The organism is Paenibacillus sp. NPDC101420 (genome assembly GCF_050277435.1).
Classification (GTDB): Bacteria; Bacillota; Bacilli; order Paenibacillales; family Paenibacillaceae; genus Paenibacillus_AQ.
Genome location: NZ_JBNNSE010000001.1, coordinates 1,236,957 through 1,467,642 on the forward strand (window position 1 = coordinate 1,236,957; position 230,686 = coordinate 1,467,642).

Genomic DNA, 230,686 nt, shown 5'->3' on the forward strand with positions numbered 1-230,686 from the left:
CGCTTCTCACGGGAATTTAGGGGATTTATACCCCTCTTTCAGCTAATTCGGCGCTTTTCACGGCAATCTAGGGGATTTATACCCTTCTTTTCGCCAATTCGGCGCTTTTCACGGCAATCTAGGGGATTTATACCCTTCTTTTTGCTAATTCTGCGCTTCTCACGGGAATTTAGGGGATTTATACCCCTCTTTCAGCTAATTCGGCGCTTTTCACGGCAATCTAGGGGATTTATACCCTTCTTTTCGCCATTTCAGCGTTTTTCACGGGAATATTTAAATCTAGTTACTTAAGAACGCAGCCCCAATTCTATGATCTTTGTGTAACTCTAGTTTCTTCTTTCCATTTGGACTGCCATTGCTCCAATTTTGCTTTTCGCACAGCTTCCAAACGCTTGGTCTTCTCCTCATCAACACCGATAATAAAATGGAGATGTGCCGCAATGACCATAAAGGCAAAAAGTGACCAGACCACCCCAAAACCAAACACCCAGCTAGGCCCATTCGCAAGCGATAACTTCGGCAGAGCATACAAAAGCATGGCCAACGCCAGCAACAGATAGACACCATGTTTAAACTTGTTTCTTTTTCTCATAACCAACAGCTCCTCGTAGACAAGATATTCGATTAAATCTATATCTCTACTCTATGAACATGAAGCCCGTAATATGAGACAAGTCCATAAAAATATACTTCTATTCAAAAAATTATATAAAATAATACGCATTTATGTAGCTAGCAAAGCTTATATATGAGATGATTATTTCATTTAGGGGGCGATTTAGAATTGAATGCAACTTATACTCATACCGAATACATAATTCGAAAAAAGGTATTTTCGATCATGGGTGCGAAACTTCATATTTATGATAACGCCGAGCAGCTTGTACTCTATTCACAAATGAAAGCATTCAAGTTGAAAGAGGATATTGCACTGTACACGGATGAGTCTATGCAAAAGGAGCTTCTGCGTATAAAAGCCCGCAATGCCATCGACTTTAGCGCTGTTTATGATGTGCATGATTCGGAGACTGGCGAACACGTTGGTGCTCTTCGGCGTAAGGGACTCAAATCGATTTTGAAAGATGAATGGACAATTCTCGATCATCATGATCAGGAAATCGGAAAAATCAAGGAAGATAGCACCGCGATGGCTATACTCCGCCGCTTCATCTCTATTATTCCTCAAAAATATAATATCGAGATGAATGATACAACGATCCCGACTTTCAAACAAAATTTTAATCCATTCGTTACAAAAATCATCGCTGACTTCTCTGAGGACCCCAAGGGAATGCTTGATCGTCGTCTAGGTTTGGCTGCTGGTATTCTTCTCTGCGCAATCGAAGGAAAACAAGATTAGCGAGTTTACTCATGTGCTAGTCACAAAAATAAATAGGGTGTTCCCAATGCCAAACGGCTTCGGGAACACCCTATTTAGATTACACTGATCAAACTTTTCAGGTGAATACCCGCTTACTAAAAGCGTTTATTCGCCATACAATTGCGACAAGCTCTCGGTAATGATCTTGTTTACATCCTCGATTACAACACTCAAACGGCGTTCTGCATCGAACAGACGGCGAATCCCAAGATTCATGTTAAGCACCTCGAATAATTTCTCCATTTTCTCCATTTCTTCCTGTGGAGGCATATCTCCGCTCATCATCCGTTGTTGAAGCTCCAATTGACCATTGCGGAAGTTGTCGAGCATCGCCTTGGCTTCAGGATCTGTTTCTACCAGTTTCATCGCGTTGGTGATATCCGCTACCTCAGTGCTTTCTTTAATGGCTTTCGCCAGTTCATGTGCTTTGTCGTGAATACTCATTATGATTCCTCCTAAAAGTTTTGTAAGTCACTACTTCTCGATTCGTCTTCGTACAAAACTCACTTCGAAAGCGTTGCTTAAGTTTTGTTTGCGTTCGCTTCCTAGAGTTACTTCGTACAAAACTCACTTCGAAAGCGTTGCTTAAGTTTCCAAATATTAATTCATCCCATGCTTGTTTCGCTTCTTGGGTCAGACTTATGAAATGATGCGGCAAGGTTTTTAAAGAGTAGGTCAATCACCAAGGGTCATATGTCTCCATATGATGAATGATATGTAACCCTTAGCTACCAAATTGCCGGCATCATGCTGCCTACCGGAAGGAGATCCACGATGTCCCAATTCAAGATCCCGGTCCATACGGTCCACACGGGCATCCTGCAGGAAAACGCTATAATGCTTGGCGAACGATCCATGAAAAGACTCAAAATCCCGGCTCACGGAACGCTCCAGCTGGCTTTCGGCTCTTTCCGGCAGGAGGTTACCATTATCCCGGCTCCCAAATCCGAAAGCCTGCGTGTAAGCGAAGGACTGGCGCGGCGCACCGGATGGAAACATCGGCAAACCCTCAACGCCTCTTACAGCTCCGTAAGTCGTACCTTGCGACTTGGACCGTTGATCGGTGTACTCGTCAGCCGTGACCATCCAGATAATCTCGACAGGCTGTTTGGACCCATTACCATGTTCTGTCGAGAATTAACAAATGCCTGCCACTCACAAGGCGCCTATGTATATTTCTTTACCCCGGAAGCGCTGGAAACAAGCAGCTCTTCCATCCAGGGCTGGGTATACAACGAGGGTTGGAGGAAAATGAGTCTGCCCATCGCCGATGTAATCAACAATCGGCTAACGACGCGAAAGGTGGAGAATAAACCTAGCGTACAGCATTTTTTGGCGGATGTAAAATCACGGTATGGAACGCATTTCTTCAACGAAAAATTTCTTGACAAGACAGAAGTATTTGAAGCTTTAACGCAAGACCCTTCATTGAAGCGGTATTTACCGGAATCGCATGTTTTAAACGGTTTTGCCGTTGTAAAGAAGATGTGCAGCCAATATCCAAGCGTGTTTCTAAAGCCTGTACGAGGCAGTCTCGGCAAAGGAATTCTCCGAATCTCCAAAGATGAAGGCGGAGGATACCGTTTGTTATCTACTACCTCTATAGGTACACGCAAGCAAAGCTACCCAACATTAGCTAAACTGTATCAATCCATTGCTCCCAAGATGAAGACAACGCGCTACCAGATTCAACAAGGATTGCCCTTGATGGAGCTCGGTAAGCGTCCTGTAGATTTTCGAGCACTTGTACAGAAGAATGGTACCGGGAAATGGGGCGTTACCTCCATTGTCGCTCGCACCGCTGGAAGCAATCATTTCGTCTCCAATCTAGCAAGAGGTGGCAGTCTCAGTACTGTCCGTGAAGCCGTTAGCAAGAGCAGCCTTCCTCCAGGTACCAAGGATAGCGTACAGCTTCAGCTTCCAAGAGCAGCACTTGCCATTGCAAGAGGAGTAGAAACCTTTATCCCTGCTCATTTTGGAGAGCTCGGAATCGATCTGGCACTGGATCAATCCGGACGAATATGGCTCTTGGAGGTTAATTCCAAACCTTCCAAAAACGATAATACACCGCTAAACGATCAAAAAATCAGACCGTCCGTCAAGCAAATGATTCTGTATTGCCGCTATTTGGCCGGTTTATAAGGAGGACACAATGACTGAAACAGCTATGGGGTTCCTCGGCATTATGACGGGCCGTCGCCACGGGAATCCTCCGATTGCCGAGCCAGAATTTTGCAGTCATTTATGCCGTGCAGCTCCGCGATACAACCTTAAAGTCCTCGTGTTTCATCCGGACGGAGTAGCGGCAGACGGGTCATCTATAACCGGTTATACATGGAAAGACGGAAGCTGGCACAATACGACCTCTACACCACCAGATATCATTTATAATCGTTGTTTTTACAATAGTCCGAAAGAAAGAAAAGAAGCCTCTTCTGCACTCTCTTTCCTTCACCGCTCACTACCTTGGTCAAGAGGTTTACCTGATAAATGGGGCGTATACGAGATATTGAAGCGCAACCGAAGAGCCGCTATTTTACTGCCGGAAACTGTTCTTTATACCGGTACACGCAAGTTAAGCAATATGCTCGCTGAAAGAGAATACGGGGTCTTCCTAAAACCCAAAGCAGGCTCTCATGGCAAACGTACATTGCATGCCATACTGCAGAACAGACGCTCTGGAGGAGGCATAAGAGTACGAGGGCGTGATGGGACAAATACACCCTTTCAATATGTATTCAGCTCGCAGGATGAAGGACTGAACTGGATTCATGAATTTATCGGCACACGCCGCTATATTATACAGCCTTATCTGCACCTAACTAATCGTAAGGGGCAACCGTTCGATGTGCGTGTATTGATGCAAAAGAATGGCCTCGGTCGCTGGGATCTTACTGGCATGGCCGTTCGGCTGGGTAATCATGGTTCACTGACTTCGAACCTGCATGGCGGTGGAACTGCGGTTCCTCCTTTGCCCTTTTTACTTGCAGAATATGGTCAGGACGGAAAAGACATCATGCAGGAGCTTGCTGCAGAAGCTGCATACTTGCCTCCTCTTCTGGAGGCCGCATGCGGTAGGCTTGGAGAACTCGGCCTAGATTTCGGTATTGATTCGAGCGGTCGGATTCATTTACTTGAAGCAAATTCCAAGCCAGGGCGCACGGTATTCCGGCTGACGGGCGACCGCCGGGCTGCTAAGCTCGCCGCCGAGAATCCACTGTCTTATGCGCGCCATCTGCTACTCACACAGCGACGGATACCATCCCTATCTACGGACAGCTCCGTTATAAACGGGAGAATGATAACAATGGTTCCTAAGGAGGATTCATAAATGAGTCTCACTTTTTGCAATGTGCATTTTACTAAGCAGCCCCAAAGAGTTGTATATGTATCAGGTGCACTGATGAAAAGCTTGAAATTAACCGGGAAGAAGAACATTCGCCTTAGACTCGGTAAAGATGCCATCCCGACCATGATCAAGCCCATCAAGCGCGCCGGAAATCATCTATTCCTCGCCACTGGTGTAAAGAGTGCTATCAAGGTTCCGAAATCTGGTGGTATCTATTTACGCAATCTGCAAAACGACGAGGTACAGCTGGGACCTTTAGTCGGTGTATTGACGGATGGGCCAGCATCTTCAAATCAACCCTTCGGTTCTCGCACTGGCTTTATAAAGCAATTACTGCGGGAAGGCAGTAACAAATGTTATATATTTGCCTTTATGCCGCGTGATATCAACTGGCAACAGGAGCAGGTCTATGGTTATTTCTTAACCGCAGGCGGCAAATTCGAACGTAAAATGGTTCCTCTGCCTGATGTCGTCTACAATCGGCTACCCAGTCGGAGAGCGGAGACTTCACCTTATATCAACCAGCTTCGCGAACGCTTTATGCGCAAGAAAATCCCTTACTTCAACTGGAGCTTTTTCAATAAGTCCGATATTTATCGGTTGTTAGAGAATGACGGAGCAGCAAACCGTTACGTACCTGAGACACACAGCAATCCCTCCTCCGAAAAAATGAGAGAAATGCTGGATCACCACCATTTTGTATATTACAAACCTTCCGCAGGCAGCCTGGGTCACGGGATTTACCGACTTACCTATCTGCCGAAAAAAGGATATTTTGCCCGCTACCGCAAAGGTGGAAAAAACGTACTTCTGCGCTTCACTACCTTTGAAAGCCTCATGCGTATGCTTCGGTCACGACACGGTCAAGGCCTGCAAAATTATATCGTCCAACAAGGAATACGTTTGATTGAAATTGATGGCTGCCCCATTGATTTCCGATTCCATATGCATAAAAACGGCAGTAATCAATGGATTGTAGTTGGTATTGGTGCGAAGAAAGCCGGCCGAGGCAGTGTCACCACTCACCTCAAAAATGGGGGGGCATTGCTTACACCTGGGCAGGCGCTCGGGCGTGTATTCGGCAGCCGAGCAGATGAAGTATTACAGCGTGCGAAGAGTACAGCCATTAAGCTGGCAGAATCCTTAGAAATCCAGCATCGTCATTTGCTCGGTGAAATTGGCTTTGATCTCGGCATTGATCAGGATGAAGACATCTGGATGTTCGAGGCCAACGCCAAACCAGGACGTTCCATCTTCCGTCATCCTTCCCTGCGCGCTGAGGGCAAAGCTTCCATCGAGCACATTCTGGAGCATTGTCTATACCTCAGCAAATTCCGCAGGAGGGATGAGATGTGAACACCCATATTCCGGATGAAACAAAACCCGTTATTGCCATACTGACAACCAGCGATAAAGTAAGGCATTTTAATGGCAACCGTAATAATTTCCGGGACATCATTCGCACAGGCAAGGAACTGGGATTTCTTGTCTACGTCGTCACTGTCCGTGACTTGAAGCTCGAGGAACGGATGGTGAACGGTTATGTCCCATCATCCAGCGGAAGAATATGGTACAGCATTCCTGTACCTCTTCCACAAATCATCTATAATCGAATTCCTACCCGTGAGGATGAGGAAAAACCTGCTGTCGTACGCAAAATAGCTCAATGCCTGGAACATCCAGGCATTAAGCTATATAATCCATATTTTTTCAATAAATGGAGTCTATTTGAATGGTTGAAAGGCTCGTATGCCACCTCAAAGCATGTTCCAAAAACCAGACGTTTACGCAGTGCAAATACGCTTATCGCCATGCTAAATAATCATACCAGCCTCTATCTTAAACCTGAGAATGGCAAAGCAGGTAAAGGAATTATGCGTTTAAAATACCGTGCAGATACCACCTTACCCTATCGGCTGCAAATTCAAAGCGGCAAAAAAAATGTGACCTACAAAGCTGCCTCAGTAGAACGCCTCTGGGCACGGATAGGCAAAGAAAAGGGAAACTCGCGATACATCGTACAGCAAGCTATTGAACTAGCGACTCACCGAGGACGACCATTTGATCTACGTGTACTTCTGCAGAAAAACGGCAGAGGCGGCTGGGCAATGACCGGCATAGGTGCGCGTCTAGCTGGTGCCCGCAGCATCACTACGCATGTACCTCGTGGCGGAAGTATCGAGGAGCCCTCCACCATGCTAGAAAGCACATTTGGAACCGAAAGAGCAGCCTCTATCTTAAAAAGTGTACCTACAACTGCTCTGTTAATTGCCAGACAAATTGAAAGAGCCTCTGATTCTATGCTTGGGGAGATGTCGATGGATCTCGGTGTCGATGAGAACGGTGGACTCTGGTTCTTTGAGGCAAACTCCCGTCCGATGAAATTTGATGAGCCTGCGATTCGCAAGCTTTCTTTGGAGCGAATCTTTCAATATGGCCAGCACTTAGCTCGCCATATCAAGTAGAATTCATTAAAGGATGTGACACAGCATGCAGATATCCTCTATCTACGACACTGATGCTAAAAAGTGGAAATCGCGGCTAACCGGACTGCTTGAGTTTATAAGAGAGCATGGGGAGCGTCGGATTACAAACCAGGCTTGCAAGGTAATGGCCCGATTAACTCCAGAACAGTTGTCAGAGCCGGGTGTCTCGCTGCTTGTCGCCACCGTACGCGGTCAGAATGGGCGCCAGCTAGCAGGAGTAAGCTTCGTATCCGGTTTCGGTGAAGAGGCCTGTCTCGTTGCCGTGCATCCCTTATACCGAAATAGGCATACCGGCACCGCCCTTATGGCCGCCCAGTTAAAGCGTTTAGGCCGTCTGGAATGCAGTGTTGCCAGCGATAATACAGCCAGTCTGAAAATGTGTTTCAATGTTGGTCTTGCCGCAGTGGCGCTTTCTAGTGGCCCTACTGGCAAGCCAACTTTATTGATCCGGTCACCACAGAATACCGTCAGTACTACAAACTCTCCACAAGAAGGTGAACTCCTGTGCCAGAGCCCGTCTTAGGCATTCTTACTTTGTATATAAATGAAGCCAAGCAGCTTGAAGAAAAGGCCGTGTACCGGAGAATGATCATTGAGGGCAATCGAATGGGCTTGGATGTTTTTGTGTTTACCCCCATGGATGTCCATCCCAGCAAAGAGCAGATCCATGCCCTTGTCTTTGATCCAAAGAGCGGGAAATGGTCACGCAAATGGCGTTCCTTCCCGAACATGATTTATGACCGTTGCCGTATCCAGCGCAGCACGCGCTTTCAACAGTTGCTTCGTTTCCGTGAACGCTATAAACATCTGCTGTTTCTGAATCGTCCACTGCGCAACAAATGGACCATTCACCAAACGTTCTCACAAAAGAGTCGCTTCCGGCAGCATATGCCAGAAACATTACTATATAACTCCTCTGCGGATCTGCACCGAATGTTAAAGCAGAGCCCGGTCCTCTATATCAAGCCTGCAAACGGCACAGGTGGACGCGGTATCCTTAGAATTGAGCGGGTAAAGAACAGTAAAGGGGTATTTGATATTCAGGGCCGCCGCCAAGATCGCCGGATTATTCCACCCCGAAAGGTCTCTGCCTCCCGATTGGATTCCATCGTTCGACAATGGTGTATTGGTGGACGTTTCCTCGTCCAACAGGGGATTCCACTACGTCTGCCTGGCGGACGTTTCCATGATTACCGCATGCTCGTTCAAAAGAATGGGCAAGGCGTCTGGGAACTGACAGGTATGGCAGCAAGGGTCGGTGCGGCGCGAAGCGTAACCTCCAATCTTCATGGCGGTGGGCACGCCGTTCGAGCTGAAACGCTCCTGAAGGAATGGCTGGGTAGTCAAGATAAAACCGATAAGGTTATGAAATCTGCCGAAAGGTTAGGTCTTGATGCCGCTGCCTTCTTGGAAGAAAGTTTCGGAGCCTTATGTGAACTTGCACTGGATCTTGCCATTGATCGAGAAGGAAAAATCTATGTGCTGGAGGTTAATCCAAAGCCTGCACGTGAAGTGTTTGCCCGATCAGGGGACGGCAACACCTATCGCAAAGCACTAGTGCGACCTTTAGAATATGCGTTATGGCTATATAATAACAAAGGTGCCCCAACCACAGCTAAGACTACTGAGGAATAAATTGATACTCAACAACAAAAGCAGCGGCTTCCCAACTTGGGCAACCGCTGCTTTTGTTAAAAATAGGAATTAATAAATTCACTGCTACAATTAAGGATTTATGATTCCCGACTGAATCAGAAGTCTTCTTACTGCAGCGGCTGCCTCGGCACGAGTAATATTCTCGTTAGGCGCCAGCCGCTCATTTCTACCTACAATGATGCCGGCAGAAAGATTCATTTTCACGTCTTTTTCTGCCCATTTGGCAATCGATTTCGAATCCGTAAAAGACTGAAGCAGCTCTAAATACTGCTCTTCACTGCGGGTAGATACTAGCTTGGTAATTTTCATCGCTCTGCTGACGATGGTCATCGCTTCTTGTCGGGTAATGCTGTTATTCGGTCTGAATGTATCGTCAGGATAACCGGCAATTAGACCATTCTCTATCGCAACTTCCATTTCCCGTTCATACCAGACATGTGCCAGGACATCACTGAAGGATACAGACCGCTCATCATAATTGACAATTCCCAAAGCTCTGACCATCATAGCCGTGAATTCCGCTCTGGTGATTGCGCGCTGCGGCTCATAGACCGTATCGCTCATGCCATTCGCAACGAGCCTGGAGCCCATAACATTAACATCCTGTTTGCTCCAATGCCGCTCAACATCCTGGAACTCTTCCGGATTCCAGATTAATCCGAAGACTCCGGTCTCGAGGCTGTTAATGCGCGCATAGTAACGTCCATTCTCTATATTCACATAAGTTGGCTGATGATAAATCTCACCATCCTTGTAGAGAACACCTGTTGTAATCTTCATTCCTTCCGGTACCGGCAACGTATATTCTCCCCAACCTTGACTTGAAACGGATCGGGTCTGATTTTTATACGATGCTTCGATATAGAACTTGACAGGTTGACCTACAGGCTGTACCTGCTCCCTCTTGGCTGCCAGTTTGAATCCTTCAATGTAACTCTGATCGGCTGTGGTTAATCCTACACGAATCACAATGTCTTTTGGATTGATATGTTCTTGTCCAAATAGCTTCTGGATTTTATCCAGACTTACATTACCAGAATTCAGCTTGATAGTACCTAAGTCGGTTTCAACCTTAATCACTCCATCCTGATCCTGCAGCTCCTTCAACTTCTCGCCAGTCAGTTCAGTACTTCTGGTGTCTGCTGGTACCGGCACAGGAGCAGTGCTGACAACAATCGGGTTGCCGGAGTGCTGAGAGTCGTCCGATTTCTTATCTGCGATTTGAATCATTTGGAAAATACTGAATTTATCAATCTGGAACTCTGCAAATTCCGGTTCACCTTTAGCGGTGTATCCAATCCGGAGAGGAGAATACACTACAATGTCTCCGTCACTATGCTCAACATAGATTCTCAGACTATCCAGGAAGGCATCTCTGGCAACGGAGCTCTGAACAGGAATCTTGTCAGTCAGCTCAGACAGCGGAATCCGGATATACGTATTGATCCCACTGTAGTTAGTCTCAATCCCCCGCGGTATTCCCTGAACTTTAACGGTCTGGTTATTGGCTAGTAAAAGCTTCGTAGTACCAATATTAACGGCGTTCGTCTGGAAGGTCTGCTGTTCCTTTAAATTCCGTACCGGTACAATTCTGAAATACAAGTCTGTACCGGCAGCTTCAAGCTGCTTGATACTTGCTTCATCCAAATGAATGGATGCCAGACTGGTGACGATATCCAATGCAATGTTGCGCCCTGCAAGGGTCAATATGGCCGATGCCGGAATTTCTATGGCAATCTCATCCGCATGTTCAGAAGGATCGTCCACGTGACTTATGGTCAGGCTTCGATTCACCAGATCTGGATCATTTGGATTCACAGCTTCCACCAGATTAAACATTTGATTGTCGTCCACAATGATTGTATCGATCTTAGTCCCATCCGACATATTGGTTCTTAGAATGTTGATACCTTGCTGCAACGGCTTGCCATCGTTATTAATAGACAACTCTGCCTGTCTGGAGGTCACTTGACGGATAGCTCCGTCCTTCGCCACTCCCAGCGCCTTGACAATCAGCAGATATTTTTTGGTCGCAGTTTTGCCTTTTCGGCTAAAGGTTGCAGTCAGGATGACGTTGGTCTCTTCATTTTTCCGGTTAACCTTGCCTATAACTTGATCAGCGTTCTGATCAATTCCGATAACTGACGGTTGATTAGAGGCCCATGTAATATCAGTGCTGTACTTTCCAGTCTGCAGCAGCAGGAAGCCTTCAGTTACACTTTCCCAAATGTCACCTTCTGCAAAGACTGCGGCATCGTCTATCTTCAAACTTCTAGCTGCCTCGTCCACTGCTTCTTGATCACTCAGCTTTTTGACGATGACCGTAAACGTCTTGACTCTAAATTCGCCCGGCTTGTCCGGATCGGCAAGCCGCACGGTAAGCACTATCTTTACATCCTCTTCTTCCGGACCTGGTCTGCTGACCCGGCCAGTGTTCGAGATGATGTCAGGATTACTAGATGTCCAAGTCAGTAAGGAACCCGTATCTCCTTTAGTCGTCAAAAATATATTTTTCTTTACAGAAGTCTCGGAATCTCCTGGTGCGTATACAATATTCGCATTAAGTTCATCCTTGGGAAGATCAACCAGACTTGTTCCCTTAACCGTGATGTAGAAGTCCTTTTCATGAAAGAAGCCATCCTTCGTTACCCGGGCGGTCAATCTGACAATCGTATCTTTCAATGGTCGCTGGATTTCTCCTGTGTTACTGACAATATCGCTTCTATGGCTGGTCCATACTACTTTGGAATCATAGAAGCCATTCGAGATCAGCTGGATATTTTGCGTTACGCTGTTTACCGAATCCGGATTGGTATAGCCAATTCTCAACATACCGATTTCTTCGGCCAATTGTTCATTAATATCTGCAATCTTTGCCTTAACAATAAGGATGAACTCTTTCTTAAAGGTGACTTCACCCTTGCTTATCACTGCGGTCAGGGTTACTGTCTGGTCCCCTTCCAGATAACCAGGACGCGTTACCTTGCCGTCTGTATCAATCACTTTCTTATCCGACGTACTCCAGGTAATGCCGCTACCGTTGCTGCCTTTTGTCAGCAGTTTCAGCAGCGTCTTCACATCCTCCTGGCGCTCATTTTCGGCCCGGATCATCTTCCAGGTCAACCCTGCCAGGTCTTCGCTTACGGCTTCCGCGTCATTCATCGGCTGCTTGATGACTGTCACAACGAATTCCTTGGTCTGAACAGCTTTACCCTTGCTTACTGTCGCAGTCAAGGTTACCGTCTGGTCCCCTTCCAGATAACCAGGACGCGTTACCTTGCCATCTGTGCCGATGACTTCATTATTCGAAGTACTCCAGGTAATGCTGCTGCCGTTGCTGCCTTTTGTCAGCAGTTTCAGCAGCGTCTTCACGTCTTTCTGGCTTTCATTATCGGCCCGAATCATTTCCCAGGTTAACCGATCTAAATCTTCAGCAACCGACTGTTCATCGGTTCCCGCTTCTTTTTTGACAATAAGAATAAAGGTCTTTGTCTGGACAGAAGAACCGTTCTTGAATTCCGCTGTTAATGTAACCTCTTGATCCCCTTTCTCGAATGAGGGTCTAGTAACAGTACCGTCAGGCGAGATGACTGCTTCATTCGTAGATTTCCAGATGATCTTACTTCCGTAAGTCCCCTTCTCAGTAAGATATACATCCGAGGTGACAGACTCTTGCTGGATATTCTCTTCCCGGATCGTGTCCCAGGTAAGATCAGTCATATCCCTAACAATTAGAGAAGTTGCATCCGGCACCTGCAAATCGAAATTATTTGAGGTGAGTGATGCTGCAGCGTCAATGACAATTGCAGGATCAACTGTGACCGAAGCAAATGCGGAAGCATCGGATTTCTTCGTTGCCTGCCCCGTAAAGTGGACTTCGAGTATAGTGTCACTGATGCGCACCACAGTGAAGTCCAGTCCCTCCGGTAGGTTATTGATCGTTACACCAGTGTTAACCTCTTCGGTAAATCTGCCGTTCTTCAGGGTTACCCTCAAGGTCTCCTCGACCGAACCGTCGCCCGCATCATGGAGAACATCTGGAGAAGCCGAAATGGATGGCGGCGGAGAACGGAATAGGACCGAGAAGGTAGTTGACGGGATTCCCGCGACCGTCACCTCCGCATTATTTATACTATCCGTGATTTCGTGGCTGTTTGCATGTCCGGCAATAGATAAGGTTATTTGGGTAGGATTGTCAATCGTAATATCGCCTATATCCAACCCATCCGGCCAATTCACCGCGTATACTGAATCTGTAACGGATGCATCAAAGATTCCGTTCTTGAGCTCCAGAACCAGTGCATCGGCAATGCTGCCTTCATTAAGATCGGATTCATAAACAGGTGAGTGAACGACCAGAAAAGGCTCCTTGTCCTTAAAATCAATCTTAAACGTATTAGTGCTTAGAGATGTCGGACTTCCGATAAGCTTATCAGCCGCTACCGTTACGTAGGCATTGTATACGTCCTCCGTCTCCATTGCGATGCCATCAAAGCCGATTTGAAGCTCCTTATCAGAGATTCTCTTCAATGTCGCGCTTAGCCCATCAGGAAGATTTCGAATCTGAATATCCGTTGAACCAATATCCGAAGCAAATTTGCCGCCCGTAACGGACAACAGCAATGTCTCCGAAATCTGTCCGCTGCCGTATACGGCTTCCGAGACAAGGCCTTTATCCAAGCTCAACATAGCTGGATCAATAAAGGTAAGACCGAAGGTCTTGGTTGTTAAATCAGCGGATGTCCCTATCAGATTCTCTTTGCCGACTGTCACAGACAAGTTATCTACACTAAATTCCTTACTGTGGTTTACCGCTGCACCGGTCAGCTTGAAGTTGAGCTCGGTCTCACTCAGCCGGGTCACCTCAAAGCCCAGTCCGGCGGGCAGGTTGTTGATCCGAATATGGTTCACGTCAATCGGATCGGTAAGGGTAGCTCCAAGGATGTTGACCTTCTGGTTACCCTTCACCGTACCATCATTGGCCTCCGTCTCAGTCAGAGGGCCGCTGCCCTCATCCAGCTCGATTTCCGCGAGAACCTCTTTGAAGTCCCGCTCGTCTAGACTGGTGTAGTAGGTGAAGCTCTTGCTCTCACTTGGAGCCAGAGCGCCCGAATCCCAGGTCATCGTGATACCCGTATCAGCCACCACTTCCTGATTTTTAGGCTTCGGACTGTCATACGCCTCAAAGGCATAAGGATCTACATTGGTAAATCCGAATACGGATGCCTTGGCCTGCGGATTGCTTGAATAAAAGAAGATAGGTGCTCTCGAACTAAATGCTTTAAAGAGCGGGTCTGCGTCCGAATTGGTCTTCGCTTCAACGACAGCAACGCCATCCTCCTCTACGGTATGAGTTACCCTATTAGCCGTTGCATATGATCCGCCCTGGTCTACCGTATTATCCGGATCCATTGAACGCATATACCGAGCTCCATCCCAGGTCTGGTCGGAGAGATTCTTAATGGTAACGTCATTACGGTAGAACTTGTAATCTTCTTTAAAGCTTATAACCTGCTTAATTTCCATTGTTCCGTCCCATGTAGAGACGATAGTCGCACTCAGGAGCCCTTTATCCTCCTGCGAGGTATTCAATACCGTAGTCGGCATTTGCTTGGTGTTCATCACAGCTGAATTGGATTTCGCATATGTATTTCCACCCACCTTATAGCCTACCGCGAACCGTTCCTCGGGAGTCCCAGGCAAATAATAATCCACGGGCAGATCCAAGCCAGTGCCATACCCGTCATGATCCGCACTCATGCCAAGATTATTTCTACTGCTTGTTCCGCGGAAGTTCGCGGGTTTATTGCCCTCAGTGCCGAAATCGCCCCAGTTGCTGATTCCAAGCTCTATATATTTCCCTCCCAGGAATAGCTCAGACCCGCCTAATCCGCCATATTCGGCCCTTGCCCCCGCTGAACCTGCAGCCGCGTTTACTGTTGCAGGTGCAACAGGAAGCATGGACAATACCAAAGACAACACCAACATTATCGAAAACAGCTTATACCTCTTCATTGTTCACTCTCCATTCCTCATAGTCGTTTTACTGCCTTCACTTTTCCGGTTGATGAAAAATGATGGCAGGAGGCAGCGAATGTTTACAGCCTGCCGACCCCAATGGGGGAACTTGCTAACAGGCAGGATGTCCAATTCGCGCCAATCTTTCAGTTTGAGCACCTGCACTCCTCCTTTTAGAGAATGATGTAGTTTCATAAAACCAAATCAATCTCACAAAAAACTCACAAAAACTCGATTGGTGTCGAGATATTTTCCAGCAGCACAAAAAAAAGCAGAGCGAACGATGACTCGTTGGCGCTCTGCCTGCATAGGTTATGAAAATTGCCGAAAGGTTAGGTCTGGATACCGCTGCTTTCCTGGAAGATTCTGATGTTCTGAGGAACTTATATTAGAAAAACTCGTTGTATTGAAGATTTTGATTAGCTCAGCCAAGGCGTTAGAAAAAAGAAGAGCATAGTGGTACCCACACAAATATGGAGCAAGAGCTGTAAGTTCTTTTCTAATAGATGTTTTATAAACAAAAGATAGCTCACGATACACAATAAAAAAACAGCAATATAAAAAAATAAGGAATCATAATGAGTAACTATAAATAAGTCTCCGCCACCAATAGAAAAGACTATACCTATTACTAAAAACCACATGCCCACTCCAAGTGCAGCGCTTAAAGCAATAAAAAGGAAGCTCATTATCATTTTTTATACTCCTTTAACATGCTTCTCGATTCCTTATCATCACATAGGAATAACCCCTTTCCATGATCTATCGGATCATCCCCTTTGTTTATGTATATCTTTTTAGCTTTGAGCTATTCCTGCATCTGCATTTAGAACCTTAACATTAAAAAGGCAACCCTCTGCCTAGATGAGGTTTGCCTTTTATTCGTTTACCAAATATAAATCGCGATATTCCTATTCGCTAACCGATGCGTTGTCGTACAAGTCTATCAACTCATCAAAGGAAGTGATAATTACATCGGAGCCCTTCAGCTCATCCTGACGGCCAAAACCTGCATACGCACAGCCGATGACGGTTTGAGCATTTCCCTTACCTGCCTCCACATCGGACGAGCGATCGCCTACCATCCAGGCACTCTTGATTCCATGATTGTCCAGCAAAATGCGTAGCAATTCTGTCTTCGTCGCAGTGCCTTGACCACCGGCACTATACAATCCTTCAAATAACTCTTTAAGCTCATGCACCACAACTATACTGTGAATGTATTCCTCCAGCCCATTACTAGCCACAAACAACCGTACTCCACGCTCTTTTAGGGCAGTCAGTGTTTCGACCACCTGAGGATACAGTAACGTCCCACCTGCTTCAAGTCCTTCGACCTCAAGCTGCAATAGCAGCTCATCTGCACGGCGGTGCACCGCCTCATCGGCATCAGGCATAACCTTCTTCCAAATATCTGCCAGCAGCATCCCTAAGCCGCTTAGAATAAGCTCTTCCGGCGGTGTTGGTCCTGAGTATAATCCCTCTTCCCGCAAAATATCGAACATTTTATGATATGCAGGTAATAAAAGACTTTCAGTCTGGAACAATGTTCCATCCATATCAAAAACAATCGCTTCCGGCTTGTTCAACTCCGAGTGAACCGCGTTCAGTTCTGTTCCTTGTACCTCTTTACTCATCTGTTGTTCCTCCCCATTCTCTTTTGCTTCAGGTAAGCACATTCATCTGCACGAAATTTCCAGTACAAGCCCTATGATATATGATATCACTTCGGAATGTCCATGCTCTCCACTTTTCTTGTTGCAGTTTATATTTCAACATGTTATATTACAACCTGTAATATAACATGTTGAAATATAAAGGAGAGATAACCATGTCACGTCCATTAATCATGCGCTTCCTCAAGCAGCCTGCTACCATCGTCGGGATTATAACTGCACTGTTGTTCCAAGTCTTTTTCAGCTTAATCTGGATTACAGGGTATGACCATGTAACTGATCGGGTAGATCGGTTGCCGATTGCTATTGTGAATGAGGATGGTGCGAATGCTCAGCCTGTAGTCGATGGCATTACCCAGTCCCTTCAGTTCGTAACCAGACAGGACCTTCCACTACAAGCTGCCAAGGAAGCCCTTGAGCATAGAGAAATCCGCATGATTATCAATATTCCACAAGGGTTCACCGGAGCGATTAGTATTCCATCCGGAAAGACTGAACTCCGTTACCTCATAAATGAATCTAATCCGCAAATGGTTAGCAATGTTATGCAGACTGTAGCCCTTAAAGTCACGGCTGCCATGAACACTCAAAGCAGTAATACAGCACTAAACCAAACCCTCGAAGCTATGAAGCTGCCGCAAGCACAAGCAGAGATCATCAAAAGTGCGGCAAGCAGCCGAATCTCCGCAAACGTAGAAGTCATCCATCCCACAACTAATTTTGCACAAACTATGGTTCCGTTAATGATTGTTACTGCCTCCTTTACCGGAGCTATGCTACTCGCCATGAATCTGCAAAAAGCTTCTTCCAACTTATCGGGTCAATTTGGTAAATGGGATCGCTTTGGAGCCCGGTTTGCCATTATGGGTGCAACGGCTGTACTAACCTCTCTAGTGGGGACTATCATGGTTAACTCACTCGGGATCCACTCCAGCCATGGCTTTCTGCTCATGTGGCTGTTCGAATTCATTGTGATTCTCTCCTGCATGATTCTTGCACAGTTCAGTCTGCTGCTACTCGGCGACGCTGGTGCCTGGCTAAATATCGCACTTCTTTCCATACAAATGTTGGCTTCCGGAGCAACAATTCCTCGTGATGTGCTTTCTCCTTTTTATAGCTGGATCGGTCCCTTCTCACCTGCTTACTACGCGGTAAATGGCATGCTCGACCTAGTTATCGGAGGCAATGGTGTATGGAAAGATATGTTCTATCTACTCTGCATTGGTGCAGCAATAGCTGGATTAAGCATTATCCTAACCTTCATTCGCAAGGAAACTCAGTTATCACAAGAACAAGAGCCCGTACCAGCAAATGCGTAATTATTTAGTTTGCCTCCTTGGTTATGCCTTTTCAAATTGAGAGCGAAATGCAGTTGTGATATGGTAGGAGGTGAAAGAGAGGAGCGACAATGATTCATGAATATACAAGATGTCATTCTAGGGATATTAAGTGAAAAACCTCATTCGGGTTATGAGATAAAACGGCATTTCGAGGAATACTTTTCTTTTTTCTTTGATGCCAGCTACGGCACCATCTACCCAACCCTGAGCAAGATGGAGAAGCTGGACCTAATCACCAAAGAATCCATACGGCAGGAAGGCAAACCTGACAAAAATGTATTTACCATTACCCGTGCTGGCTTGGATCAGTTCCATGCTTACTTGCAAACACCGGCTGAAAAGGAAGTTCTGCGATCAGACTTTTTTATGCATCTTTATTTCGGAGATAAGACCGATAAAGAGAACATAGATAATCTACTTCGGCAAGCATTGATAGAAAAGCAGGCAATGTACGAAGATCTTGATCAGAAATTAAAGCAACTAGATTGCAAACTGTCCCCTTTCCAAAAGCTGTGTATGGAATTGGGCCTTGTGCAATATGAAGCCTTTATCAAAAAGATTCAAAGTGTGCTGGAGTCTGAATAAGGATCGTGTGGGCAGTAGATTTCCTATTTTTCTAGGGGATTTGCTGCTTTTTTTGTTGTGCTATCATAAAAAAGAACCGGCAGCATGCACAAATTGTGCTTGCTGTACCGGTTCTTTTTTAGCAAAAATGTGTAATCTATCGACTACACTCTGTCAAAGCTAGAAATCAGCTCATCGAGAACATCTTTGCTTACCATTTTACCTTTGAAATTGATGAGGTTCTCTGCGCTTCCGGAGAAGATACAAGTTGGCTCGTATTTTCTAAGAATAATTTTCTCTCCATCTACAAAAATCTCGAGCGGGTCTTTTATGTCAATTCCCATCGTTCTACGTAGTTCAATAGGAATTACGATACGTCCCAATTCATCTACTTTTCTTACTATGCCTGTCGCTTTCATCATCGTACATCCTCCCTTAAATTCACATTAATAATCATTTTTGCTAAAAGCTATGTAGGCTTCTAAGTGATAGTAATGATTACGCTATACTCTAATATTAAAGTGCTATTCATTCCCTGTCAATTTTATTTCTACAAAATATGATATTTATCGACAATTATTCGACAAAAATATGTACACTTTCGACAAAATGCTGTAAAGCGATCCAAATTATTTGTCTTGAAATTAATAAATATCCAACATTGCGATTACAAATCAGCTTGAAGAGTATCCCAATTGATACCCTCATTTACCCAATACATCAAGTCTGGAAACACTCCGACGTATATCAGAGCAAAAAAACGTTTAGTAGAGTTAATACAGACTATTTATGCTTTATGCATCTACTTTTTTCGACAATCAAGCTTTCTACTATGTACTGATTTAATATAAGTATTACATATTATTAATAGAAAGATCAAATATTGGATAAATTTAGTATAATTAATTGAATTTAATTACAAAAAAAACCGACCAGTGATCTCTGGTCGATCTATTCTATCGTTATAATGGTTTCTCCGTAACCCTGCCATTCGCATCAATAATTGCATTATAAGATAGGCTATTCATTAGCTTGATCGTCTTCTTATTATAAGAATCGTCCATGAAGTTCGGCTGTCCACCAATAATTTTGACTGGCGTAATCTTACTAGTCACCTTAGCCTCATTAATCTCAAAATTCACCAGCATCGAGTGAAGCGTCTTTTCTCCACCACGTGTTGAACGATTAAACACAAAGTTTCCAAGTGAATAATAGATCGGTTTATTTTTGTAGTATTCGATGCCCATCAGGCAATGGCTGTGTGCGCCGAGTATGATATCTGCACCACTATCAATCATCTGTTTGGCTAGCGTGCGGGCGTATTGTTCAGGATAATCCTTAAACTCTTCATTCCAGTGAATGTACACAATCGTGTAATCATTCTCCTTTGACATCTTCTGAATAGCCGTAAGCATAGGCTGCGAGGTGTACGCTGAGGCAGCTCCCGGTTTATTGTTGCCGGCATACCAAGAAGGGCCTGAAAGCACTCGACTTACACCTAAGATAGCGATCTTCTTCCCCTTTACCGTCCTTGTATACGGTTTGAACGCTTCCTCTACATTTTTACCAGCTCCTGTATGGCCAATCTTGTTTCGATCCAGATGCACCAATGTATCGAGCATAGCGTCTGTTCCGAAATCTAAAATGTGATTATTAGCCAAAGAAACGCCGTCAATCCCAGCATAGGTTAAGCCACTAAGCACTGCTGGTTTAGACCTAAAGGCAAAGGTTTTCTCTGCTGCCTTCCCTCGAATAGACACTGGCGTTTCCAGATTCGCGAAGGCGATATCTGCCTTTTGCAAGGTAGGTGCGACTTTCACAAACGGAAAGTTCACTCCGTATTTCGCGATCTGATCACCCACAAAACCGTCCAAGAGAATATCACCAGCAAAAGCAAGTCTGATAGGTTCTGAAGATGGCGAAGCTGCACTAGATGCAATCGTCGAAGGGAGAATCAGTGATAATAGAAGTGTAGTAAGTAGCATGCTGCGAAGTACATTCGACCCTAATCTCAAAAAATACAGCCTCCTATCCTCATTATGGAATCTATAATAGCTATTATTCTAGCTTACTGGAAATAGATTACTAATTTAAGGGTAAGAAGACCTGTTATGCCTTTGATTTTTTCAAAACAGCCCGGAAGCATTGTAACCCACCCCACAAATCTGTGGACACAGCATCTGCAGGCAACTCAAAATCCGTCTCCCCCCAATATTGAAATCCAGCTTGCAGCAGCAAATCATTCATGAGATTTAAGTTTACCGTTGGGTAATCAAACGTTAGCACGAGCAGCCCTTCTTCGTTCAACGTTCGGTGAAATTCCCGTAAAGTGCCGACCGTATCCTCTAAGGTCAAATGCTCCAGCACTGATATGCAAAAAATAGTGTCAAAGCTCTCATCCTCATATGGAAGAGCCGCAAGATTGGCCTGAGCAAGATGCAAGTTGTTCGTTCTTCTAGCTATAACCTGCTTTGCCGCTTTTTCCCCGATCTCATCTGTAATCGCATCTAGGATGTCCTCCCGGTAAATAACCCTGCTGTCCATATCGCAAGCATAAACCTCTGCACATACCCCAGCTAAATAAAATTTCAAGGGATGAGGAATTCCACAAGCAGCATCCAGCACCACACCATGTGGAGAAATAAAGTTAATACACCACTCATATTCAAAGGGACGGCTCCACCAGGATTCTGGCAAATCATAAATTAACTTCTCACGGCTTGCATCTGAGTTTACAAAAAAACGCGAGACAAAGGGATGTGTTGGCATGGCCAGGACTCCTTTTTAACGGAATTTAAGGTAGTGAGAGTATATTCATGATTTGCTGATTCATTCCATAACCTTACATTGAGCTAGACAAACCCAAAAAAAACGGCTGCTCCCTTAGGAACAGACCGTCTTTAAATATTAACCGTACAAATCTTATGAGTAAAAGGATAGAGGCTTGGCCTCAACTCCATGTTTCTCGATCAAATGATCTAGTAAAGCAGACCATTCCGCATCAACCGTGCATTGATCTGGATGAGCCTCGAACCAAGCAATTGACTGCTTTATCCCTTCAGAGAAAGGAACGGCAGCCTGGAAGTCAGGCACGAGACGTTTGATTTTACGATTGTCAAAAACACTGCTGACCGCTTGATCGCCGATCAAGCCATCAGCCGTCCCTGGAGGGGAGAAGGCTGTGATAAAGTCTGTAGAGATATGAACCACTTTCGGCTCCACACCTGCCGCTTGCCCAATGGCCGCATAGATCTGATTCCAGTTCAACACCTCATCAGAAGTAATATGAATGGCCTCCCCAATCGCTTCCGGATGCCCAAGCAATCCGACGAATCCTTTGGCAAAATCTGAGTTATGCGTCAGTGTCCACAAAGATGTTCCATCTCCATGGATGACTAAAGGCAAGCCACGACGGATACGATCAATCAAGGACCAAGGATGCTGTCCGCTCGTGAGTGCCGCAGGGATGGCTGTGTTTCCGTAAGTATGGGAAGGACGAACAATCGTAACCGGGAATCCGCTGCTCTTGTGTGCTTCCATCAATAGCTGCTCACAAGCAATTTTATTTCTCGAGTATTCCCAATAAGGATTCTCCAGGGGTGTCTCTTCTGTGATTATATAATTACGCTGTGGCTTCTGATAAGCCGAGGCCGAGCTGATAAAAATGTACTGCTTCGTTTTACCTGTAAACAGATCAATATCTGTCTGCACATGTTCCGGTGTAAAAGCAATCCAGTCTACCACTACGTCAAATTCATAATCTCGCAATACTTCGGCAGCCTCCGCCGGATTACGAATGTCACCTTGAATCACCTTCGCCCCATCCGGAACGAATTCGCCTCTTTGTCCTCTGTTGAACAAATACAGCTCTATTCCTTGTTCTACCGCGTGCGGGGATACAGCCTGGCTAATCAGTCCCGTACCTCCGATAAATAATACCTTCATTTCACACGCTCCTTATAGAGGATGTTCAAAAACCGTACTTTTTGAACTCTCATTTATAGTAAAAGTAAACCTGGCTCGTCATTTATTCATTAACGTAATCTCGCCATAAGTGCTTGGGCTGCCAATTCAGCAGCTTCTTCGCCTTCGCATTGCTGAGTAACGACTCATGGCCTTCCAGCGGCTGGCGGAAATCCGTCACCTCTGGATAACGTGCGGCCATTAACTCTCTGCTAGGAACAGCCATACTGGTCTCATCTGCGCATATATTAAGAGCAACTGCGCCCAATCCGTCCGTTTCAATCGCCAATTGGCAAGCTGTCGCTACATCCCGTGTATCAATATAACTCCACAGAATCCGATCACGCTGCGCGGGATCATGAATGAAGGAAGGGAAACGTTCATACGTCGATGGGTCAATGACATTTCCGATTCTTAGGGAAACGACTTGTATACCCGTTCTGCGCTGGAACATCTCTGCTGTCTTTTCATTCACAACTTTAGATAGACCGTAACTGTCCTCAGGTAATTGTGGATGCTCCTCATCCATAGGCACGTACTGCGGACCCAATGGGTTAACCGCAAAACAGATGCCATAAGAGGATTCACTGGAAGCAATAACTGCTTTGCGAATGCCTAGTCCAGCAGCAGCCTCCAGAATGTTATAGGTGGATACTACATTATTTTGAAAGGTGACTTCACTCGTCTTTATATTTGCGGCCGGGATCGCAGCCAGATGCACAACTGCATCAGCGCCTGCAAGTACGCCGTACACTTCACCTAAATTATTCAAATCAGCAATGATCGTTTGGCACAAGGAATCTGGAGATTTTTGCGTATCCACATTCACAACCTCATACCCTTGCTCAACAAAATGCCGGACCACCCATCTGCCGAGCATCCCGCTTCCGCCAGTAACAACTACTTTCGCCATGATCATATCTCCTTTTTTATGAATCTATCTCTAGTTAAGAATCTCTTCAATTTTCTTCAAAATATCCTCGGAAAGTTCTATTCCCGAAGCCTTAACATTCTCTTCGACCTGCTGCGGACGACTGGCACCCACTAGCGCACTTGCTACATTAGGCTGACGCAGAATCCAAGCCAAAGCCAGATTTCCCACAGAAATATTCAGCTCCGCAGCTACCCCGCTCAGTTGGCGAACCTTTTCAATCTTCTCTTCTGTAATCGCCTTTTTCAACCGATCCAGCTTAGCCGCACGGCTATCTTCAGGGATGTCCGCGTTATACTTTCCTGTTAACAGCCCTTGAGCCAGTGGAGAGAAAACAACCTGTCCAATGCCACGTCGCTCGCCGAGCGGAATAATTTCTTTCTCAATATAACGTTCGAACATATTATAAATCGGTTGGTTAACCACGATATGATCCAGTAAATAGCGGTCTGCTACAGCTAGCGCATCTGTCATTTGCGCCGCAGTCCACTCACTTACACCGACATAATATACCTTGCCTTGACGAATCAGATCATCCAGCGCACGTAAGGTCTCCTCAATTGGAGTTTCCGTATCGAAACGATGGCAATACATAATATCCACGTATTCTACGCCGAGACGCTGCAAGCTTGCGTGACATTGTTCCGTAATATGCTTGCGGGATAGACCACGATCGTTAGGTCCCGTCCCCATTTCGCCAAATACTTTAGTGGCCAGCACATAGGATTCTCTCGGATAGTTCCGCAAGGTCTCGCCTAGCACTTTCTCAGCAGCACCCTTTTCGTAAACATTTGCCGTATCAAAAAAATTTACGCCTAGTTCGTAAGCGGTTTCAATGGCTTTAACAGCATTATCTCTTTCTACATAGCCTCCGTATGTCAGCCAGCTTCCCAGACTAATCTCGCTAACTTTTAGGCCTGTTCCACCTAATCTACGATATTTCATAATAACTGCTCCTTTCCATAGTTCCGTGTTATGATTTCGGCAGGTTGCCTAACGCACATATTCATTCTAGAATAGTTTGTATATAATAGGAAGAAGTGAAATTTAGTTTACTATATGATCTCTAGAGTAGTTACTATACAAGAGTATAGTGGCACCAAAACAGGAGGAGATTCCTTGACAACAGCTAAATCTAGCAATAATTATATCCCTAAAACCCCACTTACTATTGAATGTAATGTAGAAAAAACACTTGAGGTATTGGGCGGAAAATGGGCTTTTCTCGTACTAAGGGAGTTATTCGACGGTACCCAACGCTTTGGAGCGCTTCAGCGAAAAATCACTAATGTCAGCCCTCGTGCTTTGACTAGTACTCTACGCCATTTAGAGGAACACGGTGTACTAGAACGCCATGTGTTTCCTACCGTCCCGGTAACAGTGGAATATTCTTTAACTCCAAAAGGTGAGGATTTGCATCAAATTTTGAAGGAAATGAAGCTGTGGTCCGCCAAATGGACGTAGCATAAATAATTGGTTGAAAAATGATCAAAATAGACCCGGGATCATCGTTCCCGGGTCTTCTTTGTTTTACTATAAGCTTAATATTTATCCACAACCGCGCCGAGTACTGCCGTATTTACATACGGTTTTCCTCTAAGGCTTTGCAGCTCCTTAGCAGTTCCTGTAACAACAACTCCCAATAGCTGTACGTCACTGGCATCCGGTGCCGCTTTATCCTTTTTCAAATAGTTCGAGATTCGCTCAAATTCTCCGTAATACTTGCCCTCTTTCTGAAGCCCATATGCTAGTGATTGTAAAAAATCCTCTGGTTTCGGTTTAAATAAGCCTTCCCAATTGACACCGTAACCGTATACTTGTCTCGCTGATTCCGGTAATGCATATTTATTCGGGCTGCTATCATTCGTAATAAACTCAAGCTTCTTTTTATTGTCATACGTATCTACCCAATACCACTTCTGTGTCAGCTCTGTTGGCAGCATCTTCTCTACTTCTGCTTGTGTATAGCTTTTATCAAACGAAACTGCCATTTCTACCAGCTTACCAGGTTCCATTTGTTCAAGTGCAGGTAGGTCATTCAACACCTTACCGTTATAATTCACCCCAGGTACATAGAACATCATTTCCCGCTGTCCATTTTGACTGTTATATCCTCGGTAATATTCATAATTTTGGCTTGTCATTATTGGATCAGGAACATTAATACTAGAGTATCCCCTGTAAAGTAGAGAAAAACGGCTGCTCATACTGAATTCCAGCTTTTTAGTATCCCACACGACAGGTACACCCTCAACAACCTTGTACGTACTCAGTTCAACTTTGCCCGATAAAAATCCTAAATCCAGCTCAGTTCTCAGCTCATGAAGATTAGGACTGCTAATTTCCATCATAATCCTCTCCTCATCCAGCCCACGCATCGCTAACCAGCTGGTCAGTTGAGAGATACCCAGCATGCCACCGAACAATACTATAATGGTCACGATCAGAGAAATGACCGTATTACGGATCATTGTTTTTCGTTTTGCTTTCTTAATTATTTTCGAAAGGTTTGGATCATCCTTTTGTTCCCATGGAGCCGTCATTCCGCTTCACCTCTGTATTTTTTTTGAAATTGCTTGCGGGCACGAAACAATGCCGATTTGACCGTATCCGTTGTAATCCCAAGGAGCTCAGCTATCTCCTGATAGGACAGCTCCAGCTCGTACTTCATAATAATGAGCTGTTTGTGGAGAGGAAGAAGCTCATCTAGTACACGTTCGATGTCCTCTCGTTTCTCTTTTAACAGCACATGATCCTCTGGCAGTTCCATGTCTGGAACATCCACATAATCAATAGGAATGACTATCCGTTTGCTGCGGCGGCACAGATCATAATAACGATTAATCGCTACTTTATATAGCCATGCACTGAATTTGTTCTCATCAATAGAATCGATATACAAAAGTGCCTTATATACCGTATCTTGTACGATATCCTCCGCGTCGGCTGCAGGTGCCCCGAGACGAATCAAGTATTTTTGGATTTCTTGCATTTTCGGTTGAAGTATCTGATGTAGCTGCCCGGGCTTCATCCTGCACCTCCCTTCGTATGTATAACGGTTAAGTTCTCGAAATGTTAGCTGAAAGTAGAAAAAACTTATAAAAGAAAAGTTTCGCAAAAAAATCCCCTTACCGCTAACAGTATATAGATACCGTATAGCGTAAAGGGGTGCTTTTTAAAAAATATTATTTATTCACTTATAGAAGATTCATTGATACTAGTAACATACGCCTTTTGAAATACCAAGTCCGTATCAAAATTTAGGCCAGATATGCAACTACACGCTCTTTAAACTCTGAAGAAGGAACCATGCCCAGCTCCGAACGATAAGCAATCTCGAATTTCTCATAGAGCCGTGCGATCTTATCCTTATTTCCGAGCCTAGCATATATATCAATCATTTGCTGGTTCATCTCTTCATGAAGAGGATATAAACCCAAGAACTTTTCTAATCGTTGCTCCGCTTTATGCCAATCCTGAGTAGCACAATCTCTGTCCACTAGCAATCGAGTCCAGGTTGTAAAATACTTGCAATAAGCTTCCTCCAGCGAAATCTTCCATAGATAAGGCTTTCCATCCAACAGGGGCCCCTGATATAAGAAACAAAGCCGCTCCATTTGAGTAGTGTTTTGTTTCCCTTCAGCCATTTCTAAATGAAACCTTTGATAATCAAGAGCATCATAACTTTCATTTCCGGTCTCCAGCATATAACCATCATTCATTTTACGGATTTCCATGCCGAAGCCCTTTTCTTTTAGCATTTTTTTCAAGAGGTAAATCGTATTATACAGGTTGGATGCCCCTCTCTCATCCTGCATATCTGGCCATAACAAATCAATTATTCTCCATTTACTGATATAACGACCTGCATTGCATAGAAAATATGCGAATAATTCCTCTGCTCTGCGCGTTCGAAAATGAATGGGCTTGCCTTCTGAATCACAAACTTCAAATCCGCCAAAACAGCGGATCATAGGCCCCGTTTTCTTTGGCTCTAGGATCACCGCAGGTCTCATTCGTTTAATAAGTCGTTCAGTGACCCTGTGGATCGCTTCGGGAGTTATTGGCTTAAGTATATAATCTAGTGCACTAACCTCGAACGCTTCCAGTGCATAATTCTTGTAGGCCGTTGTAAATACAATCTCCGGTTGATGCATTAGCTTCTGAATTCTGCTTGCCAGCTCAATACCATTCATCTTAGGCATTTCAACATCTATAAACACGACATCCGGTTGTAAATCAGGTATGCACTCCAGTGCCTCTAATGGATTTGAGAAGGCCCCGCTAATGGTATAATCTGGATTACGACCGATCAGTACCTTCATCAAATTCAAAATTGGCTTCTCATCTTCAACAATCACTACACGAATCATCGTGTTTCTCCCTCCATGCCCCCAAGGCTTGCTGGTAAATACATTGTTACTTTGGTCCCAAACCCAAGGTCGGAATGAATGGTTAGGGTAGCTCCGGGTATAGCGCCTAGACGCTTTCGAATGTTATGGATTCCAATACTGCCATCCGGCTGCTCGTCTCCGGTTAATTGATATAGCAAGTCATCTGGCATACCCACACCATCATCTTCGATGATAACTTTCATATAGTTACTACCTGCTTGAACCGTGAGCGAAACTCTGCCCTGACCCTCTTTTTCAAACAATCCATGTCTGATCGCATTTTCAACAAATGGCTGAATACATAAGGAAGGGATTTCAACAGAACGCAGACCCTCATCCATAAAAAAAATAAAATCAAACCGTTCTCCAAAACGCGCTTTTTCGATCTCCACGTAGGCTTGAATCAGCTCTAACTCCCGGTGCAAAGGAACAACTAAAGTGGAACGGTCCATATCGAGAATATAACGGATGTATTGACTTAACATGGATAACAAATAGGCGGCTTTCTCTCCATCTGTATAACAGAAAGAGATCACACTGCTCAGTGCATTATACAGAAAATGCGGTTTGATTTGCGCTTGATGAAAAGCATACTCATTTCGTATCGCTTCTTGTATCGATGTCTTCATTGCAATCAGCGTTTGAATTCTCGCAATCAGCGTTTCTCCATCAAATGGTTTAGTTATATAATCATTCGCCCCAGCCCTGAAGCCAAGCGCAATATCTGTTGGCGCGTCTTTTACTGTAGCAAACAAAATAGGTAAATCCAGAATGGAGTAACGCACCCGCAACGTTCGGCACAACTCAATTCCTGAAATCCCCGGCATCATGACATCTAATATAACTAGGTCCATATTAGGGTACTGCTCCATTTTGTCCATTGCTTCATTCGCTGAAAACGCCGTGATTACATTGTAATGATGCCGTCTTAAAATATTCAGCAGAATATGAATGTTAGAGGCCTCATCATCCACAATTAAGATCGTATATCCACTCTGATCCACTATATCAAGCGAGGTCTGCTCAAAATGCGCGTGCTGCCCCACCCCTGTAGCTGCTACTTCGCGGTAGCCTGGGATCCGCTCGATTTTGGGCAAGGTGAAGATCATTCGAGTGCCTTGACCAACCTCAGACCAATCCACCCGAATCTCACCGCCCATCCGCTCAATTAGCTTTCTGCTAATATACAGACCCACACCCATTCCTGTGTAACCATCTTGCGGAAGTGGTTTATCGACTTGTTCAAAATATTCAAATATGGCGGTATGCATATCAGGGGATATCCCAGTTCCTGAATCTTCCACCGTAACAGATACTGTACTTCCCTCTACATAAGCTTTTATGGTAATAAATCCTTTATCCGTATGCTTGATCGCATTGTGAACTAAATTGTACATGACTTGTCTTAATCGACTATCATCCGCAAGCACCCAAACATCGGGTTCCACCTGATTATCTAATCGCACAGATTTCCCTGCGAGCTCAAACTGCAACACATCAAATACAATTTGTGAAGCCACCCTTAGATCAACCACTGTCTGCTGTAGTCGTAATTCTCCATGCTTCAAAAGACTAACATCAATCAAATCCTGAATGAGCATAGACAGTTTTGTAGAAGTGTCCTTAATTAACCAAAGATTCTGTTTCTGTAATGGATACAGATTATCTTCGCCATCTTCTAATAAAAAGGATGTCATATTCATAATGCCATGCAGCGGAGTTTTGATCTCATGAGAAGTGTTCATCAGAAATTCATCTTTAAGCTGGTTCGAGATTAGCAACTGACGGGACAGCATTTCCGTCTTATCATAAGTGTTTGAGAATCGTACAGCTAACATAATATTGAAGAAAACAATAAAACCAATGACTCCGCATTTACCCACCAAATCGGTCTGCAGAACATTTTCAGAGTAAAGACTTACATCAAAGAAAAATATCAGGAGCGAAATCGCACCGCCAATGAACAAAAATAGTTCTTTTCGATCCGTCGTCTGGCTCTGGCTGCGAACATATAAATAGATCATTCTGACTATGATTACCACCATAACGATTCCAAGATAGGTTACAAATAGATACTTCATACGAATGTGTACACCATACGGGAGCACCAAAACCGATACAAGATATAGGACAAATGGAGACAACACAATCTTCATCCTCTTACTTGACATCAACCGGGACTCGACCGAGCAGTAAAACATAATAATGATAATCGAACCGACAAACTGGCTTATTTCCAATAGCTTGTAAGTTGATTCAAAAGGGAAATGGGGTAGTAACTGTTGAAATATCTTCTCTCCATATAGAGAATTGTTCAAAGAAAGAATAAGCAAATATAAACCGCTGAGCAAATAGGCCTTTTCTCTACGCCCAACGAAATAGAAGCTGAGATGATATGCTCCAAACATCCCCAGGATCAATATAATTCCAATGTCAGTACCCGTCTGAATACTGTTCAGTTTTGTAATATCCGTGTGCACGCCCAGTGGGATTGAATTCACGATCCCCCCAGTAATAAAGTTGAAGTTAGACACTTGAATTACAATTTCTATCTCTTGGGTATTAGATTGAAAAAATACCGTATACGGAGTATTCCCTGGTCTAAATGACTCACTTTCCGTCGAAGGAACCCCGTCCTCTCCTTCTTGCTTCCCATTGATAAACAACTTTTGAGACATACGGATACTTCTTATTTTCAAACCAAGAATCTCATCCGAATCTTTCACCAACACTTTAAGTCGATAGGTGCCAGCCCCTTTACGGTCCATTCCATCTTCTATGATCTTGCCTTTCCATGTGCCTGGGACAGATAGATATGTAGTATTCTTATCTATACTTTGCTGAATCTCAGATGGACTCAGTAATTTATTTTCATAAAACTCCCATTCTCCGTCTAGATCAACTAATCCCTGTTTCTCAAAGTCCCATCTCGACAAATCCAGTACGCCCTGCTTGGCCACCGGGGTATCTTGGTCCTGAATCGTTGGGGAAATAATACTTACTAATAGGGAAAAGGCAAGGATAAAAAACAACCCCATCCCAACTATTCCACGATATTTCATCGTCCTCAACCTTCAGGCTCCTCTCACCAGCGAGTAATTCTACCATTCTACTCCACTGCTCTCACAAAAATCTCTCAAAGTCCCGCCTGTAAGTCACTTCCAGACACTGTTTACCTATCCACCCCAAGCATCTCCAGCCCAAGCCGTACCCGAATGTCTTCGGCATTCTCTGTTAAATATAAGGCGTAAGCCTTTATAATCGGCGTGTCTAACTCACATTGAAGTTGAAATAGCTTCTGTTGATCGAGATAAGGTTGTGCTATAGATCGTGGTAGAAATCCAAAGCCTGCTCCTAGTAGCAGCATGTCCAGCATAATCATCGAGTGATCGGTCTGAAGTATAGGCACATAGCCGGCTCCAACGATACTAGTAAACCATTCCGGAAACAGACCTCCCCACTCTAAATGACAATACTCCCGCTGAAAAAAATCCTCCCTGCTTACAGGTGTTTCTCTTAATTGTGTGGAGACCAGAATAATCTCATCTTCAAACAGGAGATGTCTGGTCACCTTAGGATGTTCCGGCGGGTCATATTTAATCGCAACCTGGACTATTCCATCCAGCAAAAGATCACGTATCATATAGCTAGAATCAATATAACTTAGGAATTTGATAGCTACCTTGGGATGATCACGTCTAAATGAAAGAATATGCTGCAGGTAATAATAATGCCATACGGACCCTGGTCCACTCAAAATGATATAGTTCTCCAGTTCTTCGGATAGAGTCACCTTACTCTCTTCAAACAAACGAAGCATCCGCTCAGCATATGGAACAAAAGATATCCCTGCCTGCGTTAAACTAACATTCCGGTTATCACGTGTAAGGAGCACCTTGCCCACGGAGTTTTCTAAAGCTTTTATTCTTGCGGTAACGGCGGACTGGGAGATATGTAGATGTTCCGAGGCTTTGGTGAAATTTCGAATTCTGCATACCGCCAAAAAAGCTTCTAATTGAGATAAGTCCATGGATAACATCCTCTATCATTCAAAATATTAATGATTACGATCTATAAAATTCGTTATACAAATTATATGTATTCAGTTATGATTTCGCTATATTTTTAAACTTATAAGTGCTGGAGGAATTTATATGGTTAGCAATGTCAGAATCGAACAATTACTAACGATTGAAGAATCTATAGATGAGCTTTCAAAGCTTCTGATACAGGTTGTGGAGGATGGAGCCTCCATTGGTTTTTTACCACCCTTAGATCCGTCAGACTCTACATCATATTGGCACAATGTTTTGGCGCCCGATGTGATCCTTTTTGTCGCAACAATGAATGATATTATCGTGGGAAGTGTACAACTACATTTATGTACAAAAGCAAACGGAACGCATCGAGCCGAAATCGCAAAGCTAATGACACACCCTAATTATCGTCGTAATGGTATTGCTCGTTCTCTTATGGAAAAGGCTGAAGAAAGAGCTAAGCAGGAAGACCGGTCTTTAATAGTGCTTGATACAAGAGAAGGTGACCCTTCCAACCTCCTCTATACTTCAATGGGCTACATACAAGCTGGACGTATTCCGAGCTATGCGATATCAGCAAATGGTGAATTACATGCGACGATTTTTTATTATAAGGTTATTGGCTAGACATTTTGAACTTAAAAACATTCTAAAAGGAAGAGTGGCGAAGGGGAATCTTGAAACTGTAGGAGCGATAGCGCCCGCCTTTGCCTCCGGATTTCAACCGTGAAACACGGTATATAATCAAGAAATCTGGGGACAACAGCGGCCGGAAGTCCAAGCATTCACCGCAGTCACACAATTACCTTAATAGAAAAATCTTAAGTTCAACTAATATAGACATTTATAAAACACCAAGTTATAGTATTAACAGCACTTTTAATAACCATTTTCAAAAGTCTAGAGGTGATTAAAATAAACCAAATCGCAAACAATTCTATTCGTGTTAAAAAGATAAATCAGGAGCTTATCAAGCAAGCCTTGAAATCGATGAAAGAAGGAACCAAATCAACGATTGCAACCGCCACCGGGTTAAGTATTGCCACTTGCGGAAATATTCTGAATGAGCTTATGGAGACAGGTGAAGTCATTGAGACGGAGCTGGAGGCTTCGAATGGAGGCCGGCCGGCCCGAAGATTCATCTATAATGTCGATTTCTCCTACATCGCATGCATCTATGCCAAAATTGAAGATGGCCAACAATCCTTAACCTATGCATTAACAAATTCCGTTGGCGAACGTCTAGATGATGGATATATCAAGACTGAGAGTATTGACGCTACAACCATTGATCATTTAGTAGGCACACTAATTCAAGCCTATAACAACATCAAAGCCGTTGGTATTGGAATACCGGGACTGGTTCACCGAGGCGTCATCAATATTTGTGATATCAACACTTTAATTCACGCTCCCTTAGAGTCACTCCTCAGAGAGAAATACGAGGTTGAAGTCACAGTTGAAAATGACATGAATCTAACCGTTTACGGATTCTATAAACAGCAGGATTACGAAGAGGATAAGACCATCGTCGTGTTGACCTTTATCAAAGGTGCCTTTCCAGGTGCAGGGATGATGATCGACGGGCATATCCACAAAGGCAATACTAGATTCGCGGGCGAAGTCTCATTTTTACCGTTTGGAATCTCTCGTGACGAGCAATTCATTCGTTTGGGGCAGACAGAAACGTTTATCCCATTGGCAGCTCACACCATCGCTTCATTGACGGCAGTTATTAACCCCGAGACGATTGCGCTCACAGGTGAACAAGTTAGACAAGAGGATGTGCCACATATCTATCAAAGTTGTCTGGCATTCATTCCAGAAGAGCATATGCCTCATCTAATTGTGCTGGATCACCCTGATGATTATTACATGAACGGATTAATTGCGATCACGCTGGAAAGCTTGACCTATTCGTTGCAGCTGGTTGAGAAGCGGCGGTAAAACAACAAGGACTTCAGGAGGAATTACGAATGGCTACAAACAAAGAGAATATGATTGCAGGAAAGCTTTACATGGCTGGTGGAGAAGAATTAGCTAGGGATAGCAAAAGATCGAGAATGCTCACTCGTTTATTTAACAATACGACGGAAGAACAAGGCGAATATAGAGTAGAATTACTTAAGCAATTATTCGAGTCTACGGGTGAATCGTTGCATATTGAGCCACCTTTCCGCTGCGATTATGGCAGCAATATTACTGTCGGAAATAACTTTTACGCCAATTTCGACTGCATTATCCTGGACGTAGCAAAAGTAACGATAGGTGAGAATGTCCTCTTTGGACCTAGAGTAAGCGTATATACCGCTGGCCACCCTATAGATGCGGACGTTCGTATTAGTCTGCTCGAATTCGGTACACCGATTACCATTGGAAACAATGTCTGGGTTGGCGGAAATGCCGTTATCAATCCCGGGGTAAATATCGGCAACAATGTAATCATCGGCGCAGGCTCTGTCGTGACTAAAGATATACCTGACAATGTAATCGCAGTGGGGAATCCTTGCAGAGTGCTAAGAGAAATTACAGAGGACGATAAACAACACTGGGAGAAGCTTAAAGAAGAGTACTACAGAGACATCGAGCAATAAAGATACCCGATTCTGGAGGTTCTCACGTTGAAAAAGCGTTTTGGCGGATTTAATAAGGTTTATGCCATGCAATTGGCTACGATCTTTTTGGGGTTTATTGTGTTTGGGATATCGGAAAATATTAAAGGGCCAGCCATTCCAAGAATTCAGTTTGACTTCAGTCTGGACGAAAAGCAGCTGGGTACCCTTCTATCCCTAAACGCACTAGGTTATTTGATCGCCTGTTCCTTCACAGCTGTATTGGTTCGTAAGTGGGGGATCAAGGCTGTCAGTATTATCGCTTTCGCATCCATGATATTCTCTGGCGTTCTAATTTACATCTCCCATAGCTATCCCCTCTTCTCGGCTTCATACTTCCTGATGTATATCGGAAACGGAATGCTTGAGATTGGACTTGCCATTCTGGGAGCACGTATCTTCGTTAAAAATACCGGGACGATGATGAACTTATCCCATTTCTTTTACGGGTTTAGTTCCACGTTAGCTCCACTAATGGCAACAGGGCTGATGACAGTAAGTATATTCGGTCATACTCTGGATTGGCGCGGAATGTATCTAATAATGCTTAGCTTATCTTTACTGCCTATACTATTTGCCTTACGGAGTACTTTTCCAGGTGACGATCTTCCACATGAGGACCGTATTCCCTTAAAAACGCTTGTCCGTGACCCTGCTTTATGGCTAATGGTTCTTATCCTTTCCTTCGGAGTAGTGTCGGAGCTTGCTGTAGGCGGATGGCTCGTAAATTTCCTTGAAAAAGCATACCTGTGGGATACGGTTACTGCATCTGGGATGCTGTCTACCTTCTTTCTCTGCTTCTCGTTAGCAAGACTCCTGCTCGGACCCGTTACTGATAAGATTGGATTTAACCTATCGCTTATCATCTTTTCAGCCTTCTCTGCCCTGTGTACGTTTGCCGCAATTTTGGGTGGAGAAAAGCTCGCATTTCTATTTGCCGCTGCAGGAATCGGGATTGCGATGATTTATCCTACGGTTATGGCTTTTATCGCCAAAAGATATCCACATGGTAGCGACACCGCCATCACATTTACAGTCACGTTAATGGGAGTAGGTAGCGTAATTGGCAACTATGCTATAGGTGCTGTGATCGAAGGCGTGAAGCGGCTTTACGGTGCAGAGACGCAAATAGGTTTATTACGCGGACTTCAAGCCGGTTATGGTTTTATCGGATTATGTGCAGCGATATGCGCGATATCCGGTTGTATTCTATATCGTTATTTACATCGCCGCCAAGAACTTATCTAACCTCATCTATAATACTTAAAAAAACCTGTCGTTTTAATCGGCAGGTTTTTTGGATTTCAATTATAGCTTCCCTGTATGTGCTGCACCGAACGGCGAGCTAAGATCATCAGTTGATGGACTAAGCGATCCGCAGCCCACTCATCAGCTCCAGTATTTTTCTAACAATTTGCTCCTCTTCGTTGCACACCTTTTCCGTTGCCAATTCACCAAGCTCTGTGTGTTCTCCAACACATACCGAATGAGCGGAATGTCTAAACATTTCTATGTCGTTAGCATCGTTACCAAAAGCAATAAATTGCTGCATTTCTACGCCTAATTGTTGTAATCCTGTCCATTTATTTATACCTTTAGGGCTAATATCAATAATGTCCTCTTGACCATGTCTATAAATCACAACAGGTAGTCTATGTAATTGATCTAATAACTGTTCCCCGTTTAGGCTTCTCAAAATAACTACTTTCACAAGCTCATCCAGCTCAGATGGACTTACATTTTTGGCGCGTTGTTCTGGATCTACATTTCTTCGAATGGGATGATCATCAGAACCCGAGTATGCATAATCCCAGTGACTGTCAATCAAATAAGTGGCTTCAAATTCTTGAATCAAATTCAGTATGTTCTCCGCAGTCTGCGCGTCAAAATGTATGGTCGAAATCACCTCTCCACCCTTTGCAATAAACGCGCCATTCCCACCTACCATCGGATAATGGTGCATATGTGCAGGCAACACAGGCAATAAATCACGAATAGGCCGGGCTGACGCAAAAATAACCTCATGACCTTTTTCAATTAGAGTATCCAAGGCTTGTACGATTCGTATACTCAAAGGTTTGCCGCTAAAACATATGGTTCCATCTAAATCAAAAATAAATTTCATCGTCTATATCCTCCCCTTTTTCTCTATAATAACGAGTTCGTATATAATAGAAAGGACCGATGTCCAAAAAGGAGTACGCAATGAAAACTATTCAGGATCCAAATCTTATAGCACATTACATTACCCAATTTAATCTAAATCAAGTATTCACGACATCAAAACATGCTTTAATTCAGTTACGTGTCTATGAGCAGAATGAAATCATTTTGCATGAGGGCGATGAGCTGGACGGAATTTATTTTCAAGTGGAGGGGCGTACTAAGGTCTCTTCTAGTGTGGGAACGGGAAAATCCTTGGTATTACGGTTCTGCTCACCCTTGTCATTATTCGGGGACATTGAATACGTGCAGGAGGTTGTGGTCCAATCACAAGTGGAAGCCGTACTGCAAACCAACCTCTTATTTATCCCGAAACAAAAGGTTGAGTCTGACCTAATGGATAACCATAGCTTTAAAGACTTATTACTGAAACATCTCTCCTACAAGCTTCTAACCTGCACATCGGCATCCCGAACGAACTTGCTGGGCTCTGTAGAGGAACGGTTTGCAAGTTATTTATTAACCATTCAACTCCAACGTGAGTTTGGAAAAGAAATTCAGACGCCATATATCCCAGATATAGCCTCTTTGATCGGGACTACCCCCCGCCATTTAAACCGTGTCATTCAGCGGCTCACCGACATGGAGATCTTATATAAAGTTAAGCAAGAAATTGTAGTACTCGACTGGGATCGTTTGGATGAAATGTCTAACGGAATAAGATTTGAATAACCTAAAAGCCCATCATTTAATTCGGATAAAATGATCGATGTCATCATAACGGATATCGATCTTTTCTCCGTTTCTTTTGACAAGATTTATATACAGAGGAGCTGTATCAACACTTCCGCCACCAACTAATACATGGTAGTCATCATTGATTTCATATTTGCGGATGTACAAACCTGAACCGACGTCTTCAAAGGGATAACCTTCAAAATCCCTCCACGACAACGCCTCGCCTTGCTGAGCTAGATCCCGTACTTCATCCATGGACAATATCGCAGCTTTTTTATCATTACAGGCTGAAAGTATAATCGTCAAAGCAAACAATAACAGCATTATCAAGTTAGGCTTACTTCTCATTCATAAACCTCCCAACTCATATTTTGTTATTTATAGGAAAATATAAGGTAATAATATCATAGCTTAGACTAGATGTTAAAAAGGAGTAAAGCCCTTTGGGGGGTGCTTTACTCCTTTTGAAATCTTTAATTGGGAGGGATATTGAAAGCAGGATCGGCCCTATCACTTCCTATTATTAATGTGTAACCAATGCAAACTTTTCTTTTATCTTCACAGAAGTACCCGCCTGATTTATGACTTCTGTTGTTTCAGTTGTATTCGTAATGATGATCGGTGTAATAATGCTGAAGCCTTCACGGTGGATGCTTTCCAGATCAACTTCCATCAAGATGTCGCCTGCCTTCACCGTGTCACCCGGCTGAACCAAAGTATTGAAGTATTTACCTTTCAGCTTAACGGTATCTATACCCACATGGATTAGTACTTCTGTACCATCATGGCCAACAATGGCGATAGCATGCTTCGATTTAGCCAGGGTAGCAACTGTACCGCCAATAGGCGAAGCTACCTGCCCTAAAGAAGGCTCAAGCGCCAGTCCTTTGCCCATCGCCCCAATCGCAAACGCCTCATCCGGTACGGCTGAGAGCGGCAATACGCTACCTGTCATTGGACTGGACAACAATGTAGCATTAACCTTTTCTGTTTCGTCAGCACTGAGGGTTGCTTCATTGTTTACCCAATCCTGCACGGGCTTGTCACCGGACTCCGAAGCTGAAGCTGATACCAGCTTATCGTCCTCAACATCTTTGAAACCGAGTATGAGGCACAATAGAAATGCGGCGGCAAAGGAAATAACCATCATAATCACACCGTATATAATGTTTGAAGTTCCCCTCTCACCGGAAAAAGCAAGCAGAGCCATAAGGTTGTTCTGAGGTACATACAAGGTAACATGTACAATCCCAGCGAAGCAGCCCGCGATACCCGCTGAGATGGCGGCGGCAATCATCGGTTTCTTCAACTTCAAGGTTACACCATACAAGGCTGGTTCTGTGATGCCCATCATGGAAGAAATCCATGATGCCGAGGCCAGCTGCTTCATTGATTTGCTCTTAGAGCGAATGGCAACCGCCAGTGTAGCTCCACCCTGAGCAAGGTTCGCGCAGACCTGAGCCACCAGAATTAGGGCTTCCTGCCCCGTGGCTGCGAAGGCAGAGATAAAAATCGGTGTGAGCGCATGGTGCATCCCGGTCATAACAATGAACGGGAATGCTGCGGCGAGAAGAGCCACCATGACAAAACCGAGCGTACCTTGCATCAATTCAATCACATAAGCCAGTCCTTGACCGGCATAATTCCCCAGCGGTCCGACAACAATTAGGGCCAAAGGTGCGCTGATCAGCAGCAGCAGCGTTGGATTCAACAGAATTTTCAGCATATTAGGAACGATTCGGTCTATATATTTCTCAATATAGGACATCATCCATACTGTCAGCAGGACAGGAATGACTGAGGCTGCATAAATGACAGATGGAACCGTCATTCCTAGGAAGGATATCGGATCCTTGGAAGCCACCCAGGAAGAGAAGTTAGGATGGAGTAGAACACCAGCGACGATAACTGCAACTGAAGTATTCACTCTGAATTTCCGGGAAGCACTAACCGCTAATAGAATTGGCATGAAATAGAACGCAGCATCCCCGATAATATCCAAGATTCGATAGGTGTCTGCTTCTGGAGACATCAGATCGAAGGTGGTCAACAGTGACAGAATGACCTTGATCATCCCTGCAGCCGTTAAAGCCGGAATCATTGGTGTCATACAACCGGTAATCGTATCAATGATCCGGCCAAAGACTCCCTTGGTCTTGCCGTCCCCCGAAGGCTTGCCGGAACCGCTGTCATCAGCACTCTGCACATTAAGATCAATAATTTCTTTATAAACAGCATTTACTTCATTACCGATAATAACCTGATATTGGTCGGACGTTACGTTCACTCCCGCTACCGCTTCCATCCGGTTCAACTGTTCCTTGTCGGCTTTATCATTGTCTTTTAAACGGAACCGCAAGCGAGTCATGCAATGTTCCAGATCAATAATATTTCCCTTCCCACCGACCAGATGTATGATTTGTTCAGCAATTTGTTTGTAGTCTTTTTTCATATGCTCTTCCCCTTTAACCGTTTCCATTCGAACGTTTTGAAAATAACGGAGCCGCAAGTCCTCTTCCAGAGGACCGCCGCTTCCGTATACAGACACCTCTTTAGAGGCACTCGCCGCCTGATTCAATCACCTTTTTATACCAGTGGTAACTGGCTTTTTTATACCGTTTAAAAGTACCTTTGCCGTAGTCATCAGCGTCCACATAAATATATCCGTAACGTTTGGACATTTTGCCCTCACTTACACTGACCAAGTCGATGCAACCCCATGACATATAGCCAATTAGCTCTACTCCGTCCTGTTCCACGGCATCCTTCATGTTGCGTAAATGATCGGACAGGTATTCAATCCGGTAATCATCTTGAATATGAAAATCCTCATCCGGTTCATCAGCGATTCCAAGTCCATTCTCGACGATAAATAAAGGAATTCGGTAACGATCATACAATTGATTCATTGTTATACGAAGTCCAATCGGATCTATTTGCCAGACACTTCCACTAGGTGGTAGATATGGATTTTTTACCGTCTCAAAACCATTCGTACGACGAGTCTCCAGTCCTTCCGTGGATGCTGCCGTACAAGCGCTTGAGTAATAGCTGAAAGAGACAAAGTCTACGGTATTGTTCTTCAGGATTTCAAAATCCTCTGGTTCCGTGTGAATGTTGATCTTGTGCTTAGCAAAATACGGTGCGATATAATTTGGATATTTGCCGTATACCTGCACATCGGAGAAGAATAGTGTATGTTTGTCACTTTCCAGAGAAGCGAATACATCCTCCGGCTTGCATGTATAAGGATACGTTTTGCCAGCCGCTAACATACAACCGAACTGGATGCCCGGAACCATTTGCTTGCCTGCTTCCACTGTCAGAGCGTTAGCCAGAAGCTGATGATGCGCAGCCTGATATTTTTTCTCCAGCTTGTTATCAGCCGCTGTAAAGGTTAAGCCCCCTCCTATAAAAGGGATATGAAGGACCATATTCATCTCATTAAATGGAATCCAATATTTCACTCTGTGTCCAAATCGGCTGAGCAGTGTCTTGGCATAATTAACGTAAAAACCAACCACTAGGCGGTTTGCCCAGCCCCCATAATGCTCAACTAAATGCATCGGCAAGTCAAAGTGACTGATGGTAATCACTGGCTCAATGTTGTGTTTCTCTAGCTCGTCCAATATGCTCTCATAAAATGCGAGGCCTGACTCCAGCGCAATAGCTTCATCCCCATTCGGGAATAGTCGCGGCCAAGAGATGGAGAATCGGAATGCATTGATGCCCATTTCCGCCAGCATTGCGATATCCTCTTTGTAATGTTCTCGGAAATGAATCCCCGTATGGCTCGGATAATGTTGGCCCTCTTCTGTAAAAATATTATCTTCGTCCATCATTACGTCTTTCAAACGACGGTCATTCATGGGCAGAACATCGAAATTGGATAGACCTTTGCCATCCTCCAAATGCGCACCCTCGGTCTGGATAGCCGAAATAGCGCCACCCCACAGGAAATCTCGGGATAATTTCATAATAAACCTCCAAGTTGCTAACAGTTTGTAAATGCTCTCATTTATAAGCACCAACCTGTTTTCTTTTGTTGCATATGCCTATAATAAGGCTTGCTAGAAGAGAATGAATCCCTTGATTTCATCAAATTGTTCTCATATTTGGTCCTGTCCAAAGGCAACTTTGATGGTTGAGCTTTTATATTGCAGAGGAGCGATACCAATACTTTCCTTGAACAAACGATAGAAAGTCTTCGTGCTTCCGAAGCCTACCTTACCGGCAATCTCCGTCACAGGATCATCTTCATTGAGGAGAATCCACTTCGCCTTATCAATTCGGTATTCATTCAAAAAGGTAACAAAGGTTTTGCCGGTATGCTTCTTAAAGAATTTTGTGAAATACGATGGGGTGAAGCCTAGAATCTTGGCAGCATCCGCAAGTTTTATAGGATGGGTATAGTTTTTCTCCACATACTGAAAGACCATGGACAACTGCTCGAGAATTTCACGGGAATAAGGCTTATTACTGACCATACGCGGTTTAAAATGATCCAGTTCGCGATACATTACAGTGATCAGCTCACACAAAAGGCTTTTGATAGCATATGCGTAACCGATCTGTTGTTCCTTGCCTTCCTGGTATAGCTTAATTAATAACTGAACAATTTTCTTCTGAATATCCGGTCTCCAGAACGTGGAATACGGTTCAATTGAGGCAAACAGCTCCTCTAGTGTAAAAGGTGTGTTTTTCAGAACCATCACGTCCTGAAAAAAACTAAGGTCAAATTGGAAGACCAGCCGCTCACTTTTAGGTGAAGCCATCACATAATGAATATCTCCACCTTTGATGAAGACGAACTCATTTTCTTTTAGCTGCATCGGCTGGTCATTTACTCCAAGGTTCACTTTCCCTTTAACAATCCAGATAATTTCCATTTCCTTATGCCAATGTGGTGTAGTTAATATACTGCCATCGTTCTCAATACAGCGGTACGGAAAGGCTTTATCCAGTCGTGGGAATTCCAAATAAATGGCCATCTGATCATCTCTCTTACTTATTTAGTAGATTTATAATCTCATTTATATCGGACAAAGGCGAGTTTGGCTATTGAAGCTGTAACGTAAAAAGAGCTATCCAGTACCCAACCAGGGAAGCATGGACAGCAAATTTTAGGGATCGGTAATGATTCAATTTCTCTCATTTCGTAATTGCTCCACCGTCCCGACGAAACTGCTTGGGGGTCAAGCCAGTGTATTTTTTAAATAACTGTGTATAGTAACTTTGGCTGCAAAATTTAAACATCAAAGCGATTTCGGAAATAGACTGATTTGTGTGAATAAGGATCGACTGCGATTCCTCAATTCTACGCCGGTTGATAAATTCTGTGAGCGGCATACCCGTTTCACGCTTGAAGCGGTCGGACAAATAACTGGGATGCACACCAACATGCCGGGAGATCAGGCTAAGGTTCAAATCTTGAAACAAATGCTCGCGTATAAAATATACGGATAGATTGACAATATGTGAATAATGAAGGTTCTCCTTCTGCTGGCGCATCACTGTAATGAATTGCAGGACCATTTCATATTCGTATCGATGAAGTGCCTCAAGCTCTGTCGTAGCTTCAACCGAACGGATGAACGTATCACTCAGCTGAAAAGCTGTCTCAGGGTCAACACCACCCCGGATAATCGCACGTGTAAACAAGGTGCAGGATGCAATCATAGCGTTTTTCTTGGAGCGCAGCGGATATCGGGCTAGCGTAGCAGCTTCCATTGCGTTAATTCTATGCAGTGCTTCCAGTGCCCGGTTCTCGTCACCAAGTCGGATAGCTTCCAAAAGCTCTTGTTCATAATCCAGCGGAGGATGAACAAATCCCTCTGACAGATCCACAGAACGTGTGGACCAATATTCCGGTAGTTTATGTTGTCCTTTAAGTTGATCCATACTTGTTACCTCACCTAAAAATTTTGATAATATCCTAAATAATTTAGTATAATTCTAGCCCTTTCGGACTTAAAATTCAATTCATAACCATCAAGGGAGGAAACATAAGCATGAGCTGGAGCATTGCCAATCAGGGATTGTCGGCAGATACCCTACTGAATTTGGAAAGTATTTTTGCGCTGGGGAATGGATATTTGGGCGTGCGTGGCAATTTTGAAGAAGGGTATTCCGATAAAGAAATCCGCAGTATCCGCGGAACGTATTTAAACGCCTTTCACGATGTAATTGACATTCCCTATGGGGAGAAGCTATTCGCCTTCCCTGGTACACAGCAAAAATTGGTTAATATTATAGATTCCCAAGGGATAAATATTTATGTAGGCGAAGATATGGAGCCATTTGCACTTACAGCAGAGAATGTCCTCGCCTATGAGCGTAACCTCCATCTGGACAAGGGGTACTCGGAGCGTGAAATCCACTGGAAATCCCCCTCCGGTAAAGAACTCAAGCTGCATTTCCGTAGACTCGTTTCTTTCACTACCCGTGAACTTTTTGCCATTCATCTGACTGTTGAGCCTATCAATTTCACCGGTCCAATCCGGGTTGTCTCTCGTGTAAATGGCGATGTTAGTAACTATACTAACCCGAATGACCCGCGTGTAGCTGCAGGACATTCCAAACGCCTGAGCGTAGTAGCGTGCGAAGCTCGGGGTGAATATGTATGCCTGGAGAACGTGACGATGGCTTCGGCCCTGCGGACCTCCTGTGTTACCCGGCATGAATGGGAAGGTGACTGGCAGGTTGAAACTCAGGCTGGAGAAACCGATGCTACAGTGACGGCAACCGCCTCCTTGTCTGGGCCACTATCACTGACCAAATGGAATGTCTATACCGATACACTACGACATGAACAAATGCTTGTAGATACCGGTATTCAGGTACAGGAATCATTGAAGCACCTCTCCTTTGAAGACATGCTGGAACAGCAGGAGCATTATTTGGCTGACTTCTGGAAGCGTTCCGATGTAGTCATCGAGAACGACTTGTCGCTTCAGGAAGGTATACGTTTCAACCTTTATCAGCTGCTGCAATCAGCCGGACGAGACGCGCATAGCAACATCTCCGCTAAAGGCTTATCCGGTGAAGGGTACGAAGGCCATTATTTCTGGGACACGGAGATTTATATGTTCCCTGTGTTCCTAATGACTTCGCCTGATTTGGCCCGGCAGCTCCTATTGTACCGGTATTCCAAGCTGGAGGAGGCAAGGGAACGTGCTAAAGAAATGGGCCACGCCCAAGGTGCATTGTTCCCATGGCGGACGATTTCAGGTACGGAATGTTCCTCCTTCTTCCCCTCCGGCACAGCTCAATATCATATCAGCGCCGATGTAGCCTACAGCTATATCCAATACCATCTAGCGGAAGAAGATGACGACTTCTTGCTCCAATACGGCGCCGAGGTGCTATTTGAGACAGCACGGCTTTGGATGGAGATCGGTCATTACTACGAAGGTAAGTTTCACATCGATGAAGTGACTGGACCGGACGAATACACATGTCTTGTGAACAACAACTATTACACCAATGTAATGGCCAAACATAATTTAAAATGGGCCGCACGCAGTTTTGCGAGGCTTCAAGAATATGACGAGGCTGCATTCCAAGCTTTGTGTGTGCGCCTGCATGTAACTGGACCAGAAGCAGATAGCTGGCTGAAGGCGGCGAATGCCATGCTGCTTCCTTATGACGAGAAGCTAGGCATTAACCCGCAGGATGATACTTTTTTACGCAAAGCAGTCTGGGATTTCGAGAATACACCACCGGAGAAACATCCGCTGCTGCTGCATTACCACCCGCTTACCCTGTACCGTTATCAAGTCTGCAAGCAAGCGGATACCGTACTGGCTCATTACTTGCTGGAAGACGAGCAGTCGCAAGAAACGATTCGCAAGTCGTATGATTATTATGAGCAAATCACTACCCATGACTCTTCTCTGTCCTCTTGCATATTTAGCATCATGGCCTCGAAAATCGGATACAAGGACAAGGCGTATAACTACTTTATCGAGACTGCACGACTGGATCTCGATAATACACACGGCAACACCAAAGACGGATTACATCTCGCTAATATGGGTGGAACGTGGATGGCCATTGTGTACGGTTTTGCCGGAACTCGTCTTAAGGAAAACGGCCTATCGCTCGCTCCGTCCCTACCTGCGGACTGGCAGAAATATAACTTCCGCCTCACCTTCCGCGGACGTCTCATTGCTGTAACCATTCGCGAGGAAGGCGTGGAGCTTGAATTGCTAGAGGGTGAAGCCCTTGAACTTACGCTCTACGGCCAATCGGTAACTCTGGGCAACGAGAAGCCGGTAACTCAGGCGCTGCAAGCCTAATTCATAAGGAGCGAAACACAATGAATGGAACATCTCAAATTCAAGCCGTAATCTTTGATCTAGACGGCGTTATTACCGATACTGCAGAATATCATTATCAGGCTTGGGGCATGATTGCGAAAGAGCTGAGCCTCCCGTTCACCCGAGAGTTCAATGAGAACCTCAAAGGTGTATCGCGAATAGCCTCACTTGAGTTGCTACTTGGACAAGCGGCAACTCCGCACACCTACTCTCCCGAAGAGATGGAGGAGATGGCGAACCGCAAAAATGAGTTTTATCAGCAGCTCATTCAGCAGGTAACCCCGGCCGATGTGCTGCCTGGCATTTCTGAATTGCTCACCGAGCTGAAGGACCACGGAGTGAAGACTGGCATTGCCTCCGCTAGTAAAAATGCCTTTACAGTTATCCGCCTTCTAGGTATGGAGAAAGAATTCGGAGTTATTGTAGATGCAGCCAAGCTTGCCCGCAACAAACCAGACCCGGAAGTGTTCCTGACCGCCGCCGATGCGCTTGGTGTAGATCCGCAATTTTGCGTCGGGGTCGAAGACGCAGTCGCCGGGGTAGAAGCGATCAAAGCGGCCGGTATGTTCGCTGTATATATCTCCTTACAGGAGAGCTTGTCCATCGCTGATATGAACTTGAACAACACTGCTGAACTTAGCTACTCCGAGCTAAACCAGCAATTCGCTAATAAGAACAGAGTAACTAAATAATTGGGTATTCCAGTCTCAATATATGTAAGTCACGAACTAAGCCGGCAAGCTCCTAAGGGGAGCTTGGCGGCTTTTGTTTGAAATATACTTTTCAGAACAGCCGCTTCTGATTTCGATCATCAATAACCTATTGATAATATTGTGCTTGCGCTTTCCACATCGAACTATACTCTTGTTGGTCTTTCAACAATTGATCATGTGGACCGTATTCGCGCAATTCACCATTGTTAAAAAGTGCGATTTTATCGCAGAATTTACAAGCAGATAAACGATGTGAGATATAAATAACAGTATGATTTGCTGCCAAAAGATTAAAGTTGTTGTACATCTCAAACTCCGCATAAGGGTCCAACGCCGCTGTAGGCTCGTCCAAAATAAGAATAGGTGGCTTTTTGAGTAAAGCCCTAGCAATTGCAATCTTCTGACTTTCACCACCCGAAAAGTCTATGCCTTTTTCATCAAAGATTCTAAATACCTGTGTATCTAGTCCTTTGTCCAAACCTTTCATTTTTGCTTCCAATCCTACTTGATTAAGCATTTCTTCCATTTCTTTTTCTGATGTTTCGCTATCCATCGAGCATAAGTTGTCTTTGATAGAAAATGAAAATAACTTATAATCTTGAAATACTACGCCTAAGATTTTCATATATTCATCGTATCGATAATCTTGAACAGATCTTCCATTCAGAAGAATCTCTCCTTGATCAGGTTCATACAATCGGCAAAGCAGTTTAATAAAAGTCGTTTTACCTGCGCCATTTTGACCTACTATGGCTAATTTCTCTCCATTTTTTATGGTCATTGACACATTTTTCAATGAATAGGTCTCACTTCCCGCATATTTAAAAGACACATTACAAAATTCAATCTCAACATTCATAAGTTTCTCAAGACGCTCTTCTCCGCTTTTCATTGTTGGACTTAGACTTTCAAATTCACTAAACACCTCAATGTACTTACACATTTGGCGAAAATCAACATAAGCATTCATTCCCAGAGACACTTGCGTAGAAAAGCTATTGGCTGCGGAGATATACATAACAAAACCACCAATTTGAATTTTCCCCGTAACTACTTTCACAACCATGTAGGCGTAGATAATGACCATTTGCAATTGAAGATTAACACTGGTCAGGCCCTTATATCTCCCCACTTTTTCGTAAAGCCCTCCAAAACCACAAACGCTTTCATTATGATATACATCCACTTTATTCAGCAAATAAGGAGCCATCCCAAACAAACGGACATCTTTAGCCATGGAAAAATCAACGGCCAGTTTGGAATAATAGCCAAATTTCCGATTTAGAGGAGCTAATAATTTATGAAAATTGAATTGAGCTTGTTGCGACTTTTTAAAGATAAAGGTATTAAGTACAATCATCCCAATAATCAGCACGATGATTCCAATGTTTAACGTAGAGATTAAGGCCGTTAGTCCCAATAGGGAGAGCATTGTTTGCAGCAAAATCTTCATACTATCTAGCATTTTACGTATAACATCCTGCTGCCTAATGGGAGTAAGCGCCTGTTCTTTAAGATCTAGCACTTTGGAATTCTCTAAATTCTCATAATCCAGGTTCATAATATGATTTCCAATATGTAGCTCTAAACTATCCATGACCAATAAATTGGACAGTTCAATTTGTTTAGTAAGATAACTCTGAAGTAACCCCAAGACAGCATTACCTGCCACCAAAATTCCTATCCAAAGGATAATATTCATTTCGCGGCCAGCTCCCATCAATTCATCAATCAAATATTTGGGAAGGATAATGTTTATAAACGGAAAGATTGCGCTACATAGTGAAGAAACTACCATTAACGGAACATAAGATTTTGACATGGAATGTACCAGCTTCAAAAAGTAAAGGGTCACATGCCAATCCTTTTTCAGAGCGGGGAATGGATTCATAAGCTAGGTATCACTCCCCTTATAATATTGTGCTTGAATCTGATACATTTGATTGTATTTTCCTCTGCGTTCCATCAATTCGCTGTGAGAACCGGCTTCGGAAATCTCTCCTTGCTCCATATACAATATCTGGTCACAGAACCGTGTGCTGGACAACCGATGGGAAATATATAATGCTGTTCTCTCTCCGATCATTTCATTAAATCTTGTATACAAGTTGAATTCGGCAATTGCATCAACTGCTGCAGTCGGCTCATCCAAAATAATCAATTCTCCATTCTTATATAGCGCCCTTGCCAACATCATTCTTTGGTTTTCCCCTCCAGAAAACTCAACGCCTTGATCATCCAAAAACTTTTGCATTGGGGTGAGAATACCTGATTTCAATGAGGCGACTTTTTCGCTTAGTCCCGCTTTTTCAAGACTGTCATGAATTCTTAAAGCATCAGACTCTCTATGTTCTTTTAGAGAAATATTCTCTGCTAATGAGAAAGCGAGTACGCGAATTTCTTGAAATACCGTAGAAAATAATCTCCAGTAATCCGTTTTAGCAAAATGTTTGATATTGATTCCATTCAGCGTAATCTCTCCACTATCGGGTTCATACAACCTGCATAACAATTTGATAAGCGTTGTCTTGCCAGCACCATTATGACCCACAATAGCAAGTCGTTGATGCGGAGGGATGATGAAGGATATTTTATTAAACACAGGCTGGCTAGTACCAGGATATGTAAAGGAAACTTCTTTAAATTCTATCGAATACGGGCCTGTTGGGAGTGCATGCATAGCTCCTTCCCCCTGCTTATCTTGCGGTATCTCTAAAAAGTTACGGAGTTCCTCTATGTATAAATTCTGTGTGCGCAGATGGGCTAAATCTTTCATGAATCCCTGAAGAACGCCAGAGAATCCAGCGACAGCAGTCGTGTACATCACAAAATCACCTATAGTTATCCTCTGATGAAGGTAAAGATACGCCAAATAACCATATACAATCCCCTCACGGAACAACCGGATCAAAATATCTAATGTTTCACTCTGAAAATAAAAATTGCTGATAGCAGACTGAATTTTCTGTCTATTTTGAACAGTTGAATGGTATAGGGACACCAATGTATTGTTAAAGGAATTAATCCGAATTTCCTTACCAAAAGTAAAATCTTGCATAATATCCGAATAATACTTTCTCTTCCTCTCCAATTCCGAAAGCTGTTGTTCATGTTCATACTCATAACGTTTAGCACGAAGGGAAAACACATAAGAACACCCAATACTTACAATTAAAAAAATAATAACAGCAAAATTTAATCCTCCAATTACAGTGATATAACCCGCAAAAGCAAGAAATCCAGCCAGACATGCAAAAAATGTATGAAAAAGTCCCTGAAACCCATTCTGCACACTTTGTAGAGAACGCTTGGCCTGCTCCATCTGATTAAGATAACCGGGATCTTCTGTATTTTTGAAATCAACATTCATATTTTGCGCAGTGTGGGCGTGGATCTGTTTAAATACAACTTTCAGTAATTGAGTTAAACCCAAATTTTGTAGATATCCTGTAAAATAGCTAGTGATAGTCAGTATTAAAAACATCAGTGAAATTAGAAAGATAAACTGTTGAGGTCTTTGCTGTCCCGTCAGTTCATCTATAATAAATTTTGGGAATAGGATTAAAAGGAAGGGCTGCATAGCTAAAAGAAGCGTTACAGTAGAGTAATAAATAATGGAACGTCTACTGTTAATCCAGGATGTGGAGAGGACATAGCGGATGCTGGTCCAAGTGGAGGTTAAGGATTTTGTTCTCATTACATAAAGTTCCCCTTAGTATTTAAAATGTTTCTTGATTACATTTTATCAATACTATTATTTGGAAACAGTATGAATAAATTAGTATAAACAGTATTATTTTAGGTGGATTAACGGGTGAATTCATGCATCACAAATAAAAAGGTTCTTGCTAGCCGAAGCTAGCAAGAACCTTAATCTTTAGTTTCATCCTCAGAACACCGACTTCTATTCGCCATTGCGGGCATCCTCACAGCATTCCAGCTTTATCAGACCTATCTTTAAAAAGCTTCTTTATAGTGAGTCCAAATAAAACACAGCAAGTCAGTGCCGCACAAAAATCAGCAATAGGCTCAGCAATAATCACTGCATCTGTTTTCGGGCTAATAAATGTCGGGAGCAAAAGTACTAATGGAATAAGCAAGATAATCTTACGCAAGATCGCGATAAAAATAGAAACTCGTGCTTGTCCCAAAGCAATAAATACTTGTTGAAACGCTAATTGAATACCAAAAATACAAGTGCCAAGGAAAAATATCTTCATTAATCTAGCGGTCAGAGCCACCAGCTCAGGATTATTGGTAAAAATGATAATGGGCAGCTTCGGAACAAAAATGGCCACGCCCCACATCGACAATCCGAAAGCTGCGCAAAAAACACTGCAATATAAAATGGTGGATTTTACACGTGCGAAATCGCGAGCTCCATAATTATAGCTAATAATAGGCTGTGCCCCTTGTGCAAAACCAGATAACAACGTCCCAAAGATTTGCATCAGCGTGCCCATAATCCCCATGGCAGCAACGTACATATCGCCTCCAAATTTAGCTAAGGACGTGTTAAATACAATTTGAATTAAACTTTCGGTCGACATCATAATAAACGGAGAAAGCCCCAATGCAAGTACACTTCCAGCTTCCTTTGGTTTAATACGCATATTGGATAGACGCAAGCGCAGATGAGCTCGTTTAGAGATTAAGAACCCTAATACCCAAATAGCCGAAATAAATTGGGCAATTACAGTTGCCAACGCTGCACCCTTAATGCCCATATTCATCTCAAAAATAAAAATGGCGTCAAGGACGATATTCACAACCGCTCCAATACATACCGTGAGCATGGCTGTTTTGGCGTATCCTTGTGCTGCAATGAACGGATTTAATCCTAAAGAAATGAGCACCGCCACAGTTCCTAGAAGGTAAATGCTTAAAAAATCGTTGGCTAGCGGCAATGTATCGTGGCTCGCCCCGAATAACGTTAAGAATGGCGACTTAAAGATAAGAAACAAAGCGGTTAGGATTATGGATGCCATCAGCAGCATAGTAAAACAACTTCCCAGTAATTCTTCTGCTTTTTTATGTTCTCCTTCGCCCATCTTTATGGAAGCTAGGGGTGCCCCACCAGCTCCGATTAGAGCTGCAAATGCTGAAATCAACATAATGATTGGAAAAGATATCCCTATAGCGGATAAGGCTAGCGTTCCCCCCTCCTCCATTCTTCCGAGGAACATCCGGTCAACTACACTGTACATGGCATTGATTAGCTGAGCTATAACGGCAGGAATAGCCAATAAGAAAATAAGCTTGGGTATACTTTGGTTGGCAAAACGATCCTTCATTTGATTATTCATTTATTCATTTCCAATATAGCTTCCCGGAGGCTTTTAGGAAGCTTTTCGACAACCATATCGTAGGAATGGTCTATCATGTCAAAGACATCCGACGCTGACAAGGAACCATCGATCATGATTGAATTCCAGTGTTTTTTATTCATATGAAAGCCTGGTCGAACGCAATCATGTTGCTCTCTTAAGTTCTCCGCAATGATCGGGTCACATTTTAGATTTAAGCGAACAACCTTCCCTGTTTCCTCAAAAATAAGTGCGAACATTTTATCAGCCACTTTGATGACCAATGGAGTAGGCCCAAACGGATGCTCCTGAGTCGCCCCTTTCTTTTTCAAACAATATTCGATGATGTTATTCTTCAACTCTCTCTCTCCTTTGCTGATCAACAATCTGATCATTTCTGCCATTAACCATGTTTCTTAATTATATCATTTTGTTCTGCTGAGCAGTTTCTGCATAATTTCACCATACCTTTGGGAGAGCTCTTATTTTTTGAAGCAGACAAAAACTGCAACATTTGAACCTTTATGGGCATAATACATACGTTTAAATTTAAATATAAAGGAGCTTTCTTATGACAGGAATTTTAGGTGGCAACCCCAAGGATGAACCGATGCATTATGGAGAGATCTTTAGTGTATGGCAAGCTTCGATGGTAGCAAAGGGGGCCCTTTCGTGTTACCGAGCTTACTTGTATCATGCCGGTGATAATGATCTCAAAAAAGTATTAGGCGCATTAATTGATCAAGCCGAGCTTGAGGTTAGTGAGTGTGATACGCTGCTGGCAGATAACGGGATTGCTTCAGTACCAGCGATGCCGAATAGACCCGAAGCCAAGCTTGAAGATATTCCTGTAGGTGCACGATTCACGGATCCCGAGATTGCTGCTAAAATTGCTGCTGACACTGCTACAGGATTGGTAGCTTGTAGTCAGGTTATGGGTCTTTCTATCAGAGAAGATATCGGTGCATTATTTGCAAAATATCACCTAACTAAAGCAGCGATAGGCGTTAAAATCCTCAATTTGAGCAAGAAAAAAGGTTGGTTAATTCCTCCCCCACTTCAGGTAAAAAGACCAGAGTCTGAATAAGATTGTACCCTGAAAAGGCCTTCGATAAATCGGAGGCCTTTTTGGGTTGTCCTACAAAATGTTTCTTTTGAATAGGCTAGTACTACACACAAACATTAGAGAGGAGGGAATGCTATCAATACTTTCATAGGATATATTTTTCTTGGTCTTTCGCTATCCGCACCTATTGGTCCTATTAATGCCGCTCAACTGGACAATGGAATTCGTAAGGGCTTCTGGCATGCTTGGGTAGTGGGGCTGGGAGCCATAAGTGCTGATATCATATTCATGTTACTAGTTTACTTTGGGGTGATCCATCTGCTCGAATCCCCTTTTATTAAAGCATTCTTGTGGTTATTTGGTTTCTTTGTACTGGTGTATACGGGCATAGAGAGCATTAAAAATGCTGGTGTGATTTCTGAACCCGGTATGAGAAGCAGTGATTCATCTTTAACTAAGTCTTATTGGTCCGGTTTACTGATGTCTTTATTCAATCCGCTTTCCATATTATTTTGGCTAGGGATATACGGGTCCATTTTGGCCAAAGCGGCCATGGAGTATCCGATGCAACAGCTGTTGATTTATAGCGGAGCTATTGTACTCGGAATTTTGATCTGGGATGTATCTATGGCGGTCGCCACAAGCATGTTTCGTAAAGTCCTGACAACCCGTGTTTTAAAATCCATCTCCGTGCTGTCAGGTCTTTCGCTTGTTGGTTTTGGGCTTTATTTTGGTATACAAGCTGCTCAGCTATTGTTTTTTCATTAAGTTTTGTTTTTTTGGGGGTCTAATGATTTTTGTCGGACCCTTTGAGTAATCTATTATTCCCTAAATTTCTAACAATAAATTTCCTTTACTCGCTTCCTTATCCATATCAACGGTATATTTCTTACGAACACGTGTCACGATCCAATCACACACGGCGATCAGTGTGACAAGCAACAGACTAAAATATAACCCTGGGCGGCTGAGTGAATGAAAAAGAGTACCTGTGACCGCGAGACCAATGAGCAGCAATCCTAGCCAACGTTTAATCGTGCTAAACCAACTTCCTTTTAACAGTTTTCCAGAAGACAGCAGGATAAACGACCAATTGTACCTGCAACGCCTAATAAGTTTAACTGCCACCACTTCAATTTCTTTTCATTTTTTGAATTACGAGAAGCTTGGTTCAAAGAATTCAGTCCTTTTGTAAAGAAGATATAAGCTCACCTTCTGGATTTTACTCTCACTCCAATAAGCTGTCCTTATACTCTTAACTACATGCAGACGTATAAATTTAAAAAGAGTAAAGTGACCTATTGGTCGCTTTACTCTTTTTTAGTATCCCTCAGAATACCCGCTTCTGATTCCGGTCATCAATAATAATCTGCACAGCTTCTTTAAACCGAATCGCATGAATAATTTCCCGCTCCCTCAGGAACTTAAGGCTATCCTGCAGATCCACATCATCCGTCATATCAATCAGCCACTGGTATGTAGCCCGAGCCTTTTCTTCAGCCGCAATGTCCTCATAAAGATCAGCCAGTGGGTCACCCTTAGCTTGAATATAAGCCGTTGTAAAAGGTACGCCTGAGGCATTATTGTAGAACAAGGCATGATCATGTGCTGCAAAATGCGGTCCTAATCCAGCTTCCTCTAATTCGCAAACCGACGCATCCTTTGTCAGCTTGTAGATCATCGTGGCAATCATTTCGAGGTGGGCGAATTCTTCTGTAGAAATATCGTTCAAAACGCCAATAACTTTATCCGGAATCGTGTATCTTTGATTCATATAGCGCAGGGCTGCGGCGAGCTCACCGTCGGCTCCTCCGTATTGCTCACTTAAATAACGCGCCATCCGGATATCACATTTACCGACCCGTACCGGATATTGCAGCTTCTTCTCATATATCCACATTCGGGAACTTCCCCTCCTCTAGAAACTTAGTTCCTTACAGTACACACTTCTTACACCTGCCAAGGCCAAGGAGCCTGATTCCATTCCCACGGACATTTCGAATAAGCGCGACCAAAATTCTGCAGCGGACCATATAATTCCTGAAATTGATTCGCTAGCTTAGTACGTTCCTGAGTCAGCTGATTAAATTGTTCAATACTTCTTAAATCATCTGGATGAGTGTTCAGATATAAGTTTAACTCCACCAAGGCAAAATCAAGAGTCTGCAGCTGTTCAAGCATTTCATAATATCGTTGATCGCAAGGGTTTGCCTCCATAGTCTACTTTCCTCCTCCTTTGCACTTAGATTCATACGGGCTGAACAGTGCTGGCCAGAGCGTGCCATACTTCAAAGCTTCCTGTAAACTAAACTGCGGAAGATCGGGTGGCTGAAAGTTAATGAACTGATTCGGTGGAACTACATATGTCTTGAATGGTACCGGTGGGCAAGGATCAAACGGGCCCCTAAACGGGGTATACCTCCGTAGCTGTGATTCCATTTTTCTTACCTCCTTTGTTCCTGTTCCTTGTTTATTACTCCCTTAGCTAACTTATGACAGCAGGACACATTATAAAACGTTATTTATAAAAAAAGCACTGGAGCAAGATTTGTCATGCAATTGCACAACAAATAAGCTGCCTTCGGAAAAGTACCGAAAACAGCTTATTATTTGGATCTTATTGAATATTAAGATCTAGACTTCACTTTTTTGACGAATCTTCGTGGGTAATCTCAAGGATATCCAACATAAAAACAAAGATGGGAATGCCAAGAAGAAGTCCCCAGACACCTATATAATGCTCAGAAAACAACAACACGATAAAGGTGTAGAACATCGGCAAATTCATTTTTGTGGACATCAACTTTGGGTTCAAGAAATACCCTTCGATAAAATGTAATATCGCAATAATCGCCAGCACATAAGTGACTGTTGTCAGACCGCCGATGTTGTAGCCGATGATTAAGAGCGGAATGAGCGAAATCAAAAAACCAACCACCGGAATGAGACTGAGCAGAAAAATCAAGATCGATAAGGCAAATAAATATGGGAAGTTAAGCAGCCACAAGCCAATAATAGTAAGACAGGTGTTGAATAAGGCAATGAGAATTTGCGCTTCAATTACTTTCCCAAAGGAAACGATGAATTTTCGGCTGAAAAACTCCAGATCTATATAAAACCAGGCAATTCGGCTCTCTCTCATTCTAGAAGTGAAACTGACGACCCGGTTCTTCTCCAGAATAAACACAAAACTTAGAATGGTCGATATAACGAAAGTCGCACCCCAGTTGCTAACCTTCAGCACATAATCGATACCTCTTTTTATATAGGACTGATAGTTAAGGTCCCTGAGCATATCATACAAATACAATGTAATCTTGTTCTGCGGGAGATCTTCTGGTTTGAGATTGGTAAGGAAGATGGTTAATTGCTTAATCTGTTCCAATACTTTAGGGAGATATTTAGCAAGGGCCAGTACAATCACTGCGATTAAAGCGAGGTATAAAATGACAATAATCACCTTACTGTTAACCTTCATAAATTTACCAATTCGTTTACTAAGCAATGTCTGAAAGCTGTTCATGACAAAAGCAATCAAAAACGTCAGTAACACCAGATTAAGCATCCCTCGAATACTGAACAACAGCAACCCGATAAGTGCGAGAATAAAAAAACGCCTGGTGGTTATATTCGCGTAGAATCGCTTCAATACATTCATAGATCTTGCTCCATTCGATTGCGATTAATATTGCTGATCATCCATTGGCTATAAAAAGGAAAACTTAGCCCCCACAAAAAAGCCGATGGAAACAAAAAGGAGTGACCAGGTTAGCGCTCCTGCAGTCGTTATGAGTATATATTTTTTGAAAGACATAGCACTGATTCCAGAGATATAGCTTGATACATGCCTCAGACCGGGAATGAAATAGGCAATGAAAATCGCCCAGTTGCCGAACCGCAAAAACCATCTTTTCATACTGGAAAAACGCTTGGGTGTAAGGCCAACCCACTTGCCGAATTTTTCAACCACAGGTTGCCCTAGTCTTAAACCAATAGTATAGCTGATAAGCATTCCGGTGATAGATCCCATGAAACAAACCAATACCGAAAGTGAAAAGTCCAAAACCATAACGGAGGATAAATAGCCTACAAACAGCATTAACACCTCATCCGGTACAGGAAGTCCGATAATCCCAAGTGCCATAAGGGCAAATATGGCTAAATATCCGTACTGCGAAATGATCTCAATAATCCAAGGCATGGGTGTATCACTTCCTGTTGAAGGATTTTTTAAGTGACGGAAATGGAATACGACTGACCATCATTACGGACAGTATTGCCATTAATACGATGACTAGTCCTGGTTTCATGCGTTCATCTAGTAAAGAAATCATCGACAGAATGACTCCAGCAGCAGTAATGGGCATCCCCACGAACCCTTTGGAAGGTACCGATAGATTAAATCTGGCCAAACGAAGTGCACCACAGATCAAAAAGAATACTGAAGCTGCAGGTCCAATCCAGTGCGCATCTTCTAACCTATACAATAAGATAAGGAAGGTTGGCGCTAAACCAAATGATATAATATCCGCCAATGAGTCTAATTGTTTACCGAATTCACTGGTACATTGCAGTATTCTTGCCAGTAATCCATCGAGTACATCGCATATTGCCGCAAGCAATATCATAAATAAAGCCAGGCTGTATCGTTCTTGAATCGTGAAATACAAAGATAGTGATCCGAGTCCCAAGTTTGCAAGTGTGCACATTGAAGGCAACCAATTCAATTTCATACGATTTCACCCCTTTCATTGTAGTATTTTTGTTGATCCGTTTAACCTTCAAAGGTCACAGTAAAGCTGACGCCGTTCTCCGTATTTTTCACAGTATAAAGACAAGCGTGCATATCTAATATTCGCTTCGCAATGGAAAGCCCCAGACCTGTACCGCCCGTCATTCGACTGCGAGATGGCTCAGACCGATAGAACCGTTCCCAGATTTGCTCTAGCTGATCTTCGGGGATGGATTCTCCTATATTTTGAACAGTGAATACAATAGTCTGGGCATGACTCTCAATATTGACGGTGATAGAACTTCTTTCTTCCGCATGTCTGATAGCATTGGTCATAAAATTCAGCAGAACTTGTTCGATCCAGTTCACATCAGCATATATCGGTAATTCGTTTGCAGGAATAATGATGACCTCCAAATGTTTTTCACTCAGCAAGTGAACCAGCTTGTCCGTCACCTTTTCCGTCAGTTCACTTAACATAAAGGAAGTTTTCCGAAGTTTAATCGTGCCCGACTCCAACCGCGCTAGATCTAGCATATTTTTAACAAGAAACTCCATTTTATCTGCTTCCTCAATAATCACCTTAATGTAGTGATCCTGCTTGCCGGCGCTAACGCCGTCTTCTAATCCCTCGGCAAAACCTTTGATAATACTGAGCGGTGTCTTCAATTCATGGGAGGCATTGGCAAAAAAGTCCTGCTGCATGATCTCCATTCTTTGTTTCTGCTCCATATCCTCAACTAGCTGCTGATTGGCCTCTCTTAACTCTCGTAAAGCAGAATCCAGACTTAGTGATAAGGTGAACATGCTATTAGAAAGACTGCCTAGCTCATCCTTCTGCCGAATCGATGTGTCCCCTGTAAAGTCCAGAGAAACCATCCGTTTGGCTATGTTGTTTAACTTAATTAGCGGACGTGTTACCATTTTCGAAAAAAAGAGAGAAAGAACCAAAATCAGAACAATGCCGCCTATTCCCAGATATAAAAAGAACCAACGCAACGCCTCGTTCGAATCCTTGACTTCCTGTAATGAGGTGACTGTGAATAGTAGTTCAATTTCTCCGGTACTTTGTTTAAGGGGTAAAATAATCACCGAATTGCGACTCCCACTCCAGGGAGCAATCCAGTCTTGCTTCTGCAATTTCAAATTTTTGAAATCATCTATCTGCGCCGGTGTCAAAGGAAACCATTCCTCTAGAGCTTCAAACAGTATTCCTTGGCGTGGATTCCATATTTTCAAATCAGGCAATACAATTTCTGTAACAGTACCTGAAGCGTGAATCATCCCAGTCTCTTCCGTATCCCCTATTGTTCCGGTCTCTTTTTTTGTAATACTTATAGGGTAGATTATAGCGGGTGAAGAACTGTCTTCATCCAGTAGTTCGCCTTCGATGCTGAGCTGATCGTCTACTTTAATGTTCGCTGCTCTAAGCGCATCTCCGTACTGATTCATGAATAGGGATAAAGAGACAACCATACTCTTTCCGTCATCATCGATTAACTTTATGTGAAATGGATCTTCCGAATTCATTTTTCCATCCAGCTTCAAAATAACCATTTGTGTTTTATTACGCAGCATAAACCGAACGAGCTCCTGGGAGGTTCGAGTGCTTCCCCACGGCTCGCTTATATATCTTGCAGCAAAGCTCTTAAGATGTTTCTCCACGCGGTTCTCTTTTTGCTTCTGATAGAAATTGTCAAACAACAGCAATTGGCTTATAATGACCATGCCATAAAAGCAGAGGAAAAAGATAACGGTCATCACAAACAGTTTAAAAGTAATTCCGCGTCTTCTCATGCCTCTTCCTCGAACATGTACCCTGTACCAATCACCGTACGAATAAACCGAGATTCATAACCCAATTTACTTCGCAGCTTTTTAATATGACTGTCCACAACTCTAGAATCTCCTTCAAATTCAATTCCCCAGATCCGACTAAGGATCGTATCCCTTGAAATGACAATCCCTTTGTTTCGTATTAAAAGCCATAAAAGATCATATTCCTTAGGGGTAAGCTCCACTTCCGCATCTTCTACCTCTAAGCGATGAGCTAAGGTGTTAAACATCGCGGAACCAAATTTTATTATGCTGGATTCAGGCTGATGAGAGCCTTCAACACGCTTCATAAGTGCATTTGCCCGGGCTACCAGCACCTTTGGACTAAATGGCTTTGTAACATAATCATCGGCTCCTAATTCAAAGCCGTAGATTTTGTCGTCATCCGTAGACTTGGCGGTTAACAAAATGATAGGTACCGCTGATTTTTCACGAACTTCACGGCATACTTCAAAGCCATTCATAGCAGGCATCATGATATCCAAAATCAGCAGATCCGGCAGCAGTGAGTCAAACCAAACCAATGCATCTATTCCATTATCGGCTTCGAGTACTTCCCAATCATTCTGTATGAAATAATCAGACACCAGTTCACGAATACGAATTTCATCCTCAACGAGAAGAAGCTTCTTTTTCAATCTAGACCCCGCTTTCAAACCATTTATAAATATTAGCATAGTCGAACGCTATGTCCTTTATGTGTCCACAAAAAACTCCTCCTGTCATGAGCCATGCAGCTCTAGCAGGAGGAGTTCATTTTATCCCTGAACATCCGGAACAATACTTTACTATTTTCAATAGGTTATTCTTTATTTCCGTCCGGCTCTGATGGATTTTCTTCGTTCTCAACAGGGGGTTCCCGATGGATATTAATTCGAGTAATCCGCAATCTTGTCGATTCCTCGACTTCAAATATCACATCTTCTACTTTAACCCGTTTTCCTTTGGTTGGATTCCCCTCCAGCTCCTTAAACAACCAGCCACCAATGGAATCCACTTCATCATCCTCGATCACTACACCCGTAAGATCATTGACATCTTCAATCAACATCCGGCCTTCAACGGAAATATAATCTCCATTGCGTTCCACACTCGGACGCTCATCTTCGAATTCGTCATGCAGATCGCCTACGATTTCTTCCAGAATTTCTTCTGCTGTCAGTAGCCCGGCTGTACCGCCGTATTCATCGACAACTAGCGTAAGCTGAGCTTTATTCTTCTGCATAAAACGAAGCGTATGGCTAATCTCCATCGATTCCGGCACGTTAAGGATTGGTCGAACCAACGTCGTAAGATCATTCTGCTGTTCAGGTGGAGCAAACAGCAGGTCGGTAATATGAATAAAACCAATAATACGGTCCTTATCTTCAAAAGCAACCGGATAACGTGAATGTCTTGTTTCGGTAATAATCTTCATATTTTCTTCGAGCGAAAGATTGCTGTACAGCACATCCATATCCGTACGAGGCAACATGACTTCACGAGCGAGAAGATCAGAGAATTCAAAGATGTTATCCATCAGCTTCATCTCATCTTTATCAATGACACCACTCTTAGCACTCTGATTCATAAGAATACGAATTTCCTCTTCCGAGTGGGCTGCCTCACTCTCATTCGCGGGCTCAACACCCACTAAACGAAGCAATGCGTTCGCCGATGCATTCAGTATCCAGATAAAAGGCATAAAGAGATTATAGAAGAACATCAGCGGTGCCGAGAGTAGTAGCGCAGATCCTTCTGTTCTTTGAATCGCAAGCGATTTCGGTGCAAGCTCACCAAGTACAATATGTAAAAATGTAATAATCGAAAATCCGATAACAACAGAAACAGTAGAAATCAGAGTACCGTCGGTAATCCCCATTTTATACATTAACGGTTCAACGAGCAGCTCTGAAATGGCCGGCTCACCGACCCAGCCTAATCCCAGTGACGCGAGTGTAATCCCAAACTGGGTGGCAGATAAGTAAGAATCCAGTCTCTTATTTACCTTGAGTGCATATCCAGCCATTTTATTACCTTCACTGACAAGTTGGGTCAGACGAGACTGCCTGACCTTAACTAATGAGAACTCCGCTGCTACAAAAATACCGTTCAATAATACGAGCACCAGAACAAGCAAAAGATTAAGCATTAATCTCCCTACTTCAAATTCCGTATGCGCCACTTTAACAACGCCTCATTTCTACAGATTGATCGCTTTTCTAGTTTTGAAATCAACTTCCGGATAATACATATCCGCTACTAACAGGTTAGGTCCGCAACAACCTGCTGCATCGCAGTAACAATTCACCTTCTGGTTCAGCGGATGCTTCGTCTGCCAATCGATAAATATATCATCCAGTTTTTGGTTGTCTATGTTCCCAAAGGCTGCGATATCAGCGAAATCTGTAACGAAAACATCTCCAGTAAACATATTTACGTTCACACGATTCCGACCATCCGGATCGTTACGAAGCGTAACATTCTTCTCTGCACGCATTCTACTTAGCAATTTCTGATCTTCTTCAAGGAAGCTGCAAGCAAAAAACGGAAGCGTGCCGAACAACATCCATACCTCTGGATCACGCTGGTCCAGTAACGAATGGATCGCTGTCCGCATTTCATTTAAAGATAACACTGGCAAAGCGGAAGCAAAGCTCGAATTGTACATCGGATGAACTTCATGGCGTTTTGCTCCCATGTCAAGAATCAGCTTATGAATTTCGGGCAGCTTAGTGTGGGTACGGTAATTAATCATAGTTTCCGCAGAAATTAACATACCATCCTCACTTAGTTGGCGAGAGTTCTCAATCATTGTATTATATAGCCGGTAAGCGGCTTCCTTGGCAACCGCATGACCACTGTTCGCAAAACCGACTTCATGAAAATCGTCACCGTTCACATAATTAAATGAAATATGCATAACGTCCAGATATGGAAGCAGCTTCTCATATCGGGAATACGGCATCGTCAGATTAGAATTAATTTGTGATCTGATTCCCCGCTCTTTGGCATATTTCAACAATGGCACAATGATATTATCCACCGTTCCGGCGCGGAACATGGGCTCTCCACCCGTAATACTAATAGTTTCTAGATGCTCAACTTCCTCTAAACGGTCTAGCATATTCTTAAGCGGTAGCATATCTCCTTCTTTGGAGGTTAGACTATCACCAACAGCACAGTGCTCACACCGCATATTGCATAAATTGGTTACAGTGAATTCCACACTCGTTAGCACATGGCGGCCATGCTTACGTAGAGAAGTGATTGGATCCCATGGATCGTAACTTGGCGACAGCTCCCTCGGTGAAGATGTTAATGGTCTTAAAACATTCATTTGCACTAGCTCCTTTAAATCTTATTCCTATTATTAACCCAAAATCATGAAGAAAGAACGATGACTTACCCTATATCATACCACGTTAGGCAAAAAAACTGCACTTATGATGTCTTTCTGGCCTTCTATACTTGCGCTACATTTCAAAAAAAATAAAAGCAGCGAGACGAAAAATAGGCTTCCGACATATCTTCGGACAAGCCTAATCTTCTCTCCACGCTGCTATAAATAATCAATTTGGCGTTTCCAGAGAACCGCCTTGTTCTGCGACGTCAATAATAACAACGGAGAGGGCTTTACTAAGATCTCGTTCAAACGGTACGACTTTCTCTCCTTCAGGACCCGTAAGCACACGTACGGCGGGTCTGTGAGGCGTACTTGGATCTATTTTGACCACAACCCCGCTCTCCCCCGTACTGAGCTTCACCGTAAGCCCCAGCGGATAGATAGCTACGCGATCTCTAAACAACTCTAAATGCTTCTGCTCATATAAAGTACCGGAACCAACATAGAGGGCCTCAACGGCTTGATGTGGCAGCATAGCCTTTTTATAGACTCTATTGGAGGTCATGGCATCATAGGAGTCCGCTACACCCAGCCACTTGGCATATTCATGGATTTGGGGTCCTGTTAATCCGCGAGGATATCCGGAACCGTCAATGCGTTCATGATGCTGCAAGGCACAATGTGCTGCGAGCAGCGGGATATTCGGCTCCTCCTTTAGAATCTGAAACCCAATCTCGGTATGAGCCTGCATGTGGCGGAATTCTTCATCACTGAGCCTGCCGGGTTTCTGTACGATTTTTATCGGGATTTGTGTTTTCCCAATATCATGCAGCAGCGCGCCTAGCCCAATCACTCGAAGTTCCTCTTTACTATACCCGTGAGCAATACCAAGCACTAAAGTGTACAAGCAGACATTCAGGGAATGGACATATAAATAGTTATCAGCAGTGTGCATATCCATCAGCATGATCATCGGATCTTCTTGTAAAGACATATCGTCTAAAATGTTATCCATGATCTTAGAAAATTTTTTGTCCAGATGATACAGACCCTTGGTAATTCCTGAAGCCCCAGACATTTGCTGAAATTGATTACGAATCACCTTTAGGGCCTGATTGCGCGTCTCATCCTGTAGAATACCAGTAATCACAATATCGTCCGTGACAGAATCCTCTATGTAGATATAGCCGATATCAATTCTTGCAAGACGCTTGATCAATGCATCCGTAAGCTCCACCCCGTCTGCGAGTAGAGTTAGACCTTCATCATTATATATTTTTTTACCTAATTTCATGCCTGCTTGAAGCTGATTCACGGATACTAAACGCACTAAACTCACTCCTGCCTTTAACGGTAAAATACTATTCTGTATTGAAATCCTTGGGTCACACGCTTTGTCTATACCGTTTCTATGGAAATTCAGACAGGTGTACCTTAAAGAAAATCAGATGTGTCTAGGTCTATGCCAACGGGCATTAACGCATAATAAACAACCAGAATACAGCAGCAAGAATAAATCGATAGATCGCGAAATGCGTTAATCGAATCTTTTGAATCCATTTCATAAACAAAATGACCACTAAATATGCCACTACAAAAGAAATCAGAAAACCAATTACAAAATAACCAATCGTCTCACTTGTGAAGTTTTTATACGAATCCAGCAGTTCATATCCGGAAGCCGCACACATAATAGGAATGGCTATGAGGAAGGAAAAATCCGCAGAAGCCTTGTAGCTGACCCCGCTTAACATCCCCCCGGAAATAGTAGACCCGGAACGGGAGAAGCCCGGCCAAAGTACCGAAATAATCTGATACAATCCAATCGCGAGCGCCTGTCCGTAAGACAAATCATCCAATTCGTGAGCAGTAATTCGTATTTTGCGTCTGTTCACCCATTCTGCAACAATCATTAGAATCCCTCCGGCCACAAGTGCCCAGAGTACAGTCGAAGCTCCAAAAAGACTTTTGATAAAATCGCGGGCAAAAAATGCCACAGCAAGTGCTGGGGCAATCCCGAGAATCACATGAATTAAGTTCAGACGGGATGCCGGCATAACGCCTCCTCTACCTGAACTACTACGTCCAATCCCTAGCAAATTGAGTACTCGCTTGCGGTAAACAAGTGCAATCGCCAAAATCGCCCCTAGTTGAATTACAATTTCATAAGTCTTCATAATCGAATCTTGCTCAGCGAAGCCTAATAGCTTCGTGGTCAAGATCATGTGTCCGGTCGAAGATACAGGAATAAATTCAGTGATCCCTTCGACAATTGCTAAAATAATAGCTGTAATCGTGTCCATAATGTCCTCCTATTTTTGGGAATCTAGCACTGTTAAATGGAGTCTATAAGTGTAGATTATGAGCTGTCGGCCTTATTCAGACTTAGCCTCCCAGCGAGTGAGCATGCATTCATCGAGGCTGTTTGGACGCTGTAACTCCATCCGCAAGAGATCACGCAAAAAATGAGGTAATAGAAACAAAGCATCCTTCCCATTCGCGATCGTCTCATAGCCGGCCCTGAAAGTAAACATGTCCAGCGTACCAACATTATACTCTCTTTCATCCTCCAGTGGGTTTCCTTCGACAAAAACTGCAACACTCTTATCATACGGTATCATTAGTGGGTCGTACAAGATTTTTAATCCATCTACTGCCAAGCTGCCCAGATGATTCCCGCGGAAACCGTACCCGTAAATGACCTTACTATAAAACTCCTCTGTAAGGCTCTGTTCCAAAGCTGTGCGAATATCTATACCCTTCAGCTTAATGATGCAAGTATTGATGGGAGAAGGACAAAGTGCGTGCAGCATCCCTGTCGTAACCTCGCCTTCCGGCAATGGTCCTAGCAGCTGACCCGTATTAACTAATGACATACTAGTTCCTGTAAATCTACGTACTGCTTGTGCCAAAAGATTGCCAAAGGGGGACTCTCCCCGCAAGTTCAAAGGAAGCTCACGGTCAGTAATCGCAGCGATCGTCTGAAGAGATTCTTGGCCATGCTTCAAATGAATAGCGACTGCAGGACCTATAACCTCCTCCTTTAGAAGGGGGTCAATAGGAATACATTCACCCGTCACTAAGCTGAAATCAGACTGAGGATATAGTCGCTCAAATTGTAGGCGCCCGAGATACCGACCGAATTTCCCAGCACCGCATACGGCAGTACCATTAATCATAATAGGCTCTTCTAACAGATGATGCGTATGTCCACCAAGAATGGCATGTACGCCCTCTAACCGTTCTGCCAGAATTTTATCCGTAGGAAGTCCGAGATGAGATAGAACGATTAAAATATCCACCTGTGGCGCTAAAAGTAGGCATTGTTCCCGGAGCGCAGTCTCAGGATCTAAAGCATCCCAGCCCAAAAGGGAATAGAACGAAGTAAATGCCGCTGTTGCTCCGGTCACTCCAATTCTAATTCCATCCTTCTCCAAGACCGCATGACGCTTCATCCAGCTTGGCGGCTCTCCTGTCGAAGACTCTACAAAATTACAGCATACTACCGGGCACTGTAACCCGGAAAAAATAGATGACAACATCTCCTGAGAGAACGTGAGCCCCTCATTATTGCCAATGGTTACAGCATCATATCCTGTTAAATTTAATACATCGATGTTAGCCTGACCCATAGTGCCTTCTGTCTCAACAGCTGCACGATCCATATGATCACCAATATCCAGCAGCAGTACAGGCTCTTCTCCCGCTGCAGTCCTTTGTGCGGCGATTTCCGCTGCCACCGGACTTACCATTTCAAAATGGCTATGTATATCGTTGGTATGAAGTATGGTCAGTCTTTGTGGCACATGCCCCATAAGCAACATTCCTCCTACCCTTGAGCTGCTCTTTAATGAAGCAGTCGGTGCGTGATCTTATAGAGCCTAGCATAACATTTTCAGACACATTATGGTATATTGAAGACATCAGATCATACATCAGAGGAGAATAAAAATGCATATTACTATCCGACTATTCGCGGGTCTGGCTGAGACAATCGGCTCTTCTTCTCTGTCCTTCCAAGCGACTGAGATTCCCTTAACAGCTGGCAAGCTGAAGGAGCTTCTATCTGCCTCTTATCCGAATGCAGCATCCCAAATTGGGGCTTCTTTAATTGCCATTGACCGGGAATATGCTCCTGATGATTCTATCATCACAGCGTCTTCCGAAGTCGCACTTATTCCTCCAGTTTCCGGGGGAGAGAATGGCACTATATATGAAACTACTACTGATGGTCTCTATAGCATAACGGACCAGCCTTTAAATGCAGAGAAGCTTCTAGATGCCGTTCTTGACGTCAATCACGGAGCATCCTTATTATTTATCGGCACTACACGTGAAATGACCGGAGAACAACGTACAACCGCACTTCATTATGATGCCTATATTCCTATGGCCTTAAGTAAACTAGAGGAGATTGGTAAAGAAGTGAAGAACCGCTGGAACGCAAACTGCGCCATATCTCACCGCATTGGGCTTGTAGGTTTAAAGGAAGCAAGTGTTATCATTGCCGTCTCCACACCCCATCGCGTTACCTGCTACGAAGCCAGTCGCTTTGCCATTGAACGATTGAAACAGACGGTTCCCGTTTGGAAAAAGGACATTAATGAATCGGGCCAACATTGGGTGAACTCTGATCTAAAAGCTAGCGATACAATCCACAAATAATCTTTTCTCCTTTTTGATTGAAAAATCTGAACTTTGTTGATATTCTGGATAAAATCGGATAAAAGGTGGCATAGGCATTGAGAGTACACGTCTCGGATCTAAAACCTGGTAATCACCTTAACGCGGACGCGTATAGTTCTAGGGGTTTACATGTATTACCAAAAGGATCACTGCTCCAAATAAATGATATCGCCAAGCTGATGCAGCTTGGAGTTGATTATGTTGATATCGAGACGTTAGAGGAAGAGGTATCCCCCCTCAGCAGACCTTCAATTATTCAGACGGTGACCACTAGTTTTGATACCATGATTGACGGCTTCGAGTCTCTTTATATGGAAGCGTTATTAAAAGGAAGCTTCAACCAATCCGTGGTAAACGACATTCTTCAGCCTTCGCTTCAAACTTTGGACAAGCATAAAGATGTAGTGTCCCTCCTGCTTTTGCTAGATCGGGAAGATAACTATACCTACAATCACTCCCTTCAGGTAGGCATGCTCTCTTATTATATTGCGATATGGCTTGGTTATTCCAAACAAGAATGCTATGAAATTGGTCGTGCAGGCTATTTGATTGATATTGGAAAATGCCGAATTTCACCCTCCCTCTTGAATAAACCAGGGAAGCTAACGCCAGATGAGTTCGAGGAAATCAAACTACATACTAAGTACGGCTACGAAATTATACGTAATTCCATGGACGATTCTTACACAGCTTTGGCTGCTCTCCAACATCATGAGCGTGAGGACGGCTCCGGCTATCCGAGCGGTCTAACCAAAACCGATATTCATCCTTATGCACAAATTGCAGCTGTAGCTGACATTTATAGTGCGATGACTTCTAAACGAGTCTATCAGTCGAAGCAAGAGCTTATTTCCGTCCTGCGTGAAATAAACAATCTAAGTTTCGGTAAACTGAACGCTAAAACCGTTCAAGCCTTTATCCAGCATTTAATGCCCAACTTCATCGGCAAGCGTGTGTTGCTGAACACAGGTGATATTGGCGTAATTATTATGAACAATCTGGTCGATATTTTCCGACCACTGGTAAAGGTGGACGGAATGTTCGTGGATCTTTCCCGCGAACGTAACGTTGCCATTGTAGAAATTTACATGGACTAAGGCATTTCGATCCCTCCCAAACCCTCCCTTCCAAGGGAGGGCCCCAAGGGCTCCGCCCTCTGGACATCCGGAAGTTTGATGTAAACTTGTGGCGGTGGTGGATAGAAGGAACGCCTTGTGTAACCTCGCTTTGAGGCTCCTGCATTGCTGGCGCAAAGATCGGGGCGTCAAAGCTATCTTTCGAAATCCATGATCCCCCGTTTTCTTTCGGGGGATTTTTTCTGTTGTATTATGTACAACAGAATTCTTGTACGTAGAGCTGGATTGTAATTCTGTTGTATTTTGTGCAATCAAAAATAAAGAAACCTTCTTTTATAAGCACATTTTCCTAATACTGTTGCACAAAGTGCAATAGATGTTATTTTATGAGTGGATAAGGTGCTTTCTATTGTAAATACTGCAATAGAAAGCTCCGAATCCAGGTTCCTAATTCCTTACCTTCTTTAATCTGTACCTACCTAAATTCTTCCTTCCTACAAATCCCCAACAGATCCTCCCATTGCCCATAACCCTTAGTCAGTTGTACCCCTCCTATCATTAATTTCTTGATGATTGAATTACAATTTTCTTGGCGAGACTAATATGTGCCTTAAATATTTCCAGGAGGTAAAAAGTATGCTTCCAGTCCATGAACGTCTTGCCGAGCTGTTCACTCTAAGTCGTCTACGCCAGCTTACAGCCTCCGAAGAAACGGAACAACAGCAATGCCTACAGGTGAATGCCACTTACTGTTGGGAAATGGCACGACTACAAAATGAAATACTGTTAGCGGAACAAACAACGGATACACAGTGGCATCAGGATATTTGTGCCCAAATGTTTGAGCTACGTATAACGGGTAGATTGCCTAAACGTCCGAAATAATTGGACGTACGATATAAAACAGCCCACTCCTCATTTGCTTTCGCAAGGGGAATGGGCTGTTGTTCTTTGCTATAGAAAGCGGAACTGCGCTTCTATTAATCCGTTATACACACCATCACGTGATGTCAGTTCTCGGTGGGTTCCTTCTTCTTTAATCTCACCATGGTCCAGAACAACTATTTTATCCGCATGGCGGATGGTAGATAGTCTATGAGCGACGATAAAGGAGGTCCGGCCCTGAAGTAAGATTTTGAGTGCCTCTTGAATCTTCAGCTCCGTCTCTGTATCAATACTTGCCGTAGCTTCATCAAGGATCAGAATCCGTGGATTCGCCAATAGTGCACGGGCAAAGGAGAGCAGCTGACGCTGTCCCATGGACAAGGCACTACCACGCTCTTCTACCTCTGTCTCATACCCTCCAGGAAGCTTCATAATAAAGTCATGGGCATCTACTGCTTTCGCGGCATTTTCCACTTCTTCATCGGTAGCATCCAGTCGACCAAACCGGATATTATCGCGAATCGTTCCTGAGAAAATGAAGGTGTCCTGCAGCACGATTCCGATCTGCCTTCTCAGACTATCTAGAGTAACTTCACGGATATCTTCACCGTCAATCGTAATTCTTCCGCTCTTAATATCATAGAACCGGCCAATCAGGTTAATAATCGTGCTTTTCCCCGAGCCAGTATGACCCACCAGCGCGATCGATTGCCCAGCTTTTACATCCAGATCGATGCCTTTTAAAGCCGCCCGACCTTTTTCATATTCAAAAACGACCTTATTGAAGTTAATATCTCCACGAATCGTTCCTAGTGGTTTAGCCCCTGGATTATCTTGAACCGAAGGCTGCTCATCCAAATATTCAAAGATCCGTTCTGAGGAGGCCATCGCTACCAGCAGCTGGTTATACATCTGCCCCAGACGGTTGATCGGGTCCCAGAAGTTGCTGACATAAGAACTGAACGCTACCAGTAAACCGACAGTAAGCTCGCCAGATTGGATGAGATACGCTCCTAGCCAAAAGAGGATCATCGTTCCAAAACCACCAGTGATCTCGATCATCGGCCCGAAAGCTTGGTTCATCGCAGATGCTTTATTCCAGGACTTTTTACTATCTGTATTCATAAAATCGAAATAATTCATGTTTTCACGTTCTTGTGTATATGCTTGTGTGACTCTGATCCCCTGAATCGATTCATTCAAGTGAGAATTAATTCTAGAGTTCTTCATCCGCACATCCTGCCAAGCGATCCGAATCTTCTGACGCAGCTTAGTAGAAATAAAGAACATGATCGGAACCGTAACCATTACTGCAAGACCAAGTTTCCAGTTGATCAATAACAGAATAATGGTAATCCCTAAAAGCTGTACACAGTCAATCATCAGATTGACTACCCCGTTCGTGAACAAATCCTGCAGTGAGTTGATATCATTCGTCACACGTACTAATACCGAACCTGCTGGGCGTTTATCGAAGAAGTTAAAAGAGAGCTTCTGAATATGCTTGAACAAGTCAGAACGCAAGTCATAAATGACTCTTTGTCCAATGATGTTCGTGTACTTAATCCGGTACACACCTGCAATCCACTGAATGAGATATAAGACAATGACACCTGCCGTAAGCGAATAAAGAAGTGTTAAGCTTGGATTCCCAACCTTAGGCGCTATAGCACGGTCGATAGCTAAACTTGTCAAGAAAGGAACGGTCAGCTTCGTAATGGTTCCCAGAATCATCATGATAGAAACCAGTGGAAGCATCTGTTTGGCGTAAGGCTTCATATAGCTGAATAATCTGGTGAACTGCTTCCAGTCAAACGCTTTGTCGATCACATCATCATCTTTGTACACGAAACGTTCATCAAGTGTCTTCTGCTCGGCTGCTTTACGCTTTGCTCCCGAAGCGGTGTTCTGTTTGGCTTCAAGTTTCATATGCCTCACTCCTCCCCTCTTCCGGTAGCTCTGGCCAGATAGTCAGCATATTGTATCCGGTATACATCCTGGTATGGACCCGGAACTTCAATTAGCTCCTGATGAGTACCACGCTGCTGAACATGACCTTCGTTCATAACAATGATCTGATCCGCATGTCGCAAGGAGGATATCCGATGGGCAATTATAAGTGTTGTACGCCCATTCATGACCTCCTGGAATCCCGCTTGAATCTCATGTTCCGTTTCCATATCGACCGCACTGGTCGCATCGTCGAGGATGAGGATACGCGGATTCTTAAGCAGGGCTCTTGCGATCGCAATCCGCTGCTTTTGTCCGCCAGAGAGACCCATCCCGCGTTCACCCACTACAGTGTCATAGCCGTCTGCCATCTCCATAATGAAATCATGCGCCTTTGCCAGCTGTGCAGCACGGATAATCTCCTCCATGCTTACATTTTTTAAGCCATATGAAATATTGTTGCGGATGGATGAGGAGAACAGGAATGTTTCCTGGAATACGGTGGCAATCTGTGACCGCAGGCTGCGCACACTGTATTCTCTAATATCAATGCCATCCAGCGTAATACTCCCTTCATTGACATCATAAGCACGCATCATCAGTTGAGTAATAGTGGATTTACCTGAACCTGTGCCTCCAAGAAATCCGATAATTTCACCTGATTTAGCTTCAAAATGGATGTCAGTAACAGCAGGCATTTTGTTCCCGTACGCAAAGGTGACATGATTAAAGGCAACGTCCCCCTTAACCTCGGAAGGCACCAGTTCACGGGCATCCTCTTTATCCTTAACATCAATTTTTTGATTAAGTACTTCAAGTACACGTTCTCCCGAAGCTTTGGACTGTGTATAGTTATTAATATGAAAGCCTAGACCCCATACCGGTCCAATGATGTACCAAATCAAACTGAAGAAGGCAACCAATTCACCTAGTGACATTTTCCCGTTAATGACGAGTGTACCACCTACGCCTAACAGGATAGCTATACTGACCGATGCTAAAAGCTCCATGACCGGAAAAAACTTACTCCAGAGCTCAGCGGCAAAAATCTGATTATTCTTATAACGTTCATTACGGTGTGAGAATTTTTCAACTTCGTGAGCCTCTCTAGCAAACGATTTGACAGTTCGCACACCCGTGATATTCTCCTGTACAGCCGTTGTCAGAGAACTCAGCGCAAGGCGCATCTCTTGGAAGGCCGGATGAATCTTGGACTCAAATCTTAAAGCTACTGCTGCCAGAAATGGCATAGTAATCAAAGTAACCAATGTTAGCTGCCAATTAATGGTGAACATCATGATAGAACCAAAGAGCACCATAAAAAACACATTTAGCAACTGAGCAAAACCAAAACCGATAAAGTTCCGAATCGCTTCCAAATCCCCGGTCAGCCGGGACATCAGATCTCCTGTTTTCGCGGTATCATAATAACGGAAAGATAGAAATTGTAATTTCTCATAACAAGCGTTACGTAGCCGATATGCTAGAAAATTACCTAACCGCCCTCCAAAAAAACCATGTGCAAATTGCAGGCATGCTTTTACGATAACTACAGCTAACACACTGAGAGCCAACACGGGCACCTCTTTAAACTTGAGTGGAACAATTACTTCATCGATCAGCTTCCTTAACAAATTGGGGGTAATTAGCCCCACTGCAGTTGCGGCGGCCAAGCATACAATCGAAAGAATCAAATAATGTAGCTTCTCTCGGTAATAGCCTCGCAGTTGCCTGAGAACATCCATATCTCTCCTCCTTAAAGCTTTACGAAGTAAAGCAGCTTCGTAAGCATAGACTTAGCTTTACAATATAAAGCTATTTTTAGCGCTTTCAATTTTAGTGACTTTAAGCAGTGTATCATCCCTAATTTAAAGCGGCAAAGGGTAGAATTGAGCGTTTATCCTGTTATTTCGGAAAAAAGACCCATATATAGGTGATAAACGACCATCATTGTCTTAAAATACTCGAGTTTCCTCCTTAATGCTGTTGAATTAAGAAACATCATGATCCTTGATGTGATCGCCCCCTCCAAAATAAACTTTTATCAAGCTTTTTTGCATAAAATTTGGATTTAACCCTCTAGAATGAAAACCCCATCTCAATTTCCAATAAAAAATACGTATTCGAGTGACTTGAGCATAAAAGCATCAAGATCACTGCGAATACGTATTTTGTATTACTTATTAGAATGAAGCCGGAACCTTGAAGATCAAGGTTAACCGATACTTCCTTCCATTTCGAATTTTATCAAACGGTTCATTTCGACCGCATATTCCATCGGCAGTTCTTTGGTGAACGGTTCGATGAAGCCCATAACGATCATTTGAGTTGCCTCAGCTTCTGTTAGACCGCGGCTCATTAGATAGAACAGCTGCTCCTCAGAAACTTTGGATACCGTTGCTTCGTGCTCAAGCACGATGTTATCGTTCATGATTTCATTGTAAGGAATCGTATCCGAAGTGGATTCGTTATCCAAAATGAGTGTATCACATTTGATGTTCGATTTCGCACCTTCTGCCTGACGGCCAAAGGAAGCAAGACCACGATAAGTTACTTTACCGCCGTGCTTACTGATCGATTTCGATACAATAGTGGATGTTGTGTCTGGAGCCAAATGGATCATCTTGGCACCAGCATCCTGATGCTGGCCTTTACCCGCTACCGCGATGGACAGTACTGAACCTTTAGCTCCACGGCCTTTAAGAACAACCGCAGGGTATTTCATAGTCAGCTTGGAACCGATGTTGCCATCGACCCATTCCATCGTAGCATTCTCTTCTGCAACCGCACGTTTAGTAACGAGGTTGTAGATGTTTGGAGCCCAGTTCTGAATCGTAGTATAACGAACGCGTGAGTTCTTCATACACAAGATTTCAACAACCGCACTGTGCAGAGAATTCGTGCTGTAGATTGGCGCTGTACAGCCTTCTACATAATGCACGAAGCTATCTTCGTCAGCGAGGATCAAGGTACGCTCAAATTGTCCCATGTTCTCGGAGTTAATACGGAAGTAAGCCTGCAAAGGAACTTCACATTTCACACCTTTAGGAACGTAGATGAAGCTTCCGCCTGACCAAACTGCACTGTTAAGTGCTGCAAATTTATTATCGGTTGGAGGGATGATCGTCCCGAAGAACTTCTTAAGAAGTTCTGGATGTTCACGCAGTGCAGTATCGGTATCTGTAAAAATAACCCCTTGATCTTCAAGGCTCTTCTGCATGCTGTGGTATACAACCTCAGATTCATATTGTGCCGATACGCCGGCGAGGAACTTCTGTTCCGCTTCAGGAATACCCAGCTTATCAAAGGTTTCCTTGATTTCGGAAGGAACTTCTTCCCAAGTCTTCCCTTGTTTTTCGGAAGGTCTTACATAATATTGAATATCCTCAAAATCTAAATCATCCATATTGCCGCCCCATGTAGGCATCGGCATTTTACGGAACTGTTCAAGGGATTTTAAGCGGAAATCAAGCATCCACTGTGGTTCATTTTTGATTGCTGAAATTTCTTTAACAATTTCGGCCGTCAAACCTTTACCAGACTGGAATATCGACTTATGCTCATCACGGAACCCGTATTGGTACTCTTCCATATCAGGCGCTTTCTTAGCCATGGTGTCAGCCTCCTTGTTCTACTGTTATTTATGTTGCTCTTCTTCGTCAATTCCTTTACGAAGCGCGTTCCAAGCCAGTGTTGCACATTTGATCCGCGCAGGGAATTTATTCACACCCGATAGGGCTTCAATGTCTTCATAATCTCCAAAATCCACATCTTCACCCTTCATCAGTAAGGAGAAGTTATCGGCTAGTTCGAGTGCTCGTTCAACCGTTTGTCCTTTGATCGCCTCAGTCATCATCGAAGCCGATGACATACTGATCGAGCAACCTTCACCGTTATAACGGGCATCCTTGACGATTCCATCCTCTACCTTAAGCTGAAGTGTAATACGGTCACCACAAGTTGGGTTATTCAGTTCAATTTTCAGAGCATCATCTTCAAATGAACCACGATTCCTAGGACTTTTATAATGATCCATAATAACGCGTCTGTACAAGTCATCCAAGTTCATAGCCGAAGTACTCCTTTGTCTTGATTAAAGCGTCCACCAGTCGATCTACATCCTGCTCGGTGTTATACAGGTAAAAGCTCGCACGTGCTGTTGAGCTGGCTTCCAGCCAGCGCATCAGCGGCTGACAGCAGTGATGACCAGCACGGATAGCAATTCCCTCCGCATCTAGTACTGTAGCGACATCATGCGGGTGAACGTCACCCAGATTAAAAGTCACAACGCCAACTTCACGATTGCGCGGACCATAAATGGTCAAGCCATCAATTTCAGATAAACGCTGTTCTGCGTATGCGGCAAGCTGCTTCTCATGGCTGTGAATCTCATCCATGCCGATTTCTTGTAAGAAATCTACGGCTGCACCTAATCCAACAGCTCCTGCAATGATCGGTGTACCGCCCTCAAACTTCCAAGGAAGTTCTTTCCATGTCGATTCATAGAGACCCACATCATCAATCATTTCGCCACCGAACTCAATAGGTTCCATGGCTTCAAGGAGTGCTCTTTTGCCGTACAAAGCCCCAATTCCAGTAGGTGCTAGCATTTTATGTCCGGAAAGTGCATAGAAATCACAATCCAGATCCTGCATATCGACCTTCATATGAGGTGTGCTCTGTGCGCCGTCTACGACAATTACCGCACCGTTTCGATGAGCAATCGCCGCAAGCTCTTTAATCGGATGAGTTACTCCCATAACATTAGACACATAAGCGATAGCAACGATCTTGGTTTTATCCGTAATCGTCTTCTCAGCATCTTCAAGCGTAATCGTTCCGTCAGGTTGCAACGGTATATATTTTAAAGTAGCACCTGTCTTCTTAGCTAGCTGCTGCCAGGGGATCAAATTACTATGATGCTCCATCAGGGTGATAACAATTTCATCGCCTTCACCCACTGCAGATGGCCCGTAAGAAGAGGCAACAAGATTTAGGGCAGTGGTTGTGCCGCGCGTAAAGATGATTTCTTTAGTGCTGCGGGCGTTAATAAACTTAGCTAGCTTCTCCCGGGCTCCCTCGTAGGCATCTGTTGCACGGCTGCCTAGAGTATGGACGCCACGGTGTACGTTGGCGTTATCCCACTCATAATACGACTTGACCGCCTCAATCACTTGACGAGGCTTCTGTGAAGTAGCAGCACTGTCAAGATAGACCAGTGGATGGCCGTTCACATTCTGGTTCAGTATGGGAAATTGCTCCCGGATGGCGTTGCTAATCATTGACCTAACTTCCTTTCCACAAGAGATTGGAGCTGATTGCGCAGTCCCTCTAGTGGAATTTGCGACACAACAGGAGCCAAGAAGCCATAGATGATCAGAGTTTCTGCATCATGCCGTGTAATTCCGCGGGACATCAGGTAAAAGACTTGCTCGTGATTGACCTGTCCTACGGAAGCGGCATGGCCTGCTGTAACATCATCTTCATCAATCAGCAGGATCGGATTGGCGTCACCACGGGCTTTTGGACTCAGCATCAATACTTTCTCCGTTTGCTGACCGTCGGCTCTTGTAGCACCTTTCTCGATCTTAGTAATTCCGTTGATGATAGAAGTAGCATTATCACGCATAACCGCACGAGTGATCATGTCACTTGGGGTATTTTTGCCGAAATGCTGAGCTTGAGTAGTGTAATTCAGTTTCTGTGATCCCGTACCTACAGCAATTACTTTAGCATCCGAGCTAGAGCCATTACCTTTGAGCACAGACTTGGTATCACTTGCTGTATCACCATAGTTCATCTCTCCAACAATCCATTCGATCGTTCCGTCATTCTCAACAACAGCGCGGCGGTAAGTCACATCTGTTGTATCCACGCCCAGCTGATGCACTGTAGCATAACGGACTTTAGCACCTGCACCCACGAATACTTCTACAGCACCATTGTGCAAGCCAGCTTCCTCTTTATCCGACACGTAGTTGTCTACGTATGTCAGGGAGCTGTTAGTATCCGCTACAATCAGAATGTGAGGAACAAATGAAGCTTCCGCATCATCTGTTAACAGCACCGCCTGAAGTGGAGTTTCAACCACTACATTCTTAGGAACATAGAGGAATACTCCCCCGTTCCATAGTGCTGCATGAAGTGCAGCGATAGAATGCTCGTCAGGCTGAATCGCCTTATGAAGGTAACGTTGTACCAAATCTCCGTGCTCTTTAACAGCCGTTTGCAGATCGGTAAAAATAACACCTTGTGCTGCAAGTTCAGGAGCTAGTCGTGTATATACTGCACCAGAGTTACGTTGAATAATCAGACTGCCTTCTTCCTGATCCTTGATCAAGGAGGAAATGGAAGCAGGTGCATCCTTCAGTGAAGCAATGGTTTCGCTTGCTTTGTAGCTACCATAATTATTCACATTCCAACGATCAATCCGTGTCTTCTCTAATTTAGGCAGTGTCAGAGTAGCTGCCAGTTCAAGTGCTTTCAAGCGGCTTTCTTTCAGCCAACCCGGTTCGCCGCTACTATGCGATAATTCGCTCAAGCGCTCGGCATCCACCGGAAGAATGGTCTGTGTCGTCATAAGTGTTCTCCTCCTTCCTGGCGTTTCTTACGCGTCTTGCCCTACTGTTTCGTCTTCAATTCCAAGTTCTTCTTTAATCCATTCGTAGCCTTCTGCTTCCAGACGTTGTGCAAGCTCAGGACCACCGGATTTTACAATTCTGCCTTGCATCATAACATGTACAAAATCAGGCTTGATGTAGTTCAAGAGACGTTGATAGTGGGTAATAACCAGGAAACCGCGATCTTCACTCCGCATGGAGTTTACGCCTTCGGCAACAATTTTCAAAGCATCAATATCAAGACCAGAGTCAATTTCGTCAAGAATCACGATTTTTGGATCTAGCATCATCATTTGTAGAATTTCGTTACGTTTCTTCTCACCACCGGAGAAGCCTTCGTTCAGGTAACGGTGTAGGAACTCAGGATTCATGTCCAGTTCTTTCATCTTCGCTTCCATAAGACGGATAAAACGAATCAAAGAAATTTCGCTTCCCTCTTCACGACGGGCATTAATGGCTGAGCGCAAGAAATCGGAGTTTGTTACTCCGGAAATTTCACTTGGGTACTGCATAGCAAGGAAAAGACCTGCACGTGCGCGTTCATCAACCGCCATCTCCAGAAGATCTTCACCTTCAAGTGTTGCTGTTCCTTCAGTTACTTCATATTTAGGGTGACCCATAAGAGCTGACGCCAAGGTACTTTTACCTGTACCGTTTGGTCCCATGATGGCGTGAATTTCGCCACCTTTCATTTGAAGGTTAATCCCCTTCAAAATCTCTTTTCCCTCAATCGTCGCTTTAAGTCCCTCAATGACAAAATCTGCTGCCATAATATTATTCCCTCCATTGATCGATTTGCGAAATCAAAAGTTGTATTGAAACAGGATGATCCTGATTCCCAGCACAATTAGATTCTATATCACATTATAATTATTATAAATTGAATCACAATGATTATCAATGATTCTCAACAATTTTATAACAAACCCTGTCTTTTTACAAATATCTCTTTTTATTTATCCTTTAATGCACCGCATGTTTCGCTATTTTCCGTAACCACCTAACGCAAAAAATAAGACCTCCCGCAGGAAGCCTTATTTCATATACTTTATCGTTTAGCTAAGGTAGGAACGCAGCATCCATTGATGTTTCTCAAGATCACCACGAATTTTAATAAACATGTCAGAGGTAGGCTGGTCCTTAATTTCCTCAGCAAGCTCAATGCCTTCTGTCAACTCTTCAGAAATAGTAGCAAAGTCTTCAATCAGAGACTGGACCATACCACGAGTATCCTCTTTACCAGTAGCTTCTTGAATCGTTGCCAATTCCAGATATTCTTTCATCGTTGCAGCGGGACTTCCTTTGATGCTTAGCAGACGCTCTGCAACTTCATCCATTTGCAGCGTCACTTCATTATATAGATCCTCAAATTTCACGTGAAGAGAGAAGAATTGTTCTCCTTTTACGTACCAATGAAAATTATGGATTTTAACGTACAATACATTCAAGTTAGCAACCTGACGATTCAAAATTTGTTCCAGTGAAGTTGTATTTACTTTATTAGATGCTTTAGCCATGAGATGATCCCATCCTTATCCTTTATATTTACCGGGCTACTTAATCCTTCATCCGGCAGCAACTTGTCTATTCTTAATTTACCCCTTAGCATGTAAGACGAAACAAGGAGAACCCTTCCATAAAATCTCTGTTTAAATTATTTACACTAAAGACGATCTCTATAATGTTCAAATTCTGATTCTTGCAAAAAAACACAAGAGGCCAATGGCCTCTTGTGTTTTGGATTTTGTAAGATTGTTCAGTCAGACCATGAGAAGTAATGCATCCGCACCCGTCATGCCGGGTACGATACCTAGACGCTCCGCTTCTATGGTTACAGACTCCAATGGGGCAGCTAACAGCTGTGACAGCGTACGTACACCAACCGCCCGGGCTGCGATAATATGCCGATCACTGAGCTTCTCATTGAGCAAACCAACATCCAGCGCACCACACATAATATACCCTCGGCTTGTGCTGATTGAGAGCAGCGTTGTTTTCGGAAGCTTAACTTCTACCCCGATCAGCGTATGTTCACCTACGGTAATGGGCTCCATAGTAACCAATAGCAGCACCTCCTTTATTCACCAACCACGATGTATATGTATGCTTCACCCCCTGCTGATGTGCAGTTGGTAGTCCTAGGCTTTTCGTAAAAAACACAGTACCTTGGTCCCATTTTCTCTAGTGTCAGGTATATGATTATTACTTGTTTAATGTTATAGTTTATTTACATTCTTATAATTGTAAAGAAATGTTCAAACGAAAAGCTGGGGGATCTATGGACGAGAAACTACAACACACAGACGGCAACTATTTATTTAATGTCGACATCCTGATTAATGCCCGTACCAACCCGCTTGCATTGCAATATCTGCTTGAAATGTTGAACAATAATGACAAAATCACAGATTTCAACATTAACTCCGGTCTTGAATTGGGGAGAACCATTGACAGCTTGCTTCGTTCTGCCAAACTAGCCTTGAATCAAAGTTCTGCTCCTCCAACTTCATTTAAGCTGCCACCAAAGACCACTAAAAAGCAGCTCGATAAACCGATTGATAAACAGGCAATATTGCCTGCACAACAGTCAGCTATTGAGACGCCAGCTGATGCATACGGGAAAATTCGACAGTATATTCAGAACAACCAATTAGTACGTTTACGAGCGAATCGGTACGGAAAACAAGTGTCCATGCCCTGTCGTATTTTAAATTTTGATGAAGCAGCCAACTCTATTAGTGTCTATCACGTGGATGAGAAACAGGTATACAGCTTTAATTTAAATGAGATCGACGAATTTCTGTAAACGTATACGTTACAGATAAATAAGCATCCGCCCCTTTATGGAACGGATGCTTATTTATCAACTTCTGTAACTTGATTGCTTAGGATGTCACTTTGCTGCGTGAGAATGCTTCCACAGCCAGACATAACCAGCCTGCTATGAAGCATACACCACCAATAGGTGTTATCGCTCCAAGTACCTTAATCCCGGAAATGCTCAGTACATATAAGCTACCAGAGAACAAAATCGTCCCTGCTATTAATAGCCTTCCTGCCCAGCGTAACCGGGTACTTTCTCCCCATTGACCTACAGCCAGTGCTATCAGAATTACACCCAGCGCATGTACCAAATGATACTGTACACCCGTCTCATATACCTTCATATATTCTTCGCTAATAACAGGTTTTAATAAATGAGCGCCAAAAGCGCCTACTCCTACTGCCAGCATTGCTAGCACAGCCCCCCAGGCCATAAGTTTCCGTTGCATTCGATTACAACTCCTTAATATTAGACTTCTTCTATCATAAACGATTACCGATTGCTTTTTCCAGCAGCCATTTACGAATTAGCCACAATCAGGGGTTGCTTTTTTAGCATCAATATGAAAAAGTGGATATTAACAACATTTCATTCTTATCTCTCAAGGAGTGCAACCTATGGACCTTAATTCTCTCTCAAAATCTGACGCGCCTACAGCAGAGGTAGGAAATACCCAACCTGATCTGAGTCAGCCAAGTGCTGGTTCGTCGTATTCGTACCAGAAAGTAGATCATGACCTGCAACACTCTGGACCTGGTATTGCTTCTTTCATCATCAGCCTCGTGACCATAATGGGTTATGCAGCTCTCTTCGTCTTCATTATTATGAAGGCTTCTTCCATGGTTAACGAGAACTCGAATCTATTAGCCGAATCATCGCAGTCCATCATGCTTCTTGGAATGACTGTTATTATTCTTTCAGCTCTTAATGTAATTGGTGTTGTTATCGGCATTATTGGGCTTTCCATCCGGAAGAGACGTAAGGTTTTCGGCGTTATAGGCACTATCATCAACGGTGTGATTATCCTACTCTTTATGCTGCTTATTACTATTTTCTTAGTCAATGCCGGGACGCTATAACGTTCATTTCTAATTCCAAGACAAAAGGGCTGTTCCTGAAATCAATCAGGAGCAGCCCTTTTGTTATTCATAAATGATAGCGTTTCTTTATTTTGCAAGTGACAGCTTCGAAAGTACACGCTGTTTAACTGTAGCATCGCCTTCCACTGCTTTTTCAACATATTCAAAAGCTACAGGATCATCCGTATTTAACTTCTCAATAACGCTCTCCATACCAGCTGTGATCTCAAAAGCCGTAGGACCTTCTTTGGTCTCAATCTCAACAGAATGACTATCTATTTGGCCGACGTAAACGCCTGTTCCTTTAAGAATTTTAGCTTCTGGATTTGCAGTAGGTTTGGGTGCGGGAGTACTTGGATTCTCTGTTGGTGCAGTGGTACTTGTACCTTCTGTAGGTACGGGTGTGCTTGTGGTCTCCTCTGTTGGCACTGGAGAAGCTGTTGCACTTGGTTCTGCAGATGGCTGTGCTGAATTATTAGTAGCACCGCAAGCGGTTAGGGCTAGCGTTAATGCTGCGATTGCAGCTATAGCGGGTAAGGAACGTTGTTTTTTCATGTTGACTGCCTCCTCTATGTTTAGCGGTTGTTTGCAAAGTCATTTTCTATAAGCCTACTCCTATAAACGTATCAACTCTGCTAAGGTTTCATAATACGTTATTTTTAGTAACTTCCAATCTTTAATAGGCATCCGCCGGATGCAGGCTTAAGCGAGATTAATACAATAGTGTTGAGCCTGATTTATCCCTAAGGAGTGGTCCCCTTGAGAATCGATATCGGCTGCGGATCCAGTAAAGAAGCAGGTTATCTCGGGATCGATCGTATCGCGGGTCCCAACGTAGATATTGTCTGTGACATTAGCCAAGGCATCCCTTTGCCGGATAATACCGCCGAGTTTGTAATGGCTAGTCGTGTATTACCTTATATCGACGATTTATCCGCGGTTATGTCGGAAATTCACAGAATTAGCACCCACAAAGCCATTGTTTGTATACTGGCCCCGTATGCCCACAGTTTTGTTCATATGTCCAATCCTTCCTTTAAGCAGAAGTTTGATGAATATACTCCGAGGTATTTCACAGGATCCTTTTTCCAGCCCCCGTCCGGTCCAGTATGCCCATCGATTCCTGACTATCCCATCCCGGTGCCGCCGTTCGATTATCGATTGCTGCGGATGGAGCTTTTCTATCAATACCCTTATGAAGATCCTCTTTATGAAACAGAAGAATTAGAAATACTAAAGACGCTTCAAGCCAATGTTGTGCATGAAATCATGTACCACTTCACCGTAATCAAAGAAGATATTTCTATTCATGAGCTGGAATTGATGAGTAGAGGGCATTACGCTGAACCGCGTGTTCTTATGAAACGCAGGCTAAAATCACACGATAGACAAAATTTTCTATAATTTATTGATGGGACATACAATTATACCCGAATTACATCATAGGCTAACATACAGGTATTAACTGTGCCGTCCTGATTATGGGACGGTTCACTTTTTTAAAAGCAAATTGACCTCGAAGGAGGTGAGAATCATTCCACTAGTCGTACGGGCAACGATCAATGCGACCGGTGCTATCACATTTACAGGCAACACACTTGGACTTAGTCGCTCCGATACGGTCGGAGTGCCAGGGACACTAGACAGCATCGGCGGTTTCACCACTGTTAACACTACATCTATTTTTGGCACCTATCCTAATGGAACAACAAGTCTTTATACGAGCAACAGTTCATCCGCTATACTGGTCTTGCCATCAGGCAGCACTGTGCTATATGCAGAGCTGATATGGGGCGGTACTTATATTAACGGAACTGTGAATCTCAGTGCGGCCATAAACAACCCAGTCTCTTTAATTACGCCTACCGGAAGTACGTTCAGCATAACTCCCGATGCAGCTACTAGTAATACTGTTGATTTGGGAGGTGGTGCTTCCGCATATGTCCGTTCTGCCAATGTCACCAGCATTATTTCACAAGGCGGCGCTGGGACCTACACCACTGGCGGTGTAGTTGGTACGATCGTTATTCCTAGTGATTCCACAGCTAATCATGCGGGCTGGACACTTGGTGTAATCTATCAAAATACATCCTTGCCCTTCCGTAATATGTCCTTACGGGCAGGTGCAATACTTGTACAGGCAACTTCTGCACCAGTCTCTACTACAATAACAGGCTTTGCAACTCCAATTACAGGTGCACTTGGAGGCAGGGCACTATTTAGCGCACAGGAGGGTGATGCGAATCGTTCGGGAGACCAGGCATTGTTCGGGCCTACATCAGCTACGCTTGTAGCTTTATCAGGACCCAATAACTTTGCCAACAACTTCTTCGCTTCACAGATTAACAACGATCTAGGTGTACTGGATACCACTGGAACATTCGGAAATCGCAATCAAACAAACGGAAATCCAGGCACCAACATTATCGGTGGCCGACAAGGCTGGGACATTACTAATGTTGACGTGTCAGCCAGACTTGTAAATAATCAGTCTTCAGCGATTTTACAATTAACTACCTCTGGTGACGCTTATGTGCTTAATGGAAATGCCATACAAGTAGATATAAATGCACCCAAAATAAACCTTACTAAAAGTGCCAATGTGTCCGGGCCAATAGTCGGGGATACGGTAACTTACACTGTAATTATCAATAATACTGGTACAGCGAGTGCAGCTAGCGTCGTTTTATCAGATGCGCTGCCAGCAGGATCAACCTTTGTTACCGGAAGCGTTGTAGTGGCCGGCGTCGCAAGACCAACCTTTGATATTACAGCAGGAATCTCTCTAGGTTCATTAGCTTTGGGTACTTCAATAACGGTTACATATCAAGCCAAAGTTACTTCATTACCACCAAGTCCGCAAAATATCGCGAATACCGCAAATGCTGCCTTTACGTTTCAAAGTGTAGCAGGAGGCCCTATCATGACCGGGGTCATTCCATCCAATACTGTAACTTTACCCGTATACTCACCCGTTCTTAACATTGTAAAATCAGCCAACACTGCAAATGCGACCGTCGGAAATCAAATCACATATACGCTTCAAATCACCAACACCGGAAACATCGGTGCGCTAACGACACTTACGGATAACATTCCTACAGGAAGCTCTTATGTTGCAGGAAGTTTCACCGTCAATGGAACACCAGTCGCTGGAAATCCTGCTACAGGTATTGCTATTGGAACGATAGCTGCTGGAGGTAGTTCTACCGTTCAATTCCGTGTATTAGTGAACAGTCTTCCGTCCCCTCCACAACTGGTCGATCAAGCAAGCGCCGCTTATACCTTTCAGGTTCCAGATGGACGAATTATTGCTGGATCAGCCTCGTCCAATACATTGTCTATTCCCGTTAGACTCCCAAATGTTGCCGTGGTTAAAAGTGCAGGTTTTGCCGATGTCGCCGTCGGCGATACACTCCTATATACTTCTGTAATCACCAACAACGGAATCGAAGCAGTTACTAACGTCACCCTTACAGACACCATTCCCGCAGGGACTTCGCTGGTTACGGGAAGTGTTACCGTTGCGGGGACGTCACAACCCTCTGCAAATCCAGGAACAGGGATTACTGTGGGTTCAATCGCTGCGGGAAGTTCAGTTGCCGTCACCTTTCAAGTCAGTGTTACCTCTTTACCTAGTCCAGCACAGCTATTAAACAAGTCTACGGCATCCTACAGTTCAGGGGTCTTTACTGGCATTTCGCTTTCCAACACGACTACGACCCCGGTATACCAACCCATCATTCAAATTGTCAAAAGCTCTAACACCGCTAGTGCAACCGTAGGCGGTAATATTCTTTATACATTAAATGTTCAGAACTCTGGAAACATTGGGGCAACCGTAACCTTAACCGACAATATTCCCTCAGGCGCAGCCTTTGTATCGGGTAGCGTAACCGTCAATGGAGTCACACGACCCACAGACTCTCCACTTACGGGTATTAATCTAGGTACAGTAGCCATAGGAACGGTTGTGCCCGTAACATTTCTTGTCTCTGTGCAATCTTTGCCTTCACCACCTGTTCTGAACAATCAAGGCAGCAGCAGCTACACCTACCAACTACCAAGCGGTAGATCCTTATCCGGAACTAGCCAATCAAACACCGTTAGCATCCCAGTCTCCGCTCCAAATATTACGCTAACCAAATCCGCAAGCCTTGCTGATGTCACAGTCGGCGAGAATCTGACTTACACAGTCCAAGTGTCCAACACAAGCAGCGTAGCTGTGAATAACGTTGTCGTCTCTGACCCCATTCCTACGGGAGGCACTTTTGTAGCAGGCAGCGTTATTGTTGGCGGTTCATCGGTACCAGCCGCAAATCCAGGTACAGGAATATCTATCGGTAGTATTGCGGCTGGCAGCTCTATTACAGTCTCTTTTAGAGTGAATGTTTCTTCTTTACCAAATCCATCACAATTTACAAACAGAGCTAGTGCGTCTTTCTCATCCGGTGCCTTCACTGGTTCTTCACTTTCGAACACGGTAGTAACCCCTGTGTATCAACCTATTATTAGTATGGTCAAAAGCGCGAATACCGCTCAGGCATCCGTAGGAGGATCTTTGTCTTTCTCGATTCTCATCAGCAATACCGGGAATATTGCAACCACTCTACTATTAACTGATAATCTTCCACCCCAAGCTTTATTTAACGCGAACAGCGTAATTATCGGGGGAACACCTTTACCCGGATATAATCCAGTAACCGGAATCCCTGTAGGCCCATTGGCACCAGGTGACAGCGTATCTGTGAGCTTTCTGGTCACGATAACAGCGTTACCTCCTTCACAGATGTTACTGAACTCCGCTTCGGCAACATATAGCTTCACCCTCCCGGACGGGCGTCAACTCGGAGGAAATGTAGTATCAAATACGCTCTCTGTCCCTGTATCCGCACCTAATGTCAGTGTCGTAAAAAGTGTGAATGCAGCTACTGCCGTTACGGGCGATATCCTTACATTCACCTCAGTATTGACGAACAACAGCATAGCTACTGTAAGCAACATCATTCTCAGCGATCCTCTGCCTGAGAATGTAGCTTTTATTCCCGGAACCGTAATTGTAGGCGGCATTACTCAGCCGCTAGCAGTTCCGTCCGCCGGCATTCCAATCGGTAGTCTGGGTCCAGGCGCCACAGCTACCGTAACATTCGAGGTGAGGATAACGATGCCGATACCATCACAAATTAATAATCAGTCATCCGTCAGTTTTACATCCGGTGTATTCTCCGGTTCTTCTTCATCCAACATTACTAGCACACCAGTCATTCAGCCACAGATCTCCTTATTAAAAAGTGCCGTCGATGGAGATGGTGATGCCGATGCTCTTGTTGTAGGTGATACCGTCATCTACACAGTGGTTGTAAGTAATGCAGGTAATCTTGCTGCAAATGTAACCTTAACCGACAACATTCCTACTGGAACTGTATTCAATCCTAACAGTGTTATTGTAGGAGGCATGCCGCAACCAGGTGCAGCACCCAATACCGGCATAGCTGTAGGAAATGTCGCGCCGGGTACCAGTGTCCCTGTTAGCTTCTCTGTTAATATCGTTTCCTTGCCATCACCACAACAAATCAGCAATCAGGCTTCTGCAAGCTTCACCTTTACTCCTCCTGACGGTAGACCCTTAAGCGGAACTGCTGTATCTAATACCGTCACACTACAGGTCTCAGCTCCTAATATCGTGGTAGCCAAAAGCTCCACCTCAACTTCCGTAGCGATCGGAGATACGGTCACTTATAACGTAAATATTTCAAATAACGGTATAGAAGCTGTCAATAGCATAATCCTTAATGATCCAACACCAGCAGGTGCTGCTTTTGTAACGGGTAGCGTATCCGTGAACGGAGTACCTTTCCCAAACCTAAATCCTTCTTCGGGGATATCAATCGGTACCTTAGCGCCTGGAGCTTCAGCTCTGGTTGCTTACAGTGTTACCGTGACCTCTGTTCCTCCTACTGCTACACTTATCAATAAGGCATCCGTAACCTTTACATCAGGTGTTTTTTCCGGTTCGACTTTCTCCAATACCGTTACCATCCCTGTGTACCAGCCGAACATCTCGGTCGTCAAAACAGCAAGTACGAATAACGCTACAACAGGTGACGCTGTCAGCTATACCCTGACCGTGAGTAACACAGGAAACTATCCGGCAAACTTAATCATTACGGACAATATTCCTGCGGGTACCACCTTCGTTCCGAATAGTGTGCTCATTAATGGACTGCCCTTAGCGCAAGCAGATCCATCTACGGGGATTCCAGCTGGAGTTATTGCACCCGGTGCTACTACTGCAGTAATATTCACTGTTGATATCACCTCACTGCCCAATCCTCAGCAGTTGGTCAATCAGGGTACCGTAGCGTATAGCTTCACTTTGCCTGACGGCCGCACACTTGGCGGTTCCGTCCTATCCAATACAATTACTATCCCTGTCTCTTCACCAAATCTGGCTGTAGTAAAATCTACGCCTACCACATCAACTACAGTTGGAGACACGATCACCTATTCAGTTACAATTACCAATAACGGAATCGAAACGGTAAATAACGCAGTCTTCACAGACGCACTTCCTGCGGGTACCACATTTGTATCTGGCAGTGTATTAGTAGATGGTGTGCCTCGTCCAGGGGGTAGCCCTTCCACCGGGGTAACCTTGGGCAGTATTGCACCAGGTGTAACTGTAACTGTGGCATTCACAGTGAATACAGTCTCATTGCCACCTTCAGGCCTCCTAAATAACCAGTCAACGGTGAGCTTCACCTCTGGAGTTCTCTCGAATGTTGCCTTCTCTAATATTGTATCAACGCCTATTTACTTACCGATTCTAGCCGCAGCAAAAAGCTCGAATTCAATTCAAGCGACCGTCGGAGATACGATTACCTACACGATTAATGTAACCAATTCAGGGAATTACGGGGCTTTGGCTACTCTGAGTGATACTATCCCATCTGGAACAACATTTGTGCCAAACAGTGTGCTCATTCAAGGTGCCCCAGCTCCGGGAGCAGATCCAGCGGCTGGCATTCCACTCGGTGTTATATCCGCAGGTGCAACACTATCTGTTATGTTCTCAGTACTCATTTCAACACTGCCAGCAAGCCAGCAACTAATTAACCAAGCATCGGTAGCATTTGCTTACACCTTGCCTGATGGGCGGACGTTTAACAGTTCGATCAATTCCAATTCGACAACGATTTCGGTATCCTCACCGAATGTGATCGTAACTAAGTCATCACCAGCAACAGATGCCGTTGTTGGCGATACAATTACCTACAACCTTACAGTTACCAATAGCGGAATCGCCAATATCAGCAACGTAAACATCAGTGATCCAATACCAGCAGGTTCTTCGTTTGTTGCTGGCAGTGTGATCGTTGATGGCACTCCACGTCCTAATGCCAATCCAGCGAATGGCATCTCGCTCGGCACAATTGCACCGGGCGTTTCGGTCAATATTTCGTTCAACACTATCGTCAATGTACTGCCTAATCCTGCCACGCTCACCGATCAAGCTTCCGTCAGCTTCACATCTGGAGCATTCTCGGGATCCTCATTCTCTAATACACTTGTTATTCCGGTGTATCAGCCTATCATCGTTGTAGTCAAAAGCGCAGACAGAACCGCCGCAACTGTCGGAGATACGATTACTTACTTCCTGAATGTTACGAATACCGGTAATCTCATAGCAAATGTAGTCGTAACCGACACAATTCCTAGCGGAGCCATCTTTGTTCCAAATAGCGTGCTCGTAAATGGAGTGCCACAACCGGGCTCTGATCCGTCCGCTGGATTAAATATTGGAGCAGTTGCTCCGGGAAGCACGATAACAGTGACCATAACCCTGCAAGTTACTGTAGCCTCCCTCCCGTCACCGCAGCAGTTAGTCAATCAGGCTTCAGCAACTTTCTCATTCACACCACCAGATGGTCGTCTGCTCACCGGAACTTCACTTTCAAACGTCCTAATCATCCCTGTCTCTTCTCCGGATGTGAGTGTCGTTAAGAGCACTACCTCTATAGATGCAGTTGTCGGCGATATCATCACCTATACGATTGTTGTTACCAACTTAGGGATTTCAGCAGTCAATAACGTTATCATGGTTGACCCTATCCCAGCAGGCAGTCAGTTTGTAACAGGCAGCATCACTGTAGACGGAACCCCACGACCTAATGGCAGCCCGGCTTCCGGCATTGCCATCGGAACGATTGCTGCTGGCGCTTCCTCAACCATCACCTTCCAGGTTCAGGTAGTAGCGTTATGATTCCCGGCTCACGTACCCAACCTGTCGTAACCAATCAATCTATGGTACTCTTCAACTCGGCAGCGGGTGTTGACGGCATTGTCTATTCCAATACCGTTAACACCCCGGTCGTGGGCCCCGTGCTTTCATTGCTGAAGAGTACAGACAAACTCCATGCCTCTTTAGGTGACACTCTGGTGTATACCATTAAAGCTTCTAATAATGGAAACACAGATGCTTTGCTAACGGTGTATGACATTCTTCCAGAGGGTGTATCCTTTATTTCCAACAGCGTGCTTAGAGACGGTGTGCCTCTCCCAGGGGCTACACCGTCTTCGGGCATACCGCTAGGTTCTATTGCTCCGCAGAGTCAAGTAACCATCGCCTTTCAAGTGGTTATCATTTCACTTCCCTCTTCACTAGTGCTGCAAAATAAAGCACTGGGCCGTTTTTCTTTTGCCACACCCGAGGGAAGAATCGTTAACGGAGATTTATATTCTAATTCCGTACTAGTTTCTTTACGCTCCTACCAGCTCTCTACCTTGTTGTCTGCAAGCACTCCGACCTCTTTTATAGGTGATGTAATTACCTATACATTACGGCTTACGAACGAAGGTAACAGCCTATTAAACCAAATCATCGCAACGATTTCTATTCCTAACGGATCTGTGTTCATTCCAGGGAGTGTCATTGCAGGTGGCGTCTATTATCCAGAATCAGAGCCTACGCAAGGAATATTAATTGGTCAACTTGATAAAGACCTAAGCATTGATATTACCTTTCGCGTTCGAGTTACAGAGATCCCTTCATCCTTGGACCTGACTAACCGTGCAGCTGTCACTTATACCGTCGACGACGATCCCAATACAACCGAGAGTAACACCGTCGTTATCTCACTTGTTTTGGCAGGCGTCACCATCAGCAAGAGAGTAGATCATGTTACAGCAGCTCCGGGTGACAACCTAAGATATGAACTAACGGTAACCAACAGCGGGAACTTGGCCGTAAATGCGGTTCTGACCGATGCTATCCCTTCGGGCACTCTTTTCGTATGGGATAGTGTTCTCTTAAACGGAGTGATGCAAAAAGGTGCCCGTCCTGCTGATGGCATTCAGCTAGGCACATTAAGAGGCGGAACTTCAGCGGTCGTGGTCTTTCAAGTGAGCATTCCTGCAGCCATAAACATTCATGCCCACGCAGCTGTCCAAAATCATGGCAGTGTTCAGTATACTTTTGTGCTCCCGGACGGACGGACAGTAAGACAAACCTCTCGTTCCAATATCGTTACTACCTTAATAGTCCTGCCTATCATTTCTCTCGAAACTCATGCAAAGCCTACCCTTGTAGAAGAAGGAGAACATGTCCAATGCTGGATCTCCCTAACGAATAGTGGGAATTGGCCAGCAGAAGTATCCCTTGATCGGCTCACACCGGAGGAATGTCTTATTGATCCTAGCAGCATTGTGATTGATGGGATTCCAAATCCACAATCTTCATTTAACGGTATCTTGTCGCTAGGGACAGTCAAAGCTGCTGCCACTGTAAACATCCATTATTTTGTCAGGGTTAGTGAACATGTACTGGGTCGTTTTCTTAAAGGCTTAGTAACCGCTCCATACTTCTTCAATCTGGATGGACGTGAATACACTGGCGAGAGCCAGTCGAACAGTTATATATTGACCGTGGAAGAGATCAGTGAATAAGAAATCACATATCCCCCATCCCCATGAATATACTTTAGTTACAACCCCAAAACATAAATATTTATATTCCATGGGAGGTGGTCATCCTGTCGCAATCATCTGGTCCCTTTTCCTTTGTAGTCTCAAAAGAAGACTGGTCCCTTCATCGCAAAGGCCATCAGGATCAGGAACGTCATCAGCAAAAGGTCAGAGAAGCTATCAAGGATAATTTGCCGGATCTCGTGACCGAAGAAAATATTATTTTGTCAGGCGGTAAGCAGATTGTAAAGGTTCCGATTCGCAGTCTGGATGAATATCGAATTATCTATAACTTTCGTAAGCAAAAGCATGTAGGACAGGGCGACGGGGAAAGTCAGGTCGGTGATGTACTTGGGCGGGATTCACAGTCGGCACAGCCCGGCAAAGGGGAAAAAGCAGGCGATCAACCCGGTCAGGACACCGTGGAAGCAGAGGTCAATCTGGAGGATCTGGAGGACATCTTGTTTCAGGATATGGAGTTGCCACATCTGAAGCCCAAGAATAAGGAAGAGATCGAGGTTAAATCCATCATCTTCAACGATATTCGTAAAAAAGGCATGATGTCCAACATCGATAAGAAACGTACCCTGCTGGAGAACCTTCGGCGTAATGCAAGCAGAGGTAATCCCGGCATTCACAGTATAAGTCCTGATGATCTGCGCTACAAAACATGGGATGACATTCGAACGCCTCACTCCAATGCGGTCATTATTGCGATGATGGATACGTCAGGTTCGATGGGATCTTTTGAAAAATACTGCGCCCGCAGCTTCTTCTTCTGGATGACCCGCTTTCTACGCCGCCAGTATGAGAAGGTGGAGATTGTCTTTCTCGCCCACCATACGGAGGCTAAAGAGGTCAGCGAGCATGATTTCTTCACTCGCGGAGAGAGTGGAGGAACCATCTGTTCCTCAGCCTATCAAAAAGCGATTGAGATTATCGACAGCCGATACCCGCCAGCGCAGTACAACATTTATCCGTTTCACTTCTCTGATGGCGATAACCTCACCTCCGACAACGAACGCTGTGTAAAGCTAATTGGAGAACTGTTAAAACGAAGCAATATGTTTGGTTACGGGGAAGTGAATCAGTACAACCGCAGCAGCACACTAATGTCCGCTTATCGTCATCTGAAGCACGAGCAATTCATGCATTATGTGATTAAAGACAAAAAAGAAGTGTACCAGGCGCTAAAGACCTTCTTCAGTCAAAAGGGCACTGTTAATTCATAATTCCTACGTTTGATTATAGCCCACAGCTAGACTACCTGTTCTATTGTCCTACCCATATAAAAAAACCTCCATGCCAGAGCTTGGTAGGGGAGGTTTTTTTATTGAAATCTATTCAACTGTCCTAAACCGTTCCACAATACTTTAATTACCTCTTAGAAAATAGATGGCAAGAGTCATATTCCAAGTGAGCTTTAAACTCTACTGCCTATTGTACCTTCTCTCTATCCTTGCCTTTATCAGATTCACCCGCATTTCTATTCGCTGCTTCCCGGTCCTCCATCATCTCGTCCACAGTCTTTACCTTCAGGCGGGCTGCGCCTTCATTGTTGGCATTCGTTGGAATAAGATCTCCTGAAGCTAAGCGTTCCTTCGCTTTTGCAATGGCCTCGCTATATTGTGGCAGCCACTGCGCCCCAGCTACGAGCATCTCATCGACCATCTGCCAGATTTCTTTCGGGTTACATACGGCGCCTACCAACGGATCCATCATAAATGCTTGACGTAGCAGCTTGTCATCGCCGTGCACAGCAGCTTCGACGGCTAAACGTTGCACCGAGATACTAACGTTGCACACTGCGGCTGCTCCTAAAGGCAATTCACCCACAAGCGGCATCGATATACCGTTCCGATCCACATACCCTGGTGCTTCGATGATCGCATCATCTGGCAAATTAGAGATCACGCCATTGTTCACAGTGTTAAAGTGACCTCTATACACTCTGCCCGTTTCCAAGCCTTCAATAATAAACGAACCATGTTCTTCTCCGCGATTCTCCACTGTATACTCCAATGCCGAGTCCTTCATCCAATTTGGAAAATCCGTTTCGAACCAATTCCGCCCTTCGGTGCAGACACGTAGATATCCACCAGTCTCACCGTTAATCCAGCTTCCCAGGTCGATCCAATCCATAATTTCATCGCTGCGTTTACGATACCATGGCACATATTCACTTAGGTGACCATTGGATTCTGTACTGTAATATCCAAAGCGTCGCAGCATGTCGATCCGAACTTTTTCTGTGCGGCTGAATTCTGGATGACTCTCAAAAGCTTCTAAAAGACCTTCGGTCAAATCTTTGCCCTTATGACTCGCCGAAATATACCAAGTCTGGTGATTGATACCCGCACAAATAATATCGACTTCCGACTTCTTCAGCCCATACACATCTGCAATTTGTCCATGCCCATGCTGCACCCCATGACACAGACCAATCGTCCGTACACCACCGTATTTGTTGCATGCCCAAGTCAGCATAGCCATAGGGTTCGAATAGTTAAGTAGGAGTACATCCGGCGCAGCCATTTCCCTAATATCACGGCAAATATTCAGCATTTCCGCAATCCCGCGCTGACCATACATGATGCCTCCTGCACAAAGGGTATCCCCTACGCACTGATCGACTCCGTATTTCAATGGAATATCCACATCTGTAGCAAATGCTTCCAGTCCACCCATACGAATAGTACAAAATACGTACTTCGCATCCTTCAAGGCTTCTCTTCGATCCGTCGTTGCCTGGATTTGAATATTTAATCCATTCTCTTTAATATCACGTTGGCACAGCTCGGTAACCATCTCCAAGTTGTGGCTATTAATATCCATAAATGAGACTTCAATATTATTAAATTCCGGCACGGTTAGTAAGTCCCGCAACAATCCACGGGTAAATCCAATGCTGCCTGCCCCTATAAAAGACACTTTAAATGACATCCTTATCATCCTCCGGTAATGAATTGATTGTTCCTGTCCATTGTAGCAAGGGCGCTAGGGAAAGCGTAACCAATATCATGACCTCTTTTGAAGGAAGGTGTCAAAAATCCTAACTTATCTATTGAACATCCATCTCTTCATAACTCCAAGAATGACGCTCAATGGAATTACGATATTCTACGGGCGTGTTGTCAGTATATTTTTTGAAGAGGAGATGAAAATATTGTCTGCTACTAATCCCAACATAATCGGCAATTTCAGCAATCGGAATATCACTCTGCCCCAGCAGCATTTTCGCTTTCTCCATTCGCAGCATATTCAAATAATCACTGAGTGTCCTACCTGTATGTGACTTAAAGATACGATGCAGATATCCGGGATGCAGATTGACCGTGGCAGCGATATCCTTAACCTGAATATTCTGGTCGTAATTCTGATGCAGGAATTCGATACTGCGCCGCACATAGAGCTGTGACGGCTGTTGACTGGCATGAAGCTGATCCTGTCGCAAGCTAGATAATCGAAGCAGCAGCTCGCAGAACAATAAGTCGACCATACTTCCGCCTTTCCCGCCACTTTGATCAAGCTCTAGTACAAGTCCTTTTAGAACATGATAAATTTCCTCCGGATCAGGCATGACTAGACTGGAAAAGGGAAGCTGTAACCATTCAGCAAGCGCCGTTTCTTTCTGAGCGAGCTTGCCGATAGATGGAGCAACCCCTGTATAGTCCATAAATCCAAACTCCACATTCAGCATTCGGCAGGGCGTCCCATCCTCGACAATCAGTCTGTGCGGTACATTTGCATCGAGGATGATCAGTTCTCCCCGCTTTAACCTAAATCTCTCTTCTTCACCTGTTTTTGAACGGACATCCACAACACAGCTTCCTGAGATCAAATACATGATTTCGGTTGAATTATGCTGATGGTAAGACATACTGTAGTTGTTCCACTGTTTATAATAGTAAGCAAAAAAATGAGGACTATAATCTCTTTCAATTAATGCCTGCTGAAAAAGACTCCCACTAAGATTTAGAGGAAAATTCGTCAATCGATCACTCCTTTCTTCTATTAAAATGTTAACTCAAGTGTATCTCTCAAACTACTTCTAAGACAAGAAGAGCTACTTGAAGTCATTAAATTAGAAAAAAACGAGCAAAACTCCAATACACAGGAGAGTTGCTCGTTTTATTGTTTTTACTAATAAGATTTAATTCTCATACTTGAAAAGAAACCATAGATTGCTTAAGATCTGCTGCTAAGCTCTCCAGCTTTTGAGATAAGGAAACTAGCTCCTCACTTACAGTAAATTGCTGTGAAGACATAGAAGCTACCTCCTGCGTCGAAGCCGTCGTCTGCTGCACAATGGAACTGACACTCGCCATGGATTCACCTAATTGACGCTGAAACTCTATCAGTTCATGAATAGAAGCAGAGGATTCACTAAGATGCCCCATGAAGTGTTCCATTTCCTCTTTAACACTCGCAAAAATCGTTGACGACTCACGCACGGAAGAAATCTGCTCACGGAACTTTGGAGCGGTCTCATTGATATCTTTAACCGTGTTCTCAATGTGTAGACCAATCTCTTCCGTAATCTTGGAGACCGATTGGATCGACTCATTCGATTGGTTAGCGAGCTGTCTGATTTCATCAGCAATCACTATAAAGCCTCTGCCTGCTGCACCGGCTCTTACCGCCTCTATAGTGGCATTTAGTGCCAAAATATTGGTCTGCTTATTTACGGCAATCATAGGACTAAGAATACTACGAATTAAATGAGTACTCTCTCTTAGCTTATTGGAGTTCTCTTGTATTCGATTGAACATCTCCACCGTAGATTCACTCTGCTCTACTAGCAGCTTCATCAGCTCTGTCCCCTGATCACTAACCTCGATAACTCGTTCCGCCGAAGCGTCCATTACTGTATTTAGTTCAGTTACTTCACTCATCTTACTGCCAATGATTTCGACATTAGCATGGCTTTTTTCTGCTTCGACAGCAAGGCTTGCTGCTCCAAGTGCAATCTCACCCGTAGCAGATGCAACCTCTCTGGCATGAAGTGATGTTGTACCTGACGCTTTGACTAATTGTTCTGAAGTACCAAGCACTTCGTCCGCTGACATTTCACTCTGGCTTGCAAGCAGAGAAATTTGCTCCATCATTTTGTTAAAGCTATGCCCGAGCCGACCAATCTCATCCTTACCCTTAAAATTCGTGCGTACACGAAGGTTTCCTCGCTCACCTTCTTCCATTAAGGTTGCCAGTTTACCTAGTGGACGCCCAACCAAACGAACAAGGACATAACCAATTAACAGGGCTATCACGGCAGCTGCAAGCACAACAGAGAACGTAATATAAAGGAGCTTGTCCGCTGACTTCGTAAAATCACTAACTGGCGCATATCCCATGAGCGTCCACTTTGCAGTCGTTAAAGGTTGATAAACGACAAGCTGAGGACTTCCGTTCTCATCGGCTGCTGTAAATGAATGTTTCTTTTCTATATCTTGCTCTTCTGATACTTTTATGTAAGAGGATTGGCCCAATTTAGCATTATCCACACCATAAACAATGTTACCATCTGTGTTCAAAATTCGAATCTCACCAGTAATTCCAATCTGAAGATTAGACAACATTTCAGTCATGGCCTTCCCTTTAACTTCGATCAGCATGTAGTACTCCGCTTCAGGATGTAATAGATTCCGAAGCAATCTCCCCATAGTTAAAGATGGCTCTGTATAAGCATCAAAGAAGCCCTTCTCACGAACTGGAAACCATACTGGCTCTCCTTTAGCATCTGCAATTTGTTTCAGTCTTTCAGCAATACCTTCATCACTACGAAGGCCACTAACACCTGCAGATTTATACGATTCTGTTTCTTCCAAGCTCTTAGATACCAGTCTGACGCCATACATCCGCTCATCTGATCCTTTAACTAAGTCTAGCTTTCTACGAATCCGATCTTCTGCAGCGACTTTGGCTACCGTTGTAAGTTCTCCACTATTTATTTTTTCCAAGTCACCTTTTAATGCGGAGTCGAGTGCAAATTGCCTTGAGAGCGCTTCATATTCGGTTAGAACAAAATCCAGCTTGTCCGCTGCTTGAACTATAGACTGTGAGGAGGCCGCGGCAACCTCATCTGTAATGATATCTTTGGCAGCAAAATATGAAGTCAATCCTAGAACAGAGGATAAGAGCACTATGGAGCTGAAAAGAATAACGAACAATTTTATCCCAACTGATCTAAACTGTAGGGTCCATAGCTTTTTCATTAAGTTCACTCCCTATGATGGAAAAAGGGTACAGCCTTGCATTTCTGTACAAAGGCTGTACCCAGTTCATTCTTTAGTATGAAGCGAAATTGTTACCCCTTACTAGCTCCTGCAGTCAATCCATCAACAAGCAGACGTTGCAAGAATACAAACAAAATCATAATTGGAATAGAGATCAGAACAGCACCGGCAGAGAACAAAGTAAAGTTAGTGTTTTGGTTCGAGTTAACCATATCCCACATTCCGACTGCTACGGTCCAGTTCTCCTTCGTCCGCAAAATAAGTCTGGCAAAAATGAAATCCACCCAAGGACCGACAAATTGAGTCAGTGCCATGTAAGTGATCATAGGGCGTGACAAGGGAAGAATAACTCGCATAAATATCCCGAAATTACTCGCCCCGTCTATTCGAGCCGCCTCATCCAAAGAACGAGGAATCGTGTCGAGGAAGCCTTTGGCGATAAATGTTCCCCCGAGCGGCGCCCCAGCCGCATAAACAATAATCAAGGCAATATGTGTATCCAGCAAATTAAACTCCTTAAGGAGCATATAAATGGCAATCATACTCATAAAACCAGGGAACATACCAAGAATCAAAACGGTCGATAACGCTGTTTTACGCGCTTTAAACCGGAATCTGGATACAGCGTAACTGGTTAACAAGGTAAGAACTACACCGATAAGCATGGAGAATACGGCTATCTTCAATGTATTCGCATACCAAGTTCCAAACATATAGCTCGGTGATGTGAACAATTCTCTGTAGTGATCGAAGGTGAATTGCTCAGGGATAAACGTTTTACTGTACAGTGATTTACCAGGTCGGAAGGAAGCAAATAGAATCCAGAGGGCCGGATAGAGTGCCGCTATCGACAAAGCAATCAAGATGATGTAACTACCACTTAAGCGAATAAAGTTTGCGATCTTTCTGCTCATTGGATCATATCCTCCTCTTTGAATGATTTCGTCCGGCGGTAATTGTACAGGGAGAATGATGCAACGATGATAAAGATAATAATCCCTATTGCCGAAGCCATGTTGTTTTTATTCTGATCAAGTGTTAATTTGTATAGCCAGGTTACTAGCAAGTCAGTGGAACCGGCATATTGATAATCACCATTTACAGGACTACCACCTGTTAATAGGAAGATCGCATTAAAGTTATTAATGTTACCTGCGAATTGCGTAATTAAAGTAGGCGCTGTGGAGAACAATACCATCGGTAGCGTAACAATACGGAACTTCTGATAACCTGATGCTCCATCTACCTCAGCGGCTTCATACATATCCCGAGGGATTGTAGTCAGTACGCCCATGATAAGTAACATCGAGACTGGAATACCAACCCACATGTTAACAATAATTACGGTAACCTTAGCCCAGAATGGATCTGTCAGCCATGGTAATCCGCCCATTCCAAAATACCCAAGGTATTGGTTGATCGGACCGAATTGACCGTTAAATAAATTGCGCATGAGCAGCAAAGAGATTAACTGAGGTACTGCGTAAGGCACAATCAGAATAACTCTCCACATTCCTTTGAAACGAATACCTTTTTGGCTCACCAATAAGGCTACCAATAGTCCTCCGAAATATGTAGTAATCGTTGAAAGAACTGCCCATATAATCGTCCATGTTAATACACCATAAAAGGTGTGGCTCCATGTTTTGAGAACTAATAAATTTCGGAAGGTCTGAAATCCAACCCAGTCAACCAATTTAGCGGGTGGAAGATGATCAGGTGCGGAATAGTTCGTAAACGCTAGCAGGATCATGAAGATGATTGGCATGATCGTAAAGAATAGAACACCAATACCCGGCAAGACCAAGAACGTCTGAGCGAACTTATAATCCAGTATATAGCGAACACTTTGTTTAAAGGTGTTTGCCTGAAGACCGTTATCGCGTTTCTCTCCAGTCTTATAAGCATCTTTAATGTTCAAATACCAAGCGAGGATTATGATGATAAGCATTAGAATGGTGATCAAGCTTTGAATCAAAATATAAATCGAGTGATCCCCAGCTACCATCTTAGCGATGCCTTTTACTTTTACCAAACGGCTAGGGTTCTCTCCTAGTGTGACAAAACCCCATAAAGCAGTAGCAAGATTCTGAATAAAATAATAAACAGCGGCGGCTTCTACAACTAAAAACATGATTCCTTTGATGAATTGGCGGTTATATATTTGTCCCAATCCCATGAAAATCGTCGACAGTACTGCGGCCCTCGTGCGATGTCGCTGCATTTCGCTTCCGTTCTCCTCTCCGAGTGAAAATAAGAAGCTGCCCTCCGCTAAACATGCGACGGGCAGCTTGATTCACTGTATGCTGTTAAGACTGTGATTTATGATCCTTATTGCGATGAACTATTGTTCAAATCTTTGATTTGTTGAACGGCTTTGTCCATAGCTGCTTTTGGATCCACATTTTTATCCCAAATTTCTGGAAGTGCTGCATTTACTGGGCTCCAAACGTTACCCATTTCAGGGATAGAAGGCATAGGCTGGGAGCTCTTAGCTTGTGCTGCAAAAGCGGATACAAATGGATCATTAACGATTTGTGGATCAAGAAGCGCTTCGTTGTTTGTAGGAACAGAACCGATCGTTTTGTTCAATAGCAATTGAGCATCTTTGCTTGATGCAAAATGCGCGTACAATTTAGCAGCATTCGGATATTGAGTAAACGAGTTAACTGCGAAAATTTTGATACCAGAGAATGTAATGGCTGTTTTGCCATTCACTGTAGGGATCGGTGCGATACCAAGGTTGTCGCCAAGCGCTGCTTTGTATCCTCCAAGCTCCCAAGGACCTGTGATATCCATTGCTACATCACCTGAGTTGAACAAGCTGCGTTTGATATCAGCGTTGATATCCCCGCTCTTAATTGGCAATGCTTCTTTCATTTTCACAAATTCTTTAAGTCCTGCAACAGCTCCATCATTAGCAAGTCCGATATCGTCTTTATCTGTACCGTCTTTACCGAACAGATATCCGCCATCGGAAGCGATAAACATGTAGTTGAAGTACAAGTTTCCTACTTCCCACATAATTCCGTATCTGTTCTTGGATTTATCTGTGAATGTTTTGCTGAAAGCAAGAACATCGTCGAAAGACTTAGGTGCTTCTTTAACAAGTGATTTATTGTAGAACAATGCATAAGTTTCTGCTGCTCTTGGGTAGCCATACAATTCGCCTTCATACGAAGATCCGATAATCGAAGCTTCAGTATTGCTAGCTTTTGTTTCTTCACCGAAGACATCGTTAGGAAGAACCAAGCTCGCACTTGCCGCTTTACCTAAGTTGTCGTGAGGAATAAGGATAACGTCTGCTGCTAATCCTGAAGGACCATCTTGAGTAAGTTTAGTTACTTGATCTGGTGGTGCCAACTCTTCAATCTTGACTGGAACGTTATATTTTGCTGTGAACTGCTTAGCAATTTCGTCTGCGAATGGTCTTTCTTCCTTACTTTCCCATACAACTAGAGTCGCTCCATCTTCAGGTACAATCTCATCTGTCGCTGCTGCATCTGTGCCCTCTGGCGCTGCAGTCTCTGTAGTGTTATTAGCAGCATTAGTAGCTTTTGCTGCGTTGTTACCCCCGGCATTCCCATTGTTACTCGAACCACACGCTGTAACGGACAGTGCCATAGAGACAGCAGCGGTGATAACCATCACTTTTTTTAACTTCATTACTTTAACCCCTCCCAATTTTAAAAAAGCATAAGATGATAAAATAGTAGAGCAGAAACTTGCGCAAACGATTTCAGAAAAGCTAAAAAAAAAGTTATTCTTTTAGCTCACTCCTTCTAAAGCTGCATTTAGCAGATCAAGAAAGCGCTTCATTCATGAATACATCATACAACAGTATCGTTTGTTTTTAAAAACGTTTGCACATACCATATTTGACCATTTTCCATTAATTGATAAACAATATAGGCATTTATCTCCATTTTTCACATGATATCTTTTAATTAATCGATATTTCATGTGTTTAAAAATGGAATTGCTATTTTATTTGCCCCTGATATACCACAAATTCACTTTTCCAGTAGATTTACAATTATCGGGCAGTAGAAACGCTCATATACTCAAGTGAAAATTTGTGCAATGGTTTGAACAAGAGTATTGAAAGCCCTTTTATTCCATGCTATAATCCAAATCGTTAAGAGGCAATCCAACATGAGTCATTGCATCTATTGTCTGCCTCCTGTTCTATATAACTAAAAGGCAATGTTACTTATGAAAGGTACAACCTCGGACAAGCTACTTCGCGGCGGTTGTGCCTCTTTGTTATGTGCAAGTTTGCCTCATCATTTGCGCATGTTGCATAAAAAACTGTGCAACCATTAACAATAGCGACATTCTAAACCCCACGCGCTGTGGTGAATGGTTCGGGAAAGTATCGCTCACAAAACTTAAGCGTATGCTTTTGAGGTAGTTTTGCCGAAGCTGGTCTTACAAAACTTTAGGAGGACTTATTCATGTTACTGGAAGCTGTGTACCATCGCCCGCGGTTAAATTGGTCTTATGCCTATAATGAGAGTACGATTCACTTGCGCCTCCGCGCTAAAAAAGGGGATTTAACAGAAGTATTTGCTTTTGCAGGGGATAAGTACACTTGGGATACCACGAAAGAGCTAATTCCCATGACCCTTTTCACCTCTGATGCGATGTTCGATTATTGGGAATGTGCTTCAGTTCCCATCTATCGCCGATTGAAATACGGATTCTTACTGCAAAAGGATAACGAGAAGGTTTGGATGACCGAAAATGATTTTCAAACGAACCGGCCAGAAAATCCAAACAAGCTTTTCGAGTTCCCATTTATTAACCCCGTTGATGTGTTCACTCCACCTGCCTGGGTAAAGGATGCTGTATTCTATCAGATCTTTCCTGAACGCTTTGCAAATGGCGACCCTAGCCTTGATCCTAAAGATGTTCAGCCATGGGGAGCAGAGCCAACACCAACCAATTTTTTTGGCGGGGACCTGCAAGGGGTTATTGATCATCTGGATCATCTTAACGAGCTTGGCATCAATGCTATTTATTTCACACCACTCTTCACTGCAACTACTAATCATAAATACGATACAGAAGATTACATGAAAGTTGATCCGCATTTCGGGGATATTGCAACGTTAAAAAAACTCGTCGACCTCTGCCATAAACGTGGTATTCGTGTGCTGTTAGACGCAGTATTCAACCACTCTGGTGGAACCTTCGCTCCATTTTTAGATGTTCAGGAAAAGGGAGAAGACTCCATTTATAAAGACTGGTTCCATATTCGTGAGTTTCCGCTTCAAGTTGTAAAGGGGATTCCTACTTATGATACTTTTGCGTTTGAACCACATATGCCAAAGCTTAATACCGAACATCCTGAAGTTAAAGAGTACTTACTGAAGGTCGCTGAATTCTGGATTACAGAAGTTGGAATCGATGGTTGGCGCCTCGACGTAGCCAATGAAGTAGATCATGATTTCTGGCGTGAATTCCGCAAGGTGGTAAAGCGCGCTAATCCGGAGGCCTACATCCTTGGAGAAATCTGGCATGAGTCTGCTCCGTGGCTGGAGGGTGATAAATTCGATGCCGTCATGAACTATCCCTTCACTGATGCTGTCTTAGACTTTTTTGTTCATGGTAACCTTGATGCAGAGGGGTTTGCCAACTCTATTGGTAGACAGTTATCGCGCTACCCACTGCAAGCAAGTGAAGTTGCCTTCAATCTGTTAGATAGTCATGACACTCCACGCTTACTTACGCTGGCTGCTGGGGACAAAAATAAAATGCGATTAGCTGCACTATTCCAGTTCACCTTTATGGGTACTCCTTGTATCTATTATGGCGACGAGTTCGGAATGGACGGTGAAGGTGATCCAGGTTGTCGTAAATGCATGGAGTGGAACCCTGAGAAGCAGGATCGTGATCTGTTCGAATTCTACCGTCAGCTCATTCAAATCCGCAATGAGCAACCTGCACTTCGTACGGGGACATTTACTTTCTTAGAGGCAGGTCGACAAGGCAGTAAGATAGCCTATGAGCGCCGATTGGATCTTGAGACTATAGTTGTACTGATCAATAGCGAAGAGACCGCCCAAACGTTCCGTATTGACGTAGACGAGCGAAATTGGGAGAACTTGTTCACGGCCGATACAGTGCGTTCTGAGCGTGGCAAGCTGAACGTGAAGATGCCTGCTTATGGTTTCGCTATACTTAAAGCAATCAACTAGATTTAAATGCCTTTGGCCGTATAAAACATAACAAAACAGGGTATCTCACTAGCTATGATAGCTGTGGGATACCCTGTTTTCTATTAGAGATGACTAAGAATGACATTCACATTACTAGCCAACTACTAATACTTCGGTGCACTAACAATCAGCACACCGAAGTCCAGTTTACTTGCTCAGTAGTGTATAAATAATCTGTGCGCTTTCGGCGCGGGTCATCCACCCTTTTGGAGCAAATTGATTGTTCTCTCTGCCTTGGAGAAGCCCTAGGCCTGCTGCTGTCTTCACGTAGCTATCTGCCCACTTGCTAATGCTAGATGCATCTGCAAATGTCGTGACACCCACTGCTGGTTCGATCTTCTTACCAGACTTCACTTCAAGCGCACGGATCACCATGATAGCCATTTCCTCACGGGTAATGGAAGCATTCGGCGCAAAAGTATCCTTGCTTCGACCACTAACAATGCCCAGCTTAGACGCTGTTGCTACGTATGATGAATACCATGCATCTGACTTGATATCAGTAAATTGAACCGGCCCTTCCGCATTTAAACCAAGTGCACGAACTAGTAATGCGGTAAATTCCGCACGACTAACATTGCTCTTCGGATTAAATTCGGTTGTCGTAACCCCTGAAACAATTTGTTTTGCAGCAAGAGACTGAATGGCATGGAATGCCCAATAAGTAGTTGGAACATCCTCAAACGACTTCACAATCTCTAATACGGCATATTTACTAAAGTGCGTGACTTGTGTAGATATCACGTCTCCATTCAGCTGTCCACCTACGTACTCAAGCTCGCCATTATCGCCTAAATAGTAGATGCCCAATAAATCTTTATTCGATTGGCCTTTAATCTTAAACGATATCGTAATTGGCTCATCGAACTTCTTAACTACAATCCGGGTACCATCTTTCTTCAGAATGCTAAGTCTCAGTTCAAACACATCAGAAAGCGAAGTTACGGTCCCCACCTCTTTGTTTAAACCGTCGATTAATTCTTTTGTAGCAGACTGGACCAATGGTTTCAGCTCCAACAGGATTTGAGCACCTTCCGCATCCACACCTGAAGCTAAACTTGGTATTGTGCTTAACAGTTTGTTAGGGATAGTAAGTAATAGATCCCCCACTTTAAATACTAGATCATTAGATCCCAATGTTTTTGCTGCTTGCAACGGTAACAATACCGCTGTCTTACCTGCAGCAATATCGATTTGTACCTTTCCATCTTTACCATTCTTCAAACTGTCCTCACTGACAACTTGCATATCAGCAGGAGTTGTTGGGCTAACTACAGCACCACCTGAGGTTGGTGTTGGTGTCACTTTAGATACAGCAGCTAGAATAACCGTACCCCCATCATCTCTACCTGGTAGATCAATGATTACTTTTTGATCTTCGGATACCGTGTATGTTTTACCGCTGTACTCATCCTTTACAGATGAATTGGCAGCAAACGGTACTGGAATCGTTGCGGATTCCTCACTTGTTTTAGTGTTAATAACCGTCACGACGTTCTCATTATCGTAAGACTTATTGAAGGCTAAATAACCTAAATCATCTGAACCTGCCAACTTCGTGCGCGTACCTTTAGAATACACTTTGGAGTATTTTGCACGGATATTCAACAGCTTCTGATAATGATCATGAAGTGGCTTTTCTGCAGTCAACTGATCCCAAGGCATATCTTTACGGTTCTCACTGAACTCACCTTTAGACATGTCTCCTGCATTTTTACCCGATTTCCCCAGTTCTTCTCCGTAGTAAATGACTGGCTGTCCCTTGGCTGTGATTTGCAGAGCGGCTGCGATTTTCAGCTTGCCTTTATCTCCATCCACATAATTAGACAAGAAGCCATCCTCATCATGACTACTCAGGAATTGAGCCATCATCTTCGTGTTATCAATCTTTAACTCCCGTTCCTGCAAATAGGAATCAACACTGTTAACTTTACCATCAGTAAAGTCTTTCGCAGCATCATTAAATCCAAAATCAAGCAGTCCGTCCATCTGGCCTGTTTCAAGCATTCCACCATTGCTATCAATGGTTCCGCCGAAGTATTCACCGGTCATTTTGAAGTTTGGATCAATTGAAGTCAGTGCATTTTTAAATGCTTTCCAAGTTGTATCTTCTACATGTTTGACTGTATCCACACGGAAATAGTCAATCGTATCTCCACGTTCCGTCCGAGCGTTATCTAACCACCCTGTTTGCCAAGCGATAATTTTTTCACGAACGGCTGGATCTTCCGTTTTGAAATCCGGCAATCCTGCAAGCTCGCCTTTGATTGGATCTGTATCCGCGGATATACCATCCGTACGAAGCATTCCTTCAAAACGTGCTTTATCCTCAGCTGTAATCGTCGGCTCTTTATCCTCAGCCTTTAAACCGTAGCCCGTATGATTGAGTACAACGTCGACCATGATCTTGATGCCCTTGTCATGTGCCTTTTCGATCAATTCCTTGAAGGTCTCCATATCACCAAGATGCTCGTCAAGCTTTGTAAAGTCCTTGGCCCAATAGCCATGATATCCGTATTGTTTGAAGCCATCACCTTTATTAAAATCAATATTATCTACAATTGGCGTAATCCAAAGCGTGTTAATACCAAGTTCTTGCAAATAATCGAGATTGTCGATCATTCCTCGGAAATCACCACCGTGGTATGCTTCCAGTTGATCTTTATCTACATTCTCATTATTTGTTGGATCTCCGTCTTTGAAGCGGTCTGTAAGCGCGAAGTATATACGAGCCTCATCCCAATCAAAATCCAGCTTATCACCTGTGTAGGTTCTCGCTTTTACCTCGAGTTTAGCATTTTCTTTATGTGCATTTCCGTACTGGTCCACGAGCGTAATCGGAATATTTTTGATCCCCGCTGACACCGTGTCCTTCACAGCAACTGTCTGCTTCATCAGCTCCGTATCCAGCTTAACTTTGCTTGGTCCTCCAAGATTGGTTAAATCCATGTATCCCTCTGAATATGTTACCTCTTCTGAAGTCACTACATTGATGGTTACAACCGCATTCTGATTAGATGCAACTGCTTCCGGATTCACGGATGTCGTAATCTTAACGTCAGGAATATGATACACAACAATAGATTCATCATTCACTGTATTCTTAGGATCTGTAAATTCAGTAGTGATTCCGTTTTTCGTGATCAAGAACGTATACTTATACGTACCTTCTACTAAATCAGTCAACGTGTAAGTGAACCACTCGTTAGCGGAATCATAAACCATTGGATATGTTTTTCCATTCACTTTTACTTTTGCAGCTGTGATCCCATCCATATTTCCATTACGGAACAAGGCATCATCGCGATATCTAAAAGTAATCGTTCCATCCTTAAGGATAGGACCGCTAATACTTGGTTTGATATCAAACTCCTTCACCCCGCTAGTAACGTTCACTTTAGTGAATAATTCACCAGGCGTCAGCGGAATGATACGGTCATCCCCGTATGCATCCTTATACTTCCAAGGATCATCCCCTTCACCTTTACGAATGACGAACCCTACACTTGTCGCATTCTCAGCAACCTCAATCAAAACACTCGCTGTGCCATTCTTAAAGGTTGTAAAATCAATCTGATCATTTTTAACTCCTGTATTCCAGACCCAGATGTTCCAATCCTTATAATCCTTATCACTACGGGTATAAGTGAACAGAACATATCTCTTATCCGTAACCTTAACTGTAACGGTTGTAGAAATACCGCCATAAGTAATGGTAATTACAGCTGTTCCATTACCAATTGCCTTCACTTGACCTTTATTGGTTACTGTAGCCACTTCAGGCTTATTGGAAGTATAAGTAGCCAATTGCGTAACATTTCTTCTGCTGTTGTCGTCGTACTTCGCAAAAACAGCTGTTTGATGCGTATTGCCTGCTGCAAGCGTGTAGCTTGCACTATCGGTCTCTATAGAAGTAAGCGTAGCGGCTTCAGCTTCCATTTTGATAATCACTGCAGTCAAAGGATCAAGCTTGATTGAACTCGCATTTAAAATGAAACCACTCTGTTGACTAACCGCAGTAACACCAGCTTCATCATTGTCAACAAGCACCTGACCACTCGTCAAATCCTCCGATAAAGTCAGAGTTCTAGCTGTGCTATCGCCATTCATGAAGACATAATAGATACCTGTGCCATCAGTAGCTTTGTTTGAATAGCCAATGACAAGATCATCGGTCTTCATTTCTGGTGCAGGAATTAGGTTAACATTGGAATCAACCAGATCCTTGTCGCCCAATCGGAATGCATCGGTAGACTTTCTTAATTCCATCAGCCCTGACGTATATTTTCTTGTCGTGTTCTGTACTGGGAATTGTGACTCATCCGTTGCTTTGGTCCAATCAAACATGTTGACAGCATCCGAAGAATCATACGAATCATGAATAAAATAACCAAAGGATTTGCCTTCACTATCAAACATTTCAGTGTATTTATCCTGAGGAATCGAAGTGCTATTCCATTGCTTGGTACGCCCATATTCCTGGCCTGCATGAATGAAGGCAGTGCCTTGGGAGGTTAGAACAAGCATGTTTCCAAGTCTAATCCGTTTCTGGATTTCAAGCTCATTCTTCTCAATGGCAGGATCTTTCTTGATCGTTTGTGCAATAACATCGTGCAGCGTCAGGTTATCATGCGCTTCGATGTACGGAACGATATCACCTGGATCATCAGCAGGCGTATTTGAGGGCTCCGCCTTAATATTGTTAAAGATTGTCGCTATTGGACGCGCTCCGCCTGTAATAAATCTAGGTTGACCTTCGGAACCATAACCAGATTTCAATTCATTACGGAATTCATCAGAGAAAACACCGACGCTATCCGTTTTATCCATCCAGTCCTGATCTGCCCCTTTTCCAGCAAGGGAAGGATCGGCTGCGGCACCGCCGAATGTTCTCCAGCCTTCACCGATAAAAAGTGCCTTCGGATTTATTGCTGCCGCGGCATCATAAGCATTCTGAACAGCCTCCGCTGTCGCATCGCCCATCATATCCCAGCGCATTCCATCTATCTTGTACTCTTCAAACCAGTATTTCACGGAATCAACCATCAACTTCTCAGCCATTTTATGGTTAGTGGCCAGATTGTTTCCGAAACCTCCGATAAAGTTGCCATTTGCATCTTGGAACGCGTAGTAATTAGGTACGATGTCGTTTAAGAATTCTTTTTTAGCCATATGTGTGTACACTACATCCAGAATGACACCCATTCCAGCTTCATGTACGGCGTCAATCAAACCTTTTAATTCTTTAATCCGTGCCTCAGGATCAGCAGGTTTCTGCGAATAAGCACCATCTGGAGAGAAGTAGTTGTGAGGATCATATCCCCAGTTGTATTCATTGTTTTTAGCGGAATATTCTGTTTCTCTAGTCCCCATCTTCGTCTCATCCCCGTAATACCAAGCCATTACAGGAAGTAATTGAATATGAGTTACACCGAGAGATTTAATATAATCGAGCTTCTTTTCAAAAGCGCTATAAGAGCCCCATCTTTCGCCACTCAGACTATCTTCGATCGATACATCGGATGTAAAGTCTCTGACGTGGACTTCATAAATGATTGCGTCCTCGCGTTTTTCGTAGCCTTTAATATCAGCATAACCAAAGGTATCCGGGTTCGTCAGTCTTAAATCAACGATAGCCGCTTTACCGACTGTATCCCCGCCAGCACCAGCTGTACCTGTGGTATCCATAGTAAATACCGCCATTGATTTAGCATAAGGATCAAGGACCTTATTGGTTACACCGTCATTCGTCACTTCATATTGATAAAAGAATCCTCTTACATCGTTTGTAGTCGTGCCTGTCAAATCAGTCGGCTTCAAATCAACCGACCAGACCCCTTGATCTCCACTCGTTAAGTCAACACTGCCCACAAGCACGTTGGAGTCATTCTTATCGTACACATTTACGACAACCGAGCTAGCTTTAGGAGCCCACAATTTTAACGTGGCTGTTTTGTCAGCGTTGTACGTAGCCCCTAGATCATCTCCTGTATAATTGTACATTTCATCAAGCATTCTCCAACCACTAGCCGCAGAGACCGTTTTGCCTGAATAAGTAACGCTAAGCGGAACTTTATCCAGATCAAAGGCTTTTGTATCAACTTCAATTGAAGTTTTGCTAGTAATGGTTACAGCCGATACAGGAATAGCAACACCGTCTTTATCTTTAACGGTAATCTCATTCTTCAATGCTGCTGCATCCAAGCCGTCAGTTAACGTGAAACCAAGAAGGATTTTGCTCGTCGACAACACTTCAGCAGATACTAAACCGATAGGTGTTTCACCAAATGGTGAAACATATACATTGTTGTCTCCTTCTTTTATCCACAGCTGGTTGTAACGATCCAGTAGAGTAAATCCTTTGTCACCGCCGTCTTTATTATCGCCATTCAACGGGTTCACTACGAGAAACCCAATTTTTTTTGCAGCTTCTTTCAATGGAATATCAATATAAGCACCAAAGCGACCTACTTGATCGGCTTGGAATGGAATTGCATCTTTAGGCCAATCCTTAAGTGAAACTGCTACATCTTCCCACAACCATAATCCATACTGACTTTGATTGGAATCTGATCTCATATAATGGATCCGAACGGTATTTGCCGGAAGCTTAACCGGTTCATAAGGCGTAACTACATCAGAGCCTTCTGTGATCCATACTTCATTAGTTTGTGGAGTATTAATCGAGAAGTTCTTATCTCCTCCATCTTTAGCACCACTTGCACGCTGAAGTGCGATGAATGAGATTTTCTTAGCCCCATCCTTAATCGGCACATCAACATATGCACCATAGGAATCCATTTGTCCATCAGGAAAAGGGGTCGCACCCATAGCCCAATCAACAGAAGGGCTTACAACATCACCCCATAACCACAATCCCTTATCGGTGTAATCACTAGCTTTGTAGTGAACACGAATGTGCCCTGCTGGAACAGGTGTAACCTCTACAGGTTCAGTAGGAATTTTATATTCTGCGGTCACACTGTGATCTGCAGTATTGTACTTGAAGGTTACCTTAAGATCTAACGGTAGGCTCAACGCTAGATCGCTTTCTGGATAAGACATATCCTCTGCTTCTGTGGCTCCTGGAACAGAAACCTTATATGTGTAATCTCCCTGCGGCACAGTAACAACTCTACTGTACACACCATCAAAATCCGGATCTGTTAATGTGGACAACGCCTCTGCTGGCAGGTTTCCTGTCAATTTAGGCGTAATTGGCGTGTAATACGTAGAATCAGCTATTTTATGAGTGATGTCATTATAATAAAAGGTTACAGTCGTTTCTGTTTCTAGCTTGATGTGGATATCGCCTTTATTATTAACTCCATTAGGATTGGTGTAATTTCCGTAGCCATAACTCTCATCAAAACTATCGTTCAGAGCAACCTTATAATTATATTCTTTCGCTGGCAGAGTCCCAGTAAAAGAATACAACCCATCGCCTGAGTAAGTCATTTGGGTGACTACTGATGTCTCATCCCAATCCTTGCCGGGATTTTCCGCCCCAGTAGAAATAAACTGTGATTGCAAATCACCGACCAAAACTACCTTTGTCGTTTCTGCTGAAACCTTAACTGGGTGTAAGCCGAGACTAGAGAACACAAGAGCAACGATCATAAAGATCGCGAACGTCCTCTTACCCCATAAAGTTATTTTCATTTTTGTATAACCTCCCATAATTATGAATTCCCTTTGTGCAAGCGGATACATAATTTCTCGAACCCCGCCAATTATTCTGGGGTTATGAAATCATGCGTCTTCCTTCTGTGGTTGGAGAAGGTCTATGTGTGCGGCTCGTCAAACCGGATTAACAGCATCATCCTCCCATCAAAGTTAAAGATCAACACCAAAATCATGAATTTAGTGCAAACGTTTGCAAATAGTCGTGCACAAACCTAAGTACATAAAATTCATTCCTTAACACAACTGATATCGATCCAAAATCACCCAATGTAAACGCTTGCTATATTTTGATTTACATACTAATGCTGTATTTATGGTATTGTCAACCAGTATTTTTATGTGTTTAACGAACTCAAATTATCATAAAAGTAAAAATAAAGAAAAGTGAACCTGATAATCCCATTTAGGATTTATCCGTTTTTTTGACTGTCACTCTAATTCCATTCCTCGAATCAAATTGTTCCAAAAAATTCAAGCCACACGTTTGCATTTACGAAATGCTCCTCTCGATGAAATTGGATATCTTTTATACATATTAAGATCAATCTTGCTAAATCATTCATACTTTTTTGGTGAAAACAAACAATTTTACACATAAATTTCTAATACTCTTTCCAAAAGTAGCAATATTGCCCTTCCAAATGACTTTATCTATTTACAATTTAGAACTCTTAGATTAATATTACTGTGTAAAGCAAACGGTTCCATAAGGAGGTTTCTATGACAGTTACCATTAAGGATGTGGCCAAGAAAGCGGGAGTATCTCCCTCCACGGTATCCCGGGTATTGTCCAATCACCCCAGAATCAGCCTGGAAACTTCCCGCAAGGTCAAAGCTATTATGGAAGATATGGGCTATACACCTAACATGATGGCTAAGAGTCTAGTGTCGAAAACTACAAATAGCATATGCTTCAGTCTTCCTAAACCAGCTGAAGAGCTGTTCTCAAATTTATTTTTTATGGAATTAATCCGAGGGATCGTTACACAAGCTAGCCGTTCCGGCTACGACGTGTTAATTAGCTCCGGAGCAAACGAGAAGGAAGAATTGGAAGCCGTTTCAAGACTTCTAAAGGGTCGTCGAGTAGATGGTGTTATTCTGCTTTACTCTCGTACAGATGATGCTGTTATTGATTTTCTAGAGAGTAACGATTATCCATTCGTACTGGTAGGCCGAAGTGATCGATATGAGAATATTTTATCTGTCGATAACGATAATGTGATGGCAGCATATGATGCTACAAACCACCTCATTTCAATGGGTCATGAACGTATTGGCTTCGTAAGTGGACCGCCTAATCTAATTGTTTCTCGCGATCGTCTCGCAGGATACCGTAAAGCACTGCTGAATAGCGGTCTTGAAATGCGTGATGAATGGATTGTAGAAGGTGAATTTCTACAGGATAGCGGATATAGAGCGATGTCTTTTTTCATGAATTTGCCTAATCGGCCTACTGCTCTAGTTGCAGTGGATGATATGGTATCGTTCGGAATTTTACGTGGATTGAATGAGCTGAAATACAAAGTGCCTGACGATCTCGCTATTGTGAGCTTTAACAATATTCCATTATCTGAATTATCCAGCCCTCCGATCAGTAGTATTGATATTGGAATTTATCATCTTGGCTACACTGCATCTCAGGTACTTATTCAGAATATCAAGAGTCCGAATCACGATGCTGGTTATACAAACCGATTTGTTATTCCACATCGCTTGATCGTGAGAGAGTCATCCATGTACTCACATGCTAAGAACAAAACCGAATGAATAAGTGAAGCGATCAACGCTTCATTTATTTTTTGAAAATCTGTACAAACGTTTGCGCTAAATTACTAAAACTTCTTGATCCAGTTCTTTTCAGGGTGAATATTCGAATCTGAGGTTAAGATAAACTTAACATCTTTAGCAAAGCTTATACGAATTGAAAGCAAATTCAGATACGATAACCCAATGGATCACGATACTGTCACAAATTTTAGGAGGTACTACAATGACGGAAATTAAAGCCTGCTTGTTCGATTTGGATGGTGTTATCGTTGATACTGCCAAATACCATTATATCGCATGGAAAGAGCTTGCAGATGGATTAGGGTTTCTCTTCACAGAACAAGATAACGAACGCCTTAAAGGAGTTAGCAGAACTGCCTCGCTAAATATTTTGCTGGAAATCGGCGGACTAACTATCGATGAAGAAGAGAAAGCTAAGCTTGCGGAACAGAAGAATAATCGATATGTCGAATATATTGCGAAAATGGACAGCTCAGAGATTTTGCCAGGTGCGCTTGATTTTCTGAAAGAGTGCCGTGAGAATGGCATCAAAGTTGCCCTCGGGTCTGCTAGTAAGAACGCAATGACGATATTAAATAATACCGGATTGACCCCTTACTTTGATGCAATCATCGATGGCACACACACAAGTGCTGCTAAACCTGATCCGGAAGTTTTTCTTTTAGGAGCTAAAGCACTTGGCGCTGATCCTAAACACTGTGTTGTCTTCGAAGATGCAGAAGCAGGAATTGAAGCTGCGTCGCGTGCTGGAATGTTCAGCGTTGGTATTGGTTCACCGGAAACGCTCAATGCGGCGAATATCGTTGTTCCATCGCTCGCTCATATGAGTGTGTCACAACTCAAAAAATCTTTTGCTTAAAGTCTAACGAACATTAATCAACTGAAAGTGTTAATGTGATTCGCCCTGCTGCATTCCACTTATAAATGAAATATGTATATCTAGAGGTACGCTTGAAGTGGAGATGGCGAAAGGATTGTGTAGAAGCGCTAGCGTTCGCCTTTGTCCCCAGATGCTCACCTTTAATTCTTCAAATTTAAGCATCTGGGGACAACAGCGATCGGAACAACCTTTCGCCAGCGGAGCGACTCACAAGCACCAAAGTAGAGATATAGTTCATTATATATCCCCACAACATATTTAAAGGAGCCGGTTATCGTGAAACAATATTTAACAATTGATGAATGGTCCATTATTGAAGAATCCTTTGATCCACAGACACAAGAAATCTCTGAAAGTGTATTTAGCCTTGGCAACGGATTTATGGGTGGTCGAGCTAATTTTGAAGAGCAATATAGTGGAAGTAGCCTACAAGGCAGCTACATGGCTGGCGTGTACTATCCTGACAAAACACGGGTCGGCTGGTGGAAGAACGGCTATCCTGAATATTTTGCTAAAGTACTGAACAGCACGAACTGGATCGGTATTAACATCGACATTGAAGGAACTCCTTTAGACCTGGCAAAATGTACGGTTTCCGATTTCCGTCGTGTTCTTAACATGAAGGAAGGTACGCTTTCCCGTTGTTTCACTGCCACACTCGAAGATGGTAAGGAAGTTAAAGTTGAGAGTATCCGATTCGTCAGCATGACTCGTCAAGAAATCGGTGCTATTCGTTACTCCATCATTCCTGTGAATTTCTCAGGCAAGATTACGATCACTCCTTATCTCGACGGTGACGTGAAGAACAAGGATTCCAACTACGACGAGAAATTCTGGAATGAAGTTGAGAAGCAAGCAGGCACTGAAGGTGGACACCTCACCCTTAAGACTAAAAAACTCGATTTCCATGTAACCTCTGCTATGGCTTTTGATATCCTTGTCAATGGTGAGAAAGTCAACGCTGATGCTGAAGCTATTGAACAAGAGAAATATGTAGCCAGCAAAATGAATGTATCCGTACAATCTGGCGATCAAGTCGTCATTTATAAATATGTTGCTAACGTAACCTCGCGTAATCACGGTCTTGGACAATTGGTCGATGCCGCTCAAACTGCTTTGCAAGCTGCTAAGGAAGCTGGTTTTGTAACCCTTCTGACAGAACAAATAGAAGCTTGGAGAGAGAAATGGAAAGAAAGCGACATCATTATTGAAGGTGACGTTTCGGCACAGCAAGCGATTCGTTTCAATATTTTCCAGCTAAACCAAACCTACAATGGTGAAGATGACCGTCTGAACATCGGACCTAAAGGCTTTACAGGTGAAAAATACGGCGGCAGCACTTACTGGGATACAGAGGCGTATTGCGTTCCCTTCTATCTCAGTACAGCAGACTCCTCTATTGCTCGCAACCTGTTGATCTACCGTTACAAGCATTTGGAAAAGGCTAAGGAAAATGCTCGTAAGCTTGGTTTCGCAAAAGGCGCATTGTACCCAATGGTTACAATGAATGGCGAAGAGTGCCACAATGAGTGGGAAATTACATTTGAAGAAATTCACCGTAACGGTGCTATTGCTTATGCGATTTACAACTATGTAAACTACACAGGAGACAAAGCTTATCTTGGTCAATATGGCCTTGAAGTTCTGGTGGAAATCTCCCGCTTCTGGGAAGAACGTGTTCACTATGCAAATCGTAAAGACAAATACGTGATGCTTGGCGTAACGGGACCTAATGAATATGAAAATAACGTAAATAATAACTGGTACACCAACCGGATGGCTTCCTGGACTATGGAATATACCTTAGAAGCTCTGGATTATCTGAAAAAGAACGAATCCACACGCTATGCAGAACTAGTTGATAAACTAGGACTCCAAGAGAGCGAAACTGCAAAATGGAATGATATCATTGCCAAAATGTATTATCCTGCAGATGAAGAAATGGGTATCTTCTTGCAACAAGATGGCTTCCTAGATAAAGAGATTATTCAAGTCAAGGATCTGGCAGCTGAGAACCTGCCGCTAAACCAAAAATGGTCTTGGGATCGTATCCTTCGTTCTTGCTTTATTAAACAAGCAGACGTTCTGCAGGGATTATATTTCCTAGGGGACCGCTACGATCTGGATACAAAAAAACGGAATTTCGACTTTTACGAGCCGATCACTGTTCATGAGTCCTCCCTATCCCCTTGTATCCACTCTATTCTAGCCAGCGAACTAGGATATAAGGATAAGGCTTATGAAATGTACTTGCGTACTTCAAGACTGGATCTTGATAACTATAACAATGATACCGAAGACGGCTTACACAGCACTAGTATGGCCGGTACTTGGATGTCAATCGTACATGGCTTCGGCGGATTACGTGTTCATGATGGCAGACTGGCTCTAAGCCCATCGAACCCAGGTCACTGGACAGCGTACTCTTTCAAAATCATGTTCCGCGGCTCCCGTCTAAAAGTAAGCGTTTCGGACGCACAGGTTACGGTTACGAATGAAACTGATATTCCAGCTTCTATTACTATCTATGACAAAGAATATACCGTGAACGGACTAAGCAGCATCACTGCTGACAGCAATTCCGTCACAGTATAAACCGACACCACAAGAGACCCTTTGAAGCCAATAGCTTTTTAGGGTCTCTTTATTTTTTTCCTAAATGGATAACTTATATAAGGAGTGATTATTAATGAAAAGAACCTTTTGGAAGGAAGCTGTCGTTTATCAAATCTATCCACGCAGCTTTCAAGATAGTAATGGTGACGGTATTGGAGATCTGCAAGGCATCATTTCACGTCTGGATTATTTGCAGAAGCTCGGTGTCGATGTAGTGTGGTTGTCACCAGTGTATAAATCGCCAAATGATGATAATGGTTATGACATCAGCGATTACGAAGATATTATGGATGAGTTCGGCACGCTAAAAGACTGGGAGGAACTACTGACTGGACTGCATGATCGTGGCATTAAGCTAATGATGGATCTTGTAATCAACCACTCTTCTGATGAACATCAATGGTTCGTAGAGTCCCGTTCGTCAAAAGATAATCCATACCGTGATTACTACATATGGCGTCCAGGTGGACCGAATGGCGAACGTCCAAACAATTGGAGTTCCATATTCAGCGGTCCGGCTTGGGAACTAGATGAGACTACCGGTGAATACTATCTACATCTGTTCTCACGCAAGCAACCGGATCTCAACTGGGACAATCCAAAGCTGCGCGAGGAATTATACAAGATGATTACCTTCTGGCTCGACAAGGGTGTGGATGGATTGCGGATGGACGTCATTAATTTGATTTCTAAAGCAGAAGGGCTACCTTCCTTCCAAATCGAGGGCGAGGCGCCAGAGGAACTTGCTTGGGGTGGCGATTACTTTATGAATGGCCCCCGGGTCCATGAGTTTTTACATGAAATGAACCAAAAAGTTCTTTCAAGCTATGACATTATGACCGTCGGGGAAACGCCAGGGGCTTCAGTAGAGGATGCCGTTCTTTACACTGACGAAGATCGTGAAGAACTTCAAATGGTATTCCAATTCGAGCATATGGACGTAGATTCCGGCCCAGGAGGCAAATGGGATGTAGCCCCATGGACATTAACTAAACTGCGCGGCATACTTCATAAATGGCAGATCGGTTTGGCTGAAAAGGGTTGGAATAGTCTGTACTTAAACAATCATGACCAGCCGCGTATGGTTTCACGATTTGGTGATGATGGGAAGTATCGCGTAATATCTGCCAAAATGCTCGCTACCTTACTACATACACTTAAAGGCACCCCTTATATTTACCAAGGTGAAGAAATTGGGATGACGAATGTAAAATTCACAACGCTGGAAGATTATAAAGACATCGAAATTCTGAATATGTACCGTGAAAAAGTAACTGAGGGTGGCGCAGATCATGAAACGATTCTGAACGCTATCCATGTCAAAGGCCGAGACAATGCCCGTACCCCAATGCAATGGGATGCATCTGCTAATGCCGGATTTTCAGAAGGAGAACCATGGCTCAAAGTAAATCCGATTTACAAGGAAATTAATGTGGAGCAAGCATTGGCGGATTCTGATTCAATCTTCTACTACTACCAGGAATTAATTGCTTTACGCAAAAAAAATCCGATTATGGTATATGGAGAATATAAGCTGCTACTGCCTGATCATGTGAACCTTTATGTTTATACAAGAACTTTAGAGGATGAACAATGGCTGATCCTGCTGAACTTCAACGAGGCCCCTCAAACCGTTGATCTCTCCGCTGAGCTGAGCACCGTTACTGATTTAATCATTGGAAATTACCCGGATGAATCACCAACACGAGAAATTCTGCGTCCTTACGAAGCAAGAGTGTACAGATTACAAAGCTGACTCTCTCCACCTTCCTGAGTTATACTATATAGGATGATTTTGTTAAGATTATTCTTCCATCAGCAACCTGTCATTAGAGAGCAAGGAATAACAGGATTTGCAAATGGTGGCATGTTAGTATGAACTCAAAGGGAGATGGCAGGCTTGGAATGGCTTATCCGCATGAAAGAAGCTTTAGATTATATGGAGAGCAAAATGGAGGAAACCTTTAATATAGAAGATATAGCAAAGGTTGCTTATTCCTCCCCTTTTCACTTCCAGCGTATGTTCTACATGCTCACCGGAGTATCAGTCAAAGACTATATCCGTAAACGCAAACTAACTCTGGCGGCACAGGAACTCGCTATTTCTAAAGTTAAGGTGCTAGATGTCTCATTAAAATACGGATATGACTCTCCCGAGTCGTTTGCCAAAGCATTCCGCAAAGCACATGGAATTACTCCTTCTGCTGCGCGGGAGTCAGGGGTACAGCTCAAAGCCTTCCCTAGACTCTCCTTCCATCTATCACTGAAGGGAGATAAAGAAATGGACTACAGAATTGAGACAAGAGACGCTTTTAATGTTATCGGACTAGTAGAGGAAATGACAACGAAAGATGGGGAGAATTTACGCCGTATCCCCCAGCTGTGGATTGAAGCTAATGAAAATGGTACGTCGGATAAGCTGATTGAGATCGGTGTTGATAAGGACATCCTTGGTATTTGTAAAGATTTCAATCACGAAAAAGAAACCTTCTCCTATTGGATTGCTGTCGAAGCCTCTCCAGAGACGGACGCTCAGGGCTTTGCTTCTACGACGATACCAGCTGCGAGTTGGGCTGTGTTCACCTCAGTAGGGCCAATGCCGAATGCTATTCAGCAAGCATGGTCACGGATCTTTCAGGAGTGGTTCCCTGCAACAGGCTATGAACATACAGGAGGACCGGAGTTTGAGTTATACCTTCCGGGAAGACCTGATGCAGAGGATTATCGCTGCGAGATCTGGATACCGGTTATGAAAAAAAATTAATACTTACTTAGACTATTCGGAATTCCGGATAGTCTTTCTTTCTTTCAGAATTTCTACGATTTCATTTTGAGAATCGGCTTAATCTTGGTATAATAAATAGATTATGTGATTCAATAATGACTATTGTCGTCCGATTATCGGTGAAGGAGAAATTCATGTCTACTGTAAAAATATTTTCAGACAGCACTTCCGATTTGCCTCAAGGCTGGAAGGATACTTTTAATATCGGCATCGTTCCCCTTTACGTAGTGTTTGAAGAAGGAACCTACAAAGATGGTGAAGATATCACACCAGAAGAAGTGTATCGCCGTGTCGCAGCAAGCGGAGTATTGCCAAAGACGGCCGCGCCTTCGCCAGCTGACTTTATCGCCGCTTTTCATCCGGTAATTAGCCGTGGAGATGATATTGTATATATCAGTCTCTCCTCATCATTATCCTCTACATATCAGAATGCACTTTTGGCTGCTGGGGAATTCCCAGAGGGGCGTGTACAGGTTATTGATTCACAGACCTTATGTGGAGGCATCGCTCTTCTCGTTATGAAAGCTGTCAGAGCCGCTGAAAAAGGTTACAGTGCCATTGAGATTGCAGCTATGCTGAAGCAGAGTCGTAATCTTGTAGAAACAGAATTCGTGGTAGATACGCTAGATTACTTATATATGGGTGGACGCTGTTCAGGTATGCAGAATTTCATCGGTAGTCTGCTAAAAATTCGTCCTGTTCTTAGACTTGTAGACGGCAGCATCGTACCTACTAGTAAAATTCGTGGCAAAAAAGAAAAAGCCGTGGAACAAATGCTCCAGAACGCCTTGGTTAACGTCGATCGGATGGATAAAGAGCTGCTCATCGTTGTTCATACCTTAGCGGAAGAAGATGCTCGCTATCTAGAGACAGCGATACGAGAGAAAACTCAAGTGAATGAGATCGCTATCCTCAACGCAGGTTGTGTTATTGGTAGCCATTGTGGCCCACATACTGTAGGTCTCATGTATATGCTTCAAGATTAATATTCTAACGCAAATCTCCGGTCATTGCTTCGTAAGTCAATGAACCGGGGATTTGTGCGTTTACCCCTCCTGATTTGAAGTTGAATTTAACTCGACCTCTTTTTTTATGAAGGGTAACATAAACCGGAATGTTGAACCTTTATTCTCTTCACTTTCTACAAAGATTGTCCCACCCATCAGCTCAACCAGCTGCTTACAAATAGCGAGTCCCAACCCTGTACCGCCATATTTACGGTTGATGATCGGGTGCAGCTGTGAGAAGGATTGAAATAATAAATTGAGTTTATTATCGGCAATCCCAACACCTGTATCACGGACAGAGAATTCCAATAAATATTCTTTTGAATCCGAAAGTGGAATGTTCTTAACCGATAGTGTAACACTCCCATGTTCAGTGAATTTCAGAGCATTTCCAACCAGATTGACAATAATCTGTCGCAAACGGATCGGATCAGCCAGTAACGTTGTTGGAACACTCGTATCCGCCCACCACCGCAAGGCCAGCTTCTTCTCTTCGGCTTTAGGCGTAAATAAATCAATAATGTCCGATATCATCTTTCGAAGTTCAAACGATTCGGTTTGCAGTGGCATTTTACCCGCTTCCATCTTGCTGAAATCAAGAATGTCATTCAAGATCTGTAAAAGCGTGTAACTACAGCTTCGTAAAATCTCGACATACCCCCGCTGTTCTTCTCCAAGATCAGTTTCAAGTAAAAGATCTGACATCCCTATCATTCCATTCATCGGTGTCCGAATTTCATGACTCATCATCGCTAAGAAGTCAGATTTGGCTTGCGCCGCCTGTTCTGCAGATTCTTTAGCGCGAATGATTTCTTTCGCATTCGTGATATCACTAAAAGCAATAACTGCTCCTGAGATCATCCCCCCATCCATAAGAGGCGACACCCGATAATTGACAAAAAAGCTGGTTCCATCCTTACGCCAGAAGATCTCATCATCTTTCCTGCGGATAATTCCATCTGCAATTGTAAGACTAATCTGACAATCAGGGGTTGAATAACGTGAGCCATCGCCTTGGATTTGATGAATATATTCCATCAGTTTCAGGCCAACCAATTCTGTAGGCTGGTAACCTAACATATCTGCTCCCTCACGGTTAATAAAGAGCGTTCGCCCTATATTATCTAGTACGAATATTCCAGCTGAGACGGAGTTCAGAATAAGGTTCGCTCGTTTATCTTCGACTTCAGCAGCAAAAGTAGATTTGAAGTTTGACTCTAGTTCTACCTTATTCGATAATTTAGCATGAAAAGAATCTGCTAATGCGTTTAGCCAGTCATGTAACACTTCCGAATAATGATGATAGTTGCTGTTATCCACTTGTATGATCGCGAATACCCCAACAATTCCCTCGTCTATCGTTATAGGAATAAAGTTTCCCTTCACAACGTCCGCTTTGGGATTGTTCAGATCTTGCAATTCAAAGCTAGAGGGATTCCCTTGCAGGGCAGCCTCAAAACTAGCTACATCAACAAGGTATATTCTTTTAAGTGCTGTCAGACCTATATCTTGGAACGATGCTTCTGCACTGGATTCTAGACAGAACGTACGATTCGTTCCTACGCAGCGACCTTGCCGATCCAACACAAATATCAAATTAGGATGATGGTCATATAACGATTTATAAGCGCTCTCTTCCGAAAGCAATCGTGTTAGAATGGACGTCCAGTCTTTATCCACAATTCATTTCACCTCAGGCTCTCTCATCCATTATCATTACCCTAAAATGAGCGGAAATCATCTTAAATTTTAAATTCTTCTATTTTGACCATTATAGCAAATATACTTTAACCGGTCGCAGATAAACACTAAATCCCCCTTTAGAACCCGACCACGATGACTTACACATCGTACTGAGATTCTTAAGAGGGATTTCTATAAATAATTTAGGCTATATCTTTATGGTCAATATTGCGAATCGCCATATAGGCAATACCTGCTCCAATCAAGCCAAGCGAGATCGACACCGCCGCTAAATTACCTAAGCGTGCTTGATCAAATCCACCAGAAATTAGGGACGTAACTAACACCGCCGAGACGATGGTGGCAGGAACTGATTTTTTCTTCATTCCAAAGTACAAAGGAATCAGAGCAATCCCCGCTGCGTAAAATGCGTTTGCGCCTAACTTGATCAGCTCTGAAGTGATTATAGGAAGGTTTAACTCACCCGGGATAAGCCCTACAAACGAATTAAATCCTATTAGCATAGCTCCAACTACAATGTCTGACACGATGATGGCAACAAATGTGAAGGCGAACACTATCAATATTTTCGCAGTCATTAGCTTTTTACGTGAGATAGGGTACATGAAGAGAAGAGTAATCGTGTTGTTCTTATACTCATCAATCACCAGCTTGCTAATAATAACGGAAGCGAAAATAATATAAGCAGCCTTAACAAAAACGAACACACCCTCAAACATATCTGCGTAAGAAGCGAACGACGGTTCATTCTCATTTCGATCAACGAATAAAACCATAATCATAAACCCAAGAATAGCGAGATTGACGATTGCTGCCCCTGTAAGAAGAGTCTTTAGCTTATTCTTCCGAATCTCCAAAGATATTAATTTAAGCAACGCCTTCACCCCCAATCAATTGTAAAAAATAATCTTCCAGCGTATGTTGTTTCTTGCTGATGCTCTCAATCTCCACGTCTGCTAGCACTAACGCCTTATTCAGATCACGTTGTGAGATTCCGCCGTCATAGATTCTTACTGTAATATGATCAAGTACTTTGAAGTTATTGAGGCCAAGCTTGTGCTCCAACACGTACACTGCTTTGTTAATCTCATTCGTAACCACTTCGATATATTCTGTATTTTGACCGCGAATGGAATCCATCGCCACCTCTTCTACCAGAGCACCCTGCCGGATCACACCGATAGTATCAGCAATCTGCTCGATTTCCCCCAGAATATGACTAGATACAAGTAACGTCATTCCATATTCACGGCTAAGCATCCGGAACACTTCACGCATCTCTTTGATTCCCACAGGGTCTAGTCCATTAATCGGCTCATCCAGAATGAGTAGCTCCGGTTTCGTCATAAAGGCTCTGGCAATACCAAGGCGCTGCTTCATCCCAAGCGAAAATTGCTTCACCGGCTTTTTATCAATACCCGTAAGCTTTACCAGCTCCAGCGCTTCACCAATCGCTTGCGGATCATAATAGCCCATGTATTCTCCATGCAGGATCAGGTTTTCCTTGGCTGTGAGTTTATCATAGAACACTGGATATTCAATGATGCAGCCCATCCGTTTGAGCATTTCATACGAATGATTTGTCATTTTTTCATTAAAAAATTCAATCTCGCCACTCGTCAGCTTAACGAGGTTTGTGATCATTTTCATGACCGTTGTTTTGCCGGCACCGTTCGGTCCAAGAAAGCCATAAATTTCACCTTGTTTAATATTCATATTCACATTGCTAACGGCTTCTTTGCCTTGATAGGTTTTCGTTAAATTTCTTGTTCGAAGTATTGTAGTCATTTCCGCGCTCCCCTTTGTTTTCGTCTCGTCTTCCTTAGTTCTTATTGTACACAGCAGAATTTTCTTTTTTATTACTCGATTCTTACAAAAATCTTAAGCTGTACACAATTTCATTCTTTAGAAGCTTAATCTACGAAAAGAAAGGGTAAATACTGTTCTCACAAACGGTTGACTAACCAGTGTAATGGTACCATTCATCTGCTCCGTTAATCTTTTGGTGATCGTCAGACCTAGACCACTCCCTTGATATGATCGATTTCTCGAATCCTCCAGTGTATAGAGCCGTTCGAATACTTTATCCTGGTGAACTTCACTAATGCCTTTTCCCCTGTCCCAAACATCTATGTATACTTTGTTCTTATCACTATAGAGTTTCAAGCCTAATACGCCTCCGGCATCCCCGTAAGCAATCGCATTCGATAACAAATTGGTCAATATCCGGTCAAGCGCCTCTTCGTTTCCCATGAAATAAAGCGAGTCATCAGGGATTTCTATCTCCACCTCACTGCCCTTGGCGCTAAGGATATCATAGAAAGAGAGAATATTACGTCTGCACACCTCGCCTGCCTCAACACGTGAAAGATTGATTTCCCGATCCCCTGATTCCAGCTTAGCCAAGTCAAAGAACTTGTTCATCAGATGGATCACTTCATTTGCTTTTTGGTGAATCGTATTCATTATACGTTCCCGTTCCTCGGCTGGCATATGTTCATCCTGAAGAATCGTCTCAATATAACCGAGTACTACCGTTAGCGGAGTCTTAAGATCGTGGGAAATGTTCGACAGCATATTACGCATGGACTTTTCCAGCTTCACGCGCTCAATGCTTCCTTTATGATTAATGTCGAGCAGCCGATTTAGATCAATCAGCACACTTTGCAGCTCCACATTACTACTGAATAACAGCAGTCTTTCGTGTGAACCTTCAGCCATGATGCTACTTAGCTTGTCATGAATATATTTCAGGTCTCTGGAAGCTTTACGCGAATGCTGATATTGCCATACAATGACGACGAGCAGGAGTACAATGACCACACTAAGCGCCATGCTCATTATAGCTGCTCTCCCAACTTATACCCGATCCCCCACAACGTCTTGATGAACTCTGGATGGGAGGGATCATCTTCTATTTTTTCGCGTAATCTTCTCATATGTACATTAATAACGTTCTCATCTCCGAAATAATCATCTGCCCATACGCTAGCATAAATCTGCGCTTTGGTGAAGACCCTGCCCGGATGTGTAACGAACAGCTTAAGAATATGAAATTCCTTAGACGTTAACTTCACTTCTTCCCCGTTCTTTAGCGCAGAGAAATTATCCAAATCCACAGTCAGGCCACCAATGGAAATCTTTTGCTTCGCAGGAATTGGAGCTTCCGGTTGGATGGTGGGGGTAGCATAACCCGCTCTTCGAATCGCAGCCTTCACTCTTGCAGCTAATTCGATCATTGAAAATGGCTTGGTAATATAATCATCCGCCCCAAAGCCAAGTCCAAGCGCTTTATCCACATCGCTGTCCTTGGCTGACATGATCAACACCGGAACTAGACTTGTCACACGGATCGTCTGGAGAATATCAGTACCGCTGCGCTTGGGCAGCATGAGATCTAATAATACAAGATCAAAAGGATTGCTAGTACGGAATGTCCTTTCCGCTACTTCACCATCAAACGCCGTTTCCACTTCATAGCCCTCTTTTACTAAATAGGACCTAACCATTTCACTAATTGCTTCGTCATCTTCAATTAATAATATTCGGTGCATGAATGTTGCCTCCAATGATTTGAGAATAAAGATTAGTTAAAAACTTAATGTATTTCTTTAAGGTAAACGTGACTGCGGTGAATGTTTGGACTTCCGGTCGCTGTTGTCCCCAGATTTCTTGATTATATACCGTGTTTCACGGTTGAAATCCGGTGAGCCTATTCTTCCGGAGCGAGCTTTCCTACGGAAAGCTTTCAGGCGAACGCTATCGCTCCTACAGTTCAAAATCCCCCTCCGTCACTCCGTTCCCTTTTCCAAAGTTTCAAAATTCAATTTATATAGTGTAATTATTCGTAATACCCCTTAACCTCAGGCAGTTGCTTATAAATGCTTCCGTCCTGCACGATCTTAATGATCGCTTGAGCTAGTTCAGTCATCTGACCATCATCCTCAGTATTCTGGCATTCTGTCCACTGATAATGACGCTCTCCACTATTAATCTGAACCGATAAATCGTAACTTACAGCAGGTTTTCGATTACACTCGGTAGATAACTCTTTTTCACCTAAGTAATTCGCTAGTACCATTTCTTTATAGATTTGTCCACGTTCCTGTTCAGAAAACTCAAAATCACTAACCTCGACTACTTCCCCATTCTGGAGATCTTTGACCAACTTCTTCTCTATCGTATTAATTTCGTTCTTTTGGTTCACACCATACTTTAAAACAAACTCAAACTTATCTTGTTTCGTTACGTCAAAAGGAATCTGTAGCAGCTCGATCTTTGCTTGTTCGCCCTCGCAGCCCGTTAAGGTATACGACAGAAGTTTATCCGTTTCGTTTCTAACAAGGTTCTGACAAGTGTATGTGGTTACTTGGGGACTACCAAACGTATCTTCTGAATTATCATGCCGCATTTCAATCCCTTGGTCAGTATATTTCAAGTCATTAAAGATCGGATCACCCTCAATTGTGTAATGAACCACACGCTGCTTACCCGCTTTATTTTGGATAAAAGCATCCAGCTTCTTAAAATTCTTAACAATCATTCCATGGCTGTTTATCACATCTTCTTGTTCATTAATGGTAGTTGTGAATTTGTCTTCTCCATTGGATGGCTGGTTAAAGCAACCGGTTACTATAAGCGCTATAAAAATCAGAAGAATACCGCTCGATCTCATCGATCATAACCTCCTTAAACACTCTATAAGTAGAATCTTTTGTTAAAGTATACCAATAATAACGGGGGCTGGGTATCCCTTCAGAGGGATATCTGATGATAGAGAGATTGATAGAAATTTAAACTAGATAGCAAAAAAAGCCGATTGGATATCCAATCAGCTGTGCTTCTGTACCTCAGAAATCTTCTCAATATCTATCGTACTATATGCTTAACCTCTTTGTGAGTCTACGGAAATTCCTCCGGCTCTTAATGCAAGAAATGCATCAGGAACGGTGCTGCTACTGCGCCACCTAACATACTAGTCCCAAATATTGCCCAGTCATTTAAAATATGTGCAATGATCGACGTCCAGATATTCTTTGTTTTCATGTAAGCAAGCGTTAGAATAATTCGAGCGATTCCGATTCCCAGAATGGCCTGAGCAAAATTAAAATTGTACGTTTTTAAGTGTAGTGCACCAAAAATGAGCGCTGTTACGATTAATGCAATAAACACGGACGCCTTGCGTGACATTTTAAAGCCAATAAAGCAAAGCTGCATAATCGCCAGGAATGGCAAGATCGTTAACAATTCCTCGCCAATTAATTGAAATCCTGAGAAGAACAATGTCCAGAGCTTCTCACCTGTTGAAAGGGTATCCCCATGACCTAGCACCGCATTTACTGTTACAGCTCCCATCGATGAAAGCAGCGCGGCTACCCCCAACGTTACGATGAAATTAATAATAAAGAATAAAATCCCGTATAATACATGACTTACTTCAGGCTTTTTGAAGAGAATTCCTAACTTCCCTTTGGTTGCCCACACTAATGCGATTAACGGAAACAGCGTGAATAGAAACGGAGCAATCTTGCTCTGCACTTCATTAGGCATAAAAGGAATCTCTACTGTCATTGTTAAATAGCCTACAACGATACTTGCAAGGATCACTACCCATTTGCCAATAGGCATGAAATACGGCTGTCCATTATACAAAGGATAATCTACGGTTTGTTTTACTTTTGTCATGTTGCACGACCTTCCAACGCTTATTATTATACTGTGAATCCTATCACTGGAATATGAACTATAAATGAACCGACAAGTTCATTTATAATCCCTGATGAAATGCTCAATTTCTGGCCGAAGATGGAGCATAAAAATAACCAGTCACCGACATCGATCGGTAACTGGTTATCTTTGAATTATCAATTGAATCCTAAGGAATCGTCAAATAATCTCGATATTCCGATAAGCGTGTGTTCGAACAAATTTTCTGAAGAAAATATACCAATAGATGAATCAGCCAATCCCTTCTGGAGGGCGGGGCTAAATAAATCGATGCTTTTAGCAATCTGTCCGCCGATAACGATGCGGCTTGGCTGATAGTCTATAACATAGGACTTTAGCATCCTAGCCAATCGTGTTCCGAATTCTTCAAACACCTTGCAGCACAAGCTATTCCCGTTTCTTGCTTGTTCTGCGAGTTCCTTCACGTCCATTCCTTTTTCTAGAGCTCCCATCTGCTCAGCCAGGCGAAGAATTCCGCGACGTGAGAAGGCGTTATCTATGGTGCTCTCCAGGAAAGGTTTATCAAAAAGCCAACCGTCCTCGGGAACCCCTGGTCCTTCGTTCAGGATCAATGCACGATCAATAAATGCGGAGCCTAACCCTGTCCCTAAAGTTAATGAAATATATCGTTCATTTGGAAATAATCTGCTTACGCCTAAGGCAAACAGCTTCGCATCATTCTCAAATCGAATATCTGCCTGCAGCAGGTGCTTCGCCCATTCCTTATGTTGTAAGGTATTGAACCGGGTATATAATACTTCTCGTATATTCTCACCATACAACGCCTCATATTTACTAAGCCCCTGAATATAACAGATGCCTTGCTGATAATCAAAGGGCCCGGGAAAGGCGAGACCGATATTCCAAGTACAGTTTGCCGATTTCCCTAGTGTAACGGTATAAAACTGATATTGATCTTCGAATATAGAAATAAATTGCTCTATAATCACTTCGGCATCTTGATCAGCAAGTGCAGGATGCTGCTTGCAGCTAGCCTGTTGCAATTCTCCATCCACGACTAAACCAGATTTAATAAAGGTTCCTCCCACGTCTAAAGCGATCACGACTTTAGGCTTCAAAGGAGACTCACATCCCATGCCTTGGATACGCCTGCTTTCACAAGCTTACATGGCTTGTTTCCGATATTTATAATTTTATAGGCACTGAACACGGCTGGAAGGATATATGATTCCGCGTATTGTAACTCCACATATATAGATTCATCTGCACAGGATACTATACGAACCTTTTCTCCCTCAACCAAGTTATACATTACCATTTCGTTATTTGTATGGTCCACCCATGTATCATGTAAGTGCACACGATGAACATAAAACAGTAGATCTTCACGCTGTCCAAGAACATACTCCTCGTTAATCCCCTGCTTTTGCAGCAAGCTTGGCTTAGGAATCAAATTGTCCTCTACCCATGCCGTTCTTTTATCGAAATCAATATTGTCAAAGGCATGATCAATATTAATAGGACGTGGCTTGCCATCCATTCCTTTACGAAGGAAATCGTAGATTTTGAACGTAAACCACCATGTCGTAGAGGATATTTCGAGTACTAAGTTGTTCTTTCCAGAGGCATGAACAGTCCCTGTAGGAATTAGGAATAAATCCCCCTTATTCGCTTCATATTGATTAACGAAGTCAGTGATTTGAATGGGTTCACCAGTTTCTTGTGCATGGTGTACCGCGTTAAAGAATTCCTCCTTCGTACATTGTTCGGTCAGTCCCAAGAACACAGATGTATTCTCTAAATTCTCCATGATATAGTACGATTCTTGCTGTGCCATAAATTCATTAAATGTCTCACGAATATACTCCTGCTTCGGATGTACCTGGCACGACAAGCTATCTCCGTCGATGGTATCAAGGTAGTCGAAGCGAATCGGAAAATAATCACCAAACAGCCCGACAATACGATTCCCGAGAATGGCCGGATGCTCATAATGCATGACTATGAGGAAGGGGACCTCGATTATTTCGTCGTTGTATTTCAGCAAAATGGAGTTCTCCGGTGCAATCGGTTCAAAGCTCCATGCGCAGTTGGCCCACTCCTTCGGAAGCTCCGCGAATTTCTTCAAATATTGACCGCCCCATATCCCTGGCGCGAAGAACGGCTTCACACGCATAGGGGACTTGGCGATATCTGCAATCATCTGGCGTAGGGTGAAGACCGTCGTTAGCTTGGGACACTCGGGCTCATTCATATCCACGTAATAGTGGATCGAATCCAATACTTCTTTTCGGTAAGTTTCCAGTACTGGCCATTCCACAAATAGACAGATTTTATACTTCTCCACCACATCTCGGTTCCAGCTAAAGCCGAAATTCAATAAATGTGCTTTATGTTCCAATTGCTGATACTCACGAGATACATCCAAGAAGTAGGTAATATCGTAGTTGCCGTTCCCGAGCCAATAGGCCCCTGGTCCAAACGTGATGATGAAGGTTGTTTGGTGGGCAGGTAATTGAATCTGTTTTTTGTAGTTGTCTATCTTGTCTTGTGCTTCTAGGACGAAATAATCTGCAATCGTAGCATCCGAAAAATAACCAAATGCACGATTATCTGTAATATTCGCTTCAAAGAACATACGAAGTTCTTCGCTTGTCTTCACAAAACTATTGGTACCGATGAGAACCGTCTTATGCCCTTCTTGCTCCAATACATCTATGATCCTTGCCAGGACGTGCTGATATTGGGCACCATGCGTTCCGTCAATAGCTACATTAATAATACTATTGGAATTCATTGCAGCTTGTTGTAGAAGCGGGGACAGTATTGCTTCAAAACCTCGCTGGACTCCGGCTTTTGCATATGGCGTAACTGTATCTGGCTTCATTTGTTGAGTGTACCGAATAGGGTTAATAGGTCTTTTCTCGAACATAGTTGTCACTCCTATACAGTTAGTGAGCTCTATCCCGCTCATAGTGATATATTTTAGGGCAATATGCCTGATTCCAATGCCTTCCACACAAGCTGTGCGAACTGGCTGTTCGACCAAGCGAACCACTCACGTGTAAATTGGGTTGAATCATTGACATCAAATCCCTCATGCATAAATCCAGTACCAGCATCTGTCGACTCACAGATTTCAATCATCTCGAGCATTTCTTTAGGATCAACTGCGGTTAATCCCTGCATCGTATAGGCAAGATGCCATACGAATCCCGTGCTAGTATGTGGACTGCCAATGCCGCTCAGCTTCTCGCCTTTGAAGAAATAGGGATTATCCTCACTCAGGGCAAATTTGCGGGTATTCAAATATATTGGATCGTCTGGCGCACAGTAACCTAGATAGGGTGCTGACATTAAGCTCGGAGTACCTGCATCGTCCATCAATAAATGGTTACCGAAACCATCCGTTTCGAACGCATACATCTTGCCGTATTTGGAATGGTCAATGATTCCATAAAGCTCAATTGCATGCCGGATTTCTTCTTCCATTGCCGACATTCGGGCTACGAGATTTGAATCTCTATATACATATTGAGCAATTTCCTGCAATTGGTGAAGCGTTACAGCGGCGAACATATTCGATGGAATATTGAAGTGAAAGTCACACGCATCGTCGCTGGGGCGGAAGCCTGACCAGATCATTCCAACATTATTTACCGGCATCCCCAAACCGTTCTTACGTAATGTATCTATCATGATGCCGTTGTGACGTTGAAAGCGGTAGGTTGACTGCTCCTTGTGCTCCTGCTCAATCTGCCATACGTTCAACATCTTCAGTAGTGAAGTTCGGAAAACTTCATCAAAGATCCCGGTGCGTCCGGTTTCTTTCCAATATAGATATGCCAAGCGGAATGAGAAGCACATGGAATCCAGCTCAAATTTACGCTCCCATACCCAAGGCGAGCTGTCTGTCTCATCCGTTGCATTCCAATGCCAATCATTTGCAGACTCGTTAAAAGCATTCGCATAAGGATCGATTTGAATATAAAACATATGACGGCGTATTAAGCCTTCTAGAATCCGCCCAAGTTCAGCATCTTCCTTGGCAAAAGGAACATAATGAATAACCTGCTCAACAGAGTCACGCAGCCACATCGCCGGAATATCGCCAGTTAGCACAAATGTTGTTCCGTCATCCAACAGCTTAGTAGTTGTTTCTAATGTATTTGGAAAACAATTCTGGAATAATTGACGCAGCTTCGGACGATGAGCCAGACGTTCACTAGCGTCCTTCATAACTTGCTGAACCGCCTGAGGCAGAGGGAACTTATTAATTTCAATAGTAGGTAAACGATGCTCTTTCATAATTTGGTAACCCTCCCGTGATTACTATCTCAAGTAACGAGGAACAACCTCTAAGCTTGTTGAAATGATATTGCCTACGTTCGATCCAATCATGATCTCAAATTTGCCGGGCTCAACCATCCACTGCAAATCAGAACCGACAAACTGCAGCTCCCGTGGAGTAATATGAAATTGAACAACACGCATCTCACCAGGCTCAATATAAATCTTCTGAAATCCTTTTAATTCTCGTTCCGGGCGTGTAATTGTGCTAGTGCAATCTTTTATATATAGTTGAACAACCTCATGTCCAGCTACATCGCCAATATTCGTAACCTCCACGGATACAGTACAAGAATCATCCAGCTCTATTTGTGTCTGATCCAAGCGAATATGCTCGTATTGATAGCTTGTATAGCTTAGACCATAACCAAACACATATTGCGGATGAAAGTCCACCTCAAGATAGCGATGACCTCTGGAGCGTTTCTTATTGTAATAAATCGGTAATTGCCCTGGATGCTTTGGAATGGATAGTGTAAGCCGGCCGGATGGATTATAGTCTCCGAACAAAATATCAGCAATCGCATGCCCGCCCTGCTGTCCCGGGTACCAAGCCTCCAGAATGGCATCCGCATGCTCATCTACCCAAGGCTCGACAATGGGACGACCATTGATATAGACAACAATCAGTTTTTTATTCAAGCTGTGCAGCTCCTGCAGCAGATCAAGTTGCACACCGCATAAGTTCAGCTCTGCACGATCGAAGCCTTCTCCACATTCCATATCACTAAGACTAAATTGATCCGTAATGACGGCAGCCCCTGTCTTCAAATCAATCGTACCTTCACCGAAATCACGTGCACTTGATCCCCCGACAACTGCAATAATGGTATCCGCTGCTGACGCCACCTCCATTGCCTTCTCAAAGCCTGCTTTCGATGGATCTTTCACGCGGCAGCCCGGAGCATACAGCACTTCGCTGAGTCCTGCACATTTAGCGCGAATCCCGTCCAAAACGGTAATGATGTGATGACGCTCCTGTGGTGAAGTATAGTCACCCAATTGATTATAAATATTGTTGGCATTCGGCCCAATAACGGCAATCTTACCAAGTGACGGAGAAAGCGGCAGAGCCTCATCATGATTCTTCAAAAGAATGATGCCTTCACGTGCAGCTTGTCGCGCCATCTCTAAATGCAACTGTTGTCCAACGACACGCTGTGCTGTAGTCGGATCAACAAAGGGACGTTCAAACAATCCCAATTCAAACTTCGCACGCAGAATTCGTTCGACTGCGAGATCAATATCGGAAATGTCAATCAACTGCAGCTGTAATGCGTTTATTAGATATCTGCCAAATGTTTCACCAGACATCTCCATATCCACACCAGCTTTAAGTGCAAGAGTCGCCGCCTCTTCTTCGGTCTCACAAATCTGGTGACCGTGTTTAAGCTGGCTGATCGCACCACAATCCGTAATGACGAAGCCATCAAAGCCCCATTGCTCACGAAGTACCTCTGTTAATAACTCCTTACTCGAAGTACACGGAACACCGTCAATTTCATTGTAAGCGGTCATAACAGATTTAGCCCCAGCTTCAATTGCCTTCTGGAATGGCAGCAAATCCTTCTCCATTAACTCGCGTTTTCCCATCCGTACGGTGTCCGCATTACGACCACCATCCGAGCTGCCATACGCGACGAAATGCTTTAATGTTGCCAGGATCGTATGGTCTGTATTTAATGAATCACCTTGTAAGCCCATTACCGCAGCTACTGCCATTTCACTATTTAAATATGGATCTTCCCCAAAGCATTCTTCTGTTCGCCCCCAGCGCGGATCACGTACAATATCTAGTACTGGGGAGTAGGTTGCTGCCCCTCCTTGAGCGCGAGTCTCTGCAGCCACTGCTTGACAGATCTGCCGGAATAATTCCCTATTCCATGTGCTTCCGATAGCAAGCGGTACGGGAAAGACGGTGTTGCCAATCGCCATATGACCATGAGAGCATTCCTCGCCCAGCAGAATCGGAATACCCAGACGTGTATGCTCAATCGCATATTGCTGGATCAGATTCGTTACTTCTGCGCCTTCCAAAGGTGACAACCCAGTTTCCAATGATACCTCTGTCCAAGGATCTGCACGCAGCACACCATACAAAGAGCCCACGCCACCGCTTGCAATTGCTTCCTTAAATACTTCTGTCAATTGAATCTTGCCTTCTGATTTCTCATACGCCTTCCAGCCGAAGGGCTGGAGGAGCTGCCCGATCTTCTCCTCCAGCGTCATTTGAGCCAATAAATCTATAGCACGCTCATGAATCGGCAAAGATGAATCTTTATATCTCATAGCTTACAATTCCTCCCGTTCACATGAACTAGAATTGTCTCCACGCCAGGATTCCTGCATTCATCCCCCGACACATGTCGAACGATACTTCAGGGCTGTTAAACTTCTCACCCCATGTAATGTAATAGCGGAATTCATAGAAGCCGCCAAGCGTAGCTGCAAAGTTGGTTTCCCAATAGTTATTCATCACCCAGGCGTACAAGTGCGCAGGGTCCTGTTCTAGTCTTGCATCGCCATTAAGTAGACGATATTTATGCTCTAAAGCACCCACTTGAATCAACGGAGTGTCTGGCATCGCAATCACAATACCTTGTTCCTTTGAAATGTATGCAGCACCTTCGCCAACAGCCGTATAATCGGCCAAGCTGCCTGGTAATTGATCCTTGCGCAGACGAGTTAGTGCATCCATCTTATCTACCCACAGCTCCTGCGTAGAGGTTGTCAATGCGCCGCCAAACGGAAGTGAAATATACAAATTCTCAGGCTTCCATACACTTTCCTTATGCATCCGTACCGACACATCGACACGAGGACGATCCGCATACACGGTTAAGAATAAGGAATAATGCTCACAACCGGAGACTTCATAGGTCAATTGAATCATGCTATAAAGCTCTCCCTGTCCAACAATTTCTGCACTTGTCAACACACCTGTAGATACAATCGCATTCGGACCTTTCCGATTACGGCCCATAAGACGACGAACCTCCGTCATTTCGACCACCTTTGTGGCTGGCGTAACATCATATACCGGTGTGAATGCATGATGATTCCGGTCTGCACGTAGCAGCTCCTGTCCAGTCTCCTTATCCTTCCAAGAGGTGATTCCTTCACCCTTCTTCCATTCAATACGTACAAATGGTGTTTCAGCGTATGTGGATGTCACATGGAAGTCCTTTACTTCATGGGTAACATCCAAATCCAATACACGATCCGATGCCACATAATCGTTCATATATGCGGTTTTAATTGTTGGCTTAACCGCTACGATATGAAGCACTTTTTCTTCCTGAGGCTCCAGCATGACCGGAATGGTTACAATAACCCCGCGATGCGCAAGACGCAGTTGAGATGGGAGCACCTCACCTGTATTGAAATCACGCACCTCAAACCCTTCTTTAATCTGCTCGTAATACCAACCCTCAAGAATAAGATGAGCATGATCCTCCTGAACATAGCTGTAAGGATTGCAAATTTTGAACTTCATCGGCCGACCCGGTGCAAGCAGTGCATCTCCCTTGGCTTCAAGGATTTCGTACAATGCGCGATGTGCAGCGGTGCTCGCATTTGCTGCAAATGCCTCCTTACGCAAGCCCAACTCCTGAACAAACGGGTTCCAAGGCTCCGAAATGGAAGAATGATAGCCCCATGTGTGCTCAGCGAACATCGTTAATTGATATTCCATGTCCTTAATAGCTTCCGGGGAAATGATGTCATAATTAGGATCTAGTCTTCTTACCTTCTGGTACACCCGCTGCGCCTCACGGAATACTTGTACATGCTTTGGTGTCGAGCCAACCCCATCCGTCCACCAATCTGGCCAATCTCCTCGATAAACAGGAATATCTTCCGGGTGCTGTGCTGCATGGGCACGGACTTCTGCAAAGAAGTCATCTAGCGTTGCCATTTGAATTAAAATCCGGTCCCCATGCTTGGTGTTCCATTGTTGGATAAACTCTATTGCCGCCGCATTTGGCGGGTTATTATCCGTAGGCAAGCCTGAGAACATCGCCGGAAAGAAATCAAATGCATAGCCATCCTCTGTCAGACGATCGATATAACGCCCGATCCGTTGTTCAGCTATTTCAAAATCCGCGCCCTTACTCATATCGAATTCATCTTTAATCGTATATTTTCCACCCATGCCAGGTACAAGCCCCAGATCATTTCCGAACACATAATGCTCTCCGCTCCACGTCAACAGGCGATCCCCTGAAGGCATCTCCCACCAGAACGGCTGCTGCTTCTTCCAGCAAGGAAACATTCCATGATGCGTATGAATACAGGTGGACAGATTCTGGATCCCAGCATCCAGCAATACCTGACCATACCCCCAGCTGAAACCGTTAATATCTGCTGTCATTGCCGATGTTACAGGAATTTCAATGGACTGTCCGTAATCACACACCCGCGCAATCATCGATTGGAATAGCTCTTTACCAATTAATTCTGTCATATTTAGATAAGTCCCCGACAACCCGATAGCTCCCTGTCTCACGCCCTCAGCGAACTCTATCTTCTCTTGCTCTGTCGCCTGCTTCAGAAAGGTTTCAATCGGCCAAAATGTCTCACAGACCCACTTAAAGCCTTGCCATTCCGGACGACGTCCCGATTTGCTTTCACGTAAAATATGCAAGACCTGGCGAATGAAATTAACATGATACTGCTGAATTTTCTCTTGACGCTCTGTATATCCGATATCTGTATGAGAATGATGGATTGCGTATATTTTCCAAGGTCGTTTGCTGGACATCTCAATCTCTCCCTATAGTTATTTTAACTTGCTATGACACTTCGCTTACTCTACTAATTCTCGAGCGGATACTTATCCATATAGTCGAACAACTCATCCACAGTTGTGAAGGCTACGCCTGTTACGGTATCAGCACAGCCATAGTAAATTGCAATTCGGCCTGTATCGCCATCCGAAAGTGCTGCGCAAGGGAAGGTGACATTCGGCACATCTCCTACACACTCATACAATGTCTCTGGTCCGAGAATATAATTTCGTGAACGTGCTAACACCTTCCATGGTTCATGCAAATCTAATAAAGCAACACCCATCCGATATACGAACCCGTTACACGTATTTATTACACCATGATAGATCAACAACCATCCGCGATCTGTTTCAATTGGAATCGGCCCTGGACCAATTTTCTTCGATTGCCATGCAGAAGCGTCCGAATTGATCGTACCCATCACGTAACGATGCTTTCCCCAATACGTCAGGTCAGGGCTCTCACTAAAAAAGATATCTCCAAATGGTGTATGCCCCGTATCACTTGGACGGCTTAACATCGCATATTTGCCATTTATTTTGCGCGGGAATAATACACCATTCCGGTTGTATGGCAGGAAAGCGTTTTCTAATTGGTGAAAGGTTTTGAAATCATACGTATATGCGAGACCAATTGTAGGACCATGGTATCCATTACACCAAGAAACATAATATTTATCCTCGATTTTGCAGACGCGTGGATCGTAACGATACTCCCGCTTTGTTACATATTCGTCGCCTTCAAATTGGATCGGATTCTCATTAATCTCCCATTGAAGCCCGTCCTGACTGAAGCCAGCGAATATGTCCATACTTACAGATCTGGAGTCACAACGGAATACCCCTGCATATCCCTCTTCAAAAGGAATAACAGCGGAATTAAAAATACTGTTCGAGTTTAACTGTGCATCTCGCTGAATAATCGGATTATGGGTATATCGCCACACTGGAGCGTTATAGCCACTCGGCTTATCCTGCCAAGGAATATTTGATAGTGCTTCACCAATAATTTTGCTCATTTCATAAACTCCTTCCATGTATACAATTGTGATCTGCAACTACGTTTTCAGTATGTCTAACCCTACTTGCACCCCTACTTTAAATCATAATAAAGCGCATTAAAAGGGAATTTATCCTGAATCTAACGTTTGTTGACTGAAGTATCATGTTTCTTAACTAATTGAACAGGTAGCTCACTTCACGCTCTCATATAAGCCTGCATACAGTGCATCAAGCAACGTGTGTGTCCTATCACAGCTATATTCCCAGAACATGGCACCCGCAAGTTTTTCACGTTTGACATACTCACATTTATGTGCGATCGAATCTACGTCATCATAGGAAATAAACGTGTCTCCATTAAATAAATATGGTGCTTTGGCCTCATCGTCCCAATACCGTGTGTACCCATTCTGATTGATGTAATTAGCAAACAGCTCTGTATATTCTGGACCATAGCCACCCGTTGTGCCCGCCATTTGTAGAAATCCATGGTTCTTATCCGGCACCTGCTTCCACATTCGGGAATAGAACGCCACGCCAATGACGATTTTCTCTCGGGGAACGCCTGCCTGAATGAACATATTCACCGATGCCTCTGTACTGATACGATACAAATCTCCTGTCGTATGAAATAAATTCGTATGATGTCCCGTTAGAATCTGGAAACCGCCACGCATATCGTAGGTCATCAGCTGTATAAAATCCAAATATTGCTGTACTTGATCCATCTCGGTGCCATCAATGTAATACTGATCAGCACCTGCCGCAATTGTAAGCAGGTAATGCCTGCTATCCGCTGTACCTTTCACATCCAGTGCATCTCGAATCGCCTTTAATAGCAGTGTGAAATTGCATTTATCATCCGGCGACGATTTAATATCCGCTTCACTGTAACAAGGATATTCCCAATCCAAATCGATTCCATCGAACGGGAAATCCGTTACCACTTGCACAGCCGACGCTGCAAATTTCTGACGTCCTTCTTCGGTAGAGGCAGCCTCAGAGAAGCCCCCATTCCCCCATCCGCCTACGGAGAGCATCAGCGTCAGATTCGGATACATCGCTTTCATCTCTTGTAGCTGGTTCGTGCATTTCAAATGTGCTGTTGTAATTTGATCATCTTTCACATAACCAAATGCAACGTTGAGATGCGTTAACTTCATCAAGTGGTCACCCGATAACTCAGATAGTTTGGAATCACTCACGTAGCCTGCTACAATCATCTGTTGATCCATCCTTTCACAACCTTCTTAAGATTTGAATCGCTTCCTTGCTCGCTGCAATCTTATATCCTGATGACATGTAACGAATCTGATCTTCACGATCCACAATGATAAGATGCGGGAAGCCCGCTTCACTCGCTTGGGACGATGCAAATAATTCGGGCAATAGATTATTCGTTGAATCACGTACAAACACTGCATTTGCAGGAAGATCTGGATAGTCCTCGGGATGAAACGAAGCTGCACATTGCTTGTCACCAATAATAAGAATGATGGGAGCACCTTGCGCATTGAACTCATACTTCAACTCAGCGAGTTCACGAAGTAAATGCTTTGAAGGCTCTCGTTCCGGCTCCAGCCAAGCGACATAGGCGCCCTTTCCACCAATAATATCTGCGAAAGTCTGTTCTACTCCTACCCATGAGGTCAGCTGCTTGAGTCGTTCCACCTTGCCGTACACTGGAATTTCCAATGTAGATTGACGATATTTCATGACCAGCTTCGTCTCTTCCCCTTCTGCAATATGGAAATAAGTGAACTTTATAAGCACGATGCCATCCTTTAATCGTACGCCTGTCGTCAGACGGTATGCTCCCTGCTCAACCTCAAGTGGTGTATCATATAGGTCATTTGCGCCATGCGGGTAACATAAGGTTTTATAAAAACCGTTCTCCAGCCGAGCTAATGTGAAATTCTCATAGTATGAAGCCGTTGGTTGGACTGTCCCTGCACCCTGATCACGATGAAGTATGAGCGTGCCGTTCGCTAATTCTATCCCGCCTCCAACAACGCCTTTGGTAAATTGAGCATCCACGAAAATATTATCCACTATAAATTGCGGTTTGGATTCAATGGGATGAATTCGCGCTGGGATTCCTAAACTACGACAAATGGATACGAACATGATATCCAGGGAACTGCGATCGCCTACGCGCAATTCAAAGGTACCCACTGCCGTTCCCTTCCCTTTCAGATTCGGAAGGTCTGTCCATATATCCCACGTTTCATCTATGAATTGCACCAGCTTCGTTGGGTCCTTACGGAACAATGCCACTTCATCCGAAGTGAAAGCTTGTTGGAAAAATGTACGATACGGTGTAATCATCTCGTAGTGAACACGAGGACGCAAAATGTAGGGCACGAACACTTCCTCTGTGAGCTCACCACGTACAGCAAGCGCACCAGCCACATGATCTGTAAGGGTAGGAATAAATGTGTCAATTAAATCCTTTTCATTAATACATTCCAATAACCGTAAAGCCCATTCTCCATACGCGGATGTGGCTGCCTCCAGAAATGCGGCTATCTCTACACTGTTACCACGTGCCTTCTGAAGCACTGTCCATACACGATCTTCCGGGAGACCCAGTGTTTCCCCGAGCTTCCTCGCTGCTTCTTCTGTCACAAAAGTCGCTTCATATTTCGCACGGATTGAGATCCCTTCCTCCAAACGTTCATTATGTCGCTGGATACGAATTTCAGACAGTTCCTCTATTACCTCACCTTCACACGCTGGAGGTGGAACCATTTCATAATCGGCCATCGTTCCTGCAGCAGGCTGATTTTCTTGATTCAGTACAAGCTCAACGCATTCACTGTCCGCCACTGAAATTTTCACTTCCCCCCAAGTACCACCCTTTGCCGCACGAATCATGAGGTCACCGAGACCTGTTTTGAAAGTTGCTTCTCCTTGAGCATTGGTAGGAAGGATGGCAATCGGGAAAAATTCCGCCATGTTATACACTTGGAACTGTACTTCTGCATCCTGCACAGACTGTCCGAATTCATCTTTCACATGAATCGTAATTGTCCGCGTGGATGCGTAATTTTCCAACACATTAATTTCAGTGAACCACTCATCTGCAAGCGTAATATCTTCTGGACCTTGATAATTAGCGAGAATACGCGTGTTAATTAACATTGCTCTACGCGCTGGAGGTCCAAACCATCCTTGATTAGGACGGGCTTCCGGCTCACAAGCCCCAATAAAATACCATTCACCGTCTGCCCATGCCTCCACCCATGCGTGGTTATCATCACAATGCGCCCAACGTGGCGTATACACTTGACGTGCAGGTATACCTATACTGCGAAGGGCTGCCACAGCTAGTGTGGATTCTTCACCGCAACGACCGCGTGCATTTCGAATCATCGATAATGGTGAAATCGTCCGCAAATCACTTCCAATATACGTTGCCACCTCATGACACCAGTAATTTGTCTCCAGAATGGCTTCCGTCATGGACAACTTACTAGTTCGCTCTGCTAATTGTTCATGAAGAATTTGGCGGTGTTCTTCAATGTTTTCGGTATTAACACGGTAGGGCAGTACGAAATGTAAAAATATATGATCCGGGACTTGCCATGGCATATTTCGGCGAATCTTTAGTGTCGTTCTCACATGATTCAAGAAAAGCTCACCATTGTAATCCGCCAAATCATTCACTGGCATATACGCATAGAGATACTTAAGTGCAATTATTTCTTCTTCTGTCAAGTCCTGTTCAAAGATTTGAAATAACTGCGTTGCACGTGCCTTGGCCAAACTCTTTTTCTCCTGAAACTTACGTTCAATCTGTTCCATATCTGATTACTCCTTCCAGAGAAACCCGTCCTCGCGAATGTAAAGACGGGACGTCTCATCTGATGTTGATGCAGATATAATAAAAGTTTTAGTCGTCGTTTCAATGTTTGGTTCTATGGTCCATGTATCTTCTTCACACAATGCATTAAAATCGGCTGTGAACATGCCATGTGTTTCGTAATAGTTCCGCTCACGATAATAGAGCTTCCGTAATTCCCATTTGATATGTTCATCCCGAGGGATGTCGAAGTGATATGGACCCGCTTCATTCACGAATACAACATAGCCCCACAGTTCTGGATAATGCATATTTATGACTCCTTGTGGTGACCACACCCAATTATCCTCAGGATAAGGTTTCCCTGTGTCGGGGTTGAGAAGCTTACGATACTTGCCATCGACAACCTCAGTCCGCCATTCAACACGTGAAAAATTAACACGCCAAAATTCCCCAGCGTAAGGTGATCGTCGATCCGTGGCACATTCTTTTAAACTATTCCATGGTATTGCAATTTCAACCGTCCATTTCCGATTGTCAGCGTGCGGGTTATTTAACTCACCTTCGATATGAACAGCCGTCTTCAAGTCTTGGATATCCCAACCGTTAATTGGAGGACCTCCGTCACGATAAGGTTTCACAAGGAGTAAGTCCCATACCGTGTTCAAGGCGTTAATCTCAAACTCGTAATATTGATGGGAATCTCCTGTTGGATCTATAAAAATCTCAAAATCATTATCGTAAAAAATAACGGAATCACGTTCTGTCAGCGTTCCCCAGATCTGATCTTCCATCAGCTCTGCACCAAAGTAAAAATACTCATCATCCCATAGCATTTTTACCCTCGTATCCTTTCCTGGCATCGGACGCAAATCCCCTTCAATATCAACAAACTTTTCTGTCCATGCTGCATGCTGCCAAAAGGGCTTATCTAGCTTCCCATCCAAGACAAGCGACTCCGTCGCTCGTCTACACAGATAATGCTTGGGGGCGTATGAAACAATGTGTGGCTCTGGTACTCCACTTTGATTTACCATACGAATGCTCCTTTATCCGTTAATGTACTTTAGTTGTGCGTTACAACTGCGCCTGAACCGCCGTACATCTCAATTTCTTCATCGAATTCCAATTTAAGTACTGTCACTTGTTCATGCATATCTTCAGGTGTTATCTGAATCCAAGTTGTACCTGGTATGTGGAACCAGGGCACACCACCGTGAATTTCATGGTTGAGCTCCTTGCCTGAGTGAAGCACCGTAATCTTGGTAATGGGATTACACAGCCCTTTGAGGCAAATGTTCTCCTTCGGCGTATCGTAAACGAAGAGATACAAGTTCTTCTTATCGGGAGACAATGTACTACCACCCAGATAGTAGCGTGTCATAATACCCTCTTGTGTTCCATAGATGGCTTCTTCATGTGTACGTATCCAATCACCTAATCCGAGCAAGATCGCTTCCTGCCTAGGATCAATCGTTCCATCCTCCATGGGCCCAATATCTAACAGCATATTGCCGCCCATGCTGATACAGTCACAGAACATTCGGATCATTTGATTCAATGATTTATAATTGTGGTCTGTATGCACATAACCCCATGACGTATTTATCGTCGTACAGAATTCCCACGGACCTTCCGGACGCGTAATGGGAAGACCTTGCTCAGGAGTCTTATAATCCCCATACCCTTGCAAACGTGAGTTTATAATAAGATCAGGATTAAATGATTTTAAATAATCTTTGAATGCTGGCAATCCCCACTGCTCTGCGCTTCGTTCCCAATCTCCATCGAACCATAACAGATCAACCTGACCATAATCCGTTAACACTTCTCCTAGTTGATTACGGTTAAATGCCAGAAATCTCTCCCATCGCTCTGGATCTTGGACACCATCCATCGGACTTGAATAACGATTTATCTGTCTCAAGTCATCTGGTACGACACCATTCTCATAGACTGAAGGATAATCAGGATGAGACCAGTCAATGAGGGAGTAATACATCCCTACGCGAAGACCCTGATCTCGAATCGCCTCAGACCACTCCTTAATAATATCTCTCTTGGCAGGTGTCGCCTTCATAACGCTCAAATCACTGAATTTCGTATCAAATAATGCAACTCCGTCATGATGTTTCGTTGTAAGAACAGAATACTTAGCTCCTGACTTCGCAATCAGATCTGCCCAATACTTCGCATCAAATTTAGAGGCCGTAAAACCATTCAATTGCTTCATATAGTCCTCATAAGACATTCTCCCGTTATAGAAAGACCATGATTCTGCAACTCCTTGTACCGCATAAATTCCATAGTGAATGAAAATTCCTAGCTTTGCATCAGTGAACCATTGTTGCATCTGCTCTTCCTCCCATAGTTCAACTCGTTATTTTATGCGAAATACATGTGCAATTGGGGCAATTCCCGTAAGCTCGCTCTCTGGTAAATGAACGATCAATCCAGTTGTTGTTCGTTCGAATGTTAGATTCTCTTGTCCGCCAACAAGATCTATTTGCGTCACAGCCTGCTCGAGTGAAATACAAATCTCACTGATCACGAGTTCCTGCTCTTTTGAGTACAGATGGATAGCATAGATGACATCGCCTTTTTTCGTGAAATGTGTATTTCCAACGGAGTATGGCGCACATATGCGTGTTCCATAAATCGCCTCACCATGGACTTTGAGCCAACTGCCCATTCCTTTCATCCGATCCATCGCTGTTGGTGACAAGCGGCCGTCTGGTTGTGGTGCGACATTAAGTGCCAGGTTACCACCTTTGGCTACAACTTCAACGAGCAAATGAATTAATTGACGTGTCGTCTTGTAATGATCCTCATACCGATAAGAGAACGCAGTCCCCATCGTAATACAGCTTTCCCATGGGATATGCAGGGGACGCGCGGGCAACGTTTGCTCTGGTGTAACGACATTCTCATAAGGTCCGCCAACGGTACGGTCTGCACTTAGTAGCCATGGCTGATGCTGACGTGCCTTCTCCACCACTTCACCCAACCGAATATCCTGTGGATTATTCTTATTCTGTGGACACACCCACCCCGCATCCAACCAGAGCATTTCAATCCGTCCATATTTCGTCATCAATTCCATGATCTGATCATGTGTGTACTGTACGAATTGCTCCCATAGCCAAGGATAATCTTGTGTTGGATACGAAGGACCTCGATTCATGAACGTCCCCGTCTCCATACCTGGAGCCCAGTATGTTGGTGTGTGCCAATCCGCTTTGGAGAAGTAGGCAGAGATCCCAAGTCCCTTGGCCCGAAAAGCATCAAATACGTTCTTACAAATATCCGCGTACTTATGTGCATGGAAAGGACAATCCTTACCCGTGATGCGATAATCTGTTGTCTGCGTATCCCACATACAGAAGCCATCGTGATGCTTCGTTGTGAAATTTAAATATTTGAAGCCACCTTCTGCAGCAACCTCTGCCCACTTCTCAGGCTCAAAACGGAGCGGATTAAAGGTTTTATTCAGCCCGAAGTATTGCCGCTTCAGCTCCGTCGAATCAACCCCCCAATCAATATCGTCCCGTGACCAATCTCCATCTTTATCACTAAGCGCCCACGATTCAACAAGTCCAAGCTGCGAATAAGGTCCCCAGTGCATCATCAAGCCCAGCTTCTGATCCTTGAACCATTCCAGCTGATCTAATAGCTGCGAATCCTCCGGCTTAACGTAATCCTCCTCTGTGCTGTAATTATGAACTCCTTCAACAACAATTTGCTCCTCGACAACATTAGCGTCATTCATTTGCACGACCTCCATGCAGCTCTTCTGAGGCTGCGATTCTATTGATTTAGTATGATATATTTTCAAAAAACATTTGACATAAAAATAAATATCCGCTATAAACATCCTATTATTGAATATAAATAAGTATTCAAGCGCCGATCTATATCATGCTGTATTCATAGCTTGATAGGAACATCTCCATGTATGCTCCACAAAAGGGGGAAAACAATTTGAATTATAACTATTTCAAATCGAAATTGTTTCTGAAATTCACCGGTTCGTATCTACTTATCCTTCTTATTCCGCTTATATTTGTAATCGTTTTCATTTACCGAAATGCTACCGATAATTTACAAAAGGAGATTGAAAATGCTCACTTTAATCAGCTCACCCAAATTAAAACGGTGGTGGATGGACGCATGAATGATTTAAGAGATATGGCGTCACGGATGTCATACGACGCTCGTCTCGCTCATTATCGCATACTGGATCCTTATGAAAGTCGTGACGCCATAGCGGCACTAGATAGCTACAAATCTTCCAATTCCATTGTGGAGGATATATTTCTGTACTATCATCATGACCCTAATATTTATTCCAACCATGGCATGTATAGCCTGGATGTATTTCGTAGCTCCTATCAGTTTGGAAGCTGGAAGAATGATGAACTTGTGACTGCTTTAAACTCGTCCAAATTTCCATCCATTCGACTTACGAACATGCTGAATCAAAATTCACCACTCGAGCAATCTGTATTAACCTATATCCTGCCGATCATTCCCAACACCTCAGATCCATATGCTTCTGTCATGTACCTCATTAAAGAGAAAGAGTTGGCATATCTGATCGATTCCGTTCTCGGTAACTATCGAGGATTAACGTATATTTTTGATAATCATGGACGTGTTTTATCCTATAGTGGCCATGGAGATACAGCTAGCCAACAGGATATCCAACGGTTATCAGAGCTTCCACCCGGCATACATAATCTATCGATGAACAACGAAGATCATTCGGTTATTTCCGTCACATCGGATGTCAATGGCTGGTCATATGTGACTTTAATGGCGAGTAATCAGTTTTTCAGTAGCGTACTTAATGTTCGGAGCTTCATCATTATTTTATTCATTGTGATCGCCATTGTAGGAACGGCCATCGCTCTATTATTCGCTCGGATGCAATATCTTCCGATTGCTGAGCTCGTTCGCTTCACGAACAAAAAAACAGATACACCGGCCTCTGGAAATGAGCTCGAGTATATACGAACAACATTACAGCAGTATAGCTCCAAGGTTGATCTCCAAGAGCCCTATGCACGCAACCATGTTCTGTCCATGCTATTAAAGCATGGACATGCACAAATGATGACGCATGGAATATTCGATACCTTTCATCTGCACTTCGACCAAAGTCATCATTTTGTCATGATGATGGGCTGGGATGAATTAGAACAGCAGCATCTTCATGCGCGACAAGAAGTACATCGCAAGCTTGCGTTTATTGAATTTCCAGCGCTTGCTACACAAGTATACGGTGTAGAGCTCCCGCAATTGGATCAGCTCGCACTCATTGTGAGCTTACAGCTCGAAGATGATGAGGCACTCGCTGCACAAATCGTTCACATCGTGGATGCGATCCGTGAATATACGTTAGGCATAATGGATATCCACCCGATGATCGGTGTAGGCAAATGTTATGAGAGCCCTCAGCAGCTTAATCAATCCTTTGTTGAGGCTTGCTCCGCCTTCGAATTGCGTAAATCGACCGAGCATGGAACCACCGTGTATTTTGAAAAGCTATCCAGTGCCCATGATCAAACGGTGTTACTCCCTAGTAACGAGCTATTAAAGCTTGCACAAAGCTTGAAGCAGGGCAACTACGAAGTCGCCAAACAAATTATTCACACAGCCATCCATGGCCTTGATAATAAACAACGATCTACCCTGCTGATGCGATGCGTATTGTTCGACCTGCTGAATACCATGCTCAAAACTGCAGTTGAGCTAAAGATGGATAACATGATGCAGTCTGCTTCTCCCCATTTCATGAATGGTCCCGTCCATCTTATAGAGCAGAATTTCTACCGTTTAGCCACTCAGATTTGTACACAGGTAGAGCAGACGCATAAAAAAGAAGAACATTCACTCATGGATCATATCGTTGCTTTTATCGACCAGCACTATGTTGATCATTCACTTAGCCTTGAATCTGTTTCTGCTGCGTTTACGATTTCACCTTCCCATCTCAGTCGTTCATTCAAGGATAAGGTCGGCATCAACTTCGTCCAATATATTTGGCAAAAACGATTAGATAAGGTCAAGGAACAGCTCGTAATAACAAGTGATCCGTTAAAAGATATTATCCAGCGCGTCGGCTACCTCGACACACCAAACTTTATTCGAAAATTCAAAAAGGAAACCGGTTATACCCCGGGCCAGTATCGACAGATGAATAGTAATCATCCCAATACTGAGCCTAACGATACCGTATAATCCTTCCTCGCTTAGGGTTCATCATAACTTCCCGGTCATGCCTAGGATGACCGGGAAGTTTTTCAAAATATGAGAATGTATAAGCTTCACAAATTATTTACTAGCAGCCCATGTATCGTATGCTTGTTGATACGTTGATTCGAGCTTCTCATACCCCATTTTTTTCATTTGAGTGATATATTTGTCCCAATTGGATAATGGCTCTGCGCCTGTAACGAATTTCGCTTCCATTTCCTTCACGTATTTATCCAAATCGGAACGGAGTGTTTTGATTTCCGTCTGTTGGTCTACCGTCAGGAATACCGATGGGAAGGGAGTCTTTGCAATAGGTGTAAGCTTTGTAGCTGTTTCTTTGTCAATCCAGTCATCAAAGCTAGTACGAAGACCTAAAACATAGCTGTTCTCATAGGAACCTGGTGTATTAATCCCGTAGTTTGGCGTGATTGTACCGCGGTATTCTTCACGATCCGTACCATCTGGAACTGGCAGCCATTCTTTCTCGCCTGTTGCTTTATCTTTGTATTTAAATAACGTACCTTCAGGTCCATACGCCCAGAAGGAATACCCTTCTTCGCTAAATTGGTAATCAATCCAGCGCATACTTGCTTCCGGGTTGGGGTTCGTGTTTGAAATCGCGAAACCGCCAATGGTGTTAATACCAGGATGCTTGCCGTATACAGGTGTTCCAGCAATATCACTAGATACAGGCTGCATCATCGGGTTATCTTCACTCGGTTCACCACCAAGCGTGAAGTATGGGAAATAATCGGAGAATAAGGCCACTTGATTGTTTTTCCCTTTTGCTTTCTTCTGCTCATCGGTTTGAGAGAATGTTTCATGATCCAGCAAATTCTCGTTCCATAAGCGATTCAAGAAGGTTAAATATTCTTTGTAGGCTGGTTCAGCTTGTGGAAAGTGTACTTTGTTCTCCTTATCTACGTAGATATCCTCGTTATACATCCCCCAGAATCCGAGGAAGAACATCCGTAAATCATCTAATTTCACAGAGGATAGAGGAACCTCATCGTCTTTACCGTTTCCGTTCGCATCTTCCTCTTTAACCTTCTTCAAATAGTTGTATAGCTCTTCTGTGGTCTGCGGTAATTTGTTTTCCATGCCGAACTTCTTCAAGAACTTCCCGTTATACCACATCGGTCCACGATACCATACCGCAGATGGCTGAATATTGCGTAGTGCATAGATATGTCCATCTGGTGTTGTCATTGATTTGCGAATATCCGGATTTTCATCGAGAATTTTTTTTAAATTAGGTGCGTAGCCCTCATCAATGTATTTTTCTAAAGGCAGCAACAAACCTTGACTTCCGTAGGTAACTTGATCCGATCCTTTTAAATCCGCCGCATAGAAAATATCGGGAAGCGTACCGCTTGCAAATACCAAATTCTTTTTCGTCTCAAAGCTGTCTTGTGGGGCGTTTTGAATCTTTAACTTAATATTCGTCATCTTCTCGTATTCCTGAATAACAGGCATCTTGTTCCAATCCTGACGCCCTACATCCGGTGCCATAATAGAAAGCTCAATCGGATTATCCACGATAGGAAAGCCCGTCTTATGAACCTCTGCGGCTGTGTCTGAGCTTTCTGTGCTTGCCGTCCCCTTATCGTTACTCGATCCACATGCAGTAAAAATAGAAATTGACATGGAAAGACATAACAACATGAGTCCAGTTTTACGATAATTCGTCATACAAAAACCTCCCCTTTTTTACTTGTATCTTAAGATCAACCCTTAACAGAGCCAATCATGACACCTTGCACGAAATAACGTTGCAAGAATGGATAGACAGCAATAATCGGAAGCGTAGATACGATAATGACTCCATACTTCACAAGTGAAGCAATTTCTGCCTTGTTGTTCTGGGCTGCAGCAGCTGTCGCATCGATAATGCCACCTACTTGAGATTGCATTTCCTGAAGCACGAGAATCTGACGAAGCACAAGCTGCAATGGATACTTCGCATCATCATTCAGGTAGATCATGGCGCCGAAATAGCTGTTCCAATGCCCTACCCCGTAGAATAAGGCCATAACTGCGATAATTGGCATCGATAACGGGAGAACAATCCGCAGGAATAAGCGAATATTCGTCGCGCCATCGATTTGAGCCGCATCTTGAAGCTCAGCTGGAATGGAGTTCGCGAAGAAGGTACGAGAGACAATAATATTCCAGATTGACGCTGCGCCAGGAAGTACTAGTGCCCACATCGTGTTGACCATGCCTAGCCCTTTTACCAACATGTATGTAGGGACGAGACCCCCTCCAATGAACATCGTTACCATGAACATCCCCATGAAAAACCCACGGCCTACAAAGTCCTTACGACTGAGTGCATATGCCGCTGGCATCGTAACGACCAAGTTAATCGTTGTGCCTAGCAATGTATACAAAATCGTATTTCCATACCCCGTCCAAATCTTCGAGTTCTGAAATACAATTTCATACCCCTTAAAGGTAATACCTTTTGGAAGAAGCCACATTTCACCGGAAGCAACCATCTTCGGATCACTGATCGATGCGCTAATAATATATAAGATGGGATATGCGACTAACAACAATGCAATTGTCACATACGTATAGGTGCAAATTAGAAATATTCGATCTCGCTTAGATAGCTTTATACCTGATACCATAAATTCCAACCTCCTTCTACCATAGACTGTTCTCGCTCGTACGGCGGACAATTTGATTCACCGTAATAAGCAGGATGCAATTCACAATGGAGTTAAATAAACCAACAGCTGTTGAGAAGCTATATTGCGCATCGACAAGACCAGATCGATAGACAAAGGTTGAAATCACGTCAGAGCTTGACATATTCAATGAATTTTGCAGAAGTAATATTTTCTCAAAACCTACACTTAACAAGCCACCCATATTTAGAATTAATAGAATGGTCATGGTCGGTATAAGCGTTGGAATATTGATGTGGCGAACACGCTGGAAGCGAGAGGCTCCGTCAATAATTGCCGCTTCATGCAAGCCTGGGTCTACTCCCGAGAGTGCCGCCAAATAAATAATCGTCCCCCACCCCGCACTCTGCCACACGCCTGTGAATACATACATCGTCTTAAACCAACCAGGGCTTGTCAGAAACTGCGGTGCACTAAAGCCTAAGCTTTCAATGGCATGAATAATCATTCCGTTCGATGGAGACAAGAAGGTAATAATCATCCCCGCCATAACAACGACAGAAATGAAATGAGGTGCATACGTAACGGTCTGAACAAGTCGCTTGAAGAAGCCATCCTTCACTTCGTTAAACGCAAGCGCCAGAATAATTGGGATTGGGAATCCAATGGCTAATTCATACAAGCTAATACTGAGCGTGTTCCACAGCAAATCCCAGAAATAGTACGAGTTAAAAAATCGAATGAAATGATCAAAGCCTACCCATTCACTGCCAAAATAGCCTTTTGACGGAATGTAGTTCTTAAAAGCAATCTGAATCCCATACATCGGTCCATAGCTGAAAATGAGGAAGTAAAAGAATGCGGGTGCGATAAAAATGTAAAGCTCCCAATTCTGACAAATCTTCTTCCATGTCTCGTTTCTGCCCTTACGCTTTTCTTTCGGTGCTGAATTCACAGTTCGCATATGTACGCTTCCTGTTTCATGCATCGCGACATCCCCTCCTTATAGGTAATGATGAGAACATTCTGATCATCGAGTGAGCATCATTATCTATCGAATTGTTATCAATCGCATTAATGCTAGCGCTTACATTTACACTATATAGAATCGAGCAAATCGTAAATATGTCATTCTCGCTTATCAAGAATTTCGTGTTGTACTGCGGGATGATATACGTTTCACCGCTATGTTGATGTTCTATAAGTGTGTCATTCTTGCGCTTTTCGCCCATAATTGCGTTGTAATACAATACCAAAGCTCCTCACAGAGGCAATGTGTATAAATCTCCATAGCACATGTTTTTTTTGCGCATTTAAAGGGAATTCATCCTGAATCTAACGTTTGTTGACTGAAGTATCATGTTTCTTAACTGGAAGCATCTCACTGTACTTTATAAAATTAATTCAGGGAAAGCGGTTACAAATAGCAGCATGTATGAAACACATGAAGGAGCGGATGATATGAGCACTAAAATTGAACGTAGCAAAATTAGAAAGCGCATACACTGGCGAAAGCAAGATTCCGAGTTAACCCTGCTCGCCTTGCCGACATTCATCTGGTATATCTTATTTTCTTTCTTACCGATGTTCGGTATGATTATTGCCTTTAAAAATTTCAAAATCAGCGGCAACTTTATTAGCAACGTAATAAATAGTTCTTGGGTCGGCTTCAAAAACTTTGAATTCTTATTCAAATCAAATGATGCCTGGATCATTCTTCGTAACACGATAGGGTATAACATCATTTTCATTATTCTTGGCATCGTGTTGCCGGTAATGTTCGCCATTATGATCAGCCTGCTGCATAGCCGCAAAGCAAGCAAGGTTTATCAGACCATGATGTTTCTGCCCTACTTTCTGTCATGGGTAGTCGTATCTGCTGTAGGCTGGGCCTTCTTCAGCTTTGATAAAGGCATCCTCAATCAATTTCTTGTGGGTATTGGGCATGATGCTGTGAATTGGTATATGGAACCGCAATATTGGCCCTACATTCTTATCTTTTTAAACATCTGGAAGAGCATAGGTTATGGCATGATTATTTATCTGGCAACCATCACGGGAATCGACAGCACCTATTATGAGGCTGCAGTTATTGATGGAGCTTCAATCTGGCAGCAGACACGCTTCATTACCTTACCCATGCTAAAGCTGGTCATTGTCATGATGTTCATCCTGTCAGTAGGTCGTATTTTCTACACGGATTTCGGACTGTTCTATCAGGTCACACGCGACTCCAACTCCCTCTACAATGTGGCCACAACAGTTGATGTCCTAGTTTATAAACAGCTAAAAACCGCCACCGTAGGAATGGCATCCGCTGCCGCTTTCGTCCAATCGATGCTGGGCTGTATTACAATCCTGAGTGCTAACTGGATCGTTAAAAAAATCGATTCCGACAGTGCAATGATCTAGGAGGAGAGACAATGGCAAAGACACCCACCTATCAATCTGGCTTGGAGAAATTCAACCGCACAAGTAACGGCATCAATGCTTTGTTCACCCTAATTTTTATTCTGCTGGCAATTGCCTGCGTCGTGCCTGTGATCGTCGTGTTATCCATATCGCTTACCGATGAATCCTATATTCGTGAAACAGGATACAGCATTTTCCCAACCGTTCTATCCGGAGATGCTTACTCTTATATCGCCAAGCAAGGAACGATGATTCTGCGTGCGTTAGGTGTATCCCTACTTGTAACTATCGTAGGTACTGTACTTGGCGTGCTGCTCACCACAACAATGGGATATGTCATTTCACGTCCGGCTTACAAGCTCAAGAACTTCCTCACCTGGGTTGTATTCATCCCGATGGTATTTAACGGGGGGCTAGTCTCCAGTTACTTTATCAACACAAATTTCTTGGGATTAAAGAACAGCGTTTGGGCACTCATCCTGCCGCTCGCAGTATCCTCCTTTAACGTTATTATTTGTAAAACCTTTTTCAGGAGCACGATCCCTGATGGCTTAATCGAATCTGCTGAAATTGACGGGGCTAGTCAGTTTCGCACCTTCTTCTCAATCATTCTCCCAATCTCCTTGCCTGTACTAGCTACGATTGGACTGTTCCTCTGCTTCGGTTACTGGAACGACTGGTTTCAATCGATGCTGTATATCGATAATCAGAATCTCTATTCGCTACAAGCGTTACTTAACAGCTTAATGTCCAATGCCGATGCGCTCGCCCGAAACTCAATAAGCATGGGTATCAGCTTTGCTGAGCTTGTCGCAACAATGCCTAAAGAATCTGCCCGTATGGCTGTTGCTATTCTCATCGTGTTGCCTGTTGCCTGCGCGTATCCCTTCTTCCAGAGATACTTCATTACCGGCCTTACCATTGGCGCAGTCAAAGGCTAGTCCCGAAATAAGCCAAGCCAAGCTTGGTTTATGATATATAACCGTACTTTTACTACGGTACTATTCATCATTCAACACTAGGAGGAGTTAAAGTGAAGAACACCCTAAAGTTCGCCTCAACATTGTGTATTCTCGCATTAATGCTGTCCCTGCTTGCTGCATGTGGCAGCTCGAAGCCAGCGGCGCCCACAGCAACCAATGAAAACGAGAGTGGCACAACTGCTACTGATGCACCAACCACCAAGGAAATCCCTACATTGGTATGGTGGCTGATCGGCGGACAGGTTCCTGAGAATTTTAGTAAAGCCGTTGAGCAAATGAACGAATACACCGCTGAGAAAATCGGTGTCAAAGTGGACATCAAAGTGGCTAGCTGGGGAGAATGGGACACAAAAATCAACACCATTGTGAATACAGGTGAACCCTTTGATATGATGTTTACCAACAACACAAAGTACAGTAAGCAGGTCGCTATGGGAGCGTTCGCGGACATTACGGATCTGGTACAAAGTGAGGCCCCTGAACTTTACAAGTCTATCCCTACCAAAGTATGGGATGGTGTGAAAATTGGTGGAAAAACTTTCGCTGTACCGACGTATAAGGATTCTTCATTAACTCAATATTGGGTATTCGATGACAAGCTTGTACAAAAATATAATATCGATTACCAAAACATTAAAACGATGCAAGATTTAGACAAACCATTCCATGATATGAAAGCTGGTGAAGGCAAAAGCTTCTACCCGTTGCAGTTGATCCAAGGCGAAGGCTTCCCAGGCATTTTAAACAATTATGATGATATGACTTTAGGTTTCAATCCTATTGGAGTAAACGTTGAGGATGCTTCCCGGAAAGTCGTGTCCGTGTTTGAACAACCGGAAGTTATGACTAACTTAAAGCTGCTACATCAGTGGTATAAAGATGGTATTGTTAACCCGGATGCACCAACTAAAACTGAAGGCGACAAATACAGAGCATTCTTCTCCGCACAAGCCTTCCCTGGTGCAGAAGCTGGCTGGCAAATCACCGCAGGTATTGACAAATACGTCATGACTCAAATTTTTGGGCCTTTGTATACAACTAGTACAATTCAAGGCTCGATGAATGTAATCTCGGCAAATTCCAAATACAAAGTGGAAGCTATGAAATATTTGCAATTAGTGAATACAGATCCAAAATTACGAAATATGCTTGCATTTGGTGAATTAGGCGTCGACTATAAGAGCATTGACGGAGAGAAATCAATCGAGCGGATCAGTGATACATGGCCTTTGGCAGCATACTCCCAAGGTACCTTCTTCAATCTTGCGGTTACGAAGGGAGCTCCTCTAGATCAGTGGGAACAAGTGAAAAAATTGAACGAACAAGCGGCATCATCTAGCGTATTAGGCTTCGCACTTGATATTGGCGAGTTGCAGACTGAAGTTGCTAACTGCCAAGCTGTATATGATAAATATAGATATGAATTGCTTACAGGCGCTTCTGATCCTGAGAAGGTAATCCCTAAATTGCTGTCTGAGCTGAAAAATGCTGGAATGGACAAAATCATGCAAGTTGCTCAAGAACAAATCAACAATTACTTTAAGTAAAGCTTATCGAACTCACATGGTATATCAGCGCTGATATACCATGTGTTTTCCTTTCGTACTTTAAAATTTATTTGAACTAAAGCTACGCTTCATATATATTTACAGTGAATTACATGCTCTCACAACCATAGCAGCGAGAGACTTATTCCTCTATATTATGTGTCTGACCTTAGGGGGCATTACAAATGAGGTTTTGGAGGAGTTCTTTTTTTCATATTAAAATATATCGCAATAAATTTTGGGCTTACCTGATCTTCATTGTAACCATCGGGTTAACACTGGGCACTATGACCAGCGTTATTCTTATTAATCAATGGATCGGGAACACACGGATTGAAGCTGCGAATGCCTTTTCCCGTATTGAGAACAACTTTCAGAATGATGCCGATCGGATTGAAGCTTACATGCAAAGATTGTATTCCAATCAGGATCTGATGAAAGACGTCCGTTATTTTATGAGCCCTTCCGTTGAAGGATATCTGACTAAACGATTGGAGAATAGCCCTTATTCATCACAATCACTGCTCTCTTTTCCTGAGGATACTAAAACATATCTTTACAGCTGGGCCCAGGGAGATATTACTCAAATCAGCGTTCATACCAAGGACTACGGAAATATTATCTATTTTAATAGTTTTGGTATTCCTAGCTTCCAGTTTGGCGTTCCAAATTCTGACGAAATCTTCGATGAAAGTATACAGAAGGGCTTCGTCTCTCGCAAAAAACTAAATCAAAGTGCTACAGAACCAGGGGAAATCCACTTTCAGATCAGTAGCAAGCGAATATTCAGTATCGTAAATAATTATCAACTCGGTAATGCGGCTGTAATCAACCCCTCTACCGGGGAGACATTCATTATTGGTAACAATAAATCCATAATGAAAGAAATCACCCAACAAGCGGTTGCGAATAATAAAAATCATGGCTTTATCGTATATAAAGGATATATTCCAATTTTCTTTGTTACCTTTACATCTACCAAATACAATTATCGATTTATTAGTACAGTAGACTTGGCTGCACTAATAAGTCAGCATAGCACGGTATTGCTCAATATATTTATGATCGTCTTTACCGCTATGATCTGTGTACTCCTGCTCGTAGTCTACAACCTTCGTGATGATTCGCGGTTTCTGCACCGTATTATACAGTCAATCAAACGTGCGAAAACTGCTGACTTCACTCCCAATAAGCCTGCACGTTATCGTATGAATGAATATGGTATGATTGCTCGAGAAGTCGACGATATGATACACCAATTAGACAAATATATTCGAAACGAATACTTGCTTAAATTAAAACAGCAGGAAGCAGAAATGAAAGCGCTTCAACATCAAATCAATCCACATTTTCTTTATAATACCTTGGAGGTTATTCGATCTACTGCATTGGTTCATCAGAATGAGCCTACCGCAGATGCGATTGCAACCTTAGGAGCGTTGTATCGAGAAATTGTTAAAAAAGAAAATATTATTTCAATAGGTAGTGAGCTGGAACTGTTACGAAAATACCTGCAAATTATGGAGTTTAAATATCCTGAGCACTTTTTTTACCAAATTGATGTTGAAGATACTATTCTTGCTCTTTCTACTGTTAAATTCTGGATGCAACCCTTGGCAGAAAATTTCTTCGTCCATGGGTTTAATATAAATAAAGAATTTAATTTATTTATCGTGTCAGGCTGGGAAGATGAAGACTACTATAGACTGGATTTCATTGACAATGGAGTACGAATTGATGAAGAACAGCTAACTGCCATCAGACGGGTCCTTTCAAGTAATAATGACCATGCCACCAATAGCATCGGACTATATAATGTCTATGCCCGGCTACAATTTTTCTATCAAGAGGATTTCTCGATTACCATTGAGAATAATGACGAAGCTGGTGTCAAAATCTCTGTACAGATTTCTAAAAGAGGTGATTAGATATGTACAAACTTTTGATTGTGGATGATGAACCTCAGATTTTGGAAGGTATGAAACGTATTCTGGATTGGGAGCATTACGGATTCAAACAAATAGAAACAAGTGAATCCACTGAAGATGCTGTATTTAAAGCTGTAGATTTAATACCTGACATTGCTATTATCGATGTGTGTATTGGAAAGAATCTAGGGTATGATGCTATCCAAAAGCTAAATGAAGTGAGCCTTCCAACCAAATATATTATTATAAGCGGCTATAGTGACTTTCAATATGCCCAGCAAGCTATTCGTTGCGGAGTAAAGGATTACCTATTAAAGCCTGTGGATCGAATCAAGCTGCAGGAGGTCATTGAAAAAATAATTATCGAAGACTTACATGGCACGATTAGAGATGTGAATGCTGACTCCATGAGTATTGATCCTGTACTTGGAATACATTACGATGCCTTCTCAAAGCTGGTCAATCGTATATTAATTATGATTAAAACAGAATTCGCTCATAATATTTCATTAAAATCCGTTGCTGATCGATTTCAAATGAACAGTACCTATCTCGGACAAATCTTCATTAAAGAAACAAGTATGAAGTTCTCAGAGTATCTAATGAGCTATCGGATGCATCGTGCACAAGAGCTTATCCAAACGACTAATGAGAAAATACACTGGATTGCCCTTTCTGTTGGTTATAACAACCTGAACTATTTTTATACACAATTTCAAAATCATTTTGGTACCTCTCCCTCAAGTTTACGGATGAAAAGTTAAGGCTGGATGTATATTGCAAAGTGATTTAGGGGGCCGTGTCATGAATAGATATAGCTGCTTCATCTGTGGCATTATTCTGCTGTTCATTACATTGTTAACTGGCTGCACCAAGCAGAACTTGAACGCTGCGAACTTTAATGCAGAACCCACGGTAAATCTGATTTATTATACAATCGGTGATCCTGATAAGGATCTGGCCCTTGTTAACAACAAAATTAACGACATATTGATGAAAAAAATTGGAATTACCATAACCTATAATAAAATTGGTTGGCAGGAATATGCTGATCGCATGAATACAATGATCTCCTCTGACAGCCCTTTTGATATTGCTTTTGCTCCGGATTATGCTAAATATGCCAAACGTGGGGTATGGCTGAAGTTAGATGACTATTTCATGAATCTAGCCAAAGAAATGTACCTTGCAATAGACCCCATCTTTTGGAAGGGTGCTGAGATGGATGACGGGTTCATCTACGGCGTCCCCACCAACAAAGAATTGGCTGTACGCGAGAATTGGATGTATCCTGATTCTCTGGTAGAAAAATACAATATTAAAGTTAACCAATATAACACACTGGAATCTCTGGAACCGCTGCTTCGCATGATACAAAAAAATGAACCCGATTATTTGCCCATGGAGCTTGATCGAGACTCACACAATTTTTTTGCTATGTACGGCTACGAATATATAGGGGACAACAGACTCCCATTAATGATCCAATCTCTGGATCCTACTGCTCCTGTGGTCAATATCTTCGAAACCCGTGAAGCCAAACATATATTGGATACGTTAAGACGTTACTATCAATTAGGGTTCATTAATCAAGACGCCGCTTTGCGAGAACCAGGAAGTTTGAAACATGGTGTAAAGGTATTTTGGGAATCTGGTAGTGGCGGTCCACTCTCTGAGAGCGTCTGGAGTAACGATCTGGGGTATAAAATTGTAACCAATCCAGTAACACCCGAGGTGGCAACTACAGAAGCTGTGCGCGGAGGGATGATGGTTGTGAATGCACATACGAAGCATCCTGTGGAGAGCATCAAATTTCTAAACTTATTGAATACGGATCCTGACCTGCGTAACTTATTTCAATACGGCATTGAAGGCGTTCATTATACACTGGATCAGAATGACCAGGTTGTCCTAAGTTCGATAAAAGACAGTCAAGGAAATCCTCTTCCCAAGGCGAACGGTGGCTACACTGGCATACAATACACTCAGGGAAACTGGTTTATCTTAAGTACATTAGGTGGAATCTACCCTGACCCACTAAACAAGTGGGAGCAATTCCGCATCTACAACTCCAAGGTTGTGGAGTCCCAAGTACTGGGCTTTACTCCCGATCTGTCAGAGCTAAATGAGCAAATTGACAACATTGAGATTGTCTGGCGCAAATTTTATCCAAGTCTTATGACAGGCAGTGTCGATGTTGATGCCATTCTCCCCAAATTCAACCATGAACTTCATGAAGCAGGTATTGATAAGGTACGTAAGGAGATCCAGAAGCAATTGGATCTTTGGAGGAAATAGAAAGTCACTGTAAAGAAAAGCCCCCAAGAGAGACACTTTAGATAAAGTGACCTTCTTGGGGGGCTTATTTAAGACTAGTGACCCATCATCATCGCTGGATCTACCTCTTCACCGATATTTTCAGCTTGTTGCAGCTTCGGCTTGCGAAGGATGAGGGACATAACAATACCAACACATACGATACAAGCGGTCAGGAGAAACGTATCTCCAAAGCCGGCTACTAAGGCAGTCTGCGGGTTTCCTGTCTTTCCGATTGTTGCCATATGAGTATTTGTATGAGAAGTCAGATAAGCTGTAAGACCTGTTACTGCGAAGGATACGACAACCTGTTGAGCCGCTGAAGTCAACGGTGTCACACGGCTAACCAAATGACGTGGTGCTGAATTTAATACATGTGTATTAAGAGGCATCATGGTTGACCCCATACCTAACCCCATCACACAAACCGCAACAATAACCATCCAAATCGGTGTATCCACGGTTACCGTCGAGAGAATAAACATCGCGGTGGCGATAACACTCAACCCACAGAACGCTAATGGACGAGCTCCAATTTTATCAAACAACCTACCACTAATCGGCATCATAAGACCGGCGCATAACGCTTGCGGCATCACGATCCAACCGGTATGAAGTGCGGTATAACCTTTAATATTCTGTAGATACAAAGGAATCATCAGTGTAGCTCCGAATAATGCCATCTGTACGATCCAAGTAAGAATAATACCGCGAGTGAAATCAGATGATTTAAATACCTTCAGTTCAAGCAAAGGATACTTCTGTCTAAGCTCCACCACAATGAACAGTATTAATGCGATACCACCGATTGTTAAGCCTGTAATAGCACCCGTTGAAGACCAATCTGTTCCACCTTCGCTTACACCATAAGCAAGCATAGCGAACGCAATCGGTGCAAGACACATCCCGAGAATATCAAGATGTGTTGACTTCTGCGGTTCAGTCTTCGGTAAGTATTTCTTACCCAAAATGAAGGCCACAACACCAATAGGCAAATTGATAATAAAGATCCAGTGCCAACTCACATAATCGACAAGATAACCGGATATTACAGGACCAAAAGCTGGCGCCATCAACATTGGGATTCCAAGAACACCCATAATTGAGCCTCGACGTTCGGGTGGAGCTAATTTGAATACCATTGCCATCCCGATCGGTGCAACCATACCTCCGCCTAGACCTTGAATAATACGGAATAAAATTAGTTGTTCAGGTGATTGCGCTAAGCCGCATAGAACAGACCCTAATGTAAACAGCACAATCGTTACAAGGAAAATACGCTTTGATCCAAATTTATCGGTCATCCAACCAGCAAGTGGAATTACTGCGGATAGTGCTAATGTGTACCCCGTTATTGCCCATTGAATTGTCTTTAGATCAGTATGGAAATATTCCACTAGTTTAGGAACTGCATTGTTAACAACTGTACTGTCCAGAATAACCATAATCATACCGACGATTATCGCAAGCAAAGGTGGCAGAATAGCTTTCAGGGAGAACGTGTCCCCTTCCTGCGTAAGGGGTTTTGTTGCAGTATTTGAAGTCATTGTGATACCTCTGCTTTCTAAATTTTGACTGAATATTTGTGAAAATAATGCTCGAAAAACAAATCAATACTTTCCTCAATCGATATAGGAATATCGAGTAAAGACGATTGAATGCAGTTGTTCGGCTGACATTTAGTAACAGGATTCACTTTGGTGAACAGTGACATAATGGCAGCAAACATATGCTGTGTCATCAACAATATGGTCTTTCGATCGGTTACACCCGTCACTTCTGTCATGACTGTGCTTAATTTCTCGAACCCTTGTTGCTTCATAAAATGTACATATTCGGCTACCGATTCAAACATTGGATCATGACCAAGAATCCGCTTGAGCAGATCAGGATAATCTTTAAGAAATAAGGCGTACGTTAAAATAAATTGTTTCAGTCGTTCGATTGGCTGATATTCCAGAGCATCGAATATATCAAATGCCGAGCGGAATGTTTCCAGGATCATCTTCATTGCTTCATGCATAAGTTTTTCTTTCGACCCGAAATAATAATTAATTAGCGCTACATTAGTACCAGCTTCACTAGCAATCTTCCGAATGGTAACACTATCAATCCCTTCGGACTTAATTAAATGCAGCGTTGCGTCTAAAATCTTCTCCTTCGTCATAGAACTCTCCTTAACTCGTCATGCAATTAAACACTGTTTAAAACAATGTTTAATATACCTTGAAAACTTAATGTGCGTCAATGGAAATTTCAGAAAGTATATTTACTGTTTTCAATAAAGACGGAAACATGCGATGCAGTGCTTAGTTTTGAAGAACAAAAATAACCGGCCGAGAATATATCTCGCCGGCTGATTGTGTTTGTTTGTTCTCCTAGCCCTTTATCGAACCGATCATAACACCTTTTTCAAAATACTTCTGAATAAACGGATATACGATGAGAATCGGTAAAGTAGATACAATAATAACTCCATACTTAACCTGGTCAGCAAATTGCTGAGCATATCCGCCTGCACTGCCGCCCGAGCCTCCGCCTTGAGAGAAAACCTGGTTGGATAACAGAATATCACGCAAAATGATTTGTAACGGCTGCAAGTCATTCGAATGAATGTAGATAAGCCCAGTAAAAAAATCATTCCAATGTGCTACCAGATAATACAGCGCAATGACCGATATGACGGACTTAGATAAAGGGATCGCAATATAGAAGAAAAATTTAAAATGAGTACATCCATCCAATGCAGCGGATTCATAAATTTCTTTAGGTAGTGAAGCTTCAAAGAACGTACGTGCAATAATGAGATTAAACACATTCACTGCAAAGGGAAGAATGAAGACCCACATCGAATTAGTCAAGGATAGATCCTTCATCAGGATATACGTTGGAATTAGTCCGCCATTAAAAAATAATGTAAAAACGAAGAAAAACATTAGAAACCGGCGTGCACGGAACTCTGGTCTGGATAGTGTATACGCTGCAGGGATCGTAAGAAGCAAATTAAACAATGTTCCTAAAACTGTATAAATAATGGTATTCTTGTAGCCTATCCAAATACGCATATCCTGAAAAATTTGCTCGTAGCCAAAGAAACTGATTCCTCTGGGAAATAGAGTAACCTTGCCTGTGGAGACCAATGTCTGGTCACTGACAGAAGCAATAATAACAAAGTACAAGGGATAAGCGACGATCAGGAAAATTAGAACACATAAGATAATGATCGAAATATCAAATAGAATCTCACCCGTGCTGCGCTTGTGATTAGTTGTTGCCTGCATAAGCATCACCTTTCGATGTTCGTTCCATTTACCAGAGGCTAATATCTGAGTTGCGTTTGGAAATCCAGTTCATGGTAACCAGAAAGAAAAAATTGATGACGGTATTAAATAATCCGATGGCTGACGAATAACTGAATTGATTGGAAAGAATACCGATTTTATAAACATAGGTGGAAATGACCTCTGATACGGGAAGGTTCAATGAATTCTGCATCAAGAATACCTTCTCGAATCCGGTTCCCAGTACATTCCCCATACTCAGAATAAATAATATGATAATTGTCGGAACCAAGGCAGGGATATCGATATGCAGAATCATCTTCCATTTGTTCGCTCCGTCAATTTTGGCAGCATCATAGAGACTTGGACTCACTGTTGATAATGCGGCCAGATAAATAATACTGTTCCATCCAGCATGCTGCCATATATCCGAAATCACAAACACCGGGACGAATGAATTCGTGGAGGCGAGCAAATTAATGTCCGTATCGCCAAGCTTGGAGATCAGTTGACCAAGGATTCCTGTATTCGGTGACAGGAGAACATTCAGCAATCCAACCATAACTACAATTGAGATAAAATGAGGCATATATACGATGGTCTGCAGCAGCTTCTTAGTGCGAAACCATTTCACTTGATTCAGTATGAGCGCTAGTATGATCGGTGCTGGAAATCCAAGAACGATTGTTGTGATGCTGATAATCACAGTATTTCTCATCAAATCCCAAAACTGATAGTTATTGATGAATTGTGAGAAATAATGCAGACCGCGCCAGGCGCCACCTGCCAATCCACGCGAGAAATCATAATCCCTGAAGGCAAGCTGAATTCCATACATTGGAATATAGTTGAAGATGATAACTACAACGATCGCCGGAATTATCATAATCCATAATTGATAGTCGCGTTTAAGCTCCATTAGATTTCTTCTATGTTTATTGGGAGTTATTGAGGACATCATAAGCCTCCTTTATAAGGAGACAGCTTCTCTTCATCCTGTAAAGAAAAGCCGTCTCCGGATGTTCTATAAATCTTTACAGCTTATTTCTTACTTTTGTAATCATCATAGTATTTCTGCATAGTGGACAAGTTGTTATCCAGCCCCATCTGCTTAATGTTACTCACATAGGAGTCCCATTCCTTGGTAACTCCCCCTTTGGTAACCCACTGCGAGAACTTAGACATCGCCAGATTAATCATATTCGTATTCACTAACACCATGGCATTGTTGTCTTCCGGGTTATATTTAATGAACATGCTTGGTAAAATATCGTTATCCTTGTCAATCCCACTGAGGACCGCCTGCAGCGGCTCTGTCTGTTTGCCAACAGATTGCATATCAGTTCCAAGTGTCAGTTTCAATGAATCGGAGATAAAGGTAGGTCCATTATCCGCCCAGGTTGATGTCCACTTCCATGTGCCTGGGTCCATTTGGCTGTCAGTAGGTGGCAGGACCGCGTAGCTTCCATCTCCATTATCTTTAATGTTCGTACCAAGTGATCCGAATAGTACCTGCATACTAACTGTAGGATTATACAGCTCATTAATAAATTTCATTGCCGCTTCTTTATTCTTGGACTTAGCAGACATGACGACCATGTTACCGCCGAAATTCAATGAGTAACCGTCATAGTCATAGGACTGCTTAATCGTTGAATCCGCCGACACTTTAAGCGGAGCGATCGACTCATATTGTGGAGCCAAGGTGTTGCCAAAGCGGTCCGTTACTTCCCAACCCCATGAAAAGCCGACCTTCGCTTTGTCCCCGCTGCCGCGCGCAACCGATTGGAATTTGGAATAATCCTGCGTGAAGGCTTCCGGGTTAATTAAGCCAGCTTGCCAGCACTTATTCATGAATTCCACGAACTGCTTGTATCGATCATCCACAAAGTAATTTTTAATCTGGCCACCCTCGGTAAAATATCCTTGACCACTACTATCCGTTAATGTAATACCTAAACTGCCAAGCAATATTTGTGGCTGAAAATAACCAAATCCTGTCGTCCCCACCGGAGCGAAATCCATAGGAATTTCATCATTTTCATCACCGTCCCCATTGGCATCCTTCTCTTTGAACGCCAGGAGCACATTATATAATTCATCCCAATTAGTCGGTTCCTTGAGACCTAAATTGTCTAACCATTGTTTATTGATATATTGCCGACTTACCGTATCCGGCCAGAATCGTTGATATTTTGGTAAACCGTATATTTTCCCATCCAGCTGTGTAGCGATTAATTTGGTCTCCGGCTTCTCAGTAAACATCTGTTGAATGTTAGTGCCGCCTGTTGAAATGAGCTCGGTTAAATCCTGAAAGAGTCCGGTGAACTGGGCAAAATCAGCATCCGTGATCACATTCGGTCCTATAAGGATATCCGGAATATCTCCTCCGGCTAACAAAGCGCCTTTTTTCTGATCCCAGTCCGCTGAAATTTCTTGCCACTCAATATCTACCCCCACTTGCTCCTCAACCTTGGTCAACCATTCCATTTTGGAGAATTCTTGCGTAAGAGGATGTTTCAGCATGATCCCTTTTAGTTTTACTGTACCGGTTGTAGAATTCGTTGACGAACTTGAATCAGAAGAAGAGGCACCATCATTACTCCCGCCTCCACACCCCGCAAGAATTGTTCCAAATAGGCTAAGTGCTAATACGGGCTTCATTACCTTTAACAAATATTCCCTCATACAACGAACCTCCCTTTTTGGTTTAAAGCGCACGTTCAAGCTGCGAGGCAAGCAATTGGAATACAATTTATTGCTTCTTGCTGCTCGCATTTCACATGACGGCTACATCGCAACTTTAACCCGGGGTTGAGGCGGCTGTATACGAACAAGAATTTAAGCATTCGCAATATTTGAAAGCGTTAACAATTCAATGGTTTTGGGCGTTTTTTGAATGCGTTTTCAATTATTGTTGACGTTCAAATTTGGTTGAGCATAATAATCGTCATAACCCTGTTGATATATTCTGTACAGTACTGGCAGTCCCATTTGTTTCAGCTGATTAATATACTGATCCCATTCCTTATCTACCGTTGAATTCATAATCCATTCCGCAAATTTCTCATCGACCAGCTTAAATATATCTGATTTTGCCAAGGCCATTTCATTAAGCTCTTCTGACGAAAATTTAATCATCGGATAAATGTCCTCTGATTTAGGCTCATAAGCTTTATAGATGCTGTCCAATTCTCTTCGGATCGTTACCGCGGGAGGAACAATCGTTTTGTTCTCCAATGATTGCGAAAAGTATAGCGGACCATTATCCACGAGAGCATTCGTCCATTGCTGTGTATCTTGATCACCTTCTGGAGCGGGAACTATGGTATATATACCGTCAAGTTCCTTAGTCACATAATCAGGCATGGAGCCGTAATAGCCTTGGATCGAATTTTCCTCGGAGTAGAATTGATCAATCCATTGAATGGTCTCGACAGGATGCGGATTAGCTGTTGTCATGCTAAACAGATTGGTTGTTATTCTTACGCGAGAAGGACTCATTGGCCATAATGGCGCCACATTACTACCGCTACGCAGCGGTGGCAAAGCCACATATTCGTTGGCCCATTTACCAACGCGGTCTGTTAATGACCAACCGAAGGTCACACCAACCGTTGCCACATCATCTTGTTGCGCACTCGCTTTCATCCCGGAATAATCTTGCGTGAACACGTCCGGATTGATCAGCTTTTCCTTCCAGAGCTCTGCCAGGTAAGAGACTAAGCTCTTATATTCATCACTCTCGAACAAAAAGCGGATCTGCCCTTTCGTCACTCCGATCATCTCTTCGGTGAAATTATCTGTCACTCCATAAGCCCCAAGTAAACTGGTCACACTAAATAGACCTCTGCTCCCCAGACTTCCTCCAGCACCTGCCCACCAGTCCATTCCAAGCTCATCCTGCTTCCCGTTGCCATTGGGATCTCCATTGCGAAAGGCGGTTAATACATCACGCAGTTCATCCAGCGTAATCGGTTCTGTCAGTCCAAGCTTATCCAGCCATTTCTTATTAATCATCAAGACATTATAGCTATCTGTATTAATTGGTCTTACACCGGGAAGAGAATACATCTTCCCATCGGGAAATGTACTCACACGCTTGGTTTCGGGAACTTCCTCAAACATTCTCTTGATATTCGGGGCATATTTATCGATATATTCACTAAGGTCTACGAATTTATCCTTATTCGCGATGATATCCTGATCGGTCAATCCAGCCAAAAAAGCATCAGGCATTTCTCCGCTTGTCAAAGCAGTGCTTTTCGCTTCTTCCCATCCGTTACGTTTCTGCATCCAGTTCACATGAATTTTTGCGTCAGTAGCGATGCGATTCAAATAAGGAATATCCTGAAGATTCTTGGATAGCTGATGTGTAGGTGTCATCACGCTAATCTGTACCCTGTCTAGCAGCTCTACATTGCGCTCTGTAGTATGGTCAGACTCATTCTTCGCACTGCATCCCTGAAGCAGTATAATCACCGGTAGCATACATACACATATAACCCATCGTCTCATTCCTCGCATATTGAATCCCCCCGTAGCTTATATCTGCAATAGACAAGAAGATATTCACTTGTTAAACAATCTGAATTGCCCAGGTGTGACCCCTACATGTTTTTTGAAGGCGCGAATAAAACTGGAAGGGTTAGTGTAGCCCACCCTGCCTGCAATCCAATCAATAGTTTCATCGGAATGAATAAGCAGCTGCTTCGAATGATTGATTCGGCGCCCATCCATAAAATCTTTAAAGTTCTGTCCGGCGTTCTTCTTGAAATAGTGGCTAAAATTCGACACCGACATTCCAAAGTGATCGGCAATAGCTTGTAGTGAGAAGTTGATATCAAACTGATTCTCTTGAATATATTTAAGCACTTCATCCAATGTAGCTGCCTTAGAGGAAGTATGCGTACTAGCCATCAATTCACATAATATATCCGCACTTTTCTCTAAAATCTCAGTGATCTGGGCTACCGTAATACGATTATGAAACGATGTGATCCCAAGCTGCTCCATATTCTCCTTATGCTTCAAACGGATCAGATTGTTTAATATAATGGTCGAGATATTTACAAATACAGCCCGAATCATATAGGGAGGTGTTCGATCATGTTGGAGAAATTCAATGAGTCTTTGAACTGTTTTCTGCACTTCAGAGACATCACCCGTCATGATAAACAATTCCAGTGATTGAATCGTTTCAGCCGGATAAGGAACAGGCTCATTCCTCTGCTGCATCAGATCATGAAAGGACAGGATGGAATCTTCATTCTTGATGCGCAAATGTTCGACTGTTCTAAGCGCATTAATATAAGAAGCATGAAATTCGCCTGGGCTATCAACGGTATTTCCTATTCCGATCACAAGCTTAGCGCCAGTAACCAATTCAATCTCACCCTGCAGCTTCATGAACATCTCCCGTAATGCTTGCTCCGCTGTATGTGTGGAAATAAATAGAATATCATCATTATGAATACTCCGAATAAAATACCCTTCCATTGCATCCTCGGGCTGTAATTTAACGCTCTTCACAATTTCAAATACTTGCTCGATATCTCCAATCACATTGATGACCACAGTCGTGCATTTCGCATACGTAAAGGTGATGCCATAGGACTTTGCCTCTAGCAGCATGTCTTGAAGTGAAGAGTACTGTCCACTTATGATTTCATATAGAATATTATCACGTAACTTCGGAACGATACTTTGGACATTCCGATCTAATTGCTCTTTCGACTGGAACAGATTCTGGATTGTAGAGCGTATAATATCAAACTCATTGCCACCACTTTCCGTGTTGCCTTTAAATGCATGTCTGGAGAATTGGACAAGAGACTTAATCGGGGCATAATTATTACGGATGGATAAATAGATGATAATAATCTCAGTGAGCAGGATGGATATAACCAGAATAATTGTGTTGCGCTGCGTTTCCTTCGTCTCCAGAAGTACCGATTCCAGCGGATTCATGCTTATGTATTTCCAGCCATTCTGCTTGGATACGGTCTGGGAGGCAATATAAGCTTCTCCGTCATAATCCATTTCACCGCCTGATGGCGATGCTTGCAGCTGCTTAATAAATTGCTTGAAATTTGCCTGACGCAAATCATCACGTTGGTTGAGGGAGAAGATAGGGGTGTTATTTTGATCAAGGATGATGAAATCTCCTGTATAGCTATTAGACACTGACTTCATCATTCGCTCGATCGTATCATGCCTGATCATATAGATGACGCAGCCTTCGGATTGGTCGACACCTAGAGGTAGAGGAATCATCACCGTAATCATCTTAACGCGTCCTTCGCCAAGAATGGCAACATCCTCTGAAGGGCGAACTTGAATAGCGTTGATTACATTGATCTCTTGGCTGAACTGCTCTTGACTCCAAGACGTATAAACATAACCATTCTTGGGGTTCATAAAGCGCTCCAACTCATAGATATACCCTGTACTTGAGAACAGATACCCACTTTGTTTGATATATAAGAAAGTATCATTCAAGAGGGTATCCGTTGTTTTGTATTTCTTCATCTCATTAGCCACGACGTATCGCTGGTATGCATCATTTTTTAATAAGGATAATTTGATCTCAGGATTAGCTACAATCGAAGTTGGGAGAGAATAGATGGGCCGCATAAACAGATCCATACTGCTGGCTACTTGCTCGGTAATATGTGTATTCCAGTCCAATATTTTATTCTTCACAATCGAATTGGAATATGGATAGTAATAAAAGATAATAACAGAAAGCGGCAGCATCAAGACAATGATATATGAAAGTAGAAATTTCCATAAAATATTTATTTTAAATTTACGCATTTTTACCTCCATAATCATAATCACTGAGGAGTAGCACTGGGATGTGCAGCTATACTCAGTTCATCTGCTCATTCCTATAGCTCAACAACGTCAACCGAGTAGGATTTCCATCCTTACCACTCCCACTTGTTAGATTTAGGCTGAATAAGGAATGGTCCAAACAAGATTTACATTTTTATTAATTATTTAATAAATGTATATATGAATACGGTTACATCGCTAAAGTAGCACATGCATAGGCGATTGTAAATACCAAAACGGTGTTCATTTAAACTTATTTATATTTAATTAAATTAAATATGCAATGCTGTAGCTTTCATATTGAGAAATATACAATGGATACTCCCGGCATTCGATAGTTTTGTGCCATAGTGACAGCGAGGAAGAGTTCGTCATATTGCCCTCCCCCTACCCATATACATAATATGAACTACATTGATCGACCCATCTATATGAAGCCAAACCCCATTTCGTGAGGGTTTATTCAGGTTGGATCTACAGAATTATAGGAGGGAGTACAGAATCATGCCAAGCGAAGAAATTAATGCGTTGGAGCGGGCGATTGCAGAAATTACGGAAATAGCTACTGGCTTCGGCTTGGATTTTTATCCCATGCGTTATGAAATATGTCCTGCCGATATTATTTATACATTCGGTGCGTATGGAATGCCGACAAGATTTGGTCATTGGAGCTTCGGAAAAACATTTCACAAAATGAAATCCCAATACGATTTCGGGCTGAGTAAAATATACGAGCTCGTCATTAACTCCAACCCTTGTTATGCCTTCCTGCTCGACGGAAACTCGCTGATTCAGAACAAACTGATCGTAGCTCACGTGCTGGCGCACTGCGATTTTTTCAAAAATAACATGCGTTTCTCCATGTCCAACCGGGATATGGTCGAGAGCATGTCGGCTACTGCGGACCGAATCGCGGGTTATTCAGTAACCTACGGCACCGATGCTGTGGAGAAATTCATTGATTCGGTGCTGGCCATTCAAGAGCATATAGATCCCAGCCTGATTCAGCCGCGCAAGCTAGGTAAGACCCATCTGCTGGAAGCCAAAATGAAAGAACTCAAGGATGCCCCTCCGGGTGGCTCCAAACCAGCTAATCCGTACGACGAGTTATGGAATCTAGACAAGAGAAATTCTGGACCACAGGAAGCATCATCCGGAAATCGTGCGTTCCCACCTGAGCCGGAAAAAGATATTGTCTGGTTCATCCAGCAATATTCCACCGTCTTGGAGGATTGGCAGCGCGATATTATGACGATGCTTCATGATGAAATGCTCTACTTCTGGCCACAAATGGAGACGAAGATCATGAACGAAGGCTGGGCTTCGTACTGGCATCAGCGCATCGTTCGTGAACTGGATCTGACCGAAGAAGAAACCGTAGAATACGCTAAACTAAATTCCTCCGTCGTGCAGCCTTCACGGCAAAGCCTGAATCCATACTATCTTGGTCTAAAAATCTTCGAAGACATCGAACGCCGCTGGGACCGAGAGAAAATATTTGAGGTTCGCGAGTTGGAGTCTGATACTTCTTTTATCCGCAGCTATCTGTCCAAAGAACTGGTGAACGACCTCGATCTTTATGTTTTTGAGAAAAAAGGGCCGGAATGGAAAATCACCGACAAAGCATGGGAAAACGTACGGGATCAACTGGTGCTCGCTCGAGTCAATGGCGGGTCACCTTACTTGGTCATAGAGGATGCCGACTTCGAGAAGAATGGCGAGTTATTTATCACCCACCGCTATGAAAGTATCGAGCTGGATCTGAAGTACCTGGAGCGAACACTCCCGCATATCTACTCATTATGGGGGCGCACCGTTCATCTGCAGACCGTCGTGGAGGACAAAAAGGCGCGGTTCTCGTATGATGGCAAAAAGGTGCAACGGAAGTTTATTTAAAGAGGAATAAGTGAACAGTGCTCTATTGCTTGAATAATAAAGCGGCAGAACTGGACGCGTAGTACGTCCCTGGTCTGCCGCTCTTTATTTGGTCTGTTGATTATTCGGATTCATTTAACATCTTTGAAAAATATTTTGGAGCTTCAGTAAATCCTTGTCGGGCATAAAATCTATGCGCATCAGTTCTTCTGGAGTGGCAATGAACTTGAATTCGGTCACAGTTTCTTTTTCTAGCTAAATCAGTGCAATATTCCTCAAGCATCCGTCCAATTCCCTTACTCCTAATGGCATTACTTACCACAAGATAGCTTATAATTGCAGTATCCCCTGTGAGCCCTAATTGAGGTATGTAATGCATGGAAATGCAAGCGACTACTTTATGATCTTCCTCGAAAACTAATAATTCCTCATCCGGATGCAGGACTAGCTTTTCTATTTTTTCTTGCATGAACGCTTCTGTCTCTGAATAACCCAACTGCTCTAATAATTCGGATATGTCTTTCCAGTCCTCTACTTTTGCTTCTCTAATCATCTGTTTCACTCCCCGAGATTATCAAGTTACACGTCTATTTAATCTATTAGACTACGGGAGGGGATAAGCGTCAATCAACCTACAATAAATGAGAAAGCCCGCAGCGTATAACCCGCTGCGGACCTTCTTACGTCGACACCCCGTATCGACTGAATAATTGAACTTTGCAAATGCTGCAGAGGTGAAAGTAACGTAGGGGAAGTTTGGAACTGTAGGAGCGTAGCGTTCGCCTTTGTTTCTGGATTTAATCCGCTAAGGAATAATCAATAAATCCAGAGACAACAGCGACCGAAAGTCCAAACATTCCCCGAAGTTACGATCATCACGGAGCAGCATTTGCCCTAACACATCATTCGGTCGATTTTTTCACAGGAACATAAATCTCCATCACCGTATCCGGCCGCGAGTGGCAGCGTTCATCATAGAATTCGAAATCCAGCTTACTATCATCATAATCGTAGCCACTATCCTTAAACCATTCTTCGAAGATGTACTTCCATGTGCTTTTTATAACCTGTGCAAACTGTATTTGCTCTGTATCCGTTGATGTATCCACTGGCGGCGTTGTGAACACAGCATACTCGGCTTCTGGCACATCCATCGTCAACATATCATCTTCCACCTTGGAGTAGTCCTCTACAATAACACCTAGAAGATAAGTCGCATTGCCATTATCTGAGGAAGGAATACATAAGCCGACTTCTCCGTGTTTAGGCGGGTTTAGTATTTTATACATTTTGGACTCCAGATTCTCACCCTCATAATGACTCCAAAAAGATGCAATATCCTTGGTGTACATACTTCCAGCAACATTAGTTTGGATCCCATACCCAGCGACCTTAAATGCAGGCTTGCGAACAATAACAGGGTTCATTATAAAACCTCCGATTTCAATTAGTGTTTTTCCTTTAGTAAATCCGTCCATCCGTGCGGCATACTGTGTCGGGCTATAGCCAAAAGCCTTACGAAAGGCCTTAGTGAAACCACTTTGTGTCTCAAAACCATAGTCCAGCGCGATATCAATGATTCTTCTGCCGGCAAACAATTCAATGGACGCTAAAGATAATTTCCGGCTCCGCACATATTCCATCACGGACATTTCCTTGCATAAGCTGAACACTCGGCAAAAATGATACACCGAATATCCAACCTCAGCGGCTATTTCTTCCACTGTTATATTTTCTTTGATATGAGCTTCAATATATTCAACACATTTCTCTATATCTTTACTGTAATTCAAGTGCAGCACCAGCCTTCCCCCGTACGGTGATTTCATTATATCAACTGCAAGCAAGTAGGATTGTTCCTGTTTTGCTGAGCTGTATGATGTTGTATGATCTAACACTTTCTTTAGTTAGCTGTCATAAAAACCTGCAAATGTGCAGTTTTTTACATTGATATCGCCCTCATCTAGCTCAAAAGCTGCAGATTTGCGGAATTACTAACTTAAAGAGCTATGCCATATAAAATAATATACATTTGCAATTTTTTCCTGTATGGGCGTCTGCTCCCCTGCTACTTTTCATTGTTCGTGCATTACTTTTCGGTCGCGCGACCAAAGCCTAATTCCACACAATATCACGTATTGAAACACGTAAAAAATATCTATCACAAAAAAAAGACCACCAAATGGTGGCCGCAAATGTACTTGTATTCTTTTACCGATTAAGCAGACTGCCCACATACTTCAGCAGCTCATTAGCGCAAATTGGGCAATAGTGATGCCCATCAATAAGTCTAGCGCACACCTCATTGATCCGTTTAAGCTGACTTTCATCCGGCGTTTTGGACGAGGTGGTGATTTTGACGATATCTTTGAGATCTGTGAATAGCTTCTTCTCAATCGCTTCCCGTAGGCGGTCGTGGTTGTTGTACTCGAATTTCTTCCCTTTGCGTGAATACGCGGAAATCCGGATCAGGATCTCTTCACGGAACGCTTTTTTCGCATTCTCAGAGATACCGATTTGCTCTTCAATCGAACGCATTAACCGCTCATCCGGCTCCATCTCCTCATCCGTCAGCGGATCACGGATTTTGGACCAATTGCAGAAGGCTTCGATATTATCGAGATAATTCTCAAATAATGTCTTGGCGGACTCCTCAAAGGAGTAGACGAAGGCCTTTTGCACTTCGCTTTTAGCTAAAATATCATATTCTTTGCGGGCAATGGAGATGAAGTTCAAATAACGCTCCCGCTCCTCTTTTGTAATCGATGGATGCTGATCCAGGCCGTCTTTAATTGCACGCAACACATCCAGTGCGTTCATGCACTGCAGATCACCTTTGATCAAAGCGCTGGAAATCCGGTTGATAACATACCGCGGATCTATTCCGGACATGCCTTCATCCAAATACTCCGTTTGCATCTCCTTGAGATCTGCTTCTTTGTAGCCTTCGACCTCTTCACCATCATACATGCGAAGCTTTTTGATCAAATCCATGCCCTGCTTTTTACTTTCTTTCAGACGGGTCAGGATCGAGAAAATAGCAGCGGCACGCAGCGCATGCGGCGCAATATGCACATGGTTCATATCACTCTGGGCGATCAGCTTCGCGTAGATTTTTTCCTCTTCCGATACTCTGAGGTTATACGGAACAGGCATAACAATCATACGGGACTGGAGCGCTTCATTCTTTTTATTAGAAATAAACGACTTATACTCGGTTTCATTGGTGTGAGCTATGATCATTTCATCCGCACTGATCAGCGCGAACCGGCCAGCCTTGAAATTGCCTTCTTGCGTCAGTGACAGCAGATTCCATAGAAACTTTTCATCGCATTTGAGCATTTCTTGAAATTCCATCAGCCCACGGTTAGCTTTGTTCAGCTCTCCGTCAAAACGGTAAGCGCGTGGATCGGATTCCGAACCAAATTCAGTAATGGTCGAAAAGTCGATACTTCCTGTCAAATCGGCGATATCTTGCGACTTCGGATCGGATGGACTAAAAGTACCAATCCCTACCCGCTCTTCTTCTGACAAAATGACACGAGCCACTTTAACCTGCTCAATATCTCCGGCATAATCATTTCTCAGCCGCATCTGGCAGGACGGGCACAAGTTGCCCTCAATACGCACACCGAGTTCTTTTTCAATCTCTGGACGAAGCTCCAGGGGGATCAAATGTAGTGGGTCCTCATGCATCGGGCAGCCCTCAACCGCATATACCGCACCCGCATCCGTCCGCGAGTATTGTTCCAACCCTCTTTTTAACAGCGTGACTAGGGTCGATTTCCCCCCACTGACAGGTCCCATCAATAACAGAATCCGTTTACGAACATCTAGCCGGCGTGCTGCAGAATGAAAATATTCCTCCACTAACTTTTCGACTGCACGATCAAGTCCAAAAATCTCCTGTTCAAAAAACTTATAACGTTTGCGTCCGTTTATGTCCTCTACGCCATGCGACTTGATCATGTCATAAACGCGGGAGTGAGCGGTTTTTGCGGGAGAGGGGTCTTTTTTCAAAAGTTCTATATATTGCTTGAAGGTCCCGCTCCACGCCAAACGGTCGTTCTCAGCCCGATACGAAGCTATTCGCTCAAAAATATCCATTGCTCGCTGCCTCCTCTTGCGCTCCTACTTGCTCTCCTATAGCGTTAAAAAGTGTATTACATACCTATGCGGCAAGCGCAGAATAGTTGACCTCTTTTTTGCTGTGCTATAATAGAGAATCATAAAATCGCAGTAAAACCTTAATGAGAACCCGAAAAAAAGAGCTACGGGAGTGACACTATGGCGGTACGACATGAAACGGAGCTGTATGCTCCTTTGAAGGTTTTTTTTGAAAAGCAAGGATACAGCATCAAGGGTGAGGTTCGGACTTGTGATTTGGTGGGTATTCGTGAGGATTTAGAGCACCCTCTAATCGTAGAGATGAAAAAATCGTTCAACCTCGCCTTGCTTCTGCAAGGGGTAGAACGGCTAAAGCTCAGTCCTACGGTCTATCTCGCAGTAGAACGTGTCCGTGATAAAAAAGGGGCGGTAAACCAGCGCTGGGGCGAGCTTAGCGGACTGTGCCGCCGTCTTGGTCTCGGGCTGATCACCGTTGTTTTTTATAAGACCAAGGCCCCGCTGGTCGAGGTGCTCGTCGAGCCGGACGAGACGCCACCTGCGCAGCGCAGCAACAAGCGGCGGCGCGAGCGCCTGCTCTATGAGTTCCGCGAGCGCAGCGGAGACTACAACATCGGCGGCAGCACGCGCGTCAAGCTCGTGACGGCCTACCGAGAGAAAGCGCTGCGTGTCGCGCTTTCTCTGCAGGCAGCGGAGGCGGAAGCCGCCGTCGCTGCCGAGAAGGCCGCTGCGAAGGCTTCGCTCGCAGCGGGCAAACGTGCAGCGGCGAGCACCGCTGCACAGGCTCCGGCGCTGAGCTCAGCGCCGGAGGGGCGTGCTGCCGGGGACACGGCAGCACGGGAGGCAGCGGCGGCTGGCACGCGAAGCGGTGCCCCTAGCGCTGCCTCAAGCGCCCGCTCTGCCGGGATCTCTCCGGCCGAGCTGCGGAAGCGTAGCGGCGTACCGAACGCCGCCGCTATGCTGCAGCACAACTACTACGGCTGGTTCCACCGTGTCAGCCGTGGGCGCTATACCCTGACCCCAGCCGGTCAGGCCGCGCTAGTAGAATACGCCGCTATTACTGGCGGCGTACCCCATGACAGCAATCATCACAGTAATTAGCTCGCCTATGCTAAGCAAAAAATTCTTTCAATTTCAATTTTTTGCTGGAGCCTTTATCTTTTTCTCTGCTTTTGATCTTTCACTCTGACTTTTATCATTATCCGATTTTGAACTTTCACTTCGATTTTCGTCTTTTAATCAGGTTCTGATCTTTCACTCGGACTTTAAACTTATTATTCTAATGCACACGTAACAATGTCTAGGTAACGCCAAAAAGCATCCCATCAACGGGATGCTTTTTGTGTTCCAATCCGTTAAGCCATAGAAACAGAACTAACCTTCGAAGTATTAGTCTCAAGCTGATAAGTTAAATTAAAGGGAAATCATCCCTATAATTACTCAATATACGCACTAAAATCCGATATATAGGGAATTCCTCCCTATAAATGCATAGATTACTCCACAAAAAGGGCTTTTTCTGAAATTTATAGGGAGAGATTCCCTATAATCTCCATTCCAGAATATAAATCAGCCAGTTATAGGGAGAAATCCCCTATAATGAACCCCTCGCACTCTACTTCTTCCCTAATGCCTCACTCTGTCTGTTATGATTTTCCGGTGTGTCATAAATTGAGCTGCCAGTTCAACCTGCAACACATCACCTTGCGCATCTGATCGCACATCTGCCTTTGCATTTGACCGCTCATCAACCTGTTCATCACATTTTTATGTCCGATCCATCAGATTCCTTAAACATTCATTAAGCACACTCTTCACGGTACAATGGATCAGCACCCACCTAACTCCGAGCCGTGAACTCCTTAACCGCCTCGCTCATCAGATTCATGCCGAGAAGCAGCTCATCCCGGCCGGGATGGCTGAAGTTAAGACGAATGTGATTTCCGCTTCCATCTACGCTACATAACGGTCCTGGCAAAAATGCCACTCCCTTACCTAGCGCACATTTTAGCAGTGCCATAACATCCATCCCCTCCGGTGGAGATACCCATAGAAACATACCTCCTGACGGCAGGTCGTAGGAGCTTCCTTTCCAAGCTGGACGTTTTAGCAGTTCAACCATTAACTTCAGTCGGGTGTTATATTCTCGGTTCAGCTGCGCAATATGCTCACGAAGATCAAAAGCGGTCACATCCAACAAATGATGCAAGAGCCGCTGATTTAATGCGCTCGATTGCCAGTCTGCCATCTGCTTGGCAGCAGCCATCATCCCGATCACTTCCCGGCTACCTGCAGCCCATCCCGTCCGCAGCGCGGGCGCAACGGTCTTGCTGAACGAACCGATATATAATACGTGTCCGCCATCACTTATATTTTCCAGCGCATACAAGGATGGATATCTTGTGGCCCAATGTTCACCATACTTCTGGAAATGTAGATCACCATAAGAATCATCTTCTACAATCAGGATGTTATACGCGATGCAAAGATCCAACACCTCACGCCGTCTCTCTAAGCTCCATAGGATGCCACTTGGATTCGTAAAGCTTGGTGTTGCGAACAACATCTTAGGCTTATGCAGTTCAATTTGCCTCCGCAAATGATCTGGATGAAGCCCGTCCAAGTCACCCTCTACAGGAATAATGATGGCACCCTGCATCCGAAGAGTTTGTAAGAATCCTGGAGATGTCGGATTTTCTACTAATACACGATCTCCCGGATCAATATACACCCGCGACAACAAATCAATCGCTTGCTGGCTCCCCGTTGTTAGCAGAACTCCACCCTCAGTAACAGTTACCCCTTTTTCTCTTAGCCAATCCCCGGCAAGCCACTCCCGAAGTGGACCATACCCTGCAGGATCACCATATTGAAGTGCTCCTGCATCTGCAGATATCACCGTAGAGGCTGCTTCGGCAAGCAGCGATAATGGGAACAGTTCTTCCGCTGGTAATTCTTCAGCAAGCGATATCATGGAGCTTCTCCGTGTTTGGGTGCGAATACTTAGAAGCGGTGACGATAGCAGTGTGTGTGCGCGAGCAGAAAATTGGTAAAGCATGCGAAATCCCCCTTCCCTAGTACCAAGTAGAAATGGTTTAGTTTTCCTCTTCCGAGGACGATTATCCATTTAACGTGATATGCTTTCTTCTATTTCAAGAATATTCCGCCTTTCCCGTCATTATGTCGTATAGCTTGGGTTATGCGTAGATTTGTCTGTTTTGTCTTGAAAAGAGAGCAAATTTCTCAATGGCCTGCGCTCGCGTCGAAACATCAAGCTTCACATAAATTTTGCGCAAGTAATTGTCAATCGAACGACGACTTACTGCAATTTCAAGCGCTATTTTATCATAAGTAATCCCCTGAACGATTCGCTCCATAATAAACATCTCTGTCTGTGTCAATTGAAGAACATCATCCAGTCCTTTAGAAGTCGAAATCGGCCAGGATCCTTTTTCTATCCATTCTAGCGGCATTGAAAGAAAACCCACCCGCAAACCCAGGATCAGCTGTAAAAGCTGATGAGGAGAAGCTCCTTTGGAGAAGATCCCGCTGGCTCCCAGCTCTATGAGGGGCTGAAGCAGATCCCTGCCGTCTTCATCCGTCATTACGACAAAATGTGAGTTTGGTGAGCTTTTTTTCATATTTAACAGCACACTCTCAATATTACCTTCAGGCATATGATAATCTGCCAGCACTAGCTCGGGATTCTTTTCCCTTACGATGGAAGCGCCTTCGTCCCAAGTTGAATACATTCCTAGAACTTTAAGCTCTCCTCCCTCTTCCAAAATCAATTTTGTCCCCAGCATACTTGTAGGATGACACCCCACAATAACCACCTGCCAAACCTTCATCATTAATGCCCAGACCCCCTGCTTTATATAATCATCCAGAAAGGAAAGCGCCGCAGCGTTTCCGGTTTAAACGCAAGCAAGGAAGTATGATGACTTGTTCGTTTATTCTCTCGCTGGTTACCTTGAGTACGTCTATCAGAAATTCCAATCTATAGAAATTGTATCGCAGTAGTTTAATAGGATGCAATTACTTTTTCAAGTTTTCACACTCTCTTACATTTTTGCGAAACTAGTCAAAGTCTGATAGAATGGGGACTTGAAAAAAAGACCAACCCGAGGTGATCAAATGCAACCGCTAGCGGAAACGTCCCCGGTACACTCGCGCCGCGCTGCTGTGAGAAGCGGCCCTTCCGTAAAATGGTTTTTACTGTTCTGGATCGTGATGATTGGAATCGGTGTATATGCTGTATACAGCTACACAAACCATTTGAAGCAGCAAGTGCTGAGCGAACTTAGCAATCAGAGCCAGCAGCAGCTAACCGTTCTTAAGACCGACTATGAGTCGAAAATTGCCGTTCTCACTGAAGAAGTGAAGGAATTGCAGAATACAGTGCAAAGTTTTAACGAACTATTAACCTTCACTAAAGATAATGCAAGTGCCAAGACAGACAATAGTAACAAGCTATATACGCAATTGAGCGAAGTTAGCAAACAGTTAGAAGCTTTGAAGAAAGAAATGGATCTGATCAAATGATGACGCCAGTCAAGAGAGTGAACCGTTTCTTTATGCTTCTGACCGCACCTTTTTTAGGTTTACTGATATGTATGTGGTGGTATCGACCTCCGCTCGAGCTGGATCTTGATGTAGGACAATTCGCACCTATCTCAGGGCCTTTGAATGAAACAGCTGTCCTAAAAAAGGATTTAACCCTAGCCGAAGGCACTGCATCCTACACCATAGATGCAGTCAGCGCTAGCGCTAAGCTATATAAAGGAACCACTACTGCTATGAATAAGTTAGTCGAGACAGCGAAGACTCAAGCGAGCCGTCCTGAGCTTATCTATAACCGCCGGATATCTGCCAAGCTTGGAATACCTTCTGAGGTCCTTACTAGCGACCGGATTAGAATCGAGCTGTATAAGCTGAATCCAGGTAACTATAAGGCCTATGCTTTGAAGATCAAATTGAAGGATCCAACTGCGATGCAAATGAGTCTTGCGAAGGAAGCTACTGGTGGCGCAGAAACCACTATGCACGCTGTACAAAGTCATGGTGCTATTGCAGGTATTAATGCTGGAGGTTTTGCGGATAAAGCCGGAAAACGCTATCCCTTAAGCACTACTGTGGTTGATGGAAAGTATCTCAATGGTTTCGAGCCGACATTCAAGGATCTCAGCTTCGTAGGTCTGAACAAGTCCGGACAGTTAATCGGCGGGAAATTTTACAGTCGCGCACAGTTAGATCAACTCGAACCCGTATTTGGTGCAACCTTTGTGCCTGTTCTACTTAAGAATAACGTCAAAGTACCGATCCCGGAAAAGTGGAAAACATCCCCCAATCGGGCGCCACGTACAGTAATCGGTAATTATAAGGATGATCAGCTTCTCATCTTTGTAGCGGATGGCTATAATGAGCTTGGCAGCTCTGGTGCCCGACTAGAGGAAATTCAGAACAAGCTATATAACATGGGTGTCATGGATGCTTATAATCTGGATGGTGGAGGATCGTCATCACTCATCTTCAATGGAAGAGTAGTCAACAAGCCATCAGACGGAAATCTTAGAGCTGTACCAACCAATTTCCTGTTTTTTAAATGATTATAGTAAAATGTCTATGCAACATATCACATTTGCGTTTATTTTTATTGATTTGCAGGGTATAATCTTGATAACGAATACATTTGCTAATGGAGGTGCCAGTATGTCGTTCTCATTAACCTTTTGGATCGTAACTATCGTATTTGTGTTATTTATGGTCGGCATCCTTACCTCATCTTACAACGACGACAAAACAAAAGGTCTATAAGCAAGAAATGCCTCAGCAGCCACTTGGCTCTGAGGCATTTTTTATAAGCCTGAAACAAAAAAACTGCCACATAAGTAGAGAAATCTACGAATGGGACAGTTTCTTTTTTTAGAAAACTATTGGCTGTCAGAATTCTAAATGTGTAAATATGTACTTCCTAGGCGTGTCTTGGCAATTGCGTCATTTCTGAGAGGCATGCAGCGCAAATATAACGATCTTTATATTCACTCACACCTTCCATTGATCCGCAGAAAACACATTTTGGACGGTAACGCTCCAAGATGATATGGTCACCCTGTACCAAAATTTCAACCGGGTCGCCTTCATTCATCTGATACCTTTTACGCAGGGACTTAGGCAGAACAATTCTACCCAGCTGATCCACTTTGCGAACTACACCAGCAGGTTTCATATCTAACGTACACCTCTCCTGTTCAACTAATAATTTGTAGCTACTATATATTTCGGCTCATTCATTATATTTCGTTATTAAAATGTCGAATCCTGCTGAAAAAAAACAAAAAAATGTCTTTTTTCTAAACAAGATTAGGAAAATCCAGCTGTCGAAGGGCTTCATATACAATAATAGCTGCAGAATTCGATAAATTCAGCGATCTCACGGCATCACTCATTGGCATGCGCATTTTTGTTTCTTTACCCGCTTCCAGAATTTCAGCAGAAAGCCCCTTCGTTTCTTTACCAAAGACAAAGAAGTCTCCATCTTGAAAATCAAAATCGCTATATCTCTTCTCCGCTTTCGTCGTTGCGTAAAAGAAACGTCCCTCACTGTACTTCTCAAGTACCTCAGCAAAAGAGTCGTGGTATTCAATGTTAACAGCGTGCCAGTAATCCAATCCTGCTCTTTTCAATGTAGCATCGTCTGTACGGAATCCGAGCGGGCGAACCAAATGAAGATGAGTGCCTGTTGCTGCGCAGGTACGCGCAATGTTTCCAGTATTGGCCGGTATTTCCGGCTCAACTAATACGATATGGAGTGCCATTATATGGTTCCTTCCTCTCTAAAGGCTTAATAGCCAGATGTTTTACTCTACTGCATAACCATAGCTTCTCCAAACAAACTGAAAACCTTCCACCCATAGGCGGAAGGTTTACGATAGAGTTCATTAACCTTGAGTTTGCCGGAAATGGTTCATGAAATCAGAAAGTGCTTTAACACTTTCGTAAGGAACTGCATTGTAAATGGAAGCGCGCAAGCCACCCACACTACGATGTCCCTTTAAGCCGACAAAACCTTCCAGTTCAGCAGCTTTAACAAACCGTTTTTCGAGTTCTTCTGATTGCATCCGGAAGGTAACGTTCATAATGGAGCGACTGCTCTTCTCAGCAACACCACTGTAGAAGCCGTCACTTCCATCGATGTGATCATATAATAGACCCGCTTTTTCAAGGTTCTTGGAATGGATACCAGCAAGACCACCTTGCTCCTCAATCCATTTTAATACTTCGTTAACCATATATACAGAGAAAGATGGAGGTGTATTGTAAAGAGAGTTATTTTTGTAATGAGTGCTGTAACGCATGATAGTTGGAATGTTAGAAGGTGATTCTGCGAGCAATTCCTCTTTAGCAATAACTACAGTCACACCGGAAGGACCAAGGTTCTTTTGTGCTCCAGCATAGATCATTCCGAATTGGTTGACATCGATTGGCCGGCAAAGGATATCACTGGACATATCTGCGATGAGCGGAATCGAGCCAGCATCCGGATATTCTGCATATTGCGTTCCTTCAATGGTCTCATTGGAAGTAACGTGAAGGTAGGCAGCATTTTCCGCAGCTTTAATCGAACTCAATTCAGGTATAGCTAAGAATTTCTTGTCTTCGGAAGAAGCAGCAACATGAGCGCCCCCTACCAATTTAGCTTCTTTATAAGCCTTATCTGCCCAGCTACCTGTCATAACATAGCTACCTACTTGGCCTTCGGAAATCAGGTTCATAGGGATCATAGCAAACTGTGTGCTTGCTCCACCTTGTACGAACAATACCTTATAGCCCTTCGGATTGCCGAGGAGCGAAAGCAGACGTTCCTGCGCTTCATTATGCACGGATTCGTAGATTGCTCCACGGTGCGACATCTCCATGATAGACATTCCACTTTCTCGGAAATCAACAAACTCCGCTTGTGCGCGTTCCAGTACCGTAAGCGGCAATGCTGCCGGTCCGGCATTAAAATTGTATGCTCTCTTATTCAAAACTACTCCCCACCCTTTCTCTCCTATCAATATGGATATCGCTTATGATAGCAATAATCTCACACACCAGCAAGTATAATTATTCACATAAAAGCTTTGATTACTGCTTATCATGACGTGAAAAAATGATAAGTTCGGCTCCAGGACTTGCTTTCATGCGGTAAAAGACTAATGTTCACAAAAACTTCAGGTGAGACCACATGACGTTCTCCCCATAGCGCCATTCGTGCTACTGGGAAATCTCCGCTCTCGCGTACTCCTGTTCCACTAGGCTTATGAACCAACTCCCAATTGAACTCAGCCTCTGGACCTCCCCAGCCACTCAGCTTGCAGTAAAATGACCGGTCTGGCTCTTCTGACCAAGTAAGGGTATTACCAGATACCTCCAGCAAATTATTCGTGTATTGAGATTCTGGTTCTACTACTTTGAGCCCATTCGAGAGGCGCAACTCAAAATCCGAACCTATATTCAAACCATCAATTCCTACGAAATTGTGGATGTACTCCTCGGTTTGGATTGGCTTATCCCCTTTGTTATGCAATTCATATGCAATTTTCAATTGGTCGTCCTTTATAGAGATCGTTTTGGTCAAAAGCATCTCGTATCCATTACTTTCCATCGGCTGGACAGTATATGTAATCGAATCATCCCTAACCTCCATATCAACAGCAAAGGGGGTTAGTGGATATTTATTATGAAAGCTATAGCTCTGCGAATCCAGCTTTTGTAACAATCCGATTCCGGGCTTTGGAAACCAGCCTCCGATCGGCGCTTCATCATACCCAATTGCCCGGGAAATGCCAAACTCGTTGCATAGTCCACTTCCGCCAGTACCCTCGCCTTCCTTCAAGCTCTCTGGCACACAAAACGTATGGTTACCCTTTTCTAACGTAACCTGTGTGATAAACCCCGTCCAGTCAAAACGAGTCCCTTTATAATCTTCTCCAATATCAGCGATATCCACAGATAATACGCCATTTGACAGCCTGTAACCCATCCTACACAAACCCCTTTCAATCATTCAACAAATAAGTAAATTAGCCCCATTATATCATTTATGAAGAACCTTAGTTTTTATAATTTTCAAAAAAACGTCTGCAGCCGCTATTCATAACGGTGCAGACGTTTATAAAAATTCTAGTTAAGATTACGCCAGAGTCACTTCAATCACGTGAAGCTTCTCTGTCTGCAGAGCAAGTAGCTCCTCACGTGGAATAATCGCACTTCCTGAGCCGCGCTGCAGCGTCACCTCGCTGCCGTTCAACGTAACGGAGTGTATTTGGTACTCTCCGTAGTTAAAGCTTCCAGTGGCTTTATAGACCACTTCAAACTCACGATCTGCAAAGATCGTCTTAATTGATGCTTTACCCTCGGAATCAAATTGTTCTTTTACTAATTTAGGTTCTAACAATAGATCTCCCAGCTTGCCCTTCACACCAAATACTTCAGTGACCATGGTTAGCAAGAGCCAGCTTGCGGAGCCTGTTAGATACGTGTACATCCCTCTGCCTTGCTCGTTAATATATTCAGGAATACCTGGGTAGATACGAGCTTTTTCGAAATCCGTACTCAAGCTGTAAAGAGATTCGAGGACCTTATGACCTTCTTTTACATAACCACGTTTGTACAACGCATTTCCGTACATGATGGTCATGTGACTGAACATGGCCCCATTTTCTTTATGGCCAAAAGCAAAACCAAAAGCACGACCCAGATTTTGCTGAATCCCACCGAAACGTGAATTAAGCCTGTATCCAATCTTATCATCAAATAGATTACGATCTACAGCAGCTATAATGTGTGGAATTTGCTCCGGAGCCGCTGCATGACCCATAAGCGGGAACACTTGGCCCGTAAGCGTCATACGAACGCCTTCAGAAAATTCACCCTCTACCTGTTCACCATCGTTATTATAATAACCATTAAACCAGCCATCGCCATTCTCACTCTGTACCCACTCGTTGCTACGCAAATGGTTAAATAACCATTCCGCTTTTTGTTCCAGATCGTCAGCTACTTTATCAATATCGAGAGATACACGAACTCCACTCACCTTATTTGGTGCGGCAGCATAATATCGATCCAATCTCTCATGTTTACCTGATACAGAACCATAATCCACAGACTCGTTAAGGGTATCCAGCAGTAGCTGCATTTCTTCGGCTAATTCAACAGTTTCCTGACCTTTAGAAGTCTTAAGGTTACGTAGGACCCGGGAAATATCCAATAGATTGCTAGCATAGAAAGATGTAAATGCTACACTCTCTCCGCGATCCGCCCCCATATCAAGGCCATCATTCCAGTCCGCGCCTTCGAGCAGGATATTATTATGTTCTCCTACATTAAAGAACGGAACTAGATTTTGCAGTAAAATGTGTTCCAGAATTGTACCTTTGTAGATTTCCCCAGAAACTGTTCTAAGATCACTGCCTACAGAGGTATTCCATGAAGTGTCACGTTCCTTACAACGACTCATAAAAGTATCCCGGAAATAAGTCTGTTCTTGCAACAAGAAATCAAGATCACCACTCTGATCCAGATAGAGCATCGTTGTTAAAAATGGCCATGCCCCATGATCCATCCATACACGAGGGATATTGTTACGGTCAGCGATAAATTCACCTGGCTGTTGACCGATAATGGTTGCGTTACTGCCATCAATTCTCACACCAGCGTAATTGTTGAAGAGTAGGCTGCGAACTTCGGCAGGCTCCATAATGAGCAGTGCCAGACAGTCTTGCCAAAGATCTCGCCAGCCACGTCCGCCTCTTCCATAATCATGATACGGTAAGAAGGAGTTACCATACAGTCTTCTAAGGACTGGTTGGATGGTTACCCATTTCATCCATTGATCTGCATCCGAGTCGCCGGTATGAAATTCAACCATATTCACTTTGTCTGCCCAGAACATTTTAGTTTCCTCTAGCAGATGATCAAAAGCTTCAGATGTACCATATTTACTCATCAACGCTTCAACGTTAATTCTATCACTATCAATTGCCATAACTACGACATAAGAATGGCTTGCACCAGAAGACAAGGTAATTGAAGCAAAACGAAGACCACCAACGGCTTCATAACCCTCTCTATCCACTCCTCCACCTTTACCAATCTCTGGCGTAGCATTCAGAATAACAGCTTCTGGCCAGTCAAGACTTCCACCTTCACCGATAAATTCTTCTTGAATCGGGAAGAAACCATCAGGCTGACTGCCATCACCTTCTGCACCAAATACACCGTAAGAAGTGTGATTAATGCGATGACCACGCTCATCGAAAGATAGTGCAGGTTGAACCTCAACACCATAAGCTGAGGTGTAAATCCGGTTCAGCAGTGAAGTTACATGTCTGTGATCGCGCAGATCATCTGCGGAACGGGCATACAAGGGAACTACCGCCGTTGGCGTAAGAGTAAGCTCCTCTGTTCCCGTATTCGTCAACGTAACTTTCATAAGTTCTACCTTGTCGTTACCGCTAGGTACGAAGCTGGTAATCTCAGCTTTGACACCCATCTCAGAGTTGCTGCGAGTCACACGATGCCATAGAAATCCAGCCTCAAGTACTGCATCATCAGCAGATGGGGTGTAGAACGCTGCATTTTGCTTAGCAGAGTTTCCAGCTGCAGACCAAGCACCTTTGCCATCGACGTAAACCCAGAAATTACGCGAGGCGCGTGAATTATGCAAATCTTCAACAGATAATGGCGGTGTTAAAAATGTATTATGACCTGTTGTCGCCTGACCATGAAGCTTCGGGGTTACAGTCGACATCATTCCCCCCTCATTTACTAGAGGGAAATATAAGAAACTACTATGATCCGGTTGCTGAAGCTTGAACTCCCCGTCCTTTCCGGTGAATTCAAAGCCTTGAATTTTTTTGCGGTCCATTGTCCCCATCCTCTCATTTACACATCTACTTAAGCTTTAACCGCACCTGCCAATGCACCGTCAACGATATACTTTTGAATGAAGGTGTACAGGACGATAAGTGGTGCGGATACGATCATGATACCGCACGCCAACATAGGCCAGTTGTTTCCGTATTGACCGCGGAATTCTTTAAGCCCGAAGGTAATTGGATAATGTTCCGGACTTGGCAAATACATGATTGGACCTACAAAGTCATTCCAAATGGTAATCGCCGTCAGGATAACACCTGTTGCGATAACAGGTTTCATCAGTGGCATAATGATCTGGAATAAATACCGCATATACCCAGCACCATCCATACCTGCAGCTTCATCCATCTCACGGCTGATCCCTTTAATATAACCTACGAACATCATGAAGACGATCCCTGTTCCTCCTGTTTTTAGGAGAATATAACCCAGCTTCGTATCATAGCCCACGAATCCAAGCTCTTGTTTCAAGGTAAGCATCAATTTGAACTGTGCAACCATAGGGTTAGGCAAGAACTGTGACATCAAGAAGAATAAATAAATAAACCCGCTCCACTTCACATAATTTCTCGCCACCGGGAAAGCTCCGAATAACGATACGATTAGTGTTAGCACTGTTGCTACAACTGTGTACAGCAAACTGTTAATGAAATAATTAGAGAAATTACCTTTTAACCAAGCTTCCTTGTAATTATCCCATTGAATACTTTTCACAAGTCCGATCGGGTCTAGCAAATAGTCCGAAAAAGACTTGAATGAAATGTTTATTACAAACAATAGTGGCATGATATACAAAACAAGCAATACTGCAATCAGAATATAGGAGAGAGTTTTGGCGGTTTTGGAATCTTTCATTAATACTCCACCTCTCTCTTACGCATTTGTTTAACTGCAAATACAACGAAGACCAGAATCATAAGGAACTGCACCACAGAAAGCGCGGATGGAAGTCCCATCTGTAGAGAACCACGGAACGTCTCTTTATACACGTCATAAGCCATCGTTCTTGTGTTAAAGCGACCGTCCGTAGTTGCGAGAATAATATCAAAGGTCGACATCGCACCGATAATGGACAAAATAATATTAATGGTGAACGATGGAGCAATAAGTGGGAACGTAATGTTCTTAAAAGATTGCCACTTCGTGGTTCCATCAATATATCCAGCTTCATACAGATCCTTCGGAACGGATTGAAGTCCTGCAAGGAAAATCAGCATGGAGTAACCCATGTACATCCAAATTTGCGTGAATATAATATAACCAAACGCATGGGTGAAGCTTCCAAAGAACATATCTTTATAACCGAACAATGAATCATACAGTTGATTTACGGGACCACTTAGCGGATCGAACATCAAGCCCCATACCAGTGCAACTACCGATACACCGAGCACAACCGGCAAAAAGAAAACTGCGCGATAAAAATAATCGCCTTTCAGCTTCTGATTAATCACTACGGCCATAAGGAGACCGACACCGTTTTGTACGATTGTAACAATGACCATGAAATAAACTGTTCGTATAATGGAATCCCATCGTTCGCCTGAATTTCCGGAGTTAAAAACACTGTAATAATTGTCAAGGCCTACGAAATTCAATTTGCTTCCTGGAACGTTAGTAATATCTGTAAATGAATAAATGACCGTCATCATAGAGGGTCCAAAATAAAAAATAACGTACAACGATAATGGAATCATAAGCAGCAGAAGCGGTAAATATCTTTTTATACCTTTTCCGAACGGATACATTTCTCTCACCTACCCAATCCTAATTCAATAAAATGATCGGGGTCTGTACGAACAGACCCCGATGTTGTAGTACATGATGGTGCACAGTATGTTGTAGATGTCTGTTTATTAGGATAACAGCTTATTTAGGAGCTGCTGCTTCCCATTCTTTTTGTTGTACATCTGCAAGTTCTTTAGCGGTTTTGAATTCGCCGCCTGGTGCCAGGTATTCAGTGTGAACGCCTTCAGCAGCAATGTGCTCGCCTACATTGTCGCGGTTAATCATAATGATTTCATAAGCAAGTTCAAAGTCTTCTGCCATGTATTGGGCAAGTTCGTTATCAATGAAGTCACTGCCAGTTGCGATGTTATCTTGTGTTGGCACGAATCCGGCAGCCTTAACATATTCCGTGTAATTTTCTGGTTCAGAGAAGAATTCCAACCATTTCAATGCGCCTTCTTTGTTCGGACCTTTTTCTGCTGCATACCAAGTTACATCGTATTTGCCGACAAGAGAAGCGTTCTTAGCAGCATCTTCAGTAGCAGGGATTGGGAAGTATCCGAATTTCACATCAGGATTTGCCGCAGCGATTGTAGGTGCATCCCAAGTTCCGTCAGCAATCATAGCTGCCTTACCTGTTGCGAAGTACGAAGGTGCTGTTGCATAGTCAATACCCAAGAAACCATCGATGATGTAGTTATCTTGAAGGGTCTTCATTTTATCCAAAACTTCTACAGCCTCAGCATCGTTGAACGCCGAAGTGCCTTTCCAAACGCCTTCAATCCATTTTTGTTGGTCGCCGCCGCCTAGAATCTTAGCTTGCAAGCCGAACACTGGCAGTTTCAAAGGCCATACGTCTTTACCAGCCACTACGATTGGCACAATGCTCTTGGATTTCAAAGTATCTAGAACACTGATGAACTCTGTCCATGTTGTTGGAACAGTCAAACCGTTTTGTTCAAAAATTTCTTTATTATAGAAGAAACCTGACATTGCTACTTTACCGGTTGGGATCGCATACACTTTATCGTTGTAAGTACCCGCTTTGGCAATATCATTCGCATTGTAGTTTTTAACGAAAGCTTCGTTGCTCAGATCAGCAATCAAACCGGAATCAATCCATTGTTGCCAGTCTGGCACTTTCGCACCTGGTGTCCAATCTTTCGGAGACAATCTCATACCGGACAAATCAGCAAGGACGTCTACGTCACCAGCTGTAATTCTTGCTCTTTGTGCTTGTTTAAATTCATCGTCCGGACCTGTCGTCGTGTACTCAATCTTGTATTCTGGATATTTCTCTTCAAACTTCTTATTAATGTCTGTAATAACCTTGTTAATGTTTTCTTGTTTCCAGTGCAAGATTTTAATAACCTTTTTCTCACCATTTGCGGGCTTGCTTGTTCCGTTGCCCGAAGTAGCCTCACTATTTGTGTTGTTGCCGCTTCCACATGCTGCTAATGAGAGCACTAGCGCTGAGCTCAACAATACCGCAGAAAGCTTCTTTACCATTTTTGTTACCCCCCAGATGATTTGTATGACCTCTTAACGAAACACCATCTTAATTATTGAAATTACGAAACGTTAGCGATTATAATACAGAAAGCGGTTTCGTTGTTTTTATTATTACATCGTTATTTATCTTTGTAAAGTCTTTTTTATTCTTTATCTTTGAACTATTCTTGAACTGAAATTCTCCAAAACCCTTTAAAATAAAGGATATATCTGCTTGAACGCCAAACATCCCATTGACTATCTACCTATATAATTATAAAATCATTTACGAAAACGTTTCGTAATTCATATTTGAAATCCAAAAAAAGTTTAACTCAACGATACTTTTATCATAGATTACGGAGTATTTCGCATCATAAGGAGGACTAAAGTTGGCCTATAACATTAAAGACATAGCGAAAATAGCTGGAGTTTCTGTTTCGACAGTATCTAAAATCATAAATAACTACAGCGACATTTCGGAAGACACCAAGACTAGGGTACAACAAATCATAAAGGAAACTGGATATACTCCCTCCAATTCAGCAAAAACATTAGCTACAAAATCATCGAATCTAATTGGTGTTATTTTTGCAGGAATGCTGAACGTTGACTTTACCCACCCTTTTTTCATCGAAGTTCTAAATTCCTTCAAAAAACAAATGGGACTGCTAGGTTACGACCTGATCTTTTTCTCTAACGAAAAATTCCAAAGTGGCGATACCAATGATTATCTTGCCCGTTGTTTGCATTTTAATGTGGATGGCTGCCTACTTATTACCGGACAAGAGCTAGAAACCTCCATCAGCGAATTGGATAATAGTTCTATCCCATGCATCGGCGTAGATTTAAAGCTATCAGGCGACAATTCGGGTTATATCATGTCTGATAATTTTAAGTTATCTACCAAGGTAGTCGAACACTTTTACTTATTAGGCTATCGAGAACTTGGTTATATCGGCAGCTCCTCTGAGTCAGAAATCTCCAATATACGTGAAAGTGGTTTCCGCAAAGCGCTAGAAGATTTAGGTCTACCGATCAACGAAAACTGGTTCTTAAACGGCAGCAACTTCTTTGAAGCCAGCGGTTATGAAACCATGCGTAGAATGATTTCGAATGGAAACTTGCCCAGAGCGATCTTCGCGGCTTCTGATCAGCTTGCTATTGGGGCTATGCGTGCCCTAAAGGAATCTGCTATTGCTGTTCCTGGAACCGTCGCGATTATTGGCTGTGACGATATCGAAGCCTGCAATTACACAACACCACTCTTGACTACGATTAAGCAAAATAAAGATAAGATTGGTCGTCTAGCCGCGTTAATGCTGTATGATCTAATAAACAATCAATCAGGCACGAGCTCTTTCAGCGTCGAGCCAGAGCTCATCATAAGAGAATCCTGCGGAGCTCCTGAGCGGGGTTTAGTATAGATCCCCAAGTGATACCTCTACTTAATTAAAGCGGAACTACAGGGCAGAATATTAAACTATAGAAGCTAAAATGAGGATATCCTTAGCCATATCAATGGCCAAAGATATCCTCATTTTTGTTAGGATCAATACAAAAGGTGTTCCTAAGTTATTTCCATGACTTAGGAACACCTTTATTGGTTAAAGCTTTATATGATTGAGTAATCTTACAGGTCGAAGTACAGAGAATATTCATGTGGATGAACACGAATCGCAACCTCTTGAGCCTCGGAACGTTTCAGAGCAATATAGTTATCAATGAAGTCCTTAGTAAATACGTCGCCTTCTGTAAGGAACTCGTAATCAGCTTCCAAAGAATCAAGCGCTTCGCTAAGGCTACCTGGAACGCTGCGAATCTTTTCTTTGTCTGCATCGGACAATTCGTAGATGTTCTTATCCAGAGGACCGTAACCCAGTTCTTGTGGGTTGATCTTGTTCTTGATTCCGTCCAGACCTGCCATCAGCATTGCGGAAAATGCCAGATAAGGGTTAGCGGTGGAGTCCGGTGTACGGAACTCGATACGACAGCCCTTTGGTGTCACAGCCGCTACTGGAATACGAACTGCTGCAGAACGATTTCCTTTGGAGTATACCAAGTTAACCGGTGCTTCGTAACCAGGAACCAAACGTTTAAATGAGTTGGTGCTTGGGTTAGTCAAAGCGATCAAGGCTGGTGCATGGTACAAAATACCGCCGATGTAGTGAAGCGCCATTTCGCTCAAGTTAGCATAAGCGCCTTTTTCGTAAAACAAAGGAGTGTCTCCGTCAAAGATCGATTGGTGTACGTGCATTCCGCTACCATTATCGCCAAACAGTGGTTTTGGCATGAAGGTTGCTACTTTGCCGTACTGACGTGCAGTGTTTTGTACAATATATTTATAAGTCATGAGATTATCAGCAGTTTTCTTTAAGGTATCAAAACGGAAGTTAATTTCCGCTTGGCCTGCAGTTGCTACTTCGTGGTGATGACGCTCAATGCGCAGTCCCACTTCAGCAAGCAGACGACACATTTCACTACGGATATCCTGTTGGGAATCCACAGGTGCTACAGGTACATATCCACCTTTAACGCCAACTTTAAATGCAAGATTGCCGCCTTCTTCTTTACGACCCGTATTCCAAGCCGCTTCTTCAGAGTCTACGAAGAATGAGGAGCTGTTCATACCGCTCTCGTAACGAACATCATCAAAGATAAAGAATTCAGACTCAGGTGCGAAGAATGCTGATGTTCCAACTCCGCTCTTCTGAAGGAATTCTTCTGCTTTCACAGCAATACCGCGAGGATCGCGCTCATAGCGTTCACCATCAGGAGTGAAAATGTCGCACATAACGTTCAGCGTTGGATGAGCTGTAAACGGATCAATGAACACACTGTTCGGATCAGGCATCATAACCATGTCTGATTCTTCAATACCACGGAATCCTTTAATGGAAGAACCGTCGAATGCTACCCCATTTACAAAAGTTTCATCTTCCACTTCAGAAGCAGGCAGAGAAATGTGGTGAGCACGGCCACCTAAATCTACGAATCGAAAATCTACCCACTCGATATTGTTTTCTTTAATTGTTTGCAACACTTTTTCAACCGACATGAATTTTTCCTCCCCCAAGTTCCGAACATTAAGCCCCTCACAGTATGCAAATGTTCTTGTTTCATTTTTATTTGCTGTCGTCATTATAAATCTCATACCTAACATCGTCAATGCTTATGTCAGGTATTTCTTTCAGCAATGTAAGATATTCTAACGCTTTCGTGAAATCCATTATTTTCGCTAATATTCATAACATTTCTAACTTATCCAATAGCAAAGAAGCCCTACTATCCCGCTGTACCGCGGGTTTAGAGGACTTCCAAGGTTGTTATATTCTTAAAAATTATAGCGCCGAAACGGTTTCTGGCGAAGTTGAAAACTTACGTCCAACAATCGGAGCAAGCTTTTCTAGATCCTTAAGCAGATTATCGAACTGCTCAGGGAATAACGATTGAACACCGTCACCTGTCATGGAATTGTCCGGATCTGTGTGCATTTCGATGATTAGACCATTTGCACCAGCTGCAACCGAAGCTTTAGCCATAGGTTCAACTAACTCACGACGTCCAGTGCCGTGACTTGGGTCAGAGATTACCGGAAGGTGGCTTAAGCTTTGTAAAACCGGAATAGCCGATAGATCCAGCGTATTGCGTGTGTAAGTCTCAAATGTACGAATACCACGCTCACAGAGCATTACATCCTTATTTCCGCCTGCCAAAATGTACTCCGCTGCATTGAGCAATTCATCATAGGTTGCACTGAAGCCGCGTTTCAGAAGGACAGGTCTTCCACAAGTACCCAGCTTGCGCAACAAATCAAAGTTCTGCATGTTCCGTGTACCCACCTGGAGGATGTCAGCATGCTCTGCACAAATATCCACATACTCTGGTGTCATAACCTCTGTAATGGTTAATAGGCCATGACGCTTTCCTGCTTCAGCCATCATAGTCAAACCTTCTACACCTACACCTTGGAAGCTGTATGGACCTGTACGCGGCTTAAACGCGCCTCCACGCAGTACCTGAGCACCTGAAGCTTTAACCAGACGGGCAATCTCATCAATCTGCTCTGGAGACTCAACGGCGCATGGTCCGCCCATAATCACCAGATTCTCTCCACCAATCTTCACACCCTTGATATCGATAATGGTATCCTCTGGATGGAAATCGCGGCTAGCTAGCTTATAAGACTTGGAGATCTTTACGACGTTCTCTACTCCCTTCATTTGCCGCAAATGCTCTGCAAGCTTAGGAGTTACACTTCCTACTAAACCGATAACAGTGTGATCTGCACCTTTAGAGAGATGTACCTGCAGCCCCTCTTTTTCGATAACTGCAATAATATCTTTAACCTGCTCTTCTGGCGTTTGATTGGATGTAATGACGATCATTTTAATAACTTCCTCTCTACACTTAAAATTTATAATAATTTCGCTCAACACACTCGCACTACGACGCGTGTTCGCTTTTAAGCTTTTAAGCTTTTATGCTTTTAACCAATAAAGCGATTTTACTCTAAAAATCCTTTACCGTCAATCCTATTTCCTGATTTATAAGATGAAACCGCTTTTTCTAAATAGAAAAGCGCGTAACCTCGATAGACGAGGTTACGCGCTTTTGCCCTAACACAAATATATAAGTTCGCTTACAGCGCATTAAGTAGTGCTTGTGCTCTTATTCTTAACCGGAGGAAGTAATTTCGCCATATTCACAGTACGTTTGATCTCCCATGTCTCGGGATTCTCAGAATCGTACTGCTCCAAATAATTAATAACTTCTTTGGTAATTGGAGTAGGTGTAGACGCGCCAGAGGTAACCCCTACAATATTTACACCCTTCAGCCAGTCGGTGTTTAGTTCAGAGATATCAGAAATCCGATGAGCAGGCACACCTGCGATCTCTTCCGACACCTGTGCCAGACGATTAGAGTTGTTGCTTCGTGGATCGCCAACGACAATCACTAGATCGCATTGACCCGCCTGTTCCGCTACAGCCTCTTGACGCACCTGAGTAGCCATACATATCTCATTATGCACTTCAGCACCTGGGAAGGTCTCTAGAAGCTTTTTCATAATATTCTTAATGTCCCACTGGCTCATAGTGGTCTGATTCGTAATTACAATCCGTGAAGAAGGAATGGATAGAGTTGCAATCTCATCTTCTTTTTCAATTAAATGCACATGCTCTGGCGCAATGCCGACAGCACCTTCCGGTTCCGGATGGCCTTTCTTGCCGATATAAATAACCTCATAACCGTCATCGACTTTCTCCTGAATGAGATCATGCGTCTTTGTCACATCAGGACAGGTAGCGTCGACCGTAGTCAATCCTTTATCCCTAGCCATCTTGCGTACCTCAGGTGAAACTCCGTGAGCAGTGAATATAACGGTTCCACTGTCTACTTTATCGAGAATATCCAAACGGTTATGACCGTCCAAGGTAATAATGCCATCGTCCTCAAACGAATTCGTGACATGACTATTATGAACAATCATGCCCAGTATATAAATCGGCCGGGGAAGATCGAGATTTTGCGCAGCCTGCCGTGCCATTACCATAGCATCGACTACTCCGTAACAATATCCCCGTGGAGAAATTTTAATGACTTCCATGACTTCACCAACTTTCTGCTTTCGTTGACTTCTGTAATAGGACACACTTTAAATTATACCCTATTCCAGCGGCGGAGCAAAGAGAAGCGGCAACCAGATCACAAAAGTAGTTCCTTCGCCTTGGCGTGTAACAACTTCCACAGACCCACCATGCTCGTCAATAATCCATTTAGCAATGGATAAACCAAGCCCAATTCCTTCTGTAATTCCACGTGATTCATCTGCACGATAGAAACGGTCGAAAATATATGGAACCTCATCTTTATCCATACCTATCCCCGTATCGGTGATCCGAATACCAACCTGATTCTGATAGAAAATCGTATCTAAACTTACCTCACCAGAAGGCGTGTATTTAAAAGCATTATCAATAAAAATAAATAACATTTGTTGTAAATAATCTTTATTACCCACAACATATTTTCCATTTAAGACGGACATATCCCCTGTAACCCACTCCGCTTGACGAGGCAGGAAGGATGCCCTACGCGCGATCTCAGTCATCATTGGTTCCAGTGCTACCGGCTCTATCTCGAAGGTTCGCCCTGTATCAGCACGAGCGAGCGAGAGCATATCTGCTACAAGTCGGCTCATTCGCTTAGACTCGTCCGCGATATCCTTCACCGATTCCATCGAGAGCTGGCGAATTTCAGCCTCGCTCATCTTCCCTTCGCCCGGTTCCATCTCCCAAACTTTTTGCAGCAGATCTATATTCCCACGAATGGTTGTTAGTGGAGTCCGCAGCTCATGTGATGCATCGGAAACGAATCGACGCTGAGCTGCATAAGAATCCTCTAACTCTGTGTAGAATCCTTCCATCCGCCCAAGCATGTTATTGACAGTCTCAATTAAACGACCTATTTCGTCCGGAGGTCCATCATATTCAATACGGGAGCTTAGGTCTGTCCCAGTCTGGATACCGTTTGCAGCTTCAATCACTTTCCCAATAGGACTCATCGCTTTACGTGCCAGGAATAAACCAAAGGTAAATGCCGCGATCAAGGTAGCAAAAGAACCGACAAGCAATATATTTTTCAAACGCTCCAATAGCTTATTCTGCTCATTCACATAGGCAGCGACTTGTAATACAGCCACTGGATTATTATTATAATGCTCTAGTTCGATAGGCATCTCGTAGATCAAAAACTGATTGCCGTCCACAACAACATTACGAAATCCTTTTGCAATTTTATCTTTAGCAGGATAATCAAACCGTAGGCCAAAGTTAATCATATTTGTCGATTGTGACAAGCTTTTGCTGCCATAAGTATAAATCTGCGTATATAAATTGGAGTTTTCAGGACCGACTCCGCCAAGTTTCAGCTCACCATTGTAGCGATCAACGCTAAATAAAAGTTTCGTTTGCTCAGATTGTACCTTCAGACGATCCTTCAAGTCCCCATACGTATTAAAATAGACAAAACCGTAAATTGCGGCTGATAAGGCCAGCAGCATAACGGCCAAAATCCCTGAATACCAAGCAGTCAGCCGCAATCTTATAGACATGTTAGTTGTCACCTCTTAGAATGTAACCGGCACCCCGGATCGTTTGAATGAGGCGTTTACCGCCATGCTCCTCCGTCTTTTGACGTAGCATAGCTATGTATACCTCAAGTACATTTGATTCACCGCTATAATCATAACCCCATATTTTATCCATGATCAGATCCCGCGAAAGCACCCGTTTCGGATTTTGCATAAAGAGATGCAGCAGCTCAAATTCCTTCGCTGTCAGCTCCAGTCTCTTGCCGGCGCGTGTCACTTCACGTGAATCCACATCCAAGGTAATATCCTCGTAAGTAACCGCTTGCTCACTGCCGCCACTTTGCTCACTCTTGCGCCGAAGCAATGCTCGCACACGCGCAAGTAACTCTTCCAGCGCAAATGGTTTAACTAGATAATCGTCCGCACCCAGATCAAGCCCTTTCACACGATGCTCAATTTCATCCTTGGCCGTAAGCATTAGAACAGGTACATTACTGCCCCCTTCTCGCAAACGACGACAGACTTCAAATCCGTCTACCTGAGGCATCATAACATCCAAAATCACCACATCCGGATCGCTGCTTAGGATTGCTCGTAAACCATCCGCTCCATTCACCGCTGTCTTTACATCGTAGCCTTCAAAAGCTAACCCCCGGCGCAGCATGGAAATAATTTTTTCATCATCATCAATAATAAGAATATTCGGTCGCATCAAGCAGCCCCCATTGTTCATTTCTATTTATTTATATTGTAGCAGTCACACCATGATTAGACAAAAACGGAAGGGTTGCCCCTTCCGCGTTATTCACCGTCCGGTGTTATTACTTCTGACTTTGCCCAGTAGTCGTATCAAAATCATTCTTGTTGCCGATTGTTACGGAAAGATCCATGTTTTTACCATCGCGCACCACATTCAGCGTTACTTTGTCACCGACTTTTAACGTTTGAATGAAAGCGATCAGATCTTGATTTGTTGCATATTTTGTACCATTTGCACCTGTAATGATATCGTAAGGGCGCAAGTCAGCGGCATACGCTGGCGATTTAAAGATAATGTCTGCAACTACAGAGCCTTCTTTAATATCCGTGCCCATTTGCTTAGCTACTTCATCTGTAATCGTCATAAGCGTTGCACCAATGAATGGTACGGGTTCTTTTGGAATCGCTTGGTTCGCTTCGAGTTTATCTACGACCTCTTTAATCGTATTCACAGCGATAGCGAAACCTATACCTTGGGAATCTGTGCTAACAGCTACGTTCATACCAATTACCTGTCCATTCATATTGAGCAACGGACCACCGGAGTTACCAGGGTTGATAGAAGCATCCGTTTGCAGCAGGTTTTTGTAGTTGCGTGTTCCACTACCGTCTTCTTCGTTGATATCGATGCTGCGTCCTTTTGCACTAAGAACACCAGAAGTTACTGTATGGTCGAAGCCTTGTGGGTTACCGATAGCAACCACTTCCGAGCCTACTTTCAAGCTATCCGAATCTCCCAGAGCAACTGTAGGGAAATCAGTATCTCCTTCAATCTTCAGTACTGCCAAATCCAGATCTTTGCTAGAACCTAGCAATTTTGCTTCGTATGGTTTAGTCACGCCATCCACTGTAACTTGGATGACATCGGCATTTTCAATGACGTGCTGATTGGTCAAAATATATCCGGATTTCTCATAAATGAAGCCTGTTCCAATTCCATAAGGGATGAGCTGCGATGAAGAATTTGAACCTGACTTCGAGTCCTGCTCATTTTGTGAAGAACCACTTCCACCGTATTGATCCCCGAAGAAAAATTGAGAGAACGGATCACTCAAATTCGGACTGGATGAACTTCCATTACGTGAACCGGATTTCACTAGCGTCTCAATCTTGACGACTGCTGGTCCAACCGCATCAACTACGCCAGTCACATCACGAGATCCTTTCACCAATGATGTAGTGGTAGTATTAGGTGTAGTACTAGCACTCTCATTCGTCGTCTTCGCCGTTCCATTCGATTCTGAGCTCGCAATGGTTGAAGCTGCATCTCCTGTGAACCAGTTGCCTCGATCTGCCATGAACATAGAACCTGAGAGAACGACCATACCCGCTAAGAAGGAAACAAATATTGTTTTCACTGAGCTTTTTGGCTTTTTATTAAACTGCCAGCCACCGCCACCTTCAGAACCACCTCCGCCGTTTCCTCCACGTCCACCGCCATTACCATCAAAGCCTGTACTGCGATATGAACTGTTATATGGGAGTTGTTTTACAGGCTGTGGAGGTGTAATCTCGACCCGCTCCGGCTCCATCCGGTTGTAATGCTGAGCACTTCCGTCTACGTTACTTTCATCTTTGTTCAATGATTTAAATGGTCCATAAGAATAGTAGTATGATGATCCGGATTCGGATGACTGATTATTATTGCTATTATGGTTATTATTGTCCCAATCCCGATCTGGTGCTGGTCCATTGTCTCGATTAAAGTTGTTTTTGTTATCGTCCATGTTTATTTACCTCCTGCATCCTGTCGCCTGACAAGGATTAATTTGTTTTCTTGTTTCTTATTTTGTACTTTAAACCTTAAGGTCACATTAAAAACAATTTAAGCGGAGATAAAAGATATAGGCGAATAGACGAGATTTGGTTCAAAAGGCGCACGCTGTTGATCGGGACTGGGTTTCAGGCTACACCGCTGTTGAAATCATGTTCCTATGAATTGACCCTCCGGGTGGAACATAATTTCAAAGGCGGACGTAAACTTTTCGCTCTGATACCCAATCCCTAGGCAGGGAAGTAAAAAAGAAGCTCGGGCGCGGAAAACAACGCGGCCCGAACTTCCAACATACAACCTAGAACAAAACCCTAGAACGACGTCCGTGAACGAAGTCCAAGAACAAGGAACAAACAACGATCAATAATTATAGGGAAAATCTCCCTATAATTAACCAAAAATCACAAGAAATCAAGATTTAAAGGGAATACCTCCCTATAATTCTCAGCAATATAGCTATTTATGAGAAAAACAAGGAATTTATACGGAGGATTTCCCTATAATCCTGTATACAAGCCTAAAACTCAAGTTTAAAGGGAAGTTTTCCCTATAACTTACTTTTAAGCCCCCATAAACTACTCCAAATCATCTTAAACACCAATCCCTAACCCTGAGCCCAACCCTTCCGATGAGCATAAATAGCCAACTGGGTTCGATCATCCAGCTCGCATTTCATCAGCAGGTTACTGACATGCGTCTTCACAGTCTTGATGCTGATATGTAGTTCCTCGCCGATATCCTTATTGGTCTTGCCCTCTGCAATAAGTAGTAGGACCTCCTTCTCACGCTCCGTCAAGCCGGAGGAATCACCTTGCACGGTACGCTGGCGAATGCCACGTGTCAACGCTTGCGATACATCCCCTGTCATAACTGGCATACCGCGAAATGCGCCTTGCAGTGCGTAGATCAGCTCCTCTGCCGATACGGTTTTGAGCACATAGCTGACTGCTCCAGCTTCTATAGCGTCCACGACGAGGTCATCCTCTAAGAAGCTGGTCAAGATAACGATTTTGAGACCAGGAAATTCCGATAGCACTGCACGAGTAGTCTCCACACCATTCATCACAGGCATCATCAGATCCATTAGCACGAGATCGGGTAAGCCTTCATGTCCGCCAGCACGCAGCATCTCCAGCGCTTCTTGTCCATTTGCTGCTTCTCCTATAACCTCAAACGTCGGCTCCAGCATCAGATATGTTTTAAGACCCATCCGCACCATATCATGATCATCCACGAGCAACACTCTTATGACGCTCATGCTCTATTCCTCCTCGTCCTCTGTATCTGTTCCTAACGCTCTTTTTCCCTCTAACTCAGAGTTCCCTTGCACAAACTTAGGGATATGTACACGTATGGTCGTTCCCGCACCCTTACGGCTAATAATCTCCACTTGTCCACCCAGTTTCTCCGCACGCTCGCGCATGGTGGTAAGACCGTACGAACCCTGTTTTTGCTGTATATGTTCAAAACCTTGACCGTCGTCGCTAATACTCAGCACAACCTGTCTTGACCCTTCACGCAGTGATAAACTGACCAGTCTAGCTTCAGCATGCTTCACAATATTCGCCATAGCCTCCTGGATAATCAAGAATAACTGATGTTCAATAGCCTCAGATAATTCTCCTTGCAGCTCAAGCTCCTTCATTCCTTTTAAGCCGTTCTGGCGGCAATAATCAGGGAACCATTTTTCCAGTGCTTCGAAGAGATTCCTGCCTTCCAGCTCCACCGGTCGCAACTGTGCAATAAGTGCTCTCATCTGCTTTTGTGCCATCTGTGACATTGCAATTAACTGATCCATTACCAATTGACCTTGAGCTTCATTAACCTTCAGCACTTTAGGCAGCGAAGAAGCCGACATATGGATGGCAAAAAGCTGTTGGCTCACCGTATCATGCAAATCCCGGGCCATACGCCTTCTTTCCTCCAACACCGCACTCTCCGCTGCCTGTTCCTTCTCAATAACCTCTTGTTCACCCAATCGCTGCAGAAGCTGCATCTTGTTCTCAACCGTATCCATCATGACATTAAATTCATGGTACACTCTCGCAAAAGACTGGTCATCACTCTCTGGCATACGAACGGACAGATTCCCTTTTGCCACCTGCAGCATATTTAGATCCAGATGATCAATCCGGCGCTGAATGCGCTGACCTGCCATATAGCCGATTACAACAGTGAACAACACGATCCCCAGACATAAGTACAGCCACATGCGATAATCCATTACTTCGATATACCCAAGGCAAGTGCCTGCATACATCAACCCGGCGCTTACGGCTCCAGTGAGCAAAAAGTAAAACAACAACAACCATTTGGTATTACTAAAGATTGTTCCCATCTAACCCACCGTTTTAACTTTAATGTCACCTATAAAAGCACTTACGTTAATGCGGACCTTTTTGCCCGCTTCTTTATAATAAGGCGTCTTGCATTGAACACTGCTCATAAATCCACTCCGAGACTGATCCAAAACTTCCATATCGCCGATAAATGAACTACTGTTCACTGAGATTCCAAGATCCATATCATTCGGAATGTACACCTTGATGTCACCTATAAAAGCGGAGATATTAATTTTCGTTTCTCCATAAGCAATCTGCGCGTTCGTCAGATCCAGTACAGTATCACCTATAAACTGCGAGACATTTGTATTCTTCAGTTGGAAATGCTCGCGACCCATGTGGACATCCCCAATAAAAGCAGAGCGATTAGTTGACTCCTTGCTGCTACTCTCTGTCTTATGGAACTCCTCATGCCATTCCCCATGTCTTCTAGCATGACGCTCATGACGTTCTTGGCGTCTGCGCTCATGACGCTCCTGTTTCTCCTGCCAACGTGATTCAGCGGTGGACTTAAAAGCTCCAGTTCCGTCCTCATCCTCTTCTTCATCTTTTTGAAGATTAATATTCCAGTCTCGCTCTCCAGAAGGTTTGCCGAATTTCTGCTCGAATTGTTCATCAAGCGTGGAATCCAGCGGCGTTGGCGGCTCCACATCCAGTGAGCTTTTTCCTGGAGGAAAGTAATCAGGTGGTGATGGTGGCGCAGGTGGCACTGGTGGTACTGAACCTCGTGGTTTAAAAATCACATAAAGACCGCCACCAATAAGCATGATTGGAATGAACATTTTGAAAAAATCCCCGGCTGAAATATCGAACCAGTCCAAATTTCGTCCAAGGAAGAACACTCCGATCGCCAGAAAGAAAAAACCGCCGATAGGTGAAGATCCACCTTTTTGATGTTCGTCTCCCGTACCCAGGAGTCGCTTCATCCCCATGAGGATCAAGATAACAGGCCAATAATTTGAGATTAAATAACCTAAGCTGAAATCGGTGTAACCCAATTGTCTAAGTAGAAACATGGCTCCAATCCCTATCAGGATCAAGCCGCCAAAAATCTGACTGGTGAACCTTCTTTTCATATTCCATTTCCCCTTTAAATTAGTGGAACGCTCTCTTCTTCAATCTTATAGCTTTAGTCTACAGGAAGGAAGCGCTCATAAACAGCGGCGAGAGAAGGAACTTCCACTCAGTCTCTAGACGGAGACGAATGGGTTAATATTCCATTTACTTCATTATATATGAAAAATGAAAAAAGACCGTCCCTCAGTTTTAAACTGATTGGGACAGTCTCTTTATTCAGCAGTCTTCTGCTTCAGAAGCGCATTATTGTTGCGGTTTCTGAGCTGGCTTAGAAGTATTTCCACTTTGCTTAGTTGCGCCGTCATTCTCAACAGCAAACTCAGCATTGTATTTTTCATTCGGTGTTTTGTAGTTTTCTTGAACTTTAGATTTTTTATTATTAGCCACGTAATTCACCTCCCTTATCCCTTATGCAGCATAGATAATGCTTACTAAGAGAAAATCTTGGATGAGGCTAATGCTCTGCCCCAGTCCGTATTATGGCAAGGTGATGTCACTATTATGCATGACCAAGTGAAATTAAGTTCAATCCACCAAATTCATTGAAGTATAACCGCTAGATCTTAAATGGATTCTTCCAGCAGGGATTGCGGTACAGCATTATAAGTCTCAATTGCCTGAGTGAGCTTCTTCAGCATCACTTCTGTACATGTACCGTTTCCTCGCTTAATGAGCTGAACTACAACTGATTTTTTGCCCCATTCCTTATACACCTGTTTCGTAGTAGCAAAATACAAATCAATCTTCCGCCCTTTAATGGCAGATCCTGTATCAGCTACGATGCCGTATCCATAACCAGGTATATAAAGTATACTCCCTAACGGGATTACCTTAGGGTCAGCAGCAATAGTCGAGACTGTGTTCTTATCTCTACGTACTTTAACACCTGAATAGGTGATTCCGTATTCGGGATGTTTAGATGTTTTACCTGTTGATTCATAACCCGCAGTATAACCCGTCGCCATCACTTTCATTGAAGTAATAATCTGGTCAGGAGCTGGCGCAGCTACAGGAACAGAATTCGGCGATTTTGAAGAGCCTGTGCCCCCACTCCCTTTGGTAATTGGAGCTTTAGTGCTCTGTGGTGACTTTGTAGCTACTGGTTTATTTTTTGTTGTCGCAGGAACGATCGGTACGCTGGAATATGGCTCGTTTGATAACAAGGTAGAACGGCCAGTGGTGAGAATAGCTTGTTGATCTTTGGTTCTCATTGAACCAGAATTAGCCTGAGTATGTTGCAATTCGTTCGAAAGCGTTTTGCTAATATCTGTGTGCTGTAATGTGTCTCCTGTCCCATTGGCCACAACTGCTTGATGCTTGGATTCAGGAATGATACCTGCAGCAGTCAACAGTAGGACTATTGTGACGAAAAGACACCAAAACCTCTGAAATATGCCCATTTTGTTCATGTGATAAACCTCCCCCTTATTAGCGAAGGTTTCCCGATTCACAAAATTTTATACATAAAGATCAATTTTCAATCCTTATGGGCATATGACAGAGGTCGTTATTAGACGTACTTTTGGTGTTGATTATTACAAGTAATTAGGAGATTACACGGTCAGCAATTTCCTGAGCCAGCAGCTCAATCACTTCTTGAAGCGGCTTAGCTCCCATATCGCCTTCTCCACGCTTACGGATGGAAACTGTCTCGGCATTCATCTCATTCTCGCCAACTACGAACATGTATGGTAGCTTCTCCAGCTGAGCTTCACGGATCTTATAGCCAAGCTTCTCATTACGTAAATCTGCCTCAGCAGAGATACCACGGCGACGCAGCTTGTCTGTAACTTCCTTAGCATAATCGTCGAAGGCAGTCGAAACAGGAATAACTTTAACCTGCTGTGGAGACAGCCAAAGCGGCAGTGATCCTGCAAAGTTCTCTAACAAGAAAGCAACAAAGCGCTCCATAGTACCTAAAATACCGCGGTGTAGAACGACTGGACGGTGTTTCTGACCATCGTCACCGATATATTCCAATTCAAAGCGTTCAGGCAGCAAGAAGTCGATCTGTACAGTGGAGAGAGTTTCTTCTTTGCCTAGTACAGTCTTGATCTGCACATCCAGCTTCGGACCGTAGAAGGCAGCTTCGCCTTCTGCTTCGTAGAATGGCAGACCAGCTTCTTCTACAACTTCACGCAACATACGCTGTGCAGTTTCCCACATTTCGTCATTAGCGTAATATTTCTCTGTATCCTTAGGATCACGATAAGACAACCGGAAACGGTAGTCATTAATACCAAAGTCACTGTATACCTGTTTAATCAACTCGATTACACGAATGAACTCGCCTTTAATTTGATCCAGACGGCAGAAAATATGGGAGTCATTTAGAGTCATCGAACGCACACGGTGCAAGCCAGTCAATGCTCCTGACATTTCATAACGGTGCTGGATACCCAGTTCAGCAATACGGATCGGCAGATCACGATAGCTGTGCATGGAGCTCTTATAAATCATCATGTGATGCGGGCAGTTCATTGGGCGAAGAACAAATTCCTCATTATCAATAGTCATTTTAGGGAACATGTCCTCTTGATAGTGCTCCCAGTGTCCAGAAGTTTTATATAGTTCAACATTACCAAGAACCGGAGTATATACATGTTGGTATCCTAGACTTGCTTCCAGATCCACAATGTAACGCTCCAGAATACTGCGCAGTTTAGCACCCTTAGGCAGCCAGATCGGCAAGCCTTGGCCTACTAATTGATTAAATGTGAAGATTTCAAGCTCTTTACCCAGCTTACGGTGATCGCGTTTCTTGGCTTCTTCAAGCAGACGAAGATGCTCATCGAGCTGCGCTTTTTTAATCCAAGCTGTACCGTATACGCGTTGAAGCATTTTATTCTTGCTATCGCCGCGCCAGTAAGCACCAGCTACATTCATCAATTTAAAGACTTTGATCTTAGAAGTCGACGGTAAGTGTGGTCCACGGCACAAGTCGAAGAATTCGCCTTGTTCATAGATCGAAATCACACTATCTTCAGGCAATGCTTCAATTAGTTCAAGTTTGTAAGGATCGCCTAGCTCACCGAATATTTGGAGCGCTTCCTTACGGCTAACTTCCTTACGTACGATTGGAAGGTTCTCAGAGATAATGCGATCCATTTCCTTTTCAATCTTTAGCAGATCCTCAGGATTAAGCGGATGTTCCAAATCCATATCGTAGTAGAAGCCATCTTCGATAACAGGACCTACACCAAGCTTAACTTCCTTTGTTCCATATAAACGTCTTACAGCTTGCGCCATCAAGTGGGCAGTACTGTGACGCATAACTTCCAAGCCTTCAGGTGAATCCAAAGTTACGATTTCTATCAATGCGCCTTCCTCTAGCGGAGTGGACAGATCCACGACAATACCATTCAATTTCCCTGCCACCGCATTCTTGCGAAGTCCACTACTAATAGAAGCCGCTACATCATCAATATTACTACCTTCTGCATATTCCCGAACGGAGCCGTCCGGAAGTTTAATACTTACCATTTTAATTTCCTCCTTCATTTCCTTAAGCCAAACAACAATTTTAAATTTTTCGAAACGGAAATATCCACGCATACAAAAAACGCCCGTCCCGCAAAGGGACGAGCGTTTGCACCCGTGGTTCCACCCAAATTCGATTCTCTCAATCTGCTCTTAAAGCAGAGTCGAGTCAGAATCCTTCGTAAGCATGGAATAACGACCATGAACCGGCGGTTCTTACTATCCCATTTCAGGGAATTCATAACCGCAGCTACAAAGGGGTAAATCGATAGTAGGATACCGGAGGAAATTACAGCCTATGTTCCCTCTCTCTGATACGGTCCAGAACAATCCATTCATATCTTTGTCAAAGCTGTTAACGTGAATTATGGAGTAATTATAAATCTGTCCTCTCTGACAGTCAAGTCTGTAGAGGGAGCAAAATTTTGTAAACAGCGGACACAGTCACCTACACGGACAGTTCTGCAGCCAGGAAATAGCGCTAGAACTGTCCTTAACAGGTTACTCTTCTCTGCGTTTCCCAGGTAAGCGGCCTGCACGTTTCAAAGACTCACGCAGCAAGTATTCGATATGTCCGTTTACACTGCGAAATTCCTCTCCCGCCCAACGTTCCAACGCCTCATGCAGATCCGGATCGATCCGCAATGGAAAGCTTTTCTTGGCCGCCATGATGCACCGCCTTAATACAACGAGCCGGCGTTAATGACCGGACTCGCTCCGCGCTCCGACACGATCGCCACCATCAGATTATTAATCATGGCCGCTTTACGTTCTTCGTCAAGCTCCACTACACCGCTCTCTTTAAGCTGTTTAATCGCCATATCGACCATACCAACTGCACCTTCAACAATGATTTGACGAGCAGACAGAATGGCAGAAGCTTGCTGCCGCTGCAACATGGTGCTGGCAATTTCTGTTGAATAAGCCAAATGTGTAAGCCGGGCTTCAATGACTTCTACACCAGATAAGGACAAACGCTCTTGAAGCTCAGTCGCTAACTCTTTAGCAATTTCATCTGCATTGGCACGCAGGGACATCCCAGATTCATTGAAGTTATCATAAGGGTATTTGCTGGCTACATGACGCAGCGCCGTTTCACTCTGAATCTCTACGAAAGCCATGTATTTATCTACATCAAAGAGGGCTTTAGCGGAGTTAATCACCTTAAAAACGATAACTGCAGCAATTTCAATCGGATTACCTTCAACATCATTGACCTTGAGCTTCACACTGTTAAAGTTACGAACGCGTAGGGAAACCGTCTTACGTACGCTGAACGGAATAACTGCGAACAGTCCACTCGTTGCAATAGTCCCTACATATTTGCCGAAAAAGGTGACTACAACCGACTTATTAGGTTGTACAACCGTAATACTCGTACATAGTATTGCTGATACAACGAACAGAATGACCGGTACTGCAATATACTCCTGAACAGCACCATAGATTCCACCAGCCAAACAAACTGCAATTAATGCGATAACCCAAAATCCGCTGACAGGACGAAGCGTCTTCTCCTTCATAAAAAAGCACCCCCATAAGATATTCTTTTGATATGATTATGATATCACTTTTGGATAATAATGTGTATACAGAAATGTAATAAAATAATGAATTTATGTTCACAGGTAAAATAAACCTTCGAAATCTTAACCATACAAAAAAACGCTTGCTGCTCAATCATCCACTAAACGGATTAACGAGCAACAAGCGTTGATTTAATTTATATATTAGTTCTGCATGATGAAATCATTATCAATCTTCGCATTAGCATCATCGAACACGCGCAGAATATCGTAGCGTGTATTCCGCTGTGCCGGGATTTTGCCTGCTTCGCGGATCAGCTGAGTAATCGATTCGATATTGACCTTGTAGGTTGCGCCCGCAGAAGATACTACGTTTTCTTCAATCATCGTACTACCGAAATCGTTGCAGCCATATTGAAGGGAAAGCTTACCGACCTCTGGTCCCATTGTTACCCAAGAGGACTGGAAGTTTTTAATATTGTCTAGAACAAGGCGACTTATGGCTACCGTCTTCAGATATTCTTCAGGCGTTTGTCTATCCAGCTTCAGGTTGGTATTGTCCGGTTGGAAGGTCCAAGAGATAAAGGCCAAGAAACCCTCTGAATCATACTTGTTGGCAATACACTCGTCCTGAGCCTCACGCACACGAAGTAAGTGTAATGCCCGTTCTTCCATACTTTCACCAAGTCCAATGACCATCGTAGCTGTCGTATTCATACCGATCTTATGCGCTGTCTGCATGACATCCATCCACTCGCGCCATGAGCCTTTAAGTCGGCTGATCTTGCGTCGTGTGCGATCATCGAGAATTTCCGCTCCACCACCTGGTAGTGAATCCAGGCCAGCAGCATGGATTTCACGCACAACTTCCTCGAGCGATAATCCAGATACTTCTTTCATCTTCATAATCTCAGCAGGAGAGAAGGAATGCATTGTAATCTCAGGAAAACGTTGCTTAATTCCGCGAAGTATATCGGTATAATAGCTGAAAGGAAGATTTGGGTTCGTACCGCCTTGCATCAGTATTTCTGTACCATTTACAGCGATAGTCTCAGCGATTTTTTGGTAAATCGTCTCATCCGGCAATACATAACCCTCATCAGAGCCAGGTCTGCGATAAAATGCGCAGAAACGGCAGTAGACATCACATACATTCGTATAGTTAATATTACGACCAATTACAAACGTGGCCATCGGGTCTGGATGCCAGCGTTCCATTATGGTGTTTGCAGCTGCACCCATTTTCTCAATTTCGTTGCTCTCGAACAGCCGGATGGTATCTTCCAATTGGAGACGTTCACCCCGTAGGGCTTTGTCCAAAATAAGATCTATCGCACTCATCGTTCGCATCCTCCTTCTAAACCCTTAGGGGTATGGTAGAATCACAAAATTACAGGAAGAAAAAACGTTGTCTCTTTTTTCAAGGTGACAACCCTTTCTCATACAATTGAACAGTTCATTTCCTCATCGTATCACAATCTGAACAGCTTGAAAAATGCTTTTACATTCTTCGCAAATTCCTATCCAGAAGAAAAGCAGCATCGCACTAAGCGATACTGCTAGTTATACTCTATTTCTCCACTAACACTCGATTGAACATTTCTTCCTGTTACTTGGACTCAATTTCTGCCCTAGCGGCTTCTAGTGCTTGGCTAAGATCAGCAATCAAATCCTCTGCATGTTCAATACCGACGGAGAAGCGCAGTAAACGATCATCTACACCCACAGCATTTCGAATCTCCACAGGAATATCAGCATGCGTTTGTACAGCCGGATAAGTCATCAGTGACTCTACACCGCCCAAGCTTTCTGCGAATGCAATAAGACGAATATGACGAAGAAGCGGCTCTACGTATCTGGCATCTTTTAATTTGAAAGAAAAAATACCGGTATTGCCTGAAGATTGGCGATTCTGGATTTCATGTCCTGGATGATCAGGCAATCCTGGATGGAACACTTCCGCAATCGCTGGATGCTCTAATAAGTAGTGAGCGATCGCTAATGCATTGCTTTCGTGACGCTCCATACGCAGCGCCAATGTCTTCAAGCCCCTCATCAACTGATAACTGTCTGTTGGTCCGAGCACGGCGCCAATAGAGTTATGTAGAATAGCTAATTCAGCTGATAATTCTACACCCTTGGATACAATCAGGCCTGCCAGTACATCATTATGACCACCCAAATACTTAGTAGCGCTATGAACTACAATATCCGCACCTAATTCTATAGGCCGTTGGAAGAATGGAGTCAGCAGCGTATTATCTACAATGCTAAGTAACCCATGATGACGTGCCCAAGTGCACACGGCTTCAATATCCGTGATCATCATAAGTGGGTTCGTTGGCGTTTCAATAAATACAGCTTTCGTATTTGGACGACGCGAAGTTTCCAGTGCATCCAAATCATTCGTGTCTACATATGAAGCAGTGATTCCAAACTTGGACATAATCCGTTCCAACAAACGATAGGTACCGCCGTAAAGATCCAGCGAAACGATCAGATGGTCGCCTTGAGCAAACAAGGTAAGCACCGTTTGTATCGCTGCCATCCCTGAGCTACAAGCAAATCCTGCATCTCCGGATTCCAGTTCTGCAGCTGCATTCTCAAGCACTGAACGGGTCGGACTCTTGGTACGGCTATAATCAAACCCTGTGCTCTGACCGAGTTTTGGATGACGAAATGCCGTTGCATTATAAATCGGAAAATTAATTGCTCCTGTGGCTGGATCTTCTTGAGAACCTATTTGAGCCAGTCTACTTTCAATCCTAAGTTTGTCATCCATGATTAATGCCTCCTAATTTATATTGTAGCGCTATTATTAGTAAACAATCGGGTCGATATCATAAGGCGTTTCTTGATATACATAGTAATTGAGCCAGTTAGAGAATAATAAATTGGCATGCGCACGCCACACTGCTGGAGGTGTACGTTCTGGATCATCTTTAGGGAAGTAATGTTTCGGCAAAGCCATCTCCATCCCTCTAGACACATCACGGTCATATTCCCATTTCAAGGATAGAGGATCGTATTCGGAATGTCCGGTCACAAATATTTGTTTACCGTCGTTTGTAGCCACTAGATACATACCAGCTTCTTCGGATTCCGCCAGAATCTGCAGATCTGGATTATTCTCAATATCTTCACGGGAGACATCGGTATGACGAGAGTGTGGTACATGGAATACCTCGTCAAAGCCGCGCAACAGTTTAATGTTATTTTGATTAATCGTATGAGGGAAGACGCCAAAACATTTCTCAGGCAATGCCACTTTACGAACACCAAAATGATGATATAAGCCTGCCTGTGCCGCCCAACAAATATGCATGGTTGAAGTCACATTGTCCTTGCTCCATTCAAAAATCTCTTTCAGTTCTTCCCAATACGATACTTCCTCGAACTCCATTTGTTCTACAGGAGCACCTGTAACGATTAAACCATCCAAACGGCGGTGGCTGATCTCGTCAAAGGTTTTGTAAAAGCTCTTCAAATGTTCAGCAGAAGTATTCTTGGAAATATGGGAACGCGGATGCAATAAAGTAACATCAACTTGTAGTGGCGAATTTCCAATTAAACGCAGCAATTGAGTCTCTGTCGTCTCTTTAGTCGGCATGAGGTTCAGAATAGCAATCCGTAGTGGACGGATATCCTGATGGAAAGCCTGACTTTCGTCCATCACAAAAATATTTTCTCCGGATAGTACTTCTTTCGCCGGTAAACTGTCGGGAATTTTAATTGGCATTGTCTTTCCACTCCTTAGCTGAATTTAGTTATTTTGCCGCACTGCGGCTTGCTGAACATAAAAAGACCTTCCTCGGAAATCGAGAAAGGTCATATCTACAGTCATATGCGCCTCTCTCATCTGCCAGAATGTTCCTGAAGACGATTAGACGTCTGCAGAAATTCCGCAAGAATTAGCACCGTGCGTTTACACGCCGGTTGCCGGGTTTCATAGGGCTAGTCCCTCCACCTGCTCTTGATAAGATTTAGCTGTATTCAATTAAATTACTTTAAAATTCACTTTAAATCATGAACCTCCTTTTCGTCAAGTCCATACAATGCTGAAGAAGCCTCAAAATCACAATAAATTTGCTTGAAAGAGGCATACTCCGTTGTTATACTAGACAAGTATTTCATACCTGAACGAAAAGAAGAGGTGAGAAGAAGGATGGAAGGCGACCCGAGCTCGCAAATATGTGTACAGAATGAGCAACCACACAGGATAATCATCAGCTTGCCGGCGGCGGGAGCAGTTCTTCTTCATGCCCTCGAAACGTCATTTGGCCCTATGTATTGATTGTACCGCCGGCCAAGCTGATTTTTTTCTCTGTGCTTAATTTAGCAGTCCCTAGTGAAGACCTGGGGATAGGAGGAGTGAAATCAGATGAAAATCCGGCTGGTAAATGCAGGGGTTTTTACACCTATTGATGAAATTGATGAAACACTAACACCCCCAACGGAAGGGTTCTATTGGATTGACGCCGATGTTGAGGATTTGGAGCTGCTTCAGCCCTTGTTCAACCTACATGATCTTGCTGTTGAGGATTGCCTTAGCGAAGAGGATCAGCGTCCAAAGATCGAAATATACGAAAGTCACTACTTTATAGTTGTAAATAGCATCCGCTTTGACGATGAAGAAATTTTTCTACGGGCGCTCAATGTATTCCTTGGAAGACATTACATCATCACTGTCACGAAACAAAAGATCAATGAACTACGAATCCTGAAGCCTATGCTCTGGGAGCAAGAAGTAAGTGAACCGGATATGTTCCTTTACTTGCTAATTGACCTTGTCGTTGATAACTATTTCTCCGTCGGCGACCGAATTGAAGCTCGGATTGAGAAGCTGGAAGAAGATATCCTCATGCATACCAAGAAGTCACATCTCAGTGAAATTATCGGTCTGCGAAGTGAAATTCTATGGTTGAAGAAAATGCTGGGGCCACAAAAAGAAGTGATCAATACCCTAAATAAAAAAGACCTCCGTCTGATTGATGATCAGCTGCAGAAATATTTTAGCGACATTTATGAAAATGCGGTTAAAATATCTGAAACCTTTGAGACGTATCGCGATCTCATGGGCAACTTACGAGAGGCATACCAATCCAGTATCGCCAACCGCGCGAATGAAATTATGAGAGTATTTACTGCGATTACAACAATATTCATGCCCCTGACCGTAATTACCGGAATCTACGGTATGAACTTTGATCATATGCCCGAGCTTCATACGAAATATGGCTATTATGGCGTTATAGGCGTTATGTTGACGTTAGGCTGTGGGATGCTGTATGTTTTCCGCAAGAAGGAATGGCTATGAAACAAACCGGACGAATAAGCAAGACGAAGGACCTGTAACCGTAAGGTATAAGGAAGCCTTCGTCTTTTTGGTATGCGCAAATTTAAAAACTGGTCGCCATGCCCACTTTATGCGTTTGCTCTCGACGGAAACGGATGCGGATCAATCGCAGACGCTCATAATAAATATCCAATCCTTCAGCAGCGGAAAAGTCGTCGCCATACACCTTATGTAACACCGGTTTTAGGAAAAGATCCCCGAGCTCCACATAGGCATTCCATATAGCATCCTGCTCATTCTGCGGCATATTGCCAAGCTCTACATGGATTAGCTTCTCGACGGAATAACCTTCTCTTTCTAGCTCCTCTACCGCTTCTATAAGTTCACGCCGGTTCACTCCACTATTCACCTTAAGCTGTTCCAAGCCCAACCCATTCTCGATCCCCTGCAGCAAAATCCTCCGCAAGCGCAGTCGTTCTAGCTGCTTCTTATATTTGACTTCTTTCTGTTTATAAAGCCAAGAGACGAAAGACTCCTCTTCAATTACTTCATGCACCCAATTTAGAGGGAAGGAATGTTCCCTTGCCACCGCAGTAGTTATAGCCAGCCAATCAGCCCCAAACTGCGCTATCTTGCCTTCTCCCACACACGGAATTTGCATCAGTTCCTCTGGCGTATGCGGTAGAAATGTACTTAACAAGCGCAACAGACGATTACTGGCGAGAATATAGGGCGCCTTCCGTTCACTCGAAGCCTTACCACGGCGCCAAGCACATAACTCTTCATAAATGGCTTCATTCCCATAATGTTCGCTGTAATATTGAAGCTTCAGCTGTTCCTGATTACGCCCAGTAAGACTATCCTCCTCGTGGAATATCCCATCGATTAAGGGTCGATAGCCATCTCCCATCTTCACTGCTAGCTCATGCCTGTATACACAGAGCATCTCATTCCATGAACCACCTTCATACCACAAATTCTCAATGTAATTCTCCCCACCTGAAAAATCACGCCAGCCCAAACTCCAGATCCCCTCTTCCTCTCCAATCCACAGCTGGGCGTACACCTCTTGATCCACTCCAGATATTCTGGATAAACGGTTCATAAACACAATTTGCATATTCATCCCTACCTTTCTCAACATTACAGCAAGCACAATAACCTTCCGGGAAGAGCCTCCTTCGGAGCGAACAAATCCTTTCTCAATCAGACCCCGAACGCAAAAAAGCACCTCTCTCACGATAAACGCGAAAGAGGTGCTCCCTCATTAAATGCTATACTGTTAGATCCTAGAATACCATATATTACCGAACAGTCAATGTCTTTTTATACTAGCTTCTAGCTAGAGCTAATGTAGCCAATCCAATCGCTCCAGCAAGCCCTGCATTGTCTCCAAGACCTGGTGAGACAACATAATTATCGATGTCAATATTAAGCGATGGATGCTGAACATATCCGCTCAATAACTCTTGCAGCTTAGTGCGAATTAACGGGAACAGGTGGCTTTGCTTCATAACACCACCGCCCATTACGATTTTTTGAGGAGACAGAATCAGCACATAGTTCATGAGTGCATGTGCAAGATAGTGAGCTTCCATTTCCCAAGCCGGATGGTCCACTGGTAGCTCTCCTGCCGGTTGTCCCCAGCGTTTGCCGATCCCCGGACCTGCGGCTAATCCTTCAAGACAATCGCCATGATAAGGACAGTAACCCTCAAACGTATCCTCTGGATGTCTACGAACTAGAATATGTCCCATCTCAGGATGTGACAATCCATGGACCATCTGGCCGCCAACAACCGCTCCTGCTCCAATGCCTGTCCCAACCGTAATATAAAGACAGCTGTCCAAACCTTTAGCCGCTCCCCATTTACTTTCCGCAAGCGCTGCACCATTCACATCCGTGTCAAAGCCGATCGGAACGTTAAATTGCTCAGCCATTGTGCCTACCAGATTATATTGTCCCCAGTGAGGTTTTGGTGTCGTTGTTATGTAACCATAAGTAGGGCTGTCCAGTACGGGATCAATCGGTCCAAAAGATCCGATTCCGAATGCTTCTACATTCTTCTCTTTAAAATAGTCTATTACTAGTCCCATCGTTTCTTCCGGTGTTGTTGTCGGAAAGCTAACTCGGTCAACAATGGTACCGTCCTCATAACCAATCCCACATACAAACTTTGTTCCGCCTGCTTCAATCGCTCCCAATAGCTTCACAGCAATTCTCTCCCTTTCTCTAGTTAGAAGTTGAAACGCTACCCATACACAAATGAATAATATCATTAAAAAAAGCAATCACCAGCCCTAATTATACGTCGAATGAAGCGCTATCACAACAAGTATAAACGCCTTTTGCGTCCTTATAAGGACGCAAAAGGCGTTTAAGAGAGAAAGATAAGGATAATGTTTAGTGTGAAACTTATACGTTCTTATAGTTTAACAAAACACCCTCCATGCATCTTTGCATGAAGGATGTCTTCTTTAACCCAAATCGCCTAACTCAATCTGTACAATTCCTCGTTCGTCCTGCACCTCAGCAATCAAATGCATCAAGCTGCCGAACTCTAGCTCCTGAAATTTGCGCGCAGCTGTTTCCCGCTGTAGTTGCCACAAGGCTTCCGTCAGCTCGCAGACCACTGGTACATCGCAACGGATTTCCGCTAGCTCTCGCGATAAATGCAGCATATCCAGATCTGCTTCGATTTTGGTACGCACACCTTTAGGGAGCAGATGCAGATTCTCAATTACACCTTCAACTGTTCCGTATTCGGTCAGCAGTTTCAGCGCAGTCTTCTCACCAATCCCTTTTACGCCGGGATAATTATCACTGGTATCGCCCATAAAGCCTTTCAGGTCAATCACTTGTCTAGGGGTTAGCCCCTTTTCCTCCAGCAATTCTGCAAGGTCATACACTTTATAGTTAGAGCGTCCCTTTTTCATAATGACGACCTTAACATTCTCATCAATGAGCTGAAGCATATCATGGTCACCCGTCAAAATATATACCTCAGAGTTTTCACTGTAACAAGAAGCCAGCGTACCAATGCAATCATCCGCTTCATAGCCTGCAAGTCCAATATTCGGCACCCCAAGCTCAGCTACTACATCTTTTACTAGATCGAACTGTGGAATCAGCTCTAACGGGGCTTCAATCCGATTCGATTTGTATCCATCGTATTTCTCGGTGCGGAACGTTCCTTTGCCCATATCCCAGCAGCATACGACGTGAGAAGGCTCAAATGTGCTTACCGCATCGAAAAAATACTGCAAAAAACCATACACCGCATTCGTCGGCAATCCAGCTTTTGTCTTGCGAATATATCCTCCATAAGAGGTCGCATAAAAGGCCCGGAACAGCAGAGCCATTCCATCTACAAGCATTACACGGCCCGTTGTTTCTGCTCTCATGTATAAACCTCTCCCTTAATCGTTCATTGTATTGTTATTAAGCGCTTGTCCATGTTATTGCACAAAGAGTATTCTATCAGAAAATACATGATCTGATAAGGGATCATATAGTTACACATATGGGAGCTTATTCTTATCCTTTGAAATTAACATAAAAGACCACGCTCTCAAAATGAGAAGCATGGCCTTTTGTTGTTTAGCTAGATACGATTATTGCACAGCGGACACACGGTGTGTCTCACCTTCAGCTACTTCAAGTGTAATAAAGCTAATTAGTCCTCTACCATCAGTTGATTCCTGCTTTGCTGTGATGGCAGTGCCGTTATGGTATAACTTACTAACATTTCCAGGGAAGGCCGCTTTCCAGACAAAAGGCTCTCCAGATTGCAACGTAATTGCACTTTCTGTGTTGCCATTATGTTTAACCGTGAGAGTACGGTCGAGAATTGGGATCTCCCCCATCTCCGCCCATTCCAGAGAATGTGCAAGGGCAGGCAGTGTGCTGATTAAAGATGCTCCATTCGCCGCAATTCCCATCAATCCGGTAGCTATGGAACCAATCACGCAATAAGACACTTCTGGGTAATCCCGGCGATCTAGAGTAGGGTCAACCAGCTCCTTCAACTCGTTGAAGGCCTCCTCTTTCTCTCCATACCGATAGAAAATATCCGGCAGATAGGTTTTCCCCTCGACATTGGCTACACGATTGACTTTGACATCCTCCAGCGCCATACGCAGTTTTTCCTGATTACTGATCGAACCGTAATAGAGTGGAAGAAAGTTGCCCTCAGCATGGTAGTCCGTTACGAAGGACCGGTCTTGCAGCATCGCACCGTAGAAACGATCTTTTGCTTCATTCCACCAGTCTTTCTCGTAAAGCTGTTCCAGTTCTTTCGCCTTGTCGGCATACTGCTTCGCTTCTCCAGCTTGGCCTCTAAGACTAGCGAGATGGGCAAACGCTCGGTATCCAGAAATCTGTGCGCCGATCATATCACCGCCGAGCAGCGGATGAAGTCCAGCTTCATTGAAAGTCGCCAAACCTCTTCGGCCATACTCCGGATAATACTCCAATAGACCATCGCCATCTTTATCCCAAGTCTTCGTATATTCATTTAATGTTAATTCGAAGAATTCCAGCAGCTTGCTATCGTTTAAATAATAGTTATCGCCCGTCCATTGGTATTGTCGCCAGCTTGTGTCGATAATATCGAAGTTTGCAGGGAGATTGTACCAGAAGTCCTGGTCATTATCATAATCAACTGGGGCAGGCACATTGTCCTTAGTGATCTCCCAGTATGTACACCAGTCCCGCGATTCCGCAATGTTCTCAGCAAAACGCATGATCATATTCTTAGTATGAAGTCGAAGCCCCAGTACAGCAGCTCCATTGCTATGATGCATAACATCACGAATGCAAAAAGCTTCACGTTCAGGCAATGCTGCCTCATACCATAGCCCAACGTCATCTTCACCAAAATGGGCATATGCTAGTGCCTGCTGTTTGGCCCAGACAAAACCTTCGTTCAACTCTTTGTCAGAGGATTGGAAAGTTACTGCACCTGCTTTAGACTTTATTTCATTCAGATGAGTCATCTCAAAGTCACTCCTGTTATTCTGTTTAGCTTTCCTTAGAACCCGAGAAGGTCAGACCCTCCATAAATGCCTTTTGCGATGTAAAGAACAATAGTATACATGGCAGAGTTATTACGACTGCTGCAGCCATCAACAAATTGGTATCTGTGGCATAGGTGCCTTGAAATCCAGCGAGTCCGAGCGTGAGCGTCTTCCATTTATCGCTGTTAATATAAATCAGCGGCCCCATGAAGTTGTTCCAGGATCCCATGAAGACCATGACGCCAACAGCCATCAAAGCCGGTTTGGACAGCGGGAGGAAGATCGTCCGCCAAATTTTAAAGTAACCGCATCCGTCGATGATTGCCGCTTCCTCAAGCCCAACAGGCAACCGGGAATAAAACTGGCGCAATAAGAAAATATAGAATGCTGAGCCAAAGAAAGCCGGAACGATCAATGGATAAAGTGTATCGAGCATGCCCAGCTTTTTGAACAAAATGAACTGTGGGATCATCGTTACTTCACCGGGTAGCAGCATGGTTGAGAGGACGAGTACGAATAGGAATCCGCTTCCTCTAACCTTTAACCGAGCAAACGCGTAGCCGACAAGCGAACAGGACAGCACCGTACCTATAATGGGCAGAACGGTTGTAATCAAGGTATTAAGCAAATATTGCGGGAATGGAAAGGCCGTGAGTGCCTTGGCATAGTTGGCCCAACGCCAGCGCTCCGGCCAAATACTCATCCCCGAAACTGCAAGCTCCTCTAGACTTCGCAATGAGGCAGAGACCATCCAAACAAATGGATACAGGAACGCAACGCTCCCGATCAGCAGCAGAAGATAGGCCAGCCAGTGCCACTTTTTCTTTGCAGAATTACGCTCTTTTTTGACGGACACGACGCTTCCTCCCTCCGGTTTGCTCTGTTTCGTAGTACACCCATAAAGCACTGCTGCGGAATACAATCGCGGTGAACACTAGGATAATTACAAAGAGTACCCAGGCCAGCGCAGAACCGTAGCCCATTTTGAACCACATAAAGGCATTTTGATATAGGTAATAAGCATAGAACAGCAATGAATTATCTGGCCCTCCGTTGATCATGAAACCTTGGGTAAACGTCTGGAAGGCGCCTATCATACTTGTGACTGTATTGAAGAAAAGGATAGGCGAGATCTGAGGCAGAGTAACATGCCATATTTTTCTCGCGGCAGTGGCACCATCGATTTCGGCCGCTTCATATAAACTTTGCGGAATGTCTGACAAGCCGGCCAGATAAATGATCATATTACCGCCAACGGTCCAAAGGCTCATAATAATTACCGCAGGCATCGACCAATCCGGACTGGAGAACCAACCAGGACCTTCAATGCCAACCAAACGCAGCAGCGAGTTCACGAGACCGACATTCGGATTAAAGATCCAGATGAACAGTACCATTTGTGCAACACCCTGCACCAGTGTAGGGAGATAATAGATCGTACGGAAAATATAAATACCGCGAAGCTTCAGATTCATCAGGATTGCAATAGCAAACGACAAAATGACCTGCAGCGGAACACTTACCAATGTGTAATAAAAAGTAACGGACAACGATTTATAGAAAAGTGTGTCTTTGAACAGCATCCGGTAATTGTCCAGCCCCGTCCACTGCGGATCACTGACCACTTCCCATTTATTGAAGCTGATATAGAACGAGAAGATCATCGGGCCTACCGTAAACAATAGAAAACCGATAATCCAGACCGAAACGAACATATAAAAGCTAGCCGTTTTGGTATGCATAATCTTCTTCTTCACCAGCATTCTCATCAATACAAAAATAACAATGAAGACCAGCGCAATCACGGTCAGAAAAGGGAGAAGCGGCAGTAAATCTGCCGGCATCCCCATTCCTTCATAGAAATTGTAAATCCCTTCTATTATTCCATTCATAGTATTCTCCCGTTAGTTTTGTTGTAGGATCTTATTAATCTTCTCTGCTACCTGCGGGAATACTTCCTTAACATCCTTTTGACCAATTCCGATCGGGGTCGTATCGTCGATAGCTTTCATCTCGTTACCGATCTCATTCGTACGCTTCTGAGCTTCCTGTGCATGCTGCTTCTCCGCAGCAAGAACGAAGGCATTCAGATTCTTATCCGGATAAATGGCTTCAAATGCACTAGTAGCACTGCTCAGAACAGGAATTCCATAGGCATTTTTGTTGCCGCCAATAATTTTTTGAGTTTCTTCATTCTGTGTCAGGTGATTAATGAAAATCTTAGCCGCTTCCGCGTTCTTGCTGTCTTTGCTAAGTGCCAGACCGTTGACTTCCTTAGAACCGCCACCTCCAGGGAACGGTACTAGATCCCATTTAAAGCTTTCTACTTCAGCCATCTGCGGTAGGTACCAAGGACCAAAGTCGGTGAACATACCGATTCTGCCGCCAAGATACCAGTTCATCATGTTCTGACCTTGTTTTTCTGTATCATTCGGTACAATACCCTCTTGCTTGGAAGCAACCATATACTCAGCGGCTTTAATGGCTTCAGGCTCACCCAATGCTGATTGGGTCAGATCATCACTATAGAATTGCCCACCGAACGAATAGATCCAGTTGCCCAGGTATAGCGGTTCAGAACCAAAAACCTTGGTAGCTCCCTCACCAGATGTTAGCTTCTTGGCGATATCATTGAACTCATCAGTCGTCATTGGCTCCGTTTTGCTCGGAAGCGGAATGTCATTCTTCTCAAAAAGGTCCACATTAATTGCCATAACCTTAGGCTTAATAATGAAAGGCGCCGCGTAGGCTTTGCCATCTACACTCATGGAATCAAGCAGTGTAGGCGAGCTGAAGACGGATCCATCCACTTCTAATTCTTGGAAAGCGTTTGCAAAACCAGGTAAATCCCCTCCGGAGATCAGCATCACATCCGGTGCAGTCCCCCCGGCAATCATCGTCTGTAATTTCGTCAGATAATCCTTTTGAATCCATTGACTTTCTACTTGAATATCTGGATAAGTCTTCTTAAAGTTATCTATCGCTTGCTTAATGGCGTCAGCCTCTGACTGGGCTCCCCAATAAGCAAACGTAATTTTCCCTTTAGGAGCCCCACTGTTACCTCCAGAGTTTGAGGAGCTTTGGGCTGTGTTTCCTCCGTTACCGGAGCAAGCGGATAAAGCAATTACAACAAGCAGAGATAAAACAATCAAAGACCATTTTTTCATCATGTTGTCCCCCTTTTGAATGTTTAACTACCTTCAGATGAATGGGTTTCTGCACCGCAGCTGCTTCTGATGATCAGTTTAGATGGAAGTACAATCTTTAACGGCACTTCTCTACCACCGATACGTTCCAGCAGCATCTTTACCGCGCTCTGACCCATCTGTTCTGTATAGATTTTCACCGTCGTTAACGGCGGATTGGCATAGGCGGCCATTTCAATATCATCGATACCGACGATGGCTACATCTTTGGGAACCTTTAAGCCCGCTTCCTTCAGCGCCCTTCCGGCTGCGATAGCCATCGGGTCCGAACCGATCAAAAAGGCCTCCGGCAAGTTTTGCTTCTCAATCGCATCCTTCATGAGCTGATATCCAGTGGACATAGAAAAGTTATTGCCGATGTGGACATGTTCAGGCATGTACAAATTCTTTTGCTTCATATAAGCTTCAAAGCTACTTTGCCGCTGATCCAATGAATCTGTACCGGAATTGGAGCCAAAACGATTAATGAAATCACGCGAGCTAATTAGACCGATCCTCGTATATCCAAGTCCAAGAAGATGATCTAATGCTGTTCGAGTTACTTTATCGAAGTCGTTAACAACGGAATCAAAGCGATTCTCATCCGGTGAGTAGTCCACAAAGACGACATTCTGTATCCGACTAAAAAATAAATTATAAGGATCAAACTCGAATTTCCCAATCACAATAAGTCCATCTAAACCTGACAGGCTTTCATAGGATTCATGGTTTACCCAGCGGATAGTACGAGTAATATGCAGGCCAAGCTGATTGAACTCTTTCTCGATTTGCAGTCTGATGGATAAATAATAGGGGTCCTCTGATTCAAATTGCTCCGAACAAAAGGTTACCAACCCAATTTTATAATCTTTCAGATGTGCCGCATGAGTTACTGGACGTCGCTGACTCCCTTTATATTGCAGTTGTTCCGCAGCGGACAGAATCTTTCTCCTTGTTTCCTCCAATACCGATAACGAAGGATCTCCGTTCAGCACCCGGGAAACAGTAGATGCAGATACCCCTGCCAGACTTGCGATATCACGAATAGTTGCCAAAACTAATCACCTTTTCACTTCATATTTGGGAAACACCCCTCACAATCATTTTATAGTTTAGCCAATCATTTGCCAATCTAAATTATGTTTGTTTACTAAACATCAGTGAACTTATGCGTGGTTCTAATATAACAGGGATTATTTTGTTTGACAATACTTATATTTAATCGCTTTCATCATTTATTTTCGCTATTAATGAAGCTTTTATCAGATAATAATTTATATTATATATTCTTGTTTACTATACGTTTCGTAAATATTATACTCATAACGAATGGTAAACAGTAAATATCTATTTTTTGAACTAGGAGGCATTATGAAAACTTTAATCAACAACGACTGTCCCCATGTAACTCTTATTAGCGACAACCCTTTCTTTGAGAGCACTACCACTGTTGAGACCATCGAGGAGAATCTTTTTCTGATTCATATCCGGTTAACAGCCTTGCAAAAAGATTATCCGCCCGTGTGCCGTATAGAGTGGTCTATTCCAGCAGTTGACATCCATTCCCTCTGGCATCCGGGAACGGACCGAAATAAAGCTTTTCAGGTAGATTGGGGCGATGGCTTCCAATCCAAAAGCACTTCCCTCGCGCCAGTAGCTTCCCTGTTCAACTTAAGCGGACAGAACCGCATGACCTTTGCTTTTAGTGATGCCTTGAACAATGTGTCCATTAAAGCCGGTATCCATGAAGAGGATTCCAGCTTCCTATGCTCTGTAACCCTGTTCGAAGAAGCCCTACCGAAGATGGACCATTATGAAGCTACACTTCGGATCGACCATAGAAATATTCCATACCATAAGGCGTTGGAGGATGTAACATTATGGTGGGAGACCTTACCCGGCTATAAACCGGCCGTAGTCCCTGATGTAGCCTTACGTCCTATGTACTCTACCTGGTATTCCTTCCACCAAGCGTTGAACGCCGCCGAATTAGAGGAGCAATGTAGACTTGCTAAGGAACTCGGCTGTGACAGCATTATCGTCGATGACGGCTGGCAAACAGACGACAACAATCGGGGTTACGCTTTTACTGGCGACTGGGAGGTTTATGATGGTAAGATTCCAGACATGAAATCGCATGTCGAAGCTGTTCATCGACTTGACATGAAATACATGCTTTGGTTTTCCGTTCCGTTTGTAGGCAAATGCAGCAAGGTATGGGGTCAATTTGAGAATAAGCTGCTTCGCGTAGATGAAAAACTAAACGCCGGCGTGCTTGATCCTCGTTACCCAGATGTACGGGAGTATTTGATCCACACCTACGAACAGGCCGTTACAGGCTGGGATATCGACGGACTAAAGTTGGATTTCGTGGACAGCTTCAGACTCAGTCCAGATCAGAAGGAAGGAACTGCAGAGGGTAGGGATTACGAATCGGTGCCGGAAGCAGTTGACCGCTTGCTCTCCGATGTTATGGATCGATTAAAAGCCATCAAACCTGATATTCTGATTGAATTCCGCCAGACCTATATAGGCCCTCTGATGCGAAAATACGGCAACATGTTCCGAGCGAACGACTGCCCTAATGATTCTATTCAGAACAGAGTCCGTACACTTGACCTGCGTCTTCTGTCAGGAAATACAGCTGTTCATTCCGATATGATCATGTTTAACCCGAATGAACCTTTAGAGAGTGCGGCCATGCAATTGATCAACGTGATCTTCTCTGTTCCGCAAATCTCCCTGCGTCTTAATGACATCGGGGAGGATTATTTAGCTATGCTGCGTTTCTGGCTAGCTTTCAGCAGGGAGCATAGCGATGTTCTGCTCAGAGGAGCGTTATACCCACAGCAACCGGAGTTACTATATCCTTTAGTGACTGCACGAAAAGACGACATACAAATTATCGCTATCTATGCCGATGCTGTTGTTCCTATAGATCAGGATGCTTCCCAATTATTCATTGTGAACGGAACCTATAGCGAAAAGCTAGTCATCCGAAGCTCCCTTTCCCCTGCGTACTACAAGATACAGGTTAAAGATTGTTGCGGACAACTCATCAGCTTACAAACCCAGCAAATCAACAAAGGATTACTTGAAGTGTCAGTTCCTAAGGCGGGGATAATTAGCTTTACCCGAGTACCTGGCTCCCTGTAATTCCATCTATAATTCTTGTGTTTTTCAAATAGAGTATAACAAAAAGGGATGCCACAACAGCCATGAAATGACTGTTGGACATCCCCTTTACGGATTTATACTTCGGAAGTATTGGTCCAAGCTTCAGCATATTGATCTTCTTTAAAGCCTACCGTAACTTTAACACCATCAGTGACAATCGGACGTTTATTTAGCATACCATGGCTCGCGAGCAGCTCAAGCTTCTCCTGCTCACTAAGCTGTGCCATTTTGTCCTTAAGACCCAATGCTTTATAGACTTCACCACTTGTATTAAAAAACTTTTTCAATTCTAGTCCGCTATTGGCCAGCAATTCACGCAGCCCCTCAACGGTAGGCGGCTGTTCTGCGATGTTTTGAAGCTCAAGCTCATGACCTTGAGCTTGTAGCCATTTTACTGCACTGCGGCAGGTGCTGCATTTTGGATATTGATATACTTTTAGCTTGCTCATGTTGTTCTCCTTTAATGGTAGTGATGAGTGCGCTACGCTGGCAAATTATTCTTCCGATCGCAGTTATCCTCAGATTTCTTGAATTAGTCCGCTTGTTGCGGATGAAATCCGAGGATAAAGGCGAAATTCCGTTTCTCCAGAACCAATTCACCCTCTCCGCTTAACATCACTAAGATAATTTTTACCTCAAATTCGCTTTCGGGCCTTGCTCCAGTATTTCCTCCAAGGCCGCCATATCAGGCGGCAAAGGAGCTTCAAAGATCATTTCCTGCAGCAGCACCGGATGCTTGAACGTCAGACGCACCGCGTGCAGTGCTTGACGCGGTATGGAAGCATCTAGTGCTGTAACGGACTCTAACTGTTCACTTTGAGTTAAAGTCAATTCCGGTAGATTATACAGCTCATGACGATACATGCTGTCACCAATCAAAGGACAGCCGATAGAGGTCATATGGACCCGAATCTGATGAGTACGACCACTCTCCAACTTCAGTTCAACTTTTGAACCTTGTGCGTATACGGTTTTAACCTCATACCGAGTCAGAGAAGGATAACCTTCCGGTGTCACGATACGCCGATGAGGCTCCTCAGGATCACGGTCAATAGGTCCGTCGATATCGCCGAAAGGCTCCACAGGAGCCCCATGAACAAATGCAGCATAACGTTTGTCCACTGTACCCGCAATCATCTGCTCAGAAATATGCTGATGGCTATACGGATTCTTGGCGATGACTAACACACCGGAGGTTTCCTGGTCCAGACGATGGACGGGTCGAAAGCGGAAACGTTCATTTTTTTGCTCCCAATAATGAACTACTCCGTTAGCCAGCGTATCAGTGTAATGTCCGTGTGTGGGATGCACGATGATCCCTGCTGCCTTGTTTACTACGAGCAGATGCTCATCTTCAAATAGAATTTCAAAGGGAATCGGCTGCGGTAAAATATCATCCGAAGTCTCTGTTTCCATGCGAATCTGTACAATATCGCCTGCCTTAACATGTACGCTGATATAAACACGTTCTCCATTTAATGTAATCCCTTGTTCTGTTTGCTTAAGGCGTGACATCAATTTACGTGAGACATCCATCCGTTTATGCAGGATCGTCTTCAGCAACCAGTCATCCTCTTCAGGCGGTATAATGTAAGTAATTGGTGAATAATAGCTAGTCATATTAGTCTCGGAACACCTTTTTACTGCGAATGTATTCTACATCAGTAATCCCTGCCCGTGTATTAGCCGTCCTAGCCAGCGCAAAGAAATAATCAGATAACCGGTTCAAATAAATAACCGCTTCCGGGTTAATGTCTGCATTTCGTCCAAGTGTAACTGCCCGGCGTTCCGCCCGGCGGCAAACCGTACGGCACACATGTAGAACCGAAGCTAACGGACTGCCCCCAGGGAGGATGAATTTTTCTAGTGGTGGATTCTCTGCTTGAAGATCATCAATCCAGCCCTCCAACCGTTTAGTCATCTCACTTGTTACCATATATTGACCACCATCACCTAGCTTAATAAAAGCCAGATCGGTTCCGCAATCGAATAGCTCATGCTGAATTTCCAGCAGCTGCACGCGTACATCATCAAACTGATCGTCCTCCATCAGGCTCCTTGCCTGACCTACAAAGCAATTCAGTTCATCGATCGTTCCGTAAGCTTCAACTCGGACATCGTCCTTACCAACCCGGCCGCCAATCACTGAAGTTTGACCCGCATCACCCGTGCGTGTATAGATCACCATGGCTTACTCCTCCTATCCATTCTTCAAATCACATAATGCTAGTTTAAGCTTTCTTATATAAAAATGGCAAATGAAGAGTATAGTTAGCAACTGACATTTGGGCTTAAAGGAACAACAAAAAGAGGACCCTAGGGTCCTCTTCAACAGCATGTAGCGACGTTATTTTCCAACTGGACGCCCCTTCATGTATTCATTTATCTTGAGATCCAGTAAACTGCTAATTTCAATCACATTATCTGAAGTGAATGATTTTTCCTGCAAAAAAAGCTGCTCCATTTTGCTACGGAGTATTCTAATTTCATCTTCCAGAGAGAGTATGCGAGCAGAAGCATCACCCTTGGGGGACAGTTTCCCACTTCCAGAAAAACACTGCCCTCCATAGGAAGGTAAGTAATAATCGGCACTAAGCACAATCATCCCTCCTAAAAGTATTATTGAGCGCGTGCCACAAAATGTCATTAAAGTAATAAAAGCAACTTCAAAGCAACGCTTAATTCCAGAGTAAAATACGTCCTTGTTAGTTCTATTATAGGGGTTAATTACTCTCAAAGTAAAATAATACCATAGGATTATAGGATAGGCTATAGTCCAATTTTCTCTATTCCATTCTCTCTCGTTCCAGTTGTGTGACAAAAGCACCAATGCGTTCTATAGCTTCATTTAGTTGAGCTACTGATGTAGCATAGGAGCAGCGTAAGTAACCTTCACCACCTAAACCAAAGACACTTCCAGGTACAGCTGCCACCTTATATTCAAGCAATAATCGTTGTGCAAACTGATCAGATGTCAGTCCTGTTTTGCGCACGCTTGGAAAAGCATAAAATGCACCTTGTGGTTCATGGCACTCCAGTCCCGCATCACGCAAACCCTTAACAATCAGCCTCCGCCTTTGGTTATAAGAATCGACCATTCGATCCTTCTCTTCCATCCCATTGGTCAGTGCCTCAAGTGCAGCCACCTGGCCCATAGAAGGAGCGCACATCACAGTGTACTGGTGAATCTTAAGCATAGCGGAGATCAAATCAGGGTGACCACAAGCATAACCCATTCTCCATCCAGTCATGGCAAATGCCTTGGAGAAACCGCTGACCAAAATCGTACGGTCCATCATACCTGGCAATGAGGCAAAGCTGACATGATTAATTCCATACGTTAATTCCGCATAGATCTCATCCGAAATTACAATAAGATCATGCTTCTCTACAACCTTGGCGATCGGCTCCCAATCCTCTCGAGTCATAACACTTCCCGTTGGGTTGCTCGGGTAGCACAGAATTAGAACTTTGGAGCGTGGAGTAATCTTCGCTTCCAAACTCTCTGCAGTAAGTTTAAAGTCATTCTCTCCGATGGTTTCGATACCTACAGGAATACCTCCACCAATAGCCGTTATCGGCGAATAAGAAATATAGCAAGGTTCTGGTATGAGGATCTCATCGCCCGGCGTGATCAAAGCGCGCAGAGCCAGATCGATAGCCTCACTTCCGCCGACCGTTGCTATAATTTGATTGGCAGGATCATACTCCACTGCAAAACGGGTGTGCAAATAGTTCGCAATACCCTCCCTTAGTTCAGGCATTCCTGCGTTGGATGTATAGCCTGTAAATCCTCTTTCCAGCGAATAGACACAAGCTTCTCTGACATGCCACGGGGTCTTAAAATCAGGTTCCCCGACTCCGAGTGATATGATATCCTTGCTGCCTGCAGCCAGATCAAAAAACTTACGAATACCCGAAGGCTGAATTTGCTGTACCAGCGGGGCCAAATAAGAATTCATTGATTTGCTGTCTTCTCCGGTTAGCTGCGTTTTGTTCGTGATCATATGATTACTTCCTTTATGGAGAGATCATCAGACGGTTGTCTTCCTCATGCTCCTCGAAGATGATCCCATCCTGTTTGTATTTTTTAAGGGTAAAATTCGTTTTAGTTGAGAGTACTGAATCAATTGGAGACAGCTTCTCGGATACAAAATTGGCCACTTCACGTAAGTTTCGGCCTTCCACTTCTACCAGAAGATCGTAAGCACCTGACATCAGATAAACGGATTTCACTTGTGGATACAGGTAGATTCTCTCGGCAATGCCTTCAAATCCGCGACCCCGTTCGGGTGTAATCTGTACCTCAATCAGCGCTGTCACTTTCTCGTCATCGACTTTATCCCAGTTTACAACGGCT

General features: G+C 43.6%; 181 protein-coding genes and 1 riboswitch (1 of these 182 running past the window's edge). Of the genes, 49 read left to right on the forward strand and 132 right to left on the reverse strand.

Features of this window, described 5'->3' with window-relative positions:
• Nucleotides 1-307: 307 nt before the first annotated feature.
• Entirely contained in the window at nt 308-592 is a 285-nt protein-coding gene (locus tag ACQKMP_RS05550) for a hypothetical protein (RefSeq protein WP_042186490.1), read from the reverse strand.
• Between the two features lie 192 nt (nt 593-784).
• Here ACQKMP_RS05550 and ACQKMP_RS05555 point away from each other — a divergent pair, with 192 nt between their 5' ends.
• Nucleotides 785-1,360 (forward strand): hypothetical protein, encoded by a 576-nt coding sequence (locus ACQKMP_RS05555; protein ID WP_042186488.1) that lies wholly within the window; start codon nt 785-787, stop codon nt 1,358-1,360.
• Between the two features lie 126 nt (nt 1,361-1,486).
• Here the strand turns inward: ACQKMP_RS05555 and ACQKMP_RS05560 are convergent, their stop codons facing one another.
• Nucleotides 1,487-1,825, reverse strand: coding sequence for a YlbF family regulator (locus ACQKMP_RS05560; protein WP_042186485.1), 339 nt, complete (start codon nt 1,823-1,825; stop codon nt 1,487-1,489).
• A 330-nt stretch (nt 1,826-2,155) separates the two neighbouring features.
• Between ACQKMP_RS05560 and ACQKMP_RS05565 the strand changes: the two genes are divergently transcribed.
• Genes ACQKMP_RS05565 through ACQKMP_RS05590 form a run of 6 tightly spaced genes read left to right on the forward strand, consistent with a single transcriptional unit; the run spans nt 2,156 to nt 8,851 of the window.
• A complete protein-coding gene (locus tag ACQKMP_RS05565; RefSeq protein WP_339246569.1) occupies nt 2,156-3,523 on the forward strand; it encodes a YheC/YheD family protein in 1,368 nt (455 codons plus the stop codon).
• A gap of 10 nt (nt 3,524-3,533) precedes the next feature.
• Nucleotides 3,534-4,712, forward strand: coding sequence for a YheC/YheD family protein (locus ACQKMP_RS05570; protein ID WP_052404216.1), 1,179 nt, complete (start codon nt 3,534-3,536; stop codon nt 4,710-4,712).
• Nucleotides 4,713-6,086, forward strand: coding sequence for a YheC/YheD family protein (locus ACQKMP_RS05575; protein ID WP_042186478.1), 1,374 nt, complete (start codon nt 4,713-4,715; stop codon nt 6,084-6,086).
• On the forward strand, nt 6,083-7,195 hold the full coding sequence (locus ACQKMP_RS05580) for a YheC/YheD family protein (protein WP_339269949.1): 1,113 nt from the start codon (nt 6,083-6,085) through the stop codon (nt 7,193-7,195). Before ACQKMP_RS05575 ends, ACQKMP_RS05580 begins: the two co-directional genes overlap by 4 nt.
• A 25-nt stretch (nt 7,196-7,220) precedes the next feature.
• Nucleotides 7,221-7,739, forward strand: coding sequence for a GNAT family N-acetyltransferase (locus ACQKMP_RS05585; RefSeq protein WP_042186473.1), 519 nt, complete (start codon nt 7,221-7,223; stop codon nt 7,737-7,739).
• Nucleotides 7,721-8,851 carry a YheC/YheD family protein gene (locus ACQKMP_RS05590; RefSeq protein ID WP_427468974.1) on the forward strand — a complete coding sequence of 377 codons (1,131 nt, stop codon included), beginning with the start codon at nt 7,721-7,723 and terminating at the stop codon, nt 8,849-8,851. Before ACQKMP_RS05585 ends, ACQKMP_RS05590 begins: the two co-directional genes overlap by 19 nt.
• Before the next feature lie 90 nt (nt 8,852-8,941).
• Here ACQKMP_RS05590 and ACQKMP_RS05595 read toward each other — a convergent pair whose 3' ends face one another.
• The 4 genes from ACQKMP_RS05595 to ACQKMP_RS05610 all read right to left on the reverse strand — a co-directional run bounded on the left by ACQKMP_RS05595 (nt 8,942) and on the right by ACQKMP_RS05610 (nt 16,527).
• Entirely contained in the window at nt 8,942-14,887 is a 5,946-nt protein-coding gene (locus tag ACQKMP_RS05595; RefSeq protein WP_427468975.1) for an immunoglobulin-like domain-containing protein, read from the reverse strand.
• Nucleotides 14,888-14,890: 3 nt separating this feature from the next.
• Nucleotides 14,891-15,049, reverse strand: a complete 159-nt coding sequence (locus ACQKMP_RS05600) for a hypothetical protein (RefSeq protein WP_427468976.1) — start codon at nt 15,047-15,049, stop codon at nt 14,891-14,893.
• 260 nt (nt 15,050-15,309) lie between these two features.
• Complete coding sequence (locus ACQKMP_RS05605; RefSeq protein WP_427468977.1) at nt 15,310-15,585, reverse strand: hypothetical protein; 276 nt, start codon at nt 15,583-15,585, stop codon at nt 15,310-15,312.
• A 216-nt stretch (nt 15,586-15,801) separates the two neighbouring features.
• Nucleotides 15,802-16,527 (reverse strand): HAD family hydrolase, encoded by a 726-nt coding sequence (locus ACQKMP_RS05610; RefSeq protein ID WP_076283333.1) that lies wholly within the window; start codon nt 16,525-16,527, stop codon nt 15,802-15,804.
• 194 nt (nt 16,528-16,721) lie between these two features.
• On the opposite strand from ACQKMP_RS05610, the gene ACQKMP_RS05615 reads away from it, so the two are divergent.
• Together ACQKMP_RS05615 and ACQKMP_RS05620 are read left to right on the forward strand one after the other, a co-directional pair.
• Complete coding sequence (locus ACQKMP_RS05615; RefSeq protein ID WP_427468978.1) at nt 16,722-17,885, forward strand: ABC transporter permease; 1,164 nt, start codon at nt 16,722-16,724, stop codon at nt 17,883-17,885.
• 96 nt (nt 17,886-17,981) lie between these two features.
• Entirely contained in the window at nt 17,982-18,491 is a 510-nt protein-coding gene (locus ACQKMP_RS05620) for a PadR family transcriptional regulator (RefSeq protein ID WP_427468979.1), read from the forward strand.
• Between the two features lie 143 nt (nt 18,492-18,634).
• Here ACQKMP_RS05620 and ACQKMP_RS05625 read toward each other — a convergent pair whose 3' ends face one another.
• From ACQKMP_RS05625 to ACQKMP_RS05650, 6 genes are all read right to left on the reverse strand, one after another.
• On the reverse strand, nt 18,635-18,892 hold the full coding sequence (locus tag ACQKMP_RS05625; protein ID WP_042125931.1) for an AbrB/MazE/SpoVT family DNA-binding domain-containing protein: 258 nt from the start codon (nt 18,890-18,892) through the stop codon (nt 18,635-18,637).
• A 540-nt stretch (nt 18,893-19,432) separates the two neighbouring features.
• Nucleotides 19,433-20,455, reverse strand: a complete 1,023-nt coding sequence (locus tag ACQKMP_RS05630) for a CapA family protein (RefSeq protein WP_042193538.1) — start codon at nt 20,453-20,455, stop codon at nt 19,433-19,435.
• 124 nt (nt 20,456-20,579) lie between these two features.
• The gene (locus ACQKMP_RS05635; RefSeq protein WP_076283335.1) at nt 20,580-21,239 is read right to left on the reverse strand and encodes a class I SAM-dependent methyltransferase; all 660 of its coding nucleotides are present in this window, start codon (nt 21,237-21,239) and stop codon (nt 20,580-20,582) included.
• A gap of 153 nt (nt 21,240-21,392) precedes the next feature.
• A complete protein-coding gene (locus ACQKMP_RS05640; protein WP_427468980.1) occupies nt 21,393-22,415 on the reverse strand; it encodes an SDR family oxidoreductase in 1,023 nt (340 codons plus the stop codon).
• 82 nt (nt 22,416-22,497) lie between these two features.
• On the reverse strand, nt 22,498-23,346 hold the full coding sequence (locus ACQKMP_RS05645; RefSeq protein ID WP_339246544.1) for an NAD(P)-dependent oxidoreductase: 849 nt from the start codon (nt 23,344-23,346) through the stop codon (nt 22,498-22,500).
• A 30-nt stretch (nt 23,347-23,376) separates the two neighbouring features.
• A complete protein-coding gene (locus ACQKMP_RS05650; protein ID WP_339246542.1) occupies nt 23,377-24,309 on the reverse strand; it encodes an aldo/keto reductase family protein in 933 nt (310 codons plus the stop codon).
• A 174-nt stretch (nt 24,310-24,483) separates the two neighbouring features.
• On the opposite strand from ACQKMP_RS05650, the gene ACQKMP_RS05655 reads away from it, so the two are divergent.
• Nucleotides 24,484-24,828, forward strand: coding sequence for a winged helix-turn-helix transcriptional regulator (locus ACQKMP_RS05655; RefSeq protein ID WP_042186450.1), 345 nt, complete (start codon nt 24,484-24,486; stop codon nt 24,826-24,828).
• Nucleotides 24,829-24,905: 77 nt separating this feature from the next.
• Here the strand turns inward: ACQKMP_RS05655 and ACQKMP_RS05660 are convergent, their stop codons facing one another.
• The 5 genes from ACQKMP_RS05660 to ACQKMP_RS05680 all read right to left on the reverse strand — a co-directional run bounded on the left by ACQKMP_RS05660 (nt 24,906) and on the right by ACQKMP_RS05680 (nt 31,788).
• Nucleotides 24,906-25,907, reverse strand: coding sequence for an anti-sigma factor (locus ACQKMP_RS05660; protein WP_339246538.1), 1,002 nt, complete (start codon nt 25,905-25,907; stop codon nt 24,906-24,908).
• Entirely contained in the window at nt 25,904-26,395 is a 492-nt protein-coding gene (locus tag ACQKMP_RS05665; RefSeq protein WP_339246535.1) for an RNA polymerase sigma factor, read from the reverse strand. The genes ACQKMP_RS05660 and ACQKMP_RS05665 overlap by 4 nt, the downstream gene beginning before the upstream one ends.
• 229 nt (nt 26,396-26,624) lie before the next feature.
• Nucleotides 26,625-27,737 carry a response regulator gene (locus tag ACQKMP_RS05670; RefSeq protein WP_427468981.1) on the reverse strand — a complete coding sequence of 371 codons (1,113 nt, stop codon included), beginning with the start codon at nt 27,735-27,737 and terminating at the stop codon, nt 26,625-26,627.
• On the reverse strand, nt 27,734-30,820 hold the full coding sequence (locus ACQKMP_RS05675) for a sensor histidine kinase (RefSeq protein ID WP_339248491.1): 3,087 nt from the start codon (nt 30,818-30,820) through the stop codon (nt 27,734-27,736). Before ACQKMP_RS05675 ends, ACQKMP_RS05670 begins: the two co-directional genes overlap by 4 nt.
• A gap of 110 nt (nt 30,821-30,930) precedes the next feature.
• Nucleotides 30,931-31,788 carry a LysR family transcriptional regulator gene (locus ACQKMP_RS05680; RefSeq protein ID WP_427468982.1) on the reverse strand — a complete coding sequence of 286 codons (858 nt, stop codon included), beginning with the start codon at nt 31,786-31,788 and terminating at the stop codon, nt 30,931-30,933.
• A gap of 124 nt (nt 31,789-31,912) precedes the next feature.
• On the opposite strand from ACQKMP_RS05680, the gene ACQKMP_RS05685 reads away from it, so the two are divergent.
• The 4 genes from ACQKMP_RS05685 to ACQKMP_RS05700 all read left to right on the forward strand — a co-directional run bounded on the left by ACQKMP_RS05685 (nt 31,913) and on the right by ACQKMP_RS05700 (nt 35,655).
• Nucleotides 31,913-32,422 carry a GNAT family N-acetyltransferase gene (locus tag ACQKMP_RS05685; RefSeq protein WP_427468983.1) on the forward strand — a complete coding sequence of 170 codons (510 nt, stop codon included), beginning with the start codon at nt 31,913-31,915 and terminating at the stop codon, nt 32,420-32,422.
• A 363-nt stretch (nt 32,423-32,785) separates the two neighbouring features.
• Nucleotides 32,786-33,742, forward strand: coding sequence for an ROK family protein (locus ACQKMP_RS05690; protein ID WP_427469215.1), 957 nt, complete (start codon nt 32,786-32,788; stop codon nt 33,740-33,742).
• A gap of 29 nt (nt 33,743-33,771) precedes the next feature.
• On the forward strand, nt 33,772-34,389 hold the full coding sequence (locus tag ACQKMP_RS05695; RefSeq protein ID WP_042186427.1) for a sugar O-acetyltransferase: 618 nt from the start codon (nt 33,772-33,774) through the stop codon (nt 34,387-34,389).
• Nucleotides 34,390-34,455: 66 nt separating this feature from the next.
• Nucleotides 34,456-35,655 carry an MFS transporter gene (locus ACQKMP_RS05700; RefSeq protein WP_042193534.1) on the forward strand — a complete coding sequence of 400 codons (1,200 nt, stop codon included), beginning with the start codon at nt 34,456-34,458 and terminating at the stop codon, nt 35,653-35,655.
• A 118-nt stretch (nt 35,656-35,773) separates the two neighbouring features.
• Here the strand turns inward: ACQKMP_RS05700 and ACQKMP_RS05705 are convergent, their stop codons facing one another.
• A complete protein-coding gene (locus ACQKMP_RS05705) occupies nt 35,774-36,532 on the reverse strand; it encodes an HAD-IIB family hydrolase (RefSeq protein WP_427468984.1) in 759 nt (252 codons plus the stop codon).
• 80 nt (nt 36,533-36,612) lie between these two features.
• Here ACQKMP_RS05705 and ACQKMP_RS05710 point away from each other — a divergent pair, with 80 nt between their 5' ends.
• Nucleotides 36,613-37,302, forward strand: coding sequence for a Crp/Fnr family transcriptional regulator (locus ACQKMP_RS05710; RefSeq protein WP_339246521.1), 690 nt, complete (start codon nt 36,613-36,615; stop codon nt 37,300-37,302).
• A gap of 12 nt (nt 37,303-37,314) precedes the next feature.
• Here the strand turns inward: ACQKMP_RS05710 and ACQKMP_RS05715 are convergent, their stop codons facing one another.
• The 5 genes from ACQKMP_RS05715 to ACQKMP_RS05735 all read right to left on the reverse strand — a co-directional run bounded on the left by ACQKMP_RS05715 (nt 37,315) and on the right by ACQKMP_RS05735 (nt 43,209).
• Nucleotides 37,315-37,656, reverse strand: coding sequence for a hypothetical protein (locus tag ACQKMP_RS05715; protein WP_427468985.1), 342 nt, complete (start codon nt 37,654-37,656; stop codon nt 37,315-37,317).
• Nucleotides 37,657-37,831: 175 nt separating this feature from the next.
• The gene (locus ACQKMP_RS05720) at nt 37,832-39,886 is read right to left on the reverse strand and encodes a beta-glucoside-specific PTS transporter subunit IIABC (RefSeq protein ID WP_427468986.1); all 2,055 of its coding nucleotides are present in this window, start codon (nt 39,884-39,886) and stop codon (nt 37,832-37,834) included.
• Entirely contained in the window at nt 39,861-41,285 is a 1,425-nt protein-coding gene (locus tag ACQKMP_RS05725) for a family 1 glycosylhydrolase (protein ID WP_427468987.1), read from the reverse strand. Before ACQKMP_RS05725 ends, ACQKMP_RS05720 begins: the two co-directional genes overlap by 26 nt.
• Nucleotides 41,286-41,417: 132 nt before the next feature.
• Nucleotides 41,418-42,299: an AraC family transcriptional regulator gene (locus tag ACQKMP_RS05730; RefSeq protein ID WP_427468988.1), complete on the reverse strand. Its 882-nt coding sequence runs from the start codon at nt 42,297-42,299 to the stop codon at nt 41,418-41,420.
• Between the two features lie 160 nt (nt 42,300-42,459).
• Nucleotides 42,460-43,209, reverse strand: coding sequence for an AraC family transcriptional regulator (locus ACQKMP_RS05735; RefSeq protein WP_427468989.1), 750 nt, complete (start codon nt 43,207-43,209; stop codon nt 42,460-42,462).
• Nucleotides 43,210-43,319: 110 nt separating this feature from the next.
• Between ACQKMP_RS05735 and ACQKMP_RS05740 the strand changes: the two genes are divergently transcribed.
• Together ACQKMP_RS05740 and pgmB (ACQKMP_RS05745) are read left to right on the forward strand one after the other, a co-directional pair.
• Nucleotides 43,320-45,608 carry a glycoside hydrolase family 65 protein gene (locus ACQKMP_RS05740; RefSeq protein ID WP_427468990.1) on the forward strand — a complete coding sequence of 763 codons (2,289 nt, stop codon included), beginning with the start codon at nt 43,320-43,322 and terminating at the stop codon, nt 45,606-45,608.
• A gap of 20 nt (nt 45,609-45,628) precedes the next feature.
• The gene (gene pgmB, locus ACQKMP_RS05745; RefSeq protein WP_427468991.1) at nt 45,629-46,321 is read left to right on the forward strand and encodes a beta-phosphoglucomutase; all 693 of its coding nucleotides are present in this window, start codon (nt 45,629-45,631) and stop codon (nt 46,319-46,321) included.
• Between the two features lie 127 nt (nt 46,322-46,448).
• Here the strand turns inward: pgmB (ACQKMP_RS05745) and ACQKMP_RS05750 are convergent, their stop codons facing one another.
• The 4 genes from ACQKMP_RS05750 to ACQKMP_RS05765 all read right to left on the reverse strand — a co-directional run bounded on the left by ACQKMP_RS05750 (nt 46,449) and on the right by ACQKMP_RS05765 (nt 52,007).
• Nucleotides 46,449-48,164 carry an ABC transporter ATP-binding protein gene (locus ACQKMP_RS05750; protein ID WP_427468992.1) on the reverse strand — a complete coding sequence of 572 codons (1,716 nt, stop codon included), beginning with the start codon at nt 48,162-48,164 and terminating at the stop codon, nt 46,449-46,451.
• Between the two features lie 72 nt (nt 48,165-48,236).
• Complete coding sequence (locus tag ACQKMP_RS05755; RefSeq protein ID WP_427468993.1) at nt 48,237-50,039, reverse strand: ABC transporter ATP-binding protein; 1,803 nt, start codon at nt 50,037-50,039, stop codon at nt 48,237-48,239.
• A 229-nt stretch (nt 50,040-50,268) separates the two neighbouring features.
• Nucleotides 50,269-51,648: an MATE family efflux transporter gene (locus tag ACQKMP_RS05760; protein WP_427468994.1), complete on the reverse strand. Its 1,380-nt coding sequence runs from the start codon at nt 51,646-51,648 to the stop codon at nt 50,269-50,271.
• A complete protein-coding gene (locus ACQKMP_RS05765; protein WP_427468995.1) occupies nt 51,645-52,007 on the reverse strand; it encodes an MmcQ/YjbR family DNA-binding protein in 363 nt (120 codons plus the stop codon). Before ACQKMP_RS05765 ends, ACQKMP_RS05760 begins: the two co-directional genes overlap by 4 nt.
• Nucleotides 52,008-52,219: 212 nt before the next feature.
• Here ACQKMP_RS05765 and ACQKMP_RS05770 point away from each other — a divergent pair, with 212 nt between their 5' ends.
• The gene (locus ACQKMP_RS05770; protein ID WP_076284173.1) at nt 52,220-52,735 is read left to right on the forward strand and encodes a DUF3231 family protein; all 516 of its coding nucleotides are present in this window, start codon (nt 52,220-52,222) and stop codon (nt 52,733-52,735) included.
• 114 nt (nt 52,736-52,849) lie between these two features.
• On the forward strand, nt 52,850-53,482 hold the full coding sequence (locus ACQKMP_RS05775; protein WP_076284174.1) for a LysE family transporter: 633 nt from the start codon (nt 52,850-52,852) through the stop codon (nt 53,480-53,482).
• Nucleotides 53,483-53,542: 60 nt separating this feature from the next.
• Here the strand turns inward: ACQKMP_RS05775 and ACQKMP_RS05780 are convergent, their stop codons facing one another.
• The 14 genes from ACQKMP_RS05780 to ACQKMP_RS05845 form a co-directional block, all read right to left on the reverse strand.
• A complete protein-coding gene (locus tag ACQKMP_RS05780) occupies nt 53,543-53,842 on the reverse strand; it encodes a hypothetical protein (RefSeq protein WP_427468996.1) in 300 nt (99 codons plus the stop codon).
• A 202-nt stretch (nt 53,843-54,044) separates the two neighbouring features.
• Entirely contained in the window at nt 54,045-54,614 is a 570-nt protein-coding gene (locus tag ACQKMP_RS05785; protein WP_042186391.1) for a manganese catalase family protein, read from the reverse strand.
• A 50-nt stretch (nt 54,615-54,664) separates the two neighbouring features.
• A complete protein-coding gene (locus ACQKMP_RS05790; protein ID WP_042186389.1) occupies nt 54,665-54,931 on the reverse strand; it encodes a spore coat protein CotJB in 267 nt (88 codons plus the stop codon).
• 3 nt (nt 54,932-54,934) lie between these two features.
• Nucleotides 54,935-55,153 carry a spore coat associated protein CotJA gene (locus ACQKMP_RS05795; RefSeq protein WP_042186387.1) on the reverse strand — a complete coding sequence of 73 codons (219 nt, stop codon included), beginning with the start codon at nt 55,151-55,153 and terminating at the stop codon, nt 54,935-54,937.
• A 202-nt stretch (nt 55,154-55,355) separates the two neighbouring features.
• The gene (locus ACQKMP_RS05800; protein ID WP_427468997.1) at nt 55,356-56,372 is read right to left on the reverse strand and encodes an AI-2E family transporter; all 1,017 of its coding nucleotides are present in this window, start codon (nt 56,370-56,372) and stop codon (nt 55,356-55,358) included.
• A 48-nt stretch (nt 56,373-56,420) separates the two neighbouring features.
• Nucleotides 56,421-56,915 (reverse strand): DedA family protein, encoded by a 495-nt coding sequence (locus ACQKMP_RS05805; RefSeq protein ID WP_341127565.1) that lies wholly within the window; start codon nt 56,913-56,915, stop codon nt 56,421-56,423.
• A gap of 7 nt (nt 56,916-56,922) precedes the next feature.
• Nucleotides 56,923-57,447, reverse strand: a complete 525-nt coding sequence (gene pssA, locus ACQKMP_RS05810) for a CDP-diacylglycerol--serine O-phosphatidyltransferase (protein ID WP_427468998.1) — start codon at nt 57,445-57,447, stop codon at nt 56,923-56,925.
• 41 nt (nt 57,448-57,488) lie between these two features.
• Entirely contained in the window at nt 57,489-59,243 is a 1,755-nt protein-coding gene (locus ACQKMP_RS05815) for an ATP-binding protein (protein WP_427468999.1), read from the reverse strand.
• Nucleotides 59,240-59,920: a response regulator transcription factor gene (locus ACQKMP_RS05820; RefSeq protein ID WP_060624606.1), complete on the reverse strand. Its 681-nt coding sequence runs from the start codon at nt 59,918-59,920 to the stop codon at nt 59,240-59,242. Before ACQKMP_RS05820 ends, ACQKMP_RS05815 begins: the two co-directional genes overlap by 4 nt.
• A gap of 164 nt (nt 59,921-60,084) precedes the next feature.
• The gene (locus tag ACQKMP_RS05825) at nt 60,085-61,413 is read right to left on the reverse strand and encodes a hemolysin family protein (RefSeq protein ID WP_339248482.1); all 1,329 of its coding nucleotides are present in this window, start codon (nt 61,411-61,413) and stop codon (nt 60,085-60,087) included.
• A gap of 51 nt (nt 61,414-61,464) precedes the next feature.
• Nucleotides 61,465-62,601 carry a radical SAM/CxCxxxxC motif protein YfkAB gene (gene yfkAB, locus ACQKMP_RS05830; protein WP_149645890.1) on the reverse strand — a complete coding sequence of 379 codons (1,137 nt, stop codon included), beginning with the start codon at nt 62,599-62,601 and terminating at the stop codon, nt 61,465-61,467.
• 232 nt (nt 62,602-62,833) lie between these two features.
• A complete protein-coding gene (locus tag ACQKMP_RS05835) occupies nt 62,834-63,937 on the reverse strand; it encodes an HD-GYP domain-containing protein (RefSeq protein WP_339269892.1) in 1,104 nt (367 codons plus the stop codon).
• Nucleotides 63,938-64,082: 145 nt separating this feature from the next.
• Nucleotides 64,083-64,910 carry an undecaprenyl-diphosphate phosphatase gene (locus tag ACQKMP_RS05840; protein WP_042186371.1) on the reverse strand — a complete coding sequence of 276 codons (828 nt, stop codon included), beginning with the start codon at nt 64,908-64,910 and terminating at the stop codon, nt 64,083-64,085.
• Between the two features lie 72 nt (nt 64,911-64,982).
• Entirely contained in the window at nt 64,983-66,422 is a 1,440-nt protein-coding gene (locus ACQKMP_RS05845; protein WP_427469000.1) for a bifunctional metallophosphatase/5'-nucleotidase, read from the reverse strand.
• A gap of 136 nt (nt 66,423-66,558) precedes the next feature.
• Between ACQKMP_RS05845 and ACQKMP_RS05850 the strand changes: the two genes are divergently transcribed.
• From ACQKMP_RS05850 to ACQKMP_RS05860, 3 genes are all read left to right on the forward strand, one after another.
• Nucleotides 66,559-67,272 (forward strand): molybdenum cofactor biosynthesis protein, encoded by a 714-nt coding sequence (locus ACQKMP_RS05850; RefSeq protein ID WP_427469001.1) that lies wholly within the window; start codon nt 66,559-66,561, stop codon nt 67,270-67,272.
• Between the two features lie 77 nt (nt 67,273-67,349).
• Nucleotides 67,350-68,390: an HD-GYP domain-containing protein gene (locus ACQKMP_RS05855; RefSeq protein ID WP_339246409.1), complete on the forward strand. Its 1,041-nt coding sequence runs from the start codon at nt 67,350-67,352 to the stop codon at nt 68,388-68,390.
• 615 nt (nt 68,391-69,005) lie between these two features.
• Nucleotides 69,006-69,254 carry a DUF7667 family protein gene (locus ACQKMP_RS05860; protein ID WP_042186363.1) on the forward strand — a complete coding sequence of 83 codons (249 nt, stop codon included), beginning with the start codon at nt 69,006-69,008 and terminating at the stop codon, nt 69,252-69,254.
• Between the two features lie 69 nt (nt 69,255-69,323).
• On the opposite strand, the gene ACQKMP_RS05865 is transcribed toward ACQKMP_RS05860, so the two are convergent.
• The 9 genes from ACQKMP_RS05865 to ACQKMP_RS05905 form a co-directional block, all read right to left on the reverse strand.
• Nucleotides 69,324-71,183 carry an ABC transporter ATP-binding protein gene (locus tag ACQKMP_RS05865; protein WP_042186361.1) on the reverse strand — a complete coding sequence of 620 codons (1,860 nt, stop codon included), beginning with the start codon at nt 71,181-71,183 and terminating at the stop codon, nt 69,324-69,326.
• A gap of 5 nt (nt 71,184-71,188) precedes the next feature.
• Nucleotides 71,189-72,949 carry an ABC transporter ATP-binding protein gene (locus ACQKMP_RS05870; protein WP_042186359.1) on the reverse strand — a complete coding sequence of 587 codons (1,761 nt, stop codon included), beginning with the start codon at nt 72,947-72,949 and terminating at the stop codon, nt 71,189-71,191.
• Nucleotides 72,950-73,419: 470 nt separating this feature from the next.
• Nucleotides 73,420-74,817 (reverse strand): Fe-S cluster assembly protein SufB, encoded by a 1,398-nt coding sequence (gene sufB / locus ACQKMP_RS05875; protein ID WP_042186357.1) that lies wholly within the window; start codon nt 74,815-74,817, stop codon nt 73,420-73,422.
• 24 nt (nt 74,818-74,841) lie between these two features.
• Nucleotides 74,842-75,273 (reverse strand): Fe-S cluster assembly sulfur transfer protein SufU, encoded by a 432-nt coding sequence (gene sufU / locus ACQKMP_RS05880; RefSeq protein WP_036684339.1) that lies wholly within the window; start codon nt 75,271-75,273, stop codon nt 74,842-74,844.
• Nucleotides 75,260-76,486, reverse strand: a complete 1,227-nt coding sequence (locus ACQKMP_RS05885; RefSeq protein WP_042186355.1) for a cysteine desulfurase — start codon at nt 76,484-76,486, stop codon at nt 75,260-75,262. Before ACQKMP_RS05885 ends, sufU begins: the two co-directional genes overlap by 14 nt.
• Nucleotides 76,483-77,784 (reverse strand): Fe-S cluster assembly protein SufD, encoded by a 1,302-nt coding sequence (gene sufD / locus ACQKMP_RS05890; RefSeq protein ID WP_042186353.1) that lies wholly within the window; start codon nt 77,782-77,784, stop codon nt 76,483-76,485. The genes ACQKMP_RS05885 and sufD overlap by 4 nt, the downstream gene beginning before the upstream one ends.
• 27 nt (nt 77,785-77,811) lie before the next feature.
• Nucleotides 77,812-78,594, reverse strand: a complete 783-nt coding sequence (sufC, locus tag ACQKMP_RS05895; RefSeq protein WP_042186351.1) for a Fe-S cluster assembly ATPase SufC — start codon at nt 78,592-78,594, stop codon at nt 77,812-77,814.
• Between the two features lie 285 nt (nt 78,595-78,879).
• Nucleotides 78,880-79,341: a Dps family protein gene (locus ACQKMP_RS05900; protein ID WP_042125852.1), complete on the reverse strand. Its 462-nt coding sequence runs from the start codon at nt 79,339-79,341 to the stop codon at nt 78,880-78,882.
• A gap of 243 nt (nt 79,342-79,584) precedes the next feature.
• Complete coding sequence (locus ACQKMP_RS05905) at nt 79,585-79,887, reverse strand: YunC family protein (RefSeq protein ID WP_042186349.1); 303 nt, start codon at nt 79,885-79,887, stop codon at nt 79,585-79,587.
• Nucleotides 79,888-80,102: 215 nt separating this feature from the next.
• Between ACQKMP_RS05905 and ACQKMP_RS05910 the strand changes: the two genes are divergently transcribed.
• Nucleotides 80,103-80,630: a hypothetical protein gene (locus ACQKMP_RS05910; RefSeq protein ID WP_042186347.1), complete on the forward strand. Its 528-nt coding sequence runs from the start codon at nt 80,103-80,105 to the stop codon at nt 80,628-80,630.
• Between the two features lie 79 nt (nt 80,631-80,709).
• On the opposite strand, the gene ACQKMP_RS05915 is transcribed toward ACQKMP_RS05910, so the two are convergent.
• Nucleotides 80,710-81,096 carry a DUF423 domain-containing protein gene (locus ACQKMP_RS05915; protein ID WP_427469002.1) on the reverse strand — a complete coding sequence of 129 codons (387 nt, stop codon included), beginning with the start codon at nt 81,094-81,096 and terminating at the stop codon, nt 80,710-80,712.
• 169 nt (nt 81,097-81,265) lie between these two features.
• Here ACQKMP_RS05915 and ACQKMP_RS05920 point away from each other — a divergent pair, with 169 nt between their 5' ends.
• Entirely contained in the window at nt 81,266-81,727 is a 462-nt protein-coding gene (locus ACQKMP_RS05920) for a hypothetical protein (protein ID WP_052404212.1), read from the forward strand.
• 87 nt (nt 81,728-81,814) lie between these two features.
• On the opposite strand, the gene ACQKMP_RS05925 is transcribed toward ACQKMP_RS05920, so the two are convergent.
• Nucleotides 81,815-82,282, reverse strand: a complete 468-nt coding sequence (locus ACQKMP_RS05925; RefSeq protein WP_076284187.1) for a hypothetical protein — start codon at nt 82,280-82,282, stop codon at nt 81,815-81,817.
• Nucleotides 82,283-82,486: 204 nt separating this feature from the next.
• Between ACQKMP_RS05925 and ACQKMP_RS05930 the strand changes: the two genes are divergently transcribed.
• The 4 genes from ACQKMP_RS05930 (at nt 82,487) to yhbH (ending at nt 92,922) form a co-directional block, all read left to right on the forward strand.
• Nucleotides 82,487-83,131, forward strand: a complete 645-nt coding sequence (locus ACQKMP_RS05930; protein ID WP_042186343.1) for a methyltransferase domain-containing protein — start codon at nt 82,487-82,489, stop codon at nt 83,129-83,131.
• Nucleotides 83,132-83,252: 121 nt separating this feature from the next.
• Entirely contained in the window at nt 83,253-89,990 is a 6,738-nt protein-coding gene (locus tag ACQKMP_RS05935) for a DUF7507 domain-containing protein (protein WP_427469003.1), read from the forward strand.
• Nucleotides 89,987-91,672, forward strand: coding sequence for a hypothetical protein (locus ACQKMP_RS05940; protein ID WP_339246394.1), 1,686 nt, complete (start codon nt 89,987-89,989; stop codon nt 91,670-91,672). The genes ACQKMP_RS05935 and ACQKMP_RS05940 overlap by 4 nt, the downstream gene beginning before the upstream one ends.
• Nucleotides 91,673-91,758: 86 nt before the next feature.
• Nucleotides 91,759-92,922 carry a sporulation protein YhbH gene (yhbH, locus tag ACQKMP_RS05945; RefSeq protein WP_042193520.1) on the forward strand — a complete coding sequence of 388 codons (1,164 nt, stop codon included), beginning with the start codon at nt 91,759-91,761 and terminating at the stop codon, nt 92,920-92,922.
• Nucleotides 92,923-93,127: 205 nt separating this feature from the next.
• On the opposite strand, the gene ACQKMP_RS05950 is transcribed toward yhbH, so the two are convergent.
• The 6 genes from ACQKMP_RS05950 to ACQKMP_RS05975 form a co-directional block, all read right to left on the reverse strand.
• Nucleotides 93,128-94,633 carry an alpha-glucosidase/alpha-galactosidase gene (locus tag ACQKMP_RS05950; RefSeq protein WP_042186339.1) on the reverse strand — a complete coding sequence of 502 codons (1,506 nt, stop codon included), beginning with the start codon at nt 94,631-94,633 and terminating at the stop codon, nt 93,128-93,130.
• 118 nt (nt 94,634-94,751) lie between these two features.
• Nucleotides 94,752-95,684, reverse strand: coding sequence for an AraC family transcriptional regulator (locus ACQKMP_RS05955; protein ID WP_427469004.1), 933 nt, complete (start codon nt 95,682-95,684; stop codon nt 94,752-94,754).
• A 166-nt stretch (nt 95,685-95,850) separates the two neighbouring features.
• A complete protein-coding gene (locus tag ACQKMP_RS05960) occupies nt 95,851-97,905 on the reverse strand; it encodes a methyl-accepting chemotaxis protein (RefSeq protein WP_427469005.1) in 2,055 nt (684 codons plus the stop codon).
• A 92-nt stretch (nt 97,906-97,997) separates the two neighbouring features.
• Entirely contained in the window at nt 97,998-98,840 is an 843-nt protein-coding gene (locus ACQKMP_RS05965; protein ID WP_042186333.1) for a sugar ABC transporter permease, read from the reverse strand.
• Nucleotides 98,837-100,150, reverse strand: a complete 1,314-nt coding sequence (locus tag ACQKMP_RS05970; protein WP_042125830.1) for a sugar ABC transporter permease — start codon at nt 100,148-100,150, stop codon at nt 98,837-98,839. The genes ACQKMP_RS05965 and ACQKMP_RS05970 overlap by 4 nt, the downstream gene beginning before the upstream one ends.
• A 107-nt stretch (nt 100,151-100,257) precedes the next feature.
• Complete coding sequence (locus tag ACQKMP_RS05975; RefSeq protein WP_042186329.1) at nt 100,258-101,592, reverse strand: sugar ABC transporter substrate-binding protein; 1,335 nt, start codon at nt 101,590-101,592, stop codon at nt 100,258-100,260.
• A 791-nt stretch (nt 101,593-102,383) separates the two neighbouring features.
• Here ACQKMP_RS05975 and ACQKMP_RS05980 point away from each other — a divergent pair.
• On the forward strand, nt 102,384-104,129 hold the full coding sequence (locus ACQKMP_RS05980; RefSeq protein WP_427469006.1) for an alpha-glycosidase: 1,746 nt from the start codon (nt 102,384-102,386) through the stop codon (nt 104,127-104,129).
• Between the two features lie 168 nt (nt 104,130-104,297).
• On the opposite strand, the gene ACQKMP_RS05985 is transcribed toward ACQKMP_RS05980, so the two are convergent.
• A complete protein-coding gene (locus ACQKMP_RS05985) occupies nt 104,298-111,812 on the reverse strand; it encodes a pullulanase (RefSeq protein ID WP_427469007.1) in 7,515 nt (2,504 codons plus the stop codon).
• A gap of 744 nt (nt 111,813-112,556) precedes the next feature.
• Between ACQKMP_RS05985 and ACQKMP_RS05990 the strand changes: the two genes are divergently transcribed.
• The 6 genes from ACQKMP_RS05990 to ACQKMP_RS06015 all read left to right on the forward strand — a co-directional run bounded on the left by ACQKMP_RS05990 (nt 112,557) and on the right by ACQKMP_RS06015 (nt 120,891).
• On the forward strand, nt 112,557-113,603 hold the full coding sequence (locus ACQKMP_RS05990) for a LacI family DNA-binding transcriptional regulator (RefSeq protein ID WP_042186323.1): 1,047 nt from the start codon (nt 112,557-112,559) through the stop codon (nt 113,601-113,603).
• A 223-nt stretch (nt 113,604-113,826) separates the two neighbouring features.
• The gene (gene pgmB, locus ACQKMP_RS05995) at nt 113,827-114,483 is read left to right on the forward strand and encodes a beta-phosphoglucomutase (RefSeq protein ID WP_042186321.1); all 657 of its coding nucleotides are present in this window, start codon (nt 113,827-113,829) and stop codon (nt 114,481-114,483) included.
• A gap of 297 nt (nt 114,484-114,780) precedes the next feature.
• Complete coding sequence (locus ACQKMP_RS06000; protein ID WP_339246382.1) at nt 114,781-117,099, forward strand: glycoside hydrolase family 65 protein; 2,319 nt, start codon at nt 114,781-114,783, stop codon at nt 117,097-117,099.
• A 94-nt stretch (nt 117,100-117,193) separates the two neighbouring features.
• Complete coding sequence (locus ACQKMP_RS06005) at nt 117,194-118,876, forward strand: glycoside hydrolase family 13 protein (RefSeq protein WP_427469008.1); 1,683 nt, start codon at nt 117,194-117,196, stop codon at nt 118,874-118,876.
• A 144-nt stretch (nt 118,877-119,020) separates the two neighbouring features.
• Nucleotides 119,021-119,884: an AraC family transcriptional regulator gene (locus ACQKMP_RS06010; protein WP_188114583.1), complete on the forward strand. Its 864-nt coding sequence runs from the start codon at nt 119,021-119,023 to the stop codon at nt 119,882-119,884.
• Nucleotides 119,885-120,039: 155 nt separating this feature from the next.
• Nucleotides 120,040-120,891 carry a DegV family protein gene (locus ACQKMP_RS06015; RefSeq protein WP_076300004.1) on the forward strand — a complete coding sequence of 284 codons (852 nt, stop codon included), beginning with the start codon at nt 120,040-120,042 and terminating at the stop codon, nt 120,889-120,891.
• 60 nt (nt 120,892-120,951) lie between these two features.
• Here the strand turns inward: ACQKMP_RS06015 and ACQKMP_RS06020 are convergent, their stop codons facing one another.
• The 18 genes from ACQKMP_RS06020 to ACQKMP_RS06105 all read right to left on the reverse strand — a co-directional run bounded on the left by ACQKMP_RS06020 (nt 120,952) and on the right by ACQKMP_RS06105 (nt 146,019).
• Complete coding sequence (locus ACQKMP_RS06020) at nt 120,952-122,592, reverse strand: PAS domain-containing sensor histidine kinase (RefSeq protein WP_427469009.1); 1,641 nt, start codon at nt 122,590-122,592, stop codon at nt 120,952-120,954.
• A gap of 206 nt (nt 122,593-122,798) precedes the next feature.
• Complete coding sequence (locus ACQKMP_RS06025) at nt 122,799-123,491, reverse strand: ABC transporter permease (protein ID WP_379422545.1); 693 nt, start codon at nt 123,489-123,491, stop codon at nt 122,799-122,801.
• Entirely contained in the window at nt 123,484-124,404 is a 921-nt protein-coding gene (locus ACQKMP_RS06030) for an ABC transporter ATP-binding protein (RefSeq protein WP_427469010.1), read from the reverse strand. The genes ACQKMP_RS06025 and ACQKMP_RS06030 overlap by 8 nt, the downstream gene beginning before the upstream one ends.
• A 117-nt stretch (nt 124,405-124,521) precedes the next feature.
• Entirely contained in the window at nt 124,522-125,457 is a 936-nt protein-coding gene (locus ACQKMP_RS06035; RefSeq protein WP_042186307.1) for a sensor histidine kinase, read from the reverse strand.
• On the reverse strand, nt 125,457-126,170 hold the full coding sequence (locus ACQKMP_RS06040; protein ID WP_427469011.1) for a response regulator transcription factor: 714 nt from the start codon (nt 126,168-126,170) through the stop codon (nt 125,457-125,459). The genes ACQKMP_RS06035 and ACQKMP_RS06040 overlap by 1 nt, the downstream gene beginning before the upstream one ends.
• 287 nt (nt 126,171-126,457) lie before the next feature.
• Nucleotides 126,458-127,291, reverse strand: coding sequence for a DUF4362 domain-containing protein (locus ACQKMP_RS06045; RefSeq protein ID WP_379422553.1), 834 nt, complete (start codon nt 127,289-127,291; stop codon nt 126,458-126,460).
• Nucleotides 127,292-127,539: 248 nt separating this feature from the next.
• Complete coding sequence (locus ACQKMP_RS06050) at nt 127,540-128,301, reverse strand: CPBP family intramembrane glutamic endopeptidase (RefSeq protein ID WP_427469012.1); 762 nt, start codon at nt 128,299-128,301, stop codon at nt 127,540-127,542.
• A 179-nt stretch (nt 128,302-128,480) separates the two neighbouring features.
• The gene (locus tag ACQKMP_RS06055; RefSeq protein ID WP_427469013.1) at nt 128,481-129,422 is read right to left on the reverse strand and encodes an ROK family protein; all 942 of its coding nucleotides are present in this window, start codon (nt 129,420-129,422) and stop codon (nt 128,481-128,483) included.
• Nucleotides 129,419-131,236 carry a class I mannose-6-phosphate isomerase gene (locus ACQKMP_RS06060; protein WP_427469014.1) on the reverse strand — a complete coding sequence of 606 codons (1,818 nt, stop codon included), beginning with the start codon at nt 131,234-131,236 and terminating at the stop codon, nt 129,419-129,421. Before ACQKMP_RS06060 ends, ACQKMP_RS06055 begins: the two co-directional genes overlap by 4 nt.
• A gap of 53 nt (nt 131,237-131,289) precedes the next feature.
• Nucleotides 131,290-132,612 (reverse strand): glycoside hydrolase family 125 protein, encoded by a 1,323-nt coding sequence (locus ACQKMP_RS06065; protein WP_427469015.1) that lies wholly within the window; start codon nt 132,610-132,612, stop codon nt 131,290-131,292.
• Between the two features lie 24 nt (nt 132,613-132,636).
• Nucleotides 132,637-134,943: a glycoside hydrolase family 3 N-terminal domain-containing protein gene (locus tag ACQKMP_RS06070; RefSeq protein WP_379422561.1), complete on the reverse strand. Its 2,307-nt coding sequence runs from the start codon at nt 134,941-134,943 to the stop codon at nt 132,637-132,639.
• Between the two features lie 28 nt (nt 134,944-134,971).
• Nucleotides 134,972-137,416: a glycoside hydrolase gene (locus ACQKMP_RS06075; RefSeq protein ID WP_427469016.1), complete on the reverse strand. Its 2,445-nt coding sequence runs from the start codon at nt 137,414-137,416 to the stop codon at nt 134,972-134,974.
• A gap of 53 nt (nt 137,417-137,469) precedes the next feature.
• On the reverse strand, nt 137,470-138,462 hold the full coding sequence (locus tag ACQKMP_RS06080) for a glycoside hydrolase family 130 protein (RefSeq protein WP_427469017.1): 993 nt from the start codon (nt 138,460-138,462) through the stop codon (nt 137,470-137,472).
• A gap of 174 nt (nt 138,463-138,636) precedes the next feature.
• Complete coding sequence (locus tag ACQKMP_RS06085) at nt 138,637-139,680, reverse strand: glycoside hydrolase family 18 protein (RefSeq protein ID WP_427469018.1); 1,044 nt, start codon at nt 139,678-139,680, stop codon at nt 138,637-138,639.
• Between the two features lie 4 nt (nt 139,681-139,684).
• Complete coding sequence (locus ACQKMP_RS06090; protein ID WP_339246343.1) at nt 139,685-142,252, reverse strand: transglutaminase domain-containing protein; 2,568 nt, start codon at nt 142,250-142,252, stop codon at nt 139,685-139,687.
• A gap of 6 nt (nt 142,253-142,258) precedes the next feature.
• Nucleotides 142,259-143,287, reverse strand: a complete 1,029-nt coding sequence (locus ACQKMP_RS06095; RefSeq protein WP_427469019.1) for a carbohydrate-binding family 9-like protein — start codon at nt 143,285-143,287, stop codon at nt 142,259-142,261.
• A 29-nt stretch (nt 143,288-143,316) separates the two neighbouring features.
• The gene (locus tag ACQKMP_RS06100; protein ID WP_339246337.1) at nt 143,317-144,603 is read right to left on the reverse strand and encodes an alpha-L-fucosidase; all 1,287 of its coding nucleotides are present in this window, start codon (nt 144,601-144,603) and stop codon (nt 143,317-143,319) included.
• 27 nt (nt 144,604-144,630) lie between these two features.
• On the reverse strand, nt 144,631-146,019 hold the full coding sequence (locus ACQKMP_RS06105) for an alpha-L-fucosidase (RefSeq protein WP_427469020.1): 1,389 nt from the start codon (nt 146,017-146,019) through the stop codon (nt 144,631-144,633).
• 212 nt (nt 146,020-146,231) lie between these two features.
• On the opposite strand from ACQKMP_RS06105, the gene ACQKMP_RS06110 reads away from it, so the two are divergent.
• Nucleotides 146,232-148,493, forward strand: a complete 2,262-nt coding sequence (locus tag ACQKMP_RS06110; RefSeq protein WP_156113082.1) for a helix-turn-helix domain-containing protein — start codon at nt 146,232-146,234, stop codon at nt 148,491-148,493.
• A 93-nt stretch (nt 148,494-148,586) separates the two neighbouring features.
• Here ACQKMP_RS06110 and ACQKMP_RS06115 read toward each other — a convergent pair whose 3' ends face one another.
• Genes ACQKMP_RS06115 through ACQKMP_RS06130 form a run of 4 tightly spaced genes read right to left on the reverse strand, consistent with a single transcriptional unit; the run spans nt 148,587 to nt 152,394 of the window.
• Nucleotides 148,587-150,200, reverse strand: a complete 1,614-nt coding sequence (locus tag ACQKMP_RS06115) for an extracellular solute-binding protein (protein WP_339246331.1) — start codon at nt 150,198-150,200, stop codon at nt 148,587-148,589.
• 35 nt (nt 150,201-150,235) lie between these two features.
• Entirely contained in the window at nt 150,236-151,144 is a 909-nt protein-coding gene (locus ACQKMP_RS06120) for a carbohydrate ABC transporter permease (RefSeq protein WP_042186276.1), read from the reverse strand.
• A 16-nt stretch (nt 151,145-151,160) separates the two neighbouring features.
• The gene (locus tag ACQKMP_RS06125; protein WP_156113214.1) at nt 151,161-152,108 is read right to left on the reverse strand and encodes an ABC transporter permease; all 948 of its coding nucleotides are present in this window, start codon (nt 152,106-152,108) and stop codon (nt 151,161-151,163) included.
• 16 nt (nt 152,109-152,124) lie between these two features.
• Nucleotides 152,125-152,394: a hypothetical protein gene (locus ACQKMP_RS06130; protein WP_042186271.1), complete on the reverse strand. Its 270-nt coding sequence runs from the start codon at nt 152,392-152,394 to the stop codon at nt 152,125-152,127.
• A 211-nt stretch (nt 152,395-152,605) separates the two neighbouring features.
• Between ACQKMP_RS06130 and ACQKMP_RS06135 the strand changes: the two genes are divergently transcribed.
• From ACQKMP_RS06135 to ACQKMP_RS06160, 6 genes are all read left to right on the forward strand, one after another.
• Entirely contained in the window at nt 152,606-153,556 is a 951-nt protein-coding gene (locus tag ACQKMP_RS06135) for an ABC transporter permease (RefSeq protein WP_042193514.1), read from the forward strand.
• A gap of 11 nt (nt 153,557-153,567) precedes the next feature.
• The gene (locus ACQKMP_RS06140) at nt 153,568-154,497 is read left to right on the forward strand and encodes a carbohydrate ABC transporter permease (RefSeq protein ID WP_042186269.1); all 930 of its coding nucleotides are present in this window, start codon (nt 153,568-153,570) and stop codon (nt 154,495-154,497) included.
• Nucleotides 154,498-154,589: 92 nt separating this feature from the next.
• Nucleotides 154,590-156,086 (forward strand): ABC transporter substrate-binding protein, encoded by a 1,497-nt coding sequence (locus ACQKMP_RS06145; protein ID WP_042186267.1) that lies wholly within the window; start codon nt 154,590-154,592, stop codon nt 156,084-156,086.
• A 185-nt stretch (nt 156,087-156,271) separates the two neighbouring features.
• A complete protein-coding gene (locus ACQKMP_RS06150) occupies nt 156,272-158,014 on the forward strand; it encodes a sensor histidine kinase (RefSeq protein WP_156113081.1) in 1,743 nt (580 codons plus the stop codon).
• Nucleotides 158,015-158,016: 2 nt separating this feature from the next.
• Nucleotides 158,017-158,778, forward strand: a complete 762-nt coding sequence (locus ACQKMP_RS06155) for a response regulator transcription factor (protein WP_339246326.1) — start codon at nt 158,017-158,019, stop codon at nt 158,776-158,778.
• A gap of 40 nt (nt 158,779-158,818) precedes the next feature.
• Complete coding sequence (locus ACQKMP_RS06160) at nt 158,819-160,312, forward strand: ABC transporter substrate-binding protein (RefSeq protein WP_379422583.1); 1,494 nt, start codon at nt 158,819-158,821, stop codon at nt 160,310-160,312.
• Between the two features lie 74 nt (nt 160,313-160,386).
• Here ACQKMP_RS06160 and ACQKMP_RS06165 read toward each other — a convergent pair whose 3' ends face one another.
• From ACQKMP_RS06165 to ACQKMP_RS06195, 7 genes are all read right to left on the reverse strand, one after another.
• On the reverse strand, nt 160,387-161,877 hold the full coding sequence (locus ACQKMP_RS06165; RefSeq protein ID WP_042186261.1) for an MDR family MFS transporter: 1,491 nt from the start codon (nt 161,875-161,877) through the stop codon (nt 160,387-160,389).
• A 17-nt stretch (nt 161,878-161,894) separates the two neighbouring features.
• Nucleotides 161,895-162,497, reverse strand: coding sequence for a TetR/AcrR family transcriptional regulator (locus ACQKMP_RS06170; RefSeq protein WP_042186259.1), 603 nt, complete (start codon nt 162,495-162,497; stop codon nt 161,895-161,897).
• A gap of 211 nt (nt 162,498-162,708) precedes the next feature.
• A complete protein-coding gene (locus tag ACQKMP_RS06175; RefSeq protein ID WP_156113080.1) occupies nt 162,709-163,611 on the reverse strand; it encodes a carbohydrate ABC transporter permease in 903 nt (300 codons plus the stop codon).
• A gap of 28 nt (nt 163,612-163,639) precedes the next feature.
• A complete protein-coding gene (locus ACQKMP_RS06180) occupies nt 163,640-164,530 on the reverse strand; it encodes an ABC transporter permease (protein ID WP_231573407.1) in 891 nt (296 codons plus the stop codon).
• Between the two features lie 122 nt (nt 164,531-164,652).
• Nucleotides 164,653-166,299, reverse strand: coding sequence for an extracellular solute-binding protein (locus tag ACQKMP_RS06185; RefSeq protein WP_427469021.1), 1,647 nt, complete (start codon nt 166,297-166,299; stop codon nt 164,653-164,655).
• A gap of 219 nt (nt 166,300-166,518) precedes the next feature.
• On the reverse strand, nt 166,519-168,138 hold the full coding sequence (locus ACQKMP_RS06190) for an extracellular solute-binding protein (RefSeq protein WP_427469022.1): 1,620 nt from the start codon (nt 168,136-168,138) through the stop codon (nt 166,519-166,521).
• A 45-nt stretch (nt 168,139-168,183) separates the two neighbouring features.
• Nucleotides 168,184-170,430 (reverse strand): helix-turn-helix domain-containing protein, encoded by a 2,247-nt coding sequence (locus tag ACQKMP_RS06195; RefSeq protein WP_042186255.1) that lies wholly within the window; start codon nt 170,428-170,430, stop codon nt 168,184-168,186.
• A gap of 525 nt (nt 170,431-170,955) precedes the next feature.
• Here ACQKMP_RS06195 and ACQKMP_RS06200 point away from each other — a divergent pair.
• Nucleotides 170,956-172,347, forward strand: coding sequence for a SpoVR family protein (locus tag ACQKMP_RS06200; protein ID WP_042186254.1), 1,392 nt, complete (start codon nt 170,956-170,958; stop codon nt 172,345-172,347).
• A 100-nt stretch (nt 172,348-172,447) separates the two neighbouring features.
• On the opposite strand, the gene ACQKMP_RS06205 is transcribed toward ACQKMP_RS06200, so the two are convergent.
• The 3 genes from ACQKMP_RS06205 to ACQKMP_RS06215 form a co-directional block, all read right to left on the reverse strand.
• Nucleotides 172,448-172,879 carry a GNAT family N-acetyltransferase gene (locus tag ACQKMP_RS06205; protein WP_042186252.1) on the reverse strand — a complete coding sequence of 144 codons (432 nt, stop codon included), beginning with the start codon at nt 172,877-172,879 and terminating at the stop codon, nt 172,448-172,450.
• A gap of 349 nt (nt 172,880-173,228) precedes the next feature.
• On the reverse strand, nt 173,229-174,155 hold the full coding sequence (locus ACQKMP_RS06210; protein ID WP_231573406.1) for an AraC family transcriptional regulator: 927 nt from the start codon (nt 174,153-174,155) through the stop codon (nt 173,229-173,231).
• Nucleotides 174,156-174,537: 382 nt separating this feature from the next.
• Nucleotides 174,538-176,433, reverse strand: a complete 1,896-nt coding sequence (locus ACQKMP_RS06215) for a PrkA family serine protein kinase (RefSeq protein ID WP_042186251.1) — start codon at nt 176,431-176,433, stop codon at nt 174,538-174,540.
• 180 nt (nt 176,434-176,613) lie between these two features.
• On the opposite strand from ACQKMP_RS06215, the gene ACQKMP_RS06220 reads away from it, so the two are divergent.
• Nucleotides 176,614-177,552, forward strand: coding sequence for a DUF2161 family putative PD-(D/E)XK-type phosphodiesterase (locus ACQKMP_RS06220; RefSeq protein WP_427469023.1), 939 nt, complete (start codon nt 176,614-176,616; stop codon nt 177,550-177,552).
• 739 nt (nt 177,553-178,291) lie between these two features.
• Here the strand turns inward: ACQKMP_RS06220 and ACQKMP_RS06225 are convergent.
• Together ACQKMP_RS06225 and ACQKMP_RS06230 are read right to left on the reverse strand one after the other, a co-directional pair.
• Nucleotides 178,292-179,509: a PLP-dependent aminotransferase family protein gene (locus tag ACQKMP_RS06225; protein ID WP_042186247.1), complete on the reverse strand. Its 1,218-nt coding sequence runs from the start codon at nt 179,507-179,509 to the stop codon at nt 178,292-178,294.
• A 139-nt stretch (nt 179,510-179,648) separates the two neighbouring features.
• Nucleotides 179,649-180,305 (reverse strand): DNA-binding response regulator, encoded by a 657-nt coding sequence (locus ACQKMP_RS06230; protein WP_042186245.1) that lies wholly within the window; start codon nt 180,303-180,305, stop codon nt 179,649-179,651.
• Nucleotides 180,306-180,588: 283 nt separating this feature from the next.
• On the opposite strand from ACQKMP_RS06230, the gene ACQKMP_RS06235 reads away from it, so the two are divergent.
• Together ACQKMP_RS06235 and ACQKMP_RS06240 are read left to right on the forward strand one after the other, a co-directional pair.
• Nucleotides 180,589-180,996: a hypothetical protein gene (locus ACQKMP_RS06235; RefSeq protein ID WP_042186244.1), complete on the forward strand. Its 408-nt coding sequence runs from the start codon at nt 180,589-180,591 to the stop codon at nt 180,994-180,996.
• The gene (locus ACQKMP_RS06240) at nt 180,993-182,060 is read left to right on the forward strand and encodes a phosphodiester glycosidase family protein (protein ID WP_143759516.1); all 1,068 of its coding nucleotides are present in this window, start codon (nt 180,993-180,995) and stop codon (nt 182,058-182,060) included. The genes ACQKMP_RS06235 and ACQKMP_RS06240 overlap by 4 nt, the downstream gene beginning before the upstream one ends.
• Nucleotides 182,061-182,425: 365 nt before the next feature.
• Here the strand turns inward: ACQKMP_RS06240 and ACQKMP_RS06245 are convergent, their stop codons facing one another.
• The 8 genes from ACQKMP_RS06245 to ACQKMP_RS06280 form a co-directional block, all read right to left on the reverse strand.
• Entirely contained in the window at nt 182,426-182,680 is a 255-nt protein-coding gene (locus ACQKMP_RS06245; protein WP_039871533.1) for an AbrB/MazE/SpoVT family DNA-binding domain-containing protein, read from the reverse strand.
• A 124-nt stretch (nt 182,681-182,804) separates the two neighbouring features.
• Nucleotides 182,805-183,269, reverse strand: coding sequence for a tRNA (uridine(34)/cytosine(34)/5-carboxymethylaminomethyluridine(34)-2'-O)-methyltransferase TrmL (trmL, locus tag ACQKMP_RS06250; protein ID WP_042125678.1), 465 nt, complete (start codon nt 183,267-183,269; stop codon nt 182,805-182,807).
• Nucleotides 183,270-183,392: 123 nt separating this feature from the next.
• The gene (gene serC / locus ACQKMP_RS06255) at nt 183,393-184,481 is read right to left on the reverse strand and encodes a 3-phosphoserine/phosphohydroxythreonine transaminase (protein ID WP_042186243.1); all 1,089 of its coding nucleotides are present in this window, start codon (nt 184,479-184,481) and stop codon (nt 183,393-183,395) included.
• Nucleotides 184,482-184,591: 110 nt separating this feature from the next.
• Nucleotides 184,592-185,479, reverse strand: coding sequence for a hypothetical protein (locus tag ACQKMP_RS06260; protein WP_427469024.1), 888 nt, complete (start codon nt 185,477-185,479; stop codon nt 184,592-184,594).
• A 150-nt stretch (nt 185,480-185,629) separates the two neighbouring features.
• The gene (locus ACQKMP_RS06265; protein ID WP_042186240.1) at nt 185,630-188,368 is read right to left on the reverse strand and encodes a GH36-type glycosyl hydrolase domain-containing protein; all 2,739 of its coding nucleotides are present in this window, start codon (nt 188,366-188,368) and stop codon (nt 185,630-185,632) included.
• Between the two features lie 29 nt (nt 188,369-188,397).
• On the reverse strand, nt 188,398-189,234 hold the full coding sequence (locus ACQKMP_RS06270; protein WP_042186238.1) for a carbohydrate ABC transporter permease: 837 nt from the start codon (nt 189,232-189,234) through the stop codon (nt 188,398-188,400).
• Entirely contained in the window at nt 189,234-190,127 is an 894-nt protein-coding gene (locus tag ACQKMP_RS06275) for a carbohydrate ABC transporter permease (protein ID WP_042186236.1), read from the reverse strand. The genes ACQKMP_RS06270 and ACQKMP_RS06275 overlap by 1 nt, the downstream gene beginning before the upstream one ends.
• A gap of 121 nt (nt 190,128-190,248) precedes the next feature.
• On the reverse strand, nt 190,249-191,616 hold the full coding sequence (locus tag ACQKMP_RS06280) for an ABC transporter substrate-binding protein (protein ID WP_427469025.1): 1,368 nt from the start codon (nt 191,614-191,616) through the stop codon (nt 190,249-190,251).
• A gap of 374 nt (nt 191,617-191,990) precedes the next feature.
• Here ACQKMP_RS06280 and ACQKMP_RS06285 point away from each other — a divergent pair, with 374 nt between their 5' ends.
• Nucleotides 191,991-193,025 carry a LacI family DNA-binding transcriptional regulator gene (locus ACQKMP_RS06285; protein WP_042186234.1) on the forward strand — a complete coding sequence of 345 codons (1,035 nt, stop codon included), beginning with the start codon at nt 191,991-191,993 and terminating at the stop codon, nt 193,023-193,025.
• A gap of 206 nt (nt 193,026-193,231) precedes the next feature.
• On the opposite strand, the gene glnA is transcribed toward ACQKMP_RS06285, so the two are convergent.
• The 17 genes from glnA to metA all read right to left on the reverse strand — a co-directional run bounded on the left by glnA (nt 193,232) and on the right by metA (nt 213,389).
• Nucleotides 193,232-194,656: a type I glutamate--ammonia ligase gene (gene glnA, locus ACQKMP_RS06290; RefSeq protein WP_042186233.1), complete on the reverse strand. Its 1,425-nt coding sequence runs from the start codon at nt 194,654-194,656 to the stop codon at nt 193,232-193,234.
• Between the two features lie 283 nt (nt 194,657-194,939).
• Complete coding sequence (aroF, locus tag ACQKMP_RS06295) at nt 194,940-195,986, reverse strand: 3-deoxy-7-phosphoheptulonate synthase (protein WP_042186231.1); 1,047 nt, start codon at nt 195,984-195,986, stop codon at nt 194,940-194,942.
• Nucleotides 195,987-196,250: 264 nt separating this feature from the next.
• Complete coding sequence (locus tag ACQKMP_RS06300; RefSeq protein ID WP_042186228.1) at nt 196,251-197,207, reverse strand: 4-hydroxy-3-methylbut-2-enyl diphosphate reductase; 957 nt, start codon at nt 197,205-197,207, stop codon at nt 196,251-196,253.
• 60 nt (nt 197,208-197,267) lie between these two features.
• Entirely contained in the window at nt 197,268-198,713 is a 1,446-nt protein-coding gene (locus ACQKMP_RS06305; protein ID WP_042186227.1) for a sensor histidine kinase, read from the reverse strand.
• Nucleotide 198,714: 1 nt separating this feature from the next.
• On the reverse strand, nt 198,715-199,404 hold the full coding sequence (locus ACQKMP_RS06310) for a response regulator transcription factor (protein WP_042125657.1): 690 nt from the start codon (nt 199,402-199,404) through the stop codon (nt 198,715-198,717).
• 109 nt (nt 199,405-199,513) lie between these two features.
• On the reverse strand, nt 199,514-201,178 hold the full coding sequence (locus ACQKMP_RS06315; protein WP_042186226.1) for a S1C family serine protease: 1,665 nt from the start codon (nt 201,176-201,178) through the stop codon (nt 199,514-199,516).
• Nucleotides 201,179-201,829: 651 nt separating this feature from the next.
• Nucleotides 201,830-202,483, reverse strand: coding sequence for a response regulator (locus ACQKMP_RS06320; protein ID WP_042186223.1), 654 nt, complete (start codon nt 202,481-202,483; stop codon nt 201,830-201,832).
• 3 nt (nt 202,484-202,486) lie between these two features.
• Nucleotides 202,487-203,563: a sensor histidine kinase gene (locus ACQKMP_RS06325; RefSeq protein WP_339246280.1), complete on the reverse strand. Its 1,077-nt coding sequence runs from the start codon at nt 203,561-203,563 to the stop codon at nt 202,487-202,489.
• On the reverse strand, nt 203,564-204,643 hold the full coding sequence (liaF, locus tag ACQKMP_RS06330) for a cell wall-active antibiotics response protein LiaF (protein ID WP_042186218.1): 1,080 nt from the start codon (nt 204,641-204,643) through the stop codon (nt 203,564-203,566). It abuts the gene before it with no gap.
• 244 nt (nt 204,644-204,887) lie between these two features.
• Nucleotides 204,888-205,031 carry a hypothetical protein gene (locus ACQKMP_RS06335; RefSeq protein ID WP_156113077.1) on the reverse strand — a complete coding sequence of 48 codons (144 nt, stop codon included), beginning with the start codon at nt 205,029-205,031 and terminating at the stop codon, nt 204,888-204,890.
• 176 nt (nt 205,032-205,207) lie between these two features.
• Complete coding sequence (locus ACQKMP_RS06340) at nt 205,208-205,708, reverse strand: 3D domain-containing protein (RefSeq protein ID WP_379423528.1); 501 nt, start codon at nt 205,706-205,708, stop codon at nt 205,208-205,210.
• A 481-nt stretch (nt 205,709-206,189) separates the two neighbouring features.
• Entirely contained in the window at nt 206,190-208,127 is a 1,938-nt protein-coding gene (gene thrS, locus ACQKMP_RS06345; RefSeq protein ID WP_076300071.1) for a threonine--tRNA ligase, read from the reverse strand.
• 498 nt (nt 208,128-208,625) lie between these two features.
• Nucleotides 208,626-208,793 carry a toxin-antitoxin system HicB family antitoxin gene (locus ACQKMP_RS06350; RefSeq protein ID WP_042186214.1) on the reverse strand — a complete coding sequence of 56 codons (168 nt, stop codon included), beginning with the start codon at nt 208,791-208,793 and terminating at the stop codon, nt 208,626-208,628.
• A gap of 11 nt (nt 208,794-208,804) precedes the next feature.
• Nucleotides 208,805-209,647, reverse strand: coding sequence for an SPFH domain-containing protein (locus ACQKMP_RS06355; RefSeq protein ID WP_042186213.1), 843 nt, complete (start codon nt 209,645-209,647; stop codon nt 208,805-208,807).
• 207 nt (nt 209,648-209,854) lie between these two features.
• Nucleotides 209,855-210,991: a cyclic dehypoxanthinyl futalosine synthase gene (gene mqnC, locus ACQKMP_RS06360; RefSeq protein ID WP_042125644.1), complete on the reverse strand. Its 1,137-nt coding sequence runs from the start codon at nt 210,989-210,991 to the stop codon at nt 209,855-209,857.
• 268 nt (nt 210,992-211,259) lie between these two features.
• A complete protein-coding gene (locus ACQKMP_RS06365; RefSeq protein WP_042186212.1) occupies nt 211,260-212,432 on the reverse strand; it encodes an aminotransferase class I/II-fold pyridoxal phosphate-dependent enzyme in 1,173 nt (390 codons plus the stop codon).
• A 36-nt stretch (nt 212,433-212,468) separates the two neighbouring features.
• Nucleotides 212,469-213,389: a homoserine O-acetyltransferase MetA gene (gene metA, locus ACQKMP_RS06370; protein WP_042186211.1), complete on the reverse strand. Its 921-nt coding sequence runs from the start codon at nt 213,387-213,389 to the stop codon at nt 212,469-212,471.
• A 113-nt stretch (nt 213,390-213,502) separates the two neighbouring features.
• Nucleotides 213,503-213,633, reverse strand: a riboswitch (SAM riboswitch).
• 398 nt (nt 213,634-214,031) lie between these two features.
• On the opposite strand from metA, the gene corA reads away from it, so the two are divergent.
• Entirely contained in the window at nt 214,032-214,967 is a 936-nt protein-coding gene (corA, locus tag ACQKMP_RS06375; protein WP_042125638.1) for a magnesium/cobalt transporter CorA, read from the forward strand.
• 82 nt (nt 214,968-215,049) lie between these two features.
• On the opposite strand, the gene ACQKMP_RS06380 is transcribed toward corA, so the two are convergent.
• From ACQKMP_RS06380 to ACQKMP_RS06415, 8 genes are all read right to left on the reverse strand, one after another.
• On the reverse strand, nt 215,050-216,066 hold the full coding sequence (locus ACQKMP_RS06380; protein WP_427469216.1) for an HRDC domain-containing protein: 1,017 nt from the start codon (nt 216,064-216,066) through the stop codon (nt 215,050-215,052).
• 211 nt (nt 216,067-216,277) lie between these two features.
• On the reverse strand, nt 216,278-217,159 hold the full coding sequence (locus tag ACQKMP_RS06385) for an ROK family protein (RefSeq protein WP_042186209.1): 882 nt from the start codon (nt 217,157-217,159) through the stop codon (nt 216,278-216,280).
• Nucleotides 217,160-217,423: 264 nt separating this feature from the next.
• Nucleotides 217,424-218,350 carry a 5'-3' exonuclease gene (locus ACQKMP_RS06390; protein WP_042186207.1) on the reverse strand — a complete coding sequence of 309 codons (927 nt, stop codon included), beginning with the start codon at nt 218,348-218,350 and terminating at the stop codon, nt 217,424-217,426.
• A 210-nt stretch (nt 218,351-218,560) separates the two neighbouring features.
• Entirely contained in the window at nt 218,561-219,943 is a 1,383-nt protein-coding gene (locus ACQKMP_RS06395) for a hypothetical protein (RefSeq protein WP_042186205.1), read from the reverse strand.
• Nucleotides 219,944-219,968: 25 nt separating this feature from the next.
• On the reverse strand, nt 219,969-220,820 hold the full coding sequence (locus tag ACQKMP_RS06400; protein WP_379422622.1) for a carbohydrate ABC transporter permease: 852 nt from the start codon (nt 220,818-220,820) through the stop codon (nt 219,969-219,971).
• A complete protein-coding gene (locus tag ACQKMP_RS06405) occupies nt 220,798-221,856 on the reverse strand; it encodes a carbohydrate ABC transporter permease (protein ID WP_339246261.1) in 1,059 nt (352 codons plus the stop codon). Before ACQKMP_RS06405 ends, ACQKMP_RS06400 begins: the two co-directional genes overlap by 23 nt.
• A gap of 12 nt (nt 221,857-221,868) precedes the next feature.
• Nucleotides 221,869-223,134 (reverse strand): ABC transporter substrate-binding protein, encoded by a 1,266-nt coding sequence (locus ACQKMP_RS06410; protein WP_379422625.1) that lies wholly within the window; start codon nt 223,132-223,134, stop codon nt 221,869-221,871.
• Between the two features lie 20 nt (nt 223,135-223,154).
• On the reverse strand, nt 223,155-224,204 hold the full coding sequence (locus tag ACQKMP_RS06415; protein ID WP_042186198.1) for a LacI family DNA-binding transcriptional regulator: 1,050 nt from the start codon (nt 224,202-224,204) through the stop codon (nt 223,155-223,157).
• Between the two features lie 316 nt (nt 224,205-224,520).
• Here ACQKMP_RS06415 and ACQKMP_RS06420 point away from each other — a divergent pair, with 316 nt between their 5' ends.
• On the forward strand, nt 224,521-226,305 hold the full coding sequence (locus ACQKMP_RS06420) for a glycoside hydrolase family 36 protein (protein WP_427469026.1): 1,785 nt from the start codon (nt 224,521-224,523) through the stop codon (nt 226,303-226,305).
• 95 nt (nt 226,306-226,400) lie between these two features.
• Here ACQKMP_RS06420 and ACQKMP_RS06425 read toward each other — a convergent pair whose 3' ends face one another.
• From ACQKMP_RS06425 to ACQKMP_RS06450, 6 genes are all read right to left on the reverse strand, one after another.
• Nucleotides 226,401-226,775, reverse strand: coding sequence for an arsenate reductase family protein (locus ACQKMP_RS06425; protein WP_379422629.1), 375 nt, complete (start codon nt 226,773-226,775; stop codon nt 226,401-226,403).
• A 181-nt stretch (nt 226,776-226,956) separates the two neighbouring features.
• Nucleotides 226,957-227,946 (reverse strand): RluA family pseudouridine synthase, encoded by a 990-nt coding sequence (locus tag ACQKMP_RS06430; RefSeq protein ID WP_427469027.1) that lies wholly within the window; start codon nt 227,944-227,946, stop codon nt 226,957-226,959.
• A 1-nt stretch (nt 227,947) separates the two neighbouring features.
• Entirely contained in the window at nt 227,948-228,514 is a 567-nt protein-coding gene (locus ACQKMP_RS06435) for a cob(I)yrinic acid a,c-diamide adenosyltransferase (RefSeq protein ID WP_427469028.1), read from the reverse strand.
• Nucleotides 228,515-228,673: 159 nt separating this feature from the next.
• A complete protein-coding gene (locus tag ACQKMP_RS06440; protein WP_052404481.1) occupies nt 228,674-228,862 on the reverse strand; it encodes an aspartyl-phosphate phosphatase Spo0E family protein in 189 nt (62 codons plus the stop codon).
• Between the two features lie 250 nt (nt 228,863-229,112).
• Nucleotides 229,113-230,333, reverse strand: a complete 1,221-nt coding sequence (locus tag ACQKMP_RS06445) for an aminotransferase class I/II-fold pyridoxal phosphate-dependent enzyme (protein WP_042186187.1) — start codon at nt 230,331-230,333, stop codon at nt 229,113-229,115.
• Between the two features lie 13 nt (nt 230,334-230,346).
• Nucleotides 230,347-230,686, reverse strand: the 3' portion of a protein-coding gene (locus ACQKMP_RS06450; protein WP_042125589.1) for an Lrp/AsnC family transcriptional regulator. It continues 161 nt past the right edge of the window; the window shows 340 of its 501 coding nt (coding positions 162-501); its start codon lies off the right edge, out of view — the gene reads right to left on this strand; the stop codon is at nt 230,347-230,349.

Coding starts and splice junctions, on each gene's coding strand:
- ACQKMP_RS06155 (WP_339246326.1), top strand. CDS start 158,017: ATGTACAAACTTTTGATTGTGGATGATGAACCTCAGATTTTGGAAGGT.
- ACQKMP_RS06140 (WP_042186269.1), top strand. CDS start 153,568: ATGGCAAAGACACCCACCTATCAATCTGGCTTGGAGAAATTCAACCGC.
- ACQKMP_RS05725 (WP_427468987.1), bottom strand. CDS start 41,285: ATGAAATTATCCCGAGATTTCCTGTGGGGTGGCGCTATTTCGGCTATC.
- mqnC (WP_042125644.1), bottom strand. CDS start 210,991: ATGAGTGCGATAGATCTTATTTTGGACAAAGCCCTACGGGGTGAACGT.
- ACQKMP_RS05960 (WP_427469005.1), bottom strand. CDS start 97,905: ATGAAAAAGCTATGGACCCTACAGTTTAGATCAGTTGGGATAAAATTG.
- ACQKMP_RS05805 (WP_341127565.1), bottom strand. CDS start 56,915: ATGCCTTGGATTATTGAGATCATTTCGCAGTACGGATATTTAGCCATA.
- ACQKMP_RS06245 (WP_039871533.1), bottom strand. CDS start 182,680: ATGAAACCTGCTGGTGTAGTTCGCAAAGTGGATCAGCTGGGTAGAATT.
- ACQKMP_RS06185 (WP_427469021.1), bottom strand. CDS start 166,299: ATGAGGGAATATTTGTTAAAGGTAATGAAGCCCGTATTAGCACTTAGC.
- ACQKMP_RS05700 (WP_042193534.1), top strand. CDS start 34,456: ATGCAATTGGCTACGATCTTTTTGGGGTTTATTGTGTTTGGGATATCG.
- ACQKMP_RS06065 (WP_427469015.1), bottom strand. CDS start 132,612: ATGAAAGAGCATCGTTTACCTACTATTGAAATTAATAAGTTCCCTCTG.
- ACQKMP_RS06270 (WP_042186238.1), bottom strand. CDS start 189,234: ATGAAAGATTCCAAAACCGCCAAAACTCTCTCCTATATTCTGATTGCA.
- ACQKMP_RS06365 (WP_042186212.1), bottom strand. CDS start 212,432: ATGGATGACAAACTTAGGATTGAAAGTAGACTGGCTCAAATAGGTTCT.
- ACQKMP_RS05985 (WP_427469007.1), bottom strand. CDS start 111,812: ATGAAAATAACTTTATGGGGTAAGAGGACGTTCGCGATCTTTATGATC.
- ACQKMP_RS06095 (WP_427469019.1), bottom strand. CDS start 143,287: ATGGTAAATCAAAGTGGAGTACCAGAGCCACACATTGTTTCATACGCC.
- ACQKMP_RS06300 (WP_042186228.1), bottom strand. CDS start 197,207: ATGGAAGTCATTAAAATTTCTCCACGGGGATATTGTTACGGAGTAGTC.
- ACQKMP_RS05915 (WP_427469002.1), bottom strand. CDS start 81,096: ATGCAACGGAAACTTATGGCCTGGGGGGCTGTGCTAGCAATGCTGGCA.
- ACQKMP_RS06175 (WP_156113080.1), bottom strand. CDS start 163,611: ATGCAGGCAACAACTAATCACAAGCGCAGCACGGGTGAGATTCTATTT.
- ACQKMP_RS05610 (WP_076283333.1), bottom strand. CDS start 16,527: ATGAGTAAAGAGGTACAAGGAACAGAACTGAACGCGGTTCACTCGGAG.
- sufB (WP_042186357.1), bottom strand. CDS start 74,817: ATGGCTAAGAAAGCGCCTGATATGGAAGAGTACCAATACGGGTTCCGT.
- ACQKMP_RS06170 (WP_042186259.1), bottom strand. CDS start 162,497: ATGACGAAGGAGAAGATTTTAGACGCAACGCTGCATTTAATTAAGTCC.
- ACQKMP_RS06015 (WP_076300004.1), top strand. CDS start 120,040: ATGTCTACTGTAAAAATATTTTCAGACAGCACTTCCGATTTGCCTCAA.
- ACQKMP_RS05595 (WP_427468975.1), bottom strand. CDS start 14,887: ATGAAGAGGTATAAGCTGTTTTCGATAATGTTGGTGTTGTCTTTGGTA.
- ACQKMP_RS06310 (WP_042125657.1), bottom strand. CDS start 199,404: ATGCGACCGAATATTCTTATTATTGATGATGATGAAAAAATTATTTCC.
- metA (WP_042186211.1), bottom strand. CDS start 213,389: ATGCCAATTAAAATTCCCGACAGTTTACCGGCGAAAGAAGTACTATCC.
- ACQKMP_RS05675 (WP_339248491.1), bottom strand. CDS start 30,820: ATGAAATATCGTGGAATAGTTGGGATGGGGTTGTTTTTTATCCTTGCC.
- ACQKMP_RS05970 (WP_042125830.1), bottom strand. CDS start 100,150: ATGCAGCGACATCGCACGAGGGCCGCAGTACTGTCGACGATTTTCATG.
- ACQKMP_RS05990 (WP_042186323.1), top strand. CDS start 112,557: ATGACAGTTACCATTAAGGATGTGGCCAAGAAAGCGGGAGTATCTCCC.
- ACQKMP_RS05925 (WP_076284187.1), bottom strand. CDS start 82,282: ATGAAAAAACAACGTTCCTTACCCGCTATAGCTGCAATCGCAGCATTA.
- ACQKMP_RS06275 (WP_042186236.1), bottom strand. CDS start 190,127: ATGTATCCGTTCGGAAAAGGTATAAAAAGATATTTACCGCTTCTGCTG.
- ACQKMP_RS06230 (WP_042186245.1), bottom strand. CDS start 180,305: ATGATGAAGGTTTGGCAGGTGGTTATTGTGGGGTGTCATCCTACAAGT.
- ACQKMP_RS05690 (WP_427469215.1), top strand. CDS start 32,786: ATGAAAGAAGGAACCAAATCAACGATTGCAACCGCCACCGGGTTAAGT.
- ACQKMP_RS05920 (WP_052404212.1), top strand. CDS start 81,266: ATGGACCTTAATTCTCTCTCAAAATCTGACGCGCCTACAGCAGAGGTA.
- ACQKMP_RS05660 (WP_339246538.1), bottom strand. CDS start 25,907: ATGACGGCTCCATGGGAACAAAAGGATGATCCAAACCTTTCGAAAATA.
- ACQKMP_RS06090 (WP_339246343.1), bottom strand. CDS start 142,252: ATGGAACAGATTGAACGTAAGTTTCAGGAGAAAAAGAGTTTGGCCAAG.
- liaF (WP_042186218.1), bottom strand. CDS start 204,643: ATGAAAAGAAGGTTCACCAGTCAGATTTTTGGCGGCTTGATCCTGATA.
- ACQKMP_RS05715 (WP_427468985.1), bottom strand. CDS start 37,656: ATGAGAAGTAAGCCTAACTTGATAATGCTGTTATTGTTTGCTTTGACG.
- ACQKMP_RS05575 (WP_042186478.1), top strand. CDS start 4,713: ATGAGTCTCACTTTTTGCAATGTGCATTTTACTAAGCAGCCCCAAAGA.
- ACQKMP_RS06165 (WP_042186261.1), bottom strand. CDS start 161,877: ATGACTTCAAATACTGCAACAAAACCCCTTACGCAGGAAGGGGACACG.
- ACQKMP_RS06040 (WP_427469011.1), bottom strand. CDS start 126,170: ATGCACCGAATATTATTAATTGAAGATGACGAAGCAATTAGTGAAATG.
- ACQKMP_RS05630 (WP_042193538.1), bottom strand. CDS start 20,455: ATGCTACTTACTACACTTCTATTATCACTGATTCTCCCTTCGACGATT.
- ACQKMP_RS06195 (WP_042186255.1), bottom strand. CDS start 170,430: ATGCGTAAATTTAAAATAAATATTTTATGGAAATTTCTACTTTCATAT.
- ACQKMP_RS06220 (WP_427469023.1), top strand. CDS start 176,614: ATGGCGGTACGACATGAAACGGAGCTGTATGCTCCTTTGAAGGTTTTT.
- ACQKMP_RS05975 (WP_042186329.1), bottom strand. CDS start 101,592: ATGAAGTTAAAAAAAGTGATGGTTATCACCGCTGCTGTCTCTATGGCA.
- pgmB (WP_042186321.1), top strand. CDS start 113,827: ATGACGGAAATTAAAGCCTGCTTGTTCGATTTGGATGGTGTTATCGTT.
- ACQKMP_RS05570 (WP_052404216.1), top strand. CDS start 3,534: ATGACTGAAACAGCTATGGGGTTCCTCGGCATTATGACGGGCCGTCGC.
- ACQKMP_RS05550 (WP_042186490.1), bottom strand. CDS start 592: ATGAGAAAAAGAAACAAGTTTAAACATGGTGTCTATCTGTTGCTGGCG.
- pssA (WP_427468998.1), bottom strand. CDS start 57,447: ATGAAATTGAATTGGTTGCCTTCAATGTGCACACTTGCAAACTTGGGA.
- ACQKMP_RS06430 (WP_427469027.1), bottom strand. CDS start 227,946: ATGACTAGCTATTATTCACCAATTACTTACATTATACCGCCTGAAGAG.
- ACQKMP_RS06205 (WP_042186252.1), bottom strand. CDS start 172,879: ATGATTAGAGAAGCAAAAGTAGAGGACTGGAAAGACATATCCGAATTA.
- ACQKMP_RS06050 (WP_427469012.1), bottom strand. CDS start 128,301: ATGACAAAAGTAAAACAAACCGTAGATTATCCTTTGTATAATGGACAG.
- ACQKMP_RS06325 (WP_339246280.1), bottom strand. CDS start 203,563: ATGGGAACAATCTTTAGTAATACCAAATGGTTGTTGTTGTTTTACTTT.
- ACQKMP_RS06045 (WP_379422553.1), bottom strand. CDS start 127,291: ATGAGATCGAGCGGTATTCTTCTGATTTTTATAGCGCTTATAGTAACC.
- aroF (WP_042186231.1), bottom strand. CDS start 195,986: ATGATCGTCATTACATCCAATCAAACGCCAGAAGAGCAGGTTAAAGAT.
- ACQKMP_RS05950 (WP_042186339.1), bottom strand. CDS start 94,633: ATGTCATTTAAAGTGTCTTTTATAGGGGCAGGCAGCATTGGATTTACC.
- ACQKMP_RS06060 (WP_427469014.1), bottom strand. CDS start 131,236: ATGTTCGAGAAAAGACCTATTAACCCTATTCGGTACACTCAACAAATG.
- ACQKMP_RS06390 (WP_042186207.1), bottom strand. CDS start 218,350: ATGAGAGCAGAAACAACGGGCCGTGTAATGCTTGTAGATGGAATGGCT.
- ACQKMP_RS05730 (WP_427468988.1), bottom strand. CDS start 42,299: ATGGCCATTTATTTGGAATTCCCACGACTGGATAAAGCCTTTCCGTAC.
- ACQKMP_RS06445 (WP_042186187.1), bottom strand. CDS start 230,333: ATGATCACGAACAAAACGCAGCTAACCGGAGAAGACAGCAAATCAATG.
- ACQKMP_RS05870 (WP_042186359.1), bottom strand. CDS start 72,949: ATGGATGTTCTCAGGCAACTGCGAGGCTATTACCGAGAGAAGCTACAT.
- ACQKMP_RS06190 (WP_427469022.1), bottom strand. CDS start 168,138: ATGCGAGGAATGAGACGATGGGTTATATGTGTATGTATGCTACCGGTG.
- ACQKMP_RS06005 (WP_427469008.1), top strand. CDS start 117,194: ATGAAAAGAACCTTTTGGAAGGAAGCTGTCGTTTATCAAATCTATCCA.
- ACQKMP_RS05885 (WP_042186355.1), bottom strand. CDS start 76,486: ATGATTAGCAACGCCATCCGGGAGCAATTTCCCATACTGAACCAGAAT.
- ACQKMP_RS06120 (WP_042186276.1), bottom strand. CDS start 151,144: ATGGTATCAGGTATAAAGCTATCTAAGCGAGATCGAATATTTCTAATT.
- ACQKMP_RS05790 (WP_042186389.1), bottom strand. CDS start 54,931: ATGGAGGCAAACCCTTGCGATCAACGATATTATGAAATGCTTGAACAG.
- ACQKMP_RS06235 (WP_042186244.1), top strand. CDS start 180,589: ATGCAACCGCTAGCGGAAACGTCCCCGGTACACTCGCGCCGCGCTGCT.
- ACQKMP_RS06305 (WP_042186227.1), bottom strand. CDS start 198,713: ATGTCTATAAGATTGCGGCTGACTGCTTGGTATTCAGGGATTTTGGCC.
- ACQKMP_RS05750 (WP_427468992.1), bottom strand. CDS start 48,164: ATGTCAAAATCTTATGTTCCGTTAATGGTAGTTTCTTCACTATGTAGC.
- ACQKMP_RS05825 (WP_339248482.1), bottom strand. CDS start 61,413: ATGCTTAATCTTTTGCTTGTTCTGGTGCTCGTATTATTGAACGGTATT.
- ACQKMP_RS05665 (WP_339246535.1), bottom strand. CDS start 26,395: ATGAAGCCCGGGCAGCTACATCAGATACTTCAACCGAAAATGCAAGAA.
- ACQKMP_RS05760 (WP_427468994.1), bottom strand. CDS start 51,648: ATGAATAATCAAATGAAGGATCGTTTTGCCAACCAAAGTATACCCAAG.
- ACQKMP_RS05680 (WP_427468982.1), bottom strand. CDS start 31,788: ATGGACTTATCTCAATTAGAAGCTTTTTTGGCGGTATGCAGAATTCGA.
- ACQKMP_RS05560 (WP_042186485.1), bottom strand. CDS start 1,825: ATGAGTATTCACGACAAAGCACATGAACTGGCGAAAGCCATTAAAGAA.
- ACQKMP_RS05740 (WP_427468990.1), top strand. CDS start 43,320: ATGAGCTGGAGCATTGCCAATCAGGGATTGTCGGCAGATACCCTACTG.
- ACQKMP_RS05695 (WP_042186427.1), top strand. CDS start 33,772: ATGGCTACAAACAAAGAGAATATGATTGCAGGAAAGCTTTACATGGCT.
- ACQKMP_RS05735 (WP_427468989.1), bottom strand. CDS start 43,209: ATGGATCAACTTAAAGGACAACATAAACTACCGGAATATTGGTCCACA.
- ACQKMP_RS06350 (WP_042186214.1), bottom strand. CDS start 208,793: ATGGCGGCCAAGAAAAGCTTTCCATTGCGGATCGATCCGGATCTGCAT.
- glnA (WP_042186233.1), bottom strand. CDS start 194,656: ATGTCGGTTGAAAAAGTGTTGCAAACAATTAAAGAAAACAATATCGAG.
- ACQKMP_RS06265 (WP_042186240.1), bottom strand. CDS start 188,368: ATGGACCGCAAAAAAATTCAAGGCTTTGAATTCACCGGAAAGGACGGG.
- ACQKMP_RS06405 (WP_339246261.1), bottom strand. CDS start 221,856: ATGAATGGAATAATAGAAGGGATTTACAATTTCTATGAAGGAATGGGG.
- ACQKMP_RS06200 (WP_042186254.1), top strand. CDS start 170,956: ATGCCAAGCGAAGAAATTAATGCGTTGGAGCGGGCGATTGCAGAAATT.
- ACQKMP_RS06150 (WP_156113081.1), top strand. CDS start 156,272: ATGAGGTTTTGGAGGAGTTCTTTTTTTCATATTAAAATATATCGCAAT.
- yfkAB (WP_149645890.1), bottom strand. CDS start 62,601: ATGAATGTTTTAAGACCATTAACATCTTCACCGAGGGAGCTGTCGCCA.
- ACQKMP_RS06215 (WP_042186251.1), bottom strand. CDS start 176,433: ATGGATATTTTTGAGCGAATAGCTTCGTATCGGGCTGAGAACGACCGT.
- ACQKMP_RS05770 (WP_076284173.1), top strand. CDS start 52,220: ATGACAGGAATTTTAGGTGGCAACCCCAAGGATGAACCGATGCATTAT.
- ACQKMP_RS05940 (WP_339246394.1), top strand. CDS start 89,987: ATGATTCCCGGCTCACGTACCCAACCTGTCGTAACCAATCAATCTATG.
- ACQKMP_RS06240 (WP_143759516.1), top strand. CDS start 180,993: ATGATGACGCCAGTCAAGAGAGTGAACCGTTTCTTTATGCTTCTGACC.
- ACQKMP_RS05605 (WP_427468977.1), bottom strand. CDS start 15,585: ATGATAATGAGCTTCCTTTTTATTGCTTTAAGCGCTGCACTTGGAGTG.
- ACQKMP_RS06070 (WP_379422561.1), bottom strand. CDS start 134,943: ATGAGATATAAAGATTCATCTTTGCCGATTCATGAGCGTGCTATAGAT.
- ACQKMP_RS06085 (WP_427469018.1), bottom strand. CDS start 139,680: ATGGATCAACAGATGATTGTAGCAGGCTACGTGAGTGATTCCAAACTA.
- ACQKMP_RS05840 (WP_042186371.1), bottom strand. CDS start 64,910: ATGGACACGATTACAGCTATTATTTTAGCAATTGTCGAAGGGATCACT.
- ACQKMP_RS06035 (WP_042186307.1), bottom strand. CDS start 125,457: ATGAGCATGGCGCTTAGTGTGGTCATTGTACTCCTGCTCGTCGTCATT.
- ACQKMP_RS05670 (WP_427468981.1), bottom strand. CDS start 27,737: ATGATTCGTGTAGTGATTGTTGAAGATGAGAAGCCAATTTTGAATTTG.
- ACQKMP_RS05635 (WP_076283335.1), bottom strand. CDS start 21,239: ATGCCAACACATCCCTTTGTCTCGCGTTTTTTTGTAAACTCAGATGCA.
- ACQKMP_RS06180 (WP_231573407.1), bottom strand. CDS start 164,530: ATGGAGCTTAAACGCGACTATCAATTATGGATTATGATAATTCCGGCG.
- ACQKMP_RS06210 (WP_231573406.1), bottom strand. CDS start 174,155: ATGAAATCACCGTACGGGGGAAGGCTGGTGCTGCACTTGAATTACAGT.
- ACQKMP_RS05645 (WP_339246544.1), bottom strand. CDS start 23,346: ATGGCGAAAGTAGTTGTTACTGGCGGAAGCGGGATGCTCGGCAGATGG.
- ACQKMP_RS05795 (WP_042186387.1), bottom strand. CDS start 55,153: ATGGAATCACAGCTACGGAGGTATACCCCGTTTAGGGGCCCGTTTGAT.
- ACQKMP_RS05705 (WP_427468984.1), bottom strand. CDS start 36,532: ATGAAATTTATTTTTGATTTAGATGGAACCATATGTTTTAGCGGCAAA.
- ACQKMP_RS05800 (WP_427468997.1), bottom strand. CDS start 56,372: ATGAATGTATTGAAGCGATTCTACGCGAATATAACCACCAGGCGTTTT.
- ACQKMP_RS05625 (WP_042125931.1), bottom strand. CDS start 18,892: ATGATGAAAGCGACAGGCATAGTAAGAAAAGTAGATGAATTGGGACGT.
- ACQKMP_RS05785 (WP_042186391.1), bottom strand. CDS start 54,614: ATGTGGATATATGAGAAGAAGCTGCAATATCCGGTACGGGTCGGTAAA.
- pgmB (WP_427468991.1), top strand. CDS start 45,629: ATGAATGGAACATCTCAAATTCAAGCCGTAATCTTTGATCTAGACGGC.
- ACQKMP_RS06075 (WP_427469016.1), bottom strand. CDS start 137,416: ATGTCCAGCAAACGACCTTGGAAAATATACGCAATCCATCATTCTCAT.
- ACQKMP_RS06160 (WP_379422583.1), top strand. CDS start 158,819: ATGAATAGATATAGCTGCTTCATCTGTGGCATTATTCTGCTGTTCATT.
- ACQKMP_RS06260 (WP_427469024.1), bottom strand. CDS start 185,479: ATGGGTTACAGGCTGTCAAATGGCGTATTATCTGTGGATATCGCTGAT.
- ACQKMP_RS05755 (WP_427468993.1), bottom strand. CDS start 50,039: ATGAGAACAAAATCCTTAACCTCCACTTGGACCAGCATCCGCTATGTC.
- ACQKMP_RS05710 (WP_339246521.1), top strand. CDS start 36,613: ATGAAAACTATTCAGGATCCAAATCTTATAGCACATTACATTACCCAA.
- ACQKMP_RS05910 (WP_042186347.1), top strand. CDS start 80,103: ATGGACGAGAAACTACAACACACAGACGGCAACTATTTATTTAATGTC.
- ACQKMP_RS06280 (WP_427469025.1), bottom strand. CDS start 191,616: ATGGTAAAGAAGCTTTCTGCGGTATTGTTGAGCTCAGCGCTAGTGCTC.
- ACQKMP_RS05650 (WP_339246542.1), bottom strand. CDS start 24,309: ATGAAATATCGTAGATTAGGTGGAACAGGCCTAAAAGTTAGCGAGATT.
- ACQKMP_RS05640 (WP_427468980.1), bottom strand. CDS start 22,415: ATGAAGGTATTATTTATCGGAGGTACGGGACTGATTAGCCAGGCTGTA.
- ACQKMP_RS05815 (WP_427468999.1), bottom strand. CDS start 59,243: ATGAGAAGACGCGGAATTACTTTTAAACTGTTTGTGATGACCGTTATC.
- ACQKMP_RS06030 (WP_427469010.1), bottom strand. CDS start 124,404: ATGACTACAATACTTCGAACAAGAAATTTAACGAAAACCTATCAAGGC.
- ACQKMP_RS05615 (WP_427468978.1), top strand. CDS start 16,722: ATGTCACGTCCATTAATCATGCGCTTCCTCAAGCAGCCTGCTACCATC.
- ACQKMP_RS06135 (WP_042193514.1), top strand. CDS start 152,606: ATGAGCACTAAAATTGAACGTAGCAAAATTAGAAAGCGCATACACTGG.
- ACQKMP_RS05860 (WP_042186363.1), top strand. CDS start 69,006: ATGCTTCCAGTCCATGAACGTCTTGCCGAGCTGTTCACTCTAAGTCGT.
- ACQKMP_RS05900 (WP_042125852.1), bottom strand. CDS start 79,341: ATGGCTAAAGCATCTAATAAAGTAAATACAACTTCACTGGAACAAATT.
- sufU (WP_036684339.1), bottom strand. CDS start 75,273: ATGAACTTGGATGACTTGTACAGACGCGTTATTATGGATCATTATAAA.
- ACQKMP_RS05980 (WP_427469006.1), top strand. CDS start 102,384: ATGTTACTGGAAGCTGTGTACCATCGCCCGCGGTTAAATTGGTCTTAT.
- ACQKMP_RS06410 (WP_379422625.1), bottom strand. CDS start 223,134: ATGATGAAAAAATGGTCTTTGATTGTTTTATCTCTGCTTGTTGTAATT.
- ACQKMP_RS06100 (WP_339246337.1), bottom strand. CDS start 144,603: ATGCAACAATGGTTCACTGATGCAAAGCTAGGAATTTTCATTCACTAT.
- ACQKMP_RS06125 (WP_156113214.1), bottom strand. CDS start 152,108: ATGCGAACTGTGAATTCAGCACCGAAAGAAAAGCGTAAGGGCAGAAAC.
- trmL (WP_042125678.1), bottom strand. CDS start 183,269: ATGGCACTCCATATCGTATTAGTTGAGCCGGAAATACCGGCCAATACT.
- ACQKMP_RS06420 (WP_427469026.1), top strand. CDS start 224,521: ATGAAAACTTTAATCAACAACGACTGTCCCCATGTAACTCTTATTAGC.
- ACQKMP_RS06355 (WP_042186213.1), bottom strand. CDS start 209,647: ATGAAGGAGAAGACGCTTCGTCCTGTCAGCGGATTTTGGGTTATCGCA.
- sufD (WP_042186353.1), bottom strand. CDS start 77,784: ATGACGACACAGACCATTCTTCCGGTGGATGCCGAGCGCTTGAGCGAA.
- ACQKMP_RS05865 (WP_042186361.1), bottom strand. CDS start 71,183: ATGAAACTTGAAGCCAAACAGAACACCGCTTCGGGAGCAAAGCGTAAA.
- ACQKMP_RS05685 (WP_427468983.1), top strand. CDS start 31,913: ATGGTTAGCAATGTCAGAATCGAACAATTACTAACGATTGAAGAATCT.
- ACQKMP_RS06080 (WP_427469017.1), bottom strand. CDS start 138,462: ATGAGCAAAATTATTGGTGAAGCACTATCAAATATTCCTTGGCAGGAT.
- ACQKMP_RS06315 (WP_042186226.1), bottom strand. CDS start 201,178: ATGGACGATAACAAAAACAACTTTAATCGAGACAATGGACCAGCACCA.
- ACQKMP_RS06115 (WP_339246331.1), bottom strand. CDS start 150,200: ATGACGAATTATCGTAAAACTGGACTCATGTTGTTATGTCTTTCCATG.
- ACQKMP_RS05965 (WP_042186333.1), bottom strand. CDS start 98,840: ATGAGCAGAAAGATCGCAAACTTTATTCGCTTAAGTGGTAGTTACATC.
- ACQKMP_RS06425 (WP_379422629.1), bottom strand. CDS start 226,775: ATGAGCAAGCTAAAAGTATATCAATATCCAAAATGCAGCACCTGCCGC.
- ACQKMP_RS06105 (WP_427469020.1), bottom strand. CDS start 146,019: ATGAATGACGCTAATGTTGTCGAGGAGCAAATTGTTGTTGAAGGAGTT.
- thrS (WP_076300071.1), bottom strand. CDS start 208,127: ATGGTAAGTATTAAACTTCCGGACGGCTCCGTTCGGGAATATGCAGAA.
- ACQKMP_RS06395 (WP_042186205.1), bottom strand. CDS start 219,943: ATGACTCATCTGAATGAAATAAAGTCTAAAGCAGGTGCAGTAACTTTC.
- ACQKMP_RS06225 (WP_042186247.1), bottom strand. CDS start 179,509: ATGCTTTACCAATTTTCTGCTCGCGCACACACACTGCTATCGTCACCG.
- ACQKMP_RS05620 (WP_427468979.1), top strand. CDS start 17,982: ATGAATATACAAGATGTCATTCTAGGGATATTAAGTGAAAAACCTCAT.
- ACQKMP_RS05850 (WP_427469001.1), top strand. CDS start 66,559: ATGCATATTACTATCCGACTATTCGCGGGTCTGGCTGAGACAATCGGC.
- ACQKMP_RS05585 (WP_042186473.1), top strand. CDS start 7,221: ATGCAGATATCCTCTATCTACGACACTGATGCTAAAAAGTGGAAATCG.
- ACQKMP_RS05565 (WP_339246569.1), top strand. CDS start 2,156: ATGTCCCAATTCAAGATCCCGGTCCATACGGTCCACACGGGCATCCTG.
- ACQKMP_RS06380 (WP_427469216.1), bottom strand. CDS start 216,066: ATGCAAATTGTGTTTATGAACCGTTTATCCAGAATATCTGGAGTGGAT.
- ACQKMP_RS06435 (WP_427469028.1), bottom strand. CDS start 228,514: ATGGTGATCTATACACGCACGGGTGATGCGGGTCAAACTTCAGTGATT.
- corA (WP_042125638.1), top strand. CDS start 214,032: ATGAAAATCCGGCTGGTAAATGCAGGGGTTTTTACACCTATTGATGAA.
- ACQKMP_RS05845 (WP_427469000.1), bottom strand. CDS start 66,422: ATGGGGCATGTGCCACAAAGACTGACCATACTTCATACCAACGATATA.
- ACQKMP_RS06320 (WP_042186223.1), bottom strand. CDS start 202,483: ATGAGCGTCATAAGAGTGTTGCTCGTGGATGATCATGATATGGTGCGG.
- sufC (WP_042186351.1), bottom strand. CDS start 78,594: ATGGCAGCAGATTTTGTCATTGAGGGACTTAAAGCGACGATTGAGGGA.